Below are 196,692 nucleotides of genomic sequence, written 5' to 3'. Positions count from 1 at the left end.
AGCCCTCCCATCCCGGAGGGCGCCTTGCGTTTAGGGCCTTGGATACCGCAAATGAATTGCTGGCGGTATGGCCCCGTGTGGCTCTGATAGCGTGCAGCGGTCGATCCATTACGCCCACTCGAGCTTCGCGAACTCAGCAGGCTCACGGCCCCAATTCATTGAACACCTCCATCAAAAGTTCTTCTGACCCCATCAAACAGCCTATCGTGCTAGGTCTAAGGCAGCCGAAAGTGACCCCGATCGTGCGGGATTACCGGGTGGCTTTGGACAATGCCGAGTACGCTTATGGACCTGCCGAAGATAAAGACGCTGATTGATTTTGTCGGACGAACGAACGTCACCGAACTCATGGTGACAGAGAAAAGCGTAACTGTGCGGATATTCAAAACCGCACCTCGAACAGAGACTGGCAGCAATGTCTCGGTCAAAGCCGAGGATGACGCCCTGATCGATCGGTCGGAGTCGATCCTTCCTGCCACCACATCGGGCACCTCCGTTCATGCCCCGATTTTTGGCGTTTTGCATCGCGCTTCCGCGCCGGGACAACCTTCATTTGTCGAGGCTGGAGATGTGGTCGAGGAGGGGCAGGCCCTCTTCATCATCGAAGCCATGAAAGTCTTCAATAAAATTGTTGCGCCACGCGCTGGCCGGATCACCTATCTGACGGAGGTTGATGGTGGCGAGGTTGAGGCCAATGATTTGCTGGCGGAGATCGCGTAGTGGCGGAAGGTCTCAACACCACATCGGATATACCGGGTTTCGACACGGTCCTGATTGCCAACCGGGGTGAAATTGCTGCACGCATTCAGCGCGCCTGCCGCGAATTGGGCTTGAAGACCGTAGCCATCTGCTCTGAAGCGGACAGGCAGGCTCCATATGGCCAAACGGCTGATACCTTCCTTTGTGTTGGACCGGCGAATGCTGCCAAGAGCTATCTCAATCAGAATGCCATCTTAATCGCTGCCCGTCTGACGGGTGCGGGTGCGATCCATCCGGGTTATGGATTTCTGTCCGAAAATGCCGCCTTTTCTCAGGCTGTCGAAGATGCCGGTCTCGTATTCGTCGGTCCCGACGCAAGGTCGATCTCCACGATGGGCGACAAGATCGCTGCCAAACGGGCAATGATTGCGGCCGGTGTGCCATGTGTACCGGGACCGGATACAGCGCTTCCCGAGGATGCTGCAACGGTTGAGCGTATCGCGAATGAGATCGGCTATCCAATCATCATCAAGGCTGCGGGCGGTGGTGGCGGGCGTGGCATGCGGGTGGTGCAGGAAGCTGCCTTGCTTCATGAAGCCATTACCTTGACGAGGGAGGAGGCAAGGCAGGCTTTTGGCTCTGCTGTCCTCTACATGGAGAAGTTTCTCCAGCATCCCCGTCATATCGAGATACAGGTCTTGTGCGACACGCACGGCAATGCCGTCTGGCTTGGTCACCGCGACTGTTCGATGCAACGTCGTCATCAAAAAGTGGTCGAAGAAGCGCCAGCGCCTGGAATTTCGGTCGATGTGATCCAGCCGGTTGGTATGGCTTGCGTCGAGGCTTGCCGACAGATCGGCTATCGCGGGGTGGGAACTTTCGAATTCCTGTTTGAAGACGGCAAGTTCTATTTCATCGAGATGAATACGCGCTTGCAGGTCGAACATCCCGTCACGGAAATGACGAGCGGCATCGACATCGTTCAGGCCCAGATCAAGGCGGCGCAGGGTAAGCCTCTGGACTTGCGGCAGGCAGATGTTGTCTGCGACGGACATTCTTTCGAATGTCGTATCAATGCCGAAGATCCCGATAAGTTTCTCCCCTCGGCGGGCGTCGTGACCGATCTTGTGCTGCCGGAAGGAGAGGGGATTCGCGTCGATACCCATATCCATGTCGGCTACCGGGTGTCACCCTATTATGATTCCTTGATCGCCAAGTTGATCGTACATGCGCCGACCCGTGCTGAAGCCATGGTTAGGATGCGCCAAGCGCTTGCGGGTACACGGGTGGAGGGTATTTCGACCAATCTTCCGCTCCTGCGCGCCCTGTTTGAGGACGAGGCTTTTGCGCAGGGCGAAACAGACATTCACTATCTTGAACAATGGCTAAAAGAACGGAGCGCGGCATGAGCAGGCCCGACTTTAGCGACCCCGTCTTACTCACAGCTTTGACCGATATGCTGGCGGATGCAGGCGTGGACGGCGTGGAAATCACGACGCCTGAGGGTCAGGTACGCATTATTGTTTCTGCCTCGGCAAGATCTGCAATTTCCGTCGCTGGCACAGTTTGCTCACCAAAGGCCGCTGTTTCGAAAGTGGTGGTAAAAGCGCCGATTGCCGGTCTCTTCTGCTCTTCTAAGCCTGCTCTGCCTGCAAAAACGCAAAATCTTCCGCGTTTGGTTGCTGCAGATGACGTGATTGGATTTATCCGGATCGACCACATTCTCATCCCTGTTGTCGCGGGTCGTAACGGTTCGCTCGTCAATCAGCTTGCCGTGCAGGATGCTCTGGTTGGTTTTGGTGATCCGCTGTTCGAAATCGAGCTTCAATCATGATTGCGACATCGAACACTCTAGCACCTCGTCACGAAATCCAGCCCGTCATCAAAGGCCAGGCGCGCGTTTCGTTCATAGGCTCCCGGTCATTCTTGCTCGAAGCATCCGGCGAATTTGATCTGCCAGCGCAACGCTGGATCTGGGCGCTTTCGCAAACGGTAAAAGTCTGGGCAGGTGTTGCGGAAGTCATTCCCGGCATGACGAACCTTCTGGCGATTTTTAAGGAAACGCCTGAAGATCCAGAGTTCATCGTGTCTCAGTTGCTCGATGCCTGGGATAAAGCAGCCAGTCTGGATATTGTCGGGAAGACAGTTGAAATACCGGTACATTATGGGGGCGAATACGCTGCCGACCTTCCAGCCATCTGTGATTTTTCAGGGCTGAGCGACCGCGAAGTCGTGCGGATTCACCATGAGGCGACCTACCGCGTCTTCGCGCTTGGGAGCGCGCCGGGCTTTGGCTATCTGCATGGTCTTGATGCGCGCATCTATATGCCCCGAAAAACCGTGCCATCGATCAAGATGGAAAAGGGTTGCGTGACGATCGGTGGAATGCAGACGGGTGTGGCGATGTTGACCGGACCGAATGGGTGGAATTCCATCGGTTACGCCGATTTGCAGATGTTCGATCCCGCCTCTTCTGCGCCAGCTCTTTTGGCACCCGGAGATACGGTTCGCTTCATACCTACAGGGATCGAGCTATGATCGAGATTATCGAAACCGGCCCCTTCAACACCGTGCAAGACCTCGGTCGCCCCGGTTACCGTGACATCGGGGTTACTGCTGGCGGTGCCATGGATCCTCTGTCGCTTAAGATCGGCAATATTCTGACCGGTAATGCAGCAGATGCTGCCGTCATCGAGGTCCAGACTTTTCCATTCAAATTGCGTTTTACGAAAACAGCTACATTTGCCGTTACCGGGACGGATGGGCGCCCGTTGCTTGACGGGAAAGAGCTGCTTTCCTGGTGCGCTCATATCGGCAAGGAAGGTCAGATACTGGAACTGAGGCAGCCGCCGAAACTCGCCCGCGCCTATGTCGCGGTTACGGGCGGGGTGGACGTTCCGGTTTTGATGGGATCTCGAAGCACGGCACTGCGCGGCAGTTTCGGCGGTCACGATGGGCGACCGCTTGCAAAAGGTGACAGGCTGGAAATAGGGGCTTCCGCCGATCTGTTACCACTGCCATCAAACGGGCTTGGTGTAGTTGAGCCTTCCGTGGCTTTGAGCGATATTTTCCCGCCTGTGGTGGACGGCGTTTTACCGATACGTGCTATTCCGGCCGGTGAACAAAAGCTGTTTGCCAATGATGGCGAGGAATTCTGGAGCCAGATCTGGCGCATATCCTCCCGCAGCGACCGGACCGGTTACCGGCTGTCGGGTGATCCTATAAAACCGACCGAAACCATCGAAATGCGTTCCCACGGTGTGATGCCGGGCGTTGTACAGGTGCCGCCAGGTGGCGAGCCGATCATCCAGATGAGCGATGCAAATACGGCGGGCGGTTATCCAAAGATTGCCGGCGTGATCGAAGCCGACCTGTGGCGGTTAGGACAGGCACGCGCGGGTGGGAAGATCAAATTCGTGAAGTCCAATCACGAGGAAGCGCGTGTGGCCGAGCGGGCAGTTGCGAAATACGTCGATGATGTTCGCCAGACCTCACAAATGGTCAAGCGAGCGCTGAATGCGATGGGTTGACGGACAACCAGGGAGCAAAGGGAGGAAACGATGAAGATCGATCTGAACTCCGACATGGGCGAAGGCTTCGGTCCTTACCGGCTCTGTGACGACGAAGCGATGATGAAGATCGTATCGTCGGCTAATATTGCCTGTGGTTTTCATGGTGGCGATCCAGATACCATGGCGCGAATGGTTCGCCTTGCCAAAGAAAATGGCGTTGGCATTGGCGCGCATCCGGGATTGCCTGATAGGGCAGGCTTCGGCCGACGCGAAATGCCCTTTCAGCCGGATGAGTTGAGACAGCAGATGCTCTATCAGCTCGGGGCCTTGATCGCGATTGCCAAAAGCGAAGGCGTCGAAGTCGGGCACTTCAGTTTTCATGCGGCCATGGGCAATATGGTCAATCGCGACCCGGCGCTTGCCGATATGATGATGAATGCTATTTCTGCCGTTGATCCGAAGCTTGTGGTGTTCGTAACGCCGGACAGCGAAATCGAGAGAGCGGCAAAACGCGCTGGATTGAAGACCCTGGCATTGTTTTTGGCCGATCGCGCCTATGACGCCACGGGAAGCCTTGTCGCGCGGGGTCTTCCCGGCGCGCTGGTCAAGGATGAACCATCGGTGCGCGCCCGTGTCCGCCGGTTCCTGACCGATGGCACGGTCGAAGCCATCGATGGGACGATCATCACAATGCCGGCTCGCTCCATTCTCGTCCACAGCGATACGCCCGGTTCACTGGAGCTGGCGCGTATCGTGCGTAGTGAAATCAGCGCCTCCGGCGCAACGCTCGCGCCTGCCGCAGAACTCGCGTCTTAATGGGCCTCTGGTTGGCCCGTTCTCTAAATCTTACTGAAAGATCATGCAGATGCCCTCTACATCAGACCGCCTGAAAAACGTTTCCATCTCCGCTTCCGCCGCCATGACCCAACGCGCCAGAGAGCTGGCCGCGCAGGGTGTCAAGGTGGTCAGCCTCTCCTCAGGTGAACCGGACTTCCCGACGCCTGCTCACGCAATCGAGGCCGCGCACGAAGCAGCCCTTGGCGGGCAGACGAAATATCCACCGATGGATGGCACGCCTGCGCTGAAAGCCGCGATCGCCAGAAAGTTCAAGCGGGACAATAATCTGACATACGATGCCAGCCAGATCATCGTTTCCGCAGGCGGCAAACAGGTAATTTTCAACGCCATGCTTGCAACCTGCAATCCGGGCGACGAGGTCGTTATTCCCACCCCGTCATGGGTCAGCTATGCGGATATCGTCAAATTCGCAGGGGGTGTTCCCGTCGCTGTGCCGTGCATCGAACAAACCGGTTTCAAACTGCGTGCCGAAGATTTGGAAGCTGCGATTACGCCACGTACCAAGTGGCTCATTCTCAATTTTCCCAACAACCCCACCGGCGCCGCCTGCTCCCGTGCGGAGATGAAAGCAATCGCAGAGGTTATGCTGCGTCATCCCCATGTCTGGATCCTGACGGACGATATTTACGAGCATCTTGTCTATGATGGCTTCGAATTCGGCACAATTGCCGATGTGGAGCCGCGGCTTTATGACCGCGTTCTGACAATGAACGGCGTGTCGAAGGCTTACGCCATGACGGGATGGCGTCTGGGCTATTGCGCCAGCGGCTCGAAGGAACTTATCGCCGCGATAAGCAATGTAAACGGTCAGAACGGCGGCGGCATTGCCACTGTTTCGCAGGCGGCAGCGATTGCAGCGCTGGACGGTCCCCAGGATCTTCTTAAAGAACGCGCCGCTATCTATCGCGGCCGTCGCGATTTTGTTCTGAGCAAACTCGGCGAGATTGACGGTTTGCGCTGCCATAAGCCGGAAGGCGCTTTTTACCTCTATCCCAATATGTCTGGGCTTATCGGCAAGACCACCAAGGGCGGACGCAAAATCGAAGGCGATGTGGATTTTGTGATGGCGCTGGTGGATGAGCATCACGTGGCAACGGTACAGGGCGCCGCCTATGGTATGAGCCCATACTTTCGGATCTCCTATGCAACGAGCATGGAGATGCTGAGCGAAGGTTGCGCCCGCATTGCGCAGTTCTGCCAGGATATGCGTTGATCCTGAAAACGATCCTTTGGCTCGGCTGCCGGGCCAAAGGATACTCTAAAGTTTCAATTTTTCCGTCAGTTCCACCAGGATATCCTTGACGGCAAAAGCCGGCTCAGACAGCGAATTCTGGTCGGACATGCAGAGCGACAATGTTTCTTCGATCCGTGGCGACAGCAGCCGGCAAATAAGTGGTTCGCTCGTTTCCGAGACGATCCGGTTGGCTATGGCTTTTGGCATGATGGTTGCGCCGAGACCACTGGCAACGGCGCGGGCAAGCGTCCTGACGATTTCCACTTCCGCGACGACCTTCAGATTGATCCGGCTGCGGGTAAATGCCGTGTCTACAGCGCGCCGGACAAAATTATACGCGGGTGGCATCAGCATGGGCATGCCATCAAGCGCGGCGATCGGCACCGGTTTTGAATCCGCTTCGATTGCGAAATCGCGATGTGCGACAAGATAAAATTCTTCGCTGAGCATGGGCTCGAATTTTACGCCCTTGATTGGTCCGACGCCGTGGATCAATGCCAGTTCCAGACGTCCATTCATGATCATCTGGCTATAGGTTTGTCCCACACTTTCCGTCAGGTGGATCAATATCCCCGGATGTCGCTTCCGCGTTTCCGCCAACAGTTCCACGGAAAGCGTTGCAGCGCTGCTGAATGGGACCAGACCGACAGAGACGCGTCCCGCAATTGAGTTACCCGCCGCCGATACGTCGACCTGCGCCTGTTCCATCTGGCGCAATATGATCTGTGCATGGCGGTAAACGGCATGTCCCGCATCCGTCATCGTCACGCCCTGCTGGCTGCGGATGAGCAATTTCTGGCCGAAATGATCTTCAAGCGCGGCTAGTTGCTGGCTGAGTGCCGGTTGCGCCAGATGCAGAATATCTGCGGCGCGCGTGATGCTGCCACTGTCTACGATGACGATGAATGATTTGAGACGTCTTATATCCATGCTTGGCACAGCTTACAGGCTCGCACGCGTTTTGCAATCTGGGCGCCAGAGCGGAAAGCTCCTGCCTGGAACAAGAACATCTTGGAATCCCGTCTCTAATTGCCTGTTTGCGGGTCTCCATAAAACTTACTTATTACTCCAAAAATAATCGGTCTTAGGCAAGCAGGGAAAGCTTCGCTAGTGTTGATGGTAACAAAAAAGGGGATCAGAATGCCATTCTCCGATTACAAGACCGCTTTGGTCACCGGTGCTTCATCCGGTATCGGTGCCGCTGTCGTAGAGCGGTTTTGCCGCGAAAACATTGAAGTCCACGCGGTTGCCCGCAGCGCCGGCGCCCTGAATGAACTCGCCGAACGCACCGGCTGCATACCGCACGCGATCGACGTTACCGATCGCGCTGCAATTGCCGATCTTGCAAACAAGGTGCAGTTCGACATTCTTGTGAACAATGCCGGCGTCGACAGGCCGAAGAAGTTCCTTCAGGCTGATGCGGAGGATATCGACCTTTTGATCGATGTGAATCTCCGTGCCGTTCTCCACATCTGCCGGCTGATTGTTCCGGGCATGGTGGAGCGTGATCGCGGGCATGTCGTCAATATCTCGTCCATCGCCGGAAACTATAATTTCGGTGGCAACTCGACCTATCATGCCGTTAAAGCTGGTGTCGCCATGCTTTCGAACCAGTTGAGGCTGGATGCATTCGGCAGACGCGTCCGCGTAACGGAGATCTGCCCCGGCCGCGTGGCGACGGATATCTTCACTCACGTTCACGGCAACGATCCGAGCGTGCGCGAGCGCTTCATCGATGGTTTCGAGCTGCCGAAAGCGGAAGATATTGCCGACGCTATAGCCTTTGCCGTTGCCGCGCCAGTTTCCATGAATATCGGCCATATGGAAATTACCCCGACATTGCAGGTTATGGGCGGACTTCAGACGGCCAAACCGCAGACTGTGGCGCAAGCTGACGCAGCGAAGGAACAAAAGCCGTGAGCGGTTTCGACCTGTCGGCAATCCTGAGCGACCCGCAATATATTGCAATGCTCTGGCACGGATTGCAGATGACCTTCGTCATCTTTATCGGGTCCTGGTCTCTCGCCATGACGCTTGCGCTGGTCCTGTTATGCGTGCGGTTTTCATCGTCGCGTTTTGCTGATCGCGCCGTGGCGGCCTATGTTTCCTACCACCGCAATGTGCCCACACTCGTGCAATTGATGCTGTGGTACTTCGGGATATTCACGCTCCTGCCTTCAGGTTTGACGGATTGGCTGATCGGTCACAATGCCGAAGCGATCTTTGCCGTGGTGGGTCTTGGTCTCTGTCAGGCAGCCTATTTCAGTGAGGATCTGCGTTCAGGCCTGCGCTCCGTCAGCCCGGGACAGATGGAAGCGGCCAAGGCATTGGGCCACGGTTATCTCTCCGCGATGCGCTTCATCATCATGCCGCAAGGCGTGCGCAATGCCCTGCCGCCGCTCATCAATCACAGTGTCTCCCTGTTCAAGAACAGCAGCCTCGCCCTCATTATCGGCGCTTCCGAATTGACCCATGCCATCAAGGAAATTGAAAATCTCAGCTTCCAGACCTTCGAGATCTATCTTGTCGGAACTGTTCTGTACCTCTTCTTCTCGCTGTTGATCATGGGTGCCGGTGCGTATCTTTCGATGCGCCTTGATCCGGCGTGGAGGGCACGCGGATGATCGGCGATATGATTACCATCGTTCATGACAACTGGTTGCTGCTGCTGATCGGGCAATATCCGAACGGCCCGCTTGGAGGGCTTGCGAACACGATCATCCTGTCTGCCCTTGCCATCGCACTGGCCTTTCCTGTCAGCATCCTTATGGCGATGGCGCGCCTGTCCAAGTGGCGGCTCCTGCGGTGGCCGGTAACGGGGCTGGTCTATGTCACGCGCGGCGTGCCTTTGCTCATGCTCATCCTTTGGAGTTATTTCCTCGTTCCGCTCTGGACCGGCGCAGACGTGCCGAGCTTCGTCATCATGTTGACGACGCTTGTCATCTATCAGGGCGCATTTCTCAGCGAAGTCGTAAGAGCGGGTATTGTCGCTCTTGGTGCGGGGCAGATGGATGCGGCGAGAGCGCTTGGCCACAGCTATCTCGGTGCAATGCGCTTCATCATCTTGCCGCAGGCGCTTTACAACATGATCCCCAGCATGATCTCGACATTCGTCGCCACGATCAAGGATACGACGCTCGGTTACGTCATCAACGTACCCGACCTCACCTTTGCGGCAAGTCAGGTCAATAATCAGCTTCTGACCCAACCATTCCAGGTCTTCCTCATCCTCGCGGTTGTCTACTACGCCATTTGCTGGAGCTTGACGTATCTCGCAAATGCCGTCGAGCGGCGTATCGCCAAACGCCGTGCCGGTGTGGTCGGTCGCCGGCAACAGGCATTGCAGGCGCAGGCGAAAATCATAACGGAGCAGCCATGACAAACACGGCATCATCAACACAGCAGACCATCCGCATTTCCAATGTCTGCAAGAGTTATGGCGACTACGAGGTTTTGAAGAATGTCGACGCCGAAGTCGCGCGGGGCGAGGTTATCGTCATCTGCGGCCCTTCCGGCTCCGGCAAATCCACATTGATCCGTACCGTCAATCGTCTCGAAGAGATCAACAGCGGATCCATCACGCTCGATGGGCAGGATATTCACGCGGCAACCAAGACAAAGGAACTCAATCTTCTGCGCAGCAGAGTTGGTTTTGTGTTCCAGAATTTCAATCTCTTTCCGCACCTGTCCGTTGTCGAAAATGTCACGATTTCCCCGATCCGGGTGAAAGGCGTCGCACCTGATGTTGCCCGCCAGAAAGCTTTGAAGCTTCTGGATCGGGTAGGCCTATCCGACAAGGCCGGCGCCTATCCGGGGCAATTGTCCGGCGGTCAGCAGCAGCGCGTGGCAATTGCGCGTGCGCTGGCCATGGAGCCGCCCGTCATGTTGTTCGATGAACCGACAAGCGCTCTCGACCCGGAAATGGTTGGAGAGGTGCTGGCCGTCATGAAGGGGCTCGCGGCAGAGGGCATGACCATGCTTTGCGTGACCCACGAAATGGGCTTTGCCCGTGAAGTTGCCGACCGCATCTGGTTCATCGACGCCGGCGAAATTCTCGAAAAAGCGACGCCGGAAGAGTTTTTTACAGCACCACGCCATCCGCGCGCGCAGCGGTTCCTTTCCGATCTGCGCCACTGATACCAATCAATCATAAGAGGAGAACTGACCATGAACTGGAAATGCCTGACACTTACCGTTGCACTGGCTGGAACCGCTCTCGCGTCACCAGCGGCGGCTGATCAACTCGATACGATCATGGCGAACAAGGTGCTTCGTTGCGCAACCTTTGCTGATGTCGTGCCATTCGCGGCACCCGATCCGAAGACCCGCGAAATGGCCGGTTTTGACGTTGATCTTTGCAACGCGATCGCCAAGGAACTGGGCGTGAAGGCCGAAGTCAAACCGGTGTCGGTGGAAGCCCGTGTGCCGGAAGTCAAGCTTGGCCGCGTCGATATCACTGTCGCCAATCTCGCCTACACACAAAGCCGCGCCGAGCAGATTCAGTTCAGCGATCCCTATTATCTCGCCAAGGAAATGCTGATCGTGCCGGTTGATGATGCCGGCAAGAAGAAGTCGGATTACGAAGGCCAGCGTGTCGCCTCCACCAAGGGCTCGACCTCTGAAATGTCTATCAAGCTCAACAAGTCCGAGCCGCTGACCTTCCAGGATACTGCCTCTGCCTATCTTGCCGTTCAGCAGGGCAAGGCGCGGGGTATGGTGGCCAACACCATGACCACCACCAAGTTCGTCAATGAATCGAAGACCAAGGGCAAACCGATGCGCATGATCGAGGAGCCTATGCTCTATCAGCCGATCGGTGTCGGCATGGCAAAGGACAATCCTGCCCTCACAGCGAAGATCAATGAAGTGCTGCGCACACTCGACGCCTCCGGCGAGATAAACAAAATCTGGGACAAGTGGCTTGGCCCGAATACCGAATACAAAATGACCCGTACGGACAAGGTCGTCCCGCTCTCCGAGCTGAAATTCGACCCGATCCCCTGATCCCGCCTGGCTTCAAGCCACGGCAACGATTGACACATGACAATTAAACTCAATGCGAGTGGCGGGACGTTCCCGCCGCCAGCCTTACCGTGGGAGGTTTTATGATCCACATTAAAGATATAGCAGAACGGCCAAGCAAGGCAGACATCGAAGCCCTTTCGAAGTTTTCGCCGGCAACCATCCACGAGGCACAGGGTCGCAGGGGCGCACTTTCCTCCCGTATCAAGCCTGTCGATTACCGCATGAAGCTGTGTGGTCCCGCCTTTACCGTCAAATGCGCGCCGCGTGACAACATCATGTTGCAGCTGGCCATTAATTACGCCAAGCCCGGCGACATCATCGTGGTTTCAGCTGGTGAGTACGAAGAGGCTGGTTCCTTTGGCGACGTGCTGGCAAATGCCTGCCTTGCAAAGGGGATCGGTGGTCTGGTGACGGATACCGGTGTGCGTGACACCTTGCAGCTTCGAGACCTTGGCTTCCCTGTATTCTCGTTCAGCGTCTGCATCAAGGGTACCGTCAAGGAAACGATTGCCGCAGTAAACGATACGATCATCATTGGCGATGAGATCGTCAATCCCGGCGACATCATTGTTGGCGATGCGGACGGTTTGGTGGTTGTGCGTCGTGCGGACGCTCAGGAATCGGCACGTCTTTCGCAAATTCGCGAAGATGCTGAAGCGGGCTTCATTGAAGCTTACAAGCAGGGCAAATCCGTTATCGAGGTTAGCAATCTGGAGCCCGTCCTGAAGGCAAAGGGGCTTGTCGTCGATATCTGATTTTTGCGTGGTGCGGCGAGGCGCGTTTGGCGTTTTTGGACTTTTAAAACCGTCGCAACCATAGCTACAATCAATGCAAACAAAAGCCCTCCCCCCGTGGAGGGCTTTTGGCTTCACGTCTGACGAGACCATCGAACTCCAGGAAGCCCCAAGGGCGGCCCTTCTTGCGCGCTGCGTGTCCAAGGATCCAGGACCGGCGGATCGCGGTTTTTTATGCGTTCCGAGCTATGAAGATACGTCCGATCGTGTTGAGCAGAATCTGCGCAGCCAGAATGGCGGTTGAGCCGGTGTGATCGTAATCAGGCGCGACCTCGACCAGATCAATGCCGACGATCTCGCCACGCTTTGCAAGACCTGCAATCAGTTCCAGTACCTCGTAATAGATGAAGCCGCCATGGCTCGGGGTCCCGGTTCCTGGCGCGATGGACGGGTCGAAGCCATCGATATCGATCGAAAGATAATAGCGCTTGCCCGCGGGGATGCGCTCCACTACGGCGTCCACGCCGAGTTTGCGGATCTGGCGCACGGAGAGAATATCCGAACCCTGGGAGCGGGCATAGTCGTATCCTTCCTTTGCGGTGGAGGAGACGTTGCGGATACCGAGCTGGGTCATTCCGGTGACCCACGGTTTTTCCGAGGCGCGGCGCATGGGGCTGCCATGTCCGAAGCGGACGCCGTGACGCTCATCGACGAAATCCAGATGCGCGTCGATCTGCACCAGATGGATCGGCTCCTGATCGCTGAAGGCATTGATGCAGGGGATGTTGATGGAGTGGTCTCCGCCAAGCACCACAGGCAGTGCGCCGGCTTTAAGGATCTTGCGGACGCCGAACTCGATATTCGCGTGGCTGTTCACCGTATCGGTATGAACAATGTCGGCGTCGCCTATATCGACGATCTTCACGCCTTCCAGATATGTGACGTCGTCCTCGTGATCGTAGGCGCCTGCGTGGCCGAAGGAAAACAGGGTGGAGGCCTCACGGATGCTGCGCGGCCCGAAGCGGGCGCCGGGGCGCCATTGCGTCCCAAAATCGAACGGGGCACCGAGAACCGCAACATCCGCGTCGATCGCGTCCCAGTTTTCAACGTAGGGACTTTTGGCAAAGGTGGAAATACCGACGAATGGGAGGTTCAATCGTCCGCCGTCATAGCCGTGGGCAGTCATGGAGATGTCCTTTCAGATATCAAAGTGCGCGCTCGCGCCAGGTTTGCAGAAATTGTGAAAGGCGTTCGCTCTTCGGATTACTGAAAAGCGTCTGCGGCGCGCCTTCCTCAACGATCTTGCCGTCATCCATGAAGACGACACGGTTGGCCGCATGCGCGGCAAAACCCATTTCGTGCGTGACGATGACCATGGTCATTCCTTCCGCCGCGAGCGTCTTCATGACGGAAAGCACTTCACCGACAAGTTCGGGATCGAGTGCCGAGGTCGGTTCGTCGAACAGCATGGCGCGAGGGTTCACCGCCAGTGCGCGGGCGATGGCGACGCGTTGCTTCTGCCCACCGGACAGGCCGTCGGGTCGGCGGTCAGCGAAAGCGGCAAGCCCGACTTTATCCAGCATGGCGCGGCCGCGCTTTATCGCTTCGGCCTGGGGAAGACCATGGACGAGCCTGAGCGCCAATGTCACGTTTTTGATGACGCTCATATGCGGCCACAGATGAAAGTGCTGAAAGACCATTCCAAGCGGGCGGCGCGTCTCTGCCAGTTCTTTCGGACCGGCGCGTTCGCGGCCAAGCGGGGTTTCACGCCAGCCGATCAGGCGGCCGAAGACATCGACATCACCCGCGTCATAGGGATCGAGAAATGCAAGCGAGCGCAGAAGCGTGCTCTTGCCCGATCCCGAAGGTCCGATGATGCACAGGACATCACCCATATGAATGTCGAGATCGATGCCTTTCAGAACGGTCTTGTCACCGAACCTTTTCTCCAAGCCGCGCGCGGAAATAACAACTGTTCGTTCGCTCATGTCAGGAGCCTTCGGTGGAAAGGCGGCGTTCGAGATAGAGGCCGAGCCGCGACAGGATTTCGACGATTGCCCAGTAGAGCAGGGCAATGGTGAGATAAGGGGTTACGACCGCGAAGGTGATCGAGCTGATCGTACCGGCGACCTTGGTCAGCTCGCTGAGCGTGATGACGGACAGAACGGCGGATTCCTTGACGAGATTAATGGCCTGGCCGACGGAAGCCGGCAGCGTCAGTGCCAGCGCCTGCGGCATCTGGATGTGGAGAAAGGTGTCGCCGGAGGTAATGCCCAGCATTCCCGCCGCTTCGATCTCGCCTCTTGGAACGGCGTTGAAACCGGCGCGGAAAATCTCCGCAAAGGGGCCAGCGCCATAGAGGCCGAGACCGACGATGCCGGCGGCATAGGGGCTGAGGATCAGCCCCAATTGCGGGCCGCCATAATAGAAAAGAAACAGGATCAGCGCGAGCGGCGCGCCGCGGGCAAACTCCACATAAAGCCTTACCGGCAGGGAGATGGCCATGTACCGCGACCGTAGCGCCGCAGCCAGCACGATACCGATGATGACGGCCAGTGCGATACCCGCAATGGAAACTGTCAGTGTTGTGAACAACCCGGCCGCATAGAGAGGAATATCGTTCAGGAAGCCGGAAATCATCGCGTCGCTCCCTTTGTCAGGTGCCGTTCGACAAGGAGGCCTATTCCCGCAAGCAGCGCTCCAACAGCGACATAAAGCAGGAGAGCCGAGAGATAGGCGTCGAGTGGCCTGAAGGTGGTGGCTGCATATTGCTGGGCACGGCGCGTCAAGTCGGTGACGGCGATGACCGAAACGAGTGAGGAGTTCTTCACGAGAGCCTGTATCTCGCCGACAAGTGCCGGCAACATGGTTCTGAAGGCCTGAGGCACCTCAATGTGCAGGAATGTACGACCTGCGGAAAGGCCGAGCATGGCGGCGGCTTCCCGCTCTCCCTTTGGAATGGATTGCAGGCCTGCCCTGTATATCTCCGACTGGAAGGCGGCTGTGTTTAGCGCCAGCGCCACAGTTGCGGCAGCAACCGGCGTCAGATCCAGCCCCAGAAGTGGCAGGACGTAGAAGACGATCAGCAGCTGGACTAGAATGGGCGTGCCTCGCCAGAAGGAGATGTAGAGACCGGATGCCAGGCGGCCGCTGCGACCGCAGGCCGCGAGGAGAAGGGCCAGCGGCGCTCCCAGGAGAAGCGCCGAAAGGCTGACGGTCAGCGTGGTGAAGAGGCCGTCCAGAAGAACCGGCCAGATGGCAAAAGATATCTTGTCCATGACCGGTTCGACCTGCCGGTCACTCAGTCGCCGGCAGAGTGGCGGGCAGTTCCATCTGCGCGCCGAACCATTTCTTCTGGAATTCGGCCAGTTTGCCGGATGCATTGAGCTTTGCCAATTCACTGTCCATGAAGGCATTTAGTGTCGCACTGTCAGTATCGTTGCGGCCCGCCCATGAGAAATAGGTCTTCGGTCCGAAGGTCGGCAGAACGACTTCAAAAGCATCCGGCCGCTGGCGTGCAGCTTCCAGAAGGTTTGGAAGCGAGTTGACGACGGCGCGCAGGCGCCCGGCACCGAGGTCGGCATAAGCTTCCGAGAAATCCGTGTAGCTGGAGACCGTCGTGGCATCCTTGCCGGCGGCCTTCAGTTCGGCGGAAAACGTCTCAAGCGCCTTGAGCTGCGCGGAGCCCGCCTGCGAGCCGACGGGCTTACCCGCGATATCTTCCGGCTTGGAGATCTCGGCATCGCCCTTGCGTTTCAGGATTGCCATCGTCGCATCTGCAACGGGTGCTGAGAGCTTGTAGGCCTTCATGCGTTCCGGCGTCACGGTGACCGAGGTCACGACATAATCGAAGCGGCTGGCGGCAAGGCCTGGCAGGATGCCCTGCCAGGGCAGATCGAGACGCTTCAGCTCAACGCCCGGCAAGGCTTTCATGACTTCTTGCATGATGTCAGCGGAATAACCGACGATCTTGCCGTCCTCGACAAATTCGAACGGCGCAAACCGGGCCTCGGTTGCGACAGTGAAAACCTTATCGGCCTTGATCTTTTCCAGAAGATCGGCGGCATGGGCGGATGCGCCGAGGCTGACGGCGAAAGCTGCGCAGAGTGCGAGAGATTTCAGAGTGGGCAGGTTTTGCATGGTTTCGTTCCCTTATTGGTTTGTGATTGGGGAGGAGGAAACCATGGACATTATTCCAGAAAAATAGGAAACTGATGGAGTTTATATTTGTAAAATTGATGTAATGGTTCCCATGCAGCTCGCGCAATCCGACCTTCGTTCTCTCGCCGTCTTCCGCGCCGTCGTGGAGCACAAGAGTTTTCTCGGCGCGCAAATCACGCTCGGGCTGAGCCAGTCCGCTGTCAGTTTCCATATCAAGGCGCTGGAAGACAGGCTCGGTTTCAAGCTGTGTCGGCGAGGGCGATCCGGTTTTGAATTGACGGATCGCGGCGCGCTCGTACATGAGCGTTCGAAAGTGCTGTTCCTGGCGCTGAACGCCTTCGAAAGCGATATCGGTACGCTCAAGAACCGTATTACCGGTACGTTGCGACTGGGACTTGTGGACAACACGATTACCGATCACGACCTGCCCATTCACCGGATCATCGCCCGCATCAGCGAAAAGGCGCCGGAAGCACGTATCGAGCTGGTGATCGACACGCCGGACGCCCTGTTGTCGGAAATTGCCAATGGCGGCCTGGACATCGCACTTTTACCGGAAACGCTGCCGTATCAGGGCCTGAAGCTTTCGCGCTTCAGGGAAGAGGCGCATTCACTGTATTGCGCGAAGGGACACCAGCTCTTTCATCTTCCCGATGCCGAACTTTCCGTCGAGCGCATCGAATCCTTCGATTTTGTCGTGCGGCCCTATGCCAATATGCGTGAGCTGCAATATTTTCCGCAGGCACGGGCGCGCGCTTCGGCCTCCAACATGGAGGCGCAGGCGATGTTCGTGATGTCCGGCCACTATGTTGGGTATCTGCCTGATCATTATGCGGATGATTGGGTCCAGAAAGGAATTTTCCGGCCGTTGATGGCAGCAAAGACCCGTATCCAGTCCACCTTCGTTATTGCCACGCGGTCCGCTGAAAAGCCTTCGACGGTGCTCGATTTCTTCATTCGCGAACTTGCCGGTTTCGCATCAGAGGCGTTTCACAAGAACGCGCGCAAGGCGTAGAGCATACGCCGCTCACAGCCCCGTCGTCGCGAACGCCGACGTATGTTCCAGAGGGGCAAGTGTGATCTCGGAAGAAATTGCCTTGCCGATGGCATCGCCGTTCGCTATCCATACTTCAATAATTCAAGGATTATTGAAGTATGGATCAGCATCAGGCTCTTTCGGCATTTGCTGCCCTCTCTCAGGAGACGCGCCTCGCGATCGTTCGAGCACTTGTCGTTGCCGGTCCTGACGGACTGGCAGCCGGTGCAATCGCCGAGCGCATGGGCGTCTCGGCGACGAACGTGTCGTTTCATCTCAAGGAACTGGAGCGGTCTGGCCTGGTCTCGCAACGACGAATATCGAGGTCTATCCTTTACAGCGCCAGCTACGACACTTTGGCCGAGCTTGTGAAATTCCTGGTAGAAGACTGTTGTGCTGAACATCCGGCGATTCTGGAGAATGTCGAGCGAAGCGATGGATGCGCCAGTCCGGCCGGCACTTCCTCCGATGGGGGCAATATCGTTGCATAATTCGAAAGTACCCGCTGGCATCGTCTCAGCGCTTGGCCTCACGCAGATCATCGGTTACGGCACTCTCTATTACAGTTTCAGTATTCTTGCCCCCGGCATGGCGGAAGACCTCGGCCTGACATTGGCGGAGGTATTTGGCGTGTTCTCGGTGTCGCTATTCATCGGAGGTCTGTCGGCAACCTATATCGGCACGCAGATGGATAGGATCGGAGCCGCCACGGTGATGACGGTCGGCTCAGGCCTTGCGGCCTTGATGCTGTCGCTCTGTGCCTGGTCACCGTCAGTCGCAATCTTCGCCGTTGCCATCATCCTGCTCGAGGTATCGTCCGGAATGGTGCAGTATCAGGCCGCATTCGCGACGCTGGTCGAAAGTGATCCCAGAACCGCATCCCGGAGCATCACCTACCTCACGCTGATCGGTGGGTTCGCATCGACGATCTTCTGGCCGATCTCGGCCGCGCTTTCCGAATGGATGTCGTGGCGTGAGATCTATCTGGTCTTTGCAGCGCTGAATCTGTTCCTTTGCATGCCTCTACACGTCTGGATCATGCGCGTCGGCAAGACCGGACCGAATGCGGATGCGGCCGTCCCTCGCGAAGCCATCATCGGAGCAATCCCCCACGATGCGCGCCGCCGAAGCATGATCATGGTGTCGTTCGCCTTCGCGCTTCTCGGATTTTCGCTTGCCGCGATCCTCGCGCACATGGTGCCGATGCTCGGTTCCATCGGGCTAGGTGGCGCGGCAGTAGTTATAGGATCTCTGTTCGGTCCGGCACAGGTCGCAAGCCGCCTGATCAACATGGTGTTCGGAAAGAACCTGTCGCCGCCAGCGCTCGCCGTCCTGTCGGCGGTGCTGATCGTGTTCGGCATCCTGATCTTGCTGGCAACGCGAGACTGGCTACCGGGGGCAGTCGCGTTCGCAATCTGCCTCGGGCTTGGGTCAGGCATCAACAGCATCGCGCAGGGTAGCCTGCCACTCTATCTGTTCGGATCGGAAGGGTATGGCGCGATCACGGGCAAGATGGCGGCAGCTCGACTGGCGCTCGGAGCCGGGGCACCCTTCGCGTTCGCGGCGTCCATGCAAAACTTTGGCCTGAGCCTGTCACTCATTGGAAACGCATGTCTCGGCGCGGTCAGCATCACGGCATTCGTTGCGGTGGCAGCATCCTGTCGGCGGCCAGCCACCGCAACAACCTAGGTCGTCAGATCGACTTGAGGGAGACCCGCTTCTCCAACTCGACCGCTTCTTCCTTCCGCTCGCTGTAGCGGTCGGTCAAATAGGCCGAGGCATCGCGGGTCATGATGGTGAACTTCACCAGCTCCTCGCAGACATCCACCACCCGGTCGTAATAGGGAGACGGCTTCATCCGTCCGCTAGCATCGAACTCCTGATACGCCCTTGCGACCGACGACTGGTTGGGGATGGTGATCATCCGCATCCATCGCCCGAGGATACGCATCTGGTTCACGGCATTGAAGGACTGGCTGCCGCCGGAAACCTCCATGACAGCGAGCGTCTTGCCCTGTGTCGGGCGAACAGATCCGAGCGAGAGAGGAATCCAGTCGATCTGCGACTTCATGATGCCGGTCATCGCGCCGTGGCGCTCGGGGCTTACCCAAACCTGCCCTTCCGACCATTGCGAGAGCTCACGCAATTCCTGCACCTTCGGGTGGCTCACCGGTGCTTCGTCGGGCAAAGGCAGGCCCTTCGGATCGAATATCCGAACTTCGCATCCAAGCCGGTCGAGCAGCCGCCCTGCTTCGAAGGCAAGCAAACGACTGTAGGATACCTCGCGTAGCGAACCGTAGAGGATCAGAATGCGGGGCTTATGTGTCGAAAAGGCTGGACGCAGAGCATCCAGATCAATCGCGTGCAGGTGCTGGCCCTCAAGTGCGGGGAATGTGTCAGGCAATGCGCTTTCCTTCATCATCGAGGACCTGTTCGCCGTCTTCTTTGGTAAACGGCCCCTTGAATGCGTCTGCCGGAAGTATATCCAGAACCACTTCCGAGGGGCGCGACAACCGCGTACCCATCGGGGTGATGACGAATGGCCGGTTGATCAGGATTGGTGTCTCGAGCATGGCATCGATCAACTGGTCATCGGTCAGTTCAGGATATCCAAGCCCAAGCACCGTATAGGGGGTGCCCTTCTCGCGGATCGCCTCGCGGACGGTCAGCCCGGCGTCGGCGATCATCTTGACGAGTTGCTCGCGGCTCGGCGGGGTTTTCAGATACTCGATCACAGTGGGTTGAATACCGGCGTGCTCAATGAGTGCGAGGGTGTTGCGCGAAGTGCCGCAATCCGGGTTGTGATAGATGGTGACGTCCATGCTCATTGCCTTTCGGTAATTGTGTTTCGGGAAACGGCTGGGGCCGCCTCGTACCAATCCTTCGAGCGGTTCACGATCCAGACGACCGAGAGCATGACCGGAACCTCGATGAGGACACCGACAACGGTTGCCAGTGCAGCGCCTGATTGGAAACCGAACAGGCTGATAGCGGCCGCAACCGCGAGTTCGAAGAAATTGCTTGCACCGATCAGTGCCGACGGACCGGCAATGCAGTGCCGTTCGCCGCTCATCCGGTTCAGAAGATAGGCGAGCCCGGAGTTCAGATAGACCTGGATAAGGATGGGGATTGCAAGCAAGCCGATAACGGCTGGTTGGGCGATAATCTGCTCGCCCTGGAAGGCGAAGAGAAGAACCAGTGTTGCAAGCAGCGCTACCAGCGAAATCGGCTGCAGCCTTGCGAGAATGCGATCGAGCATCCGTGACGTTCCGTCCGCCATGAGCCGGTGCCGGATGAACTGCGCGAGGAAGACGGGCACGACGATATAGAGGGCAACGGAGAGGACGAGCGTGTCCCATGGAACGGTGATTGCGGACAGGCCAAGCAAAAGGCCGACAATGGGAGCAAAGGCGATGACCATGATCGCATCGTTGAGTGCGACCTGCGAGAGCGTGAACAGTGGTTCGCCGCGTGTCAGGTTAGACCACACAAAGACCATGGCAGTGCAGGGCGCTGCGGCAAGAATGATCAGTCCCGCAATATAGGAGTCGATCTGGTCAGCGGGAAGATAGGGGCCGAGCAGCCAGCCGATGAAGAGCCAGCCCAGCAACGCCATCGAGAACGGCTTGACGGCCCAGTTGATGAACAGCGTGACGCCGATACCCCGCCAGTAGGTGCCGACCTGCGTGAGAGAGCGGAAATCGATCTTCAGCAGCATCGGAATGATCATCAGCCAGATCAGGATTGCGACCGGGATATTCACCTTGGCAATCTCGGCCGCGCCAATGAGCTGGAAGACGCCGGGCAGCAAATGACCGAGGGCGACACCGACGATGATGCACAGAAACACCCAGACGGTTAGGTAACGTTCAAATGTGGACATCAGGCGGACTTTCCCGCGTGTGGAGTGCAGCAGGGCGTCAACTCGGCGATCAGCGGAGCGCAAAGCTCTGCCGATCCACCACAACAATCTTTCAGGAGAAACAGAGTCATGTCGCGAAGCTGTTCTATCTGCGCGCGATACATGATGATTCTGCTGTGGCGTTGCGATGATACGAGGCCCGCGCGTGACAGAACATTCAGATGCGCGGACATGGTGTTTTGCGGCACCACCAGCGCGCGCGCGATGTCGCCCGCCGGCAAGCCTTCCGGTGCGTGCCGCACAAGCAGCCGAAAAGTTTCGAGACGGGTTGGCTGGGCAAGCGCCGCCAAAGCGAGAATAGCCTGTTCTTGTTCCATATATCCAGATTAATGGAAATATAGGCATAGTCAATGTGTTTTTGCGGGTGTTACCAAACACCACAAACTCCAGGGGATCATTTTACGAATATCGACAGAAACCCATTTCGGGCCGGTTTTTAGTGCGGGAAAATCGTCGGCCCAGTCGCTTCGGCGACTTGGTATTATTGTACATGCGAGTGCGCCTGCATGAGTGGGACGCCACCCATGCAGGCTTGCTTCAAGGCATTGCGGACGAAACCGGCAAGCGTTCTGTTCGGCTCACGCGCCCGAACGGTCTCTCTGTTCGCGCCATACGGCGAAAGCCTTCTGGTGTTCGTCCTTCGTGCAGGGATAAAGACCGATGATGGTTGCGCCGCCCTTCACCTGTTCGACCACGAAATCCTCGTAAGCGGTCATTTCCACCGCTTCTGTCGCGATTTCGTCGGCAATTCCGGCGGGGATGACGATGACGCAATCCGCATCACCGACAATGATATCCCCGGGGAAAATCGGGGCATCGCCGCAGCCGATCGGTCCGTTGATTTCAATTGCTTCGTGTTTGGTGAGATTGGTAGGGCTGGATGGTCGGGTGTGGTAGGCTGGAATATCCAGCTCTGCAATCGTCGCAGCATCGCGGAAACCGCCATCCGTAACGACGCCGGCAGCACCGCGCACCATCAGGCGGGTGATAAGAATATCACCAGCGGATGCGGCGCTCGGGTCTTTGCGGCTGTCCATGACCAGTACGTGGCCGGGCGGGCAGGTCTCAATGGCGACGCGCTGGGGATGTGCGGGGTTGCGGAATTCCACAAGCTGGTTGCGGTCTTCGCGGGCGGGCATGTAACGCAGCGTGAATGCAGGCCCGACCATGTTCGCGCCCTTGTGGCCAAGCGGGTGGACGCCCTGAATGACCTGGTTGCGCAGGCCGCGCTTGTAGAGTGCGGTTGCGAGGGTGGCGACGGAAACCGTCATCAATTTTTCCCTGGTTTCTGTATTCATCTTATTCTCCTCGAATAGCGTGAGTGTCTGCACATCAGTTTTTGTGGATCGGTTCGTCTATGAAAACGCCGCCCTGGTATTTCGCGGTTGCGGCATCCGGATCAGGGCGAGGGACATCCCGTTCGATATCGGCCCGGAAGCGTGCGGCATTATCCCGCCGCTGCCAGCCGAGAAAATCGACGTGGGAATTATCCCACCAGCTGTCGTCATTGGCAGAGACGCCCCAGATGACCGGGCAACCGAGTTTTGGCGCGTGAAATACGGCCTCTACCAGGGAGACCAGATCGTCATGGCTGAGCCAGGTGGATAACATGCGCCAGTTGGTGGGCTTCTCTTCGCAGGAGCCAATGCGGACGATGGCCGTTTCCTGTCCGAATTTGGAATGGTAGAGGCTCGCCATTGCCTCGCCGAAAATCTTCGAGACCCCGTAAAGGCCATCCGGCAAAAACGGTGTCTGCGGCGATAGCTGCTCACCCTGCCGATAATACCCGATGGTGTGGTTGCTGGAGGCAAACAGGATGCGTGGCATGCCAGCAAGCCTTGCTGCCTCGTAAAGATTATAGACACCGCGCAGATTGGCGGCCTCGATGGGATCGTAAGCCTTTTCGACGGAGATGCCGCCGAGATGGACGATGCCGTCGCAATCCTTCACCAGCGCATGGACGGCGCCACCGTCCTCCAGAGAGCAGCGGATGATCTCTTCATTCGCTGCCGCCGCACCCATATCAACCACATCCGAAAGGCGGATGATCTCCGCGAGGTGGCCGAGCCTGCCGCGCAACATGCTGCCCAGCTTGCCGCCGGCGCCCGTAATCAGCAAACGTTTCATCATTTTGCGCGCTCCCGTCTCAGAATATGTCCGGTTCGCCAGCGGTGCGGCCGAAATCCGTCTGCAGGAAATCGAAATCGCATCCGGCATCCGCCTGGGTAACGTGTTTCGAGAAGATGTAGCCATAACCACGCTCGTAACGCGGCGGCGGCGCCTGCCACGCGGCCCGACGCTGGGCGATCTCCTCTTCGCTGACCAGCATGTCGAGACGGCGCTGGGGCAGATCGAGCCGCACGATATCGCCGGTCTTCAGCAGGGCAAGCGGACCGCCGACGAAGCTTTCCGGCGCGACATGAAGAACGCAGGCGCCATAGGAGGTGCCGGACATGCGGGCATCGGAGATGCGCACCATATCGCGGTGACCCTTCTTGATCAGCGCCTTGGGGATGGGCAGCATGCCCCATTCGGGAAAGCCTGGGCCGCCAAGCGGGCCCGCATTACGCAGAACCAGAACGTGATCGGGCGTCACATCCAGATTTTCATCGTCGATTGCCGCCTTCATCTCGGGGTAGCTATCGAAGACCAGCGCCGGTCCTTCATGGAAATGAAGTTTCGGATCGCAGGCGGCGGGCTTGATCACAGCACCATCCGGGCAGAGATTGCCGCGTAGAACGGCAAGCGATCCTTCGGCGTAAACAGGGTTATCCAGCGAGCGGATGACGTCGTCATTATAGACCCGCGCGCCTTCGAGGTTTTCGCCCATGCTGCGGCCGGTAACGGTGAGCACGGAACAGTCCAGACGGCTTTCGATCTGCTTCATCAGGGCTCGCAGACCGCCCGCATAATAAAAATCCTCCATCAGGTAATCTTTGCCGGAGGGGCGGACATTGGCGATAAGCGGCGTCACGCGGCCGAGTTCGTCCAGCTCGTCCAGCGTCATCGGCACACCGGCGCGGCGCGCCATGGCAATCAGATGCACGACGGCATTGGTGGAACAACCGGTCGCCATGGCAACGATGGCCGCATTCCGAAACGCGGGCGCAGTGAGAATACGATCCGGGGTCAGCTCCTCGGCCACCATTTCCACAATGCGACGGCCACAGCCTGCCGACATGCGCTGATGTTCGGCGTCCACCGCCGGGATGGAGGAAGCGCCGGGCAAAGTGAGACCGAGCGCATCGGTGATTGCCGTCATGGTCGATGCCGTACCCATGGTCATGCAGACGCCGGCGGAGCGGGCAATGCCGCCCTGCACGCCGCGCCATTCTTCATCGGTCACGTTACCGGCCCGGCGCTCGTCCCAGTATTTCCAGGCATCGGAGCCGGAGCCCAGCACCTTGCCGGCATAGTTGCCGCGCAGCATCGGCCCGGCCGGAAGATAGATCATCGGCACGCCGGCCGAGATCGCTCCCATGACGAGGCCGGGGGTGGTCTTGTCGCAACCACCCATCAGCACCACGCCATCCAGCGGATGCGAACGGATCATTTCCTCCGTCTCCATGGCGAGCATGTTGCGATAGAGCATGGAGGTCGGCTTTGTGAAACTCTCATCGACCGAAAGCGATGGCATCTCGACCGGGAAGCCACCTGCCTGTAGGACGCCGCGCTTCACATCCTTCACACGTTCGGGAAAATGCGAGTGACAGGTATTCAGCTCCGACCAGGTGTTGAGAATGCCGATGACGGGCTTGCCGGCAAAATCCTCCTCCGAATAGCCCAGCTGCATCATGCGTGAGCGGTGGCCGAAACTGCGCAGATCGTCGGGCGCGAACCAGCGGGAGGAACGGAGTTTTTTGTCGGTCATGTCAAAGGTCCTGCTTTACGGGGGGCGTGGCGACGGAGGCTTAGTCCTGCTTCAGCGTCAGCCCGCTTTTCGTATCGAAGAGGTGGATATGTTGGAGCGGCGCCGCCATGCGGATGACTTCGCCAGCCGATGTCGATGTCTGCCCCGCAAGATGCAGGGTGACGTGGCTGCCGTCACCGAGGTTGCCATAGAGATAGGATTCCCCGCCGAGCTGCTCTGCCGTGCGCACGGACATGGTCACCGCACCATCCGGTGTGGGCTGCACATGGTTGGGGCGAATGCCGAGCGTGACCTTCTGGCCGGATGCGTAGGAAAAGCCGCTCTGCGGCAACGGGATCAATTCGCCGGTCGCGATTTTAAGGGACGGCTGACCTTCCGCTACTACTTCGCCGGCGAAGAAGTTCATCTTCGGCGAACCGATGAAGCCCGCTACGAAAAGGTTTGCGGGGCGATTATAAAGATCGAGGGGAACGCCGAACTGCTCGAGCTTTCCGGCGCGCAGCACGGCAATCTTGTCGGCCATCGTCATGGCCTCCACCTGATCGTGGGTCACATAGATCATGGTATTGCCAAGACGCCGATGCAGGCTGGAAATCTCGCCGCGCATATCCACGCGCAGTTCCGCATCGAGGTTCGACAGCGGCTCGTCAAACAGGAAAACCCGCGGTTCGCGCACGACAGCGCGACCGATCGCGACGCGCTGTCGCTGGCCGCCCGACAGATCCTTCGGCCGCCGCTCAAGCAGCTGGTCGATCTGCAGCATCTTGGACACCTGTGAGACCTTCTCGACGATGTCTTTTTTCGGCGTGCCGATGTTTTCCAGGCCGAAGGACAGGTTTTCCCGGACCGTCATATGCGGGTAGAGCGCATAGGACTGGAACACCATGGCAAGCCCGCGATCGGCAGCCGGAACCGCGTTCACCACATCGCCGCCGATGACGATATCGCCGCCGCTCAGCTCTTCAAGACCGGAGATCATGCGCAGCAGCGTCGATTTTCCGCAACCGGACGGGCCGACGAAAACACAGAACTCGCCGTGCTTGATATCGAGATCGATACCCTTGATGACGTCGAGGGCGCCATATGTTTTTTTGACCTGACGAAGCTCTATACTTGCCATTGTGTCATTCCCTCCCTGAGGATCATTTTCCGCCGGTCGATGCGATGCCGGTGGCGATATATTTTTGCAGGAACATGAAGACCAGCGCGATTGGCGCCAATGTCAGCACCGTCATGGCCAGCAGATTGCTCCACTCTGTCGTCATTTCTCCCTGGAAGGAGTTGAGCGCCAGTTGCAGGGTGAAATTGTCGTTGCGCGTCAGCACGATAAGCGGCCACAGGAAGTCGTTCCAACGCCACATGATGGCGAGGATGGCCAGCACCGCGAGCGCCGGTGCAGACAGCGGCAGGATGATGCGCCAGTAGATTTTCCATTCGCTGGCCTTGTCCATGCGTGCCGCATCTAGGATTTCATCCGGGATGGTCAGCATGTACTGGCGCAGCAAAAATACCCCGGTCGGTGTGGCCGCTCCTGGAATGATCACACCCCACAGGCTGTTGATCATGCCGAGCTGGCTGGTGATGAGAAAAAGCGGAACGAGCACGACGGTCTGCGGGATCATCAACGTTCCGACGACGAGTGCCAGAACCACGCCTCTGCCCTTGAAGCTGTATTTCGACAGTGCAAAGGCCGCCATGGAGTTCACGATCAGCATGATGACGGTCGACGTCACGGTGATGAAGGTCGAGTTCCAGAAATAAAGCGGAAAGTTGAAGCGTTGGAAAAGCTCGGTGTAGTTCTCCGTCGCCAGTGCAACCTTCTCGGCCGGGCGCAGCTCGTTGAACGGCATCTTCATGACTTCGCCGGGCTTTGCCGGATCCACCACCTGGGCGACGAGCCCGACGCGCCTGATCATGCCGAGCTTGCGGCCTTCCTTGTCGACAAAGGCCGGCAAAGGTGCGGCCTGACCGCCAATGACCACGGTTTCCTGCGCATAGGGAAGCAGGCGCGGCGGAAACCGCTGGAGGTCGGCTTCCGTCTTGAAGGAGGAGAGAACGAGCCAGAGAACGGGTCCGAACATCATCAGAACGGCAACGCCGAGATAGGCGTAGGACAGCCAGTCGGTCCAGTGCAATTTGCCGTTTCTGCCGCGTGTGCGGGTTAGAAATGCGCCAATCCTAGCCATCGACTTTGCTCCTGTTGGCCCGGAATTGCAGGGCAGTCAGCACCACGAGAACCACGGCAAGCAGCAGCGAAGCGGCCGCGGCCAGTCCGAAGTTGCGGGGTGTTCCGGCAAAACCAGTCTGATAGATGAATTGAATGATGAAGGTCGTTGCCGAACCCGGCCCACCGCCGGTAAATGCGAAGACTTCATCGAAGGTCTGTACGCCCTTGATGAGGGACAATACGAGAACCACGAGCATGGTCGGGGCGAGAAGCGGCATTGTGATCCGGCGGAAAATCCGCCACGGGCTTGCCTTGTCCAGCTGTGCCGCCTCATAGACGTCACGCGGAATGGCCTGAAGGCCGGCAAGCAGAATGAGCGTGTAGAAGCCCATATGCGCCCAGACGGACAGGAATACCGACCATCCAAAGGCAAGGTTGGCCTCCAGCAGCCAGTCCACCGAACCGATACCGAGGGAATCGAGCGCAGCGTTCAGGACGCCGAAACGCTGCAATATCCACTTCCATATCAGCGCCACGACCACCGGTGAAAGCAGCACGGGAAAGAAGAAGACGGCGCGGAAAAAACCGCGTGCCCTGATGTCACGGTTGAGCACGACCGCCGTAATCAGCGAGAAGCCCACCATGAACCCGACCTGCAGCACGACGAAGAAAAGCGTGTTCCAGACGGAGCGCCAGAAAAGATCGCGCTGACAGGAATTGGGATCGAAATAGTTCTGGCACGAGAGAAGGACCGAGAAGTTTTCGCCGCCCACGGAGGGGCGTTCCGACAGCAGGATATGCTCGCTGCCGGTCACTGAATAAGCCATGTTGAGAATGATCGGCAAAAACGCGAAGACCGCAAACAACAGGAGATTGGGTGTCAGAAACACCCATGCGATGCGCCGATGCCCGAGCATTTTCTGCAAGAGGGCGAAAGGCAGCTCTATGATGCCCATGACGGGCGCAAGAAGTCTGTACATTGATGGTCCTCCTTCGATCCGGCGCGGCGCGGCAAGGCCGCGCCGGAAGGCGATGGATCACTTCGCCTGTTTCAACGCTTCCTCAAGATCGGCCTTCGCACGTGTCATGGCGTCGTCAACCGAGCTTTCGCCAACAATCGCCTGCGTGACGCGCTGGACGGAAATGTTGAACATCGCGCGGTTGTTCTTGTAGCCCTGATAGGCGTAGGCGACGGGGCTGATACCGGGGACCTGATCCAGCCACGCGTTCATGGCCTTCTGGGTCGCCGGGGTTGCGCCGGTGTAGTCGATAGGCTTTGCGCCGACGGCCTTGTGAGCCGGGACGTTGCGGGTACGGACGGTGAAATCGAGGTAATTTTCGTCCTGCGCGAGGAAGTTCAGAATATCCGCGACGATCTTGGGGTTCTTGGTCTGCTTGAAGCCCACGATACCCGTTCCGCCTGGCATGCCGGTGCATGCGGCCGGTCCGCATGGCTGCGACACGACTTCCCAGTCGAAAGCATCGCCGACCTGACTGTCGAAGCGCGCTGTCTGCCAGCTGCCGGAATAATAATAGACGAGCTGACCGTTGATGAATTCCTGCGCCGCATCGCGGTAGGTGTTGCCACCCTGACCGGCCCAGACGTCACGCGCCATGGTGCCGTCCTTGTTCCACTCGACGAATTTCTTCACGAAAGTGGTGAAGCCTTCGTCGACCAGGATCGGCTTGCCGTCGGCGTCGAAAAGTTTCGCACCGTAGGAAATAGCCGGACCTGCGATACGGTGACCGGAGCGGTCGATCGCCATGGGGTATGGCGAGCCGGTGGCCTTGGCCACTTCATTTGCGGCCTTCGCCCAGTCGTCAAAAGTCGCATCCTTGCCGGGAACGGCGACTTTCGCCTGATCGAACAAGGTGCGGTTGATGAAGGCGCCGGTAATGGTAAGCTGCGTCTGCATACCATAGATGCCCTTGTCGTCGGGGCCGCTACGATACCATTTCAGCACATCGCCGAAATTGTCCTGCCAGTACTTCGCATCCACGTAGGGCGTCAGGTCGAGATAATAGCGATTGAGGCCGCCAAGATCGGTGACGGTTGCGAAATCCGGGCCGCTGCCGCCGGCGAGCTGCACCGGCAGGCCTTCGAGAAGCGCCTTGTAGGGCACGATATCCGTAACGATCTTGACGTCAGGATGCTGTTTTTCGTAACGCGACAGGATGTCCTTCAGGACCTCGCAGCCGTTGCCGTCATAGGCGCAGGTGAAGCGAACTTCCTGTGCCTCAGCGGCACCGGCAAGAGATGCCGTCCCCAGGGCCAAGGCAAACGCCAGGCTGTATTTTCTGCTCATCTGGTTTCCTCCCTTTAGATGATTATGCCGTGGCGGACGCGCGCGGAGCCCAACCCTTGAGCCGCTCGTTGTCAGCGGTCAGCGGCAGGCGAACGGCCGTGCCTTCCTGTACCGATGTGTAGATTGCGGTTACGAGTTCGATGGACTGCAAGCCGTCCGTAATCGTCACTTCCTTGCCCGCGCGACCCTCCATCGCATTGGCAATCGCCTCGACAAGACCGGTGAAGCCGTTTTCGCCATCTTTAACCGTTGCGAGGACGGCGTCGATCTGGTCCTGCGTGGTCGGCGCCCGCGCCGTAAAGTGCCATTTATCTTCCGCCGGACGATAGGGCAGCGTTCCGCTTTCGGCCGTGAAGCCTTCGAAGCAGAACCGCAGACGGGACGTGTCGTCGGCTGCACCAAGCGTGACCGAGCTGGTGGCGAGCGCGCCGCTCTTCATGCGGAAGCTGATGGCGGCACAGTCTTCCGTCTCAATCCTGTTCACCCGGGTGTCGGCCATGGCGAAGACCTGTTCCACCGGACCTAGGACATGGCACAGAAGGTCGTGGGCATGGATGGCGTGACCGAGGATCGCGCCGCCACATTCACCCTTCCAGGTGCCGCGCCAGGGAATGTCGTAGTAGCTCGCGCCACGGTTCCAGTGAACTTCCGAGCTTGCCACATAGGCTTTGCCAGCAAGTCCGGCGTCGATGAGGGCGCGCAGCTGCCGTAGGGCGGGACCAAAACGATACTGGAAAACCGGAAAGACGCGCCGTCCGGTCTTCTTGACAGATTCCATCAGCGCATTTGCTTCCTCCAGCGAACGCACCAGCGGCTTTTCACAGACCACGTCCTTGCCGGCCGCGTGGGCCTTCAGCATTACGGGGAAATGCAGATGCGGCGGCAGGCAGACGTCTATGAGCGAAATGCTTTCATCGGCGAGGACTTCTTCGAGATCCGCCGTGATGCGGATGGAAGAACCTTCGCCAGCCACCGCCCGTGCCCGCTCCACATCAAGATCGCAGATCGCCTTGACGGTGAAACGCTCCGGCAGCGCCAGATAACCGCTCAGATGCTGTGCGCCGATACCGGCGCCGATAATGGCGACGCCGATCATGCTGCGGTTCCTTCAGCCTTGGCCTGCGCCTGAAGCGAGAGGTCACAAACCTTGAAGACGTGTTCCTGCGTCATGGCAGTTTCCGTGCGGTTGCGGATATCGTCGCATACACGGGCGAAGTAGGGCAGGCCGGCACCGGATGCGTCGATATATTCGCAACGGTCGCCATTGACGAGGATCAGACGGTCTGTGCCCTCGGTGTTGCCGACATCGACGTATTTGCGCAGTTCGATGTAACCTTCGGTACCGAGGATCGTCAGGCGGCCATCACCCCATGTCGGCAGTGCATCGGGTGTGTACCAGTCGACGCGGATATACCCATGGCCCTTGTCGCCGCGCAGCACGACTTCGCCGAAATCCTGCAGGCCCGGATCGCCCGGGTTGGCGTAATTGGCAACGGTGGCAGATACGATCTCAACTTTGGTGGAGCCGGTAAAGAACATGAACTGGTCGATCTGGTGGCTGGCAATATCGGTGAGAATGCCGCCATAGGCCTCGCGTTCGAAGAACCATGTCGGGCGAATTTGTCGGTTCAGGCGGTGCGGACCAAGGCCAACCGTCTGGATGACGCGGCCGATGGCACCCTGTGCAACCAGCTCGGCGGCTTTCGTGACGCTCGGGACTTCGAAGCGCTCGGAAAAATCGACGGTCCAGATTCTTTTGGTCTTGGCAACGGTCTGGCGCAGGCGCGCAAGCTGGTCGAACGTGGTGCAGCCCGGCTTGTCGGACATGACGTCCTTGCCCGCTTCCATGGCAGCGATGGCAAGATCGGCACGCTTGGACGGAATGTCGGCAATGATGACGAGATCGATGGTTTGGTCAGCCAGCAAATCCTCCTTGGAGGCAGCACGCGGCACGTCCGGGAAGCGCTTTACGAAACCTTCGACCACGTCCGGCTCGCCTTCCGTCCACCAGCCCGCGAATTGCGCACCGGCATCCAGCATGTTCTGCGCCATGCCGAAAATGTGCCTGTGCTCTATGCCGAGAGCCACGAACTTGATTGGTTTACTCATCCTGCAGTTCCACTTCCTTGCCGGTTTCGGCTGAGTTGATGATCGCGTCGATCAGTCTGTGAGACAAAAGAGCTGCTTCACCGGTGACGACCGGCGGGCGCCCTGAAGAAATGGCGTCGACGAAATCGTCGAAAACGCCCTGATGCCATTCATGCGTGAAAGCCATGGGATCGGCGCCGCCGCCGGTGCCGGAAGCGGCACCACCGAAGGTTTCCTGGCGGCCGTCGCGCCAGTCTACATGCAGCAGGCCGGATGCGAGCCGCAGGCTTGCCTTGTCGAAATGGAGAAGAATGGATTCAGGCGCACCGGGAAAGCTTGCGGTGCTCGCGACGAGCGAGCCGACGGCCCCGTTTTTGAAACGAAGGCCGGCCGATACGTAATCCTCGGTTTCCATCTTGTGAAAACGCGTCGTTGCCGCCATGGCCTGCACGCGGGCCACGGGGCCTGCAAGGCTCAGGGCCAGATCGATCGTGTGGATTGCCTGCGATATCAGAACGCCGCCGCCGTCACGCGCAAGCGTGCCGCGTCCCGGCTCATCATAATAGGCCTGGGTACGCCACCACGGCACCGAAATCTCGCAAAGGCCTAGTTCGCCGAGCGTGCCGGATGCGACCAGTTCGCGCGCCTTTTGCGATGCGGCGCGCATGCGGTGCTGGAAAATGATACCGAGCGTTACACCCGCATCGCGGCAGAGCGCTACCAGATCGGCCGCTTCCCGCGTGTTGCGGGCGACAGGCTTTTCGAGAAGAATGTGTTTGCCGGCTTTTGCAAGCGGACCGACGATATCGGCGCGGGCATTGGGCGGCGTTGCGATGATGGCGAAATCGACATCGCCGTCACGCGCGGCTTCCTCGATTGACGCGTATACGGCAACGTGGTGACCGGTGTGTTTTGCCGCTTCGGCAGCCAGCGCTTTCGCGCGGCCGGAGCCACCGTCAACAATCGCTTTCAGGCGGATTTTTTCAGGGCTTGCCGCACAGGCAAGCACATGCGTCTTCGCTACCATTCCGGCACCAACGATGACGCAGGTCTTGATATTTTGCATTCGGGAGCCTCCTTCCCATGGCCATTCAATTGCATACCGGTATGCCGGTTGTCAACACACCAGTGTTCCGGTATACCGGTTATAGAGAAAGACATTTGGAGAGCGTATGCCAAAGATCCCGATGACAGGCGGCACGGTGCCGATGATGGAACGACTGGATTTCAACCGACCGGTTGTGGACCAGATCTATTCGGCGCTGAAATCTGCCATCCTTTCGAGGGAGCTGTTTCCGGGCCAGGCCGTGTCGGAAAACGAGATTGGCCAGTCCTTCAACTCCAGCCGCACCCCGGTGCGCGAGGCGTTGAGCCGGCTGCGAGATGACGGTTTGATCGTCACCCTGCCGAGCCGCGGGACCTATGTCTCGAGACTGTCGGACAAAAATATCCGCAGCGCGCAGTTCATTCGTGAGGCGCTGGAGGTTGCCGCTGCCCGCAGGCTCTGCCAGACCGGCATCCCGGCCGAAGCGGACCAGGAAATCCTGCATGCGCTGGAAGGCCAGCGTGTGGCGATGGAGCTTGGCGACAAAAAGGCCTTCCGTATCCATGACGACCAGTTCCACAGCGCCCTTGCCGCCGCAACCGGCCTCGAAAGGCTGGAGACCCTGTTGATCCGGGAAAAGGCTGGGCTAGACCGCCTGCGAGCGCTGGCGATTACCGACGAAGCACACATGGCCAGACTGCTGACGGAGCATGAGGCCGTCTACAATGCAATAAAGGCGCGTGAGGAGGAGAGCGCGGTGGATTATCTGCGCCAGCATCTCCGCCGCGTCCTCGGCATTCTGTCGCAGATCTTCGAAGCACATCAGGAATATTTCGAATAACGCCACGCTGCGCAATTCAACGGTTCAGACAGAAAATGACAACAGCAAATTTCGACAACGCGCCTGCGATCGATCAGGCAGGACTCCTGTGCGACCAAATCAGCATTCTTGCGGAAAGCCCGGTGTGGGACGAAAGACGTCAGGTCCTGTTCTGGTGTGACATTCTTGGCAAGAAGCTACGTTCAGCTGGGCTGGGCGGCGTCCAGTATCGTGAATGGACGTTCCCGGAAACCGTCTCCAGTCTTGGGCTCTGTCAGAGCGGTGATCTGATTGCCGCTTGCGGAATGGATATACTCATCCTCAATCCGGAAAGCGGCGCGCGGCGCACACTTCATTCCATTCCCGCACCTGAAGGCATCGCCTGCCGGCTGAATGACGGACGTGTCGGTCCGGATGGAGCTTTCTGGGTTGGTACCATGCACAATGTACCGCTCTCGCAGATGCAGCCCCATGGAGAGCTCTGGCGTATTACGAATAATGGGGCCGAACGTATCCAGACCGGACTGACATGTCCCAACGGCCTCGCTTTTTCGCAGGACGGTTCCGTCATGTGGCAAAGCGATTCCGTGCAGAAATGGATACGCAGGCGGAATTTCGACAAAACCAACGGTGTATTTGATGAAGGTGTGCTCGTCGCACAAATGCAGGAAGAGACCGGAAGGCCCGATGGTGGATGTCTTGACATAAGCGGCCGATATTGGAGCGCGGGTGTCTCTGCCGGCGTTTTGAACATTTTCTCGGAAGACGGCAGTCAACAGATCGGGACGGTAAGGATGCCTGTTCCGCATCCAACGATGCCCTGCTTTGGCGGGCCGGATTTCGGCTCGCTTTTCGTGACATCGCACCGCCATAACATGACGCAAGACAGGCTGAGCGAGGTACCTCTTTCCGGTGGCGTTTGGGTCATTCCGTCCGGCATCAAGGGCTTTCCCGCATTCCGTTTTGAGGATGGCAGGTGAAGCCCAAATCGTAAGTCTTTGATCTTTGTTGCCCAACGCAAGTGATGGGTTTCGGCCAGTCTACGTCAGGCAAATTCGTCCTGTTGATCCTGTAGTCTGGCCGTAATCAGCATCGCTTCCGCATTGGTAGATATTGCGGTCGAGATCAGCGTGTTCCGTGCTTTTCCTGCAAAAGCCGGATGGTGAGGTGCTGCAGCAGAATGATGGTCTTGGCGTCGCGAATATCGCCGCGGCTGATCATCTGCATAGCGTCTGGCAGAGCGATTTCCAGCACATCTATGTCTTCTCCCTCGTCCGCGGAGCCGCCGCCTGTGCCCACTTTATGGTTCTCGGCATATTCGCCGTAGAAAAAGGCGAGGTATTCGGTGACCGATCCGGGGCTCATATAGATATCGAACAGATGGGTGAGTTCGGAAACCTCATAACCGGTCTCCTCCATCAGTTCCGCACGCATGCGCGCTGCCGGTTCAGCGCCTTCCAGCAGCCCCGCCGGTGTCTCGATCAGCGACTCGAGGCCGCCGTTCAAGAGAACCGGCAAACGGAACTGGCGGGTGAGCAAAACATGGTCGTTTGCGGGGTTGTACAACAGGCATGTCGCTCCGTTGCCGCGATCATACGCCTCCCGGGTCTGCCGTTGCCAGCTTCCGTCCCTTAGCTGAAGTTCATACTCATATTTGGTCAGTCGTCCCCAATCATCCGCCAATACGCGTTGCGAAATCGGGCGGTAAACACTGCTATTCATCAAGTCACCTCGTCATTATCTGTCTTTTCAAAGGCCGTGCAGCCGGCCTTCGACTTGCGTGCGTGTCTCGCCGCCGACCCATATCTGGCCGGTATCATCGCGGGTCAGGTAAATGCGGCCTTGACGGCCAAGACGTGTGCCCTGGGCGGCGACATAGTCTTCCGCGACCACGCCTGTCGCAAACAGCCATTGCGCCAGCGAGGCGTTGAGGCTTCCGGTGACCGGATCCTCGGCGATGGCGCCCAGATGATCGCTGAAGAAGGCGCGAACCTCGAAGGCGGCTTCGCCGCCATTTGCGTGCGGACCAACGACGCCAATGTCAATGCGGCCGGGCCAGCTGCGGACCGGCTCAAGGGCAAGCACCTTCTCAGCCGATGCCAGCCTGATCCCCAACCAGCCGGGGCCATTGTCGATCCATGCGGCATCAACGATGTCGCGTGTCTCTATTCCCAGCAGCAGCCGGGCCTCTTCCAGCTCTGCGGGTGTCGGCGCGCCTGAACGGATAAGGGGCGGAGCGGCAAAGGAAAGTCGACCATGCGCGTGCCGGATCGTCACCAGACCGGCACCGCATTCCTGAACGATGCCCGTTTCGCTTTTGGGCAGGCCGTTTTCGGAAAGCCAGGCATGGCAAGTGCCGAGCGTAGGGTGTCCGGCAAAAGGCATCTCCCGGTCCAGTGAGAATATCCGGACACGGTAATCAGCCTGGGGGTGGGTGGGCGGCAGCAGAAACGTGGTTTCGGACAGATTGAACCACCGCGTCAATCGCTGCATGTCATCCGTGGTCAAGGTGTCTGCACCCGTGACGACCGCCAGCGGATTGCCAGAAAGCGGGCCGGAGCCGAATACATCGATCATATGGATAGTAAAGGTCATTGCATCGTTCTTTCAGTTCGGATCGATTGTCGGCGCGCACTGTCTACTGCGTAATCCGTTCCAGCACGCGGCTCAATGCCCGCTTCAATGCGCTCGAACCGCCATTGCCGTCAAAGTCCTGAAGAACCTGCTCGTTCAGGCCACCCTTGGTGGCGAATTCGCGGCTGAGATCGGTAAAGTCCGTGTCCTTGCCGGCAAGCAGCGCCACTTCGGAGAGGCCGGCGAAGAGGGGTGCAAGATAGGCGCGGCCCTTTTCTTCCGGCAGGCCGTTTTCCGCCAACCACTCCGTCGTCTGTTGCAGAATGCCGAAATAGGTTGCCATCAGGGCGCTTGCGGCGGCGAGAAGGTCGTATTCCGCCTTTGTTTCACATTCCACCGCATTTCCGAGCACGTTGAAGATCGCGGCGGTATCCGCATCGGAGGGGTAAACGGCCGTGACGCCTTTGCGGCGGGCGACAAAAGGCAGCGGGATCGCCTGGGTCAGGCGCACATCCGCGCCGATCCAGTCAAGCAGTGCATGTCGACCGGTTGCGGCAACGACGCTTATGACTTTCTGCCCCTCGCGAAACCGCAGCGGCCGGATGACGTCCTCGGCGATCTGCGGGCGGATGGCCAGAACGACGGTATCGCAGCCGTCGACAATCGCCTGATTGTCGCTGGAGACGATCACCTGCGGGAAATCGGCGGCAAGCCTGGCCGAGATATCCGCGCTGCGTTGGGACACCATGATATGCGGCACGGCCGCAGGCGTGCTGAGGAGCCCCCGCACCATCGCATCGGTGATAGCGCCGGTTCCGATAAAGCCGATTTTCTGGGGAAGGGACATGATGACTCCATTGCATTGATAGGAAGGAACGATACATCGGTACGGCTGACGCAGGAAGGCAATGAAACAATCTCTAGATTGCCGGGGGCTGGCATATCTGCCGAAGAAATGGCGTGGCAACCGGATCGGCCACCTCACATACCCGTTAAATCTCTCCGAACCAACGGGCTGCTGCCCTTGCGAATTTCTCCTTGTCCGGAGCAGACTCCGTGGCCCAGGCGACGATACCATCGGGGCGCACCAGGACTGTGCTCAAGCCCAATTGATCGATGGCATTGCCGGCGACATAGGAAATCCGGCCGTTCCAGCGGCCTGCCAGCGCTTCAAGCGATGCGTCCACGCTAAAATTCAAAAGCAGACCTTTGCCCTCTCTCAGAAGTTCGCCGTTGCTCCTCCCGTCCGCCAGTGCGAAGTCCGGAACGCTTCAGCCCACCAGCGGATCGTTGCCGCCTAGCTCGTAGCGGAGGGAAATGCCCCATACGCGCTCGGCGAAATATGTCGCGCCGTCGCGGGTCTCGATGAGATCGCGGATGATGGCTTCCAGCGCCCGTGTACTCCGGCTTGGGCGCATCAGTGCGACCTGGGCGCGCGACCAGTCAAGGACCTGTGCACCCACTGGGTGTCGCTCACAGTCACGGCCGATGCTCCCGGAAAGCGGCGGCCAGTGTGCGCAGCGCCTCACGGGATCTGCTGTCGGTAAGGGTCGAGAACATCACGATCTCGGTGGAAGGCAGCGGCGGGAGGCTGAAACGCTGGCTGACCTCGATTGTACCGGGTGGCGCCAGGCGGCAGGAGAATGCCGAAATGGCGAGACCTGCCGAAACGGCCGCGGTCACCATCGATGAGGTGCCGCCAAGAAAGACTTCCGTCCACGCGATGGCGGCGGAATCAAGAGCACGAGCGGCGATGTCACGTACACCGCAGGCGGGCGAAAGCGCTGCCAGTCGCAGCGGCTCGCCCTGACGATGCTCGAATTGCGGGGCTGCGAACCAGCCGAAATGCTCTGGCCCGAGCACTTCGCCATCACGCCTGTCATCCTCGCGCCGGATGATTGCAGCATCGATCTCGCCGCGGTCGAAGGCATCCAGCAACGTGCGGGAATTGTCCATCCGCACTTCTATCGTCAGTCCCGGATCGTGCGCGTTGAGCCGCGCCAGCAGCGTTGGCACTTCCGGCCCGGCAACATGGGCGGCGATGCCAAGGCCAAAGCGTCGGCGCGTGGAAAAAAGCCCTGCCATGGCGCGATCGTGCGCGGCAAGGAATTCGCGGGCTGGTGTTAGAAACACGGCGCCTTGCGCGGAAAGCCGCACCGAACGCGGCGTCCGCTCAAGAAGCCGCTGGCCGAGCCGGTCTTCCAGTCGCTTGAGCTTGACGCTGATGGCACCCTGCGTGGTTCCGAGCGTTTCGGCAGCGCGGGTGAAGCTCTGCAGATCGGCGATGGTGACGAAAGCCTGAACGGCATCCACATCCAGAGTGGTCACTTTAATCATCCAAATTTGTTGTCTCTGAAATATCCAAGCATCCAATTCAGTTATGGTCAAGCTTTCACTAATTTGCCTTGGACTCTGCAAAACACGGATCGAAGCGTGCATGTCTTCTGATGCTTCAGTCCGAACCACGAAAGGCTGAAGAATGACCCTTGCCGTTACCGCCCCAACCCGGAGTAGAAGTACCATTGCGCTCGCTGCCGTCTGTCTCTCCGCTCTGATGTTCGGGCTGGAAATCTCCAGCGTGCCGGCGATCCTGCCGACGCTCGAGCAGGTGCTGCACGCGGATTTCCGGCAGCTGCAGTGGATCATGAACGCCTATACGATCGGCGTGACGATGGTGCTGATGGCAACCGGCGCGTTGGCCGACCGCTTCGGTCGCAAACGCGTCTTCATCGCGACCATCGTCGCTTTCGCCATTTCCTCCCTCGCCTGCGGCATGACTGAAAGCGTGGCGGTGCTGATCGGCGCACGCTTCCTTCAGGGACTAAGCGGTGGAGCGATGCTGGTATGCCAGATCGCCATTCTGTCACATCAGTTCCGCACGGCCCGCGAGCGTGGAATGGCTTTCGGCTGGTGGGGTATTGTCTCCGGCGTCGGGCTGGGTTTCGGGCCGATCATCGGCGGAGCCATCGTTGCGCTGTGGAGCTGGGAGTGGGTATTCCTCGTTCACGTGGCCCTCGGCATCCTGACACTGTTCCTTGCCGCAAGCGGTGTGGAAGAATCGCGTGATCCGGATGCGACCCGTCTTGATCTTGCCGGTATCGCCACACTTTCGGTTGCCGTGTTCTGCCTTGCGTTTTTCATCACCCAAGGACCGGAACTCGGCTTTGCCAGTTCAAAGGCACTTCTGATCCTTGGTCTATCAGTCGCGAGTTTTATCGCCTTCGTGATCGTCGAAAAGCTCACTCCAAGGCCGATGTTCGATTTCTCCGTATTTCGCATCCGGCCATTTTCCGGCGCGATTATCGGCTCGGCGGCGATGAACATCAGCTTCTGGCCGTTCATGATCTATCTGCCGATCTGGTTTCAGGCGGGCCTTGGTTATGACAGCGTCACCGCCGGTCTCGGTCTGCTTGCCTATACGCTGCCAGCGCTGGTCGTACCGCCGTTGGCCGAGCGTCTGTCGCTGCGTTATCAACCCCGTCTTGTCGTCCCGGCCGGGCTGTTCACCATCGGTCTCGGTTTCATGCTGATGAAACTTGGCAGCAGTGTCGCAGATGCGAGCTGGCTCACCATGCTGCCCGGCTGCATCCTGTCCGGTGTCGGGCTTGGCCTCACCAACACGCCGGTCACCAATACGACAACCGGTGCCGTTCCCGCTGCCCGTTCCGGCATGGCCTCCGGCATCGACATGAGCGCGCGAATGATCTCGCTTGCCATCAACATCCCGATCATGGGCTTCATTCTGGTTGAGGGCGTCTGGTCGTCGCTTAGGGCCAACCTGCCGTCCGGCGCGGATTTGCCCGCCCTGCGTTCGCTCGCGGAGAAGATCGCGGCGGGAACCGCGGGATCGTCGGTGGAGCGTGTTTCGGATGCACTCGTCCATCAGGCACTCGCGGACGGTTTCGGTCTGGTCATGCTTTATGCTGGCATCAGTGTCTGGTTGCTCGCCGCTCTGAGCTTTGTGGTTTTCGGCCCGGCGCGAAAACTTGCCCACGGTTAGTGGTGCCCGGGCGCTGGGACGATAGTCAGGCGGATTTCAGGATTTGCAGTCCTGCCGAAGGTTGGGCGGCCGCAGTCTCCTCGCGGCTCCAGCGGCCAAAGGCGGAGCGGCCCAAAATCGCAATCGACGTATCCTCCTGCGGCGCATGGACGAGCACCGTCTGGATGTCGCGGAAATGTCGTTCGAGGCCCAGTTCGCTACCAAGACCTGGATTGCCGATGCCGCGCACTGCGATCTCGACGGCATCACGCAGCTGCCGGCCGGCAAGCAGCCTTGCCCTGATGAATCCTTCCGCATCGCCATTGTTGTTTTCGAGCGTGCCGAAAATGATCTGGCGGGCGCCGGAGACCAGAAGATCGATTTCGCCTGAAAGCGTTATGAAACGTTCCGTGCGGGCGATGGGATGGCCGAGATTGGCCGGCACACGCTCATGCGCGAAGCGGATGAACTTGGCCTGAGCGGCTTCTGCTACGCCGAGGTAAAGCGCTGTCAAAGCCAGCGTGAGTGCCGCATGCGCCCGGTTGTCCTGCTGGGCGACCGATGGATCGACGAGGTCGATGACGTTTTCCGCCGGGATTTCGACATTGGCATATTCGACATCGTGCGATCCCGTAGCGCGCATGCCGAGGCTCTGCCAGTTCTCGATGACCTTGATGCCCGGCAACCCGTTCGGCACCACGAATGTTCCCACCCGCGCCGGCGTTTCGTCAGTATGCGCCCAGACAAGGAAATGCGTGAGACCATATGCGCCCGTCACGAAGCGTTTTCGGCCCGTGATAGACCAGCCATTGTTTGTCCGGCGGGCGAGCGTCGCGGGCAGGCCACCGCGCGCCGGCGACCCCAGCTCCGGCTCGACACGCGCGGCATTGAGCAGCAACGGCCGTTGTTTGGCGTCCATCAGAAGCCGCCGGTAGAGATCTTCGGGCCAGTGGTTTTTCGCGGCCTGGGCGAGATGGGTAAAGATCGTCATGGCGCTGATCAGCGCCACGGAAGGATCGCCCCGGCCAAGTGCCGCGAGAATGTGGGCGGTATCGGCAAGCGTCGCTCCTTGGCCGCCATAACGTGTCGCAACCGTGCTTTCGAGGAGGCCGCTTTCGTGAACGGCACGGATACCCGTCCAGGGAAACTGGCCAGTCTGGTCCGCATCCGGTGCGGCCTGTTCAAGGATGCGAGCGGTTGCGTCTAGGACAGTTGGGTCATGAGACATGCGTGGTCGAGGCTCTCTGGCTGTGGGGAATACCATTTCCCCATCAGGGGCGATTGGCTCCGTCTGCACTTCAAAAAAATGCCCGGTCAGGCGACCGGGCCGGATCGCGGCATTATGCAGCGGTCTTTTTCTTCGCATCTTCCCGTTCGCGAATGCCTTCGCGGACAAGCGGCAGGATGTAGCGGCCATAATCCACCGCGTCGTTGTAATTGTCGTAGCCGCGGATCGAGATCAGGTCAGCGCCAAGATCGATGTAGTCGAGGATGGAATCCGCAATGGTGCGTGGCGAACCGACCAGCGCAGTGGTGGCGCCGCTGGCATTGGTGGCGGTGACCGTCGGATACCAGAGGGCGCGATCATGCACATCGCCGCGTGCGGCGATTTCCAGAAGCCGTTGCGAACCGACATTGGCCGGGCGCGGCGCGTTGAGCGGTGCGCGTGTTACACCTTTCTGGCGGTTCTCGTTCAGCCGATCCAGAGTTCTGTGAGCCTTTTCCCAGGCAAGCTCGTCCGTCTCGGCGACGATCGGCCGGAATGTGACCCAGATCCGGGGGCGATCCGTGCGGCCCGCCTTTGCGGCTTCCGCATAGACCCGCTCGATCTGCTGTTTGGTTTCGGCAAGCGGCTCTCCCCACAGGCCGAAGATATCGCAGAGCGAACCACCGATGCGATAGGCGGCGTCCGAGGAGCCGCCGAGCGAAATCGGAATAAGCCCGTTTGTGGGCCGCACCGCGCTGCGGAATTGCTTGAACTGGTAATATTTTCCGTCGAAGTCGAAGGGCTCTTTCGAGGTCCAGGCCAGGCGCAGGATGCGGATATATTCCTCCTGGCGCTCATAGCGTTCTTCCTTGTTGAGGAAGTCGCCTTCACGCGCCTGTTCTTCATCGCTGCCGCCGGCAATGAAGTGCACCACGACACGTCCACCACTCAACTGATCGAGCGTCGCGAGCGACTTGGCCGCAACTGTGGGATAAACCGTGTTCGGCCGCAGGGCGACGATGATCTTGATGTTTTTCGTGTGCGCGAGCACCGTGGCGCCCAGCGTGAAAGGATCGAAAGACGATGAGGAGTAAGGGATCAGCGTATAGTTGAAACCGTAATCATCAAGGGCGCGGGCATAGCGCTCCAGAAAAACAGGATCCACAGGTGCGTCTGGAACGGGGTTTAGATCGTTCGATGCATTGGGAAAGCTTACGCTGATAAATTCCGCGGACATGGGCGCTCCTTCAGGTTCAATGCAAGCATGTTAGGGCGCGGCGCAGGAACGAGGAAGACAGGTCTTTCTTTTTCTATCGAATATGTAGAAAATATTCCCTGTGACGGCCTTCGATATAGGACCAGCAACCGCCGCCGCGTTTCCGTCTTCAAGTCGCTGCCACGAAGTGGCAATCGCTCGGTGCCCTAACGGTTAAAAGGTGGGCGACCAGCCCAGGCTCGGAGCCACCGTGTCCGCCAGATCGGTCAGCAGTTGTATGTTTTCGGCGAGACCGAAGGCAGGCGGCAAAAACAGCACGACCTCATCGGCTGCTGCAAGGCCCGGATCGTTGAATACCGATGCCAGCACCTGATCGGGCGTGCCCTGGAAAACGGGCGAAATTTGAAACCCCGCTGGCTGGGCTGCCTGTTCGAGAGCGCCTTTGGGGCGAGACGCGGCAATACCCTTGGTACGCCGCTCCAGATCATAGGCGGCGTATTTTTCGCGAAGCTCGGCCGTGGTGCCAACCAGGATGGAGGCGGCGACGGCGACCGGAGGCGGTTCCGTTGTCCATGTCTTGCGCCATGTGAAACGGAAGGCCTCGATGAGGCGGGCCTGATATTCCCCGAAGCTCTCGCCTTCTGCCTGATCGTGCTGGACGGTTCCCGAGATAAGGCCGATGCCGAGTTCCGCCGCCTGCACAGCCGAAGCAATGCTTGCTGCACCCTGCCGGATGCGCGAACGCAGTGTCGGGCTATGCGGCGTGACACGCAGTGCCGTGCCCTCCGGGTTGGATTGGCCGCCTTCGACACGGTGCAGGACATCGCCAGCGATTGCCGAGAGGAAGCGGGCCTGACGACGTCTGGCCTCTGTGCGGGCATCGGTGTCGACCGTGCCGAATACCGCGTCAAAGGCGGCGTTTGCGCCGGTCGAAATGGCAAGTTCCAGTCGCCCATCAATCAAAAGGTCGGTCGTGCCGGCCGCCTCGGCAAGCAGGATCGGATCCTGATAGCGCATGGGGATGACCGCAGAACCGAGCGTAATATGCCGGGTATGCTGGCCGGCAGCGGCGAAGAACGGAAGCGGTGAGGACAGATAGTGATCGAAATGCCGCTGATAGGCCCAGCCGGACTGGTAGCCCAGTTGTTCGGCAGCCTTGAACAGTTTGATACCCTCACGCAGCCCCTGCGCCGGCCCGGCATCGTCGCTGAAAGATACGCGGGTATTGAAGCCGAGCCGCTGTTTGGGGCGGAAGGACGTGGACGCAGTATCGATGGGTGCAGCGATGGTCATGCGATCTTTTCCTTATCGTGAACCCGCCGGGGCAGCGGCTGTGGCGCACGGGCGATGGTTGCGGCACCGGATGGGATCGATTCCAGCAGCGACGCGGTATAGGGGTGCTGCGGATTGTCGAAGATATCGACGACCGTTCCATGTTCGACGATACGCCCGCGCTGCATCACCGAAACGGTGTGGGCGAGCTGGCGTACCAGTGCCAGATCATGGGAGACGAAAACATAGGTCAGGCCGAGCTTCGCCTGCAGCGAGAGCAGCACATCGACGATGTCTGCCTGGACGCTGACATCAAGTGCGGAGGTCGGCTCGTCGAGCACGATCACATCCGGTCGGAGAACCAGCGCCCTTGCAATGGCAACGCGCTGGCGCTGGCCACCCGAAAGGGCCGTCGGCTTGCAGTTGAGAAGGTGTTCGCTCAAGCCCACATTGGCCAAAGCCTCACGAACAGTTTCGAGCCGTTCCGCACGGGTTCCGATCTTGAAACGATCAAGCGGCTCGCGCACCAGCTGTTCGACACTCCAGGTGGGATCAAGCGAGGTAAACGGGTTCTGGTAGACGAACTGAAGATGGCGCCAGGTTGCACGCAGCGACGTACGGGAGCGGCCGGTCAATTCTTCGCCGGCTACCGATATCGTGCCGGTGTCGGGTTCCTCCAGGCCAAGCAGCAGCCGAATGGTTGTCGTCTTGCCAGAGCCGGACTCACCAACCAGCGCATGGGTGGTACCTGCAGGCACGTTGAAGGAGACGTTGTTGACCGCCGTCAGCACCCTGTCGCCGACCCTGAAATTCTTGGTGACGGCATTGACCGCGATCTTTGGCGTCGTCGTGGACTCTGCCTTCAGCAGACGGAAACCCGGATCGCGCAGCCGGGCGTAGCGATCCGGATTGAGTGCCGGCACGTCCGCATGCAGCTTCCTTGCATAGGCAGAGGCCGGTGCGGAAAACACCGATGCGGTGCTTCCGGCTTCCTGAACCTTGCCACCCTTCAGGACTACCAGCGAATCCGCCCGTTCGGCGGCGATCGCCAGATCGTGTGTGATGAGGAGCATGCTGATATCCAGCTCGTGCTGCAACCGCGAGAGCAGATCGAGGATCCGCTTCTGGATCGTCACATCGAGCGCAGACGTTGGCTCGTCTGCGACCAGAAGTGACGGGCGCGGCAGAACCGCAAGGCCTATGAGCACCCGCTGCAACATGCCGCCGGATAATTGGTGCGGGTAGGACTCGTAGACAACACCCGGGTTTTCCAATCCCACCTGCGCGAAGGTCTCGAGAATGAGGGCCTTGCGGATCGCCTTGTCAGGCTCGTCGAGAAGTGCGGCCGCCTCCATGGCCTGCGCGCCGATTGTCCGCACCGGATTGAGCGAATTGCCTGGATCCTGCGGGACAAAGCCGATGGCGCGTCCCCGCAGCGGTCGGAAGTTGCGCTCTGGCAGTCCCAATATCTCCTGATCACCAAAGGTGACGTGGCCGGTGGCATGTCCCCCGCTTGGCAAAAGCCGAAGGACCGCGCGGGCGATTGTCGATTTGCCGGAACCGGACTCGCCAATGAGGGCAAGGCTCTTGCCACGGCCGAGTTCGAAACCGACATTGCTGACGACCTCCTGGCCTCCATAGGCAACCGAAAGATCGTTGACCCGGAGAAGCGGGACAGGAGCCTGCTGCGGCTGCGGTCTGGCCGCAAAGGTAACGGGGCGGGCGATAGTGGTGGTCAGTCTGTCTTGCGTAGCCATCGGCTGATCCTGTTTACAGAGAGGACGGTCGCGATTGTGACGAAGGCGGGGGCGTATACGAGCCACGGCCATTTGAGGTAATCCTTGCCGATCGAGATCAGCAGGCCCCAGTCCGAGGCGGGCGGCGGGTCGCCGTATCCGAGAAAGGCAAGGCTTGCGATCACGAGGATCGACTCGCCGAACTGCAACACGGCAAGCGGCAGCACCGAGCGTGACGCGTTGGGCAGAACGTGGCGCAGAAGGATGAACCAGCGCGAGCCGCCGAGCAGGTACGAAGCCTCCACGAATGTCGCCTGTCTGGTCTTGATGACCTCCGCACGCGTGACGCGGGCAAAGACCGCTACGGCGGAGACGCCGGTGGCGATGGCGGCATTGATGGTCTCGAAACCGATGGCGGTGACCACGATCACCGCCAGCAGAAACTTTGGAATTGCCAAGAGCACATCGACCAGCCGGGCAAGTGTGATATCGACCCAGCCGCCGAGAAAGCCCGCAAGAAGCCCGATGAGACCGCCGGCGAAAACGCCGATGACGACCGCGACGAGTGCGCTGGAGACGGAAGAGGACGTGCCATAAACGACGCGTGCGTAGACATCGCGGCCGAGGTGGTCGGTGCCGAACCAATGCGCAAGACTTGGGCCGAGCAATTTGTCCGTCGGCACCCCGACGACCGGGCTGTGACTGGTAAAAAGGCCGGGCGCCAGTGACCAGGCGACGACGAGCGCGATAATGGCGAAGGACAAGGCGACGGTCAGCGGTATCCGCAGGCCTGTCAGCCTGTTTGCAGGGGTCGCACCCGGCAGGGAGGCGTTCGAGGCGAAAGTCATGGTGTCACCGCCTTGGTGGTGGTGGAGGAATCCTCTGTAATGGCCAAGCGAGGCTTTCGCGCGCCGAGAATTTGCACGCGTGGATCGAGCAGGGGATAAAGAAGATCGGCAATCAGGTTGACGAGCACGAACACCACGGCTCCCAGCGAAACGATCGCTTGCAGGACGGGCAGGTCCTGCGTGCTCACGGAGCGCTGCACCAGGCTGCCGAGACCGGTTCGCCCAAAGACAGACTCGGTGATCAGTGAATTGCCAAGCAGTTCACCGACGGTGATGGCGATCACGGTGACGACGGGCAACGAAGCAGGCTTGAGCAGATGCTGTGCAAACAGCCGCGCCTGTCCGATGCCGCGGCTGCGGGCGACGGCCGCGTATTCCTGTTCTGCCTCCCTGTCGAGGTTCGCTATAAGTACCTCGGCGATTTGCGCAGAGAAAGGAATTCCGATTGTGATTGCGGCAAACACCGTTGCCCAGAAGCTATCTGGTTCGATAACGCGGAAGAGGCGCAGCTGAAAGCCGAAGAGATGGATCAGTATCAGGCCAATCACAAAATTAGGTGTCGAGAGAAACAGCGATGGGAAAGCTCGTAGCAATCCCTGGCCGTAGCGCTTTGGTACCACCTGGGTTCCGTAAGCAACGGCCATTGCGAGAATCAAGGCGACGGCAAGTCCCGTGGATGCAAGGATCAGTGTCGATGGCAGCACTTCAGCGATGAGGGTCGCCACCGGCCGGTTGGAGCGCATCGACATGCCCAGATCACCAGTCAGAAACCCCGACAGGGACGACCACAGCTGCACGAGAACCGGTCTGTCGAGGCCCTGCGCGGCGATGATTTCCGCGATCTCCTGCTCGGTGAACCCGTTTTGCGGGTTCCTGAGCACGCTGGTGATCGGGTCGCCAGGCAGGATGCTGACGACCACGAAGGTGAAGACATAGGCCAGCAGTATGACGACGACCGCCTGGCCAAGCCGCTTTGCGGCGTAGGTTAGGTAGGCATTGCTCATGCCGGTGACCTCCTTCAACGTTGCCCTGTTGTGCGCATCAGTCGCTGATGGAGGCGGTATAGTAGCTGGCATAAGCCACGCCGTTATACACTTCGCCCTTCAGCTTCGGGGACTGCACGTAGATCCGCTGCACGATCTGCGTTCGCGGAATGAAATAGCCCTGCTCAAGGACATATTTCTGCAGCTCATCGAGAAGCGGGCTGCGCTCGTCGACAGAGCCGGCGCCGGCGATCTTGTCGCGCAATCCGTTGAGCGTCGCGTCGCGGTCGTCAAGGGCGAACCAGTTCTCGCCATTGTTGGCGTTGGTGAGAATGCTGGCGACGGTGCCTGCATCGATGAAGCTGCGCGTCACCTCATAGGTCGGGATGGCCGCACCGCCGAATTTGACCTTTTCACCAAAGGTCACGACGTCGTAAGCGCGAATAGCGACTTTCCAGCCGAGCTTGCCGAGTTGCTGGGCGATGAGTTCATCGACCGACTTGGATGTCGCGAGATAGGGATTGGAGTGGATTGTCAGCGACAGCGGTTTGCCGTCTTTGGTCCGGATACCATCGGCGCCCTTGACCCAGCCCGCCTCGTCGAGCAGCTTTTCGGCCTTGGCGGGATCGTAAGCGAGAAGTGCGCTGTGGTCGGTCGCGCCCGGCACGTTGCTCTGGATGAAGGACGTGGCGAGCTTCCAGTCCGGCGTATAGACGGTGTCGATGATTTCCTGACGATTTACACCGGCCTGAAGTGCCTGGCGAACCTTCACATCATCATAGGGCGGAAGCTTGGTGTTGACCGCCCAGCCGTTGACGAAGCCGAGATAACGCGGCGTTGCGACGGTGAAGCCCTCTTCGTGCAGTGACTTCAGCTCCTGCGGCGAAGCATTATAGGCGACATCGGCCTGGCCGGACTGGACCGAGGCGACACGCAACGACGGTTCCGACACCAGCTTATAGGTGATGGAATCGAGGAAGGCTGGGCCGGTGTGGCCAACGGCGGCAGGACCCCAATTGTAGTCCTTGCGCTTGACCAGCTTGACGTAATCTCCCTCCTTCCAGGATTCGACCACATAGGGGCCGCTGCCGGAAGTCTTGCTGAGATCGGCCTGCTGGGTGGCGGGCTGGGCGATGGTCTTCGGCGAGATCAGGATCGAGCCGTGGTAACCGAGCGTCGGAATAAAGCCGAGCGTCGGCTTCTTGAAGAAGACCTTCACCGTGGATGCGTCCACCGCTTCAGCATGGTCGTAGGTCTTGGGGAAAAGACCGATCGGGTTGATGCCTTCGCTCTTGCGTCCGGCATACCAGATGTCGAGATTGGCGACGACCGCCGCTGCATCCAGCGGTGTGCCATCGGAGAAGGTCACGCCGTTTTTGAGGTGAAGCGTGAATTCTGTGGCATTGTCGTTCTGCTCCCAGCGCTCGGCAAGCCAGGGGCTGACCTTACCATCGGCATCGACATAAAGCAGCTTGTCGGCGACATGGCCCCAGATATGGCCCTGAAAGCTGGAAATGGCGCTGTTATTCGGGATCCAGGTGTCGCCGAGAGAATCGATGAGGAAGGTGATGTCGCCGCCATTGCGGGGGGTATCTGCTGCCCCAACCGGAGCAGGCGCCATCGTCGTCAGAAGCGCGATTGCCCCTGCGAGAGTGGTGGTCAGCAGACCCCGACGGGAGAAGGAAAAAAGCGAAGAACGTATCGTCATTAAGAAATCCTGATTGGTCGCGTTGTTTCTTGTCTTTGTGATTTCAGGAACTATCGCCGCTCTGGCTGGTCTTTTGCGGGCACACGAAAGGCTTCACACGACAGCCTTGCCGGTGGTTTCAATGTCCTGAAATCGGGAAAAATGTGCCTGCGTTACCTCTTGGAGGGTCCGACCGATGTCACGGCTTAGCCGTTACTTTCAGCCATTGACGGCTCGTTCGATCGCAGGCCGTGCTTGCTGATACATCGTGCGGTCATGACGCGGTCCCTTGTTTCGAAATTCGGTTCTTGATGTCTAACGTAGCAGGGTGGCCAGAAGGAGAAAGACCAGTTGTTCTTTTTCTATCGAATTAATGGATTATTTTGCCGCGGTTTCCGAAGGTGGTAGGATCAGCTTTTCCGACGCCCGAAATACGTTGGCGGTGCGATTTTTCAGGTAGTGCCGGAACACCCATCCCTCACTTATTTTGCAAATGTCATCTTTTCGAAAATCCGCACCGGAGGCGCCTCACCGGCAAAACGTTCCACCTCCACTCTGGTAATCTGACCGGTCGATCCCTGCGCCAGTTTCGAGGTGCCGATGTCGCGCGTCAGGATGTTCGGATTGCCGTGAATGCACATCGCTTGCTCTGCATGCCGGTCATGCGGTTCGAACCACGCACCCGTCGCCAGCTGCATCACGCCGTTGCGCACATCCGTGCTCAGGACGGCTGCGGCGAGGCAGCTGCCACGACTGTTGAACAGCCTGATGATATCGCCATCGGCAATGCCCCGGCGGACTGCATCTTCGGGGTTGATGCGCACGGGTTCCCGGCCCTTAATCTTGGTGGAGCGGCTGAAGGCGCCATAGTCGAGCTGGCTGTGCAGACGCTGATGCGGCTGATTGCAGACCAGATGCAGCGGATAGAGCGCTTCGTCTTCCGGTTTCGTCCTGCCGGGATACCATTGCGGATGGCCGCCGCAATCGTCATAGCCGAAACCCTCGATCGTCTCGGAGAAGATTTCGATTTTACCGGATGGTGTCTTCAGAGGGAAGGCTAGGTGATCATCACGGAAGGCACGCGCAGGCCCTCCGTCATCCGGCTTGAGCGGCAGACCTATCTCTCCACGTTCCCAGAACGTTTCGAAATCGGGAGCCTCATGCCCACCGGCGGCAAGCGCCCCACGCGTTGTTTCATAGAGGAAGGCAAGCCATTCCCGGCTGCTGCGGCCTTCGGTGAAGGTTTCGAATTTGCCGAGCCGGCGCGCGATCTCGGAGAAGATTTCGTAGTCGTCGCGCGCCTCACCAACCGGTTCGATCAGCTTTTTCATCGCGATCATCAGAGGATCGCGGTCGGCGGCGCCAATGTCGTCGCGCTCCAGAGTTGTCGTCGCCGGCAGCACGATATCGGCATGCCGCGCGGATGATGTCCATGCGGTTTCGTGCACGATGATGGTCTCGGGCCGTCTGAACGCTGCCCGTAGCCGGTTGATATCCTGATGGTGGTGGAACGGGTTACCACCCGCCCAGTAAACCAAGCGGATATCGGGATAGTGCATCCTCTGGCCGTTATAGTGAAATTCCCCACCAGGATTGAGCAGCATGTCGGCAATACGCGCGACCGGAATGAAATCCGCGACCGGGTTTTTGAACTGGCTAAGTGTCGGCAGGGGAACGGCCAGCAGGTTCTTGCCGACATTGCCCAAAGCGCCGAGGGAATAGGAATATCCGCCGCCGTCGAGGCCAATCTGACCGAGCATGGTGGCAAGAACGATCCCCAGCCAGACGGGTTGCTCACCATAATCGGCGCGCTGAAGCGAATGGCTGACAGTGATCAATGTTCTCGCGCGCGCCATGGTGCGGGCGAGTTCCCTAATAGTTTCCGTGCCGATGCCGCAGAGCCCGGAAGCCCATTCGGGGCTTTTCGCCACACCATCGGTCCGGCCGAGCAGGTAGTCTTCGAAACGCTGATAGCCGACGGCATAGCGGTCAAGAAACGCCCGATCGTGCAGGCCCTCGGTGACGAGAACATGCGCAAGTCCGAGCATCAGCGCGACATCGGTACCGGGTATGACCGGCAGCCACTCCGCATTGAGGTCTTTCGGAAAATCGTCTTTTAGCGGGCTGATCAGCACGAATCGCGCGCCGCGTGCACGTGCGCCATTCAGCTTCTGTGGCACGATATGCACGCTGTTGCCGCCGCCATGCACGTCCGTATTCTTGATCGCCATGCCGCCGAAGGCGACGATCAATTCGCTGCTGCGCTCGATTGCATCCCAGGTAACGCTCTTGCGGTCGAAATGATCATAGGGTCCGAGAACATGCGGAATAATGACCATCGCCGCGCCGGAACTATACGTGTTGACGGAGCGCACATATCCGCCAAGCGTATTCAGAAAACGGTGGACCTGACTTTGCGCGTGATGGAAACGTCCGGCGCTCGACCAGCCGTAGGAGCCGCCGAACACGGCCTGTGGGCCGTAATCGCCGTAAACCCTTTGAAGTTCCTTCGCGACGAGGTCCGCCGCCTGCGGCCAATCGACCTCCACATAGTCGTCCGCCCCGCGTATCTGCGCGTTGCCCGGTTTTCCCTCCAGCCAGCCGCGCCTGACCGCCGGACGCCGGATGCGCGCGGCGCTATCGGCGATTGCCGGCAGATTGGCGAGCAAGGGCGAGGGGTGTGGATCGTCCGGATGCGGACGGATATCGAGCTTGCCATTCCGGTAGCTGCCGGAAAAGGCGCCCCAGTGGGAGCTGTGGGTCTTGTAATTATCCATCTGCGAAATCCCGCACGGTCAAAGCGTTTCTCGGCGGCTGGGCAAGTCTTGGCTCGGCAGGATCTTGCCCGGGTTCATGATGCCGGCCGGATCTATGGCGTTTTTGATGATGGCCATGAGGTCCACCGCGTCGCCGTGTTCCTGCCGCAGATAAGCGATCTTGCCGGTGCCAACCCCATGCTCGCCGGTGGAAGTGCCGCCAACCGAGATGGCGTGCTGCACCATCTTCTTGTTGATTGCCGCCACCTCGTCGAGTTCGGCTTGATTTGCAGGGTCTACGGCGAAGACCACATGATAGTTGCCATCGCCGACATGGCCGAGAATGGCGGCGGGCACGCTGCAGTCGCGTAGCAATTCCCGGGTCCTGACGATGCAGCCGCTCAACTCGGATACCGGCACGCAGACATCGGAAGACCAGCCCCTGGCGTTCGGGCGCTGCGAGACCACGGCGTAAAACGCGTTGTGGCGCGCCTTCCAGAGGCGGTTGCGATCTTGCGGCGCATTCGCCCATTCGAAATCCCTGCCGCCATTGTCTTCCACTATGGCAGCGACCATCTCGACCTGCTCCTTCACGCCAGCAGGCGAGCCGTGGAACTCGAAGGCGAGCGTGTCCTCGACCTTGAGGGAAAGATTGGAATAGGCGTTGACGGCCTCGATCAGGCCACGGTCCATTAATTCCATTCTCGCAACTGGAATGCCGAGCTGCACGACCGTAATGGCTGCCGCAACTGCCTGTTCGACGCTTTCGAAGGAGCAAAGTGCAGCCGAGATGGTTTCGGGAATTCCGTAGAGTCGCAACGTCACTTCCGTGATGATGCCGAGCGTCCCCTCGGAGCCGACGAACAGCCGCGTTAGGTCATAACCTGCTGATGATTTACGCGCCCGCCCGCCGGTGCGGATGACCTGGCCGTTCGGCAAGACGACTGTCAGCGACAGCACGTTTTCTCGCATTGTGCCGTAACGCACGGCGTTTGTGCCGGAAGCGCGGGTTGCCGCCATGCCGCCGATGGACGCATTGGCGCCAGGATCGATCGGAAAGAACAGGCCCATGTCGCGCAGATGCGTGTTCAGTTGCTCGCGCGTGACGCCGGCCTCCACCGTGCAATCGAGATCCTCGGCGCTGATGCGGACGATTTTCGACATGCGCGACAGATCGACGGAGACACCGCCACGCACTGCCGTCAGATGGCCTTCGAGCGAAGTGCCGGTGCCGAAGGCGATAACGGGAACACCTTCAGCGGCGCAAAGCCGCACGGCTTCCGCCACATCATCCGTGCTCTCGGCGAAAACGACGGCATCCGGGATCGACGGCGTATGGTGGGATTCGCCACGGCCGTGTTGTTCCCGCAATGCCTGCGCGGTGGAAAAACGCTCGCCGAAACGGTTGCGCAAAGCGTCCGAGAGAGCGGGAGGCAGTGCGCTCATCGCGATACTCCGCGCGAAGAGGGCGGGAAAAGAGACATGAGAAACTCCACGGGAATGGTCTGGAGAGAGCCATGGCCGGGTTGCGGCCACGGCGTGACAGTCACCCGGTTTTCGGCGGGGATCAGGCGGCCAGTTTTTCGCCCTTGAGATGACGTTCGAGGAAGGGCAGGCTGTCCTGTCCCCAATACAGTTCGTCCTCGTAGCGGAATGTCGGAAGCCCGAACACACCGGCTGCCTTTGCGGCCTCATAATTGGCTTTCCGGATGGCTTCCACGGCATCGCTTCCGCCGCGTTCGTCCAGCGCCGCCCCGTCGAAACCGGCTTTGTCAGCGATTGCGCGGCGAACTTCGGCATTGCCAATATCTTGGCCTCCTTCCCAGAAAGCTTCCTGAAGCGCCTTGGTCAGCCTCAACCAGTCCTCGCCCGCATCGATCGCGGCAATGACCATGAAGCCGGCCGGCGTGGGATCGGAAAGGGCGGCGCGATTGTCGAAGTTAAGGGACTTGCCGCGCAACGCCGCCCATCGCTTCAAATCCTTCGTCCAATAGGCGCGGCGCGCTTCCGGACGGTTGCGTGAGTAGATGGCGCCATTATCCTCGATCAGCGGGATGACATAGGGCCGTATCGTGGCGTTGTGCTCGTTAGCGAGCGTGGCGAAAGGCTCCAGGCCGAGAAAGGCCCAGGGGGAGCCGATGCCGAAGAAATAGTCGATGGTCTTGGTCATATCTTGTCTCCTGAGGATATCTCGCCGGTGGCGAGATCGAATACCGAGAGCGCACAGTCCCGGGCGATGAGTACGGCATGCGGATCGCGCCCGACCGCGACGGTGGCAAGTGCGCCTTCGTAAAGAAGCGAAAGGTGGGAGGCGGCCTGATCCAGTCGCACCCCCGCTTTCGACATGACGGTCTCGAAAATATCCCGCACCATTCTTTTGTGGGTTCGAGCCACGGTGACGACGCGTTCGGAATCGCCGTGTTCGGCAACCGCGAGTGCAAAGGCACAGCCCCTGAATTCAGGGCTGTCGGCCTTCTCGTAAAGCCGCTCGAAAATCACCTGCAGCTGGTCCCTTGGATCAATCGTCGCCGTCAGAACATCCTTCAGCGAGCGAATGACACGATCGTGGCGATCCTGAAGATAGGCCGCGACAAGATGATCCTTGGACGGAAAATGCCGATAGAGAGTAGCTTTTGCGACCTTCGCTTCTTCGATGATGCGGTCGATACCGACCGCCCGGATACCTTCGGTATAAAACAGCGCGCCGGCGGCGGTGAGAATCTGGTCTGGAATGGCTTCTCTCATTTTATCGCTTCAGCTTGGTGGTTTCATGGGAAGAACGGGTCGCACGCATCATTGCGCGGCGGCGAGACCGGTTTTGTCGCGCTCGTGGAGCTGCCCGACAAAAGAAAGGATCGCGTCAAGCGGCACCGCCTTCGAGAAGCCGCCCTGATGCGCCAGCCTGCCGCCAAGAGACTGGATAGCCTCGTTATACGGTGTCGCGACGTTATGCAGACGGCCGAGCAGCACAATCTCACCGTTGAGAAAGTCGACCTCGCTGGAAGCGCCCCGGGCAAAGCTCTGCCAGGTCGATTGCTGGCCGGGCTGAATGCCGCTGTTTTGAGCGATGCTCCAGCCTGAAATATCGACAGCCCGTTCAGAGGGAGAGGCGAGATTGTAGCCTGCTACCTCAAGCGCCTGGCGGGCTTCATTGACCAGCGCTTCGGCGATCGATGCTCGCAGATCGTCTTCTCCGTCGAACAGATCCAGCGCGTTGCGGACGTTATGAAGCAGTTTTGCCGATTTCCAGCGGCGGATATCGCTGCTGGTTTCCGCAAGATAATTGGCGCGTGTGAGGTCTGCGGCAATCTCCTTCGCCGTTTCGTCGGAACCGGCCGGGAAGCGCCCGATCGTGACCACGCCGACCTGCGGATTGCCGGCCGCCGCAACCGCGCCGGTTTGTGTAAACCGGGCAGGGGTCAGAATACTGGCGCCGTAGACATTGGCGAAGGTCCTGAGCGCCAGCGCTTCCGTCGCCAGACCGTTCTGAAAGGTAACCACCGGCAACTGCGTGGCTGTTAGACCTTCCACGCCGGATACCTGTCGCCATGACCAGTCTGCCAGAGTGGCTGCCGCATCCTGCGTTTTGACGGTCAGCAGCAGGATATCGTCGGGCGCCAGGTCCGGCGGAGCGGATACGTCGAAGGCGTTCAGCCTTATTTGTTGCGTGCCTGAGGGGCGTTGGTAGCTCAGCCCCTGTTCAATGATGGAGGCAATTTGTGCGCCGCGTCCGACCAGAGCATATTTGATGCCGGAAAGCTCGAACTGCGCGGCAAGGCTCGCGCCAACCGCGCCTGCGCCAATGATAACGTATCGTGTCACCTTTTCCCCCAATTCAACCGGGCCGATAATGCGCCAGTATCAATTGCAGCGGTGCAGTTTGCTGGATCGATACGGGATTTCGCTCAACATCGGTCCTCCCTGATGGCGACCAATGATGACAGCTAAACTAGGCATGAGGAGCGCCTCAAGAAAGACAGGTCGTTCTTTTTCTATCTATTTTATAGAAAATAATTCGGCGTAAGGAAAATTTGCGATCACCTTATTCCCGACAGCAGTCCTGGCGCGGCGAAACCCTGGAATAAGCCCCGACGAAGCACACCGTCAGCGCGCATGGGAGAGCATCAACTCGCCGGGATTTTTCAGGTGGCTGCCTTGAAGAGAACCGTGACGACGGTTCCGCCGTCTTGTCGCGGATCTATCTGGAAATCGCTGTCATGCGCCCTTGCGATCGCTCGAGCAATCGACAGGCCGAGGCCGGTGCCACCGGTCTTACGTGCACGCGACGGCTCTGTGCGCCAGAAGAGTTCGATGCCGTGTGCCTCGATGCCGGGGGGAAAACCCGGCCCGTTGTCTTCGATTGTTATGAAGGGACGTCCTTCCCGGACTCCGGTCGAGCAGAAGAGGCTCTTCCCGCTCGCCGCATAGCGGCGTACATTATCCATCAGGATGAGCAGCAGCTGTTGAAGGCGTTGAGGGTCGCCGCTAATTGGAGCCGTCTGCAGCGACATATCGAGACGAATTCCTGCCTCTTCGAGAAGAGGCCGTGCCGCCTCCGCCACGGCCGCGCATTCGGTAGCGAGATCGAGTGGCCGCATCTCCGTAACGAGACTGTTGGTTTCTGCCAGCGAAAGCGTCCGCAGATCGTCGACGAGACGCGCAAGTCCTTCCACATGGCCGATGAGGTGGCGAATGGCCTGCTTGTCGAGCGGAAAGACGTCATCGGCAATGCCGTGTAAACGGCCTTGCAGGATGGTCAGCGGGGTGCGCAGCTCGTGGGCTACCGCCATGGTGTTGAACTTCAACCGGCGCTCCATCATCTGAAGCTCCTGCGTCAAAGTCTCGAAACTGTCGACCAGAAATCCGACTTCGGCGATGCGGCTCGCCTTGATCTTTGCGCCTCCGCTGAAGTCGCCGGTCGCCATGCGCCGCGCCGCGTCGGCAAGTTCGCCGAGAGGTGCTGCAATGCGCCGGGAGATGAAATAACCAAGCAAGCTGCACAGGAAGACACCGAGCAATCCGAAGAGGAACACCGATTTGAGAAGTTCGCTATCTGCCTGGTCCTCCAGGCCCGGTAAAACCTCGATAAGGGCCTGAAGCTGGCTCTGATCCGGCATCACGCCCCGGTCAATATCCGAGAAAGCCGTGGCGGCATCAGGCGACAGTTGGGCAAGGATGCGCTCCTCAATGGTGTCCGAATACCAGGAAACGCCGAAATAGACCAACGCAACCGCAAAGATGAGCATTGTGGTGATTGTGATCGCCGTCATCGTGCGCAGGCGGAGCCGCCGGAACCTCATGATGTCTGCTCCCTGGCAAGCCGGTAGCCGATGCTGCGCACCGACACCAGATAACCGCCAGCACCGTGATCCGTCAGTTTTTTACGCAGATTGGCGATGTGCGTATCGACCGTGCGTGCCAGCGCATCGCTTTCCGGCAGGCAGGCATCCAGAAGATCGGCCCGCTGAAAGGCATAGGTGGGGCGACGCGTCATATGGGCAAGAATTCTGAATTCGCTGAGCGTCAACGGCAGAACGGTTCGTCCCGCATCGCTGCAAACAGCCGCGATGTAAGCTTCGGTATCTATTTCGATGGCGCCGAAACGCAGGATCCCTCCGCCAGTTGGCTGACGCGAGCGTTTTAGAACGGCATTCACCCGGGCGACCATTTCCTGCGGGTTGAAAGGTTTGACGATGTAGTCGTCGGCACCCAGGCGCAGACCGGTCAGCTTGTCCATATCTTCGGCAAGGGCGGTGACCATGATGATCGGTGTATCACGCTCCCGCCGTATGCGTGTCAGCACATCGATGCCATCGAGCTTCGGTAGCCCGATGTCGAGAAGAATGAGATCCGGCCGCAGCATGGAGAAATGCGTCATGGCCGTCTCGCCATCCCCGGCTCTAACGGTTCTGTATCCGTCACGAATGAGATAGGCGTCCAGAATCTGCATGATGTCGGGGTCGTCTTCGACGATGAGAATGAGACCTTTGTCCATGCTGACCTTACGAACTTACTGATATTACCGCTTTATTGCCGGGACGCTAAGCCGACGCAAAGCGCCGGGCAAGAGCTGTCGCCCGAGATAGATGCTGCAGGCACGCTTTTCCTCTCAGTCTTGAGACTTCCTCCGCAGAACCTTGACATTTCTACGGAAGAAAGCTGGCCATGCACCAGTATCTCTCCCATAAGACCGAACAGAAATGGCCAGGCCGGCCCGAAAAACCGAAGTTCCGCTTTGCCGTCATCCCCACGGCGCGCCAGACTTTCGCATGGGTTTCCGGCAGCCCATCCCTGCTCGCGCTTTCGACCACGCTTGCAATGATGATCTTCTTCACTGTCAGGCCGGATATCGATCTTGACGCCAGTCGCTGGTTCTGGACAGATGGTTTTCGTCTTGGCGAGGATCAATTCTTGATTTCCGTCCGCGATCTGAACCGCGCACTTCCCGCCATTTTATTGTCCACGCTTGTCTGCCTGCTCCTTGCAACGCCATTTGTGTCCGGCGTGCGGCGTGCCATCCGCCCTCACAAACTGCTACTTGTTCTCACCTTTTATGCGCTTGGGCCGGGTGCGACCGTGCATGTGCTGAAAAACCTGTTCGGACGTGCCAGACCGCGGCATATCAGTGAATTCGGGGCGGATTTGTTTTTTACGCCCGTTCTTTCCCTCGATGGCAGCTGTTCGCGCAACTGCTCCTTTCCATCCGGCGAAAGCGCGTCCGCAATCGCCCTGCTGGCGTTCATCATCTTCCTGCCGGAAAAATTCCGCCTGAGTGCCACGGCGATCTTGATGCCGTTCATCGTGCTTTGCTCCCTAAACAGGGCAGCTATGGGCGCACATTTTCTCTCCGATGTCCTGATTGCATGGCCACTGATGCTCGCCGTGTTCCTCTCACTGCATCGGCTGTTCACGAAGCATGCGGACACAATCGACACTGTGCTTCTGCGCTAATTCATGGGAATACGGCATAGCGCCGAACAAAGGTCATGCCCCGAGCAATAAATTTGTGTCCGGGGTTCGTCCGCCGCCTGCTCAAATCGCACATGCCCGTGCCTGTGGTCTGGTACGGGCATGTGCAGACGAGGACTGCCTTATTTCACCTGCGCGACGACCAGCTTGCCATCCGCACGTTCGGCGATGAACTCGATGTTCGCGCCTTCCTTGAGCTTGGCGAGCAGGGCATCGTCCTTGACGCGGAACACCATCGTCATGGCGGGCATGTCGAGGTTCTTCAGTTCCTCATGAATGATGGTGACTTTCTTGGCGGTAGCGTCGACCTTCTTCACCGTACCCTTGGTGAATTCCTGTGCGAATGCGCCAAAGGGGGCTGTAAGCAACAAAGCGGCTGCAAGGGTAATTTTAACGATCGTCTTCATGGTCAGATTCCTTTTTTCGATTGGTTACTTGGCCGAAACTTTGAGATCGCCGCGCATGCCGGCCTCGTAATGTCCGGGCTTCAGGCAGGCGAATTCGAACATGCCGTCATTGGTGAATTTCCAGATGATTTCGCCGCTTTCGCCCGGCGCAAGGCTGATTGCGTTCGGATTGTCGTGTTCCATCTCCGGGGCCTTTGCCATGGCGGCCTTGTGCTCCAGATTTGCGCTCTGTTCGTCGAGAATGAATTCATGGTCCAGCTCGCCGACATTCTTCACGGCAAAGCGAACGGTCTTGCCCTTCTTGAATTCGAACTTGGCGGGCGTGAACAGCATCTTGCCATCAGGCGTTTCCTTCATGGTGACCTGTATGGTCTGGGTTACCTTGGATTTGTCGCCGGGTTCGCCAATCGCCATCGCTTCATGGCCGCCGCCGTGGGTGCCCGATGCGAAGGCGGGTGTGGCAAGAGCGGTGAGAAGCAGTGCAAGTTTCAGTCTGGTCATCGAATTTTTCCTTGGTTCTGGTGGGGATATGGTCTGCACGATCAGCCGTGTTTCATTGGTTTCGGCGTGATCTGTGTTTTCGGATCATTGGTCTTTTCGGTATCCGGCACGTCGCCGGTCCATTCCCAGGCTTGGGTACCGGGCGGGTTTTGGTACCAGCCGGGATCTGAGTAATCGCCCGCGGAGATGCCTTCGCGGACCTTCACCACGGAGAACATGCCGCCCATTTCGATGGGGCCGTGCGGACCCCAGCCGGTCATCATGGGAACGGTGTTCTCAGGGATTTCCATCTCCATCGCGCCCATATCGGCCATGCCGGCTGTACCCATCGGCATGTATTCCGGCCGCACCTTTCGGATCTTTTCGGTGACGGTCTTCTTGTCGACGCCGATGAAGGTCGGGACATCGTGTCCCATCGCATTCATCGTGTGGTGCGACTTGTGGCAATGGATCGCCCAGTCGCCGACATATTTGGCGTCGAATTCATAGGCCCGCATCGCGCCGACGGGTATGTCGATGCTGACCTCCGGCCACCGGGCCTCGGGCCGCACCCAGCCGCCATCCGTGCACGTCACCTCGAAATCATAACCGTGCATGTGGATCGGGTGGTTGGTCATGGTCAGGTTGCCGACCCTGACACGCACCCGGTCGTCCTTGGAGACCACCAGCGGATCGATGCCCGGAAATACCCGGCTGTTCCATGACCACAGATTGAAGTCCGTCATGGTCATGATTTTCGGAACGTAGGAGCCGGGATTGATGTCGAAGGCGTTGATCAGGAACACGAAGTCGCGATCAACAGGCATGAAGGTCGGGTCCTTTGGATGGACCACGAAAAAGCCCATCATGCCCATCGCCATCTGCACCATCTCGTCTGAATGCGGGTGGTACATGAAAGTGCCGGACTTCACGAGATCGAACTCGTAGACGAAGGTCTTGCCAACGGGGATATGCGGTTGTGACAGGCCGCCGACACCGTCCATGCCTGATGGCAGGATCATGCCGTGCCAGTGGACCGTTGTATGTTCCGGCAGCTTGTTGGTCACGAAAATCCGCACCCGGTCGCCTTCTACGGCCTCGATGGTCGGGCCGGGTGACTGGCCGTTATAGCCCCAGAGGCGGGCGGTCATGCCCTCCGCCATCTCGCGTTCCACCGGCTCGGCGACAAGGTGGAATTCCTTGACGCCATTGTTCATCCGGAAGGGCAGGGTCCAGCCGTTGAGGGTGACGACTGGATTGTAATCGGGACCGGTAGTGGGCTTGACGGGGGCTTGCGTCGCTGCCGTTTCCATCACGGCCGCTTCCGGCAGGCTGCTATTCGATGTCTTTGCCCAGGCCGCCGTGGAGACCATTGCGGCGCCGACGCCCAGAAAGTTTCTTCTATTGAACATGGTCGTTTCCTTTCTCAGTGTCCGCCACCGCTGCCGCCACCAGTGGCGGCAACTTCGGTCTCCGCGCCTGCCGTACCCGCGCCACCGCCGTAGATGGCGGGCGCAAGGCCGGCTTCCGCGAGCCAGAAGTCACGTTTGGCATTGATGGCGAGCAGGTTCGAATTGACCTTTTCGCGGCTGTCGGCGAGCAGTTCGAAGGTGTTGGTGAGCATGCCGTTATAGGTCAGCAGCGACTCCTCCTCGATCTTGGTCCGCAGCGGCACCACGCTGTTGCGATAGTGCCGGGCGATGTCGTAGTTCGAGCGATAGGCCTGATAGGCGGAGCGGGCTTCGGAGCGGATATTGACCGCTTTTTCGGCCAGCAGGTTTGCTGCGCGCATATAGGCGAGTTCGGATTCCCGCATTCTTGCCCGACCGGAATCGAAGATCGGAATGACGAATTCCAGCTCGGCATTGCCCGTCGTCTGTTTGTGTTTTTCGCCGTCTTCAAGTTCGCGTTCGGTCTCGAAGCCGGAACGAAGTTCTAGATCGGTGACGTATCGGGTGGCTTCTGTGAGTTTGAACGACCGGGCGGTCGATTCCAGATCGAGCTTCGCCATCTGCAAATCCACCCGGCGCTGCAGCGCCTCAGCCTCGATCATCTCACGTTTGGCCAGATCCTTTGGAAGCTGGGGCAGGCGGTTGGGGATGGAGTAGTCTATGTCCGCGCCCCACAGGCCCATCAGCCTTGTCAGTTCCTCCTTCGCAAGCCGGGCTTCAAGCCGCGCCTTGGCGATCTGGCCGGTCAGTTCGGCATAGAAGACCTGCTCGCGAGCCTGGCCTTCCTTGTTCAGCGAGCCTGCTTCGCCAAGCTTCCTCGCAAGTTCCGAGGCGGCATCCGCGGCTGTCTGGGCCTGCGCCAGCTGGCCGACATTTTCCCAGGCAGCAACCGCCGTGATCCAGGCGCGGCGGGTATCTGCCGCCAATTGCAACGTCTTCAGCGCGGCTGCGAGCTGCGCCTTTCGGAAGCCGGTATCGGCAATCTCGACATTCTGTTTGAGCGTGGCCAGTGCCAGAATATTGGTGACGATCACACCCTCGATCGCCTTGTAGGCCCGGAGCCCCGGAGTGCCGATCCCCGTCAATCCGATGCCGACCCTCGGATTGACCAGCATGGTCGATTGCCAGGCGGTTGCGGCCGATTCACCCAGATCGGCATAGGCCGCCTGAAGGCCCTTGTTGTTGAGGAGCGCGACCTGAACCGCCGTCTCGACATCGATTGTTTTCGCTGACATCAGCGATTTGACGCGGGTTGCGGTTGCCTGCGCCTCGGCCCGGTTCTGTATCCAGACAGTCTGCTTTCCTGTCGCCTCGGTCGCCCTGGCCGAAACGGTGGTGAAGCCTGCGTTCTTCGAGGTGTAGTCGGTGGCCGTGACGCAGCCGCCAAGAACGAGCGGGACGGAAAGGACGGCCGTGAGTTTGATCACGCGTAGCGTCATGATGCGTCTCCTTTCGGAGCCTGCGCATCGTTCTGGTTTCGCCAGGGCTTCGGGTCCACCGGCGCACGGTGCGAATAACCTGCGACCGGTGTCTGATAACGCAGAGGGGTGACGCCGAGTGACGGGTTTGCCGCGTCTTCATACGAGGCGGCCTCGTTCATCGAGGATGTGGCTGTGCAGCCGCCCAGCAAAAGGGGCGCTGCAACCACGATGTAGATAGGGTTCATGGTAATTTCCGAACAGGAGATGCAACGGCGCGACGGCGCTAAAGCCGTTCACGCACGATCATTGCCCGAGAGGCGGGCTTTGCCTGTTCAGATATTCGGTGGACGGTGAAGCAGCGGGATCTGGCCCACGGTCTTGCTGTCGTCAAGGAAGGAACGGATGGAATTGACGACTGGTACGCCAAGGGCGTCATGCGCAATCAGTACCGCCATGCCGAGACAGAAATCGTTGCAGCATTCCGGCTTCACGGGCTTTTTGACGCCGCTGTCGTGGTCTGCCGTATCCATATTATGGTGGTCGCTGGACATCATGGCCGAACCGCCATGGTCCATCATCGCGCCATGATCCATCATCATGGCGGATTGGGTGGTCTGCATTTCCGCGGTATCGGGGCCATGCATTGCGGCATTGACGGTGGAAACGCTGTATCCCGCCAGTGACAATATCATCACCAGTCGAAACAGCAGTGCCGTCAATTTCGATGTTCGCAACATCCCACGCATGCCCTGTAGAAGAGCCGCAGTCCTGAAGTTTGTCAATGGATATCGCTCATAACCATCAATAAATAGCACGCCTGCCGGTTCTTAAACCTTACACTGTCTCCATAAAGGCATCGTCGAGAATGAGGAGTTTACGTGCCTGCATGCGGGCATATTCCTCGTAAAAGCCCTGGGAGATCCAGAGAGCGGAACGCCCCTTCCGTCCGCTCCAGCCGATGCCGCCGATCAGTTCGGCCGCGCCAAGCTTGCGCCTGACATGGATTCGGGAAAGGGAGAGCGATGCCGCCAGTTGCGATGCTGTTTTCACATCCGTCAGGTGTCTGCCCTGTTCTGTCGGCTTTTCCCAGTCGATCCCGGCGATCAGGCGGTCCATCAGCAGCCCGCCCGCGTCGAACCAGTTGAAGATGATGGAAAGCGGGCCCGGGCAACGCACTTCCGGACTAGAAAGCAGCGCCTGCGCCACGCGGGGATGGATGTGTGCGAGCATGGTTTCGGACCGCTCGATGAACTGAGAGGCCCTGAACCCCTCATCGATGAGGTCCAGCGCCTGAAAATGCACGTCGTACCATTGGGCAAGCATCGCCAGCGTGGAAGGTGAAGGCACCACGCCATCGGCCGGCTTTTCGCCGGCTTGGTGCGCCGGTCTAGTCAGGCCGCGTTTCAGCGCCTCTTTGAAGAAGGCATAGGCGACATCATGGCTTGCAAGGCCGTGTTGGAGCGCGAGTTGGCCGAAATCTTCCCGCGTCAGGGCGGGTTCGTCCGTTCCGGTCTTGCGCTTTTGAAAATAGAGCGCCAACAGCGCGTGGCAAAGAAGCCGGCTCTGGCGCGTGGCGAAAAGCGCGGTTATGTCGGGCGAACCTTCGTAGAGGGTGATGAAACTTCCCGCCAGCAGCCGTAGTGCTGCCGCGAAAGCACCCGTTTGAAGCAACCGGTCGATTTCGCTGGGTGGTAGCCTGCGGCCAACGGCGGAGGCGTCCGGCAACCCGGAGATCGCGAAATCGAAAAAATTGGTCATGGGCAGCGCTCCTCGAATTGCCGGCACCACCCTCCTTGCGGAGTGTAATGAGGATTGGATGATCCATCGGCCTTACAGGGGTCGGGATGAGGCGTCTTCTCATTGCGCGCAGAGGTGACACTTTTAGGCCGTCGGCATGCCCGTGGCGCGGGCTTCGCCGGGCGTCATGCCATAGGTGCTGCTGAACACCCGGTAAAAGGTTGGAAGACTGTCGAAGCCGCAGCCGTACGCGACCTGCGTGATTGGCAGGGCGGGAGATTCCAGCAGCAGGCGTCGCGCTTCCTCGATCCGCATGGAGGCGAGCGTGCGGGAAAAAGACAGCTCTGCGCCTTCGAAAACGACGTGCAGTTGCCGAAGCGAAATGCCCAGTTCCTTTGCCACTGCGGCAGGCGTGAGGTTCTGCCAGGACTTTTTGCGCATCATGATGTCCTGGGCCGCATAACAAAGCCCGGTGCGGAGTGCGGCGCGCACTTCCGGCATTGCAGGCGAAAGCCGTCCACGCGCCGTCATGGCTAATCGGGCGATATGTGTCACATCGCGCACGGGATCGATGAGCCTGCCGCGTTCGGCGTTCAGCGCGTTGAAGAGCGCCCGGAACGGCCGGGAGAAGGCGGTCTTGTCGGCGTAACGCGTGGCGAACAGGTCATCGGCCGGTCGGCCAAGCATGACTTCGTCGTCGACAGGGATCTTGAGCATCTTGTAGTGAAAATCCGCCTCACCGCCGGGTATCGCGTCATAGGGCAAGTCCGAATAGTTGATGGTGAAATCACCACCGCAAACGGCATGGATCCTGTCTCGACCGGCATGCAGCAACCCCGAACCCTTCACCTGCAAGCCAATGCAGAGGCTGTCGCCGGCAATGCGGGCAATATCGGCTTCCGTGCGGTTGACCCGGTAAGAGGAAGCGCGCATTTCGCTTACGACGGCGCCTGCAACAGAGCGCGCCTGAAACGACCCGCTGAAGGTCTGGCGGCGATCCGGCGCAAGCTCGATCGTTACGCCAAACAGGCTTTTGCCGCGCACTTCGCGCCATTGGTCGAAGCGGTGCTCGGGCTGAAAATCCTCGGTTGCGAAACGGATGATGGTGTTCGTGGCTTGCTCCCCCCAGATGAGCCATGTCCCCCCGGCTTATTGTTCGGTTGCGCCAAACCCAAGATGGACGAGCGGATAGGGACGTCCCTGCCCGTCGAGGTCGGAGCGTCCCGTCGGCTTGAAACCGAGCCGGCGATAAAAGCCCATGGCCTGCGTATTCTGTTCGTTGACATCGGTGGTCAGCGCGGGGTGTGTGGCAAGTGCTGCCTGCACGAGCGCCTTGCCGATGCCTCTGCCGTGATAATCCGGATCGATGAAAAGCGCTTCCATGTGCCCTTCATGCAGAAACATGAACCCGAGAGGCTTATCCGACGCATCAACGGCGAGCGTCAAAGCGGCCTCGGGAAGAAAAGCCGTCACTTCTTCCTCGATTGCGGCGCGATCCGCTCTGTGAAGAAAATCATGGGTAGCGTCTACGGCCTTACACCATATTTCAAGGATGCGGGCCGTGTCGCGAGCGTTGGCGGGACGAAATGTGATCATGCCTCACCCATAGCAATTGCGGCGTTTTTGCGCCATGGGTCTCTTTCGCAAGGCGTTTTCCCATTCGCTAAATCCCCGCAGCCAAACGCCGCAGTCTTATCCCGCATATTTCTTCGATCTCCGGTGCCTGACGTTTTTCTCGAAAAAAGTCCTTGCAAAAGGGTCCGATAAAAAAATAGATAAAAATAAGTTCTATCTATTTATTTGAAGGGAAGATCGCCGGATGAATCAGATTATCACGGAAATTGAACAAAATCAGGCGCAGATTCCCTCAATCAAAGCGGATCCTTCACTCGAAGAAGCAAAAATTATCTATAATTTACCATTTAATGACCTCCTGTTCCGGGCACAGCAGGTGCATCGTCGCCATTTCGATGCCAACGCCATCCAGATGAGCCGGCTTTTATCGATCAAGACCGGCGGCTGCCCGGAGGATTGTGGTTATTGCAGCCAGTCCGCCCGCAATCCAACAGGTCTGAAGGCTTCCAAACTCATGGAGGTGGAGCGAGTGCTGGCAGAGGCGCGCAAGGCGAAAGAGGGCGGGGCGACGCGCTATTGCATGGGAGCGGCGTGGCGCAACCCTAAGGAGCGCGACATGGAGGCGGTGGTGGCCATGGTCGAAGGCGTCAAGGCGCTCGGCATGGAAACCTGCATGACACTCGGCATGCTGACGCCGGAACAATCCGAACGTCTCGCTCACGCCGGGCTAGATTACTACAATCACAATGTCGATACGTCGGAGCGGTTCTATTCGGAGATCATCACCACCCGCACCTTCGAGGATCGGCTGGAAACGCTCGCCAATGTTCGTGATGCCGGCATGAAGGTCTGCGCCGGCGGCATTCTCGGCATGGGAGAAACGGTCGAGGACCGTATTTCCATGCTGGTAACCCTTGCCAATCTGCCGGTTCCGCCGGAAAGCGTGCCGATCAACATGCTGATCCCGATCCCCGGCTCGAAGCTTGCCAAGGCCGCTCCGGTTGATCCGATCGACTTCGTCCGCACCATTGCGCTTGCGCGCATCCTCATGCCCCGTTCGCATGTGAGGCTTTCCGCCGGACGTACCGAAATGAGTGATGAGACGCAGGCGCTCTGTTTTCTGGCCGGGGCGAATTCCATCTTCGTCGGCGAGACGCTGCTGACGGCGGATAATCCGGGGGAAGATCACGATACGGCGCTGTTCCGGCGACTGGGCCTGAAGCCGATGGCGTTGCAAACGGCGGAAGCGGGAGAGACCCGGTGAATTCGTCGGCGCTCTCCGCCTATGAGCTGAAGCTTGCCGGTCTGCACCGCAAGTCGCGCCTGCGGGCGCTAGCGCCCCGGCAGGGTATCGACTTCACCTCCAACGACTATCTCGGGCTTGCCGATGCACCCCGGCTGAAGGCGGCGATCACTGACGCAATCGAGAGCGGCGTGCCTGTGGGTGCCGGTGGTTCGCGGCTGCTTCGCGGCAACCATCCCGAACATGAGGCGCTTGAAACGGAGGCGGCGGTATTTTTCGGCGCTGAGAGGGCGATCTATTTCGGTAGCGGATTTGCCGCCAATGTCGCACTTTTTTCCGCACTGCCGCTGCGGGACGACCTCGTTCTCTACGATGCGCTGATCCATGCCAGCGTGCATGACGGCATTGCCGCCGGCAAGGCGAAGGCGGTCGCTGTGCCGCATAATCAGGTTGAGGCATTCGAACGGGAAATAAACCGATGGCGGCAGGCGGGCGGCAAAGGTCGCCCGTGGATCGCGGTGGAGAGCCTCTATTCCATGGATGGTGACCGGGCGCCGGTTGCTGCCCTTGCCGACCTCGCCGGGCGACATGGCGGCTTTCTCGTCGTCGATGAGGCGCATGCCACCGGCGTGTTCGGGCCGGGCGGGCGCGGCCTGGCCGCTGAACTGGAAGGTCGGGGTAATGTCGTGGCGCTGCACACCTGCGGCAAGGCGCTTGGTCTTTCCGGCGCGCTTATCAGTCTGCCTGCGGTTCTCGCCGATTACCTCACCAACCGCGCCCGCGGTTTCATCTATTCGACCGCGCCGTCACCGCTGATGCCGGCGGCTGTGCGTGAGGCCTTGCGGATCGTCGCCGACGAGCCCTGGCGGCGCATCCGTCTGGAAGAACTGATAAATTTGGCCAGCGAACAATTACGATCCCGGCTGGGCGTGACGCCCGGCGGCTCGCAGATATTGCCGGTGATGATTGGTGACAATGCGCGTGCACTGAAAATCGCCACGCGTATGCGAGACGGCGGCTTCGACGTGCGCGCCATCCGCCCGCCAACGGTACCGGAAGGCACGGCACGCCTGCGCATATCCATTACGCTCAATGTCGAGGAAAGCCAGATCGCCGATATGGTCGGGCTGCTCGCCTTCGCCATGGAGGAGGAACGATGAGCCTCCGTTTCATCGTCTCGGGCACCGATACGGGTATCGGTAAGACGGTTTTTTCTGCGGCGCTTACTCACGCATTGCAAGCCCATTACTGGAAGCCGGTGCAATCCGGGCTCGAGGAAGAGACCGACAGCGAGGTGGTGGAGCGGATGGGTGGCGTGCCGCGCACGCGCATCCTGCCGGAGGCCTATCGCCTGAAAATGCCGGCCTCACCGCATCTTTCGGCCCGCCTCGACAATGTCACGATCGAGCCCGAGCTTTTGCTGCCGCCGGAAACGGATGGGCCGCTGGTGATCGAAGGGGCGGGCGGTCTGCTGGTGCCGCTGACCGACACATTGCTGTTTGTCGATATTTTCGCCCGCTGGCGAATTCCGCTGATCCTGTGCGCCAGAACCTCACTCGGCACCATCAACCACACGCTGCTGTCGCTCGAGGCGCTGCGGCTGAGAGCCATTCCGGTGCACGGCGTGGTCTTCATCGGTGATGAGAACCGGGAAAATCAGCGCATTATCGCCGATATAGGCCGAGTTCGCTCGCTTGGCCGCTTGCCTCGCATACCGGAGATGACTGCCGAGGCGCTGCACCATGCATTCGCTCAACAATTCGATCTCGCCGATTTCCTGGAGGTGCCGGCATGAGCCGTTCCCGCGTCTGGCATCCTTTCACCCAGCACGGGCTGGAACCGCCGATGAAACGCATCGTCTCGGCGGAGGGCGCCTATCTGGTCGATGAGGATGGCCAGCGGTTGTTCGATGCAATTTCATCCTGGTGGGTCATCACTCACGGCCACCGGCACCCGGCAATCATGTCCGCCATCCGCGCAGCGACCGAGACCTTCGACCAGATCATTTTCGCCGAGTTTTCGCACGAGCCGGCCGAAACGCTGGCCAAAGGGCTGATCGAACTCGCGCCTGCCGGCTTGGAACATGTGTTTTATTCCGATAGCGGTTCGACCTCGGTGGAAGTGGCGCTTAAAATGGCGCTCGGTTATTTTCACAATTGCGGTGAAAAGCGAGATCGCATCGTGGTCATGGAGCACGGCTACCACGGTGATACGATCGGCGCCATGTCGACGGGCGAACGCGGCGTGTTCAATGCTGCGTATGAAACACTGCTATTCGGCGTCGACCGACTTGCTTTTCCGGAAGCGGATTGTGAGCAGGAGACGTTCGACATGTTCGAAAGCTTTTGTCGTTCGGGCCGAGTCGCCGCCTTGCTGATCGAGCCGCTTGCTCTAGGTGCCGGTGGCATGAAGATTTACCGCGCGGACGTTCTCGCCGGACTGAAACAAATTGCCGAACGCTACGGTTGCCTTGTCATCGCCGACGAGGTGATGACGGGCTGGGGCCGGACAGGAACCATGTTCGCCTGCGAGCAGGCGGGAGTTTCACCGGATATTCTGTGCACCTCCAAGGGGCTGACCGGTGGCTCCCTGCCGTTGGCAGCGACCTTGTGCAGTGGCGAAATCTTCGACGCGCACTTCTCGACCGATCGCCGCAAGACCTTTTTCCATTCGAGTTCCTACACCGCCAATCCGATTGCCTGCGCTGCCGCTGTCGCCAATCTGCAGGTTTGGCGCGATGAGCCAGTGGTACAGCGCATCGGCCAACTGCAAGAAGTGCTGCGCGACAATCTCGGGCGATTTGCGGATGACAGGCGCTTCACCAACATACGCCAGATTGGAACCATCGCAGCGCTTGACCTCGTCGTGCCCTCTGGCGGTTATCTCGCGGAGGCGGGGCCACGCATGCGGCAATTGTTCCGCGAGCGCGGGCTCATCATCCGCCCGCTCGGCAATGTGCTCTATCTGATGCCGCCCTATTGTTCGACGGCGCAAGACCTCACCCGTGCCTTCGACGCGATGGACGAAGTGGCCTCGATCGTGACTGAAGCCGCTCCGGGGGAACCCGGCGCGGCCGCGATCAAAAACCGTCTCCGAAAGGCCTGACAATGCAGACCCGTTCTTCCCGCATGGCTGGCTTCGGGCATGCCGTGCCAGCGCGATGTGTCCGCAACGCCGAGATTGAGACGCGTCTTGGGCTGGAGGCTGGCTGGATAGAGCGTCGGACGGGGATCCGCACACGTTATTGGGCGCAAGAGGACGAGACGCTGAGCGGCCTTGCCGAAAAAGCCGGCCGCATGGCACTGGAAAACGCGAAAATTGGCGCCAAGGATATCGCACTGACATTGCTTGCGACCTCCACACCAGACCATCTTTTGCCGCCTTCGGCCCCGCTGCTTGCGCACCGGTTGGGCCTCACACAATCCGGGGCGATCGATCTTGCCGGGGCCTGTTCCGGTTTTCTCTATGCGCTCACTCTTGCGGATGGTTTTGTCCGCACCCACGGCCGCGCGGTGCTGGTTGTTGCCGCCAATATCTTAAGCCGTCGTATCAATCCGGCGGAAAGGGCAACTGCGGTTCTGTTCGCCGATGCTGCCGGCGCCGTCGTGCTTGTCCCCTGCCGGGATGCGCAGCGCGGCTTTTTGTCTGCCGATCTCGTTTCGGATGGGAGCGGTTACGACCTGATCCAGATCGCGGCGGGCGGCAGCAGCCAGCCTTTTTCCAATGATACAGAGGCTGAAGATACCCTTATGACGATGCGGGACGGCCGCGAGGTCTTTTCCCGTGCCGTCGCAACAATGACGCAGACCTCACAGCGCGCTCTGCAACGCGCAGAAATGACGGCCACCGATATCCATCGATTCGTGCCGCATCAGGCCAATGCCCGCATGTTCGATGCCGTCTGCGGCAATATCGGCATCGACCGGCAAAAGACGGTACGTACAGTCGAAACCTTCGGCAACTCTTCTGCCGCCACTATTCCGCTTTCGCTTTCCGTTTCCAATGCTGAGCGGCCCATCACGGAGGGTGAAACGCTGTTATTGACGGCGGCAGGGGCGGGGATGACTGGGGGGGCGGTGGTGTATCGAGGCTAGGCCAGCTGGATACGGAAATGTCTGATTCGGATCGAGCCGCGCGTACAACGTTGGCAGATATAGGCAGAGCGCGGTGATGCAGCTCAAGTGCTCGAAACAGTTTGATTTTGTTTGGAGAAATTTGGCTGGGGAACCTGGACTCGAACCAAGATTAACGGAGTCAGAGTCCGTCGTTCTACCATTGAACTATTCCCCAAAAGCCCGAAGCGGGTTACCGCGTTCGCTTTGGTGGGTCGTCATATAGATGATTTCTTGCGAGGCGCAAGTCGAAAAAATCGAAAAATGCGTTTTCGTCGCTCTTTTGCGTCTGTCTCCTGCGTCAGAGCCGCGCACGGGTGGAGCGTGGGGTGGAGAGCAGAAGGCTGGTCTCGCTGCCGGTAATGCCAGGGACAAGGCGGATACGGCGGAGCACCGCGTCGAAATCGCTGAGAGTGGCGGCGTTAAGTTCTACGATCAGGTCCCAGCGACCGTTCGTGCTGTGAATTTCGGATATTTCCGGGAAACCGCCGAGCGTGCGGATGACGCGGTCCGTCACATGGCCTTCAATCTCGATCATCATGATGCCGCGGATCGCCGCCTCCACCGCATCGGCACGCAGGATGACGGTGTAACCGATGATAGTGCCGTCATTTTCCATTTTTTCGATGCGTGAGCGTACCGTTGCGCGCGAGGTTTCCGTCTCGATCGCCAGATCGGAAATGCTGCGTCTGCCGTTATGCCTCAAAAGGGTCACGAGCCGTTCGTCGAGATCATCCATTGGTAGCCATTCTGATAAATAGATTTGACCAAATCGATAGCCTATTTCGATAATATTGCCAATATTTGATGTTCATTCCGCCATGTCTGTGTGGTTTAGTGAGGTTATCGGTTGATAAAAGCGAGGGCTCAAATGGATATCAGGCTGATCGGTGCGCCGTTGCAAATCGGAGCCGGGCAATTGGGGTGTGAGATGGGGCCGAGTGCGTATCGCATCGCCGGTCTCACGCGGGCGCTCGAAGATTTGGGCCATCGGGTGGTGGATACCGGCAATGTGACGCCGGCGCCGCTGAGGGAGTTTAGCCACCCCAATCCGGCGGTGCATCATCTCGCTGAGACGGTGGCCTGGACCGAGGCGCTGACGGAGGCCGCCTATCGCGAAAGTGCTGCCGCCGTTCCGATCTTTCTTGGCGGCGACCACGCAATTTCCGCGGGAACCGTCGCCGGCATGGCGCGGCGGGTGGCGCAGAGTGGCCGGCCGTTTTTCGTGCTCTGGCTCGATGCCCATACCGATTACCACACGCTTGAAACGACGCGCAGCGGCAACCTGCATGGCACGCCGGTCGCCTATTTCAGTGGTCGCGACGGATTTTCGGGTTACTTTCCGCCGCTCTCGCATGCGGTTCCTGAGGAAAATATCGGCATGATCGGCATCCGCAGCGTCGATCCAGCCGAGAGAGCCGCACTGGAAGACAGCGGCATCACCGTTCACGACATGCGCTCGATAGACGAGCATGGTGTCGCGGTTCTGCTGCGCGCGTTCCTTGCGCGGGTGCAGGCGGCAAACGGCCTGTTGCATGTCAGTCTCGATGTCGATTTCCTCGAACCGTCGATCGCGCCTGCGGTCGGCACCACGGTTCCGGGTGGGGCGACGTTCCGTGAGGCGCATCTGGTGATGGAGATGCTGCATGATAGCGGGCTTGTGTGCAGTCTTGATCTCGTGGAGCTTAACCCGTTTCTCGATGAGCGCGGCAGGACGGCGACGCTGATGGTCGATCTGGCTGCCAGCCTGATGGGCAAGCGGGTTATGGACCGCCCGACACGGGCCGGCTGAGGGGGATGATGCAATGACGATTATACCGAACCTTAATATCGTACCTTTCGTCAGCGTCGATCATATGATGAAACTCGTTCTGCGCGTGGGGATCGATACGTTTCTGCGCGAGCTTGCCGACGTGGTTGAAGAGGATTTCCGTCGCTGGGAAAGTTTCGACAAGACGCCGCGCATCGCATCGCATTCCCAAGAGGGCGTCATCGAGCTGATGCCGACCAGTGATGGAACGTTGTATGGCTTCAAATATGTGAACGGCCATCCGAAAAACATGAAGGAGGGCCGCCAGACGGTGACCGCCTTTGGGGTGCTTTCCGATGTCGGCAACGGCTATCCGCTGCTATTGACCGAAATGACCATTCTGACGGCGCTGCGCACCGCTGCTACTTCGGCTGTCGCTGCAAAACACCTTGCCCGCAAAAATGCCCGCTCGATGGCCATCATCGGCAATGGCGCACAGAGCGAGTTCCAGGCGCGGGCCTTCAAGGCCATTCTCGGCATCGACACGGTGCGGCTTTTCGATATCGACCGGACCGCCAGTGAAAAATGCGCCCGCAATCTTGCCGGGCAGGGCTTTACCATCGAAATTTGCGATAGTGCGCAGAGCGCAGTGGAGGGTGCAGATATCATCACCACCGTCACGGCTGACAAGCAATATGCGACAATCCTGACCGACAACATGGTTGGTCCCGGCATTCACATCAATGCCGTCGGCGGCGATTGTCCCGGCAAGACGGAACTGCACCGGGACATTCTGCTGCGGTCGGACATTTTTGTCGAATACCCACCGCAGACGCGCATCGAAGGTGAAATCCAGCAATTGCCCGAAGACTACCCCGTCACTGAGCTATGGCAGGTCATATCGGGTGAAAAGCACGGGCGGGTAAACGACAGGCAGATCACGCTGTTCGACAGCGTCGGTTTCGCGACCGAGGATTTTTCGGCGCTGCGTTATGTGCGCTCGAAACTGGCCGCCACCGGGCTTTATACGGAACTGGATCTGCTGGCCGATCCGGATGAGCCGCGCGACCTGTTTGGAATGCTGCTGCGTTGCGAGGCGACTCTCGCCTGAGAGGACGTTCAACGGGAATGACGTCAGTCAGCCCGCCTGCGTTCCCTGCGGGCAACGGCATGTTCCCGCCAGATGGTAAAGAGACCGGCGGCGATCACGATTGCAGCACCCAGAACCATGTTGGATGTCACGACCTCGCCATAGATGGTAACGCCGATGATGGAGACGAGCACGAGCTGGTAATAGGAAAACGGCTGCACGGAGGCCGCATCCGCCAGCTCGAATGCTTTGATCAGGCAATAATGGCCGCTCATGCCGGTAATGCACAGCGCCAGCATCCAGCCCCAATCCTGGGGTGCGAGGCTAACCCAATAAAACGGACCCACCAGCGTCAGTGCTGCCGCACCGGCCACGCCGGTATAAAAGAAGCTCGTCATCGCTGAATCGCTCTTGCTGCCAAGGCGGGTCAGGACGCTGTAGAGCGCAAGCATGAAGGCGGCGATGAAAGTGATCAGCAGGCGGTTGTCGAACCCTTCGCCATCAGGTTTCAGAATGACGAGAACGCCGATGAAGCCGACAAAAATGGCGCACCAGCGCCGCCAGCCCACATGTTCGCCAAGCAACGGCACGGACAGTGCGGCGACGATCAGCGGCGCCGAAGCGAGGATGGAGTGGCTGTGCGCCAAGCCGACAACGGCGAAGGAGAAAATGGAAAAAACAATCTGTACGGCAAGAAGGACGCCGCGGCTGATCTGCAGCCACGGACGGTTGGCCATGACAGCGCCCCGAATGCCGCCAGAGGACCTTGCAGCCATCAACAAAACGAAGACGGCGAAGGCCCAGTATCGAAGCATGGCGACGAAAACGGGCGGATAAGAACCGCCAAGATGTTTGGATATGCCATCCTGCGCTGCAAAGATCGTGAATGCTATGAGCGCATAAAGATAACCGGTCTTGGGTGATGGCATAAATAAACCACTGTCCGGCTGTTGCCGGCAAAAAGAGGATTCGGCGTGAATAAGGTGAATAGCAGCCATATGGTCTGGCCGTATCTTGTCAGACAACCTTATTTTCCGAATAGCTGCCATGCAAGTCCGAAGACTGCCTCTGCCCGGTCAAGTTCACGGGTGGCGCCGATGCTGGCGGAAGCTTTGCGAATAGCTGTTTTCCTGTCCGCCATGCGTTAACGCACCGCGGACAGGATGTCGGTTACGGAGTGATTTCTGCGTCGATCAGCCGATCGTCACGGCCGCCTTCGAGGTGACGGATTTCAGCGCAGCGTCGGCCAGTTTCAATGCGATCAGCCCATCCTTGATGGAGGGTGAAGGAGCCACATTGTTTTCGATGCAATCGATGAAAGCGGTAATTTCCGCCGCGTAGGCCGCCGTATAACGCGTCATGAAGAAATCATGCAGCGGCGGGCGGGTGTAGCCCTCAGCATTGGCGATCTCGATGGAGACCGGCCGCTGGTTCTCGGCCGCAGCCGAACCGAGCGAACCATGTACTTCGATACGCTGGTCGTACCCATAGGTCGCGCGTCGCGAATTCGAAATGCTGGCTTGCCTGCCGCTTTTCGTCGTCAGAATGATGCTGGCGCTATCGAAATCGCCGAGTGCACCGATCTCCGGATTGACGAGAACGGAACCGGTGGCGAATACGCTTTCCACTTCCTCGCCGAGCAGGAACCGCGCCATGTCGAAATCATGAATAGTCATGTCACGGAAAATGCCGCCGGAAACCTTGATGTATTCGGCTGGCGGCGGGCCGGGATCGCGGCTGGTGATGGTCACCATTTCGACCTTGCCGATGCGGCCATCCTCGATTGCCTTGTGCACGGCCTGGAAATGCGGATCGAAACGCCGGTTGAAACCGAGCATCACCTTTGCACCGGTTTCCTCAACCACCTTGGCGCAGGCTTCCGCACGGGCCACATCCAGATCGACGGGTTTTTCGCAGAAGATGGCCTTGCCGGCACGGGCGAAACGCTCAATCAGATCGGCATGGGTGTTGGTCGGCGTGCAGATGATGACGGCATCGATCGTCTTGTCAGCCAGAACCTCGTCGATTGTGCTGACCTTGCACTGCGCTTCGCGGGCGATTGCTTCCGCAGCACCGGCAACGGCGTCCACAACGGCCACCAGCTTCGCACGGCTGTCGGTGGTGATCGCCTTGGCGTGGACCTTGCCGATCCGTCCAGCGCCGAGCAGTGCCAATTTCGTAACCATCTTTCCTCCGGTTCCTCACACCCGTCTTCCACTCCCGGAAAGACAGAATATGAACGCAAACAATGTTTCGATATGGAATATATGTTCTATTTTGCTAGATCGACATCGGAGGCGTGTCAAGCGTTTTGACGACGGGCAGGGCAGCCGAAATCATCTCTTCCGGAGGTTGTGCAGCACGGGTGAGCGCTGCGTTGAGAAAGCGTTGAAACGGGAACAAAGTCCTGACCGGCAGTCAGTCGACAGGGGGTGCGAGGACCTCCTGTTGGGGAAGCGCATAAACCTCGACCGGGGTTTCAAGGCCGCGCAGGAGCCATGGGCCAAGATTGTCCAGCTTGTCCTCATGTCCGGCCATACGGACGAATTCTTCGGAAAACAGGACGTTGCGGCCGGTTTCCTTGGTCAGGGTTTCAAGCCGTGATGCGATGTTCACGGCCGGACCGATGACGGTAAAATCGAGGCGGGTTTTCGAGCCGATATTGCCATACATGACATCGCCGACATGGACGCCGATGCCGTAACCCAGAGGGTCATGGCCTTTCTGGCAATTGATGTCGTTGAGGGCAACGAGACTTTTCTGTGCGCTGGCAATGGCTTTCAGCAGGTTTTCACAAGCCTGCGGATCGCTGAGCGGGAAAATCGCCAGCAGCCCATCGCCCATGAATTTCAGGATTTCACCACCGAATTCCTCGATCGGATCGCACATCGCGTCGAAATAACCGTTCAGCAATTCGATCACATCATCGCGCGGCCAGAGGTCGGAAATATGGGTGAAGTTGCGCAGGTCGCAGATCAGGATCGCCGCGCCGACCGTTATGCCGCTGCCGCGCGTCGTTGCGCCATTGAGGATTTTTTCGCCCGCATGCGGCCCGACATAGGTCTCCAGCAGGGTGCGCGTCATGCGGTTTTTCAGGCGAATTTCGCTGACCAGCGCGAGCGCCGGTAGCAGGTTTTTCAACGCAAGGACTTCCGCTTCCAAAAAGCCACCGGGCCGATCGCTGGAAAAAGTGGCGACATGGCGCTTGCCGAACGTATGTTCGATCGGCCAGGCGAAATAATCCGTCAGCCCGTCGGCGCGCAATTCCTCATAGATCGGATAAGCGGATGGCTCGATTTCGTCGCCGGTCAGCCGGTGGCGGATTTCGGTTGCGCCCTGATGGATGTCGTTGATGGGGCTGTTCAGATATTCGGGCGAGCTCTCCGCCCCATAGCCATAGGTGGTGATCTCGGCCGACGATATGCCGGCCTTCCACAGGATGCGCGCGCCAAGCCATTGCGGGTGACGAATGCGGAAGGCAAGTGCGCCCCGCGCTATGGAAATTCCACTTTCGCGCAACCTGCTACACAGCTCGAAGAATATCTCATCGATAAAGCGCTCGTCCTTCGTGCCGGTGACGAGCCAGTCGAGAATTTCCGTTTTCTCCGTTGGCCACAATTCATCCAATGCTGAAGAAACCCGTTCTTCGGTGTTAAGGCTGAGTGTCATGGCAGGATTCCGGAAATTATTGGTGCTCTCGCGCAGGCGGGCCACATGGCGAACATGTCCCGTGCGGACATCATGTGGTGCCGGATAACGGAAATGTTAAGAGAGCGGAGCGGAAAATGTTCCGGAGAGACTTGTAGCGTTCAAACCGTTACGCGCGCCGCCCGGATGTTGCGTGAACATCGTCCCCGGCGGCGCTGAGATTTGGTTCGGATCGTTGTGAACGATCAGATAACGGTTTCGACTGGAATATGCAGGGCGGCGGCAACGCGCCTGATGCGCAGAGGATCGCTGTCTGAGCCGTCTTCCAGGGCGCGGATTTCATTGGCTGTCAGGCCGCAGGTGATGGCAAGCTGATCGACCGTATATCCGGCGAGATTGCGCGCCATCAGGACTTTTCGGGCGAAAGGAGCATCTGTTTCCTGATCGGAATCGAGTTGTGAGACTGAAATTGTCATTTTTTGCATCTCCCTCATGGTGGACACTTTAATGCGGATGGCAAAGAAAGGTTGCCGGAGCCGAATGCGACCGCGTTACCGGAGAAAAATCGTGTTGCAACGCAGCGAGAACATAGCCGCTTCATCCACCTACGCAATAGTTAAATTTTGTTAAGATTCGTGATCGCAGGATTCCTGCGGGATTCATCGCAGGAACAAGGGGTTGAGAAAAATACTATTTTTCCGGGGTTTAGGCGGATGAAGACTGGCGGCTTGTGCTATAGCATGCCCCAGGCACGGAAGCGGCCGCGGCCCGTAACCTCCCTCAACTCCAGTTGATTGGCGAGCCCTATCGCGCCCTGCGGCGTGGTGCCGAGTTCCCTGACGATCATGGCCGCCGAAACCACCGGCCGGGAGACGACAAGCTCCACCAGGTCTGGAAGACGCGAAGACGAGCGTCGGCCGGCCAGCTTGCGCATCATGCGTTCTCTGGCGTGGGTCAGCCTGTCATGTTCCTTCATGCTGGCCAGTCCCGCCTCGTAAAAGCTGTCGAGAAGGGCGACTAGGCGTTGCGTCTGGTTTCTGGCGTGCCGGCGCTCGCGCGGGACGGCACGAAGACCAGCGCTGAGCGCCGGCAGGTGGTCGGGAGAGACAGCCCCGTCGCGCAGAAAAGCGGCGGCCATGAGCCTGCCGAGCCAGGGGCTGCGTTGCAGAACCTCGATCATATTCCAGGCATCCAGCAGGATCGCGGTGCGCAGGATTGGGGGCAGCTCCTCCGTCTGGCCAAGGACCTGCCGCCATTCCTTCAGCCTTTCCTCCTCGTCCCAATCGGGATCGTTGATCATCGGATGGGCCTCCTCCCGATGTGTCACCGGCGCAAGGGTGGTGCCGGCGGTGATCGCGTCCAAGGTCGCGGCGCTTCGCGCCAGAAGTGCGTCCAGCTCTGAAAAGGCCCCATCCAGCGGTGTCTCGCCGTCTGCATCAGACTCTTCGTTGCCGGAATGATCCACCGTTTCCGGGGTAAATGCCGTCGCGTCGGCGGCAATTCCCATTCTTCCGCGCAGACGGGAAAGGCCTGGTGCAGTGAAGGCCCAGCCTGGCGCGTTTGAAAAAATCAGCCGCCTTGAGCGGACGATCCGGTGCGCCGCCGTCATTTCATGGGTTGGCGCCCGCACATCCATATGGGCGTCATGCAGGACCAGATCTTCCATATGGACAAGTTCGCCATCCACCCACATGGAGGAAATCGCGTCGGTAAAGTCCTGCCTTTCGATGAAGCCGTGTTTCATCGGCGACCGGCTTATCCTCTCGTCCAGTCGTGCCAGCGCTTCACCCGCGCGCGCGGCGGGGATGAGAAGCTTTTCGATATAGATGTCCGATGTATCGTAAATCATTGATATTTTTTAGTTTGAGCACGGCCGGGTGACAAGGCGTATTAGAATGGTCCGGCGCGGAAGATGGCGAGTAGACGCTGCCATTGCCATGCTGCGATGCGGCGTAAACTTGCGCATTGCAATATGGCGGGTATATACCCCCTCCGAGAGCGACAAATTATCACACCTTCCGTTCGCCCTTCCACCTCCAGGCGAGATGAATTGGAGTTTACCGTGAATATTATGGCAAATGGTCCCGCTACGGCACCGGATCAGAAAACCCGTTTGAAATCCATTATCGGCGGATCGGCGGGCAACCTCGTCGAATGGTACGACTGGTACGTTTATTCGGCCTTCACCCTTTATTTCGCGCCGGTGTTTTTCCCTTCCGGAAACCAGACCGCTGAATTGCTGAGCGCGGCCGCCGTTTTTGCCGTCGGATTTCTGATGCGGCCCATCGGTGCGTGGTTCATGGGAACCTATGCCGACCGCAAGGGCCGCAAGGCCGGCCTGACCTTGTCCGTTACCTTGATGTGCCTCGGCTCGCTGTTGATCGCAATTACACCCGGCCACGAGACGATCGGCATTGCAGCGCCTGCCATTCTGGTGTTTGCCCGCCTGCTGCAGGGCATCAGTGTCGGCGGTGAATATGGCGCCAGCGCGACCTATCTCAGCGAAATGGCCGGCAAGAATCGTCGCGGCTTTTTCTCCAGTTTCCAGTATGTGACGCTGATTTCCGGCCAGCTTCTGGCGCTGGCGGTGTTGCTGGTTCTGCAACGGGTTCTGACACCCGAGCAGCTCGGCGCCTGGGGCTGGCGCATTCCCTTCTTCATCGGTGGCGTTCTTGCAATTGCGGTGTTTTACATCCGTCGCGGCCTTGCCGAGACGCAGTCCTTTGAAAATGCCAAGGCGGGCAACGCGGACAAGCCGAAATCGAGCGGATGGGCGCTTTTCAAGCACTACCCGCGGGAAGCGATGATGGTCATGGCGCTGACATCAGGCGGCACGCTCGCCTTTTACGCCTACACGACCTATCTGCAGAAATTCCTCGTCAATACCTCCGGCTTCAGCAAGGAAAGCGCGACCGAAATCACCACGGCAGCCCTCTTCGTCTTCATGCTGTGCCAGCCGATTGCCGGTGCACTGTCGGACAAGGTGGGTCGCAAGCCGCTGATGGTCGGCTTCGGCATTCTTGGAACGCTGTTCACCTATCTCATCTTCACGACGCTGGCGACGACAACCGACCCGATCATGGCTTTTGCTCTCGTTCTGGTCGGCCTGTTGATCGTCACCGGCTACACTTCCATCAATGCGGTGGTGAAGGCGGAAATGTTCCCCGCCCACATCCGGGCGCTCGGTGTGGCTCTGCCCTACGCGCTGGCGAACACGATTTTCGGGGGAACGGCAGAATTCGTAGCCTTGAAGTTCAAGCAGATCGGCCACGAAAACTGGTTCTTCTGGTACGTTACGATCATGATTGCGCTGTCGCTGGTGGTTTATGTGAAGATGCGCGATACGCGCGACCATAGCCATATTCACGAGGATTGAGCGGCCAAAATTATACCAGCGAAAGCCCCGCCCCCTGGCGGGGCTTTTTGTTTTCAGCGGATTCAGGCGTCTTCGACCGGAAGCACGATGCGGGCCTCAAAACCGTCCTGTCTGCCGGGTGCAGGGGAGGATAGCACGAGTTCGCCGCCAATCTGTTCCATCAGGCTTCTGACGATAGCGAGGCCAAGCCCGGTGCCATCAGCCTTGGACGGGCCTCGGACAAAGCGCGTCGTCAGTTTGGGAAGAAGCGCTTTGTCGATCGCCGCGCCGGAATTGACGACGCGGATCGTGCCGTTCTCTTCGGCCAGTATGTGCACCGGGCTTTCCGGCGGACTGTGGATCAGGGCGTTTTCGAGAAGGTTGCGGATGATGATGCCGAAGGCATCCGTGCCCAGCTTGCAGTTCAGGCCGCCTTCGCAGCGATTGGTGAAGCGGATGCGGGACGTGCCGATCGCCGTTCTGCTCATATCGTCGATGATGAGCTCGAGAATGGGGATGAGGTCGGTCGCCGTGTCTGTTACCCCGATCCTTGCTTCCGCGCGCGACATCTGCAGCAGTTTTTCGGCGAGATGGCCGAGATGCATCAGGGCTTTCTCGATATTTTCCACGCGCGGTGCAAGTTCAGGCGGAATATCGGCGTGCAGTCGCTGCGCCTGCGCCAGCGCGCCGGCAATCGGCGTGCGCAATTCATGGGCGCTGTTGGCGGTAAACTCCCTTTCCGCTTCGATTGTCGATCGCAGCCGCCTCAGCAGCAGATTGACCGAGCGGGCAATCGGGTGAAGTTCAGCCGGAAACGGCAGGGTTTCCAGCGGCGCGAGATTGCCGCCGTCTTTTTTCCCGATCTCGTCGCGCAAGGTCTGTATCGGTTGCAGGGTTTTGCGCACCACGAAGATAACGGCAAAGATGCTGGCGGGGATAAGAATGAGAACGGGCAGCAAAATTGCTGTGCCGGCTTCCTCGATTGCCTCACGCCGGTTGGCGAAGGCATCTGCGACCTGAAGGAAGTAATTCCCGTCCGGTGTCGCCACCGTGTAGATGCGCTGGGTCGCCGTTTCAGAAAAACCGGGGTCGAGAGAGACTTCGAAAGGTTCGGTCGAACTGTCATGCGAATGCAGGACGACCTGTCCTTCCCGGTCGCGAACCTGATAGGTCAGATATTCCGCCGCATGTGCAGACTGGTTGAGTTTTTGCGAGGCGGGGCCCGTGTTGTTTTCCCTGAGATCGTCCACCAGCAGTGGCAGCAGTCTTTCGGCTGTTTCCTCAACGCCAGCGTCGAAAATTTCAGCGAACTCGTCCTGCATCACCATGACGCCCAACCCGCAGGCGATAAACCAGGATATGGCGACAACGCTCGTCAGCGCCGTGACGAGCTTGCGGGTCATGCTGGTTGGTCTGGCCATTTCTGTCTACCTGATGGTGTAGCCGACGCCGCGCACGGTCTCGACGCGGTCATGGCCGATCTTCTTGCGCAGCCGGCTGATATAGACCTCGACCGTATTGCTTTCTATTTCCGCGCCGAATTCGTAGAGCGTGTCGTGCAGTTGAGATTTCGAGACGACCGCACCGGGATGCTCGACCAGCTTTTCCAGCACGGCCCATTCTCTGGCGCTGAGCGTTTGCGCTGTTCCGTCAACGACGATATTGCGCGCCACCTGGTTGATTTCGATGCCGGGCAGGCGAATGACGGGGGCGGAGCGCCCCTCGTACCGCCGCGAGACCGCCAGCATGCGTGCCGAAAGCTCGTTGAGATCGAAGGGCTTGACCAGATAGTCGTCCGCTCCGGCATTCAGTCCGGCAATCCGGTCGGACACCTGGTCGTGCGCCGTCAGAATGATCACCGGCGTCGAGTCATCGCGATTGCGCAGTGATTGCAAAAGGGTGATGCCATCGCCGTCCGGCAGCCGCATGTCGAGCAGGATGAGCCCGTAAGCCATGGTCAGCGTCGCCGCCGTGGCGTCGTCGAGCAACTTAAACCAGTCAACGGCGTGGCCTGCCGCGGCGACATGGTCTCGCAGCGCCTCTCCCAGCACATGATCGTCTTCAACAAGCAGAACCCGCAAGACAGCTCCTTTATCGCGTCGTCTTGCGTATCGCTTTCACGGGATAAGCGTCAAGCACTGTATGTTCAGCTATTCTGGCGCTGGGTGCAGCCGCCGAACACGTCCTGCGCGGAATCGTAGACGGAGGTGGAGACGTTCATCATTCCAAGGATACTGTGGAAATAATTGTCGTGCGAGCGCCCGCCCTTTGCTGCGCCTTTTGCAAGGCATGCGCGATCCAGCCCCATTGATTTGGCGAAATCATCATCGAACCAGACGAGAAACGGCACATGGGTCTGCTGGTCGGGTGCCAGCAGATAGGGTGCGCCGTGCAGATAGACGCCGTTCTCGCCAAGCGATTCACCATGGTCCGAGGCGTAGATCATCCCCGTTGCCAGCGTGTTGGAACGTGCCTTCAGCTTGTCGATCACGGTCGACAGGAAATGATCGGTGTAGAGAAGCGTGTTGTCATAGGAATTCACGATTTGCGCGTCCGTGCAATTGCCAAGCTCAGCGGTTCGACAGTCCGGGGTGAACTTCCGGAATTCGTCGGTGTAACGCAGATAGTAGGTCGGCCCATGGCTGCCCATCTGGTGCAACACGATGACACTGTCCTTCTTGACGTTATCGAGCCATGCGTCGAGCTTGTCGAAGAAGATATCGTCGCGGCATTCTCCGCCAGTGCAGAAGCGGGTGTCGTTGGTGGAAGGCAGGTCGAAAAAGGGAATGCGGTCGGCCACGTTCTTGCTGCCGGTGTTGTTGTCCAGCCAGGTTGCACCGACACCGGCATGGACAAGAACATCCATGACGTTCTCGTTGGCGAGCGCCTTGTTGTGGCTATACTCAGAACGCGGGAATTTCGAGAACATGCAGGGAATGGAAATCGCCGTCGCAGTGCCGCAGCTGGTTGTATTAGGGAAATAGATCACGTCGCGCTTTGCCAGTTCCGGGTTGGTGTCGCGCCCATAGCCGTTCAGGGAAAAGTTCGCAGCGCGCGCGGTCTCACCAGCCACGATGACGGTGATGCGTGGCTTGTGGATGCCACCCAGCGCCGGCAGGATTTTCGCATCCTTGCCGATCGGGCTCACCTGTATGTCAGCTTCCTTTTCCGCCTGCGTCAGATAGTGAATGGTGGATATGATCGGCGACAAGGGATTGACGCTTTTGACGATATCCTTGTGCTGGCGCACGGCGGTGGTGAATGTTTTGGAATTCGCAAAGCTGATGATGCCGGCAACGGTGAGGCAGATCAGGATGCTGACGGTGTTCCACAGCAACTTGTCGATGATCGGCCGATGCCGAACCCGGACGGCGGCGATGACGAGCGACGGCACCAGCCCATAGATCGTCAGATGCCAGAAAAGGCCAGGTGTCATCAGATTGCCCGCTTCCGCGCGCGTGGTCTCCACGGCGTTGCGGATCATGTCGCTGTCGATGATGATGCCGTAGCGGTCCATGAACCATGAAGCCGCCGCGGCCGCGAATATCAGCAAGATAAGAAACGGCTTGATGAGATATTTGGCGGAAAGAATGGTGATGAGCGCACCGAAAAGCGCCGCTATGGCGACATAAAGCGCGACGATGGCAACCGGATAGGCGGAAAGATAGGTGTGAACCTTCGACCAGAATGTCCGGTTCGTGAAAAACAGCAGATAGGCCGCCGTCAGCAGGCTGAGCGGCACGCTGCCGATCTCCGGACGATACGTTATTGTTCCCGTCGCTTTCGCGGTAAAAAGAGCCACTGCCAGATCCACCAGATTTCCGATAGGCCGGCGGCAACGAAAAAGGGGCGGGAACGCCGCTGTCCAAGCTGCCGCATGGGCCGATCAATGGCGGATGCTTCATTTTGCTGACATCAACCTGAAAGCTTGTCATGAAAGTGTCACACTCCTTGGTGGGCTTCTGGCGAGGGCTGCGTTTCAGATCGAGGAGATCAGCCGGCGATGGAGCGCTCAATTGAGCCCCAGAATGCCTGTGGCGGTGGTGCGGGTTGCAAATATGCGGGTGGCCCTGACCGGCAGCAGGCTGCCTGCGGGCAGGTTCTGGAAGGTCACCGTCGCGCCGGAAAGCAGGGTCAGGCAGAGATGACCACCATTGCCCACATAGATGGCGCGCGTGGGGGAAGGAAGCGGGTTCGTATCATCAGGAACAACCTCGAAAGCATGGGATGCCGGGGATTCGAGGCCTGCGGCGTGGTGTTCGTAAGTCTCAGCCATTGCTGTCTCCCGTAAATCGAAATCTGCCGCGATTATACGGTGCGCCGCGGCTGCGGGGAAAAGCGGGAACAGAAAATATCCGGACGGGATTTAGGCCTTGCTTCCGGTTTGCCGAAAAGAGCGCCATTCTTTCCGTAATCTCATGTGGTTGCGTCGCTTGGCCTGTTGCCACCGATGCCGCGGAAACGGACGATGACGGGTTTTTCGTCCACGGGATCGGCAGCCGGGTCGTGGATATTCAGCGCATGGGCGGGTGCGGTCGCGTCAATTGCGGGTATGGAGAATGAAGGCCCTGACGGCGGGAGAGGCTTCCGTTTTCCGGTGGGCGATGGCGAGGTCGGAAGTCGTGGCGCTTGCTGCAAGCGGCACGTAGCGCACGCCGGGCAACCGCAGACAATCGAGCGAGCGCGGCACCAGCGCCACACCGAGGCCGATCGCCACCATGCTGGTAATGGTGGTGTAATCCCGGCCTTCCGGGCTTATCGTTGGCTGGAACCCGGCCTCGTTGCAGGCTTCTATCGTATTGTAATGAAAGCCGACATCCGGCGGCTGCCGCGGTGTGATGAAGGTCTCGTCGGCAAGGTTCTTGAGGTCGACCTGCAGCGCAAAGGCCAGGGGATGGTTTTCAGGAAGTGCGGCCACCAGCGGTTCGCGCAGAACCACATGGGTTGTGACACCTTCCGGAACGGGCGCAGGCGGGCGGATGAAGGCAAAATCCAGATTTCCGTCGGCGATCTTGGCGAGTTGCAGCCGCATCTCCATCTCGATCAGTTGCAGTTCCACATCGGGATGAGAGGCGCGGAAACTGGCGATGGACTGGATCATCAGGCCGGAATAGGCGGCCGAAGCGACATAACCGATGGAGATGCGGCCCGTCTCGCCGCGATCGACGCGTTTAAGCGCCGCAAGTGTCGCCTCGGCATTGGCGAGAATTTTGCGGGCATCCTCATAAAGAAGCTGGCCAGGCGTGGTGAGCTTCACCGATCGCCGTGTCCGGTCAAGCAACGGCATGCCGACGATCTGCTCGAGCGCCATGATCTGCTGGCTCAAACCCGGCTGGGCAATGCCGAGGCGGGCGGCGGCGCGCTCGAAATTGCGCTCATCCACCAGCGTGGTGAAATAGCGCAGGTGCCGCAGCTCGAACGCGTCCGCCCGGTTTGCCGGTTTCCTGCCCATCATCACTGCCTTTCCTGACGGATTTGAATAATTCCAAGCTATTATCCGTAAGAATTTTCATAATCAGTAGTTCTGAAAAAATCCAGTTTCACTTATTGGATCACAATCCGCTCCTTGCGTAATAAGATGACTTAAATTCTCCAGAAAAATAACCGTCTCATGGCGGCGCGGTTGATGAAGGGTCTTGGCGTGCAGGGAAAATCTAAACACATTTCCATTCTGGCGGGCGGTTGCGCTGCCATCGCCTATGTGGCGTTCGTGACCTCCGGCGTTGCCCTTGCGCAGGAAGCCGGAACGACGGTGCTGCAGACCATCACCGTGGACGGCGCGAAAAATCAGGACTCCAAGGCGCCGGTGAAGGGCTATGTGGCAAAAACCAGCGCCAGCGCCACCAAGACGGGGCGATCCCTGATCGAGACGCCGCAATCGGTTTCCGTCATCACCAGGGATCAAATGGATGCGCAGAATGTCCGTAATCTCAGCGAGGTGCTGAATTATGTGCCTGGCGTCGTCGCGCAGCCGTTTGGGGCGGATCCACGTTTCGATGCGCCGCGCATTCGCGGCTTTCAGGGTAACCAGCTGCAGTTCCTCAACAGTCTGCGGCTGATGCGCACGGCCGGTGCGCCGTCTTATGAGGTCTACGGTCTGGAGCGGGTGGAAGTCATTCGCGGGCCGGCCTCGGTGCTTTACGGTCAGGGTAATCCCGGTGGCCTCATCAATCTCATCAGCAAGCGGCCGACTTTCGAGCGTTTCGGCGAAGTCGGAGCGCAGATCGGCAGCTTCGATTATTACCAATCGATGTTCGATATTGGTGGGCCGGTCGCGGATAGCGACAGTTTTGCCTATCGCCTGACCGGCCTTGCCCGCAACGCCCATCTTCAGACGGACAATCTGCAGAACGATCGTTATTTCATCGCCCCGGCGCTGACATGGCAGCCCGACGAGGATACGAAACTGACGGTTCTCGCCTCCTATCAGCACGACAATCCGAGTTCGCCGTCTGGCCTGCCGCCGGCGCTGACCTATCTGAGACCAGGCAATATGCTGGACCGCAGCTTTTATGTCGGCGATCCCTCTTTCGATACCTCAAGCCGCAAGTTCACTAATATCGGCTATGAGTTCGAGCACCGTTTCGACGAGACCTTCACCTTCCGGCAGAATGCGCGTTATTCCAATTTCGACTGGTCCTACCGCGCGCTCGGCATGTCTTCGACCAGCGGCGGCATGATCGGCAATCTCATCCGCCGCAATGCGACGTTCCAGGATGAATTGCTGAACACCTTCAACATCGACAACAGCCTGCAGGCGGAGTTCTCCACGGGACCAGTCGACCACACCCTGCTTGTCGGGCTGGATTACCGCTATTTCGACAATAACGTCAAAACCGAATTCTGGGCCGCAACGCCGCTCAATCCCGTCAATCCTGTTTATGGCGGGCCAATTAGTCTCACCTCGCGCACGCTTTATGCCGATGTGAAGACGGATATTTCCCAGATCGGTCTTTATGCGCAGGACGAGATGGCCTTTGAGAACTGGCGGGTCACCGCCGGTCTGCGGCAGGATTGGGCAAGCACCGGCGGCACGACGTTCAACGGAACGACCTACCGCACTCTCGACAAGGACGACCATAAGCTGACGGGCCGTGTCGGGGTCAGCTATCTCTTCGATGGCGGCATCGCGCCGTATGTCAGCTACGCGACCTCCTTCGAGCCCGTGCCGCAGCCGGCTGTCGGTGATGCGCCGAAACCGACCACGGGCGAACAATGGGAAGCGGGCATCAAATATCAGCCCGAGGGCTTTGACGGTTTCTTTTCCGCGGCGATCTACGATCTGAAACAGAAGAACGTCACGACGACGGTGGGCGGGGTGACGCAGCAGATGGACGAGGCGCATGTGAGAGGCCTCGAACTGGAAGGCGTCGCAAGCCTTGCAGACGGGCTCGACCTGCGGGCGGCCTATACCTACATGGACAGCGAGGTCTCCGGCCGTGTGAACAACGGCAAGGAGCTGGATAGTACGCCCCGGCACGCCGCCAGCCTCTGGCTCGACTACACCTTCCCGGAAGATACGGCGCTTGAAGGTTTCGGCATCGGCGGCGGTGTCCGTTATGTCGGAAAACGTTATGGCGATGCGGCCAATGCCTTCGAAATGAAGGGCCTCGCCCTGCTCGATCTCGGCGTGCATTACGAGAAGAACGGCTACCGCGCCTCGCTTCTGGTGCAAAACTTGACTGATAAAGAATATATTTCTAGTTGCTCCACTTTCGGATGCTATTACGGTGACGGCAGAACCGTTATGGGCAAGCTGACCTACCGTTGGTAACGCCATATTAAAGTGAAGCAGCAGGGGCATGACGCGTAAGGATCGATGGATTTCCCCCCTCTGGGGGCGGCGGGAATTTTTAAGCCTGCTCGCCGCCTCGGCTCTTGCGGGCAAGGCGCGGGCAGCAGTGACGCCGCGCATCGCCGCCATCGACTGGGCCATGCTGGAAACATCTGTGGCGCTCGGCGTCATGCCGGTGGCGGCGACCGAACTCATCCAGTTCCGGTCCGGCGCGGTCGAGCCTGATATCCCTGAAACCGTCGCCGATCTCGGCCTGCGCGGCGCTCCGAATTTCGAGCTTCTGCAGCTCACCCGGTCGGAGCTCATTCTGATTTCGCCTTTCTACACACGTTATACCGGCAGGCTGGAAGCGATCGCCCCCGTCTTTTCACTGCCCTTTTACGTGAAGGGTGAGCCGCCTTTCGAAAAGGCGCTGGCGGCGGTCACCGCGCTTGGTGAAAAGCTCGGGCGGGCCGAAGAGGCGCGCAAGGTTCTGGGTGAAACGGAAGCGGCACTGCACGCCATGCGGGCCCGTCTTGCCGGGTTTTCCGCACGGCCGACCTATGTCATCAACATAGGCGACGCCCGGCATTTTCGTGCCTTTGGTGCGGATAGCATGTTCGGGGATGTTCTTGGCCGTCTGGGGCTGACCAATGCCTGGGTGGATCGGTCGCAATTCACCTTCGCGGCCCCGGTGCCGCTTGAAAACCTCGCCGCCTCATCCGATGCGCGCATCGTCATCGTCTCCGATATTCCGGTGGAGGCGCGGGAAACTCTGCGCAACAGTGCCATCTGGCGTGCGCTTCCGGCCGTGCGGGAAAACCGGGTGGTCACCCTCGGTAATGTCAGCCCCTATGGCGGTATCACCGCAGCCATGCGTTTTGCGCGGCTTTTGACCGAGGCTCTGGCAACCCACGGAGAGGCATTGTGACGGCACGGCCTCTCCAGCTTTTCTTCGGCCTCGTCTTTCTTCTGGCCTGCGGGCTTTCCCTGCATGCCGGATTGCTGCGGTTACCCCTCGGCGCTTGGCCCGGCCTGCCGTTCGATGCCGCGTCCATGTCGATGGATCAGGTCATTTTCGCCTTCAGCCTGATGCCGCGTGTGGCGGTTGCCATTCTGGCGGGGGCGATGCTGGGATTGTCGGGTGCGCTTTTCCAGCAATTGCTGCGCAATCCGATTGCCGACCCCTCCACCCTTGGCATCTCTGCCGGCGCCCAGCTGGCAATCGTCATCGCGACCCTGTTCTTCCCCTCGGTGCTGGATGGCAACCGCGCATGGGTGGCGCTCGCCGGCGGTACCGCTGCGGCCTCCGTGGTGTTTCTTCTCGGCTGGCGGCGGTCCTTCGAGCCCGTCACCATGGTGGTGTCGGGACTGCTGGTCGGCATCACCGCCGCTTCCGTTGCCGCCGCGCTGACGCTTGCACGAGGCGAATATCTAATGTCGCTTGTGGTCTGGAATGGCGGTTCCCTCAGCCAGCAGGACTGGTCGAATGCGTTTCTGCTTGCCGCCCAACTTCTCGCTGGTCTGGTTCTCACCGGGCTACTGATAAGGCCATTGACGGTTCTGGGTCTCAGCGATTCCAGTGCGCGATCGCTCGGCGTATCGCTCTTTTCGATCAGGCTGGCGGTGGCTGCCGTCGCCGTGATGCTGTCGGCATTCGTCGCCGCCGCCGTCGGTCTCGTCAGTTTTATCGGACTTGCAGCACCTGCGCTTACCCGTGCGCTGGGTGTGCGACGTGCATCTTCCGTGCTGTTCGTTTCGCCGCTTCTGGGCGGTCTGCTGCTCTGGTTCTGCGACGGTCTCGTGCAGCTTCTGGCGAGTACGACAGCGGAAGTGTTTCCGACGGGTGCGGTCACGGCTCTCATCGGCGGGCCTTTGCGGCTTTGGCTGCTGCCGAAAATCCCGCCTACGAATATCCATCGCAATGAGGGCGGCGATCTCGCGATCAGACGCAGGCTTGCCTCCCTGCTGCCGGTGCTTGTCATCATGGCCGGGCTGGTTTTTGCAGCCCTCGCCATCGGCAAGGGGCCGGAGGGCTGGACGGTGCTGAAAGCTGGCGACCTGCAAAGCCTTCTGCCCTTTCGTTGGCCGCGGTTGATGGCGGCTTGTGCTGCCGGTGGTTTATTGGCGATGGCGGGCGCGCTTCTGCAGCGGCTGACCGGAAATCCCATGGCAAGCCCGGAGGTGATCGGCGTCAGCGGTGGCGCGGGTCTTGGTTTTGCCGCCGCCATCACGCTCTTTCCGGCCGCCGGGCTGTTCGAACTGTTTTGCGGCGCCGGCCTCGGCTCGGCAGCCGTCATGATGCTCGTTCTGTTCTTTTCGGTGCGCCGGCATCTGGCGCCTGAAAAAATACTGCTCGCCGGCATTGCCATCAGTTCGCTCTGCTCGGCGGTACTTTCGGCACTGCTTGCCATTGGTGATCAGCGGGCCTGGCAAATTCTCTCCTGGCTCAGCGGCTCGGGTTCGACGGCGACATCAGGTTCGGCGATCTTTCTTGCGGTGCTTTCCGTCGTGCTCCTGGCCGCTGCCCTGTCGGTGACGCGCTGGCTGGTGATCCTGCCGCTTGGCCGGGATGTGCCGCTCTCACTAGGTCTGCCGCTCGCTACGGCGCGTATTGCAGTCATCGCCGTGGCCGGCATTGCCACCGGTGCGGCCTCACTGCTGGTCGGTCCGCTGAGCTTCGTCGGGTTGATGGCACCGCACATTGCGCTTCGGGCCGGTTTCACCACACCGCGCGACCACCTGTTTGCATCGTTCCTGTTCGGTGCGGTGCTGATGGCGCTTTCCGATCTCGGGGCAAGAACCGTGACCTTTCCTTACGAGTTGCCGCTTGGGCTTTTTGCGGCTCTGGCCGGTGCGCCCTATCTGATCTGGCTTTCAGGCAGGCGATGATGATTTTTCTGAACGATTTACGGAGATGAGAACAATGGGTCAGGCCGCACCTGCCGTAGATTACGACGATATCCCGCTTTTCTTTCTGGAAGCGGTAACCATGGAGGTTCCGGGCAGGACATTGCTGCATCCGCTGACGGCAAGCTTTGCCACCGGCAAGACCATCGGTCTTATCGGCCATAACGGTTCGGGAAAATCGACGCTGCTTAAGATTCTCGCGCGCATGCACGAGCCGACGGCGGGCAAGGTGTCGTTCGAGGGGCAGCCGCTGGGGAGCTGGGGCAACCGCGAATTTGCGCGAAAGCTCGCCTATCTTCCGCAATATACGCCGGCTGCGTCCGGCATGCTGGCCAAGGAACTGGTGGCGCTTGGCCGTTACCCCTGGCACGGCGCGCTCGGCCAATTCACCAAGGCGGATCAGGAGAGGGTGGACGAGGCTATAGAGCTGACCGACACCGTGGCCTTCAGGGACCGGCTGGTGGACACGCTTTCCGGCGGGGAGCGCCAGCGCGTGTGGCTGGCCATGCTGGTTGCCCAGAACGCCGAAAGCCTGCTTCTCGACGAACCCATATCGGCGCTCGACATGGCACACCAGCTCGAGGTTCTCTCGCTGGTGCAAAGACTGTCGCGGGAAAAGGGTCTCGGCGTCATCGTGGTGCTGCACGATGTCAACATGGCGGCGCGGTTCTGCGATGAGATCGTCGCACTGCATTCCGGTAGGCTTATCGCAAGGGGAACGCCGAACGAAATCATGACGCCGGAAACGCTGGAGCGTATCTATGGCGTCCGTATGGATGTCATGACCCATGCTGCGACCGGCTTTCCCGTAGCACTGCCGCTTTGACATCGTTGCAGCAAAACAACGCCCTGACGTACTCGCCTTTAACAGGAATTCCGCAGGCGTTTCCCGCCCTAACAATGTCTTAATGGCATCCTACCGCCAGTAGACATTGTTAACCGTTTTGCTTTCCTTGCACCCAATTCAGTTGTTTTGGATCGATTTCGGGGAACAAACGTTAACAGTGCGGAATTCAATATCCGGAGAGGGCAAGAAGGGCTGCTGCGGGTAGGAATAAAACAGGAGAAAATCAGATGAAAAAGGCTGTTGCCGTAACTTTTGCCGCATTGACGATGGGTCTCGGTGGAACCGTGTCCGCACTCGCTGCCGACCTTGCAAGATATGAGCCGGCTCCGCAGGAGCAGGACGAACGCAATGGCGTCAAGATCGGTTACCTCACCTGCGATATCGGCGGTGGCGTCGGTTACGTAATCGGCTCGGCCAAGGAACTGGATTGCACCTTCCAGTCCACCATGGGCGCGCGTCGCACCGACCATTATACCGGCGCCATCCGCAAGATGGGCGTTGACCTTGGCTTCACCACGCAGGGCCGTCTGGTCTGGGCCGTTTTCGCCCCGACAGCGGGTTACCACCGTGGTTCGCTCGGTGGCCTTTATCAGGGCGCCACGGCTGAAGTAACCGTTGGCCTCGGCGTTGGCACCAACATCCTCGTTGGCGGCACCTCGGGCTCCATCCAGCTTCAGACGGTCAGCGTGACGGGTCAGGTTGGCCTCAACCTCGCCGCAACCGGTACATCCGTGACGCTCACTGCGATGAACTGATCATCGACGTACTGCCCGGCTTATAACGCCGGGCATTCTGTCGCATGTCAAAAAACGCCCTCTTCGTTGTCAGACGGGGAGGGCGTTGTATTATGCGGGGCATGATGATCTCGGCATTCAGAACGCTTCCGGCTTCAATGGCTTTTTTCCTCTGTATTGCTGCGCCGGCATTGGCCGAAGGCGATGCGGTGCACGGGGAAAAAGTTTTCAGCCGCTGTTCCACCTGCCACAGTATCGATGCGCCGCGCACCCGCATGGGACCGCATCTGATGGGCGTGGTGGGCAGGCCGATAGCCTCCGTGGCTGGTTACGGCCATTATTCGCAGGCGCTGAAGGATGCCGGTGCCGCGGGTCGGGTGTGGACGGAGGAGGAGCTGCAAAGTTTTATCTCGAGCCCAAAAAAGGCGATCCCTGGAACCTCGATGCGCTTTTTCGGGCTGTGGAGCGAAACGGATATCGCGGATCTGATCGCTTATCTGAAAACGCATCCGATGCCGCAATAACCTTTAAAGCGGTGCTTCCGAGACGATCTCTTCTGCCTCTTCCACCGTCATCGCCATCACCTTCGCGCCGATTTCGAAGCCGAAGCCGTTGCGGGCGAAGGCAGAAAATTCCTTCGACTTGCGTTTTTCATCAAGCTCGACACGGCGAAAGGGGCCGAAGGCGCGCTTGCGCGCAAAGATGACGGCCGCCACCAGATCGTTGGTTTCCTGCAGTGCGACTGCGGCCGTTTCCCGATCAATGCCCTTGATCTGAAGTTTTTGCGCAAGCCCGCGCTTCGACTTGCCGCTGCGCTGGCCACTTCGCACGGCAATTTCTGCATAAGCCGTATCGTCGAGCGCCTTGATGCCATAGGCGAAGGTCACGGCGAATTCGCCAAGCGCCTTTATCTGAGCGGGGCTGATATCCTCGAATTTTTCCCGCGCCTTGCGGGTGATCGCATCGCGCAGCTGCTTTTCCGTCATCATGCGCTGTTCCAGCCGGTAGAGAGCGGAATTGCGCGCCCATGACAGCATGCGGCTGGTGGGTTCGATAGCCTGCGTTTCGCCATCCAGTGCCATGTCGTCGGTCAGGAAGGGGCTGGAATCATCGGTCATCCCGCTTTTATAGCGCAGTGAAGCCGTCTTGCCAGTTCCCGTCTGCTACATGCCCTCCGGTTTTTCCAGCGTATCAGGGCGTCTGCGCGCCGGTTGCGGCGACGTAGACCGAATAGAGCGATTTCGTTGCGGTGATGAACAGGCGGTTTTTCTTCGGGCCGCCGAAGGTGAGGTTTGCGACCGTCTGCGGCACCTTGATCTTGCCAAGCAGCGTACCGTCAGGCGAAAAGCAGTGCACGCCATCGCCGGCACTGGTCCAGAGATTGCCCGCTGTATCCAGACGGAATCCATCAGGCAAGCCATTGTCGAGATTGCAGAATTCCCGGCCGTTTGTGAGCTTCACGCCGTCCACGACATCGAAAACGCGGATATGGCGTGGGCGGGATACATCATGGCTGTAGGAACTGTCTGCGACATAGAGCTTGGTTTCATCAGGCGAGAAAGCCAGACCGTTTGGCTGCACGAAGTCATCGATGGCGATCTTGATTTCACCGGTTGCGGGATCGAGCCGGTAAACATTGCGCGTCTTCTGTTCGGGTTCCGCCTTGTAGCCCTCATAATCGGAAAGAATGCCGTAAGTGGGGTCGGTAAACCAGACGCTGCCATCGGATTTCACCACCACGTCATTAGGCGAGTTCAGCCGCTTGCCGCCGTAGCTGTCGGCAAGAACGGTGATCGAGCCGTCGACTTCGGTGCGGGTGACGCGACGGCCGCCATGTTCGCATGAAACCAGCCGTCCCTGCCGGTCGCGCGTATTGCCATTGGTGAAGTTGGAGGGGTGGCGGAATACCGAAATCCCGCCATTCGGCACCCATCGCAACATGCGCTCATTGGGAATGTCGCTGAACAGCAGGCAGCTCAGATCAGAAAACCACACCGGGCCTTCCGCCCAGCGGCAGCCGGAATAAAGCTCTTCCAGTTCCGCATTGCCGACAATCAGAAGGCGGAAGCGTTCATCGTGGATTTCGTAAGGGGAGGCGTTGTCTGTGGTCATGAGCGTGGTCCGCTTGAGGGCTTTTCGTTCGGGGTTCAGCGTGTGGCCTTGGGGCCGCTAGCCAGAAGAATGACGGAAATGATGATGAGGCCGGTGAGGATGAGGCGGATGCCCGCGCCGAAACCATAGGTGTTCAGCATCGAGACCACCAGGAACATGAACAGCGAAGCGCCCCAGATACCGGGTACGTTGGAATCGCCGCCCGCAACCGCCGTGCCGCCGATCACCACCACCGCGATGGACATCAGCAGATATTCCGATCCCATGTTGAGTGCTGCGCCGCCGGAGAAGCTGGCGAGCAGATAACCCGCGATCGCCGCCAGTACCGCGCAGAGCACATAGGTGACGAAGCGTGCTCCATCCACCGGAATGCCGGTCATGCGGGCGGCGAAAGTGCTCTGGCCGATGGCGGAAATCCAGCGTCCGTAAAAGGTGCGGTCGAGCAGCAGCCAGGCGATGACCGAGAGGACAAGGGCGACGAGGGCAACATTCGGAATGCCGAGAGAGCTCGACGTGGCAAAGGTGGCGAGTGTTTCCGGCGGCTTGATCCGCAGGCCGCGGTTGGACCAGATGGCGATAGACTGCACGATGAAGCTCATCGAAAGCGTCGCGATGATCGGTGGGATGCGCAGAAGCTTGATCAACGTATAGTTGCCGATGCCGATGGCGATGCCGATCAGGATGGCGATCAGCAATCCCGGCAGGATGAGACCATCGGACACATCCATGAATTTGAGCGCCAGCGTGCCTGATAGCGTCATCGTGGCGGGAACGCAGAGGTCGATATTACCCGGCCCGAGCGTGATGACGAACATCTGGCCGATACCGACGATCACGGAAAAGGCCGCGAAGGTCAGGGCTGCGTGCGACAGGCCGAAGGAGCTGGCGCCGCCGGTGAACATGACGGTAACGATCCAGACCGCGGCCGTTGCGGCGAACGACCAGATCCATGGTTTTTTCGAGAGAGACGAAAGCCCGTTCATTGGTTTTTCTCCCGCTTTTCGAGACGGTTGAGCAGGATGCGGAGCGCCAGCACGATGATGAGGATCGCCCCTTGTGCGCCTATCTGCCAGTCCGGCGAAATGCGCATGAAGGACAGGAACGAGCCGGCAAGGGTGAGCGTCAGCGCGCCGATGACAGCACCGATGGGCGAGACCCGACCGCCGACGAATTCGCCGCCGCCCAGAATAACGCCGGCAATCGACAGCAGCGTGTAGCGAAGCGCGATATTGGCATCTGCCGATGTCGTTAGCCCGACGAGCGCTATGCCCGACAACACCGCGAAGAAACCGGCCAGCGCGAAGGTGGCAGCACGTATGCCGATGACCGACCAGCCGGAGCGCTCGACGGAGCGGAAGTTACCGCCGACGCCGCGCATCAGCACGCCGAAGGAGGAGCGCATGACGATGTAGTGGGCGACGACCGCAATCACGATGCTGGCAACGATGGCAATTGGCACGAGCGGCGGTTTTGCCGTCATCAGCGCCCGGATGAAGGCTGGCGCCTGGCCGCCGGGTGAGGGGAGGATGAGGACGGCAAGGCCGCCCCAGACAAAGCTCATGCCAAGCGTGACGACGATTGAGGGCAGGGCGCGGATGTGGATGATGGCGCCCAGCATCGCATAAACCGCAATCGCACCGGCGAAGATCGCGATACCGAGCAGTGGCGTCGTTTGCAGGAAGGTGGCGGTGACGCAGGCGCAGAAACTGACGAAGGTACCCATCGACAGATCGAGATCGTTGACGGACATGATCAGCATCTGCGCAATGGTGGCAAGTGCAATCGGCACCGCCAGATTGAACAGCAAGTTGAGTCCGTTATAGCTCATGGCGCGCGGCTGCATGTAAAAGACGGCGGCGAGCAGGAAGGCGAGCGAGGCGGCGGGAATGATGAGACGAAGGGCACTGGCGGAGAGTTTCATGCGTGGTCCTCTCCGGAAAAGGAAGCGGCCAGCACATTCTGTTCGGTGATGTCCTCTCCCACCAGTTCCGCCTGAATGGCGCCGTCGCGGAAAACATAGACCCGGTCGCAAAGGCGGATTTCATCCATCTCGGTGGAGTACCAGATGAAGGTGCGGCCGTGGGAGGCTTCGGTTCTCAAGATATCGTAGACCTCCTGTTTGGTGCCGATATCGACGCCACGCATCGGGTCGTCCATCAGCACGGTGCTAGCCGTGGTGGCGAGCGCGCGGGCGAAAAGCACCTTCTGCTGGTTGCCGCCGGAGAGCGAAAGGATTTTGTTGCCCATGTCGGGCGTGCGGATTTCGATGCGCTTTTTCCACTGCGCGCCAAGCTCGGTTTCCTTGCCCCTGTCCACCATGCCGGCGGATGAAATATCCCGCAGCGAGGCGATGGAAAGGTTTTTGAGGATGCTCCACAGCGGGAAGGTGCCGTTCAGACTGCGATCACCCGCCACGAAGGCGATGTCGGTCTTGCGCGCGGGCAGCCAGCTGCTGTTGCGGGCAAGGTAGAGATCGAGTAGCGCTTCGGTCTGCCCGTGGCCGCCGAGACCGGCAAGGCCGATGATTTCACCGCGGAAAGCCTCGAAGGCGAGGCCTTCGCCCCGGCGCGCCGGCATCGAAAGCACCTTCTCTCCCGCCTTGCGGTTTTCGCCCTTTTGCCTGTCCTGTTCCTTGACGACGCTGCCCATGGCTTCCACCAGCGTGCGCGTCGTGAACTCGCCCGCTGCCCGATCAGCGACCACTCGGCCGTCCTTCATCACCACGATGCGGGTTGCTGTCGACAGAATCTCGCCGAGAATATGCGAGATCAGCAGCACGGAGCCGCCGGTGCGCACGAAACTGCGAACATAATCCATCAATTGTTCCGCAAGACCCGCATCAAGCGAGGAAGTCGGTTCATCGAGGATTACCAGTCTCGGCGCATCCGGGGTTCGACAAAAATTGATGGCGATTTCTACCATCTGCCGCTCGGCGATGGAGAGTTCCGCGATCGTCAATTCGCAATCGATACCGTGGCCGGGAAAAATCTCGTCCAGCGTATGCCGGATCATGGCGAGCGCACGTCCGCGCCAGTTCCGCCCGTTCATCGCGGCATGCATGATGCGGACGTTTTCGCTGATCGTCAGGTTCGGGCAGAGCGACAATTCCTGAAACACGCAGCGAACGCCGCTGGCGCGTGCTGCCGCGATTCCTTGACGGCCTTGTTCGCCGCGATAGGAAATGGACCCCTCATGCGGCGTCAGCCCGCCATTGATGACGTTGACGATGGTGGATTTTCCCGCACCGTTATGGCCGACGAGCCCCAGGCATTCGCCCGAACGGATGACGAGATCGGCCCCATCAAGCGCCCTTACCGCGCCGAACACGACCTTCACGCCGCGCGCGGCAACGACTTCTTCCGCCTCGATGATGTCATTCATGAGCATTCACGCCAGTGATCTGAAACTTGGATAATATAGGTGGCAGTTGCGGCGCCCGTTCAGGGAGCGCCGCAATCGCTTGTGTCCGGAAATTGTCCGGCCTATTTGGCGGAGGCGATGGCCTTCTGGGCGTCTTCCTGTGAATATTCCACATTCGCGACGCCGCCCTTCTGGGTGTTCTTGAGGTTTTCCTCAAGATTGCCCTGATCGATGCGCAGGAAAGGTACGGTCAAATCCTTTTTGACATCCTTGCCGTCGAGGATTTGCTGCGCCACCCAGAAAGCGAGCGTGGAAACGCCGGGGGCGATGGAGACCGACATGGTCTCGTAGCCGCTGGCATCCTTCTGCTGCTTCCACCATTGCAACTCGTCTTCGCGGTTGCCCATGACGATGGTGGGTGTCGGGCGCTTGGCGGCGGCAAAAGCCTGTGCTGCACCGTAACCGTCACCGCCCTGCGTCACGACTGCCGCAACTTCGGGAAGGCTCGGCAGAATGCCGGCGACAGCGCGCTGTGCGACGTCCTGCGCCCAGTCGCCATTGACCGAACCGACAATCTTGAACTGCGGGTTCTTGGCGACGGCGTCGACGATGCCGGCATGGATTTCATCGTCCACCGAAACGCCCGCGAGGCCGCGGATTTCGAGCAGGTTGCCACCCTTCGGCATCGCCTTGGCGAGATAGTCGATCTGGCTTGCGCCCATCGCCTTGAAATCAACGGCGATACGCCAGGCGCAAGGCTCGGTGACGATGCCATCGAACGAGACGACGGTAATGCCGGCGTCACAGGCTTCCTTGACAGCACCGTTAAGAGCGGTGGGCGAGGCGGCGTTGATGACGATGGCGTCGTAACCCTGAAGAATGAGGTTCTGGATCTGCGCCGCCTGTTCGGTCGCCTGATTTTCGGCTGTCGTGAAGGCGTCAGCGGCAGCGACCTGCTTGTCTGCAACTGCCTGCTTGGTGATTTTGTCCCAGCTCGTCAGCATTGCCTGACGCCAGGAATTGCCCGCGTAATTGTTCGAAAGCGCGATTTTTTTAGCCGAGGTATCGGCGTGAGCGGTGATCGGCAAAGCTGCGCATGCGACAGCGGCCGATGCCAGAAGCATCTTTCTGAAAGCCATTGATTTTCCTCCCTGGTGGCTTGCCCTTTTTGAGCTCGGAACCCGCTTTCCCGCAAATCTCCTCGGCGGCAGGCGGAATTCCTTTGCACTGGAGCTCCTTTCCCCAGTAAAAGCGAGAATGACCAAGAAGGTTTGGCTTGTACAGGCGGATAACGGCAATCTTCCTGCGGGTTTCCGCAGAAAGGATGCGGGAACCCGCAGGACGAAACGCCACCGCCGGGCGCAGAATAGCCGATACGGGGCAGGTCGCGCCGCCACAAGTTGACAAGGCAGGCGCTTGGGAGGGTGTCCGCACATGCTGGATACGCCGAAAAGCGCTCTTTTCCATCACTACATGGGCATTTCGCGGCTGCTCGCCGGGCAGCTCGAATTCAACGCCATCATTCAGGCGGTCGCTACCGAAATCACCCATATAATTCCTCACGTCCACATGGATGTCTGCATCAAGCAGCTGGATGACAAATTTCACATCGCCTATGAAAGCGGTCTGGCAAGCGCCTGGAGCCGCCAGCCGCCCGCCCTTCTGTCCGGCAGTCCCATCCGTTCCGTGCTCTCGGGCGAGGTGGAATATCTTTTGAGCGGCGATGCCTGCGCCGATCCGCGCTTCCATTTCGAAGGCGCATTTTCCAGCCCGATCATCGAGCTTGATCTGCATAGCCGCCTGCACGTGCCGATGAAGGTGCATGGCGACATTATCGGCGCGCTCAGTTGCTCCTCGCACCAGTCGGATGCCTATACGATGGAGGATGTCGCCAATGCCCGCGCGGTTGCGGATTTGCTGGCGCCCTATTTTTACGCCATCCGCGCCGCCGAACAGGCCAAACGGTCTGCGATCGAGGAGGCGCGCGCCAATGCCCGCGAGGAGGGGTTGCGGCTGGGTGCCCTGCAATTGACCGAAGCGCTGGAGGCCGAGCGACAGCGGATCGGCATGGATTTGCACGACCAGACGCTGGCGGACCTGACGCGGCTTGCACGGCGCATCGAGCGGATGAGCCACGCACCGGACGTGTCGGGCGAGATGCTGGAACCGGTGGTGCGCAGCCTGCAGCACTGCATGCAGGATCTGCGCGAGATCATTGAGGAGGCGAAACCCTCCATCCTGCAATTGTTCGGCGTCGTGCAGGCCATCGAGACCTATGTGGATCGCTCCGTGCGCGACAGCGGCTCTTCTATCGACTGGTCGGTTACGGACGAGACGGACGGTCTTGTTGAGACACTCGACAAGACCGTTGCCATCTCGCTGTTCCGCATCGTGCAGGAGGCGGTCAACAACGCCATCCGTCACGCGCAGCCGGAAACGATTGCGGTGACACTGTCGTTAACGGATGGCGGGTTGCGGGTGACCGTGAGCGATGACGGTAGCGGCCGTGGCGAGGGGGCTGTCTCTGGTGGACTAGGCATCGGCAACATGAAGACGCGGGCACGGCTGATTTCAGCCAGATTCGATATTGGTGGCAATGGCAAAGACGCTGGAACCCGCATTACCGTGACGTTGCCGGAAGGCGCTTTCGACCGGCGGGAGGAAATATGACATGGATGTGCTGATCGTTGAGGACGATGCGCTACACCGCGCCTATCTGAACGAGGCGGTGAGAGCCGCCCTGCCGGAATGCGACAAGGTGCTGGAGGCGGCAAACGGCAGAACCGGCGAAAAGCTGGCGCGGGAAAACCGCGCCGCCCATATCGTCATGGATTTGCAGATGAACGAACGCAACGGCATCGAGGCGGCGCGCACCATCTGGAAGGAGCGGCCGGACACCCGCATCCTGTTCTGGTCCAACTATTCCGACGAGGCCTATGTGCGCGGTGTTTCCCGCATCGTGCCCGAAGGTGCTGCCTATGGCTACGTGCTGAAATCAGCATCTGACGACCGGTTGCGGCTGGCGTTGCGCAGCATCTTCATCGAGGCGCAATGCGTGATCGACAGGGAAGTGCGCGGCCTACAGGAAAAAAGCCTTGGCAAGGCGCATGGCTTCACCGATTCCGAATATGAAATCCTTGTTGATGTTGCGCTGGGCCTGACGGACAAGGCGATTGCGCGCCGCCGTAACCTTTCGTTGCGCAGCGTGCAGAACCGGCTGCAAAGCCTCTACGAAAAGCTGAACGTCCATCAGGCGGCCGGTGATGACGAGGCGGAAGGCCGTTATAATCTTCGAACCCGCGCCGTCACCGTCGCTTTCCTGCGCAAGCTGTTGAATTACAGCGCGCTCGAAAGGGCCGAGCGGGAATTGGGCGAATGGGCGACTGGCCGCTGATTATCACGGCAGGAAGGCAAGCAGACGTCTTTCATCGGCCCTGAGGCCCGAGACCGGCTTTGCGCCCACCTTCAGAATACGGCCAAGCTTCTTCTGCGCCTTCTCCTCCGTCGCTATATCGAGAACGGTAGGATGTACGTAGCTCTTGCGGCAAATGGCGGGTGTGTTGGACAGTTCCGTCGCCGCTGCCTGACACATACCCTTGATGCTGGGTTTTTCACCCGCAGCCACATGTTCCATCGCATGACAGAAGGCCGCAAGCGTTCCGCCCCAGGTACGGAAAGTCTTGGCAGAAATGCCTTGTCCGCCGACGCGGGAAAGATAGGCGTTGAGATCGCTTGAATCGACGGAGTGAACCCGGTTTTCACTGTCCTGCCAGACAAACAGCTCCTTGCCGGGCAGATCGGCGATTTCCTCGAGGATTTTTTGAAGGCGCGGGTGGCGCAATTGCCGTTTCACCTTCTGCCCGCCCTTGGCTGCAAAGCGCAATTCGATTGTCTCGCCGAAGGACACGTGGCGCTTGAGCAATGTGGTTGCGCCATAGGTACCGTTGGTTTCAAGATAAGAACGGTTGCCGACGCGCAGATAGGCGGCATCGAGAAGCAGCGTCAGGGCCGCCAGTGTCATGTCCTGACCGTGATCCTGTTTTGCAATGTCAGCCATGGCGCGTCGCCGGATGGCAGGCAGCGCCTTGCCGAAGCTTTTCAGCTGAAAGAACTTCGTCTCACCGCGCAATGCGTGCCAGTCGGGATGGTAACGATATTGCTTTCGCCCGCGCGCATCAAAGCCCGTTGCCTGCAAATGCCCGGATGGGTCGATGCATATCCAGACATCTTTGTAGGCAGGCGGGACGCCGAGCGATTTGATGCGCTTCAACTCCACGTTATCGGACAGAAGTTCGCCGCCCGGCAACCGGTAACAGAAACCGCGCCCGCGCCTTTCTCGGGCTATGCCCGGCTCCTGATCGTTGACATAGGCAAGTCCGATTTTGGCAAGAAGGCGGGTGGGCGGTTGTGGCATCGTTTTTTCCGGCAGGTTTAAGGTTGCAGGAAACGAGAAACAGGCCGCCTTCGTTCCGGCGGCCTGCTGTTCCGGTCATGACTTTCTCAGCCGGCCTTGGCGATCCGCAAAATTTGCGAGTTGCCGCCGCCGCGCTCTTCGGTCACGGCATAGACGGCGCCATCCGGACCCACTTTCACATCACGAATGCGCGCTTCCAGCGGCAATCGGCTTTCCGTCGCAACCTTGTCGCCGTCAATGTGCAGGATGACGAGGCCCTGGCTCACCAGACCGCCTACGATGAAGGCTCCCTTCCACTCGGAAATCTGGTCGGCGTCGTAAAAGGCCATGCCGGACGGGCCGATGACGGGGTCCCAATAATAAACCGGCTGTTCCATGCCTTCCTTGGCGGTGGCACCTTCGCCAACGGACCGACCGCTATATTCGACACCGTAGGTGATGACCGGCCAGCCATAATTGAGGCCCGCCTTCGGCAGGTTCATCTCGTCGCCGCCTTTCGGGCCATGTTCCACTGTCCAGAGCCTGCCCTGTCCATCCAGTGCTGCCGACTGGAGGTTACGGTGGCCATAGCTCCATATCTCGGGGAGGGCGTTCTGCTGGCCGGCGAAGGGGTTGCCCTCGAAGGCCTTGCCTTCGGCATCAATGCGGAAGACCTTGCCAAGCCCGCTCGACAGGTCCTGCGCCTGCACACGCGGCGTTGCGTCTGAACGTTCACCGACGGTGACGTAGAGCTCGTTGTTCTGGCCGAAGACCAGGCGGGAGCCGAAATGCTTATCGCCATCATAGGTCGGCATCTGGCGGAAGATCACCGAGACGTCTTCCAGTTTTGCTGCTCCACCCTCTTCGGTCAACTTGGCCGATGCGACGGAGGTGCCGTTGCCGCCATCCCGTGGCTCGGAAAAAGAGAAGAAGATTTTACGGGAGGTTTCGAAATCGGGAGCCAGCGCGATGTCGAGCAGACCGCCCTGTCCGTCGGACGCTACCTCCGGCACGCCTTCGATCGCTGGGCCAGCTTTGCCGTCTGCGACGATGTGCATTGCGCCTTCCTTGGCCGCCACGATCATGCGGCCATCGGGCAGGAATTCCATCGACCAGATATGCGGTAGGCCCTCGGCAATGACGGTTTTTTCGACATCCGGCTGAGTGGCGGCTTGCGGCGCACGGGTCTGACCCTCGAAAGCCGGTTTCTGATCCGGCGCATTGGGCCGTTTCGTCTCGACTGCCGGGGCGGTCTGTGCGTGGGCGCCGCCGGCAAGTGGTACGGCCAGCAGCGCGAATAGCATCGTCGAACTCAGAAATCGGTTGTTGCGGAACATGGGTCTCCCTTCCTTTGTCTGCATCGGGCAGAGAACCATTTGGGGAGGAATTCGTTTCTTGCGATAGTTTCAAGAAAACTTGATGAGGCCGTGTACGGGCGGCATCCTCTTTTTTCATCCATGTAAACTTACAGGGAACCGCAAGCCCACGCCTACGTTTTCCCCCTGGTTACACGGAGGGCGCCGCCATGCAGATCATCGACAACAAGAACATAGACGGGAACAGAGCCAAGCCAATTCTCAATGTTGCGGAGTTTTGCCGCCGTTACCGGCTGGACAAGGCCGAGGAGACACGGTTGAGAAGGCTGTTCGGAGAATTCGCATCCCGGCACGAGCTTTTAATGAACGCTCAGCGCAAGCCGAACTTCCGCTGATCAGTCCTCCGGATCGAGAGATTTTCCGAAAATCATGAAAACATCATATCGGGTGTTCTTTCCCGTTATCTGGTGCGAAGGCTTGCGAATGCCGGGCATAGGTTCGGCGCGCAGAGGCCATTTTAGAACCACCCGCTTCGTCGCATGTTCAAGCGCAGCCTCCATAAGCTCTACCTGATCGGGATCGGATCCCACCAGTTCCCGCAGCACCCGCATCTCCTTTTTCACCAGCGCCGTGTTGTGGCGCGGCGGATGCATTGGGTCGACGATCACCACCTCCGGTGAAAGTTCTTTCAGCAGAAGCCGGGAATCGCCCTGCAGCAGCGTCATGCGGGAGGCAGCCTCGGCATAGGCTCCACCCGCCTCCAATGCGCGGCGAATGCCGTCAGCAAGGTGGGCGTGCATACCGGGTGAACGCTCTATCAGCGTAACTTCGGCTCCGAGTGACGCCAACAGAAAGGCATCGCGCCCGAGCCCTGCCGTAGCATCGACGATTTTTGGCGTGCGGCCTTTGGTGAAGCCCGCGGCCTTCGGCAGAGCCTGTCCGCGCCCCTCGCCGGAGCGGAAACGGTGACCGACCGCACCGCCAACAAAATCCACCACGAAGCTTTCGTCTTGTTCTTTCATCGCAGGCCTCAGAAGGGGCAGGGCACGGTATAGGTGACGTCGCGGCCATCCGGGTGACGAAAGCCCACCGCCTCGGCATGCAGCATAAGACGCGGCGCGGCGGCGAGCGCTTCACCTTCTGCATAAAATTCATCGCCAAGGATAGGGTGGCCGAGAGCTTTCATATGCACCCGCAATTGATGGGTGCGGCCGGTGAGAGGGGCAAGTGCGAGCCTCGTAGCGGGAAGCGGCAATCTTTCCAGCACGCGCCAAAGGCTTTGCGCCGGCTTGCCATGGTCGTGGTCCACCCGGTGGCGGGGCTTGTTCTCGGGGTCGATCGCAAGTGGCAGGTCCACCTTGCCCTCTTCACCCTCGACTTCACCCCAGACGACGGCAACATAGGATTTGCGGGTCTGGCGGTTCTCGAACTGGGCGGCGACGGTCGCGTGCGCCTTGCGGTTCAGGGACATCAACACGATGCCTGATGTATCCTTGTCCAGCCGGTTGATCATCAGTGCTTTTGGAAACTGTTTCTGCACGCGCGTCAAAAGACTGTCGGAGAGCGCGGGATCGCGTCCCGGCACCGAAAGAAGTCCGCTCGGCTTGTCCAGCACCAGTAGATCGTCATCCCGGTGCACGATAGTGAGCCACGGTTCGAGCGGCGGATTATAGACGGGGTTGGAAAGCTCAGATGACATTGCGCTTCCTTAGCACAAATCGGGCATGGGGCCAGATGCCCACCGCGCAATATGATTAGTCCGGAATATGAAGATTGACGCGGCCACTGGTCAGATCGCTGATGAGCCGTGTCAGACGCTCGGCTTCCTCTACGGGAACCGAAAGCTGCATATCCGCGCCGGTGCCGGTGAAGTCCTCCTTTTCCACTCGCAGGTTTTGCGTGGCGGCGAGGCGCGATTTTACCAGGGCCAGATCGGAGAACGGGCAGCTCAAGGTCGCGCTGACATAGGCGATGACCGGTGACGTCTCGCCAAGCCGAAGGCAGGCCGCCGCCGTGCCGCCATAGGCGCGCATGAGGCCGCCGCTGCCGAGCAGAATGCCGCCGAACCAGCGGATGACGAGGACCGCGACATTGTCCAGGGCCTGACCGTCGATAGCCTGAAGGATTGGCTTTCCCGCCGTGCCGGAAGGCTCGCCGTCGTCACTGAAACGATAGGTCTGGCCGGTTCGCCATGCCCAGCAATTGTGGTTTGCGTCGAAGTCAGAATGCGCCGCAAGGAAGCTTTTCGCATCCTCCTCGCCAGTGACAGGTGCTGCAAAGGCAATGAAGCGGCTTTTCTTGATATCCTGCGAAAAGGTGACGGGTCGGTCGAGCGTGAACATGCGCGCTTCAATATCGCATATATTCGCGCGCGGAAATCGGTATAAGGCCACAATGGCGAAGATGCGATGGAGCGGGTTTTGAAGAAGGCAAGGCAGGTCGCGATTGTCGGCGGCGGGCCAGCGGGCCTGATGGCGGCCGAAGTGCTGTCTGCGGCTGGCCATGCCGTAACGGTGTTCGAGGCCATGCCGACCGTCGCGCGCAAATTGCTGATGGCCGGAAAATCCGGTCTCAACATCACCCATGCCGAAGACTACGACATTTTCCTCCACCGTTTTGGCGACGCGGAGCAAAAGCTGCGCGCCGCCCTCGATGATTTCACGCCCGGCGCGCTGCGTCACTGGGCGCAAGGTCTGGGGCAGGAGACCTTCGTCGGCACGTCAGGTCGGGTGTTTCCGACGGTCATGAAGGCCTCGCCGCTGTTGCGGGCATGGCTTGCCCGGCTGGAGGCACACGGCGTTATCATCAAGACGCGGCATCGCTGGATGGGTTTTTCCGCAGACGGGCTGGTTTTCGCGACACCGGAGGGCGATGTCTTCATGAAGGCCGATGCCGTTCTTCTGGCGCTCGGCGGCGCAAGCTGGCCGCGTCTGGGTTCGGATGCGGCATGGGTGCCGGCACTCGCGGCTGAAGGCGTGGAGCTTAACCCTTTCCGCCCCGCCAATTGTGGCTTTGATGTCGATTGGAGCGATGTCTTCCGGCAGCGTTTTGCCGGTGAGGCGTTGAAATCCGTCACCACCATTTCCCCGGCCGGAGCGTTTCAGGGTGAGTTCGTGGTGACGCAGCACGGCATTGAGGGCAGCGTCATCTATGCCCATTCCGCCGCACTTCGCGACCAGCTGGAACACACGGGAAAGGCGACACTCGCTGTCGATCTGGCGCCGGGACGTACCGTGGAGCGCCTTGGCCGGGATCTGGCAAAGCTTGGCCGCAAGGAGAGTTTTGCAAACCGGTTGCGGAAGGCCGTGGGCCTCTCCGCCGTCAAGGTCGGACTTCTGCGGGAAATCTTTCACGATATCTCGGCGATGCCGGATGATCTGGTCGCCGCAAGAATCAAACATGCGGAGATACCGCTTGCACGGACGAGACCGATTGCCGAGGCGATTTCATCGGCTGGGGGCGTTGACTGGCAAGGTATCGATGAGAACTACATGCTGAAAAAACTCCCCGGCATTTTTGCTGCCGGGGAAATGCTGGACTGGGAGGCGCCGACCGGCGGTTATCTGCTGACCGCCTGTTTTGCCACTGGCAAGGCCGCCGCCAGGGGCATGACCAAATGGCTCGACGGCTTGGCCTAACCGGCCTCGGCCAGTTTTTTTTCCGCGCTTGGCGTGGTCCTGACGAGGCAGCGCATGATGGCATCCGTGGTGACGGAGCCGAGTGACTTGCCGTTTTCGCCGATGATGATGGCACTGCCGACATCCTCCCTGACGAGCGCGCGCAAGCCTTCCTCGACGGTCATGTCCGCATCGAGCTGAAGACGCGACTGGCCGGAAAACTCCGGCTGGACGATGGCGCCGAGACGAATGACCCGGCCACGGTTGACCTCTTCCACGAAGGCTTCGATATAGCTGTCTGCCGGACTCATGACAATTTCGGCGGCCGTACCCTGCTGGATGATCTCGCCGTCGCGCAGAATGGCGATCTTGTCTCCCAGCCGAAGAGCCTCATCCAGATCGTGGGTGATGAAGACGACGGTTTTCTTCAGCTCTTTCTGCAATTCCAGCAGCACTGTCTGCATGTCGACGCGGATGAGTGGATCAAGTGCCGAATAGGCCTCGTCCATCAGCAGGATTTCGGCGTTGTTGGTCAGCGCGCGGGCGAGACCCACGCGCTGCTGCATGCCGCCTGAAAGCTGGTTCGGATAATGGCTCGAAAAGCCTTCCAGCCCCACCCGCTTGATCCAGACGTCGGCTTTTTCTTCCCGCTCGCCCTTGTCGACGCCCTGCACCTCAAGGCCATAGACGACGTTTTGCAGCACGTTGCGGTGCGGCAGCAGGCCGAATTTCTGGAATACCATCGCCGTCTTGTGGCGGCGGAATTCCAGAAGTTCCGCTTCGTTGAGGCGACAGACATCCGTTCCGCCATAAAGGATTTCTCCCGCTGTCGGGTCGATCAGGCGGTTGACGTGGCGGATCAGCGTCGATTTTCCCGAGCCGGAAAGGCCCATGATCACGGTGATCTGCCCGCCCGGCATGGTGATGTTGATGTCGCTTAGGCCGAGCACATGGCCGTGCTTGGCGTTCAGTTCCGCCTTGGACATGCCGCCCTTCACGGCGTCGATGTAGTTCTCCGCCTTGGAGCCGAAAATCTTGTAAAGGCTGCGGATTTCGATCGATTGACTAGCCATGCGCCACTTCCCGGTGTTTTTGCAGGCGAAGGCCGTAGGCCTGGCTGATGCGGTCGAAGATGATGGCGATGCCGACGATTGCCAGGCCGTTGAACACACCGAGCGTGAAATACTGGTTGGCGATGGCCTTCAGAACCGGCTGGCCAAGGCCCTGAACACCTATCATGGAGGCGATGACGACCATGGCGAGCGCCATCATGATTGTCTGGTTGATGCCCGCCATGATGGTGGGGAGTGCAAGCGGCAGCTGCACCTTGAAAAGCTTCTGGCGCTTCGAGGAACCGTAAGCGTCTGCCGCTTCCAGCACGTCCCGGTCAACCATGCGGATGCCGAGATTGGTAAGCCGGATCATCGGCGGAATGGCGTAGATCACCACGGCGATGACGCCCGGGACACGGCCGATGCCGAGCAGCATGACGACGGGAATGAGATAGACGAAACTCGGCATCGTCTGCATGACGTCGAGAACGGGGTTCACGATACTCTGCAGGCGGTTGGACCGCGCCATGGCGATGCCAATCGGCAAACCGATCACGATCGAGAGCACGGCGCAGACGAAGATCATCGAGATCGTCTTCATCGTGTCTTCCCACATGCCGAACCAGCCGATGGCAAAGAGAATACCGCAACATAGTCCAACAATGGTGGCGCTGCGGCTGGCAAACCAGGCGAGTACGCCGACAATAAGAATAACGACCGGCCAGGGGGTGCCGATCAAAAGCCTTTCCGCCCAGATGAGGAAGCTTTGGAGCGGTGTGAACAGCCCCTCTATCGTGCCGCCATAGGCTCTGGTGAAACCCCGAAACCCCTCGTCGATCACTTTCTTCAGCGCACGCAGGGCATCGTCATTCATGGTCGGAAATTTGAAAAGCCAATCCATATCCTGTTCTCCACGACGAACCGGGGCCGGCGGGCAATATCCGCCGCGCTCCGGAACTTAAAAACGGCCGGGCGCCGCCATTGGCGGGCCAAGCTGTCGACCACATATGTCGTGCCACCCTTTTAGAGGGCAGCCTTGACCTTTTGCGCGACGTCGGGGGAAACCCAGCCCGTCCACAGAGCCTCGTTTTCCTTCAGGAAGTGTTTCGCGCCATCTTCGCCGGTTGCCTGATTGTCGGTCATCCAGGCGATCAGCTTGTTGACGGTGTCGTTGGTCCAGGCGCGTTTGTTCAGATAGTCCATGGCCGGGCCGGCGCGGTCGGCAAAGGTCTTGCTGACCAGCGTCTGCACGTCGTCAACCTGCCATGCATTGGGCTTCGGGTCCGCGCAATCGGCAACCGAGGTGCAGCGCTTCCATTCGGCAGAGTCATATTCCGTGCCGAAGCCGAGCTTCACCATCTCATATTTGCCGAGCAGCGAGGTCGGAGCCCAGTAATAGCCTACCCACGGCTGTTTCGCTTCGTAAGCCTTGGCGACCGAGCCGTCGAGACCTGCGGCGGAACCGGTGTCCACCAGGGTGAAGCCGGCCTTTTCACCACCAAAAGCCTTGAAAAGCTGGGCGGTGACGACGGTGCCGCCCCAGCCCTGCGGGCCGTTGAAGACGGCGCCCTTTGCCTTGTCTTCAGGCGAGGGGAAGAGCTCGGGATGTTTGAAGAGATCAGGAATGGTCTTGAGATCGGGGTTGGCATCGGCGACATATTTCGGGATCCACCATCCCTGCACAGCGCCGTCCGACAGAATCTTGGCGGCCGCCACGACCTTGCCGCCCTCAAGTCCCTGTTTGACGATTTCCGGCTGCAGGCTGACCCAGGCCTCCGGCGCGATATCAGGCTGGCCCTTTTCGGCCATGGAGGTCAATGTCGGTACGGTGTCGCCTGTGACGATTTCAGCGCTGCAACCGTAACCCTTTTCCAGAATGATCTTGTCGAGATTGGCGGCGACTTCAGCGGATTGCCAGTTCATGCTGGCGATCGTGACGTTTCCACAGTCCGCAGCAAAGGCTGCACCGCCTGTAAGGGCGAAGCCGGCGGAAAGAATTGTGGCACCCAAAAGTATTTTCATTTTTGTTCCCTCTGGTCGCGGTGTGCGAAGACCCGGGCGCTGACGGCACCGCGACCGCCAGCACCCGCATTGAGCGTTAATAATTACTTTGTTGCCGTTCCGTTTGCGGCAGTTTTTGGCGTATTGAGGATGGCAATCGTCAATCAATCATCACGCTTGTGGGGTGCTTCTGCGAAATTTGCGGCGTGCGAATTCCCCAGTCTTGCCGGTCGCGCTTCTGAAAAGCCGTGAACAACAAGCAGAAGTTTCTGTTTTCTTGGACATTTATTCCGTTCTGTACTACGGAAAATTTCGTCTCTTTTTTGTGGTGATATTGAATGACCAATCTTCGTGCTGCCCCGGTATGGCCGATCGGCGGCGGTGAAACGGGTGAGCTTGTGCGTGGCTTCGACTGGTCGAAGACATCGCTCGGTCCGATTAGCGACTGGCCGCAGAATTTGAGGCAGAAGGCCAATTCCGTCGTCAACTCTCCCATTCCGCAGGTGCTGATGTGGGGTGCGGATCATGTGATGATCTACAATGACGGCTATGCGGAAATTGCCGGCAATTATCACCCGCGGGCGCTGGGCGGAACGGTGCCAGGTATCTGGCCCGAGATCTGGGACTGGAACAGCCGCATTCTGGAGGCTGGCTTTCGTGGCGAGGTCATGGCTTATCGCGACCAGCCGATGACGCTGATGCGGCACGGTCAGCCGGAAGAGGTGATCTTCGATCTGTTCTATACGCCGATCTACAATGATGGCGGCGCGGTGGACGGCGTCCTGTGCACGGTGCTTGAAAACACCGAAAAGGTGAAGGCCGTGGAGGCGCTGGAGCAGAGCCGCAAGGAGCTGAGCCGGCTTACCAATGCCCTGCCAATCCTGGTGGGATATGTCGATCGCGACTATGTCTATAAATTCGCCAATGACGGTTATCTGGAGTGGTTCGGCCGCAGCGCCGAGGAGGTGATCGGCCGTAGCGTTCCGGAAATTGTTGGAGACGCGTTCTTCAGTTCGCGCAGGGCCTATCTCGATCGTGCGCTCGGCGGCGAAAAGATCGTTTCGGATACGGTGATCAGCAGACCGGATGGCAGCAAGCGAGCCGCCGAAATCCGTTATGTTCCCCGCTATATCGCAGATGGTTCGGTTGACGGCATTTATGTGCTGATCATCGATATCGAGGACCGGAAACGTTCCGAGCACGAAATCGTGCTTAGCAATAACCGTTTCCGCGCCGCTGTTGATGCGGTCCACGGCGTGCTTTGGACCAATACCGCCGACGGCATGATGCTGGGTGAGCAGCCTGCGTGGGGTGCACTTACCGGGCAGAGCTTCGACGAGTATCAGGGGTTCGGCTGGGTCGAAGCGGTTCATCCCGAAGACAGGGACCATTCGCTGGAAAGCTGGACAAAAGCCGTTTCCGCGCGGGCGACCTATATTTGGGAGCATCGCGTTCGCCGCCATGACGGCGTCTACCGCACATTTGCGATCCGTGGCGTTCCGATTTTCGACAATTCCGGTGATATTGCGGAATGGGTGGGTGTCCACACGGATATCACCGAACAGCGGCTGGCCGAGAACACGCTTAAAGAACATGCCAGCAATCTGGAACGCGAGATTCGCCACCGCATAAGAGCGGAAGAGCAGCTTCGCCAATTGAATGAAGGGCTGGAAGCGCGGGTCGAGACGGAAATCGCCGAGCGCCGCCAGACCGAAAGAGCGTTGCAGCAGGCGCAGAAAATGGAATCCATCGGCCAGTTGACCGGTGGCGTCGCGCATGATTTCAACAATCTTCTTCAGGTAATCGCGGGCAATCTGCAATTGCTGTCAAAGGACGTGATTGGCAACGAGCGTGCCGAACGGCGGCTGGAAAATGCGCTGGCCGGCGTTCATCGCGGTGCCAAGCTTGCAAGCCAGCTTCTGGCCTTTGGCCGTCGTCAGGCGCTGGAACCGCGCGTTATCAACATCTCCCGCTTCGTTACCGGCATGGACGATCTCCTGCGCCGTTCGCTTGGTGAGGCGATCGAGGTTGAGGTCATCACCTCCGGCGGCCTGTGGAATACCTATGCCGACCCCAACCAGGTGGAAAACGCTCTCCTTAATCTGGCGATCAATGCGCGTGATGCCATGGAAGGGCACGGCAAGCTGACAATCGAGGTCGGCAATGCGGTTCTCGATCGCGATTACGCGCGCAAGCATTCGGAAGTCTCGCCGGGGCAATATGTCATGCTGGCTGTTACCGATACCGGATCGGGCATGTCGCCGGACATTCTGGAAAAGGTGTTCGAGCCGTTCTTTTCGACGAAACCGGAAGGCAAGGGCACCGGTCTCGGCCTTTCGATGGTTTACGGTTTTGCAAAACAGTCCAGTGGCCATGTCAACATCTATAGCGAGGTGGGGCAGGGCACGACGGTGAAGATGTATCTACCGCGATCCGCCGCCGACGAGGACAGGGAAGTGGTGATACCGACCGGCCCCGTCGAGGGTGGCACGGAAACGATCCTTGTGGTGGAGGATGACGAGGAGGTGCGCAGCACCGTCGTCGAGACACTGAGCGATCTCGGTTACCGCGTGCTCACTGCCCGCGATGCGCAGGCTGGTTTGACGGTGGTCGAAAGCGGCATTCCGATTGACGTAATCTTCACCGATGTGGTGATGCCGGGACCTTTGAAAAGCCGGGAAATGGCGCGCCGGGCGCAGGAAAGGTTGCCTAATCTCGCCGTTCTCTTCACATCCGGTTATACGGAAAACTCCATCGTGCATGGCGGCAAGCTGGATTCCGGGGTGGAACTGCTCTCCAAGCCTTACACGCGCGAAGCGCTGGCGCGGCGCATCCGCCATGTCATCGCCAATCGCAAGCAGGTTTCTCTCGCCAAGACGAGGCCGGTATCATCACCGCGTCATTCCAAAACCCCCGAATCCGCGCAGGTCGTCGGAGACGAGACCAGATCGGTTTGCGTGCTTCTTGTTGAGGATGACGAGTTGATCCGGATGAATTCGACCGAGATGCTGGCCGATAACGGCTTTGCCGTCGTCGAGGCCGGAAATGCTGTGCAGGCGCTAAAGGCGATCGAGACGGAAGAGATCGATGTTCTCGTTACCGACATAGGCCTGCCGGACATGAAGGGCGGCGAGCTGGCGGTTGAGGCATTGCGCCGGAAACCGGGACTAGCCATCGTGTTTGCCACGGGAGACAACCAACTGCCGAACGGGGCGCCGGAAACGGCAGTGCTTTTGACCAAGCCCTATGACGAACAGCAGATCGTCTCAGCTGTCGAACTGGCCCATACGGCAAACACGATGGCGGGCGAATAAACCGCCCGCCATCCTGTCTCAATAACCGCGCGTCATATCGACCGTTTCCGGCAGCGTACCTGTTTCACGCCATGTCTTGACATTGCCTGCCACTATTTTCGCTGAACTTTCCCGGCTTGTCGGCGCGGAAATATGTGGCAGGACGGTCACTTTCGGGTGCTGCCAGAATGCGGAAGCGTGAGGTAGCGGCTCCTGTTCGAAGACATCGAGAACCGCATGCGAAAGCTGGCCGGAATCAAGCGCCGCGATCAGGTCATCGGCGACGACGACGGCTCCGCGGGCGAAATTGATGAGTGCGACTCCCTTTTTCATGGCGCCGAGACGGTCGGCATTCAGAAGGCCGCGCGTCGCATCGGTCAGCGGCACCAGACAGACGAGAATGTCGCTTTTTTCCAGCAAGTCCCCCAGCCCGTCATCGCCCGTCAGCGTTGCCACTCCCTCGATTGCCTTGGCCGAGCGGCTCCAGCCGGAAACGTTGAAGCCTGCATGAAGCAGGCGTTGCGCCGCAGCCGTTCCGAGCGCGCCGAGGCCGAGGAGGCCGACGGTCATCTCGCCCGGATGCCGATAATCGAGTTCCTGCCAGAGGGCTTTTTGCTGGTTTACGCGATAGGCCGGCATGTCGCGTTGCAGGTAATATGTCCATGCCAGCACGGCTTCCGCCATCACGCGTGAAAGCTCCGGGTCTTTCAGCCGCACGATCGGCGGCGCCTTGTCTCCCAGTTCCAGAACGAGCCGTTCGACACCCGCCCACAGGCTGTGAATCCACGAAAGACCCGGCAAGGCTGCAATATCGGCTGGATCGGGATTGGCGACGATGGCGAAGTCCACCGCGCGTTTCTGCTCCCCGCTTAATTCGGAAAAGGAGAGGATTTCCTCTTCCGGCATGGCGTCGCGAAGCGCTTGCTTCCAGATGGCTTCCGCTTGCGCATTCATCCGCGAAACAAGAGCGATGGGTGATGGCATGAAACTGGTCCTGCTTGCTGGCGATTGGTTGGTCGCCATCAATGCGTAATTTTGCGGGCAACGCCATAGGCTGGATAGCAAAATTTGAGCTGCAAAAAAAAAGCGGCCCGGTTTGCACCGGGCCGCTACACCATTCAGGCGTTTTCCTTCACCGGCGGTTTGGCGTCGCCGTAATAGGCCGCGAATGTCTCGTGATAGTGCTCAGAACCACCGGGGCCTGCATAACGCTGCAATTCCGTCATATCGGTCTTGTTGAGCACGATCCCCAACGTCTTGTTGGCAATCTGCGGTTCGTTGGCCATCAGGTTCTGCACCATCTGGATCGGCGTCTTGCCCCATTCCGTAACGAAGACGAAACCATCGACCTGCGGTGCGAAGGCTTTAGCGTCGATGACGGGAACGACGGGTGCAAGGTCGACAATGATGTAGTCGCAGGCCTCACGCGCCGATTCGATGAATTTGCGCATGCCGGAGGAGGCAAGAAGCTCGCTTGAATGGGCAAACTGGTTGCTGGTGGAAACCGGCAGGATGCCCATTTTCGTGCGGGTATCGACCTTCACTGCCTGCGTCCACGGTATCTCGTCAAGCACGACCTCCACCAGACCGGCGGATTGCCGCGTTGTCAGCATGCGGCTGAGGCCGGGGTTGCGGATGTCGGCATCCACCACAAGCGTGCGCTTGCCGGTGGAGGCGATCAGACCGGCGAGATTGAGCGCCACGACCGATTTACCCTCGTTCGGCAGGCATGAGATGACGCCGATTACCCGGCACTGGCGTTCCTGGATAACGACATCAGCCGTCAGCTTCACGTTGCGCAGCGTCTCGGCAAAGCTTGAGCGCGGGCTGTCGACGGCAAGGCGCAGCATTTTCTGGAACGAGACCTGACCGTTTTCGTCGATGGTCGTGCTCTCGCTGCCGGGGGTGGCGGCAGGGGTACCCGACTTTGCGGTTTCTGCACCCCGTTCCCCGATAAAGGGCAGGTAGCCCAGAAAACGCATGCGCAGATTGTCGCGCACATCGTTGCCGGTGTGGAAAAAGCGATCCCGGAACTCAAGAAGCGCTGCGATGCCGCCGCCCAGCATAAGGCCGAGAATGACGGAAAGCGCCATGGTCATCGTCTTTTTCGGGCTGGACGGAGCTGTCGGCAGACCCGCTTCGGAGATGATGCGGGCCTTGGCGATCGGCAGCGACTGCTTCTGGGATGCTTCTTCGAAGCGGCCGAGGTAGGACTGGTAGAGTGTGCGCAGAGCGGTTGCCCGCTGCTCCAGCTCACGCAATTGCACCATAGTGATATTGGCTTGCGAATTGCGGCCCGCCACGCGGTCGATATTGTCGCGAAGCGATTGCACACGGGAATTGGAGACGTCGTATTCGTTCTTCAGGCTGCCCGTAACCTGCTGCAGTTCCTGGAATATCTGCCTTGCAATTTCTTTCTTCTCACTCTCCAGCGCTACCGCCTGAGGGTGGTCGGCGCCGAATTGCTGGACGACGCCCTGCAATCGGTCAGAGATCGTGATGTAGCGCTTGCGAAGGTCCTGAATGACCGAGTTATCGGCATCCCGTGCGGAAACGACTGCATTGTCAACCGCTGCATCCGGTCCCCGGTCGATGATGGATTTGTACTGGCCATAACGTGCAGCAGCCGTCGCGACATCCGCCTGCGCGGCAATCAGCTGGCCGTTGAGATCGGCCAACTGGCCTTCCGACATGAGCTCGCCGCGCGAAGAAACGATATTATTGTCCGTCTTGAATTTTTCGACGGCAAGCTGGGCGGCCTGCGCACGCTGGTTCAGGTCGCTCATGCGCTCCTGAAGCCACACAGAAGCGCGCTCGCTGGCGTCGAAATTGGCGTTCAGCTGTTCGGTCAGATAGGCCTGCGCATAGGTCTTGGCGATGAGCGCGGCAAGCTGCCGATCCGTCGAACGGGTGGAAATGGCGATGACCGAACTGCGGCCGACACGCTCTACGATCAGCGATTGTTGCAGCACGGCGGCTGCCTTTTCGCGGCGTCCGGCGCGGATTGCCGCTTCGGAGGCCGGCGGATCTCCGGGCAGGATGAGATCGACGATACCGCGCACGGAAGATTTCACGAGATCGACCGGCGACAGCGACGGATTGACGATGGTGTCGTTCTCGTCGAGCTTGGCCTTGTCGACCACGGTCAGCGCCATTTCCTTGGATTTCAGAATTTCCACAGCACTGGCGATACGGTTGTCGACGATCTGGGCGGCAGGTACCGGCGATTCCTCTTCCGCGTAACGGGAAAGGCTTTCATCCAGAAGCACCTGAGTCATCGCGGTGTAAACGGGGGTTGCAAGCACCAGATAAAGGCCGGCCAGAACCACAGCGGCGATGACCGAGGCGGCAATGACATTGGCGCGGCGCACCACGGCTGCCCAGAGGCGATCGAGGTCAATAAATGTGTCGGCATCCTTGCCGGGATCCGGAAAACCGATGCTGGATTTAAAGGTCTTGTGGTGCATGGACCTACCTTGTGAATTAAAAATGGTACGCGGGAAGCCGAGCAACGCTCGGCTTCCCGCCCCCCGTTATTGATGTGCCGACCGCCTCCCCGGCAGCACGATTAAAGTCAGGCCGCCTGAACGCGGCTTTCATGGTTTGCGACGAGTTCCTTGACGGAAGCGAGAACCTGCGCCTCCATGTCGGCACGCATCAGCGAGAAAGCGACATTGGCGGCGATGAAGCCCTGCTTGCTGCCGCAGTCGAATGTGCGACCGCTGTACTTCTGCGCATGGAAGGCCTGCTTCTCAGCGAGCCGCTTCATGCCGTCAGTCAGCTGGATTTCGTTGCCCGCGCCACGCTCCTGTTTGGCGAGAATGTCGAAGATTTCCGGCTGCAGAATATAACGGCCGTTGAGATAATAATTCGAAGGCGCCCTGGATGGTTCCGGCTTCTCGACCATTTCGGTCACCGCAAAGCCGTGATTGACCTTCTGGCCGACACCAACGACGCCGTAGGATGACACTTCTTCCGGCAGGCATTCCTCAACACCGAGGATATTGCCGCCGACTTCGTCGTAGAGTTCCATCAACCCGGCAATGCAGCCGCGTGCGCCATAGGAAACCATATCAGGCAAAAGCAGCGCAAAAGGCTCCTTGCCCACCAGTTCGCGCGCGCACCAAACCGCGTGGCCGAGGCCGAGCGGCACCTGCTGGCGGGTGTAGCTGACTGTGCCTGCGACTGGCAGCATCTTTTCAAGCTGCAGCACCTGCACCGTCTTGCCGGAGCGGGTGAGCGTGTTGATAAGCTCGGGCGCGCTGTCGAAATAGTCTTCGATGGCGGTCTTGTTACGGCTGGTTACGAAAATAATGTGCTCGATGCCGGCCTGCATGGCCTCATCGACGGCATATTGCACGACCGGCCGGTCGACGATCGTGAGCATTTCCTTCGGCATCGCCTTGGTGGCGGGCAAAAACCGCGTGCCGTTGCCGGCTACGGGAATGACGGCTTTTCTGACAGTTTTGTTCAGGTCCATCGCGTTCTCCTTCATCAAGGTTTGATCTGTCCCCAGTCCGCTTGCAGATTTTTCGCGTACAGATTTGTCCGCTCACAAATTTTACGAAATCTGCCTTTTCACCCCAGTATTTGCCGCGGGCGCAAACATCGCGTTCCGCAACCTCTTCAGCCGCACGGCAATGGGCATTCTCAAATGCCCCAGCACGGCGGGATCTCTGATCGTTGTCTTCAGCGCGCCGATAATCGAGCGGCGCTTGATGTCTTCCACCAATGTCAGGAAGTTACGGGCCAGTTGCAGGCTACGGCTTCTGGCCTGCTGCGCATCCATGGCGGCGGGCAACAGCGCGTAGTGGCTCAGAAACTCCTGGTCCGCCCGCATCATTCCTTCGACGTGGTGGATTTCGAGGACGCGCGAGATCGAACCCTCGCGAATATTATAGATGTAGCCCGGTTTCGGCTCGATGACGCAAAGGCCGCCGGCGGCAAGCGCCGAGGCAAGCAGGATGTAATCCTCGCCGATGCGGATGTCCTCGCGAAAACGCAATCCCTCGCTATTTAGGAAATCGCGCCGGAACATCGGCTTCATGTAGCCGAAGTTGAAGGTGGAGCGGAAAAGGATGTTGGAGGAAATGAAGTCCTCAAGGGTAAGGACGGGTCTTTCCTCCAGAAACTCCTCTGCGAACATCGTTTCCATCGGCCTGCCGTCCGTATAGGCGACATCGAGATTGTCGACAGCGATCACCGCATTGGCCGCATCTGCCCGGCACATCATGCAGGCGGAACGGTCGGGGCGGATGACGTCGTCCGAATCGAGAACTGCGATAAAGCGTCCGGTTGCTGCGTCGATACCGGCATTGCGCGCGCCTCCCGGTCCGAGGTTCTGTTCAAGCGCAAGCAGCCGGACACGCGGATCGTTGGCCGCAATGGCCTCGACGAGCGAGATCGTCTCGTCGGCGGAGCGGTCGTCCACGACGATCACCTCCAGTGTCACGCCCTGCTGTTCAAGCGCACTTTGAATGGCGGCTTCGATCGTCTCTGCGGCATTATAGGCGGCAATGACGAAGCTGATATCGGGCTGAGGGTTAAGGTTCTCCATCAGGTTGCCTCCACCGCGCCGTATTGGCGGATTTCGCGCACTCCGAAGGCGCCGCTTACCGAGCCGAGATGCAAGGCGCCGCGCAGGGCATAGCGGTTGCGGCGCACGGCGTTGAAACCGTTCAGCGCGGCAAAGACGGCGCAATAGAGAACTTTCGATCCTGCCTTCAGCACCTGCATCACGCGTCTTGCGCCGGGTTTCTTTTCGGCAAGCACACGGCCATGGGTCTGGCCGGAGCGGAAGCGACGTTTGGCAAGCCACATGAAACGGGCGCGGTTTTCCGGCACCGGCTCGGAGAGCACGGCCTTTTGCGCAAAGACGATGCGACCGCCCGAAGCATGGAGATGCGAGAAGAAATGCGTGTCCTCACCGCCGCTCTGGCCGAGCGCCAGCGCAAAACGCCGGTCCTTTACCGATGGGGCGTCCATCTTGAGAAGCGTGTTGCAGGTGTAGCCGGTGATGATCTCGCCATTCACCCAGACGGGCACGGTCGAGTGAAAATCGCCACGTTTCATCCAGCCCGGCGCATTCTCACGGTAAACCGCCGTCACTGGGCCAAGAACGACATCCGCGCCGGTTTCGCCTGCCTTTTCCATAAGTGCGGCCAGCCAGTGCGGCGGGGCGGTCTCATCATCGTCGATAAAGGCCAGATAGTCCGCCCGGCTCTCAGAGAGGCAGGCGTTGCGGGCAATCGAGATATTCGATTTCGGGCAATGGACATAGGCGATCTCGAAAGGCGAAGTTTCGCGCAGCCGATCCACACTTGCCTTGGCACTTGGTTCCTCATCATTGTCGGCAACGATCAGGCGAACTGTCACGCCTTCGGGCACTTCCAGTTCGAACAGTGACAGAAGTGTGGCGACCAGCGCCGGACGTCTGTAGGTACAGATGCCGATATCGACGGTCTTTGAATTGTGTGGTTCGGTGACGATGAGGTCGGTCATGAGACAGCCTTTTTTCCCCGGAATTTCAGGAGTTCCAGCCAGAAGCCGGTGGACCACGCCAGATGCATCACCATTGCGGAAAAGGCGGCGAGCGGGCCGTATGGGTTTTTCTGACCTATTGCCATCCACAAGCCATAACCCACACATGCGGCGATCCAGAGGCCAAGCGGAATAAGTGCTGCCCAATGCACAAGCGACAGCAGGGCAAGCACGAAGACCGGCAGGACAGCCAGCGGAATCATCTGACGGATCTTCGGGATCGAGCGATGTTTCAGCAGGTTCTTTGCCCGGCCACGGCCATAGGCGAGATATTGCCTGAACAGAGGCATGACGCTAGCGCGCGGATAATAGGTCATGCGGGTCTTGTCGGTCATCCAGATACGGAAACCGGATTTGCGCAGCCGGAAATCCAGTTCGGCATCCTCGTTGTGGCTGAAGCTTTCATCGTAACCACCGACCGCGTCGAAGGCGGCGATCCGCATCAACGCGTGGTGGCCATGGTCGATCCAGTGTCCCTTGGCGCCTTCGCGGTGCTTTGAGCCGCCATTGCCGAGTTTGGAATTCTGCGCAATCGCCGTCGCCTTCTGGAACAGGCCGTGCCCGACCGTATCCATGGCGACCACGACGGAATCCGCGCCGGTGCGATCCGCGTCTTCAATCAGCCGCTGGCAATAATCATCCGGATAATCGCCATGGGCGTCGATGCGGATGAGGTAGTCGAAATCCTCGCCGAAAGTGGATACGGCCAGGTTTATGCCGGCGCTCTGGATGCGCTTGGGATTGGGAAGGAGCGTAACGCGGTCATCCGTTACGGCGAAGGCGGAAACGATGTCGCGCGTGCCGTCCGTGCTGCCGCCATCGGCAACAACGATGCGGAAAATACGCCCATCCATCGCGCCGGTGAATTTTCGCAGCAACGCCTCGATCGTCTTTGCCTCGTTGAGGCAGGGAATGACGATCAGAGTTCTGATGCCGGAATGACCAAGACCTTCCATGATTTGCCCCCTACGCACTACACGGGTGAAAACGCAGCTTCACGGGCATGGCCGGAAGCGGATTTTGTAAGAGAGGACAATTGCTGGACCAGCTGACGGCAATCGTCGCGGTCGGTCAGCCATTGTTTCTTATCGAGTGCCGAGAGGGCGTCGAAGGCGTCCGTATACGTTTGTGGAGTCATAGTGTTGAAAAGAGCGGCCAGATCATCTGCACCGGCATTTTGCAGAACAAAACCGATATTGCGCTTTTCGATGAAACGAGCCGTTTCCGTGCCTGCAAGTGCAATCGGCAGGGTGCCGTAAAGGCATCCCTCATAGAGCCGATTGGGCAGCAGCCAGCTTGAATTCTGGCCTTCCTCGAAGAAGTCGATCGCCCAGGTGAACTGCACTTCATTATAGATGGTGGCCAGATCTTCAGGGTTTTTGTAGGCCCCGTGGAAATGCACATGCGGCGCGGCAGCCACGAAACCATCGAAATCCGCAAATTCCGAATAGGCCGGCCGGCCGCGCAGGATGATTTCGACCTTGCCATCCATGCGCCTTGCAAAATCGGCGAGGATTTCGAGCGATTTGCGGCAGCGAAGCGCCCCAAACCAGCCGATTTTCCACGGTTCGCCGGGGGCAGGTGGGCGCGGTTGTGGGGTGGCTGCTACAGCGGCATCAAGCGCCAGCACCCTGTTTTCCTGCAACAGCACGGGAAGGTTCAGGCCGGAAACGGGTTTGAAATAATGCTCGACGAAAGCTGGAGAACTCGTCACCAGCAGCTTGGCATCCCGGGCGAAATAGCGCTGGGCCGCATTGAGAAGCTGCCCCGGCTTGCCCTCATTGAGAAGCAGGCGGTGAATGTCGAGACATTCGTAAACCAGTGCCGGCTGGCGGTCGTAAAGCGACATGGCCCGTTTTGCGAGAGCCAGCATTTCCAGGTTTCTGGCAAGAATGACGTCGGGCATGGGGATGCCGCGTAATGTTTTGCCGAGCGAGAGGCTGGCTTTGGCGACGGCTGCCATGCGCTGAAGAAACCGCCCATCGGCGGTTTCTCCGAGAATGACCGGCACCACGCCCTCGATCTCTGCAAGCCGGTTCTGTCCGCGCCGGAAGCCCGCCAGCGTGACCCGCGCGCCGCCCGCAAGCAAGGTCAACACCCGCCGGCGAATGGCGGGGTCCGACAGATCATGCGCGAGATAAAGAACATGGATCATGCATGGGTTCCGGTTGGTTTCATACGTCAAGGACGCCGAGGCTCAGGTTTAAAAAAGCAATCAGTTAAGGGCGCAGGCGATGGATTCGGGAAACTGGCATTTGTCGCCGAGCGCCGTGAAGGCGAAGCGGTCAACAATCATCTGTGTTGCGCCGGAATAGGAAAAGGCACCCATCCAGTCCTTCAACGTGTCGGTTCCCCACAGGCTGAAGAAAATCTTCTGGGCATTCTGCGGAATCTTGGTCTCATCCGTGACTTCGTGAACGAGCTTGCCGTTGACGTAGTAACGCAGGCGCTGAGGCTCCCACACGAAGGCGTAATCGTTGAAGCCAGCATCAGCTCCGCCTTCTACCGGCACCAGTTTCTCATTGCCGCCCTTGGCGGAAATATACTGGTTCAGCTGTACCTTGCCCGTATTCTTGCCCAAAACCTCGAAGTCGATTTCATCATGGGGCTTTTTGTCGGTCGGGCCGATATAGGTGAAGAAGGCGGAGTTCAATCCGGAGCCGGTAGCGGCTTTCATCCGTGCTTCATAGGTGCCGTAGCGATAACGCCCCTTGGTCTGGATTTCACCGCAGGCGAAGTTGCGGTCGCCGGACTTTGCTTCCTCAAAACCAAGCGTCAGCTGGCCGTTTTCCACCGTGGCCAGTTTCTTCGACCAGGTGCAGTTCTGATGCGCACCGTTGTTCCAGCCGTCGGAGACGTACCAGAACGACCGGTCCATCTGATCGAAATTCTCGATGAAGGATGCACCGTTGCCTTCTTGTGCCTGGCTCGGTGTCGTGAAGGGTGTCGCCAGCAGGGCGGCGGCGAGAAGAATGCGTGTCTGAACGCGGGTGACAAATGTTGTCATTGGTTCACCTCTGTCGTTGCGAATAAAGTGTTTCGGATGTGGGCGGGCCGATCATGGAGGCCCGTTTTGCAGCGAATTCGGACGTTGTCTTGCGTTTGCCGTTCCGGCTTCCGGTCAGCACGGCATAGACGGCCGGCAGGTATTTGCGGGTTTGTGCATTGCTCACCACCAGAATGACAAAGGCGGACAGCGTGGCGATGACATAGAAGGCGGGGTAGAAATCGGGTCCGCCCTTGTTCCAGACCATCCACATGATGACGAGCAACGGATAGTGAGCGCAGAATATCCAGAAGCTGAGGCTTCCGGTTTCGGAAAGCCGCTTGCCGAGCCTGCTGCGGATCAAAAGCGCCGACGACGCCCAGAAACCGAGCGCGCCGAAAACAGCGAGCAAATTGCGAGACATGTTCAGCCAGAAGGTAAACTCCGGGCCGGTGAAATAGAGGCCTGTTGCCAGCATGGCCGCAGCGACAAAGGTCAGCGCCATGATCGGGAAGGCGTAGGGATCGAGTGCCTTGACATCGACGCGGTGCAGCGCAAGTGCGATGCCCAGTGAGAAGCTGAACAGGATCGATTTCTTCTGGACTATGAAGATCGTCAGATCAGGCATGGCGGTTATGAAGAGCAGGATAGCGAGCGTTGGCAGCGCAAAGCGGCGCATGAGAAATGCGAGCACCGGCGACAGCAGGATGCAGACGAACAGGTCGCGCAGGAAATAAAGCGGCACGTTTACCGGCAGTTCTTCGAGCGCCGTGCCATGGCTGATGATTTCACGCGGGCTGGCGTTCCAGAGGTCCGGGAAATAACCCACACCAACGTCAAACAGCTGGATAAGCAAAATTGCGGCAAACAACGCGCCATTCCACAGCAGGAAGGGCAGCAGCACCGTTTTCGACTTCGAACGGATCGTCGCCGGATAATCGAACCCGCTCATGCCGCGACGAAACAGCAGATAGCCGGATATCGCGCTGAGACAGGGCACACCGATGCGAAACAGGGCGTCGCCCAGAAAAACACGCAGCCAGTCGAAGAAGCCGTAAAGGCCAAGAAAAGGGCTGGTTTCGGCATCGTGCGGCACATGGACGAACACGATTCCAGAGATCAGCAATATACGCATCAAATTGATACGGGAGGATAGGTTCTGATCGACAGTCACATCAGTCACCCCTATTGGGCGGCGTCCACCCACGCCGCGTTGCAACCAGAGCGAACTTAAGCCCGCACTCGTAAGTCTGGTTTCGACTTTAGGGTAAAATGTGGCGACGCGGGAAAAACACAAGCTTAGATATTGCGGGTGATTGTCTGGCGTTCCGGCATTCCGTGCGACTTTAAAAAATTAAGCAACTGAAAATATTTAATTTTTTCTAGATTTAAGTCGTCACTAAAAATCGCCAAAGGAAGCGATATTATCATTGTACGCGATATTGCACCGCAAAAAAATGGCTTTGCCATGCCGTCACGAAACACATATCCGTGACGGGTGAGACCTGTTGACGGCCGAAATGAGGCGCTTTCGGTTACGAGACACTAACCTTGGGTTGCGTTTTCACGCATTCGCCGCGATTTAACCATCCCGAGGATTTTTCCAAGCAGGGCGCGTTCGGTCAGCAAAATCAGCGCCGCATAGATGACGCCGCCGACTGCGGCGCCAACGAGCACCTGAAGCGTTGCGCTGGGGATGCGTTCGGCAATGATGTGAAGCAGGTAACGCACCGAAACGGCCATGACCAGCGCTGCAATCATCGGTCTGCTGCTGACATAGAGGCCGCTGAGAAAGGGTGTATCGCTTGCCTTGAACACCGCCCATGAGTAGGCAACCAGCGTCACCGCATTGACGATGCAGAGCCAAATCATCGCGTCGATCAGGCTGCCGTAGACGGCTGCAGCCCAGACGGCAACTGTGGTGACGATGGCGCGGATCGTGGCCGACCAGAACAGAACACGCCCATAGCCGGCACCCTTGAGATAGGGGATAAAGGTGCTGCATGGGGTCAGAATGGCTTTCGAGAGGGCAAGGAGACCGAGAACCGGCCAGGCATAAGCCCAGTTCTGCCCGAAAATCACCAGCATGGCCGGTTCGGCCACCGCCCAGAGGCCGAACATCATCGGCGCAAGCAGGACGGTCAGAACCTGCGTGCTGAACATCAGGGCATCACGCCGGCGCTGCGGATCGTCCATCATACGGCTGAAGGCGGGAAACAGCACGCCCATGACGGCCGACAGCACGACCTGATTGGGAATGCTGGCAAAACGGTTGGAGGCGGAATAGGCGCCCGCATCGGCAAGGCCGAGATGCCGGGCGATCACCACCATCGGCGACTGGAAGGTGACGAAATTGGCGATTTCCGATCCCATCAGGCCGGAGCTGAAACCGAGAAGCGGCACCAGACGGCGCGGTTTCATGACGAAACGCGGGCAATAGCGGGAAACGGCATATAGCCCGACAAGCCTGATGAGTGCGGCGGCGAAAAGCTGGATGATGAGCGCCCAGACGCCGAAGCCGAGAAGCGCCATAGCCACGGCGACAACCGCCGCGATGCTTTCAGACGCCATGCTCCACAGCGCATCCTGGCTGAAGTTCATGCGCCGGGCAAGCAGTGAATAGGCGACATCACCCGCAAGTTGCAACGGAATGAGAAAGGCCATGATACGCAGCAGATAGGCACTTTCCACCGCACCCAGAAGCCCACCGAAGAACTCCGCGAAAATGTAGAGCGCAGCGGCCATGGTGCAGGAAATCGCCAGATTTGCCCAGAAAACGGTATGGATTGTATCCATATCCTCTTCTTTCTCGACGATCAGCGCCGAGGTCAGCCCCGCTCCGGCTATCATGGTCAGGAATTGTACAACCGTTAAGCCGACTGCAACCACACCAAATTCTTCCGGTGTCAGCAGTCGTGCAAGAATGGGAACGGTGACAAATTTAAGCCCGAATGTCCCTGTCTTAGACAAGACGCTCCAGCCGACATTCGTGGTGATGGTCTTTACATTTGGAGCTGGGGGCATACAAGCATCCTGTTTCTGGAGGCCGGCGGGGAGGAACGCCGGTGGGGAGTTGCCGATACCATCGGGGCCGCTTTTAGGATCGGGCCCGACACTTCTTGATCAACGCAAGGGGCGAAACAATGGCAAGATTTACTGTCGTCATTCCCTATTACCAAAAGCAGCACGGAATTCTTGGACGTGCGCTCGCATCGGTTTTTGCGCAGACTTACCAGGATTTCGATCTTGTCATCGTCGATGACGAATCGCCATATCCGATAGACAATGAGCTTGCAGAACTTTCGCAAGCGCAGAAAGAGCGGATTCTCGTCATTAAGCAGGCCAATGGCGGGCCGGGTGGTGCGCGCAATACCGGTCTCGACCACGTTCCTGCTGGCAGCGATTACGTCGCATTTCTTGACTCGGACGACATCTGGACGCCCGATCATCTCCAGAATGCGGCCTTCGCGCTGAAGACATTTGGCGGTGAGTGCTATTGGGCATCCATGCAGGCAAGTGACGAATTTTATTATCATTTCGCCATTTCCGAGCTGGAGAAGAACGAGGGCGCCGCAAGGCTTTCCGAGCGGCCTCTGGTGATCGAGCTGCCGGATCTGGCGAGCGTGATGCTGCGCAACTGGAGCTTCTTGCATCTCTCCTGCATGGTGATCGGCCGCCCGCTTTTTGAAAAGATACGCTTCGATCCGGCGCTCCGGCTTGCGGCGGAAGATGTGCTGTTTTTCTGCGATTCCATCCTCGCATCCAAGCGCACGCTTCTGTGTGACGATGCCGGTGCCATGCGCGGAATGGGCGTCAATATCTTCCACAGCATCGACAATACCTCGCCGGAATTCCTGCGCCAGCAGTTCAATACCTGGGTTGCGCTCGATACGCTGGAGGGGCGATTTTCGCGGCGGCCGGACGATGTGGCCTCGATCGCTTCCTATAAAAATACGGCGCGCAAACAGGCGCTCTGGAGCCAGGCGGGCAATCTGAAACGGCGCAAGGTGCCCGAATTCGGACTGCTGCTGAAGTGGGCGATGCGCGATCCGGCACTCCTGCGAGCGGCTTTTGAGCTCGGCGCAGGCAAAATAGTGCGGACAAGATGATCGAATTCTTGCCTGCAAGAATTTATATGTTTTTCACCCAGGAGTGACTTCATGAAACCTTACCACTGGGAATCGCATCACGGAAATTTTGGCGACGATCTCAATCTGTGGCTGTGGGACTTTCTGCTGCCCGGGCTGCGGGACGTGCATGACGATGTGATGCTCGTCGGTGTCGGCACGGTTCTCAATGATACATTGTTGCCCGCAAAGCAGCGCAAGCTTGTGATCGGCAGCGGTTATGGCTACGGCGCGGTGCCGGATACAAGCACCGGATTTTGGGACATTCGCTGCGTGCGCGGCGAAAAAACCGCAGCCAAATTGGGACTTTCTCCCGAAAAGGGCATTGTCGATCCCGCCGTGATGGTGACCGAGATGCCGGAGTTCAAAGGCCTGCAGAAACTCTACAAGAAAACCTTCGTTCCCCATTGGGAATCGGCGGAATTCGGCATGTGGGAAACGGTTTGCGAACCGGCGGGACTAACCTATCTCGACCCGCGCGGCGAGGCGATGTCGGTCATCCGCGCCATCGCCCAATCTGAATTTATCGTGGCCGAATCCATGCATGGCGCCATTCTTGCCGATGCGTTCCGCGTGCCATGGGTGGCGGTGAGCACATCTCCCTCGATCAACAGTTTCAAGTGGAGCGATTGGGCAGGCACGGTCGGTGTGGAGTATCAGCCGCGTTACGTGCCAGTTTCCACCCGCGCCGAGGCGGCGAAAAAGGGGTCGCGTTTCTGGGGTATGAGCTTCCCGCCGCCGCCAGCCCCCGTCATTGCCGAGGCTGGATCCGGTCCGGCGCATGAGGGCGATGTGCTGGTGCGGCCGCAGGCAAGCCAATCCCTGTCGCTGCGCAAACTGGCCAAGCAAGTGCTGGCAGCACCTTCCACGCTGGCGCTCTGGCAGGCAAGCCGTGCCGAACCGCGTCTCAGCCCGGATGGCAGGCTGGAGGAACGCAAGGAGCGTTTTTCCGCTGTTCTGGAAACGGTCAAACGCGATTATCTCTGAGGGCGGGTTGCCTCAGCAATTTCGGACACAGTCACCCCGGCCTGGGTCCGGGGTCCAGCGCGCTCAAGTCCTTGATCGCAAAAGACTCTCTTCATGGCGCAGACGCGCCATGACTGGATGCCGGATCTAGTCCGGCATGACGAATGAGAGAATATCGAACTTGCTATCATCCTCGCCGCTGGAGGTTTTCCCTCAGGAAACCGGCGTACCGTCCAGCAGATAACGAATATCCCGAACCGGCGCCGGTTTGCGAAAACGGGCGGTCTTGTCGGTCCAGATGCCGCGCGTGATGGCCGGCAGGGCAGGCAGGCGCGCAAGAGCGTGGCTCAACGCGCCGCCCATCCCTTTCTGCTTTTTCGCATCGAGAAAATGGCGAAGCTCGAATTTCGCGCGGATGTGTTTTTCGTGCTCGAGCAGGATCGCCGTCTCGCTGGCCGACAGCTTGCAGCTGGTGAGAATGTCCCTGTCCGCTTCGTATAAACGGCGAAGATCTTCCGTGCTGTGACGGCCGCTCAACGAATTGCCGCGGACAATCGCCCCGTAACCGCAATGACGGATGACCTTGTAACGGGCACCGGCGGCAAGCGCGCGGGTATAAAGTTCGTAGTCTTCGCCGAGACGCAGACGCTCGTCGTACCGCAACGCATGTTTGTCCAGAAAGGCGCGGCGGATCACCGGTTTCAGAAAGCCGGTTTCCCCGCGTTCCACGCCGGGTCTGGAAATATTGCCTTCCACGAACTCCGTCAGCGACAGAAACCGGGCCTGTGGTTCGAAGCGGGCCGGCTGCATGGACGACGCGCCCGGAACCGATTGCTGGATGAAGGCGATATTGTCGGCCACCAGATCCCAGTCGTCATTTTCCAGCATGGCGGCAAAACGGCCTTTGAAAAAAAAGTCGTCCGCATCGAGAATGCTGATGAGCGGTGCGGATGAAATCGAGATCGCATGGTTGCGGGCGGCCGAAGGGCCACGATTGACGTCGAATCGCACGACCCGCAAACGGCCGGTACCGTCATCCGCCGCATGTGCGACATCGCTGGTCGTATCGGTGGAGCCATCGTCGATCACCATGACTTCGGCGACCTCCGGCTCCACAAGGGCGGAGCGGATGGCGATATCTATCGTATCAGATGCATTTTTCGCAGCGATGATGACGCAAATGGGCTGTGAACCGCTCACCATGTGTTGTCCTTCTGCTGTGACGAACCGTCAGGATTTGGTCAGCAGAAAGTGTCAGGGGTGTGGATGCAAGTGATTTTTTTGCGGCGCAATAAAAGAATGTGCGTGAGAGGTCACATATCGGTCAGTTTCGCGCCATGTGGCGGGGCGCTGCTTACCGTGTCCGGCGTCATGATCTCGGCGCTGCGATCAAGCGCGAAGGTTTCGCGCATCCGGCGTTTCTCCCGGGCGACCAGAACCAGAAGTGCAATAAAATAACCGGTTTGCAGAATGACGGCGCAGATGAGGGTCTGGATGAATGCCGTATAGAACGACCCCTGGATGAAATATGTAGCGACCGCAAAGGCAAGCAATGCACCAATCATGCTGAAAAATACACGAGGTGCATACATGGTGCTCTCCTCCCGAGAACGATTTCTCCGTTTTTGGCTGCGCTGCGGCATTTTTTTTCTTTGCAAGAATATACGATGAGACCGGTGTTGTTTCAACACACATATACTTCTTCTATCTCCCACGGCATGAAATTTCGGTAATCTTGATTGGTAAATTCCTTGGTAATCGGCGATTTGCCCGAATCGGTGTCCTCTGGCACCGCAGATTCTTGCGTCTGACAGGCTGCAGAACCCGTCCCTGCAAGGCGTTAGCGGCCTTCTCTCCTGCGTAGCAGACTTCGTTAACCATCCAGCCTTTAAAAAGTCGGTATTGATTCCTCGAAGAGCAAGGTGCCCGCGTGACGACGAATTCGGAAGTAATCGCCTTTCCGGCAAAGAACCGTATTGCCAACGTAAAACGGTGCGCAACCATGCTCGACCGGCTGCATGGTGTGGAGGCGAATGATTTCTGGCGCAGGGAGTGCCGTGAACTGGCCGCCTATCTGACGGGCCTCGGCTATGAGGACGCCGCCATGCGGCGCGAGGTCATGGAGTTTCAAAATGCGGTGCAGGCGGAGTTGTGGGCGGGGGATGCCACGCCCGAGGCGCGCCGCGACAGCCATTGAGGCTTTAAAAGTTTCCCATAAAAAAGCCGGCAGGTGTCGCACCGCCGGCTTTTCTGTTCGTATCTGTTTTTGATCAGGATGCGCCGGCACCGCGCGTGCGGGCAACGCCGTCGAGCGCGGGCTTATATTTCGGATCAAGCCGTGCCGCATGTGAATAGGACTTTGCGGCTTTCGCCATCTCGCCGCGGCGCTCATAGACCAGTGCCTGGTTGGCCCATGATTCTGCGACGTTGCCATCAAGCGAAATGGCGTGGTTGAAATCGGCGAAAGCGTTTTCGTCGTCGTTCAGCGCGACATAGGAAAGGCCACGGCCGTTATAGGGTTCCGGCGAGGTTGAGGACAGCGAGATGGCCTTGGAGAAGTCCTCGATGGCCTGGGCATGCTGGTTGCGCAGCTGGTAGATCAGGCCACGATTGTGCCACGCGCGGCCATCGGTGGTTTCGAGTTCGATGGCGCGGGAGAAGTCGTTGAAAGCTTCGTTGACGCGGCCGGACTGGCGGTAAAGATTGCCACGGCCGATCAGGGCTACGTCATAGCTCGCATTGATCTGTAAAGCGGCGTTGTAATCCTGCAAGGCCTGCTGCTGCTGGCCGGAATTGCGATACACGAGCGCGCGGTTGGCATAGGCCTGATAAAAGCGCGGGTTCAGTTGCAGCGCCTTGTTGAAATCCTCGATAGCGCGGCGCGAATCGCCGGCGCGGCCGTAAGCGGAGCCACGGACGTTATAGCCTTCCGGATCCTGAGGATTGGCGTTGATGACCGAGGTGAGCGAGGCAATGTTTTCCTGCGAGCCCTGGGCACGGTCGATCCTGAAGACATCGTCAGTCTGGTTGGACGTAGCGCAGCCGGAAAGACCGGCAAGGACGGTACAGACGACAAGGGAAACACGGAATCTCTTGTTGTTTTTCAGGAGCACCCGGCGCGTGGAGGCATCGGAGTTTTTCACAACACAGGCATCAACAGCGGTCATTCGGTGGGGGTTCCCTCGCAGGCCGGTCTCAAGATCATTCTCCGGCCACAAACACAAAGAGCGGCGGCGAATTGATCGCCCCCGCCCAACAAGCATTCAAAAACGTCCAAAAGACGGCCTATTAACGGCCTGCGCGCGGAGCTGCAACCAGACCTTCGCGCTGTGCGCGCTTGCGTGCCAGCTTGCGAACGCGACGAACAGCTTCAGCCTTTTCGCGGGCGCGCTTCTGGGAAGGCTTTTCGTAATAATCGCGCATTTTCATTTCACGGAAAATGCCTTCGCGCTGCATCTTTTTCTTGAGAGCGCGAAGCGCCTGATCAACGTTATTGTCGCGGACTAGTACCTGCACGTGAAACCCGTTCCTTTTGTTTGGTTGTCTTGCTGTGAGAATAAAGGCATTCGCACGCAAATAAAATCGTTCGTTCGGCCGTCGAGCCTAGCGATTGGTGACGTGCAATATCAGAACATTTGCAGCAAGTCCATACGGTACCGCATATTCAACAGCCAAAATCCAGCTATCCCGGCATTCTGCCTGCAATGTCGAAACAAAAGCATTGCGGCGTCGCAAAATGGATATTGCCTCCGATGCCGATTTGCCATGTGTATAATATGTGCCGGAGCTATGCTTTCGGCTTCTGGCCGGTTCTTGAGGAGCAGACTGCGAATGCGCAAATATTCCGTTTTTGCCGTGGCGCGCGAGGCGTTGCGGGGTCATAAGGGGTGGGATGCGCAATGGGCGTCGCCCGAGCCGCGCAAGGAATATGACGTCATCATCATCGGTGGCGGCGGCCACGGTCTTGGGGCCGCCTATTATCTTGCCAAGGAACACGGCATTACCAATATAGCGGTGCTGGAAAAGGGCTGGCTAGGCGGTGGCAATACCGGCCGCAACACCACCATCATCCGCTCCAATTATCTCTATGAAGAGAGCATGGATATCTACGAGCATTCCCTGAAATTATGGGAAGGCCTGAGCCAGGATCTCAATTACAACGTCATGTATTCGGCGCGCGGCGTTATGATGCTGTCGCACAATATTCACGACCAGCAGTCCTTCAAGCGCCATATCAATGCCAACCGTCTCTATGGCATCGACAATGAATGGCTGACGCCGGAACAAGCCAAGGCCTATTGCCCGCCACTCGAGATTTCCGGCAATGCGCGTTATCCGATCAACGGTGCTGCCCTCCAGCGGCGCGGCGGCACGGCGCGTCACGATGCGGTGGCCTGGGGATATGCGCGTGCGGCTTCCGATCGCGGCGTGCACATTATCCAGAATTGCGAAGTCACGGCCATCAGGCGCGGACCTGATGGCGCGGTCACGGGCGTCGAGACCAATCGCGGTTTCATTGGCGCAAAGAAAATCGGCGTTTCCGCCGCCGGCCACTCCTCCGTTCTGATGAAAATGGCGGATGTGCGTGTGCCTCTGCATTCCAACCCGTTACAGGCGCTGGTATCAGAGCCGCTGAAGCCGATCTTCCCCTGTGTCGTCATGTCCAATACGGTGCATGCCTATATCTCCCAGTCGGACAAGGGCGAGCTGGTCATCGGTGCTGGCACCGACCAGTATAATTCCTACTCCCAGACTGGCGGCCTGCAGATCATCACGCATACGCTTGACGCCATCTGCGAGCTGTTCCCGATTTTCCGCCGCGTCAAGATGATGCGCCAATGGGGCGGCATTACCGACAACACACCCGATCGCTCCGCCATTCAGAGTGTGACGCCGGTGCCAAATCTCTTTGTCAATTGCGGCTGGGGCACGGGCGGTTTCAAGGCGACGCCGGGCTCGGCCAATCTGTTTGCGCATCTCATCGCGCGCGGCGAACCGCACCGTCTGGCGGCGGGGCTGACGCTCGATCGTTTCCGCACCGGACGCCTCATCGACGAGGCCGCTGCCGCCGCCGTGGCGCACTGATGCTGGCGGCGGTTATGCTTTCGGCAAACATGGGTGTTGCGGCGGCGGTCGTGCCGGCGGGCAATCTCATCCCCGAGATGGGGGATTTTCGTAGCCAGAAAATCCAGAGAATGCAGGGTGAACGCGACTGGCCTTTCGTGGCGGAAAAAGGCCTTTTGCTCTGCGCGCCGAGTCTCGCGGACAAGCTGGTCTATTTCGTCGGCGAGAAGGAAAATGGTGCGCAGGACGAGCCCTTCGCGATCGACACCGACATGATGGCGGTTGCCATCATCAATATGGGTCGGGCCTCGGCGCTGAAACCATTCGATAATTTCGAGCAGCTCTTGAAGCGGCTTTCCCCCTTCGTTGCGATGGGAAAGCGGCTGTGTGACCAACCCGCCGGAAGCATGCTTCCGGAAAGTTCTCTTTGAAGGTGGAGCCACGATGCTTCTGATCCATTGCCCTTATTGCCGGGAAGACCGTTCCGAACTCGAATTTCGCTGGGCGGGCGAAGCCCATATCGCCCGGCCGGAAAACATTGCCGATATTTCGGACGAGGCCTTTGCCGAATATTTCTTCATTCGCGACAATGACAAAGGTCTCGTTTTCGAGCGCTGGCGCCACATTCACGGTTGCGGCCGCTTTTTCAACGCCGCGCGCGATTCCGTCAGCGACAAATTCCTGATGACCTACAAGGCAGGCGAGCCGAAACCGGATGCCGACGCGGTTCTTTCCGCCCAAAAGGGAGCTGCGCAATGAGCGGCGATTATCGTATCAAGGGCGCCGGTCGCCTGACACCTGCCAGAACGGCACGCTTCACCTTCGACGGCAAGATCTATCAGGCGCTGGAAGGCGACACCGTTGCATCCGCACTTCTGGCGAATGGCGTGCATCTGATTGGCCGTTCGTTCAAATATCACCGGCCGCGCGGTTTCCTTTCCGCCGGCCCGGAGGAGCCGAATGCGCTGATCGACGTGTCGCGTGACAGCCTGCGCAAGCAGCCGAATGTGCGCGCCACGGTGCAGGATGTATTCGACGGCGCCATCATCGCCTCGCAGAACCGCTTTCCGTCGCTGTCCTTCGATATCAGTGCGATCAACGATTTCCTGTCGCCGATGTTTGCGGCTGGTTTCTACTATAAGACGTTCATGTGGCCGAAGGCCGCGTGGCACAAGATTTATGAACCGATCATCCGTCGCGCAGCCGGTCTCGGCAAGGCGCCGACCGAGCCGGATGCGGATCATTATTCCGGCCGCTATGCCCATTGCGACGTGCTGGTGGCCGGTGGCGGTGTGGCCGGGCTGACAGCGGCGCTCACCGCTGCAAAAACTGGCGCCAGCGTCATTCTGGTTGATGAGAATGCCGAAGTTGGCGGCGCGCTGCGTTTTGATACCGGTGCGGTCATCGACGGCCTGTCCGGATATGACTGGGCGCAAAAAGTTTTGACTGAACTGAAATCGCTGCCCAATGTGCGTGTTCTGACCCGCACGACAGCGTTCGGTTATTACAACCACAATTTCGTGGCGCTGGCCGAGCGTGTGACCGATCACCTCGCCACGCCGGCCAAACACCAGCCACGTGAAAGACTGTGGCAGGTCCGCTCCAAGAAGGTCGTTCTGGCGGCAGGCGCGATCGAGCGGCACATGGTCTTTGCCAATAATGATCGTCCCGGCATCATGCTGGCTTCTGCTGCGCGCATCTATCTCAACCATTACGGCGTGACCGTCGGCAATAATGTCGGTGTCTACACAGCCCATGATTCTGCCTATGAGACGGCATTCGATCTCAAGAAAGCGGGTGTGAAGATCGCCGCTATCGTGGATTGCCGCGAGAACCCCGATCGGCGGCTGCTGGACGAGGCGCGGGCGCTGGGCATCGAGGTACTGGCGGGTCACAGTGTTTACGATACGTCAGGGCGGCTGCGCGTTTCTTCCATGAGCGTTGGCCGCAATGGCGGCTCTAACAAGCGCAAGATCGCCATCGACGCGCTCGTCGTTTCGGCGGGCTGGACGCCTTCGGTGCATCTCTTCTCGCAATCGCGCGGCAAGCTGAAGTTTGACGCGGCAAACCAGCGGTTCCTGCCTGACATCCATGTGCAGAATTGTGTGTCAGTCGGCGCCTGCAACGGCACGGACGATCTCGCCGCATTGATCGCCGAGGCTGCTGCCGCAGGTGGCGGTGCAGCGGAATTCTCCGGTGAGAATGCGCGCGCCTGGACCGGCGGCATGATCGGCGCTGCGGAAGGGGCAGGCGAAGGCACCGGCGTCAAGGCCTTCATCGATTTCCAGCACGATGTCTGCGCCAAGGATATTCGCCTGGCCGTGCGTGAAGGCATGCATTCGGTCGAGCATATCAAGCGCTTCACCACCAATGGCATGGCGTCCGATCAGGGCAAGATGTCCAACATGCATGGCCTTGCCATTGCCTCGGAAGCGCTTGGGCGGGATCTGCCGAAGGTCGGTCTCACCACTTTCCGCCAACCCTATACGCCGGTCACCTTCGGCACGCTCATCAACCATTCGCGCGGTGCGCTGTTCGACCCGACCCGAAAGACGCCGATGCATGACGAAGAGGCTGCGGCAGGCGCCCTTTTCGAGGATGTCGGCAACTGGAAGCGCGCATGGTTCTTCCCGCGCGGCGGTGAGGATATGCACGAGGCGCTCAACCGCGAATGCAAGACGGTGCGGACAAGCGTCGGCGTGTTCGATGCCTCCACGCTCGGCAAGATCGAGGTGGTCGGCCCCGATGCGGCTAAGTTCCTGAACCTCATCTACACAAATGCCTGGGACACACTGAAACCCGGCCGTTGCCGCTATGGCATCATGACGCGCGAGGACGGTTTCGTTTACGATGACGGTGTTGTCGGTCGTCTTTCCGAGGACCGTTTCCATGTGACGACGACGACGGGCGGCGCACCGCGCGTTCTCCAGCACATGGAGGATTATCTCCAGACCGAATTCCCCGAGCTGAATGTCTGGCTGACATCGGCGACCGAACAATGGGCGGTGATTGCGGTGCAGGGACCGAAAGCGCGCGAGGTGATCGCACCTTTTGTCGAGGGTATCGATATTTCGCCCGAAGCCTTCCCGCATATGGCGGTCGCGGAAGGCACCTTCTGCGGTGTGCCCACGCGTCTCTTCCGTGTATCATTCACGGGTGAGCTTGGTTTCGAAATCAACGTTCCGGCCGATTACGGCGCTGCCGTCTGGACCGCGATCCGTGAACGGGCCGAAGCGGTGGGCGGATGCCTTTATGGCACCGAGACCATGCACATCCTACGTGCCGAAAAGGGTTACATCATCGTCGGACAGGATACCGACGGCACCGTGACGCCTGACGATGCGGGGCTTGCCTGGGCCGTTTCCAAGAAGAAGACGGATTTCGTCGGTATCCGCGGTCTGAAACGCCCGGATCTCATGCGCTCCGGTCGAAAGCAGCTTGTGGGCCTCAAGACGAAGGACCGGCTGACTGTTCCCGAAGAGGGTGGCCAGATCGTTGCTGATCCAAACCAGCCGAAACCCATGACCATGCTCGGCCATGTCACTTCCGCCTACTGGTCGGAAAATCTCGGCCACTCCATCGCCTTTGCGCTGGTGGCGGATGGCAGGGCGCGCATGGGCGAAACGCTCTACATCCCGCTTGCCGATAAAACAATTGCCGTCGAAGTGACCGACATGGTCTTCCTCGACAAGGAAGGAGCCCGTCTCAATGGCTGACACACTTCACGCAAAACGCAAATCCGTACTCGAGGATTTCCACGGTGGTTCGCCCTTCGTCTCGCTGAAGCCCGCCGCCTCGGCGTCGCGGCTGTCGCTGCGCGCAAGGGAAAGCGCACTGCCGGCCCTCTCGGATGCACTCGGCCTGTTATTGCCCAACAGCCCGAAAAGCTCTGTCACGTCGGGTTTGCGTTCCGCTCTCTGGCTTGGTCCGGACGAATGGCTGGTGATCGATCAGGGCGAAAGCGACCTGATGGCGGCGCTCGCCACCGTTCACGGCCTGTTTTCGGCGACCGACGTTTCCCACCGCAACACGGCTGTCATCGTCTCCGGCCCCGGCGCGGAGGCAGCCCTGAACGCCGGTTGCCCGCAGGATCTGTCTATCGCACAGTTCCCGATCGGCGCCTGCTCGCGAACGGTTTTCGGCAAGGCGGAAGTGGTGCTGCTGCGCGTGGCTGACGATACGTTCCGGGTAGAGTGCTGGCGCTCCTTCGCCGAATATGTCGGCGGCCTGTTGCAGGAAGCGGCGCAGGACGTGGCGGTCTAGCTTTTCCACCCCTGCCATTCCACCCATCGCCCATGGAAATCGGCGCGGCCGATTTCCTGTTTCTTACCGGTCGGCCAGATTTGCAGGGTGATTGCGGCGCTTCCCGGCGTCATATCTGCCTCCATCTGCAGGCGGGCAAGCGGAGCCTCAGGGGTGGCACGGCTTCCAGCCTCGGCGATCAGCGTTTCGCCGGCCTCTTTCAGCGCATCGGGCAGATATTGCCAGGCGACAGAATGGTAGACCACATGGGCAGCGCCCGAATGTTGCGCGGCAAGGCGGCGTTGCAGCCAGTCAATTGCGTCAGCCTTTTCAACGTGCAAGCCGTTTTCCACTGCAATACGCAGGGCGGCCGCCGTGCGCTCCAGCCTGTCGGTCTGATCGGCCCAGACATATGACATCAGCCGCAACCGGTCCTCGGCAGACGACGGATCGAGTGGGTTAAGATCGCAGCCGGCGCGCTCGATGACCTCTATCCGCTTGTCGGGCGGGGTGTCTCCGCGCCATTCCGGCGACATGGACACTTCGGATTGCCTGCCCCAGGCAAGATCGCCAAGACGATACTGGTAGCGGTCAAATTGCAGGTTCAGACCGGCGCTGGCGCCGACCTCTGAAAGGACCAGCGGCTTGCCGAAAAGCTCCGCAATGGAAAGAAAACCCGGCAGCAGCACAGCGGAACGGCGGACTTCGTTGGTCTGCGGCGGCGATTTCAGTCTTTCGAGGATGAAGCCCGAATGGAAGCGCAAGGCACTTGCGCAAGCCTGCCAGAGCGCATTCTCGTCTTCGGGTGCTATATCGACAAGAGGAGTGATCTTGTCCTCGATGACAAGCGCATGCAGGGCACCGGCAAGCCGCAGTGGGACGGAATCGCCGGACGGGCCGACATCGCCAGGCCAGGACAAAATCATCTCGCCAACGTCCGTCTGGCGATCCAGCCGCGCCGCCACCGCGCGGCAAAGCCGTGCGGTAAAGGGCGAACCGAGGCTGTCGCAGGCTCTTGCCTGTGCGAGAAACGCGTCTCTTACGGCTTCATCATGCATTGGGCCGTCTCCTTTGCGCAGTCTGGCGTTACTTTGCCAGACTGGCCTCGCGGTTGACGAGGGCTTGATCATCAAAACCAAAATTGCGCATCAGCACACGGTGCTCGTCTGATCCGATATAACAAAGGAGCGCCGCATCGACCGCGCTCTGGAGTTCCCGGTCGGATTGGCGGAAAGCAAATGCGCCTGAGGCTGCTGGTCTCTCTTTCGGTAAAACGGAGACAACTTCCAAATCGAGCTCTGGATTTTGCTGCATAAAACCGAGAGGGGCCATGGCCACGCTGGCATAGGCGTCGGCACGCCCATCCAATACGGCCTGAGCGGCCTCGTCGTAGGTCTCGCAAATGAGAATGCGGTCATCGGGCACGCCCGCTTCCATAATTGCGCGATGTTGGATCTGATCACGGATCGCGACCAGCGTACATTCCGGATTTTTTGCTGCCGATGCGTATCCGCCCAGATCTCTGAGGTTGCCCTTCCTCACCAACAGTCCATCAGGCAACGCCCAGATGGGATGGCTGAACGTCACGATCTTTCTGCGTTCAGCGGTATCGAAGAGGCCAGTAGTCATATCCCAAAGGTTTTCGTTCAGCCCAGGCAACAATTGCGAGAATTCGGCTTCGATGAATTCAATGTCATGAATACCGATCATGGCTAGAATGACTCGCGCCAACTCCACATCGCACCCGGTCACATCGCCGCATTCGTTCCTGTAGTTGAACGGAGGTTCTATCAAATATGCGAATCTCACAGACACTCCGATCTCAAATTGGGATTTACTCCGCCATCAGGCGTCTTGCGGCCTGTCCTCGGGGTTGAACTGGGTGATGGTTGTCCAGCGGGCAGTGAGCGCCGGTTTTTTCTCGTTTTCTATCTCCACCGTCACATCATAGGTCGTCACCAGCATGGCGGCGCCGCGAAACCGCGCCTCGGCCAAAGTGAAACGGCCACGCACCCGTGCTCCGCTTTTGACCGGCGTGACGAAGCGGACGGCGTCAAAGCCGTAGTTGATGCCCATGGTCGTTTCGCGAATGCGGGGCAGGGCATCGTAATTGAGCGCTGAAAGCAGCGAGAGCGTCAGGAACCCATGCGCGATAGTGCCGCCAAAGGGGCTTTCCGCCTTGGCGCGTTCCGGGTCGGTGTGGATGAACTGTTCGTCCAGCGTCGCTTTTGCGAAGGCGTCGATCATTGTCTGGTCGACGGTGATCCAGTCGGAAACGCCCAGCTCCGTGCCGACGAAATTTTTCATTTCCGCCAGCGCTATTTCCTTTGCCATGTTACCTCTTCTCGATTGCCTTTCGGAACTTATAAAGGTGCCGGGGCCAAGCGATCAACCGCGCAGATAAAACACCACCGAGCGGGCAGGCAGGAAGGCCGGATTGCCGAAATCCGTGCCGATCGCTTGCCAGTCGTCGCCCGGCAGGGTGAAGGGCACGATCTCATGGCTGCGGTTGATGAGCACGGCAAGCTCCGCGTCGTTTTCGGTCTCGTGGTCCGGCGTGGCAAGCACCATGGCGAAAGCCGGCATGTCCGGCCTTTCCCATTCCGCGACCGTCATCGGTTCTCCGCCGGGGGCAAGCCATGCCACATCGCCGTTGCCGGAGAAAAACTCTGTTTGCGAAAACACGCCGAAGCGTTTGCGAAGTTTTGCAAGAAATGCCGTGTGGTCAGTCAGCTCCTGGGAGAGCGACGACCAGTCGACCCACGTTATCTCGTTGTCCTGGCAATAGGCATTGTTATTGCCATGCTGGCTGCGGCCACCCTCATCGCCGGCGGTCAGCATCAATGTGCCGCGACTGACGAAGAGCGTGGAAAGCAGCGCTTTCACATCCGCGTGGCGGGCGGCCACGACGGCAGGATCGTCCGTCAATCCCTCCAAACCATTGTTCCAGGAATGATTTTCATTATGCCCGTCGCGATTGTTCTCGCCGTTTTTCTCATTGTGCTTGTGTTCGTGGCTGACGAGATCGAACAGGGTGAAACCGTCATGGGCGGCAAGGAAATTGACGCTGCGGCTTTTCGAACGTCCATGGCGGGAAAAGATCGGCGAAGAGCCGGAAAGCGCATTGGCCAGCGCCCCGGTTGTTCCCGCATCGCCGCGCCAGAACCGGCGCATGTCGTCGCGGGCGCGGTCGTTCCATTCCAGAAAGCTCTCCGGAAAGTTGCCGAGCTGATAGCCGCCGGGGCCGATATCCCATGGTTCGGCGATCAGCACGCGGTCGTATAGTACCGGGTCAGAGTGCATGGCGGCAAGCGTTTCGCTGGCCATGTCGAAGCCACTAGCCGTTCGTCCCAATATGGGCGCGAGATCGAAACGGAAGCCATCGATACCGGCATTGAGAACGAAATGCCTGAGGGAATCGATAATGAGCTGGCGCACATAGGGATGATCGCAGGCCACCGTGTTGCCGGTGCCGGTGTCATTGACCAGCACGCCCGGCTTTCCTTCCGGGTGACGGAAAGCGGTGAGATTGTCCAGTCCGCGCAAAGACAGGATGGAGCCTTCGCTGTCGCTTTCACCCGTATGGTTGAAAACCAGATCGAGAATGACGCCGATGCCTTGCGCGTGCAGGGCTGCAACCGTGTCGCGCAGCTCCCGCACTCCGCCGGGGCAGAGGCGCGGATCGAGCGCCATGAAGCCGACGGGATTGTATCCCCATGCATTGGAAAGGCCAAGCGGCGGCAGGTGGCGCTCGTCGATCCAGGCGGTGATCGGCATCAGCTCCACCGCATCGACACCGATTTTTTTCAAATGCGCGATAATGGCAGGATGACCCAGCGCTGCCACCGTGCCTCTCAGCTCTTCCGGCACGGCAGGATGCAATTTGGTGAAGGATTTAACCGCGAGTTCGTAAATCAGCCCGCCTTCGGCAAAGCGTGGCGGCTGGCGCCTGACCTGCTCATATTGCGACAGGATCGCCTTCGGCATGATCGCGCCCGTGTCTTCGCCATAGGCCAAAAGCGCGGCGTCATGCCGGAATGGCCGGTCTATCTCCGTGGCATAGGGGTCGAGCAGCAGTTTTGCAGGGTCGAACCACAGGCCATGTTCGGGGGCATAAATGCCGTCGGCGCGGTAGCCATATCGCGCACCGGGGCCGGTCTCGGCAACTGTCAGCCGGTGAATGTCATTCTCATCGCGCCTCATTGGCAAACGCGCGGTCTCTTTTTCGCCCGTCGCATCAAAAAGGCAAAGGTCGATTTGTGAGGCGTGCCGGGAATAGACCGCAAATTCCGTTCCGTTTTCCGTCTGGGTTACGCCTTTGGGGAAAACGGCTGGTTTCTGCATGGTCTCTCTCTCCGGAAGATGATGATATCGAGTCTGGCGGGGAGGTTAGTCAGTAACCTCAGGCGGCCTCATGGCCGCCTGCCAAGTTTTTCGCTATGCCCGTTGCCGGAAACGGTGCGTGCAATGCAAAACCTTACGTGATGACGGTCGGTTCGTTGCGGCCGGTATGGGCCTTGATGCCGGCGATCGTATCGGCAACGGAAATAAGGTCGGCAAGCGCCGCCTGCGTTTCGATGCCGTGACGGGCCGCATCCGGCTCATAGCGTTCGACGTAAAGTCTGAGCGTTGCCCCGGCAGTGCCCGTGCCGGAAAGGCGCAGCACGATGCGCGAACCACCTTCGAACAGGATGCGGATACCCTGGTTCTTGCTGACGGACTGGTCGACCGGGTCGAGATAGGCGAAATCATCAGCAGCTGCGACCTTAAGATTGCCGTAGCTGGTGCCGGGAAGTGTTGCGAGTTTTTCGCGCAGGATGGCCACCAGCGTGTTTGCGGCGTCCGAATCCACTTCCTCATAATCGTGGCGGGAATAATAGTTGCGCCCATATTCGGCCCAGTGCTTGGTAACGATGTCCTTCACGCTTTCCTTGCGGGCGGCGACAATGTTCAGCCAGTAGAGCACGGCCCACAGGCCATCCTTTTCGCGCACGTGGTTGGAGCCGGTGCCGAAGCTTTCCTCACCGCAGATTGTAACCTTGCCGGCATCCATGAGATTGCCGAAAAATTTCCAGCCGGTTGGCGTCTCGTACATGCCAAGCCCAAGTTTTTCTGCGACGCGGTCGGCTGCGGCACTTGTCGGCATGGAACGGGCGATGCCGGAAATGCCGGCGGCATAACCGGGCGCGAGCCGTGCATTGGCGGCGATGATCGCCAGGCTGTCGGACGGGGTGACAAACATGCCCTTGCCGACCACCATGTTGCGGTCGCCGTCGCCATCCGACGCCGCGCCGAAATCGGGACCTTCCGGGCTCATGACATCGTCATAAAGCTCCTTGGCGTGCACCAGGTTGGGGTCGGGATGGTGGCCGCCGAAATCGGGCAGCGGCGTTGCGTTGCGGACCGAACCCTTCGGCGCGCCGAGACGCTTTTCGATGATTTCCACGGCATAGGGGCCGGTGACGGCACTCATGGAATCGACGACAACCTTGAAGCCGCCAGCAATCAGGGAGCGAATGGCGGCAAAATCGAACAGTTCTTCCATCAAAGCGGCATAATCGGCGACCGGATCTATGACGTCGACCGTCAGTTCATCCACCTTGAAGCTGCCCACCTTGTCGAGATCGACGTCGGCAGCGTCGGAAATCTTGTAGCTGTCGATGACCTTCGAGCGGGCATAGATCGCGTCGGTGATCTTTTCCGGCGCTGGGCCGCCATTGCCGATATTGTATTTGATGCCGAAATCTTCGGTCGGGCCACCAGGATTATGGCTGGCGGAAAGCACGATGCCGCCGAAGGCTTTGTATTTGCGGATGATATTGGAGGCGGCGGGGGTTGAGAGAATGCCGCCCTGACCGACCAGCACCTTGCCGAAACCGGCGGCGGCCGCCATCTTGATCGCCTTCTGGATGACTTCGCGGTTGTAATAACGGCCATCGCCGCCGATCACCAGCGTCTGGCCCTGAAAGCCCTCAAGCGAGTCGAAGATCGACTGGATGAAGTTTTCGGCATAATTTTCCTGGGCGAAGACGGGCACCTTCTTGCGCAGGCCGGATGTGCCCGGCTTCTGATCCTGAAAGGGTGTCGTCTGAACGGTCTTGATCATTGTTTCAATGGCCTCTCGAAATAAGCTGGCTGTAAAGCGCGGCATAGAGCGCAGCGCTTTTTTCCCAGGAAACATCGGATTTCATGCCGAGTTTCTGCATTTGTGTCCAAAGTTTCGGGTCGTGATAATAACGCACGGTTCGGCGGATCGCCTGTTTCAGGCCGTCGAGCGTGACGGGCGAGAATTGTACACCGGTCGCCGATTTATTGGCGATGGCGGCATGGTTGGCGTCGATCACCGTATCGGCAAGGCCGCCGGTTCGGGCAACCACGGGAACGCAGCCATAACGCAGCGCGTAAAGCTGGGTAAGGCCGCAGGGCTCGAAGCGCGAGGGGATGATGATCGCATCGCAACCCGCCTGCATCAGATGCGACAGCGGCTCATTATAACCGATGGCGACACCGACGCGGCCATGGTGGCGGGATGCCGCAGCCAGAAGCGCGCCTTCCAGCGCCACATCGCCGGCGCCCAGCACGACCAGACGGCCGCCGAGCGAAACGATCTCGTCCACGGCTTCCGCCATGAGATCGATGCCCTTCTGCCAGGTCAGCCGGGAGATGACGCAGAAAAGCGGGCTGTCATCCTGGTCGATGCGGAAATGTTCTGCGACGGCCTTCTTGTTCAGCGCGCGGTTCTTGAGATTGGTGACGGAATAGTTGTCGTGGATCAGATGGTCGGTGGCCGGGTTCCAGACATCGGCGTCAATGCCGTTGACGATACCGTGCAGCACATGGGCGCGGCTGCCGATCACCCCTTGCAGCCCCATGCCGAATTCCGCGGTCAGGATTTCTTCCGCATAGGATGGGCTGACCGTGCTGAGCGCGGTTGCCGTCTGCAAGCCGCCCTTGAGGAAGCTGACATCGTTATAATATTCGATGCCTTCCATGCCGAAGGCGTGGGCGGGCAATTCGAGCTTGCTGAAGATGTTGGCCCCGAACTGACCCTGAAAAGCAATGTTGTGGATGGTGAGAAGGCTCGGAATCTCCGGCGTTTCGGCATAACGCATATAGACCGGGGTCATCGCTGCCTGCCAGTCATGGGCGTGCACCATATCCGGCCGCCAGCCTGGAAGCACACCGGCGCCGATTCGTGCCGCTGCCAGCGAGAGCGCCGCAAAGCGCTTCCAGTTATCAGGATAATCCTTGCCGGTCTGGCCGAGATAGGGGCCGCCGGAACGCTCGTAATAGGCGGGCGCGTCAAGGATCAGAAGGTCTAGCCCCTCATGTTGGACTTCGAGCAGATCGGCTTTTTCGCCAAGCAGATCGGTGAACTCAAAACATTTGACGGGGTCCGTCACGGCGGCTTTCACCGCCGGATATCCGGGTATCAATGTGCGCGTTCTCACACCATAGGCTTCGAGCGCGATGGGGAGGGCGCCGGTAACGTCGGCGAGCCCTCCGGTCTTGATCAGGGGATAAATTTCGGATGAAACCGAAAGGACATTCATGGGCTCTACAGGTCCAGCTTGTCGATCATCGATTGGGTGATAAGGCAAATGCCGTTTTCCGTGCGCCGGAAACGTTTGGCATCCAGTTCGGGGTCTTCTCCTACAATCAGTCCTTCCGGAATGACCACTCCATGGTCGATGACGACGTTGCTGAGCTGGGCGTGGCGCCCGATCTTTACACTCGGCAGTACTACGGCATTCTCAAGGCGGGAGTATGAATTGGCGCGCACGCCTGTGAACAGAAGGCTACGGTTGAGGGCGGCGCCGGAAATGATGCAATCGCCTGACACGACCGACGACACGGCAGAACCACGACGGTCCTCATCGTCATGCACGAATTTCGCCGGCGGAGTGATTTCCGCATAGGTCCAGATCGGCCAGGACTTGTCATAGATATCGAGGTCAGGCACCACATCCGTCAGGTCGATATTGGCCTGCCAATAGGCATCGATGGTTCCAACATCGCGCCAGTATGGTCCGTGCTCGAAATCCGAACGCACGCAGGAGTCCGCAAAACGGTGGGCGACGGCTTTGCCGTGCTGGACAATGTAGGGAATGATGTCCTTGCCGAAGTCGCGGCTGGAGGTTGGGTCGGCGGCATCGCGACGCAGCGCTTCCATTAGGAATTTCGTGTGGAAGACGTAGATCCCCATCGAGGCAAGCGCGAAATTCTCATTACCGGGAATGCCGGGCGGATCGGCCGGCTTTTCGATGAAGTCGATGATCTCGTCTTTTTCGTTCACATGCATCACGCCGAAGCCCGACGCTTCCTTGCGTGGCACTTCAAGGCAACCGATCGTTACATCCGCGCCGGAATCGACATGCTGTTGCAGCATGTATTCGTAGTCCATCTTGTAAATATGGTCGCCCGCCAGAATGACCATATATTCGGGCGCATAGGGCTCGATGATGTCGATGTTCTGGTAAACGGCGTCGGCGGTGCCTTCGTACCATTGCGTTTCGGACACGCGCTGCGAGGCCGGCAGAATGTCAAAGCTTTCGTTACGCTCTGGACGGAAGAAGTCCCAGCCGCGTTGCAGGTGGCGGATAAGGGAGTGAGCCTTGTATTGCGTGGCGACGCCGATGCGGCGAATGCCGGAATTCAGCGCGTTCGAAAGTGCAAAATCGATGATGCGGGCCTTACCGCCAAAATAAACCGCTGGTTTTGCCCGGCGGTCCGTCAATTCCTTCAAACGGCTTCCTCTACCGCCCGCGAGAACATAGGCCATTGCATCACGCGCCAGGGGCTGAACTCTTTTTTCCGACATGGTTGTCCTCCCGTTCTGTCTGTCAGTTTTCCGGTTCGAGCATGATCGTTGCCAAGGGCGGCAGGACGAGCATCGCCCCTATCTCCCCACCGGCATTGACCGCCTGAACGCGTCCGCCATTTCCCTTGCCGCTGCCGCCATAAATTTCGGCATCGGTGTTGAGAATCTCCCGCCACCGCCCCGCAACAGGAAGCGGCACATAATAGTTTTCCCGGTAGACCGGGGTCAGATTGCAGATAACCGCAACCGGTTTTTCGCCGGGCGCCGAGCGCAGCCAGGCGAAGACCGAGTTTTCGTGATCATCGACCACCAGCCACTGGAAACCTTCGGGTTCGCAGTCACGGGCGTGCAGAGCGGCTTTCGAACGGTAGGTGAGGTTGAGATCGCGCACGAGGCGGCGCATACCCTCATGCATCGGATATTGGCGAAGGTTCCAGTCGAGCGATCCCTTTTCGCTCCATTCGCTCCACTGGGCGAACTCCTGCCCCATGAACAGCAGCTTCTTGCCGGGATAACCCCACATGAAGCCGTAATAGGACCGGAGATTGGCAAATTTCTGCCAGTCGTCGCCGGACATCTTGGCGATCAACGATCCCTTGCCGTGCACCACTTCGTCATGGGAAAGCGGCAGCACGAAATTTTCGGTGAAGGCATAAAGAAGGCCGAATGTCAGTTCCTGATGGTGGAACTTGCGGTGCACCGGCTCACGTGAGAAATAGCTCAGCGTGTCGTGCATGAAACCCATATTCCATTTGAAGCCGAAACCGAGGCCGCCCTCGTGAACCGGCTGCGACACTTTCGGCCAGGAGGTGGATTCTTCAGCAATGGTCATGACGCCCGGATGGGTGCCGTAGACGAGCGAGTTCATCTTCTGCAGGAAGCGGACGGATTCCAGGTTCTCGCGCCCGCCATATTCGTTGGGAATCCACTCGCCTTCCTTGCGGGAATAATCGAGATAGAGCATCGAGGCGACGGCATCGACGCGCAATCCATCGAGATGGAATTTTTCGGCCCAATAAAGCGCGTTGTTGACGAGGTAGGACAATACCTCGATGCGCCCGAAATTGTATATGGCCGTGTTCCAGTCGGGGTGAAAACCCTGACGCGGGTCGGCATGTTCGTAAAGCGCTGTCCCGTCAAACAGGCCCAGGCCGTGCTCGTCGGTTGGAAAATGCGCGGGAACCCAGTCGAGGATCACGCCGATGCCGACCTTGTGGGCGCCGTTGACGAAGCGGGCGAAACCTTCCGGATCGCCGAAACGGGCGGTCGGGGCATAAAGCCCGGTCGTCTGGTAACCCCAGGACGGATCGTAGGGATGTTCGGTGATCGGCAGAAACTCGATATGGGTGAAGCCCATATCCGTGCAATAGGGAATGAGCTGGGTGGCCATTTCGTCCCAGCTGAGGAAGGTGCCGTCCTCGCGACGCCGCCAGGAACCGGCGTGCACCTCGTAAATGCTGATCGGCTGCCGGCGCTGGTCCACTTGCGCCCAATGTTCCCGGTGGGCCTGATCTTCCCATTTCTGCGCCAGTTCCGGTGCGGTAACGGAGGCGTTCTTCGGCCGCAGTTCACCACGCCGTGCATAGGGGTCGGCCTTCAGCGGTAGAAGCTCGCCGTTTGCGCCGAGAATCTCGAATTTATAGGCGCAGCCGGCATAGACGTCAGGTGCGAAAATTTCCCAGATGCCGGTATCCTTGCGGAAGCGCATCACATGCCGTCGACCATCCCAATTGTTGAAATCGCCGACGACGGAGACGCGCCGCGCATTGGGAGCCCAGACGGCGAAGTGGAAACCTTCGACGCCTTCAAGCTTGAGCGGATGAGCGCCCATCTTGTCGAACAGTCGCAGATGCGATCCCTCGCGGACGAAATAATCGTCCATCGGTCCAAGAACCGGACCAAAGCTGTAGGGGTCGGTCACTGCCCATTCCGCATCGTCGCGACAGGCGCGATAACGCACCGGCTGACGCGAGGTGAGATCGACCGGGCCTTCGAAAAAACCCTCCGGATCGAGTTGCTTCAGTTCGCCGACGAAAGATCCGTCCAGTGTGAGGACAGACACTTCTTCAGCCCCCGGAATGAAGCACCGTGCAGAAAAACCTCCCGGCGTTTCGTGAACGCCGAGAAGGGCAAAGGGGTTGGAATGCAAACCGCTCTTGATCGCCTCGATTTCAGCCTTCGTGATTTCGCCAGTCTTTTTCTCTTCGGCCGAATTGAGCGGTTTTTTCATCAGGCTCTCCAGATATCGGCGGCGTATTGCCGGATCGTCCTGTCGGACGAGAACCAGCCCATACGCGCCGTGTTACGGACTGTTTTCGCATACCAGCTATCCGGATCGCTCCAGATCGCATCCACCTTGCGCTGCGCTTCGGCGTAGGCGTCGAAGTCGGCCGCGACCATGAACCAGTCGCTGTTGTAAATGCCGTCGATCAGCCCGGCAAAGCGGGAGCGGTCGTCGGGTGAGAATACGCCAGAGGCGATGGATGACAGCGCCTGCGAAAGTTCCACCGACTGTTCAATAATCGCGCGGGGGTTGTGGCCCTCGGCGCGCGCTTTCGACACCTCTTCCGCCGTCATGCCGAAGATGACGATGTTGTCCTCGCCGACATGTTCGAGCATTTCGACGTTCGCACCATCCAGCGTGCCGATGGTGAGCGCGCCGTTCAGCGCAAACTTCATGTTGCCGGTGCCCGAGGCTTCCATGCCAGCCGTCGAGATCTGTTCGGACAGATCGGCGGCCGGAACCATGATTTCCGCAAGCGAGACGTTGTAGTTCGGAATAAACACCACTTTCAGAAGCCCGCGCACGGCCGGATCGTTGTTGATGACCCGGGCAATATCGTTGGCAAGTTTTATGATCAGCTTCGCGTTGTGATAACTCGGCGCTGCCTTGCCTGCGAAGAACTTAACGCGCGGTACCCAATCCAGTTCCGGGTGAGAACGGATCTGGTCGTAAAGCGCCACCGTTTCGATGAGGTTCAGAAGCTGGCGCTTGTATTCATGGATGCGCTTGATCTGGATGTCGAACATGGCCGAGGGATCGACACGGATGCCCATGCGTTGCGCCACCGTATTGGCAAGCCGCACCTTGTTCAGACGCTTCACTTCGGCAAATTTTTCGCGGAAACCGGCATCGTCGGCGAAGCGGTCGAGCGCTGTCAGCTTTTCCGCATCGTCGAGGAAATCGTCGCCGATCGCTTCCCGGATCAATCCGGTCAGGCCGGGGTTGCACTGCATCAGCCAGCGGCGCGGGGTGATGCCGTTGGTCTTGTTGTTGATGCGCTCGGGATAAAGGCTGTGCAGGTCGGCAAAGACCGTTTCCTTCATCAGTTCGGTATGAAGTGCCGAGACACCGTTGATCGAATGCGAGCCGATGAAGGCGAGATTGCCCATGCGCACGCGCCGCTCACCGTTTTCGTCGATCAGCGAGATGGACCGGATCTGCTGATCCGGCATCTTCTTTTCCTTGCGGGCGTATACCAGCGTATTGGCATTGATCGCATAGACGATCTGCATGTGCCTCGGCAAAAGCCGCTCGAGCAGCGGGACGGGCCAGCTTTCCAGCGCTTCGGGCAAAAGCGTGTGGTTGGTGTAGGAGAAGGTGCCCTGCGTGATCTTCCAGGCTTCGTCGAATTCAAGGCCGTGGACATCGCATAGCAGGCGCATCATTTCGCAGATGGAAATGGCCGGATGCGTGTCGTTGAGCTGGATCGAAACCTTGTCGGGCAGCGAGGTGAAATCCGGATATTGCTGCAGGTGACGGCGCAGAATGTCCTGCAGGGAGGCGGAGGAGAAGAAAAACTCCTGCCGCAGACGCAATTCCTGGCCGGCCGGGGTCGCATCGGCGGGGTAGAGAACGCGCGTCAGGCTTTCGGCCTTGTTGCTTTCCCGCAGCGCGCCAATGTGGTCGCCGGCATTGAAGGCGGCAAGCAGAATGGGGTCGATAGGCTGCGCCGACCATAGGCGCAAGGTGTTGACGCGGGTGCCGCGCCAGCCGACGACAGGCGTGTCGTAAGCCATGGCAATGACGCGTTCGGCAGGTTTCCAGACGAAGCGCTGCGGCTCCTCATATCCACCGATGGTTTCCACCGATCCGCCAAAGCCGATTTCATACGAGCTTTCGCGACGTTCGAATTCCCAGGGATTGCCGTGCGCCAGCCAGGTCTCCGGCAATTCCACCTGCCATCCGTCCGCCATCTGCTGGCGGAAAAGGCCGTGCACATAACGGATGCCGTAGCCATAGGCGGGAATATCGACGGTTGCCATGGATTCCATGAAACAGGCAGCGAGACGGCCAAGGCCGCCATTGCCAAGTGCCGCATCCGGTTCCAGTCCCGCAATGACATCGAGATCAACGCCGAGCGAAGAAAGCGCGTCCCTGATTTCGTGCATCAGCCCGATATTGGAGATCGCATCGCGCATCAGGCGACCGATCAGAAACTCGAGCGACAGGTAATAAACGCGCTTGGAATTGTTGGCATAGGCCTTGCGGGTGGAGGCCATCCACTTGTCGATGATGCGGTCACGGACGACGAGAATGGTCGCGGTCAGCCAGTCATGCGGCTTGGCAACTTTTACGTCCTTGCCGATACGGTAGGTGAGGCGCTCGATGATTTCCGCTGCCATGATTTCCGGGTTGGAACTGCGCGGGGCGGGACGGGGAAGATCGGCGGCGTTTAGATTATTGATCATTGGTCGGTCAGCACCTTGGTGGGAGGAGAGGGTCTGATGAGGTCGATCCGGTTTGCCTTTACTGATGCCAGTTTATGCATCGATATGGAGGCGTGGCAACAGCATTTTTTGTGGAAATTTGAACAGCTTAGGGTAATGAAAAATAACACTTTTTCTTCAGCGTCCCGAGGATCGCCAAAGGCATTGCCTGCCCATTGTCCGTCATTCATGAACGGGTTTGCATGGTCGTTGCGATGCAGGGCATCGTTCAAGAAAGGGAGAGGGGCTGCAACACTTCTGAAATGGTTCACCGGTCCTGAAATCTGTTTCGGTCTATCGGATCACACACTAGCCTTCGCGGCGGAGATAATTCAATGAAAATAAACACGACGCTGCCGCAGCCGCGCCCACCGGTGGCGGCCAAACTGAAAAAATGGCCTCGGTCGTCATGAAATGCGACGTTTACGGCAGGGAAAAAGGTTCAGTGGTCATACCGCCGGCGCGGATCGTCACCCGGGTATTTGGCGGCACCGCACACCACGGGGTGCAATCGAAGGAAAAGGGTTCCGAGCTTAGCGCGATGCCCTCTTCAAGCCCGCGCCAGTAAAGCGTTGGCGGCTTGTCGTCGCTTGACCAGCGGAAGGCGTGCAGGCAATCGCCATCCATCAACACGGCGCTGAACCGCAACGCGGAAGAAACACCCGCCGCGATCATCTTTTCCAGGCAGAGGCGCAGCGCGGTGGAAATGGCCCGAACCGGGTCCGCATCAAGGCCGTGGCCGGCGGCAATCAGGAAGATGGCTTCGCTGTCGCCGGTGCCGCGCCGGGCGGAATAAATATCATCGGGTATGAGGGAATCAATGTCGCGCCTGATCTGCTCGTAGCCGCCGATCTGGCCGTTATGCATGAACAGATATTGACCATGCGCAAAGGGGTGGCAATTGGCACGGGATACTTCGCCTGATGTGGCGGAGCGGACGTGGGCCATGAACATGCCCGAGCGAAGCTGGTGGCAAAGGGCGGCCAGATTGGCGTCGGACCAGGCGGGTCTGGTGTCGCGAAAAACGCCGGGCGTTCCGCGCTCGCCATACCAGCCAAGACCGCAACCGTCGCCATTGACGACGGTTTTAGCTTCCCTTGCGGCCATGGACTGGCTGACCAGCGATGCTTCCGGCTCGATCAGAAGACTGTCGAGCCAGACCGGTTTACCGGAATAGGCAAAAAGGCGGCACATTCATGCAGCTCTGTTCAGGGCCTTGTTTCCGAGCGCGAAGCCGACAGCGGCCTGGGCGTGAATGGCGGTCGAATCGTAACCCGGCAAAGGCAGGGCATCGGGATCGATCAGCAGGGAAATTTCGGTGCAGCCGAGAATGACGGAATCGACGCCGAGTGCACGGGCTTTCTCGATGACCGACATGTAGCGCTCGCGCGAGCACGACTTGATCTCGCCCTGGCACAATTCGCCAAAAATGATGTCGTGGATGGCGGCCCTGTCATCCGCATCCGGCACGACCACATCGACGCCGTGGCGGCGCATGCGGTCGGTGTAGAAGCCATGTTCCATCGTGTAGCGCGTGGCGAGCAGAAGCGGCTTGCGGCGCCCATCTGCCTTCAATGCGGTGGCAGTTTCGTCAATGATGTCGATGAGAGTGACGCCCGACATTTTTTCAACGGTTTCCGCAACGAGGTGCATGGTGTTGGTGCAGATCAGCACACAATCGGCACCCGCATTGGCAAGACGCGCACCCGCAGCACCCAAAAGCGCGCCGGCCTCATCCCAGCGGTCAGCCTTCTGAAGGGCGACAACCTCGGAAAAATCGAGCGAATGCATGACGATATCGGCCGATACGAGCCCACCGCGGCTGTCACGAACGGCCTCGTTGATCATGCGATAATAGGTTGCGGTGGATTCCCAGCTCATGCCGCCGATCAGGCCGATCCGTTTCATAGGCGTTCCCTTATAAAAGTTTGATTGATGACAAGAATGCCATTGCCGCGATGAAAACGGCATGCGTTTTTTCAGGGATTTAGAAGGCAGATTGCAAATTCTGGGCGTGCATTATGCTCAGCTCGCAAATTTCTTGCGTCACTACGTTAACCGGTGCATTCTGAAACAATGATTGACGACCGTGACCGCCGAATCCTTGCGATTCTCCAGGAGAATGCAGAAACACCTCTCGCCGATATCGCGGATGAGGTGTCATTATCGCTTTCCGCCTGTTCCCGCCGTATCACGCGTCTGCGTGCGGAAGGATATGTGACCGGCACGATGGCGCTGCTCGACCGGCGGAAAATCAACCTGCCGACCACGGTTTTCCTGCTCGTTAGAACCGGCCTGCATGCGGAGGACTGGCTGGACCGGTTCCACGCCGCCGTCAGCACCATACCGGAGATCGTCGAGGTGCACCGGCTGACCGGCAATTTCGATTATATTCTGAAACTCGTGCTTCCGAATGTCGAATATTACGACACCATCTACAAACAGATCCTCCGGCGGGTCGAGCTTTACGACATGTCCGCCTATATCTCCATGGAGACGGTCAAGCTGTCGTCTTCACTCCCGACGACGCATATCTGATCGCAATATTTGGTCTTTTTTCAGCGCTCGGCTTCAAAACGGAAACCAAAGCGGAAACTTCGGGTCTCGCCCGGTTGAAGGGTGATGTCCGCTTCAAGTTGCGGCTGGTTGAAAGCGTTTGTCGGTGTTTCCACAGGTTCGAGCGCGATGGATTTTCGCCTGTCGCGGGCAAGCGTATCGCCGGTAAAGACATGCATGTGGCCGCGCTCCTGCCAAACGGTGAGGCTCGAACCATCGTTGCGGTTTTCGATCCTAGTCTCGTAAAGCCCGTTTGCGGATGGGATCAGATCGGTAAAGCAGACATCCAGCACATGGCCTGCGAGCGGCGCGGCAGAAAGAAACGCTGCATCGTCCCGTTTGAGAATGCCCGTCTCACTGTCGGTGAGTGGTATCAAATTCTCGTCCGTTTCGATCGCTGTTTGCGACGGTAGGGTGAGAAGGAGATCGTCGATGGAGGATATGCCGGGCAGACGGAAATAGGGATGCCAGCCGGCCGCGAAGGGCAAAGCCCGGTCGTCGCCATTGATGCCGCGTATATCGATGGTAACCGCATGGCCGGCAAACCGGTATTCCACCTCGATGGCGAGATGGTAGGGATAGCCCTTGAATTCGGCCGGCAATATCTCGGCACGAAAGACGATAATGTGCGCGTCGTTTTCCTCGAAAGATCGGTCGAGGGCGAAGGGCAGGGCACGGGCAAATCCGTGGAAGACGAGGTCCTCGTGGGCAAGCACCGGCTCGATACGGTGCATCTCCCCGCCAAATTTAAATTGGCCCTGAGGAATGCGATTGGTGAAGGGGGCGAGAATGCCGTTTCTCACGCCGTTCTGCGACTGCAATTCCTGAAGCGACGAATAGCCGTCGACAAGGTTTTTTGCATTGCCATCGGCAAGTCGTGGCCGCCAGCTCAGAAGGGTCGCGCCCTCATAAGCGATCTCGGCGCTGAAGCCGTTTCCGGAAACGGTCAGGCTGGCAATCCCCGTGCCTGTTGCGGAAGTGGTCATCGGGAAATTGTCCTTCATGCAAGCGTCTGCGGCCGTCGGGCCGATTGCGCCGCCGATTCGCCCGATCATCTTCGCTGCGGAGACATTTCGCAATGGCCATGACGGTGGCACACCTTAATGACCTCGCGTCAGCTCGGCCTCTAAGGTGTTATTGCCCTGGCCATGGCGCAAATCATTCCGTGAAGGTGCGTTTCGCGCCGGTGAAAAATTCCATTAGGGCGGCCTGATCCTCGCCGCCAAGTCCCGCCGCTGTCAGCATGCGGTGCACCTCGGCGCAAACCGCCGTCAGCGGCATGGCCGTGTTGGTGCGTCGAGCCAGATCCTGCGCGCCGTTCAGGTCCTTGACCATATTGTCTATGCGGCCAGTGCGGCGGTAATCCTTCGCCACGTAACGTGGCATATATTCCTGAAGGATTGCGCTGTCGGCGCGGCCGCCTTTCAGCGCCTGCGGAATTTTGGCGGCATCGACGCCGGCATCCAGCGCAAGCTGCGTTGCTTCCGCTACGGCAAGGAAGTTCAGCCCGCAAAGAACCTGATTGATGAGCTTCGTCGTCTGGCCTGCGCCGCTTGGACCCATATGGGTGTAGTTGCTGGCCACGTGCCGCAGCACGCGATGGGCATCGGCCACATCCTTTTCGGTGCCGCCGGCCATCAGGGTCAGTTGCCCGACGAGTGCCTTCGGCGCGCCGCCGGAAAGCGGGCTGTCCACCCAGCGCAGCCCTTTTTCAGCCGCATCCGCCGCCAGTTCTTTTGTCGCTTCCGGATCGATGGAGGACATGTCGATGATCAGCGTGCCGGGCCTGGCCCCCGCCGCCACGCCATCTTTGCCGAAAACGGCGGCGCGGACGATTTTCGGCGAATTGAGGCTGAGGATCACGACATCGGAGACCGAAGCCGCTTGCGCCGCCGTCTCGGCGCTATGCGCACCAAGGCTGGTCAAAGCCGCCACCTTTTCCGCGTCCAGATCGAAAACCGTCAGGTGATTGCCGGTCTCGATCAGCCGCGTACCAATCGCGCCGCCCATCGCGCCAGCGCCGATGAGGGCGATTTTGTTCTTCTCGGTCATGGTGCTCACGGTCTCCTCCCAAAGCGTCGTGGTTACGGCTTCTTCAAAGCGAGGCGGTAATGCCGCCGTCGACGTAAAGAATATGTCCGTTCACGAAAGACGAGGCATCGGACGACAAGAAAATGCAGGCGCCGACAAGCTCTTCGACCTTGCCCCAGCGGCCGGCGGGCGTGCGTTTTTCAAGCCATGCTGAAAACGTCTCGTCGGCCACCAGGGCCGCGTTGAGCGGCGTGTCGAAATAGCCCGGCGCAATGGCGTTGCACTGCAGGCCATATTTCGCCCAGTCCGTCGCCATGCCCTTCGTCAGATTGCCGACGGCGCCCTTGGTGGCGGTGTACGGCGCGATACCGGGGCGGGCAAGAGCGGTCTGGACGCTGGCGATGTTGATGATCTTGCCACGTCCACGGCTGATCATATGACGCGCGACGGCTTGCCCTGCGTGGAACACCGAGGCGATGTTTGTCTGCAATAGGCGCTCGAAGGCGTCCGCCGGAAAATCCTCCAGCGGTGTGCGGTGCTGCATGCCGGCATTGTTGACCAGAATATCGATGGGGCCGACTTCCGCCTCGAAACCGTCGATGGCCTTGCGCACCGCATCATGATCGGTGGCATCGAAGGCGAGCGTCTTGGCACCCTTGATGCCTGCGGCGGCTGCTTTCAGCTTTGCCTCGTCGCGGCCGTTCAGCACCACTTCGGCTCCCGCCTCCACCAGGCCCTGCGCCAGCGCAAAGCCGATGCCCTGCGACGAGCCGGTGATCAGGGCGCGGCGGCCGGAAAGATCGAACAAATTAAGGCCCACTGTTTCCTCCAGTCTCTCGACATTGCTTTCATGCCGGTTTATGTTATCGATAACATTCATCCCTTTCAGACGTGGATGTCAAGGCTTAAACGCCTGTTTCCGGTACGCAACATGCGCGCGGGTAGGCTGCAGGGCAGCGGAGACGCGGCCGGCGGCAATGATTGGGATAGGGATTATTTTGTTGCGCCGTTTAAGGCGCGATATCGAACGGGAGATATTTATGAGAGCGATTGTCGCCCACGGGGCAAAGGATGTGCGCATCGAGGAGCGGCCGGAGGAGGCGCCGGGGGCAGGAGAAGTGCGTCTTCGTCTGGCTCGAGGCGGGATTTGTGGCAGCGATCTTCACTATTACAATCACGGCGGTTTCGGCGCGGTACGGCTTCGCGAACCAATGGTGCTGGGACATGAGGTCTCCGCCATTGTTGAGGAGCTGGGCGAGGGCGTCGAAGGGCTGAAGGTTGGCGGTCTGGTCGCGGTTTCGCCGTCCCGTCCGTGCAGGACCTGCCGCTTTTGCCAGGAAGGCCTGCACAATCAGTGCCTCAACATGCGCTTTTATGGCAGCGCCATGCCGTTTCCGCATATTCAGGGCGCTTTCCGCGAGGTTCTCATCGCGGATGCCCTGCAATGCGTTCCGGCCGACGGTTTGAGTGCCGGTGAGGCAGCTATGGCGGAACCGCTGGCGGTAACACTCCATGCCACCCGCCGCGCCGGCGATTTGCTCGGAAAACGCGTGCTCGTCACCGGCTGCGGCCCCATCGGCATTCTCTCCATCCTGTCTGCCCGCCGTGCCGGTGCCGCTGAAATCGTCGCGACCGATCTTTCGGACTTCACTCTTGCCAAGGCGCGGGAAGCGGGCGCGGACCGCGTCATAAACAGCAAGGATGAGCCTGATGCGCTGGCGGCGTACGGCGCGAACAAGGGAACCTTCGACGTTCTCTATGAATGCTCCGGTGCCGCCGTTGCACTGGCGGGCGGGATTACGGCGTTGCGTCCGCGCGGCATCATCGTCCAGCTTGGCCTTGGTGGCGATATGAGCCTGCCGATGATGGCGATTACTGCCAAGGAACTCGATCTGCGCGGCTCTTTCCGGTTCCACGAGGAATTCGCGACGGGCGTCGAACTGATGCGCAAAGGCCTGATCGACGTCAAGCCGTTCATCACCCAGACGGTGGACCTCGATGACGCCATCTCGGCCTTCGAATTTGCCTCCGACCGCAGCCGCGCCATGAAGGTGCAGATCGCTTTTTCGTAAGCGCCTATTGCGCACGCCGGTTTGTCGACGTCTTGATCGGCGGTGGATTAATCCGCCGCCGATTTTTCATGCGCGCGCTTCCATCTACAACAAGACGTCTTTGATGTTATCGATATCATTTCGTGCGTCGCGGGCTGTGAAAGTGTGCCAGAGGGCGCAGCCCTGATCCCCGGCGGACGCTGCCTCTTCTGATTTGCACATATTGACGCAGGTCAAAAAGGTGATTTGCCGATTGCCATTTTTTGCTTTATCGAAATTTCAGAAATTACTGAAAATACAGGAAGCAAAGAAATGCCCACCAATCTTTCTCCGCTCGTTCAGTCCTTCGTGCTGCATTTCGGCGAGATGGGCAGCCGCTGGGGCATCAACCGCACAGTCGGCCAGGTCTATGCTTTGCTTTACATCTCGCCGAAGCCGCTCTGCGCGGACGACATTGTCGAGTCGCTCGGCATTTCCCGTTCCAATGTGTCGATGAGCCTGAAGGAGCTTCAGGCGTGGAACCTTGCAATTCTCAAGCATTTCCCCGGCGACCGGCGCGATTTTTTCACGACGCCGGAGGATGTGTGGCAAATTCTGCGCACCCTTGCCGAAGAGCGCAAGAAGCGCGAGATCGACCCGACACTCAGCGTGCTTCGTGAAATCCTGATGGAGAAGCCGGAAAACGAAGAGGAGCGGCATGCGCAGAAGCGCATCGATGAGATGAAAACGCTGATCGAGCAGCTCACCGGCTGGTATGACGATGTGAAGAAGCTGGAGACGGAGCGGTTGGCTTCGCTTCTGGCACTCGGCTCGAAGGTCACGAAGCTTCTGGAGGCCAAGGACAAGATCGTCTCTCTTGCCAGACCCCGTGCCAAGAAGGACAGGTGTGGAGATCGTCCGTGAGCATGTCCGCAGAAATCCGGCAATCCGCCAATGGCGATGATGCAGACTGTCCAGTTCCAGCGGCGGTCTCTCCAGATAAGGCACGGCGGCGCTTCTTCGGTAAATCCACCAATGACAAGGGTGTCGGTACCGCGGAAATCGCGAAGGCACCCGCGGTAGGAAGATCGGTCGCCCTGCTGCATGTCCTGCCGGCTCTGCTCTGGTTGCCCCAGGCGGGTTTGCTTGCATTTTCGGTCGGAAACATTGCCGACGGTGCGCCGATGACGGCAATCCTGCCGGCGGCCGTGGCTGTTCTCGTTCTCGGTCTCATCAAGGCATGGCTGGAAAAAGTTGCCGCGAGGCTGTCGTTTCGCGCCGCGCGTGCCGCCCTTTCGCGTCGGCGGCTGCAAGCGCTTCATGCCGTCGCGGAGGTGTCGCCGCTTGATCTGGCGCGCACGGCCTCCGGCGAGGCGGCAAGCGTCATCGCGGAGGCAGCCGAAGCGCTGGTACCTTATCTCTCCAGGTTCCAGCCTGCGCGGATGAAAGCTACCATTGTCCCCTTGGTTTTCGTGCTGGCAATCCTGCCATTTACCTGGATTGCGGCGCTTGTTCTGCTGCTTTCCATGCCCACTATCCCGCTTTTCATGGCGCTGATCGGCTGGCAGGCGAAGGCTGCCAGTGAAAAGCAGCTGGCCGAGACCGGCAACATGAATGCTTTCCTGCTCGATCGCCTGCGCGGCCTGGAAACGATCCGCGCACTGGAAGCCGTTGATCTGACCGCTGGACGCCTGCGGACGGACGCAGAGAACCTCAAGAAGCGGACGATGGCTGTCCTGCGGATCGCCTTTCTGTCCTCGGCGGTGCTGGAGCTTTTCGCTGCCCTCGGCGTTGCCATGACCGCCGTTTATATCGGTTTCCATCTCCTCGGCTTTCTCGATTTCGGCGCGTGGGGCGAGAAGCTGACACTTGCGGAGGGGCTGTTCATCCTGCTTCTGGCGCCTGCCTTTTTCGAACCGCTACGGGAGTTGTCCGCCGTCTGGCACGACCGCGCAGCCGGCGAGGCGGCGCTGGGCGCGCTCGACACATTGACGCGGGCTGGCAAAGCCATCGTGGGTGAGGGTAAGGAGGTCGCAATGGCCCCTTTTCCGACGCCCGGTCTGGTGGAGTTGGCTAATCTCTCCTTCGCCTATCCGAATGCTCCGCCTGTCATTCGGAATCTAAACCTTACGGTCCAGTCAGGCGAGACAGTTGCGATTCTTGGGCCTTCCGGTTGTGGTAAATCCACTGTACTCTCCTTGATTGCCGGTTTGGCCGAGGCTGACGGCGGTACAATAGGAATCGGGGGCGTAACGCTTGGTCATGCGACTGCCGATGGACTGCGCAAGACAATCGGCTGGGTCAGCCAGAAGCCGTTCTTTTTTGCCGGTTCCCTGAAGGCGAATATTCGCTTTGGCCGCGCCGGTGTCAGCGAAGGCATGGTCGAGGAGGCGCTGCGCTGCACCGGACTGGATGCATTGTCGAAAGCACGCCGGCATCTGCCTATAGGAGACGGCGGCTACGGTATTTCGGGCGGGGAGGCGGTGCGCCTCGCCATTGCGCGTGCTTTCGCCGATCCGGCGACGCAGCTTGTGCTGGTCGATGAACCGACAGCGCATCTTGACCGGGAGACGGCTGCGCTCGTCACCGAAAACCTGCTGCAACTCGCAAAAGGCAGGACATTGATCGTCGCAACCCATGATCCTGTGCTCGCCGCGCGCATGGACAGGGTCGTGGATATGACGACGATCCATTCGAGGGGGCAGTCATGATCGCGCGTTTTGCCATATTGAAACCTGTTATTTCCCTGTTCTGGTCGGCGCGTCGCGGCATGCTGCTCGTTGGCGCGGTTCTGGCAGCAACCACGGTGCTGGCGGGTATAGGCCTTCTCGGCGTTTCCGGCTGGTTCATTACTGCGACCGCGATTGCCGGTCTGGTCCCCGCGACGGCCTATGCTTTCGACGTCTTTGCGCCATCGGCGGCCATCCGTCTGCTGGCGTTGTCACGCACCGCTGCCCGTTATGGCGAACGCATGACCACCCATGAGGCGACGCTGTCCGTGCTTGCAGCGCTTCGCGAAAAGCTGTTTCGTGGCTTTGCCGCACCGCAGGCGGCGAAACATCTGGAGGCGAGGCCCGCCCGCCTGCTGAACCGGCTGACTGCGGATATCGACGCGCTGGATTCGCTTTATCTGCGCGTGCTGGTACCCGCCGCCGTCGCAATCCTCGCCGCAATCGCAACAGGCATCGGTCTTGCCCTCCTCAATCCGCTTGCGGGCGTTCTGGTTGCTCTCTTCCTCATTGCGGTGGGTCTTGGCATTTCAGTGCGCTCGGCGTTGACGGCGGAAAAATTTGCGCGTCGCCGGGCAATCGGGCTTGAAGCGCTTCGTGCCCGCACGGCGGACTTGGTCAACGGGCAGGTGGAATTGCTCACGACTGCCCGTCTCTCCGCGCAGGTTGCGGCGATTGAACGGGCCGACAATTATCTGCTCGCCTGCGATGACCGCTTGAACCGGATCGAAACCAATGCCGGTTTTTCATTCGGCATCTCAGCGGCGGTTCTTTTGAGTGCGGCTCTCCTCGGCATGGCCTGGCTTGCGGAGCAGGGCGTTGTGACCGCGCCGACTGCCGCCCTCGGCCTGCTCGTCTGTTTCGCAGCGCTGGAGCCCTTCACGGCGCTGCGCCGTGGTGCAATGGAACTCGGGCGCACGCTTTTTTCGGCAAGACGCATTGCGCCGCGTCTTTCCGCCGAAGCAGCCGCCAACTGTCCGCGGGTGCCTGCCATGGGCCTGGTGGCTGAGCTTGATGGTGTGCGGCTGGAGCGGGATGGGAACGAAAATCCTGTCCTGACGAATATCAACCTTGCAATCGCCGCCGGAGAGACGATTGCGATTATCGGGCCGAGCGGTGCGGGCAAGACCAGCCTCATCCAGCTTCTGGCTGGTGAAGTGCTACCGGCGGCGGGCAGGGTCAGCGCTTTGCCTTGCTCGCTCATGACGCAGAGAAGTCAGCTTTTCCGAGACAGCATCGCTGATAATCTGAGGCTGGCAAAACCTGCCGCGACCGAGCGTGAACTGTGGGATGCCCTGCAATCGGCAGGCCTTGGCGAGCATGTCAAAACCCTCGCCGCAGGGCTGGATACGAGACTTGGCGAGGCGGGGCAGGGTCTCTCCGGCGGGCAGTCACGACGGCTCGCCCTTGCCCGTTTCCTTCTACGCGACAAACCACTCTGGCTTCTCGACGAGGTGACGGAAGGGCTGGACGGCGAAACCGCCCGTGACGTGCTCGGCCGGCTGTTTGCAAGGGCGGAAGGCAAGACTGTCGTGATGATAACCCACAATCGCCGTGAGGCGCAATTTGCCGATCGCATCATCGTGCTGAGAGAGGGGCGCCAACTTGATCAATGTCAAAGCGGCACCCCGGAATACGACGTAATGCTGCAAACATTGCGTCCGGACTGAGTGATTTTTTCAGGGCCGGCGCCGTTTCGTAACAGAAGGCCGGCCTTTCCTGAAAGGTGGGGTAAAAACATGGAACTCGACATCGTGGCGCTATCGCGCCTGCAATTCGCTGTTACCGCTTTATATCACTTTCTATTCGTTCCCCTGACGATCGGACTGTCCGTGGTGATCGCCATCATGGAAACGGTCTATGTCATGACCGGCCGCACCATCTGGCGGCAGATGACGAAATTCTGGGGTACATTGTTCGGCATCAACTTCGTGCTTGGTGTTTCCACCGGCATCGTCATGGAATTCCAGTTCGGCATGAACTGGAGTTATTACAGCCACTATGTCGGCGATATCTTCGGTGCGCCGCTAGCGATCGAAGGGATGATGGCTTTCTTTCTGGAAGCCACCTTCGTCGGTCTGTTCTTTTTCGGCTGGGACAAGCTGTCCAAGCTCGGCCATCTCATCGCAACATGGTGCGTGGCGATCGGCTCGAACTTCTCGGCGTTGTGGATATTGATCGCCAATGGCTGGATGCAGAACCCGACGGGATCGGCCTTCAACCCCCAGACCATGCGCATGGAGGTGACGGATTTCTTCGCGGTGCTGATGAACCCTGTCGCCCAGGCGAAGTTCGTGCACACGGTTTCTGCGGGTTATGTCACTGCCTCCATCTTCGTGCTCGGCATTTCCGCCTGGTACGTGCTGAAAGGCCGCCATGTCGATCTCGCCAAACGGTCTATGACGGTTGCCGCTTCTTTCGGCCTGGCTGCTGCACTGTCGGTCGTCGTGCTGGGTGATGAAAGCGGTTATCTTTCGACCGAACACCAGAAGATGAAGCTCGCCTCGATCGAAGCCATGTGGGAAACGGAACCGGCACCCGCCCCCTTTACCGCCATCGGGTTTCCTGATCAGGAAGCCCGCGAGACGCATTTCGCCGTGAAAATTCCGTGGGTGATGGGCCTTATCGGCACGCGCTCGCTGGACACCGAAATCCCCGGTATCAACGATCTGGTGGAACTCGCAAAGACCCGCATCCGCGATGGCATCAAGGCCTATGATGCGCTGATGCAGATACGTGCCACCGGCAAGGGCGCGGAACTGCCCGAAGAGGTGCGTGGCACCTTTGCGGAACTCGGCCACGAGCTTGGTTACGCCCTGTTGCTGAAGCGTTATGTCGACGATCCGCGCCAGGCGACGGAGGAGCAGATTGCCAAGGCCGCCGCCGATACCATCCCGCATGTGCCGACGCTGTTCTGGGCGTTCCGCATCATGGTCGGTCTTGGCATGTTCTTCATCCTGTTGACGGCGACCTTCTTTTATCTCTCGGCACGGCGCCGGCTGGATCACTATCCGTTCTTGCTGAAGGTGGCCGTCTTCGCCATTCCGCTGCCGTGGATTGCTGCGGAAATGGGCTGGGTGGTCGCGGAATTCGGCCGTCAGCCATGGATCATCGAAGGCGTGCTGCCGACGGCCGCCGCCGTCTCCAGCCTCAGCGCTTCAACGGTTCTGATTACGCTTCTCTGCTTCATCGCCATCTATACGGTGCTGTTCATCGTCGAAATGGGGCTGATGCTGAAGGCGATCCGCAAGGGGCCGGATCCGGATCACGAGCCGGAAGCGCCGCTCGTTCCTGAAAAACTCGTCGCTGCGGAGTAAACGATCATGATATTGCATCAACTCATCGACTACGAAGTCCTCCGCGTCATCTGGTGGCTGCTGCTTGGCGTGGTGCTGATCGGTTTTGCCGTGACCGGCGGTTTCGATCTTGGCACGGGCGCGCTGCTGCCTTTCGTTGCGAAAACGGATCTCGAGCGGCGTGTCGTCATCAATTCCATCGGCCCGGTATGGGAAGGCAATCAGGTCTGGCTCATCCTTGGCGGCGGCGCCATCTTCGCCGCGTGGCCGCCGCTTTATGCGGTGTCGTTTTCAGGTTTTTACCTAGCGATGTTCGCCACCCTGTTTGCACTGATCCTGCGGCCGGTGGGGTTCAAATACCGCTCCAAGCGCGAGAGTACGACATGGCGCAATACCTGGGATTGGGCGCTGTTTGTCGGTGGCTTTGTTCCCGCCCTGATTTTCGGTGTGGCGATCGGCAATGTGCTGCAGGGCGTACCCTTCCGCTTCAACGATGACCTCAGGATTTTTTACGACGGCACGACTTTGTTCGAGCTTCTCAACCCCTACGCAATCCTTTGCGGCCTCGTTTCCGTTTGCATGCTGGTGATGCATGGTGCGGCCTGGCTGCTGCTGAAGACCGAAGGGCCGGTCGCTGCGCGTGCCCGCAGTTTCGGCAGCATTGCAGCACTTGCCACCACAGTTCTCTTTGCGCTTGGTGGCGTATTGTTGTGGCTCGGTATCGACGGGTATCGCTTCACCTCGGAAGTCGTGACCGACGGTCCGTCCAATCCGTTGTCAAAGACGGTCGAGGTTGCAAGCGGCGTCTGGTTTGCGAATTACGCGGCCCACCCATGGATGATGCTGGCACCGGCGCTCGGTCTTGCCTTCCCGCTCCTCGCCTTCCTGTTGTTAAGGGGCGGGCGAGAGGTGCTGGCGCTGCTTTCCAGTTCGCTTGCCATATTCGGCATCATCTCGACGGTCGGTCTGACGATGTTTCCCTTCATCCTGCCCTCTTCGATCGATCCGAAATCGAGCCTTACGGTCTGGGACGCATCGTCGAGCCATATGACGCTGTTCATCATGCTGGTCGTCGCCCTCATCTTCATCCCCATCATCGTCGCTTACACCTCATGGGTCTATCGCGTGCTGTGGGGCAAGGTGGATGAAAAGGCGATCCGCGAAGACAGCGGCCACGCTTATTAATATCGAACAAATACAAGGAGATCGAACATGTGGTATTTCGCCTGGCTGCTCGGCCTGCCTCTCGCCGCCATTTTCGCCGTCATGAACGCCATGTGGTATGAGCTGATGGAAGAAAACGCCAGAAAGGCCGAGGCCAAGCCGGAAAAATAACGCTTCGGGGCACGGGGCAAAAAAAGGGCGGCGTCCTATCTGGATGCCGCCCTTCTTGTAGAAATCGCCGCGATTGACACGCGCGGTTTCAGTGGATCGCGATGCCGCGCTTGTCCGCTTCTTCCTTGATGATGTCTTCAACCAGCGCTCTCTTGAGATTTGGGTTTCCCAGAAGATAGTCGTCGGCAATCTCGAAAATCGATTTCGGATTCTCGGTCCTGTGCAGGGTGTCGAGGTCCTGGCCGATCTGCTCTCGCAAGTTTGAATAGTCGTCCATCGCGGTTCTCCCGGTCACTGGTTCAATGCAGAAGTTCTGCCGGAACCTTGCCGCCGTTTTCAGACAGCTTCTTGATGACAGCCTTGTGCAGCCAGATGTTCATTGTGGCTGAGTCCGAGGTATCACCGGTATAGCCGAGTTCGCTTGCCAGTTCCTTGCGAGCGGTTAGGCTGCTGTCCAGATCGAGCGCTTTCAGAAGATCGACGATCGAATGTTTCCAGTCGAGTTTCTGCCCGTTCTGCTTGACCGCCGCGTCCAGAATGGATGCGACATCGACGCTGCCGGTGGATGCCGGAGCAGCGGCGGTCGGTGCGGGTGCTGCTGGCTGAGCCGGAGCGGCCGGGCTTGCGCTTGTCGTGGGCGCACCAGCTGGCGCCGAAGTCTGCGGTGCAGCCTCTGCCTTGCCAAAAATCGCGTTCTTGATCTTGTCGAAAAAGCTCATTGTGTCCTCCCTCTATCGGCGAAATGCGCGCCCGATGGCAATGAGAATGCATGCGCCGATGAAACCGGCGATAAGGTATCCAATCCAGCCTCCGAGCGAAATGCCCACAAGCCCAAGCAGGAAATTGGCGACGATGGCGCCAACGATGCCGAGAATTATGTTCATGAAAAGACCCATGTTGCTTTTCATGAACTGTTCGGCAAGCCAACCGGCTACGCCGCCGATGATGATTGCTGCAATCCAGCCGATTTGTGCGTCTTCCATAACAGGCCTTTCCTTTGTGAGAGAGGTCCGCAGGCATATGGACAGGCTTTTGCGCGCACTGATCCCCCCGCCTCTTGACCCCAGGCAGGGAATTAACGGTTAATCGAGGATTTTGTTCCGGTCTCCTTGCTTTCGTCAGCTTTGGCTTTGAAAGTCCAGCCCGATATCCAGAACCGGCGCGCTGTGGGTCAGCCAGCCGACGGAGATGAGATCGATGCCGGTTGCTGCAATGGCTGCTGCGGTTTGAGGGGTGATGCGTCCGGAGGCCTCGGTGATGGCGCGTCCGGCGACGATCTGCACCGCCTCGCGCAGCTGTTCCGGCGGCATGTTGTCGAGTAGAACCGCGTCGACCCCTTCCTCCATCGCCTCGCGCAATTGCAAGAGCGTATCGACCTCCACCTCGATCTTGACCAGATGTCCGACACTCGCCTTGGCGCTGCGGATAGCGTCACGCACGCCGCCGGCAACGGCGATGTGGTTGTCCTTGATGAGAACAGCATCATAAAGGGCAAAACGGTGGTTCATGCCGCCGCCGGCGCGCACGGCATATTTTTCCAGCGCCCTGAGGCCCGGCGTCGTTTTGCGGGTGCAGGCAACCGAGGCTCTGGTGCCGGAGATGGCGGCAGCAATTGTGGCGGTGACGGACGCGATGCCTGAGAGATGGCCGAGAAAATTAAGGGCGGTGCGCTCCGCCGTCAAAAGACCGCGCGAGGGACCCTCGATTGTCGCGATAATATCGCCCGGAGCGACCGCCGCGCCATCCTGCACCTGACGCCTCATCACGATTGTCGGGTCCACCAACTCGAAAGCCAGTTCTGCGGCGTCAAGACCGGCGATGACAGCCGGTTCACGCGCCGCCATGACGACGACTGAGCGATGACCGGCGGGGATGACTGCGGCGGACGTGATGTCGCCCGCCAGACCCAGGTCTTCCAGAAGGGCGTTGCGGACAAGCGGCTCCACGATAATGCGTGGCAGAGGGGTGAGGGTCATGTCAGGCGCTCCGCGCAATGCTGGAAGAAAAAAGATTGGACGATGAGAGGTCATGGGCAATGGCGATGACATCGGACAGGCAAAGCCTGCGCCTTGTGGCGGTCGCGTCCTTTTCCGAGAAGTCGTTGCGGAAATGGGCCCCGCGCGATTCTCTTCGCAAGGCGGCGAAGACGGCGATTGCGAGCCCGACGATGGCGGGATCGGATGCCGGGCCGTTCTGTTCGGCCAGTGGGAGAAGTTCGCTGATCGCGCTGATCAACCCCGCTTCATGTCTGGCGATGCCGAGATGGCGGGAGACGATGGGCCGGACGATAGACGGGTCTGCTGCCGAAAGAACAGGCGTTGCGAATGGCGTGACAGCTGTCACCCGTTTTGATGCCGGTCGGGCGGCAATGTCTTTTGCCGCACGCATGCCCATGGCAGCCGCCTCCAGCAGGGAGTTGCTGGCCAGCCGGTTAGCCCCGTGAAGACCGGTGCAGGCGGTTTCGCCCGCAACCCATAGGCCCGGCACGGAACTACGGCCATTACCATCCGTGGCGACGCCGCCCATGTGGTAGTGCACGGCGGGACGGACGGGCACGAGTTCGCGGGCGGGGTCTATACCAGCCTCGCGGCATAGCAGGTCGATTGACGGGAAACGCGCCGAAAAACCGCTGCCGATCGCCTTGCGGGCATCGAGAAAGACTTTGCCGCCGCGCAGGATTTCCCGGTCGATGGCGCGGGCGACAATATCGCGGGAGGCAAGTTCTGCACCCGGAACGGTCGCCATGAAACGTTCGCCGCTTTCATTGAGAAGAACGGCACCTTCGCCCCGCACCGCCTCGCTGACCAGAGCTAGCGGCCGCCGGGGAGAGGAAAGCGCCGTTGGGTGGAACTGGACGAATTCCATATCAGTGAGGATGGCTCCGGCGCGCGCGGCGAGCATGATCCCCTGTCCGAAATTGCCGGTGGGATTGGTGGTGGCCTCATACAGTCCGCCGAGGCCACCGGTCGCAAGAATGACATTTGTGGCCGGCAGAACAAAGCTGCCCTTTTGCCCGGCGCAGATGAGACCGGCTATGGCCCCGCCTTCTGTCAGCAGCCGGCGCACCTCCGCACCTTCCAGGACTGCGATGGACGGCGTGTTGAGAACGGCGGCTGCAAGAGCCCTCACAATGGCCGCGCCCGAGCCATCACCTTCGGCATGCAGGATGCGCCGGCGGCCATGAGCGGCTTCCAGCCCGAAAACGAGCCTGCCTTGTGCATCGCGATCGAAACGAACTCCGGCTCGTTCCAGGGCATCGATGACGGCGGGGGCAGTGGAGACGATATCTGCTGCCATAGCCGCGTCACAGAGGCCGTCGCCTGCGGCGAGCGTATCGCCAAGATGCAGTGCAGTGCTGTCGTCAGCGCCAAGGCTTGCGGCAATGCCGCCCTGCGCCCAGGCGCTGGACGTTTCGCCACCGAGCGCGCCGCGGGTCAGAAGCAGGACCGGTTGCGGTGCGAGCGTCAATGCTGCCATCAGGCCGGCAATACCGCTGCCGACGATGACCGTCCTGCCCGCATATTGCGACAGAGCGTCACTCATACCGCCAGCATCCTTTCCACCGCGCGGCGGGCGGCGACCGCAACAGCCGGATCGATTGTCACCTCGTGGCGGTTTTCTTCAAGCGCTGTGCGGATATTGCCGAGCGTGATGCGCTTCATGTGCGGGCAGAGGTTGCAGGGGCGGATGAATTCGACATCGGGATGATGCACGGCGACATTGTCGCTCATCGAGCATTCCGTCAAAAGCACCACGCGGGCCGGTCTTTCCCGGCCGACGTAGTCCGACATGACAGCGGTCGAGCCAGAAAAATCTGCGGCCTCGACGACATCGGGCGGACATTCGGGATGCGCGAGAACGGTAATGCCGGGATGGCTTTCGCGCAATTCCCTGATGTCGTCGGCGGTGAAAAGCTCATGCACCTCGCAATGGCCGCGCCATGCGATGAGTTCGACATTGGTCTCCCGCGCCACATTCTTCGCCAGATATTCGTCCGGCAGCATCAGCACGCGCGGCACGCCAAGCGATTCCACCACCTGGCGGGCATTGCCGGAGGTGCAGCATATGTCGGAAGCCGCCTTCACCGCCGCCGAGGTATTCACGTAGGTGACAACAGGAACGCCGGGATAGGCCTTGCGCAGAAGTGCGATGTCTTCGGGCGTGATAGAATCGGCGAGCGAGCAGCCGGCGGCCATATCCGGAATAAGCACGGTTTTTCCCGGATTGAGCAGCTTTGCCGTCTCGGCCATGAAATGCACGCCGGCGAGAACGATCACATCCGCTTCTACTTCCATTGCCTTGCGCGCAAGGGCGAGGCTATCGCCAACGATATCGGCAACGCCGTGGAAGATTTCCGGCGTCTGGTAATTATGGGCGAGGATGACGGCGTTGCGCCTGCGCTTCAGATCGAGGATCGCCTCCACATCATCCTGAAAACCCATCCATTCCGGCTTGGGAATGACGCGGCTGACGCGGTCGTAAAGGCTTGCGGCAGATATTTGTTCGTTCACGGCACTCTCCCATTTATACTCTATTTGAGTATATCTACGGCAAACAGATATTCTCATTGTGAGCATATGTCAATTGCGAGAGAGTGGCAGTTTGGTTCCGGAAAGGGCGCGTTCATCCACAACGGTCTGGCGGAATCGGAAGAGCTTTGCAGGGCGTCCGCCGGTTTCGGTCGCCATGTCGCCAGTTTCTTCCACCAGCTGCTGCTGTTCTATCAGCCGGCGGAAGTTCTGCTTGTGCAGCGTCAGACCGGCGAGCGCCTCCACCGCGCGCTGCAATTGCAGCAGGGTGAAAGCGTCGGCCATCAGTTCGAAAACTACAGGCCGGTATTTGATCTTAGCCCGGAGGCGCGCGATGCCGGTGGCAAGAATGCGGCGGTGATCGGCAAACATCGGTCTGCCGAAATTGATCCGAGGCTCACTCTGGGCTTCTTCGACCAGTCCGGCCTCATAGAGCAATTCGTAGCGCTGAAGTGTCAGTTCCTCGTTCCAGCCGCCGCCATCAAGGCCGAAGGTGAAGTCGGCGCGTAAATGGCGCTGGCCTTTGCAGGCAGGGTCGGAATCCGCCCAGCAGCGCAGCTTTTCGATGATTGTGTCCAGAACCGCCGGCCGGCCCTGCCGATGGTCTTCCCAGGGAAAATACTCGTACCAGCCATGCCAGAGAGGGCGGCCATTGCCAGGTGGCTCCTGTTCGCGAACCAGCCCGAGATAACCGATCGATATGGTTCTTCCGCCAAGAATGTCATTGTTGCGGTCCCGGTCGGCGAAGGTGTAGAGCTGTTCGAGATAGCCGACGGGATGATGTGTCTGTTCGTGTATCCACTCTCTCAACCCGCTCTGAAGCGTCCTGTGTCCGAATTCAAACGGCCCTGATGGAAGTGCCGCGCCCGCCCGCACGGTCATCACCCGCGGCTCGTCCGTGGTGATGGCGGTGACGACGGCGATGAGTTCGGCGTGGGCAAGCCCTATGGTCACGGCGGCTCCTCTGGTAGATGGCGTCGGTATCGACCTTCTTTGGCACAGGAATGCCTGTTCGCCAACAAGCGGGCTGGGAAACGCGGATGCCGCCGCGCATGTAAAACTTTACGTAGTGATCAGACAAAAGAATAAGTGCTTGTGGTTAGTCGCGTATCGTCCTTTATGTTAAGACCCGCGTCAAAAGCATCCATAATGTAGAAGGCCGATGTTAGAGGATATATATCTCGAAGAAACACTTGTGGGTTATTACACCTGGAACGTGGGGCAGAATCTGGTTTATCTGGATGCTGTGGCGGCTCGCCTGCGCGAATTTTCCGAAGAGAAAGCCGCCCGCGGCATTCCCGTGGAGGATTTCATAGATCAGATCGAAAGCGGCTCTCGCGCGCGTGTGGCCAAGGCGGTTTACAACTCGCTGACGAACGGCGTGTTCTATGATCAGCAATACCGCATCGAACTCAAATCCGGCGATTTTCGCTGGCTGCGGACAACGGGCAGGGTTATCCTTGATGGTGACCGCATTCCAATCATGGCGATGGGCACGGTGCGAGACATCACCTCGCGCAAGATTTTATTGATGTAATATTTATCGCGTTCGGTCTGTCTTGAAAAACGCCGATCTATTTCTTGTCGATTTTTTTGATGTGCGGTGACATGGTTCGGCAGGTTTTCATTTTGCTGTTTCAGATCGTGCTGGTCACGGGGCTTGGTATAGCCGGCATCCGCATCGCCTCGCTCATGAATGGCGAGGCGGCATATCCAGCGACTGGCCTCTCCGCAAACACGGAAACGCTGTGGACGACCTCTCCGGTCCGGGTCGATCCCCGCCATCAGAATTATGAGCGTATTCCGACCCCGCCTGATCCATACCCCCTGAAAATATACGCGGATCAGCGCCTGCGCGTTGCGTCCAACAATCGCTTCACCTTCAAAGGACAGGAGTTCCGCCTCGCCGGCGTGGAAGACATCGACCGCAACCGGGTTTGCGCCGGGCCTGACGGCCGCCGTTATGCCTGCGGCCTGAACGCCTTCAAGGCGCTGGAGAACCGCCTGCGCGGCAAATATCTGGAATGCCGGGTGCTGGAAGAAGGCGGCGGCGTTCCGTCGGTGGAATGCCGGATCAACGGGCAGGATGTGCGGGCTCTCTTGCAATAGTCAACGCGAAGAACAGACAATACCGCACGAAAGCCCGTGCTGGACGATGGAAATTTGTATTTTAGAAGGTTTGGTGGAGCTAAGCGGGATCGAACCGCTGACCTCTTGCATGCCATGCAAGCGCTCTCCCAGCTGAGCTATAGCCCCATAAGGGTTCCGGCATTTCGTCCGGTTCCGGGAACCGAAGCGGCTGTTGTTCCGTTCGGTGGCGGCTTACTACTTCGGCTAATCGAAGAGTGCAAGCACAAAAAACAGCCCGGCTTCATTTTTTTGTCGCCGGGCTGGTTTATTCAATAAGATCAAGCTTCTTCGTCGTCGCCCGGTACGCCGATGATGCCGGACATGTCGTCGTCATCGTCGTCTTCGTCGGCTTCGAGGAAGGTGTCGTCGTCGTCGCCGATTTCCACGTCGTCGTCATCGTCGCCCAGGTCCGGGATATCGTCGCCGCTGTTGTCGCCGTCGGCGTCTTCCAGCGATACGAGTTCGACTTCCGTGTTTTCGGCATCGACTTCCGCGACTTCTTCTTCTTCAGCCTGCTCGAGCTTTGCCTGAGCGGTGCTTTCTTCAAAGAAGGAGAGCGGCCAGGACTTGCCGCTATAGGGAGAAACGACCGGGTCGCGGTTCAGATCGTAGAACTTCTTGCCGGTATCGGGGTCTGTGCGCTTGGTACCAAGGTCCGCTTTTGCCACTGTCTAAGCCTCAAATTGTCGAATGAGTTTCGGTGTGTACGCCGTAAAACCGGCATAGACGGTAAAATTTCTAGCCGGTCCCCTTAATCGTTGCGGTCTTTCGTGTCAAAGACAAACTTTGGAGGCCGTCCTCCCATGATGCGACTTGTATGCCAGGCTGCTCATAAAGATAGGAGGCCGACGCACTCTACTGTATTAATGATGGACGCACAGGCAGAAAGCTTCATGACCTTTACGATTGCCATAGATGGGCCAGCTGCGGCGGGCAAAGGGACCTTGTCACGCAAGATTGCGGAGACCTATGGTTTCCATCATCTCGACACCGGGCTGACCTACAGAGCCACGGCCAAGGCACTTCTTGACGCCGGCCTGCCGCTCGATGACGAGAACGTCGCTGAAAAGGTGGCGGTGCAACTCGATCTTGCCGGCCTCGACCGCGCGGTGCTTTCAAGGCACGATATCGGCGAGGCGGCGTCCAGGATTGCGGTGATGACGCCGGTGAGGCGCGCGCTCGTGACAGCGCAGCAGCGGTTTGCGGCAAAGGAGCCGGGCACGGTTCTGGATGGCCGCGACATCGGCACGGTGGTGTGCCCGGATGCGCCGGTGAAGCTCTACGTCACCGCTTCGCCGGACGTGCGGGCACGCAGGCGTTATGATGAAATCGTCGCCAACGGCAGCTTTGCCGATTACGACGCCATTTTCGCCGAGGTGAAGAAACGCGACGAGCGCGACATGGGCCGAGCCGACAGCCCGTTGAAACCGGCTGAAGACGCGCACTTGCTAGATACGTCGGAAATGAGTATAGAGGCGGCGTTTCAGGCCGCGCGGATGATTATCGACGCCGCCCTGAAGAAACAGGTTTTTCGCGGAACCGCTTGAATCGGTCCGCGTTTAGTCCGGAATTGCCTGAAGACATGTCCTTGCGCCGGGAAGCCTTTTAAAAAGGCGGGCATGGGTTCGGGTATCAACAACGCTAGCCCACCGGCGCTTTTGTATTCGCTCTCGCGCGGATGCAATCAGGAGATTTCATGTCAGTATCTACCCCCACGCGCGAAGATTTCGCAGCGCTTCTCGAAGAATCCTTTGCCTCTAACGATCTTGCCGAAGGCTATGTTGCCAAGGGTATCGTAACGGCAATCGAGAAGGACGTTGCCATCGTCGACGTTGGCCTCAAGGTTGAAGGCCGCGTACCGTTGAAGGAATTCGGCGCGAAGTCCAAGGACGGCACGCTGAAGGTCGGCGACGAAGTCGAAGTTTACGTTGAGCGCATCGAAAACGCACTCGGCGAAGCCGTTCTGTCGCGCGAGAAGGCTCGCCGCGAAGAAAGCTGGGTCAAGCTCGAAGCCAAGTTCGAAGCTGGCGAGCGCGTCGAAGGCGTTATCTTCAACCAGGTCAAGGGTGGTTTCACCGTCGATCTGGACGGCGCCGTTGCCTTCCTTCCGCGTTCGCAGGTCGACATTCGTCCGATCCGCGACGTTACCCCGCTGATGCACAACCCGCAGCCCTTCGAAATCCTCAAGATGGACAAGCGTCGCGGCAACATCGTTGTCTCGCGCCGCACGGTTCTCGAAGAGTCCCGCGCCGAGCAGCGTTCTGAAATCGTTCAGAACCTCGAAGAAGGCCAGGTTGTTGACGGCGTCGTCAAGAACATCACCGATTACGGTGCGTTCGTTGACCTCGGCGGCATCGACGGCCTGCTGCACGTTACCGACATGGCATGGCGCCGCGTCAACCATCCTTCGGAAATCCTCAACATTGGCCAGCAGGTCAAGGTTCAGATCATCCGCATCAACCAGGAAACCCACCGTATCTCGCTCGGCATGAAGCAGCTCGAGTCCGATCCGTGGGATGGCATCTCCGCCAAGTACCCGGTTGGCAAGAAGATCTCCGGTACGGTCACGAACATCACCGACTACGGTGCATTCGTCGAGCTGGAGCCGGGCATCGAAGGCCTGATCCACATTTCCGAAATGTCCTGGACCAAGAAGAACGTACATCCCGGCAAGATCCTGTCCACGAGCCAGGAAGTTGACGTTGTCGTTCTCGAAGTCGATCCGTCCAAGCGCCGTATCTCGCTCGGCCTCAAGCAGACGCTGGAAAACCCGTGGCAGGCATTTGCCTTCAGCCATCCGGCCGGCACTGAAGTCGAAGGCGAAGTCAAGAACAAGACCGAATTCGGCCTGTTCATCGGCCTCGAAGGCGATGTCGACGGCATGGTTCACCTGTCGGATCTCGACTGGAACCGTCCGGGCGAACAGGTCATCGAAGAGTTCAACAAGGGTGACGTGGTCAAGGCCGTCGTTCTCGATGTTGACGTCGAGAAGGAACGCATCTCGCTCGGCATCAAGCAGCTCGGCAAGGATGCTGTCGGTGAAGCCGCAACGTCCGGCGACCTGCGCAAGAACGCAGTCGTTTCGTGCGAAGTCATCGCCGTTAACGACGGTGGCGTGGAAGTGAAGCTCGTCAACCACGAGGACATCACCTCCTTCATCCGCCGCAACGACCTCGCACGCGATCGTGACGATCAGCGTCCGGAGCGTTTCGCAGTTGGCCAGGTTTTCGACGCTCGCGTCGTCAACTTCTCGAAGAAGGACCGCAAGGTCATGCTTTCGATCAAGGCTCTGGAAATCGCTGAAGAGAAGGAAGCCGTCGCACAGTTCGGTTCGTCCGACTCTGGCGCTTCGCTCGGCGACATCCTCGGTGCGGCTCTGAAGAACCGCAGCGAATAATCGCTAGAGATCGTTTGATATAAAGAACCCGCCGGAATTTTCCGGCGGGTTTTTTGTTGGCTGCAGTGTTCGTGGCATAGGCCAATGGGCGGCGCGGAATTCAGTGCATGCCACTCATCTTGAGGTAATAATTTTCCGCACTGTCGCCGAAAGCCGCTGTCCGCGGATTTTCCCCATCGCCAATCTCGTCATTGGCGGCCACCCGCTCTTCCATCTCGTCCTGACCGTCGGGATTTTCGCCCTCCGCATCGCCATTCGCTTCATCCTCGGAAAATGGACCACGCCCGCGATGCGGCGTTTCCGATTCGTGGTCCTCTTCCGCCGGTGGGTATGCGACGAGCGGTAACGGCGTGCCGTCTTTTGCCAGAGCCGCAGCGATCAGCGATTGCGAAGCCGTTTGTTCCAGCATCGCCATTCTTGCTTCCGGGTCGAGAGCGGCGCGCGGCATGGGCTGGGCTTCTGGCCGGTTGGTAATCGTCTCCGCATCCTCCCCGGTCGGGTGGATGGGCGTTGCGAGGGCAGTTTTTTCGGCAGGCTGCTCTTCGAGTGGTTGCGGTATGGCGCCCGGTGGCGTGGCGGAAAGCTGGGCAGCGGTGGTGGCCTTGACGGGAAGTTTGCCGGCCACTGCAGCAAGGAGCAGGTTTTCCATATCCTTGGCGCCAGCCGTGGACTGGCCGGATGGCGGGTTCAAGGTAGTGCGGGTTTCCCGCGGCTCCAGCTTCATCGTGTCCCGATGCTGAAGTGCAGGGCGCATCTCGGCGTTCTCAGCCCGTGGCGGATTTGCCGGGCGGGCATCTGTCGAAGCTTCTTTTGTTGTGCTGCCCGTTTGCGGCTGAGGCGAGCGTACGGTGCTTTCGGCGGCTTTCCCTTCCGGTTTTGCCGCATCGTGCGGAGAGTCGGACATGTCGGCAGGTGGGGCGGGAAGATTGGCCTGCGGGCCTTGCGGCGCTGCCTGCGCCGCAACCATGGCTTTTATTGCGGCGGCGTTTTGGGCAAGCGGGCCGATGAGCATAGGCAACAGCCGGCCGGGCGCGGCGGCGGTTGCCGGTTGTGCTGTTGTTGTGGTGGTCGTTGCCGGGTTTGGGCGGCCGTCAGCACTCTGGCTCGGGCCGTTCTGCTGTCTCGCTTGTACTGGCTGCGCGGTCACCGGATTGGCCGAGTTGTTCTGCTGATAAGAGGACACCACCGCCTTCGCCGCAAGATCCGTTCCCTTGTAGCGGGAAAGTTCGATCAGCAGCGCAAGCCTTGCGGCATCCGGCCCGGTTGGCTGTTTCAGGATTTCTGCGAGCATCGAAAGGCTCAACCCCTGCAGGACTTTGCTGACCTGTTGTTCCAGCGCCAGGCGCTGCGGTGCGGGCAGGGCGCGCAGCGCATCCGTCAGACGCATCACATAGGTTTGAATGGCTTCGCCGTCGCGCCTTGGGAGGTTCATCAGCTTGCCAAGCGCCTCCGCCAGAACGGCGGTGCTGCGGGAAAGCTGATATTCGCTGGCGAGAGAGGTGACTGCGGCTTTGGCGAAAAGACTGCTGCCATTGTCGGGAGCAAGATTGCTTGCCTGCGGCTGCACGGCCTCCTTCGGCTCCCCGCGCTGCGTCTGCGAGGCTGCGGCTCCATAGGCGGCATCGGCTGCCGGAATTTTCGGTACAGGCGGTAACATGCTGCGCTCCGTTCCTATCGATTACCGCCGCTGGCTGCGAAAGGGCCAGTCCCTTGGCTCTCTGATCCGCATTTGGCCTATGTTGAAAGATTGCCGCGCCGGTGATGTACAGGTGTCATCTCGCCCGCTCATGCGGGAGCGCCGTGTGCGTCGCTGGCAGGAATGCCAGCTCTTCGCGATGCACACAGAATCATCAACCCTAAGTCTGGGCCGTAGATATTAAGAATTCGCTAACCATAAAAATCGTGTCGATATGGCAATCAGGGAGAGACGCTGATGAACATGCGGTAAAGCCCGTTATCGTCGGAATTGACCGATGAAATATGGTCCGGTTCGCTGTCCGCTGCCTCAAAGGCTTCCGGCGGCATCGCGTCGAGCCAGCTTGCCTTGGGAAAACCTCTCTCGGGGCGATTTTCAACGGGGGCGATGAGGTTGTCTTCCTCGCTTGCGGCAACGAAATTGTCGTCATTCGGCGCCAGCGGCGGAGCGGCGATGGAGAGCAGCGCTTGCGCCGCATTTGGTTCGGCATCGAGGCCGGCGCTGCCGGATATGCCGGAAATTTGAGACATGTTTGAACTCACATCATGTTTCGCTCAAGTGACTATCGGTAGCGGCGAGATCATGCCGCCTTCTTCTTCAGCAGCGCATAAATTCCATTGTCGTCTATCGAGATCGGCAAAATGGCGCTGCGGGCGTTATCGACGACTGCCTGAGCATCAAGCGGTTTTTCGGCGTCGTCTTTCTGATCGGTTTCCGTCTTGGTTGCGGCGTCTGTCTCTGCGGGTTCGTTGTCATTTTCAGCCGGGGCCGTTTCGCTTGATGGCGTTGCCGCGAGCACGGAGATCAGGGCGATTTCGGATGAAATATCGACCGGGCCTTGCCCGTCAGTGCCTTGCGCTTTTTCTTCGGCGGCAGCGTCTATGTGTTCCTTCACGACGTCCTGAAGTTTTTGCACATCCTCCAGCTTGCCCTGTGCGTCTCGGGTCTGGATATCCTCTTCCCGCTCCGCCGCAACTTCGGCATCGTTGATTTCGCCCATGCGGTTTTTGCCGCGTTCGGCCTGCAATTCTTCCTTGGTTTTCGGATCGGCGACGTCTTCCAGGCGCTGGATGACCTTCATGGTTTCCCGTGTCATGAATTGGGTGCCCTGCGCCTGATCGTTCAGCGCATTCTTCACGGCGCGCGCCGCATCGCCAAATGGGTTTGCGATTGCGGCGATCATCTGCTGCGCGGAAATACCAAGTTCCTTGAGGCCAGTCGATTCTTCGAGATCATTGACATTTTTGGGTGCGGTGGCGCGCACTGCCATGATTGCTTTCGACATCTGCACGCCGAAATCTTCTTCCTTGCCGCTCAGGCCGGCATTTTGGGCAATGCGTGCGGCAAGTGCTGCCATGGGCGCGGTCTTGGCAGTTACGCCGTTATTCAGGACTTCCACGACCTGCGCTTCCGAAACGCCGAAGGATTTCAGCGAAATCGTCGTGGCTTTTCCTTCCGCATCGGTTTTTTCAAAGCCGTCGGTCAGGGTCAGCGCGTCCTGAAGCCTTTGCGCGAAAGCGGCGTTCGATTCATCGTTTTCCTGGGTGATGCCAAGCGCAGACGAGAAACGGGAGACAAGCGAGGCGAAGGCATCGCCATCAGGCTTCATGGCGCCGAACAGATAGGCGCTTATCTTTTCATTGGCAACGCGATGGCTTTGGTCCGGCTGCGGCTGGGTCTTTATCGTCTCGTCTTTTTTGGTGCCGTTCGCTTTTTCCTGCTCTTCGCGATGGCGCTCCTCAATGGTTTCCACCATCGACCGCATGAGGTCGCTGACTGCAATGCTTGCCGTCTGCTGCAACGGTGTAATCATCTGGAAGTCCCCGGCCACCCAAAGTTGCGGCCGAGAATAGGCAGTTTCGGTAAATCAGTCCTTAAACGAAGCGTGAAACCGCTCAGCTATGGGCGAAGATATCCGTTTCGTCCCAGCCCAGAAGATCGAGCTTGGCACGGGTCGGCAGAAACGCGAAACAGGCATCGGCATGATCGAGGCGACCATCACGCACGAGGCGGTGGGTCAGCTTGTCGCGCAGCGCATGCAAATGCAGCACGTCGGAGGCGGCATATTCGAGCTGTGCGGGTGACAGTTTTTCTGCTGCCCAGTCGGACGATTGCTGCGCTTTGGAGATGTCGACCTCAAGCATTTCCTTCAGATTGTCCTTCAGCCCGTGCCGGTCGGTATAGGTGCGGGTCAGGCGGGAGGCGATCTTGGTGCAGAAAACCGGCGTCGTCGTCACACCGAACGTGTGGAACAGAACGGCGATATCGAAACGGCCATAGTGAAAAATCTTCTGCCGGGCAGGGTCTGCAAGCATATGGGTGAGGTTTGGAGCTTCCTTCTGGCCGGCGGCGATGCGGATGACATCCGCCGTACCGTCTCCAGGAGAAAGCTGAACGACACAGAGACGGTCGCGGCGTGGCACCAGCCCCAGTGTTTCCGTATCGATTGCGATGGCGCCAAGGTAGCGTGCGGCATCTGCGGCGGAAATATCGCCTTCGTGATAACGGATGGTTGCTGCCATTGTCTTGCTCCGGGAATGTCCAGTTCGTTCCCCGGCTATAACGGAAAGACAGGTTTGACGATACCGTTTTGTAGGTCGCTCCGACGCGCCTTGGCGCATGTCCGCTTGGTACTTGCGTTTGCGAAAGTCTCCGGGTTAGGTTTGCGGAAATCCTGTTTCTCCAAATTGTATGAAATTTCCTATGACAAAGAAAATCTATCTCGCCGGGCCGGAGGTCTTCCTCCCGAATGCCCGTGAAATGCTCGACCTCAAGGCCTCGCTTGCACGCGAGGCCGGGTTTACGCCGCTTTCGCCGGGCGATTTGGAAATTCCGCCCGCGGACACGAAAATCGGCCACGGCTGCAACATCAATGCCATAGACGAGCGGATGATGCTGGAAGCGGATGCGGTCATCGCCAATCTCACGCCGTTCCGCGGCATCGCCGCCGATACGGGAACGAGCTACGAACTGGGGTTCATGTGCGCGCTGGGCAAGCCGGTTTTCGCCTACACCAATGTCGCGGCCAATCACTTCACCCGTATCAAGGCGCAATATAACGGTGTTGCCGCAATCGATGAAACAGGGCGCTATCGCGGCCCGGACGGTTTGTCGATCGAGAATTTCGACATGGTCGACAATCTCATGCTGCACGGCGGAATTTTGCGGCGTGGCGGCGTCGTCATCGTTGGCAACGCGACGGCAGAGGCCCTTTATACGGATCTCGAGGCGTATAAGCGCTGTCTGGCGGCCGCCGCTGAAAAATTACTGACACAGACTGATCCCGACAGAACGAATTTACTGGAGACATCATCATGAGCGGTACCATCCTCATCACCGGCGCCACGTCCGGCTTCGGACAGGCCACGGCGCGGCGCTTCGTCAAGGAAGGCTGGAAGGTCATCGGCACAGGTCGGCGAGCGGAACGGCTGGAGGCTCTGGCGCAAGAACTCGGCTCCGCCTTTCACGGCGCTGCCTTCGATGTTACCGACGAAGATGCCACTAAAAAGGCACTTGCGGCTTTGCCGGAAGGTTTCCGGGACATCGATATTCTCGTCAACAATGCGGGGCTTGCGCTCGGCACCGCACCTGCACCGCAGGTGCCGCTGAAAGACTGGCAGACCATGGTGAACACCAACATCACCGGTCTTTTGAACATCACCCACCATCTTTTGCCGACGTTGATCGACCGCAAGGGCATTGTCATCAACCTTTCCTCGGTAGCTGCACACTGGCCCTATGCGGGCGGCAATGTCTATGCCGGAACGAAAGCCTTCCTGCGGCAATTCTCGCTCGGTCTGCGCTCCGACCTGCATGGCAAGGGCGTGCGCGTCACCTCGATCGAACCGGGCATGTGCGAAACGGAATTCACGCTTGTTCGCACCGGCGGCAATCAGGACGCCTCGGACAATCTTTACAAGGGCGTCAATCCGATCACGGCCGAGGATATCGCCAATACGATCCATTGGGTCGCCTCGCAGCCCAAACATATCAACATCAACAGCCTCGAACTCATGCCGGTCAACCAGTCCTTTGCCGGTTTCCAAGTGCATCGGGAAAGTTGATTTCCAACGTTTTCTGCCGGAGTGCTAAAAAACAAAGCAGGAATTTTCGAGCTATGCAAAAATGCAATGCTGCATTGCGAGACTTGCTCTGTTAAAAATCGCGGATACCGCTATATTCAAATCATCGAAGCGACGCACTCCTCCTCCCAGTGTCGCTCGATGCGGATCGGTGGTACTCCTCCTCCCAATCACCGATCAAGTTTGAAGCCTGCCGCACCTCCTCCCGCGGCAGGCTTTTTCCTTTTCTGGGCTTCTTTTTACAATGCATCTTGCGGTGAGGTTTCTGCGCGCCGTCTGCGCCCGGATGACCGATACCCCGCTTTTCCCCTTAAGTTTCCGGGGGATTTCTGATTTTCCCGTCAAGGCGATGATTGTCGAAATCGGGCGCGTGTCGATCACGATTTCGTTATGTCTAGATGAATATGCACAGTTTTGTGGCGGTGCATGGTGTTGGCCCATTGCTTAGCCCCCGGCCTGTGTTTAAGCATTGGCAAAAGAACGCTTGGGAGTTGCCGACACGCTTGTGTCTGTGCGCCTGAAAGCGGCGGGGAGAGAATGGCAGACTTTCAAGAGGCGCTGAAGCGGTTTCAGCCGATCGCGGTTTCATCGATCGCTGAAGACGAGCTCGGGTTGCGGTTGCGCGGCCTGCAAGCGCAGCTAATCCAGCAAAATATCAAGGCGGTCTGGCTCGATGCATCATCGTCGCTGACCTATTATACTGGCCTGTCGCTTGGTCTTTCGGAGCGCATTCACGGCGCCCTGGTGCCGGCAGAAGGCAAGCCGGTCTATGTCAGTCCGGCGTTTGAAGAGCCGAAACTACGGACGATGATCCGTGTCGAGGGCGAAGTTGCCGTCTGGGAAGAGGATGAAAGTCCTTTTGACCTGATGGCAAAGCGCATCGAAGCGCTCGGCTGTCCCGGCCACCTTGTCGCGATCGATCCTGCCACTCCTTTCGTTTTCGCATCGGCCCTGATGCAGCGTCTGGAAGGCCGCATCATTTCCGCCCAACCGATGATCGTCGCACAGCGGCAGGTCAAATCCGCAGCCGAGATTGCCATCATCCAGGCGGCGATGGATGCGAGCTACGGCGTGCAGAAGGCCGTGTTCGAGGGGCTGCGTCCCGGCATATCCACCACGGAAGTGGCTGACTTCGTTAACGCAGCACATGTTGCGCTTGGCATGAAGCCGCTTTTCGTGGCGGTTCAGTTCGGCGAGGCGACGGCTTATCCGCATGGCGTGCCCTATGCGCAGACGCTTGTTGACGGCGACATGGTGCTGGTCGATCTCGGCGGCATCCTTCATGGCTATCGTTCGGATATAACCCGCACCTATGTGTTCGGCCAGCCGACGGAACGGCAGCGTTTTCTCTGGAACGCCGAGCGGGACGCGCAGGCTGCTGCCTTTGACGCGGCCCGGGTCGGTGCTGCCTGCTCGGACGTGGACAAGGCCGCGCGCGACAGCCTGAAGGTGGCCGGTTTTGGGCCGGATTATCAGGTTCCGGGTCTACCGCATCGCACCGGCCATGGGCTTGGGCTGGATATTCACGAAGAACCCTATATCGTTGCAGGAAATGCCACGGCTCTTCAGCCGGGAATGTGCTTTTCCATCGAGCCGATGCTGTGCGTTTATGGGGAATGCGGCGTCCGTCTCGAGGATATAGCTTATATGACGGAGGCGGGACCACGCTGGTTCTGCCCGCCGGAAAAGAACCTCGACCGGCTGTTCCAGCCGGTCGCCGGGTAATTGGTCGGGAGGCACAGGACCGAACGGCGACACGGGGCTCCGCGTCGTCGCTGACCAGGACAGGTAGGCCCCTTAAAACGGGGTCGCATAAACTCAGAAAAAGAGGGAAAGGACCACCAGATGAAAACGCTGACCCGCAGTTTGCTTATAGCCTCTGCGCTTGCGATGGCTTCCGCCGTGCCCGCCATGGCGAAGACCTTCGTTTATTGCTCCGAGGCATCTCCGGAAGGCTTCGATCCTTCGCCTTACACCGCCGGCGGCACCTTCGATGCCTCCGCGCATCCGGTCTACAACCGTCTGACCGAGTTCAAGAAGGGCACGACCGAAGTTGAGCCAGGCCTTGCCGAAAAGTGGGAAGTTTCGAGCGATGGCCTCGAATACACGTTCCACCTGCGCAAGGGCGTAAAGTGGCACTCCAACGAGAAGTTCACGCCAAGCCGCGATTTCAACGCCGATGACGTGATCTTCAGCTACAACCGCCAGGGTGACACAAAGAACCCGTGGAACCAGTATATCGCAGGCATCACCTACGAATATTACAACTCTATGGAAATGCCGTCGCTGATCAAGGAAATCGTCAAGGTTGACGATTACACCGTGAAGTTCGTGCTGACCCGTCCTGAAGCACCGTTCCTTGCCAATATCGCGATGCCTTTCGCTTCGATCGTTTCGAAGGAATACGCCGATACGCTTGATAAGGCCGGCACCAAGGAAGACTTCAACAACCTGCCGATCGGCACCGGCCCGTTCAAGTTCGTCGCCTATCAGAAGGACGCGGTCATCCGCTACCAGAAGAACGCCGACTACTGGGGCGAAGCTCCCAAGATCGACGATCTGATCTTCGCGATCACGCCGGACGCTGCCGTTCGTCTGCAGAAGCTGAAGGCTGGCGAATGCCACCTTATGCCTTATCCGGCCCCGGCCGACCTCGCCACCATCCGTGCCGACTCCAACCTCAAGCTCGATGAACAGCCGGGCCTGAACGTTGCCTACTTCGCCTACAACACCACCGTTGCACCTTTCGACAAGCCGGAAGTCCGCAAGGCGCTGAACATGGCGATGAACAAGCAGGCGATCATCGACGCCGTATTCCAGGGCGCCGGCACGGTTGCCAAGAATCCGATCCCGCCGACGATGTGGTCCTACAACGACAGCATCAAGGACGATCCATACGATCCGGAAGCTGCCAAGAAGGCTCTCGAAGCCGCTGGCGTCAAGGATCTGACGATGAAGATCTGGGCGATGCCGGTTCAGCGTCCATACATGCCGAATGCCCGCCGCACCGCCGAGCTGATCCAGTCGGATTTCGCGAAGGTTGGCGTCAAGGCCGAGATCGTCTCCTTCGAATGGGGTGAATACCTCAAGAAGTCGACTGAAGTGAACCGCGACGGTGCCGTCATCCTTGGCTGGACCGGCGACAACGGTGACCCTGATAACTTCATGGGCGTTCTGCTTTCCTGCGCTGCAACCGGCGAAGGCGGTGCAAACCGTGCTCAGTGGTGCAACAAGGAGTTCTCCGAACTGCTTTCCAAGGCAAAGCAGACCACTGACGTTGCCGAGCGCACCAAGCTTTATGAGCAGGCGCAGGTGATATTCAAGGAACAGGCTCCGTGGGCGACGCTTGCGCACTCCACGCAGTTCGTTCCGATGTCCGCCAAGGTTTCCGGCTTTACCATGAGCCCGCTTGGCGACTTCACCTTCGAATCCGTCGATATCGCTGAGTAATCCCAAACAACAGGACGCGCGGAAGAACTCAGGTTCTTTCGCGCGTCTTTTCAGGAAAAAACCATGATCCGGTTCATTTTCGGCAAACTTCTCTATCTCGTTCCGACATTTCTCGGGATTACCATCGTTGCCTTTGCCTTCGTTCGCGTCCTGCCGGGCGATCCCGTGCTGTTGATGGCGGGTGAGCGCGGCATTTCGCCCGAGCGGCATGCACAACTTGCCGAACAGCTCGGCTTCAGCCAGCCTATCTGGCAGCAATATCTCCATTTTCTGGGGCGGCTGCTTCAGGGTGATCTAGGCAATTCGCTGGTCACCAAGAAACCCGTTCTGACCGAGTTCCTGGCGCTCTTCCCCGCGACAGTCGAGCTTGGCCTCGTCGCCATCATCCTCGCCACACTGATCGGTGTGCCGGTCGGCGTCATCGCCGCCATCCGCCGTGGCTCGTGGTTCGACCAGATCTCCATGACGACAGCGCTGGTTGGCTTCTCCATGCCTATCTTCTGGTGGGGCCTGCTGCTTATCATCATGTTCTCCGGCATCCTGCAATGGACACCGGTGTCGGGCCGTATCTCGTTGATGTATTTCTTCCCTTCCGTCACCGGTTTCATGCTGATCGACAGCCTGATTTCAGGGCAGAAGGGTGCTTTCGCTTCGGCTCTGTCACATCTCATCCTGCCTTCGGTGGTGCTTGCCACCATCCCGCTTGCAGTTATTGCCCGCCAGACACGGTCGGCAATGCTCGAAGTCCTCGGTGAGGATTATGTGCGGACAGCGCGTGCAAAGGGCATGTCGCCGTCCCGTGTCGTCGGCGTTCACGCATTGCGCAACGCCATGATCCCGGTCATCACCACCATCGGCCTGCAGATCGGTGTGCTGATGGCGGGTGCAATCCTGACCGAAACCATCTTCTCCTGGCCGGGCATCGGCAAGTGGATGATCGATTCCATCTCGCGCCGCGACTATCCGGTCGTGCAGAGCGGCCTGCTTCTGATCGCGGGTCTGGTGATGATCGTCAACCTGCTTGTCGATCTCACCTATGGCCTCATCAATCCAAGGATCCGTCACAAATGAGCGATGTGACCACAGCTCCCGGCGTCAGGCTTTCCGACGCCGCCATCCGCCGCCGGATGATCGCCGATTTCTGGTTCTACTTCCGCCAGAACCGTGGCGCCGTCGTCGGCCTTGCCGTCTTCCTTCTTCTGGTTCTGATCGCGGTTTTCGCAGCCGTGATTGCCCCGCATGACCCGACCCAGCAATATAGAGACGCGTTGCTCGTCCCGCCGGTCTGGCAGGATGGAGGCCGTACCGCATTCCTGCTCGGCACCGACGCTGTCGGCCGCGACATGCTGTCCCGACTGATCTATGGCGCGCAATATTCGCTGTTCATCGGCGTCGTCGTTGTTTCCATCGCCCTTGTCGGCGGCATTGTCATCGGTCTCGTCGCCGGCTTCTTCGGCGGCTGGGTGGACACTGTCATCATGCGCGTGATGGACGTCATCCTGGCGTTTCCATCGCTGCTTCTGGCACTGGTGCTGGTTGCGATCCTGGGTCCGGGGTTGACCAACGCCATGATCGCGATTGCCATCGTCTATCAGCCGCATTTCGCGCGGCTGACGCGTGCAGCTGTCATGAGCGAGCTTCGGCGTGAATATGTCACCGCCGCCCGTGTGGCGGGTGCCGGCAATTTCCGGCTGATGTTCAAGACGATTTTGCCGAACTGCCTTGCACCTTTGATCGTGCAGGCGACGCTCTCCTTCTCATCTGCCGTTCTCGATGCGGCGGCTCTCGGCTTCCTCGGCATGGGCGCGCAGCCGCCCGCATCCGAATGGGGCACGATGCTGGCCGAAGCCCGCGAGTTCATCCTGCGCGCCTGGTGGGTCGTTACCCTTCCCGGCCTGACGATCCTCGTATCGGTGCTCGCCATCAACCTGATGGGTGACGGGCTGCGCGATGCGCTCGATCCCAAACTGAAGCGGAGCTAAGCGATGAGCCTGCTGAAAATCAAGAACCTCACCGTCAAGTTTGCCACCGCCACCGGCGCGTTCACGGCCGTCAACGGCATCGACGTCTCCGTGGACAAGCATGAAGTGCTGGCCATCGTCGGCGAGTCCGGTTCCGGCAAGTCGGTCTCCATGCTCGCCGTCATGGGGCTTTTGCCCGATACGGCGACGATCACCGCCGACGAGATGATCTTCGACGGCATAAACCTGCTGGCCATGTCGCCGCAGGAGCGCCGCAAGCTGATCGGCCGCGAGATCACCATGATCTTCCAGGAGCCGGTTGCGTCGCTCAACCCGTCCTTTACGGTCGGTTTCCAGATCGAGGAGGTGCTGCGCCTCAATCTCGGCATGGGCCGGTCTGCGGCGCGTGCACGCGCACTGGAGCTGTTCCGGTCCGTCGGTATTCCCGATCCGGAAACCAAGCTCAATGCATATCCGCACCAGATGTCCGGCGGTCAATGCCAGCGTGTGATGATCGCCATCGCCATCGCTTCCAAACCGCGTCTCTTGATCGCCGACGAGCCGACCACCGCGCTCGACGTGACGATCCAGAAACAGATCCTCGATCTGTTGATGGATCTGCAGGAAGAATACGGCATGGCGCTGATCCTCATCACCCATGACATGGGTGTCGTGGCCGAGACAGCAGACCGCGTGGTCGTGCAATATAAGGGCCGCAAGATGGAGGAAGCGGATGTGCTGAGCCTGTTTGAGGCGCCGCAACATCCCTATACCAAGGCATTGCTTTCCGCGCTGCCGGAACATGCGACCGGCGACCGCCTGCCCACGGTTTCCGACTTCTTCGGCAAGGAGGGCGTTCAATGAGCATCGTTGTCGAAGGCAAGGGCATTACCCGCCATTATCACGTTCCGGGCGGCCTGTTCGGCGGAGCAAAGACCGTGCAGGCGCTGAAAGGCATCGATTTTGCCGTCGAGCGCGGCAAGACGCTCGCCATCGTCGGCGAGTCCGGTTCCGGCAAATCGACGCTTGCGCGCATCATCGCGCTGATCGACCCGGCATCCGGTGGCGAGCTGAAGATCGACGGCCAGCCGGTCGATATCGCAAAGCGCCGTCCAGGCACGGACATGCGCTCCAAGGTGCAGATGGTGTTCCAGAACCCCTATGGTAGCCTCAATCCGCGCCAGAAGGTTGGCGACGTGCTGATGGAGCCGCTTGTCATCAACACCAAAATGCCGGCGTCCGAGCGTCGTGAGCGGGCTGAAGCCATGCTCGTGAAGGTTGGACTGGGTCCCGAACACTTCAACCGATATCCGCACATGTTCTCTGGCGGCCAACGGCAGCGCATCGCGATTGCGAGGGCGCTGATGCTCAACCCCGCACTTCTGGTGCTGGACGAGCCGGTCTCGGCACTCGATCTTTCAGTGCAGGCGCAGGTGCTGAACCTACTGAGAGACCTCCAGGAAGAGTTCGAGCTGACCTACGTCTTCGTCAGCCACGACCTTTCCGTCGTTCGCTATATCGCCGATGACGTCATGGTTATCTCGAAGGGTGTAGCCGTGGAGCAGGGCACGCGCGAGGAACTATTTGCCGATCCGAAGCACGCCTATACGCGCCAGCTTTTTGCCGCCACTCCTGTAACGGATGTAGACGCCATCCGCGCCCGCGTAGAGCGCCGCAAGGCGGCACGGCAGGCTGCGACGGCTTGAGATCGACGATTGACCGATGAATAAGTGGAACAGGCCGGATTTCCGGCCTGTTGTTTTTTCAGGACTTCAAAAGATTGCGGGGGTGCGCTCAGGCGCCGGCCTCTCTCAGTAGACGCACCTGCCGCAGCGTATTCTGCCGGCTACGCTCCAGATGGCGCCATAGGGCGTCGATAATCTGGGCCTTGCTGCGGGCGGCTATGGCGTCGGCAATATTCTGGTGTTCCTCGACAGAGCGGGCGTAGTCGCCAAGGATCGATACGAAAACCGTGTGGGTCTGGTCGAGAATGCGCCCATGCGTGCCGGAAATGACCGGAATGCGCGCGGCCGAAACAAGGGCCGTGTGGAAGCTGCGATCGTGAAACAGCGCCTTGGAGAGATCGTCCAGCGTCGCGCTCGTGGCAAATTCACGGTGTTTCGCAAGGCTTTCCAGAAGCTGCGCATGCAAGGCTTCGTCCAGCTGCCCGGCATCGAAGGCCACTTCCACAGCGCCTTTTTCCAGCAGCATTCTGGCGGCGTAGAGTTCTTCCACATCCTCCACGGTAAAATCGCGTACTGCCATGCCGCGCCTTGAGGAATTGACCACCAGCCCGTCTGCCTCGAGTTTCAGGCATGCTTCCTTGACCGGCGTGGGGCTGATGCCGAGATCGGCGGCAAGTTCGTTGGGCAACAGCCGTTCGCCGCCGCGCAATCTGCCGCTGACGATGCGCGCCCGCAGTTCCTGATGCGCTTGGTCGGCGAGCGTGACTTTGATCAGTGTGTTCATGGCAACACCATCGCCTAACCGCGAGTGACAGGCAATGACAGAATATAAAAAATAAAAAATTTTTTATTTTACAATTGTCGATTTTGCTTTAGCTGTATCCGTCATCGGAAGCTGGCTGCTGGAGGAGGGTGGCCGGGCAATCCCCTGAGGCTTCATCTCCTGCGGTCATTGATCGCGGGGCCGTGGCGACATTCCACTGGTTGATCGGTGGAGCTTCGATCAGAACGGAACTTCCGTTTATTCCTCCCCAAAGGCTGCTCAAGCGTCGAGGAATTGACCGATCATGAAAATAACCGCTGTCGAACCTTTCATCCTGCATCTGCCGCTGACATCGGAATCCATTTCCGATTCCACCCACAGCATCACCCATTGGGGCGTCGTCGGCGCAAAAATTACGACGAGTGACGGCCTTGAGGGCTACGGCTTCACCGGCACCCATGCGCACCTGCCGTCCGACCGGTTGATCACATCCTGCATCAGCGATTGCTATGCGCCTCTGCTGATCGGCGAGGATGCATCCGAACATTCGCGGCTGTGGACAAAACTCGCCCGTTATCCGTCCCTGCAATGGGTCGGCCGCGCGGGCATCACCCATCTGGCGCTGGCTGCGGTCGATGTGGCGCTCTGGGATCTGAAGGCGAAGAAGGCGGGCGTGCCACTCTGGCAATACCTCGGCGGCGCGCACACCACAGGGGTCGAAGCCTACAATACCGATATAGGCTGGCTTTCCTTCAATCTCGAAAATCTGCTGGCGGGCAGCGCCAAGGCAGTTGAAGAGGAAGGCTTTACCCGCCTGAAAATCAAGGTCGGGCATGATGATCCGAATATCGATATCGGACGCCTCGCGGCGGTGCGCAAGCGTCTCGGCTCCGCGATACGCATCGCTATCGATGGCAACGGCAAATGGGATCTGCCGACATGCCAGCGCTTCTGCGCGGCGGCAAAGGATCTGGATATTTATTGGTTCGAAGAACCGCTCTGGTACGACGATGTGATCAGCCACGCGCGGCTGGCACGCAACACATCCATTCCCATCGCTCTCGGAGAGCAGCTTTATACGGTGGATGCGTTCCGGTCATTTATCGATGCGGGCGCGGTTGCCTATGTCCAGCCGGATGTAACCCGACTTGGCGGCATCACCGAATATATCCAGGTCGCTGACCTCGCGCTCGCCAATCGCCTGCCTGTCGTTCCGCATGCCGGTGAGATGAGCCAGGTGCATGTGCATCTGAGTTACTGGCATCCGGCATCGACCATCCTCGAATATATTCCGTGGATCAAGGACCATTTCGAAGAGCCGATCCATGTTCGCGATGGTGTTTACAAGCGCCCGGAGCATCCCGGCGCCAGCACCACGCCTTTGGCCGGAAGCATCGCCCGCTACGGCAAAGCGGTGAAATGAAACAGAGGCGTTCAGGCCGGATTGCATCCGGCCACGGGGCTTCGGCGTCGTCAAAGGAATCGTGCGCTATCGAAGACTTGATCGCACCGTCACCCAGAATCTAATCCGGGGTGACGGTGTGGGCATGATGCAGGTTTTGCAAGACTTAGCGCCAGCCGAGTGCAGGAGCCACCTGTTTGAGGATCGTCTCGATAACATGGGCGTTGTAGTCGACGCCCAGTTGGTTCGGCACGGTCAGCAACAGTGTGTCGGCCTCGGCGATGGCTTCGTCGGCTTTTAGCTGCTCGATCAATGCTTCCGGTTCGGCGGCGTAGCTGCGCCCGAAGATCGCGCGCGTCTTGTCGTCGATGTAACCGATCTTGTCGTCACCCTCGCTGCCGTAACCGAAATAGGATCGGTCGCGATCGTTGACGAGAGCGAAGATGCTGCGGCTGACAGACACGCGAGGCTCGCGGGCGTGTCCAGCCTCTTTCCATGCGGCGCGGTAAGCACGGATCTGTTCGGCCTGCTGCACATGGAAGGGTTCGCCGGTCTCATCCGTTTTCAGGGTGGAGCTTTGAAGGTTCATGCCAAGCTTTGCCGCCCAAACCGCCGTCGCATTGGAGCTGGAACCCCACCAGATGCGCTCGCGCAACCCTTCGGAGTGCGGCTCCAGCCGCAGCAGGCCGGGCGGGTTGGGAAACATCGGCCGAGGGTTCGGCTCGGCGAAACCTTCGCCCTTCAGAAGCTCGAGGAAGACTTCGGTGTGCTGGCGCGCCATGTCCTCCTCGGTCTGGCCCTCGGCAGGGCGGTAGCCGAAATAGCGCCAGCCGTCGATCACCTGTTCGGGAGAACCGCGACTGATGCCGAGTTGCAGGCGTCCGCCGGCGATGAGATCGGCTGAACTCGCATCCTCCACCATGTAAAAGGGGTTCTCATAACGCATGTCGATGACGCCGGTGCCGATCTCGATACTTTTCGTTCTTGCGCCAACGGCGGCAAGCAGCGGAAAAGGTGATCCCAACTGGCGGGCGAAGTGGTGGACACGGAAATAAGCGCCGTCGGCGCCGAGTTCTTCCGCAGCAACGGCCAGGTCTATCGATTGCAGCAGGGTGTCTGCAGCAGAGCGGGTCTGCGACTGGGGCGAGGGCGTCCAGTGTCCGAAGGATAGAAATCCGATCTTTTTCATGATGACCTTCCAAATGTTTAAGGATGCAGCTGACTTGAGCCGGCATCGTTGTTGTCAGTCATATAGGCTGCAGTGCGGATTCTCCAATCCGCCACGCGTAGACACGGTGTCGCCGAAATGTGAACGACGCTCGTTTCAGGCGATCGTCTTGCGGTCGAGGATGAAGAGATTTTGGTGGGCGCGCGCCGTCGTGAGAATGAAATCCATCAGCGAGCGCACGCGCGGCACATTGGCAAGGTCCTGATGGCTCGTCAGCCAGTAACCCCGCCGCAGTTCCACTTCACCTGCCAGCACCATCTGCAGGTCTGGAAAGCGCGCGGCAATGAAGTTGGGCAAGATGCAAAGGCCACGTCCGCTCAGCGTTGCAGTCAACTGCGCAAAAATGCTTGATGACTGGAAGTTGGGTCGGAGGCCGGGCATCACGTCGCGCATGTAATCGAGGCCCGGCGAGAAGATCAGATCCTGCACGTAACCGATAAAGAAATGATCGGGCAAATCTTCGCGCCGGGTGATTTTCGGGTGGCTGGCAAGATAGGAACGCGATGCGTAGATATGCAGCGTGTAATCGACGATCTGTTCGTTGATGTAGGGGCCTGCTTTCGGCGGATCGAGTGTGACCGCCACATCCGCTTCTTTCTTCGACAATGCCATGATCTGCTGGATCGTAACCATCTCCACCATGATGTGCGGATGGGTGACGGCGAAGTCTTTCAGCCTTTCCACGAAGAAAAAGTTGGAAAAACCTTCAGGCGCACTGAGCCTGACCACGCCGCGCAGCAGGCTGCCGCTTTCGGAAATATCCGATTGCAATCTTTCCGCTTCCGCCTCGATGCGCTCGACGGTATCGACCAGGCGCCGCCCGACCGTCGTCAGTTCGTAACCACGTGGATTTCGCTCGAACAGTTTGGTTTTAAGCGAGAATTCCAGCCGGTCGATGTGGCGGGAGACGGTGGCGTGGCTGGTGCGCAGGCTACGCGCTGCCGATGAAAGTTGTCCGGTGCGGGCCACCGCCAGAAAATATTGCAGGTCGTCCCAGGTAAAAGGCGTGGCCAATTCGGTCTCCATTGCCAGGTCTGTTCAAAAATGAACAGTTCCTGTTCGCAATTTGATGATGCCCCGCTCTTGTGTCAACGGCCGAATTCGAGAAGTCTACATAGGGAGGCGCTGCTTTGAGGAGGGTGGCGCGACCGTTGTGATGCAACACCGTGGGACGATCGCCATGCGCCTTCGTTCACCGTTGCACAGACCTATCTGAGGCTCGCAATCATCTCTGGGAGGAGAAGTCATGCGCAAGAGTATCGTTTTATCCACGGCCATGGCACTGGCGGCAGGCACCGCCGCTTACGCTGCCGAGATTTCGGACGGCAAGGTCAAGATCGGCATCTTGAACGACCAGTCGGGCGTCTACGCCAATTTCGGCGGCAAATACTCTTATGAGGCCGCGAAGATGGCGGTCGAGGATTTTGGCGGCAAGGTGCTGGGCGCGCCGGTGGAAGTGGTAACGGCTGACCACCAGAACAAGGCGGATGTCGCCTCCAACATCGCCCGGCAGTGGTACGACACCGAACAGGTCGATTCGATCATGGAACTGACCTCTTCCTCGGTGGGCCTTGCCGTGCAGGCTCTCTCGAAGGACAAAAAGAAGATCACCATCAACACGGGCGCTGCGACCACGGAACTGACGGGCAAGCAGTGCAGCCCCTATGGTTTCCACTGGGCCTACGACACCTATTCGCTGGCAGTCGGCACCGGCGGTGCGCTGGTGAAACAGGGCGGCGACAGCTGGTTCTTTCTGACTGCGGATTACGCCTTTGGTTATTCGCTGGAAGAAAACACGTCCAACTTCGTCAAGGCCAATGGCGGCAAGGTGCTGGGTTCCGTGCGCCATCCGCTGGCCTCTACGGATTATTCCTCCTTCCTGTTGCAGGCGCAGTCATCAGGCGCGAAGGTCATCGGCCTTGCCAATGCCGGTCTCGACACCTCCAACGCCATCAAGCAGGCCGCTGAATTCGGTATCGTTGCGGGCGGGCAGCGGCTGGCGGCCCTTCTCTTTACGCTTGCCGAAGTGCACGGCCTCGGTCTTGAAGCGGCTCAGGGCCTGACGCTGACGGAAGGGTTCTATTGGGACCGCGACGATGAATCGCGCAAATTCGGCGAACGGTTCAAGGAACGCACCGGCGCCATGCCGAACATGGTCCACGCTGGTACCTATTCCGCCGTGCTGCATTACCTGAAGGCCATCGATAAGGCCGGCACCGACGATGCTGACGCCGTGGCAAAGGCCATGAAGGAAATGCCTGTCAACGACGTCTTCTCGAAGGATGGCCATGTGGCCGCCAACGGCCGCATGATCCACGACATGTATCTGATGGAAGTGAAGAAGCCGGATGAGAGCAAGCAACCGTGGGACTACTACAAGGTGCTTGCCACGATCCCCGGCAAGGAAGCCTTCATGGACCCCGCAAAAAGCGGTTGCCCGCTGGTAACGCAGTAAAAAGGGGGAACTTCATGATGATCGCTCCCGCCCCTGCCGGTCAGGCGGAACCCCGCGTCGTGCTTTCGGCGCGCGGTCTCTCCAAGACCTTCGGCGCATTCGCGGCCGTGAAAAACGTCGATCTCGACGTCCATCATGCCCGCGTGCATGCACTTATTGGTCCGAACGGCGCCGGCAAAACCACGGTCTTCAACCTGTTGACCAAGTTTCTCCAGCCGACAGGCGGGGCGATCACCTTCATGGGAACGGATATAACAAAGACGCCGCCGGACAAGGTGGCGCGGCTCGGTCTCGTCAGGTCTTTCCAGATATCGGCGGTGTTTCCGCATCTGACGGTTCTTGAGAACGTGCGGGTGGCGTTGCAGCGGCCGAATAACCTTTCAACGCAATTCTGGCTGCCGCTCTCTTCACTCGACAGGCTCAATGCACGTGCCGAGGAGTTGATCGCAACGGTTGGCCTGACACGGGAAAAAAATGCACTTGCGGCCGATCTTTCCTACGGTCGCAAGCGCGTTCTTGAAATCGCCACCACGCTTGCGCTCGACCCGAAGGTATTGCTTCTCGATGAGCCGATGGCGGGCATGGGGGGCGAGGATGTCGCGCATGTCGCCGATCTCATCCGCGAAGTGGCCAAAACGCGCGCGGTGCTGATGGTCGAACACAATCTGAAGGTAGTGGCGGATATCTGCCATCAGGTCACGGTGCTGCAGCGGGGCGAAATTCTGGCGGAAGGCGATTACGCCACCGTATCCGCCGATCCGCGCGTGCGTACGGCCTATATGGGCACGGAGGAGGCGTGATATGGCGGCAATGCTCGAAGTCTCCAACCTGAAATCCTGGTACGGCGAAAGCCAGGCGCTGCACGGTGTCGATCTGACCGTCGGCGAAGGCGAAACCATCACCATTCTCGGGCGCAATGGGGTTGGCAAGACCACGACGCTGCGCACCATCATGGGCATCATCCGCAACCGCAAGGGCGTGATCAAGCTCGGCGGCAAGGATCTGATGCCGGTGCCGTTGCATCGCACGGCGAAATACGGCCTCGGTTTCGTGCCGGAAGAGCGCGGCATCTTCGCGACACTGAGCGTCGAGGAAAATCTGAAACTGCCGCCCGTCGTCGCATCCGGCGGCATGACGCTCGATGAAATCTACGAGCTGTTTCCCAATCTTTACGAACGCCGGGCGAGCCCCGGCACCAAGCTTTCCGGCGGCGAACAGCAGATGCTGGCCATGGCGCGCATCCTGCGCACAGGGGTCAAGGTTCTCCTGCTCGATGAGCCGACCGAAGGGCTTGCGCCTGTAATCGTGCAGCGCATCGGCGAGGTACTGAAGACCTTGAAAAGTCGTGGCATGACAGTGGTTCTGGTCGAGCAGAATTTCCGCTTCGCCAGCCGCATCGCGGATCGTTTCTACCTGATGGATCATGGCCAGATGGTCAGCAATTTTCCGGTGGGCGAGCTTTCCGGCCGCATGGGCGAACTCAATAAAGTGCTGGGGGTTTAACGATGACGATGCTCTTCGGCGTTCCGCTTCAGGCCCTGCTCGGGCAATTGCTGATCGGCCTCATCAACGGGTCGTTTTATGCGCTCCTGTCGCTCGGCCTTGCCGTCATTTTCGGCCTGCTGCGCGTTATCAATTTCGCCCATGGCGCCCAATATATGCTTGGCGCTTTCGTCGCCTTTCTCGGCCTGCAATATTTCGGCATCAGCTTCTGGTGGGCACTGTTGGTGACGCCGCTTGTCGTTGCACTTTTCGGCGCGATCATCGAGCGCCTGCTACTGTCGCGGCTTTACGATCTCGATCCGCTGTATGGGCTGCTCTTCACCTTCGGCCTGGCGCTGGTGGTGGAAGGCACGTTCCGCTGGCTTTACGGTGCGGCGGGTCAGCCCTATTCGGTTCCGCGCGAGCTTGCCGGCGGCACCAATCTCGGTTTCATGTTCCTGCCGAACTACCGCGCTTTCGTCGTCGTCATCTCGCTTGTCGCCTGCATCGCTACCTGGGCGTTGATCGAAAAGACGAGGCTCGGCTCCTATCTGCGTGCGGCGACGGAAAATCCGACACTGGTGCAGGCTTTCGGTATCAACGTGCCTGTGCTCCT

At 59.2% G+C, this 196,692-nt stretch carries 187 protein-coding genes, 2 tRNA genes and 1 pseudogene (1 of these 190 cut by a window edge); 72 read left to right on the top strand and 118 right to left on the bottom strand.

The window, feature by feature from the left end:
• Nucleotides 1-285 precede the first annotated feature (285 nt).
• From AC5SEO_RS22630 to AC5SEO_RS22600, 7 genes are read left to right on the top strand one after another with little or no spacing between them, the layout of a single operon-like run.
• Nucleotides 286-720 (top strand): acetyl-CoA carboxylase biotin carboxyl carrier protein, encoded by a 435-nt coding sequence (locus tag AC5SEO_RS22630; RefSeq protein WP_112178639.1) that lies wholly within the window; start codon nt 286-288, stop codon nt 718-720.
• Entirely contained in the window at nt 720-2,108 is a 1,389-nt protein-coding gene (gene accC, locus AC5SEO_RS22625) for an acetyl-CoA carboxylase biotin carboxylase subunit (protein ID WP_174068966.1), read from the top strand. Before AC5SEO_RS22630 ends, accC begins: the two co-directional genes overlap by 1 nt.
• Entirely contained in the window at nt 2,105-2,533 is a 429-nt protein-coding gene (locus AC5SEO_RS22620; RefSeq protein WP_174068968.1) for an acetyl-CoA carboxylase, read from the top strand. The genes accC and AC5SEO_RS22620 overlap by 4 nt, the downstream gene beginning before the upstream one ends.
• Nucleotides 2,530-3,237, top strand: a complete 708-nt coding sequence (gene pxpB / locus AC5SEO_RS22615) for a 5-oxoprolinase subunit PxpB (RefSeq protein ID WP_111788736.1) — start codon at nt 2,530-2,532, stop codon at nt 3,235-3,237. Before AC5SEO_RS22620 ends, pxpB begins: the two co-directional genes overlap by 4 nt.
• Nucleotides 3,234-4,229, top strand: coding sequence for a 5-oxoprolinase subunit C family protein (locus AC5SEO_RS22610; protein WP_495364019.1), 996 nt, complete (start codon nt 3,234-3,236; stop codon nt 4,227-4,229). Before pxpB ends, AC5SEO_RS22610 begins: the two co-directional genes overlap by 4 nt.
• A gap of 30 nt (nt 4,230-4,259) precedes the next feature.
• Nucleotides 4,260-5,027 carry a 5-oxoprolinase subunit PxpA gene (locus tag AC5SEO_RS22605; RefSeq protein ID WP_174068970.1) on the top strand — a complete coding sequence of 256 codons (768 nt, stop codon included), beginning with the start codon at nt 4,260-4,262 and terminating at the stop codon, nt 5,025-5,027.
• A gap of 49 nt (nt 5,028-5,076) precedes the next feature.
• Nucleotides 5,077-6,282: a pyridoxal phosphate-dependent aminotransferase gene (locus AC5SEO_RS22600; protein WP_065688882.1), complete on the top strand. Its 1,206-nt coding sequence runs from the start codon at nt 5,077-5,079 to the stop codon at nt 6,280-6,282.
• A 45-nt stretch (nt 6,283-6,327) separates the two neighbouring features.
• Here the strand turns inward: AC5SEO_RS22600 and nac are convergent, their stop codons facing one another.
• Entirely contained in the window at nt 6,328-7,233 is a 906-nt protein-coding gene (nac, locus tag AC5SEO_RS22595; protein ID WP_003518016.1) for a nitrogen assimilation transcriptional regulator NAC, read from the bottom strand.
• Between the two features lie 210 nt (nt 7,234-7,443).
• Here nac and AC5SEO_RS22590 point away from each other — a divergent pair, with 210 nt between their 5' ends.
• The 6 genes from AC5SEO_RS22590 to AC5SEO_RS22565 all read left to right on the top strand — a co-directional run bounded on the left by AC5SEO_RS22590 (nt 7,444) and on the right by AC5SEO_RS22565 (nt 12,083).
• Entirely contained in the window at nt 7,444-8,223 is a 780-nt protein-coding gene (locus AC5SEO_RS22590) for an SDR family oxidoreductase (protein ID WP_003518017.1), read from the top strand.
• Entirely contained in the window at nt 8,220-8,927 is a 708-nt protein-coding gene (locus AC5SEO_RS22585; RefSeq protein WP_003518018.1) for an amino acid ABC transporter permease, read from the top strand. The genes AC5SEO_RS22590 and AC5SEO_RS22585 overlap by 4 nt, the downstream gene beginning before the upstream one ends.
• Nucleotides 8,924-9,682, top strand: a complete 759-nt coding sequence (locus AC5SEO_RS22580) for an amino acid ABC transporter permease (protein ID WP_003518019.1) — start codon at nt 8,924-8,926, stop codon at nt 9,680-9,682. Before AC5SEO_RS22585 ends, AC5SEO_RS22580 begins: the two co-directional genes overlap by 4 nt.
• The gene (locus AC5SEO_RS22575; protein ID WP_003518020.1) at nt 9,679-10,440 is read left to right on the top strand and encodes an amino acid ABC transporter ATP-binding protein; all 762 of its coding nucleotides are present in this window, start codon (nt 9,679-9,681) and stop codon (nt 10,438-10,440) included. Before AC5SEO_RS22580 ends, AC5SEO_RS22575 begins: the two co-directional genes overlap by 4 nt.
• 30 nt (nt 10,441-10,470) lie before the next feature.
• Nucleotides 10,471-11,307: an ABC transporter substrate-binding protein gene (locus AC5SEO_RS22570; RefSeq protein ID WP_019566615.1), complete on the top strand. Its 837-nt coding sequence runs from the start codon at nt 10,471-10,473 to the stop codon at nt 11,305-11,307.
• Nucleotides 11,308-11,408: 101 nt separating this feature from the next.
• On the top strand, nt 11,409-12,083 hold the full coding sequence (locus tag AC5SEO_RS22565; RefSeq protein WP_003518022.1) for a 4-carboxy-4-hydroxy-2-oxoadipate aldolase/oxaloacetate decarboxylase: 675 nt from the start codon (nt 11,409-11,411) through the stop codon (nt 12,081-12,083).
• A 211-nt stretch (nt 12,084-12,294) separates the two neighbouring features.
• Here the strand turns inward: AC5SEO_RS22565 and speB are convergent, their stop codons facing one another.
• Genes speB through AC5SEO_RS22540 form a run of 5 tightly spaced genes read right to left on the bottom strand, consistent with a single transcriptional unit; the run spans nt 12,295 to nt 16,202 of the window.
• Nucleotides 12,295-13,248, bottom strand: coding sequence for an agmatinase (gene speB / locus AC5SEO_RS22560; protein WP_013761977.1), 954 nt, complete (start codon nt 13,246-13,248; stop codon nt 12,295-12,297).
• Nucleotides 13,249-13,267: 19 nt separating this feature from the next.
• Nucleotides 13,268-14,050, bottom strand: a complete 783-nt coding sequence (locus tag AC5SEO_RS22555) for an amino acid ABC transporter ATP-binding protein (RefSeq protein ID WP_003518027.1) — start codon at nt 14,048-14,050, stop codon at nt 13,268-13,270.
• A gap of 1 nt (nt 14,051) precedes the next feature.
• Entirely contained in the window at nt 14,052-14,702 is a 651-nt protein-coding gene (locus AC5SEO_RS22550; RefSeq protein ID WP_003518030.1) for an amino acid ABC transporter permease, read from the bottom strand.
• Nucleotides 14,699-15,340, bottom strand: coding sequence for an amino acid ABC transporter permease (locus AC5SEO_RS22545; protein WP_174068972.1), 642 nt, complete (start codon nt 15,338-15,340; stop codon nt 14,699-14,701). Before AC5SEO_RS22545 ends, AC5SEO_RS22550 begins: the two co-directional genes overlap by 4 nt.
• 19 nt (nt 15,341-15,359) lie before the next feature.
• Complete coding sequence (locus AC5SEO_RS22540) at nt 15,360-16,202, bottom strand: transporter substrate-binding domain-containing protein (RefSeq protein WP_003518033.1); 843 nt, start codon at nt 16,200-16,202, stop codon at nt 15,360-15,362.
• A gap of 112 nt (nt 16,203-16,314) precedes the next feature.
• Between AC5SEO_RS22540 and AC5SEO_RS22535 the strand changes: the two genes are divergently transcribed.
• From AC5SEO_RS22535 to arsK, 3 genes are all read left to right on the top strand, one after another.
• Nucleotides 16,315-17,238: a LysR family transcriptional regulator gene (locus AC5SEO_RS22535; protein ID WP_003518035.1), complete on the top strand. Its 924-nt coding sequence runs from the start codon at nt 16,315-16,317 to the stop codon at nt 17,236-17,238.
• A gap of 140 nt (nt 17,239-17,378) precedes the next feature.
• Nucleotides 17,379-17,750: an ArsR/SmtB family transcription factor gene (locus AC5SEO_RS22530; RefSeq protein WP_080849903.1), complete on the top strand. Its 372-nt coding sequence runs from the start codon at nt 17,379-17,381 to the stop codon at nt 17,748-17,750.
• Nucleotides 17,743-18,948: an arsenite efflux MFS transporter ArsK gene (arsK, locus tag AC5SEO_RS22525; protein WP_419459976.1), complete on the top strand. Its 1,206-nt coding sequence runs from the start codon at nt 17,743-17,745 to the stop codon at nt 18,946-18,948. Before AC5SEO_RS22530 ends, arsK begins: the two co-directional genes overlap by 8 nt.
• A gap of 4 nt (nt 18,949-18,952) precedes the next feature.
• Here arsK and arsH read toward each other — a convergent pair whose 3' ends face one another.
• From arsH to AC5SEO_RS22455, 14 genes are all read right to left on the bottom strand, one after another.
• The gene (gene arsH / locus AC5SEO_RS22520; RefSeq protein ID WP_174068973.1) at nt 18,953-19,681 is read right to left on the bottom strand and encodes an arsenical resistance protein ArsH; all 729 of its coding nucleotides are present in this window, start codon (nt 19,679-19,681) and stop codon (nt 18,953-18,955) included.
• Entirely contained in the window at nt 19,656-20,081 is a 426-nt protein-coding gene (gene arsC / locus AC5SEO_RS22515) for an arsenate reductase (glutaredoxin) (protein WP_003518039.1), read from the bottom strand. The genes arsH and arsC overlap by 26 nt, the downstream gene beginning before the upstream one ends.
• 2 nt (nt 20,082-20,083) lie before the next feature.
• Complete coding sequence (gene arsB, locus AC5SEO_RS22510) at nt 20,084-21,142, bottom strand: ACR3 family arsenite efflux transporter (RefSeq protein WP_174068974.1); 1,059 nt, start codon at nt 21,140-21,142, stop codon at nt 20,084-20,086.
• Nucleotides 21,142-21,498: an ArsR/SmtB family transcription factor gene (locus AC5SEO_RS22505; protein WP_038494525.1), complete on the bottom strand. Its 357-nt coding sequence runs from the start codon at nt 21,496-21,498 to the stop codon at nt 21,142-21,144. The genes arsB and AC5SEO_RS22505 overlap by 1 nt, the downstream gene beginning before the upstream one ends.
• Before the next feature lie 261 nt (nt 21,499-21,759).
• Nucleotides 21,760-22,479, bottom strand: coding sequence for a ribonuclease activity regulator RraA (locus AC5SEO_RS22500; protein WP_003518042.1), 720 nt, complete (start codon nt 22,477-22,479; stop codon nt 21,760-21,762).
• Between the two features lie 34 nt (nt 22,480-22,513).
• Entirely contained in the window at nt 22,514-23,311 is a 798-nt protein-coding gene (locus AC5SEO_RS22495; protein WP_174068975.1) for an NAD-dependent epimerase/dehydratase family protein, read from the bottom strand.
• A 16-nt stretch (nt 23,312-23,327) separates the two neighbouring features.
• Complete coding sequence (araD, locus tag AC5SEO_RS22490; RefSeq protein ID WP_003518044.1) at nt 23,328-25,052, bottom strand: L-arabinonate dehydratase; 1,725 nt, start codon at nt 25,050-25,052, stop codon at nt 23,328-23,330.
• Between the two features lie 40 nt (nt 25,053-25,092).
• Nucleotides 25,093-26,172, bottom strand: coding sequence for an ABC transporter ATP-binding protein (locus AC5SEO_RS22485; protein WP_080849898.1), 1,080 nt, complete (start codon nt 26,170-26,172; stop codon nt 25,093-25,095).
• Between the two features lie 22 nt (nt 26,173-26,194).
• The gene (locus tag AC5SEO_RS22480) at nt 26,195-27,238 is read right to left on the bottom strand and encodes a carbohydrate ABC transporter permease (RefSeq protein WP_112191909.1); all 1,044 of its coding nucleotides are present in this window, start codon (nt 27,236-27,238) and stop codon (nt 26,195-26,197) included.
• Nucleotides 27,231-28,199: a carbohydrate ABC transporter permease gene (locus AC5SEO_RS22475; RefSeq protein ID WP_080849897.1), complete on the bottom strand. Its 969-nt coding sequence runs from the start codon at nt 28,197-28,199 to the stop codon at nt 27,231-27,233. The genes AC5SEO_RS22480 and AC5SEO_RS22475 overlap by 8 nt, the downstream gene beginning before the upstream one ends.
• A gap of 57 nt (nt 28,200-28,256) precedes the next feature.
• Entirely contained in the window at nt 28,257-29,525 is a 1,269-nt protein-coding gene (locus AC5SEO_RS22470) for an ABC transporter substrate-binding protein (RefSeq protein WP_174068976.1), read from the bottom strand.
• 22 nt (nt 29,526-29,547) lie between these two features.
• Nucleotides 29,548-30,621, bottom strand: coding sequence for a Gfo/Idh/MocA family protein (locus AC5SEO_RS22465; protein WP_025595269.1), 1,074 nt, complete (start codon nt 30,619-30,621; stop codon nt 29,548-29,550).
• Nucleotides 30,618-31,634, bottom strand: coding sequence for a Gfo/Idh/MocA family protein (locus AC5SEO_RS22460; protein ID WP_174068977.1), 1,017 nt, complete (start codon nt 31,632-31,634; stop codon nt 30,618-30,620). Before AC5SEO_RS22460 ends, AC5SEO_RS22465 begins: the two co-directional genes overlap by 4 nt.
• Nucleotides 31,627-32,679 (bottom strand): Gfo/Idh/MocA family protein, encoded by a 1,053-nt coding sequence (locus tag AC5SEO_RS22455; RefSeq protein ID WP_013761993.1) that lies wholly within the window; start codon nt 32,677-32,679, stop codon nt 31,627-31,629. Before AC5SEO_RS22455 ends, AC5SEO_RS22460 begins: the two co-directional genes overlap by 8 nt.
• Before the next feature lie 106 nt (nt 32,680-32,785).
• Between AC5SEO_RS22455 and AC5SEO_RS22450 the strand changes: the two genes are divergently transcribed.
• Both AC5SEO_RS22450 and AC5SEO_RS22445 read left to right on the top strand, forming a co-directional pair.
• The gene (locus tag AC5SEO_RS22450; RefSeq protein WP_003518055.1) at nt 32,786-33,499 is read left to right on the top strand and encodes a GntR family transcriptional regulator; all 714 of its coding nucleotides are present in this window, start codon (nt 32,786-32,788) and stop codon (nt 33,497-33,499) included.
• Nucleotides 33,500-33,534: 35 nt separating this feature from the next.
• Nucleotides 33,535-34,458 (top strand): SMP-30/gluconolactonase/LRE family protein, encoded by a 924-nt coding sequence (locus AC5SEO_RS22445; RefSeq protein WP_025595266.1) that lies wholly within the window; start codon nt 33,535-33,537, stop codon nt 34,456-34,458.
• Between the two features lie 145 nt (nt 34,459-34,603).
• Here the strand turns inward: AC5SEO_RS22445 and AC5SEO_RS22440 are convergent, their stop codons facing one another.
• The 5 genes and pseudogenes from AC5SEO_RS22440 to AC5SEO_RS22420 form a co-directional block, all read right to left on the bottom strand.
• Nucleotides 34,604-35,200, bottom strand: a complete 597-nt coding sequence (locus tag AC5SEO_RS22440) for an NUDIX domain-containing protein (RefSeq protein ID WP_019566599.1) — start codon at nt 35,198-35,200, stop codon at nt 34,604-34,606.
• Nucleotides 35,201-35,227: 27 nt separating this feature from the next.
• On the bottom strand, nt 35,228-36,073 hold the full coding sequence (locus tag AC5SEO_RS22435) for a PhzF family phenazine biosynthesis protein (RefSeq protein WP_025595265.1): 846 nt from the start codon (nt 36,071-36,073) through the stop codon (nt 35,228-35,230).
• Between the two features lie 43 nt (nt 36,074-36,116).
• Nucleotides 36,117-36,899, bottom strand: a complete 783-nt coding sequence (locus AC5SEO_RS22430) for a pyrroline-5-carboxylate reductase (RefSeq protein WP_060642179.1) — start codon at nt 36,897-36,899, stop codon at nt 36,117-36,119.
• A 145-nt stretch (nt 36,900-37,044) separates the two neighbouring features.
• A pseudogene (locus AC5SEO_RS22425) lies at nt 37,045-37,530 on the bottom strand (aromatic-ring hydroxylase C-terminal domain-containing protein); the annotation flags it as partial.
• 1 nt (nt 37,531) lies between these two features.
• On the bottom strand, nt 37,532-38,389 hold the full coding sequence (locus AC5SEO_RS22420) for a LysR family transcriptional regulator (protein WP_003518061.1): 858 nt from the start codon (nt 38,387-38,389) through the stop codon (nt 37,532-37,534).
• 142 nt (nt 38,390-38,531) lie between these two features.
• On the opposite strand from AC5SEO_RS22420, the gene AC5SEO_RS22415 reads away from it, so the two are divergent.
• Nucleotides 38,532-40,052, top strand: coding sequence for an MFS transporter (locus AC5SEO_RS22415; RefSeq protein WP_025595262.1), 1,521 nt, complete (start codon nt 38,532-38,534; stop codon nt 40,050-40,052).
• A gap of 25 nt (nt 40,053-40,077) precedes the next feature.
• On the opposite strand, the gene AC5SEO_RS22410 is transcribed toward AC5SEO_RS22415, so the two are convergent.
• The 14 genes from AC5SEO_RS22410 to AC5SEO_RS22345 form a co-directional block, all read right to left on the bottom strand.
• Complete coding sequence (locus AC5SEO_RS22410; RefSeq protein ID WP_025595261.1) at nt 40,078-41,259, bottom strand: acyl-CoA dehydrogenase family protein; 1,182 nt, start codon at nt 41,257-41,259, stop codon at nt 40,078-40,080.
• Nucleotides 41,260-41,371: 112 nt separating this feature from the next.
• On the bottom strand, nt 41,372-42,475 hold the full coding sequence (locus AC5SEO_RS22405) for an LLM class flavin-dependent oxidoreductase (RefSeq protein ID WP_003518064.1): 1,104 nt from the start codon (nt 42,473-42,475) through the stop codon (nt 41,372-41,374).
• 192 nt (nt 42,476-42,667) lie between these two features.
• Entirely contained in the window at nt 42,668-43,747 is a 1,080-nt protein-coding gene (locus AC5SEO_RS22400) for an LLM class flavin-dependent oxidoreductase (protein ID WP_174068978.1), read from the bottom strand.
• Nucleotides 43,744-45,483, bottom strand: a complete 1,740-nt coding sequence (locus tag AC5SEO_RS22395) for a dipeptide ABC transporter ATP-binding protein (protein WP_025595259.1) — start codon at nt 45,481-45,483, stop codon at nt 43,744-43,746. Before AC5SEO_RS22395 ends, AC5SEO_RS22400 begins: the two co-directional genes overlap by 4 nt.
• Complete coding sequence (locus AC5SEO_RS22390; protein ID WP_003518068.1) at nt 45,462-46,310, bottom strand: ABC transporter permease; 849 nt, start codon at nt 46,308-46,310, stop codon at nt 45,462-45,464. Before AC5SEO_RS22390 ends, AC5SEO_RS22395 begins: the two co-directional genes overlap by 22 nt.
• Entirely contained in the window at nt 46,307-47,314 is a 1,008-nt protein-coding gene (locus tag AC5SEO_RS22385; RefSeq protein WP_003518071.1) for an ABC transporter permease, read from the bottom strand. Before AC5SEO_RS22385 ends, AC5SEO_RS22390 begins: the two co-directional genes overlap by 4 nt.
• A gap of 37 nt (nt 47,315-47,351) precedes the next feature.
• Entirely contained in the window at nt 47,352-49,001 is a 1,650-nt protein-coding gene (locus tag AC5SEO_RS22380; protein WP_025595258.1) for an ABC transporter substrate-binding protein, read from the bottom strand.
• 461 nt (nt 49,002-49,462) lie between these two features.
• Nucleotides 49,463-51,757 carry a molybdopterin guanine dinucleotide-containing S/N-oxide reductase gene (locus tag AC5SEO_RS22375; protein WP_111783662.1) on the bottom strand — a complete coding sequence of 765 codons (2,295 nt, stop codon included), beginning with the start codon at nt 51,755-51,757 and terminating at the stop codon, nt 49,463-49,465.
• An 18-nt stretch (nt 51,758-51,775) separates the two neighbouring features.
• A complete protein-coding gene (locus AC5SEO_RS22370) occupies nt 51,776-53,182 on the bottom strand; it encodes an FAD-binding oxidoreductase (protein ID WP_025595256.1) in 1,407 nt (468 codons plus the stop codon).
• Nucleotides 53,183-53,303: 121 nt separating this feature from the next.
• Entirely contained in the window at nt 53,304-53,906 is a 603-nt protein-coding gene (locus AC5SEO_RS22365; protein ID WP_025595255.1) for a 2-hydroxychromene-2-carboxylate isomerase, read from the bottom strand.
• Entirely contained in the window at nt 53,903-54,481 is a 579-nt protein-coding gene (locus AC5SEO_RS22360; protein WP_060642182.1) for a TetR/AcrR family transcriptional regulator, read from the bottom strand. Before AC5SEO_RS22360 ends, AC5SEO_RS22365 begins: the two co-directional genes overlap by 4 nt.
• Nucleotides 54,482-54,529: 48 nt before the next feature.
• Entirely contained in the window at nt 54,530-55,558 is a 1,029-nt protein-coding gene (locus tag AC5SEO_RS22355; RefSeq protein ID WP_174068979.1) for a ketopantoate reductase family protein, read from the bottom strand.
• Between the two features lie 320 nt (nt 55,559-55,878).
• On the bottom strand, nt 55,879-57,036 hold the full coding sequence (locus AC5SEO_RS22350) for an ATP-binding protein (RefSeq protein ID WP_495364018.1): 1,158 nt from the start codon (nt 57,034-57,036) through the stop codon (nt 55,879-55,881).
• The gene (locus AC5SEO_RS22345; RefSeq protein WP_004431575.1) at nt 57,033-57,731 is read right to left on the bottom strand and encodes a response regulator; all 699 of its coding nucleotides are present in this window, start codon (nt 57,729-57,731) and stop codon (nt 57,033-57,035) included. Before AC5SEO_RS22345 ends, AC5SEO_RS22350 begins: the two co-directional genes overlap by 4 nt.
• A gap of 170 nt (nt 57,732-57,901) precedes the next feature.
• On the opposite strand from AC5SEO_RS22345, the gene AC5SEO_RS22340 reads away from it, so the two are divergent.
• Nucleotides 57,902-58,687, top strand: coding sequence for a phosphatase PAP2 family protein (locus AC5SEO_RS22340; protein ID WP_174068981.1), 786 nt, complete (start codon nt 57,902-57,904; stop codon nt 58,685-58,687).
• 140 nt (nt 58,688-58,827) lie between these two features.
• On the opposite strand, the gene AC5SEO_RS22335 is transcribed toward AC5SEO_RS22340, so the two are convergent.
• The 9 genes from AC5SEO_RS22335 to AC5SEO_RS22295 all read right to left on the bottom strand — a co-directional run bounded on the left by AC5SEO_RS22335 (nt 58,828) and on the right by AC5SEO_RS22295 (nt 65,797).
• Entirely contained in the window at nt 58,828-59,112 is a 285-nt protein-coding gene (locus AC5SEO_RS22335) for a copper-binding protein (RefSeq protein WP_004431579.1), read from the bottom strand.
• Nucleotides 59,113-59,136: 24 nt separating this feature from the next.
• Nucleotides 59,137-59,613 (bottom strand): cupredoxin domain-containing protein, encoded by a 477-nt coding sequence (locus AC5SEO_RS22330; RefSeq protein ID WP_004431582.1) that lies wholly within the window; start codon nt 59,611-59,613, stop codon nt 59,137-59,139.
• Between the two features lie 41 nt (nt 59,614-59,654).
• On the bottom strand, nt 59,655-61,004 hold the full coding sequence (locus AC5SEO_RS22325; RefSeq protein WP_004431584.1) for a multicopper oxidase family protein: 1,350 nt from the start codon (nt 61,002-61,004) through the stop codon (nt 59,655-59,657).
• Between the two features lie 14 nt (nt 61,005-61,018).
• Nucleotides 61,019-62,482 (bottom strand): TolC family protein, encoded by a 1,464-nt coding sequence (locus AC5SEO_RS22320; RefSeq protein ID WP_004431586.1) that lies wholly within the window; start codon nt 62,480-62,482, stop codon nt 61,019-61,021.
• Nucleotides 62,479-62,709: a hypothetical protein gene (locus AC5SEO_RS22315; protein WP_065663201.1), complete on the bottom strand. Its 231-nt coding sequence runs from the start codon at nt 62,707-62,709 to the stop codon at nt 62,479-62,481. The genes AC5SEO_RS22320 and AC5SEO_RS22315 overlap by 4 nt, the downstream gene beginning before the upstream one ends.
• Before the next feature lie 87 nt (nt 62,710-62,796).
• Nucleotides 62,797-63,210, bottom strand: a complete 414-nt coding sequence (locus AC5SEO_RS22310) for a hypothetical protein (RefSeq protein ID WP_080849880.1) — start codon at nt 63,208-63,210, stop codon at nt 62,797-62,799.
• 88 nt (nt 63,211-63,298) lie between these two features.
• Nucleotides 63,299-64,222 carry a hypothetical protein gene (locus AC5SEO_RS22305; protein WP_174068982.1) on the bottom strand — a complete coding sequence of 308 codons (924 nt, stop codon included), beginning with the start codon at nt 64,220-64,222 and terminating at the stop codon, nt 63,299-63,301.
• Nucleotides 64,223-64,345: 123 nt separating this feature from the next.
• Nucleotides 64,346-65,245 carry a helix-turn-helix transcriptional regulator gene (locus AC5SEO_RS22300; protein WP_080849878.1) on the bottom strand — a complete coding sequence of 300 codons (900 nt, stop codon included), beginning with the start codon at nt 65,243-65,245 and terminating at the stop codon, nt 64,346-64,348.
• 105 nt (nt 65,246-65,350) lie between these two features.
• Complete coding sequence (locus tag AC5SEO_RS22295) at nt 65,351-65,797, bottom strand: acetyltransferase (RefSeq protein WP_080849877.1); 447 nt, start codon at nt 65,795-65,797, stop codon at nt 65,351-65,353.
• 223 nt (nt 65,798-66,020) lie between these two features.
• Here AC5SEO_RS22295 and bioB point away from each other — a divergent pair, with 223 nt between their 5' ends.
• The 5 genes from bioB to bioZ are packed head-to-tail and all read left to right on the top strand — an operon-like array spanning nt 66,021 to nt 71,113.
• Nucleotides 66,021-67,040, top strand: a complete 1,020-nt coding sequence (gene bioB / locus AC5SEO_RS22290; RefSeq protein ID WP_019566574.1) for a biotin synthase BioB — start codon at nt 66,021-66,023, stop codon at nt 67,038-67,040.
• Nucleotides 67,037-68,179, top strand: coding sequence for an 8-amino-7-oxononanoate synthase (locus AC5SEO_RS22285; protein WP_004431602.1), 1,143 nt, complete (start codon nt 67,037-67,039; stop codon nt 68,177-68,179). The genes bioB and AC5SEO_RS22285 overlap by 4 nt, the downstream gene beginning before the upstream one ends.
• Entirely contained in the window at nt 68,176-68,814 is a 639-nt protein-coding gene (gene bioD, locus AC5SEO_RS22280) for a dethiobiotin synthase (RefSeq protein WP_004431604.1), read from the top strand. Before AC5SEO_RS22285 ends, bioD begins: the two co-directional genes overlap by 4 nt.
• Complete coding sequence (locus tag AC5SEO_RS22275; protein WP_174068983.1) at nt 68,811-70,124, top strand: adenosylmethionine--8-amino-7-oxononanoate transaminase; 1,314 nt, start codon at nt 68,811-68,813, stop codon at nt 70,122-70,124. The genes bioD and AC5SEO_RS22275 overlap by 4 nt, the downstream gene beginning before the upstream one ends.
• A gap of 2 nt (nt 70,125-70,126) precedes the next feature.
• Nucleotides 70,127-71,113, top strand: a complete 987-nt coding sequence (gene bioZ, locus AC5SEO_RS22270) for a 3-oxopimeloyl-[acyl-carrier-protein] synthase BioZ (RefSeq protein WP_004431611.1) — start codon at nt 70,127-70,129, stop codon at nt 71,111-71,113.
• Nucleotides 71,114-71,235: 122 nt separating this feature from the next.
• On the opposite strand, the gene AC5SEO_RS22265 is transcribed toward bioZ, so the two are convergent.
• Nucleotides 71,236-71,309, bottom strand: a tRNA-Gln gene (locus AC5SEO_RS22265).
• A gap of 123 nt (nt 71,310-71,432) precedes the next feature.
• On the bottom strand, nt 71,433-71,870 hold the full coding sequence (locus tag AC5SEO_RS22260; protein WP_004431612.1) for an Lrp/AsnC family transcriptional regulator: 438 nt from the start codon (nt 71,868-71,870) through the stop codon (nt 71,433-71,435).
• Between the two features lie 132 nt (nt 71,871-72,002).
• Here AC5SEO_RS22260 and rocF point away from each other — a divergent pair, with 132 nt between their 5' ends.
• On the top strand, nt 72,003-72,923 hold the full coding sequence (rocF, locus tag AC5SEO_RS22255) for an arginase (protein WP_004431622.1): 921 nt from the start codon (nt 72,003-72,005) through the stop codon (nt 72,921-72,923).
• Between the two features lie 13 nt (nt 72,924-72,936).
• Nucleotides 72,937-73,992, top strand: a complete 1,056-nt coding sequence (gene ocd, locus AC5SEO_RS22250) for an ornithine cyclodeaminase (RefSeq protein ID WP_004431625.1) — start codon at nt 72,937-72,939, stop codon at nt 73,990-73,992.
• Between the two features lie 23 nt (nt 73,993-74,015).
• Here ocd and AC5SEO_RS22245 read toward each other — a convergent pair whose 3' ends face one another.
• From AC5SEO_RS22245 to AC5SEO_RS22225, 5 genes are all read right to left on the bottom strand, one after another.
• Nucleotides 74,016-74,900 carry a DMT family transporter gene (locus tag AC5SEO_RS22245; RefSeq protein WP_004431626.1) on the bottom strand — a complete coding sequence of 295 codons (885 nt, stop codon included), beginning with the start codon at nt 74,898-74,900 and terminating at the stop codon, nt 74,016-74,018.
• 264 nt (nt 74,901-75,164) lie between these two features.
• Nucleotides 75,165-76,157: an inositol 2-dehydrogenase gene (iolG, locus tag AC5SEO_RS22240; RefSeq protein ID WP_004431628.1), complete on the bottom strand. Its 993-nt coding sequence runs from the start codon at nt 76,155-76,157 to the stop codon at nt 75,165-75,167.
• A 232-nt stretch (nt 76,158-76,389) separates the two neighbouring features.
• Nucleotides 76,390-77,640 (bottom strand): adenylate/guanylate cyclase domain-containing protein, encoded by a 1,251-nt coding sequence (locus tag AC5SEO_RS22235; RefSeq protein ID WP_004431631.1) that lies wholly within the window; start codon nt 77,638-77,640, stop codon nt 76,390-76,392.
• Between the two features lie 224 nt (nt 77,641-77,864).
• Nucleotides 77,865-78,095, bottom strand: a complete 231-nt coding sequence (locus AC5SEO_RS22230; RefSeq protein WP_004431634.1) for a helix-turn-helix domain-containing protein — start codon at nt 78,093-78,095, stop codon at nt 77,865-77,867.
• Nucleotides 78,096-78,352: 257 nt separating this feature from the next.
• The gene (locus tag AC5SEO_RS22225) at nt 78,353-79,468 is read right to left on the bottom strand and encodes an RHE_PE00001 family protein (protein ID WP_004431636.1); all 1,116 of its coding nucleotides are present in this window, start codon (nt 79,466-79,468) and stop codon (nt 78,353-78,355) included.
• A gap of 222 nt (nt 79,469-79,690) precedes the next feature.
• Between AC5SEO_RS22225 and AC5SEO_RS22220 the strand changes: the two genes are divergently transcribed.
• Nucleotides 79,691-80,995 carry an MFS transporter gene (locus AC5SEO_RS22220; RefSeq protein ID WP_004431639.1) on the top strand — a complete coding sequence of 435 codons (1,305 nt, stop codon included), beginning with the start codon at nt 79,691-79,693 and terminating at the stop codon, nt 80,993-80,995.
• A 62-nt stretch (nt 80,996-81,057) separates the two neighbouring features.
• Here AC5SEO_RS22220 and AC5SEO_RS22215 read toward each other — a convergent pair whose 3' ends face one another.
• From AC5SEO_RS22215 to AC5SEO_RS22195, 5 genes are all read right to left on the bottom strand, one after another.
• Nucleotides 81,058-82,395, bottom strand: coding sequence for a sensor histidine kinase (locus tag AC5SEO_RS22215; RefSeq protein ID WP_035252629.1), 1,338 nt, complete (start codon nt 82,393-82,395; stop codon nt 81,058-81,060).
• 6 nt (nt 82,396-82,401) lie between these two features.
• Nucleotides 82,402-83,055 (bottom strand): response regulator transcription factor, encoded by a 654-nt coding sequence (locus AC5SEO_RS22210; RefSeq protein ID WP_004431644.1) that lies wholly within the window; start codon nt 83,053-83,055, stop codon nt 82,402-82,404.
• Between the two features lie 65 nt (nt 83,056-83,120).
• The gene (locus AC5SEO_RS22205; RefSeq protein WP_004431646.1) at nt 83,121-84,788 is read right to left on the bottom strand and encodes a phosphoethanolamine transferase; all 1,668 of its coding nucleotides are present in this window, start codon (nt 84,786-84,788) and stop codon (nt 83,121-83,123) included.
• Nucleotides 84,789-84,986: 198 nt separating this feature from the next.
• Nucleotides 84,987-85,250: a spike base protein, RCAP_Rcc01079 family gene (locus AC5SEO_RS22200; RefSeq protein ID WP_003508451.1), complete on the bottom strand. Its 264-nt coding sequence runs from the start codon at nt 85,248-85,250 to the stop codon at nt 84,987-84,989.
• A 264-nt stretch (nt 85,251-85,514) separates the two neighbouring features.
• A complete protein-coding gene (locus AC5SEO_RS22195; RefSeq protein ID WP_004431656.1) occupies nt 85,515-86,429 on the bottom strand; it encodes a LysR family transcriptional regulator in 915 nt (304 codons plus the stop codon).
• 156 nt (nt 86,430-86,585) lie between these two features.
• Between AC5SEO_RS22195 and AC5SEO_RS22190 the strand changes: the two genes are divergently transcribed.
• The 6 genes from AC5SEO_RS22190 (at nt 86,586) to AC5SEO_RS22165 (ending at nt 93,763) form a co-directional block, all read left to right on the top strand.
• Complete coding sequence (locus tag AC5SEO_RS22190; protein WP_004431660.1) at nt 86,586-88,748, top strand: TonB-dependent siderophore receptor; 2,163 nt, start codon at nt 86,586-86,588, stop codon at nt 88,746-88,748.
• Nucleotides 88,749-88,776: 28 nt separating this feature from the next.
• Nucleotides 88,777-89,679 (top strand): iron-siderophore ABC transporter substrate-binding protein, encoded by a 903-nt coding sequence (locus AC5SEO_RS22185; protein ID WP_004431662.1) that lies wholly within the window; start codon nt 88,777-88,779, stop codon nt 89,677-89,679.
• On the top strand, nt 89,676-91,640 hold the full coding sequence (fhuB, locus tag AC5SEO_RS22180; protein ID WP_495364017.1) for a Fe(3+)-hydroxamate ABC transporter permease FhuB: 1,965 nt from the start codon (nt 89,676-89,678) through the stop codon (nt 91,638-91,640). The genes AC5SEO_RS22185 and fhuB overlap by 4 nt, the downstream gene beginning before the upstream one ends.
• A gap of 34 nt (nt 91,641-91,674) precedes the next feature.
• Nucleotides 91,675-92,484: an ATP-binding cassette domain-containing protein gene (locus AC5SEO_RS22175; RefSeq protein WP_004431665.1), complete on the top strand. Its 810-nt coding sequence runs from the start codon at nt 91,675-91,677 to the stop codon at nt 92,482-92,484.
• A 248-nt stretch (nt 92,485-92,732) separates the two neighbouring features.
• The gene (locus AC5SEO_RS22170) at nt 92,733-93,260 is read left to right on the top strand and encodes a DUF992 domain-containing protein (RefSeq protein WP_004431668.1); all 528 of its coding nucleotides are present in this window, start codon (nt 92,733-92,735) and stop codon (nt 93,258-93,260) included.
• Between the two features lie 92 nt (nt 93,261-93,352).
• The gene (locus AC5SEO_RS22165; RefSeq protein ID WP_004431671.1) at nt 93,353-93,763 is read left to right on the top strand and encodes a c-type cytochrome; all 411 of its coding nucleotides are present in this window, start codon (nt 93,353-93,355) and stop codon (nt 93,761-93,763) included.
• A 3-nt stretch (nt 93,764-93,766) separates the two neighbouring features.
• On the opposite strand, the gene recX is transcribed toward AC5SEO_RS22165, so the two are convergent.
• The 6 genes from recX to AC5SEO_RS22135 all read right to left on the bottom strand — a co-directional run bounded on the left by recX (nt 93,767) and on the right by AC5SEO_RS22135 (nt 99,850).
• Nucleotides 93,767-94,357 carry a recombination regulator RecX gene (recX, locus tag AC5SEO_RS22160; protein WP_004431673.1) on the bottom strand — a complete coding sequence of 197 codons (591 nt, stop codon included), beginning with the start codon at nt 94,355-94,357 and terminating at the stop codon, nt 93,767-93,769.
• A 73-nt stretch (nt 94,358-94,430) separates the two neighbouring features.
• Complete coding sequence (locus AC5SEO_RS22155; RefSeq protein WP_004431678.1) at nt 94,431-95,351, bottom strand: SMP-30/gluconolactonase/LRE family protein; 921 nt, start codon at nt 95,349-95,351, stop codon at nt 94,431-94,433.
• A gap of 35 nt (nt 95,352-95,386) precedes the next feature.
• The gene (locus AC5SEO_RS22150) at nt 95,387-96,334 is read right to left on the bottom strand and encodes an ABC transporter permease (RefSeq protein ID WP_004431681.1); all 948 of its coding nucleotides are present in this window, start codon (nt 96,332-96,334) and stop codon (nt 95,387-95,389) included.
• On the bottom strand, nt 96,331-97,272 hold the full coding sequence (locus AC5SEO_RS22145; protein ID WP_004431684.1) for an ABC transporter permease: 942 nt from the start codon (nt 97,270-97,272) through the stop codon (nt 96,331-96,333). The genes AC5SEO_RS22150 and AC5SEO_RS22145 overlap by 4 nt, the downstream gene beginning before the upstream one ends.
• Nucleotides 97,269-98,732, bottom strand: a complete 1,464-nt coding sequence (locus AC5SEO_RS22140) for an ATP-binding cassette domain-containing protein (protein WP_004431687.1) — start codon at nt 98,730-98,732, stop codon at nt 97,269-97,271. The genes AC5SEO_RS22145 and AC5SEO_RS22140 overlap by 4 nt, the downstream gene beginning before the upstream one ends.
• A gap of 101 nt (nt 98,733-98,833) precedes the next feature.
• Nucleotides 98,834-99,850: an ABC transporter substrate-binding protein gene (locus AC5SEO_RS22135; RefSeq protein WP_004431691.1), complete on the bottom strand. Its 1,017-nt coding sequence runs from the start codon at nt 99,848-99,850 to the stop codon at nt 98,834-98,836.
• A 295-nt stretch (nt 99,851-100,145) separates the two neighbouring features.
• Between AC5SEO_RS22135 and AC5SEO_RS22130 the strand changes: the two genes are divergently transcribed.
• Complete coding sequence (locus tag AC5SEO_RS22130) at nt 100,146-101,381, top strand: GAF domain-containing sensor histidine kinase (RefSeq protein ID WP_019566558.1); 1,236 nt, start codon at nt 100,146-100,148, stop codon at nt 101,379-101,381.
• A gap of 1 nt (nt 101,382) precedes the next feature.
• Complete coding sequence (locus AC5SEO_RS22125; RefSeq protein ID WP_004431697.1) at nt 101,383-102,105, top strand: response regulator transcription factor; 723 nt, start codon at nt 101,383-101,385, stop codon at nt 102,103-102,105.
• Nucleotides 102,106-102,108: 3 nt separating this feature from the next.
• Here AC5SEO_RS22125 and AC5SEO_RS22120 read toward each other — a convergent pair whose 3' ends face one another.
• Together AC5SEO_RS22120 and AC5SEO_RS22115 are read right to left on the bottom strand one after the other, a co-directional pair.
• Nucleotides 102,109-103,125 carry a DNA topoisomerase IB gene (locus tag AC5SEO_RS22120; protein WP_019566557.1) on the bottom strand — a complete coding sequence of 339 codons (1,017 nt, stop codon included), beginning with the start codon at nt 103,123-103,125 and terminating at the stop codon, nt 102,109-102,111.
• A gap of 86 nt (nt 103,126-103,211) precedes the next feature.
• Complete coding sequence (locus AC5SEO_RS22115; RefSeq protein WP_004431704.1) at nt 103,212-104,441, bottom strand: PQQ-dependent sugar dehydrogenase; 1,230 nt, start codon at nt 104,439-104,441, stop codon at nt 103,212-103,214.
• 188 nt (nt 104,442-104,629) lie between these two features.
• On the opposite strand from AC5SEO_RS22115, the gene AC5SEO_RS22110 reads away from it, so the two are divergent.
• A complete protein-coding gene (locus tag AC5SEO_RS22110; protein ID WP_004431706.1) occupies nt 104,630-104,815 on the top strand; it encodes a hypothetical protein in 186 nt (61 codons plus the stop codon).
• Here the strand turns inward: AC5SEO_RS22110 and AC5SEO_RS22105 are convergent, their stop codons facing one another.
• Genes AC5SEO_RS22105 through AC5SEO_RS22095 form a run of 3 tightly spaced genes read right to left on the bottom strand, consistent with a single transcriptional unit; the run spans nt 104,816 to nt 106,762 of the window.
• The gene (locus AC5SEO_RS22105; protein WP_004431708.1) at nt 104,816-105,442 is read right to left on the bottom strand and encodes a class I SAM-dependent methyltransferase; all 627 of its coding nucleotides are present in this window, start codon (nt 105,440-105,442) and stop codon (nt 104,816-104,818) included.
• 8 nt (nt 105,443-105,450) lie between these two features.
• Nucleotides 105,451-106,119, bottom strand: coding sequence for a pseudouridine synthase (locus AC5SEO_RS22100; protein WP_004431711.1), 669 nt, complete (start codon nt 106,117-106,119; stop codon nt 105,451-105,453).
• A 55-nt stretch (nt 106,120-106,174) separates the two neighbouring features.
• Nucleotides 106,175-106,762, bottom strand: coding sequence for an IMPACT family protein (locus tag AC5SEO_RS22095; RefSeq protein ID WP_019566553.1), 588 nt, complete (start codon nt 106,760-106,762; stop codon nt 106,175-106,177).
• A gap of 66 nt (nt 106,763-106,828) precedes the next feature.
• Between AC5SEO_RS22095 and AC5SEO_RS22090 the strand changes: the two genes are divergently transcribed.
• Nucleotides 106,829-108,058, top strand: a complete 1,230-nt coding sequence (locus AC5SEO_RS22090) for a TIGR03862 family flavoprotein (protein ID WP_174043319.1) — start codon at nt 106,829-106,831, stop codon at nt 108,056-108,058.
• Here the strand turns inward: AC5SEO_RS22090 and AC5SEO_RS22085 are convergent.
• The 3 genes from AC5SEO_RS22085 to AC5SEO_RS22075 all read right to left on the bottom strand — a co-directional run bounded on the left by AC5SEO_RS22085 (nt 108,055) and on the right by AC5SEO_RS22075 (nt 111,111).
• Nucleotides 108,055-109,110 (bottom strand): quaternary amine ABC transporter ATP-binding protein, encoded by a 1,056-nt coding sequence (locus AC5SEO_RS22085; protein WP_174068985.1) that lies wholly within the window; start codon nt 109,108-109,110, stop codon nt 108,055-108,057. The two genes, AC5SEO_RS22090 and AC5SEO_RS22085, sit on opposite strands and share 4 nt — an antisense overlap.
• Nucleotides 109,103-109,990 (bottom strand): ABC transporter permease, encoded by an 888-nt coding sequence (locus AC5SEO_RS22080; protein WP_004431720.1) that lies wholly within the window; start codon nt 109,988-109,990, stop codon nt 109,103-109,105. The genes AC5SEO_RS22085 and AC5SEO_RS22080 overlap by 8 nt, the downstream gene beginning before the upstream one ends.
• A gap of 122 nt (nt 109,991-110,112) precedes the next feature.
• Nucleotides 110,113-111,111: an ABC transporter substrate-binding protein gene (locus AC5SEO_RS22075; protein WP_004431723.1), complete on the bottom strand. Its 999-nt coding sequence runs from the start codon at nt 111,109-111,111 to the stop codon at nt 110,113-110,115.
• Nucleotides 111,112-111,428: 317 nt separating this feature from the next.
• Between AC5SEO_RS22075 and AC5SEO_RS22070 the strand changes: the two genes are divergently transcribed.
• Nucleotides 111,429-114,404 (top strand): PAS domain-containing protein, encoded by a 2,976-nt coding sequence (locus AC5SEO_RS22070; RefSeq protein ID WP_004431725.1) that lies wholly within the window; start codon nt 111,429-111,431, stop codon nt 114,402-114,404.
• Nucleotides 114,405-114,422: 18 nt separating this feature from the next.
• Here the strand turns inward: AC5SEO_RS22070 and AC5SEO_RS22065 are convergent, their stop codons facing one another.
• The 10 genes from AC5SEO_RS22065 to AC5SEO_RS22020 form a co-directional block, all read right to left on the bottom strand.
• Nucleotides 114,423-115,367 (bottom strand): 2-hydroxyacid dehydrogenase, encoded by a 945-nt coding sequence (locus tag AC5SEO_RS22065; protein ID WP_025595240.1) that lies wholly within the window; start codon nt 115,365-115,367, stop codon nt 114,423-114,425.
• Between the two features lie 134 nt (nt 115,368-115,501).
• Entirely contained in the window at nt 115,502-117,850 is a 2,349-nt protein-coding gene (locus tag AC5SEO_RS22060) for a polysaccharide biosynthesis tyrosine autokinase (protein WP_004431729.1), read from the bottom strand.
• Nucleotides 117,851-117,957: 107 nt separating this feature from the next.
• Nucleotides 117,958-118,863 (bottom strand): UTP--glucose-1-phosphate uridylyltransferase, encoded by a 906-nt coding sequence (locus AC5SEO_RS22055; RefSeq protein WP_004431732.1) that lies wholly within the window; start codon nt 118,861-118,863, stop codon nt 117,958-117,960.
• Between the two features lie 81 nt (nt 118,864-118,944).
• Complete coding sequence (locus tag AC5SEO_RS22050) at nt 118,945-119,940, bottom strand: glycosyltransferase family 2 protein (RefSeq protein WP_004431734.1); 996 nt, start codon at nt 119,938-119,940, stop codon at nt 118,945-118,947.
• Nucleotides 119,940-120,884, bottom strand: coding sequence for a glycosyltransferase family 2 protein (locus AC5SEO_RS22045; protein WP_004431738.1), 945 nt, complete (start codon nt 120,882-120,884; stop codon nt 119,940-119,942). Before AC5SEO_RS22045 ends, AC5SEO_RS22050 begins: the two co-directional genes overlap by 1 nt.
• A complete protein-coding gene (locus tag AC5SEO_RS22040) occupies nt 120,881-121,879 on the bottom strand; it encodes a glycosyltransferase family 2 protein (protein WP_004431741.1) in 999 nt (332 codons plus the stop codon). Before AC5SEO_RS22040 ends, AC5SEO_RS22045 begins: the two co-directional genes overlap by 4 nt.
• Before the next feature lie 17 nt (nt 121,880-121,896).
• On the bottom strand, nt 121,897-123,078 hold the full coding sequence (locus AC5SEO_RS22035) for a glycosyltransferase family protein (protein WP_004431744.1): 1,182 nt from the start codon (nt 123,076-123,078) through the stop codon (nt 121,897-121,899).
• Nucleotides 123,079-123,138: 60 nt separating this feature from the next.
• On the bottom strand, nt 123,139-123,930 hold the full coding sequence (exoK, locus tag AC5SEO_RS22030) for an endo-1,3-1,4-beta-glycanase ExoK (protein WP_004431747.1): 792 nt from the start codon (nt 123,928-123,930) through the stop codon (nt 123,139-123,141).
• A gap of 4 nt (nt 123,931-123,934) precedes the next feature.
• On the bottom strand, nt 123,935-125,083 hold the full coding sequence (locus AC5SEO_RS22025) for an acyltransferase family protein (RefSeq protein WP_004431750.1): 1,149 nt from the start codon (nt 125,081-125,083) through the stop codon (nt 123,935-123,937).
• Nucleotides 125,084-125,454: 371 nt separating this feature from the next.
• Nucleotides 125,455-126,933 carry a lipopolysaccharide biosynthesis protein gene (locus AC5SEO_RS22020; RefSeq protein ID WP_025595239.1) on the bottom strand — a complete coding sequence of 493 codons (1,479 nt, stop codon included), beginning with the start codon at nt 126,931-126,933 and terminating at the stop codon, nt 125,455-125,457.
• 119 nt (nt 126,934-127,052) lie between these two features.
• Between AC5SEO_RS22020 and AC5SEO_RS22015 the strand changes: the two genes are divergently transcribed.
• Both AC5SEO_RS22015 and AC5SEO_RS22010 read left to right on the top strand, forming a co-directional pair.
• The gene (locus AC5SEO_RS22015) at nt 127,053-128,018 is read left to right on the top strand and encodes a glycosyltransferase family 2 protein (RefSeq protein ID WP_004431756.1); all 966 of its coding nucleotides are present in this window, start codon (nt 127,053-127,055) and stop codon (nt 128,016-128,018) included.
• Nucleotides 128,019-128,069: 51 nt separating this feature from the next.
• The gene (locus AC5SEO_RS22010) at nt 128,070-129,023 is read left to right on the top strand and encodes a polysaccharide pyruvyl transferase family protein (protein WP_004431759.1); all 954 of its coding nucleotides are present in this window, start codon (nt 128,070-128,072) and stop codon (nt 129,021-129,023) included.
• A 192-nt stretch (nt 129,024-129,215) separates the two neighbouring features.
• Here AC5SEO_RS22010 and AC5SEO_RS22005 read toward each other — a convergent pair whose 3' ends face one another.
• Both AC5SEO_RS22005 and AC5SEO_RS22000 read right to left on the bottom strand, forming a co-directional pair.
• Nucleotides 129,216-130,205, bottom strand: a complete 990-nt coding sequence (locus AC5SEO_RS22005) for a glycosyltransferase family 2 protein (RefSeq protein WP_004431762.1) — start codon at nt 130,203-130,205, stop codon at nt 129,216-129,218.
• Between the two features lie 110 nt (nt 130,206-130,315).
• Nucleotides 130,316-130,594: an exopolysaccharide production repressor protein gene (locus AC5SEO_RS22000; RefSeq protein WP_004431765.1), complete on the bottom strand. Its 279-nt coding sequence runs from the start codon at nt 130,592-130,594 to the stop codon at nt 130,316-130,318.
• Between the two features lie 338 nt (nt 130,595-130,932).
• Between AC5SEO_RS22000 and AC5SEO_RS21995 the strand changes: the two genes are divergently transcribed.
• The gene (locus AC5SEO_RS21995; protein WP_004431768.1) at nt 130,933-131,199 is read left to right on the top strand and encodes a DUF6074 family protein; all 267 of its coding nucleotides are present in this window, start codon (nt 130,933-130,935) and stop codon (nt 131,197-131,199) included.
• 73 nt (nt 131,200-131,272) lie between these two features.
• Here AC5SEO_RS21995 and AC5SEO_RS21990 read toward each other — a convergent pair whose 3' ends face one another.
• Nucleotides 131,273-132,169 (bottom strand): tetratricopeptide repeat protein, encoded by an 897-nt coding sequence (locus AC5SEO_RS21990; protein ID WP_025595237.1) that lies wholly within the window; start codon nt 132,167-132,169, stop codon nt 131,273-131,275.
• A 121-nt stretch (nt 132,170-132,290) separates the two neighbouring features.
• A complete protein-coding gene (gene rpsU, locus AC5SEO_RS21985) occupies nt 132,291-132,518 on the bottom strand; it encodes a 30S ribosomal protein S21 (RefSeq protein WP_003498359.1) in 228 nt (75 codons plus the stop codon).
• Nucleotides 132,519-132,833: 315 nt separating this feature from the next.
• On the opposite strand from rpsU, the gene AC5SEO_RS21980 reads away from it, so the two are divergent.
• Genes AC5SEO_RS21980 through AC5SEO_RS21960 form a run of 5 tightly spaced genes read left to right on the top strand, consistent with a single transcriptional unit; the run spans nt 132,834 to nt 138,329 of the window.
• Entirely contained in the window at nt 132,834-134,087 is a 1,254-nt protein-coding gene (locus AC5SEO_RS21980) for a sarcosine oxidase subunit beta family protein (protein ID WP_004431781.1), read from the top strand.
• Nucleotides 134,087-134,497: a hypothetical protein gene (locus AC5SEO_RS21975; RefSeq protein ID WP_004431784.1), complete on the top strand. Its 411-nt coding sequence runs from the start codon at nt 134,087-134,089 to the stop codon at nt 134,495-134,497. Before AC5SEO_RS21980 ends, AC5SEO_RS21975 begins: the two co-directional genes overlap by 1 nt.
• A 13-nt stretch (nt 134,498-134,510) precedes the next feature.
• Nucleotides 134,511-134,825, top strand: a complete 315-nt coding sequence (locus tag AC5SEO_RS21970) for a sarcosine oxidase subunit delta (protein WP_004431787.1) — start codon at nt 134,511-134,513, stop codon at nt 134,823-134,825.
• Nucleotides 134,822-137,782 (top strand): sarcosine oxidase subunit alpha, encoded by a 2,961-nt coding sequence (locus tag AC5SEO_RS21965; RefSeq protein WP_113291028.1) that lies wholly within the window; start codon nt 134,822-134,824, stop codon nt 137,780-137,782. Before AC5SEO_RS21970 ends, AC5SEO_RS21965 begins: the two co-directional genes overlap by 4 nt.
• Nucleotides 137,775-138,329 (top strand): sarcosine oxidase subunit gamma, encoded by a 555-nt coding sequence (locus AC5SEO_RS21960; protein WP_174068986.1) that lies wholly within the window; start codon nt 137,775-137,777, stop codon nt 138,327-138,329. The genes AC5SEO_RS21965 and AC5SEO_RS21960 overlap by 8 nt, the downstream gene beginning before the upstream one ends.
• Here AC5SEO_RS21960 and AC5SEO_RS21955 read toward each other — a convergent pair.
• The 11 genes from AC5SEO_RS21955 to AC5SEO_RS21905 all read right to left on the bottom strand — a co-directional run bounded on the left by AC5SEO_RS21955 (nt 138,326) and on the right by AC5SEO_RS21905 (nt 153,747).
• The gene (locus tag AC5SEO_RS21955; protein WP_174068987.1) at nt 138,326-139,366 is read right to left on the bottom strand and encodes a DUF2332 domain-containing protein; all 1,041 of its coding nucleotides are present in this window, start codon (nt 139,364-139,366) and stop codon (nt 138,326-138,328) included. The two genes, AC5SEO_RS21960 and AC5SEO_RS21955, sit on opposite strands and share 4 nt — an antisense overlap.
• A 28-nt stretch (nt 139,367-139,394) precedes the next feature.
• Complete coding sequence (locus AC5SEO_RS21950; protein WP_174068988.1) at nt 139,395-140,117, bottom strand: transporter substrate-binding domain-containing protein; 723 nt, start codon at nt 140,115-140,117, stop codon at nt 139,395-139,397.
• Nucleotides 140,118-140,153: 36 nt separating this feature from the next.
• Nucleotides 140,154-140,642 (bottom strand): MaoC family dehydratase, encoded by a 489-nt coding sequence (locus AC5SEO_RS21945; protein ID WP_004431798.1) that lies wholly within the window; start codon nt 140,640-140,642, stop codon nt 140,154-140,156.
• A gap of 54 nt (nt 140,643-140,696) precedes the next feature.
• Complete coding sequence (glgX, locus tag AC5SEO_RS21940) at nt 140,697-142,652, bottom strand: glycogen debranching protein GlgX (RefSeq protein WP_174068989.1); 1,956 nt, start codon at nt 142,650-142,652, stop codon at nt 140,697-140,699.
• 133 nt (nt 142,653-142,785) lie between these two features.
• The gene (locus AC5SEO_RS21935; RefSeq protein ID WP_065688859.1) at nt 142,786-144,414 is read right to left on the bottom strand and encodes an alpha-D-glucose phosphate-specific phosphoglucomutase; all 1,629 of its coding nucleotides are present in this window, start codon (nt 144,412-144,414) and stop codon (nt 142,786-142,788) included.
• 4 nt (nt 144,415-144,418) lie between these two features.
• The gene (glgA, locus tag AC5SEO_RS21930; RefSeq protein WP_065663242.1) at nt 144,419-145,861 is read right to left on the bottom strand and encodes a glycogen synthase GlgA; all 1,443 of its coding nucleotides are present in this window, start codon (nt 145,859-145,861) and stop codon (nt 144,419-144,421) included.
• 5 nt (nt 145,862-145,866) lie between these two features.
• Nucleotides 145,867-147,129, bottom strand: coding sequence for a glucose-1-phosphate adenylyltransferase (gene glgC, locus AC5SEO_RS21925; RefSeq protein WP_004431809.1), 1,263 nt, complete (start codon nt 147,127-147,129; stop codon nt 145,867-145,869).
• A gap of 22 nt (nt 147,130-147,151) precedes the next feature.
• Nucleotides 147,152-149,359 (bottom strand): 1,4-alpha-glucan branching protein GlgB, encoded by a 2,208-nt coding sequence (glgB, locus tag AC5SEO_RS21920; RefSeq protein ID WP_019566535.1) that lies wholly within the window; start codon nt 149,357-149,359, stop codon nt 147,152-147,154.
• Nucleotides 149,359-151,821, bottom strand: a complete 2,463-nt coding sequence (locus tag AC5SEO_RS21915; RefSeq protein ID WP_174068990.1) for a glycogen/starch/alpha-glucan phosphorylase — start codon at nt 151,819-151,821, stop codon at nt 149,359-149,361. The genes glgB and AC5SEO_RS21915 overlap by 1 nt, the downstream gene beginning before the upstream one ends.
• Nucleotides 151,822-152,262: 441 nt before the next feature.
• Complete coding sequence (locus AC5SEO_RS21910) at nt 152,263-153,033, bottom strand: class II glutamine amidotransferase (RefSeq protein ID WP_004431819.1); 771 nt, start codon at nt 153,031-153,033, stop codon at nt 152,263-152,265.
• The gene (locus AC5SEO_RS21905) at nt 153,034-153,747 is read right to left on the bottom strand and encodes an aspartate/glutamate racemase family protein (protein WP_065663244.1); all 714 of its coding nucleotides are present in this window, start codon (nt 153,745-153,747) and stop codon (nt 153,034-153,036) included.
• A 168-nt stretch (nt 153,748-153,915) separates the two neighbouring features.
• Here AC5SEO_RS21905 and AC5SEO_RS21900 point away from each other — a divergent pair, with 168 nt between their 5' ends.
• A complete protein-coding gene (locus AC5SEO_RS21900) occupies nt 153,916-154,377 on the top strand; it encodes an Lrp/AsnC family transcriptional regulator (protein ID WP_003498392.1) in 462 nt (153 codons plus the stop codon).
• Between the two features lie 20 nt (nt 154,378-154,397).
• Here AC5SEO_RS21900 and AC5SEO_RS21895 read toward each other — a convergent pair whose 3' ends face one another.
• From AC5SEO_RS21895 to AC5SEO_RS21885, 3 genes are all read right to left on the bottom strand, one after another.
• Nucleotides 154,398-155,381, bottom strand: a complete 984-nt coding sequence (locus AC5SEO_RS21895; RefSeq protein WP_174068991.1) for an aldose 1-epimerase — start codon at nt 155,379-155,381, stop codon at nt 154,398-154,400.
• Nucleotides 155,382-155,553: 172 nt separating this feature from the next.
• Nucleotides 155,554-156,447: an NAD(P)-dependent oxidoreductase gene (locus tag AC5SEO_RS21890; RefSeq protein WP_004431829.1), complete on the bottom strand. Its 894-nt coding sequence runs from the start codon at nt 156,445-156,447 to the stop codon at nt 155,554-155,556.
• Between the two features lie 43 nt (nt 156,448-156,490).
• Nucleotides 156,491-157,246 carry an SDR family oxidoreductase gene (locus AC5SEO_RS21885; RefSeq protein WP_025595224.1) on the bottom strand — a complete coding sequence of 252 codons (756 nt, stop codon included), beginning with the start codon at nt 157,244-157,246 and terminating at the stop codon, nt 156,491-156,493.
• A 220-nt stretch (nt 157,247-157,466) separates the two neighbouring features.
• Here AC5SEO_RS21885 and AC5SEO_RS21880 point away from each other — a divergent pair, with 220 nt between their 5' ends.
• The 7 genes from AC5SEO_RS21880 to cydX all read left to right on the top strand — a co-directional run bounded on the left by AC5SEO_RS21880 (nt 157,467) and on the right by cydX (nt 165,816).
• Nucleotides 157,467-158,498 (top strand): L-idonate 5-dehydrogenase, encoded by a 1,032-nt coding sequence (locus AC5SEO_RS21880; protein WP_004431840.1) that lies wholly within the window; start codon nt 157,467-157,469, stop codon nt 158,496-158,498.
• A 291-nt stretch (nt 158,499-158,789) separates the two neighbouring features.
• Nucleotides 158,790-159,380, top strand: coding sequence for a GbsR/MarR family transcriptional regulator (locus AC5SEO_RS21875; protein WP_174068992.1), 591 nt, complete (start codon nt 158,790-158,792; stop codon nt 159,378-159,380).
• 2 nt (nt 159,381-159,382) lie between these two features.
• Nucleotides 159,383-161,167, top strand: a complete 1,785-nt coding sequence (gene cydD, locus AC5SEO_RS21870; protein ID WP_174069023.1) for a thiol reductant ABC exporter subunit CydD — start codon at nt 159,383-159,385, stop codon at nt 161,165-161,167.
• Nucleotides 161,164-162,855, top strand: a complete 1,692-nt coding sequence (locus AC5SEO_RS21865) for an amino acid ABC transporter ATP-binding/permease protein (protein WP_313594060.1) — start codon at nt 161,164-161,166, stop codon at nt 162,853-162,855. Before cydD ends, AC5SEO_RS21865 begins: the two co-directional genes overlap by 4 nt.
• A gap of 69 nt (nt 162,856-162,924) precedes the next feature.
• Nucleotides 162,925-164,502: a cytochrome ubiquinol oxidase subunit I gene (locus AC5SEO_RS21860; protein ID WP_174068994.1), complete on the top strand. Its 1,578-nt coding sequence runs from the start codon at nt 162,925-162,927 to the stop codon at nt 164,500-164,502.
• A 6-nt stretch (nt 164,503-164,508) separates the two neighbouring features.
• Complete coding sequence (gene cydB / locus AC5SEO_RS21855; protein ID WP_174068995.1) at nt 164,509-165,666, top strand: cytochrome d ubiquinol oxidase subunit II; 1,158 nt, start codon at nt 164,509-164,511, stop codon at nt 165,664-165,666.
• A gap of 27 nt (nt 165,667-165,693) precedes the next feature.
• Complete coding sequence (gene cydX / locus AC5SEO_RS21850) at nt 165,694-165,816, top strand: cytochrome bd-I oxidase subunit CydX (RefSeq protein WP_003498405.1); 123 nt, start codon at nt 165,694-165,696, stop codon at nt 165,814-165,816.
• Nucleotides 165,817-165,904: 88 nt separating this feature from the next.
• Here cydX and AC5SEO_RS21845 read toward each other — a convergent pair whose 3' ends face one another.
• The 7 genes from AC5SEO_RS21845 to AC5SEO_RS21815 form a co-directional block, all read right to left on the bottom strand.
• Entirely contained in the window at nt 165,905-166,093 is a 189-nt protein-coding gene (locus AC5SEO_RS21845; RefSeq protein ID WP_004431853.1) for a hypothetical protein, read from the bottom strand.
• Between the two features lie 22 nt (nt 166,094-166,115).
• Nucleotides 166,116-166,535 carry a DUF3597 domain-containing protein gene (locus AC5SEO_RS21840; protein ID WP_076844547.1) on the bottom strand — a complete coding sequence of 140 codons (420 nt, stop codon included), beginning with the start codon at nt 166,533-166,535 and terminating at the stop codon, nt 166,116-166,118.
• 12 nt (nt 166,536-166,547) lie between these two features.
• Nucleotides 166,548-166,799: a GlsB/YeaQ/YmgE family stress response membrane protein gene (locus AC5SEO_RS21835; protein WP_004431872.1), complete on the bottom strand. Its 252-nt coding sequence runs from the start codon at nt 166,797-166,799 to the stop codon at nt 166,548-166,550.
• A 135-nt stretch (nt 166,800-166,934) separates the two neighbouring features.
• Nucleotides 166,935-167,792: a carboxylating nicotinate-nucleotide diphosphorylase gene (gene nadC / locus AC5SEO_RS21830; RefSeq protein WP_174068996.1), complete on the bottom strand. Its 858-nt coding sequence runs from the start codon at nt 167,790-167,792 to the stop codon at nt 166,935-166,937.
• A 1-nt stretch (nt 167,793) separates the two neighbouring features.
• Nucleotides 167,794-169,359 (bottom strand): L-aspartate oxidase, encoded by a 1,566-nt coding sequence (locus tag AC5SEO_RS21825; RefSeq protein ID WP_113291023.1) that lies wholly within the window; start codon nt 169,357-169,359, stop codon nt 167,794-167,796.
• A complete protein-coding gene (gene nadA, locus AC5SEO_RS21820; RefSeq protein ID WP_174068997.1) occupies nt 169,356-170,327 on the bottom strand; it encodes a quinolinate synthase NadA in 972 nt (323 codons plus the stop codon). The genes AC5SEO_RS21825 and nadA overlap by 4 nt, the downstream gene beginning before the upstream one ends.
• A gap of 69 nt (nt 170,328-170,396) precedes the next feature.
• A complete protein-coding gene (locus AC5SEO_RS21815) occupies nt 170,397-171,299 on the bottom strand; it encodes an NUDIX hydrolase (RefSeq protein ID WP_013762088.1) in 903 nt (300 codons plus the stop codon).
• 208 nt (nt 171,300-171,507) lie between these two features.
• Here AC5SEO_RS21815 and AC5SEO_RS21810 point away from each other — a divergent pair, with 208 nt between their 5' ends.
• Nucleotides 171,508-171,882 (top strand): PAS domain-containing protein, encoded by a 375-nt coding sequence (locus AC5SEO_RS21810; protein ID WP_004431894.1) that lies wholly within the window; start codon nt 171,508-171,510, stop codon nt 171,880-171,882.
• Between the two features lie 71 nt (nt 171,883-171,953).
• Nucleotides 171,954-172,454 (top strand): hypothetical protein, encoded by a 501-nt coding sequence (locus AC5SEO_RS21805; protein ID WP_025595216.1) that lies wholly within the window; start codon nt 171,954-171,956, stop codon nt 172,452-172,454.
• Nucleotides 172,455-172,525: 71 nt separating this feature from the next.
• Here the strand turns inward: AC5SEO_RS21805 and AC5SEO_RS21800 are convergent.
• Nucleotides 172,526-172,601, bottom strand: a tRNA-Ala gene (locus AC5SEO_RS21800).
• Nucleotides 172,602-172,753: 152 nt separating this feature from the next.
• Nucleotides 172,754-173,143: a TIGR02300 family protein gene (locus tag AC5SEO_RS21795; RefSeq protein ID WP_004431900.1), complete on the bottom strand. Its 390-nt coding sequence runs from the start codon at nt 173,141-173,143 to the stop codon at nt 172,754-172,756.
• A gap of 198 nt (nt 173,144-173,341) precedes the next feature.
• On the opposite strand from AC5SEO_RS21795, the gene cmk reads away from it, so the two are divergent.
• Both cmk and rpsA read left to right on the top strand, forming a co-directional pair.
• On the top strand, nt 173,342-174,022 hold the full coding sequence (gene cmk, locus AC5SEO_RS21790) for a (d)CMP kinase (RefSeq protein ID WP_174068998.1): 681 nt from the start codon (nt 173,342-173,344) through the stop codon (nt 174,020-174,022).
• A gap of 149 nt (nt 174,023-174,171) precedes the next feature.
• Nucleotides 174,172-175,872, top strand: a complete 1,701-nt coding sequence (rpsA, locus tag AC5SEO_RS21785) for a 30S ribosomal protein S1 (RefSeq protein WP_004431908.1) — start codon at nt 174,172-174,174, stop codon at nt 175,870-175,872.
• A 100-nt stretch (nt 175,873-175,972) separates the two neighbouring features.
• On the opposite strand, the gene AC5SEO_RS21780 is transcribed toward rpsA, so the two are convergent.
• The 4 genes from AC5SEO_RS21780 to AC5SEO_RS21765 form a co-directional block, all read right to left on the bottom strand.
• Entirely contained in the window at nt 175,973-177,529 is a 1,557-nt protein-coding gene (locus AC5SEO_RS21780) for a hypothetical protein (protein ID WP_174068999.1), read from the bottom strand.
• Between the two features lie 260 nt (nt 177,530-177,789).
• Entirely contained in the window at nt 177,790-178,098 is a 309-nt protein-coding gene (locus tag AC5SEO_RS21775) for a hypothetical protein (protein WP_004431913.1), read from the bottom strand.
• Nucleotides 178,099-178,148: 50 nt separating this feature from the next.
• Nucleotides 178,149-179,381, bottom strand: coding sequence for a hypothetical protein (locus AC5SEO_RS21770; protein WP_174069000.1), 1,233 nt, complete (start codon nt 179,379-179,381; stop codon nt 178,149-178,151).
• Between the two features lie 82 nt (nt 179,382-179,463).
• Nucleotides 179,464-180,090 carry a ribonuclease D gene (locus tag AC5SEO_RS21765; RefSeq protein ID WP_004431923.1) on the bottom strand — a complete coding sequence of 209 codons (627 nt, stop codon included), beginning with the start codon at nt 180,088-180,090 and terminating at the stop codon, nt 179,464-179,466.
• A 181-nt stretch (nt 180,091-180,271) separates the two neighbouring features.
• On the opposite strand from AC5SEO_RS21765, the gene AC5SEO_RS21760 reads away from it, so the two are divergent.
• The 8 genes from AC5SEO_RS21760 to AC5SEO_RS21725 all read left to right on the top strand — a co-directional run bounded on the left by AC5SEO_RS21760 (nt 180,272) and on the right by AC5SEO_RS21725 (nt 188,767).
• A complete protein-coding gene (locus AC5SEO_RS21760) occupies nt 180,272-180,886 on the top strand; it encodes a nucleoside 2-deoxyribosyltransferase (RefSeq protein WP_025595211.1) in 615 nt (204 codons plus the stop codon).
• The gene (locus AC5SEO_RS21755) at nt 180,883-181,632 is read left to right on the top strand and encodes an SDR family oxidoreductase (protein ID WP_004431929.1); all 750 of its coding nucleotides are present in this window, start codon (nt 180,883-180,885) and stop codon (nt 181,630-181,632) included. Before AC5SEO_RS21760 ends, AC5SEO_RS21755 begins: the two co-directional genes overlap by 4 nt.
• A gap of 555 nt (nt 181,633-182,187) precedes the next feature.
• Entirely contained in the window at nt 182,188-183,375 is a 1,188-nt protein-coding gene (locus tag AC5SEO_RS21750) for a M24 family metallopeptidase (protein WP_174069001.1), read from the top strand.
• 120 nt (nt 183,376-183,495) lie between these two features.
• Entirely contained in the window at nt 183,496-185,100 is a 1,605-nt protein-coding gene (locus tag AC5SEO_RS21745) for an ABC transporter substrate-binding protein (protein ID WP_004431933.1), read from the top strand.
• A gap of 63 nt (nt 185,101-185,163) precedes the next feature.
• The gene (locus tag AC5SEO_RS21740) at nt 185,164-186,171 is read left to right on the top strand and encodes an ABC transporter permease subunit (protein WP_004431937.1); all 1,008 of its coding nucleotides are present in this window, start codon (nt 185,164-185,166) and stop codon (nt 186,169-186,171) included.
• Complete coding sequence (locus AC5SEO_RS21735) at nt 186,168-187,082, top strand: ABC transporter permease subunit (protein ID WP_004431940.1); 915 nt, start codon at nt 186,168-186,170, stop codon at nt 187,080-187,082. Before AC5SEO_RS21740 ends, AC5SEO_RS21735 begins: the two co-directional genes overlap by 4 nt.
• A 3-nt stretch (nt 187,083-187,085) precedes the next feature.
• Complete coding sequence (locus AC5SEO_RS21730) at nt 187,086-187,925, top strand: ABC transporter ATP-binding protein (RefSeq protein ID WP_004431942.1); 840 nt, start codon at nt 187,086-187,088, stop codon at nt 187,923-187,925.
• Nucleotides 187,922-188,767, top strand: coding sequence for an ATP-binding cassette domain-containing protein (locus tag AC5SEO_RS21725; protein WP_004431943.1), 846 nt, complete (start codon nt 187,922-187,924; stop codon nt 188,765-188,767). The genes AC5SEO_RS21730 and AC5SEO_RS21725 overlap by 4 nt, the downstream gene beginning before the upstream one ends.
• Nucleotides 188,768-188,855: 88 nt before the next feature.
• On the opposite strand, the gene AC5SEO_RS21720 is transcribed toward AC5SEO_RS21725, so the two are convergent.
• Entirely contained in the window at nt 188,856-189,530 is a 675-nt protein-coding gene (locus AC5SEO_RS21720) for a GntR family transcriptional regulator (RefSeq protein ID WP_174069002.1), read from the bottom strand.
• Nucleotides 189,531-189,813: 283 nt separating this feature from the next.
• Here AC5SEO_RS21720 and AC5SEO_RS21715 point away from each other — a divergent pair, with 283 nt between their 5' ends.
• Nucleotides 189,814-190,932: a mandelate racemase/muconate lactonizing enzyme family protein gene (locus AC5SEO_RS21715; RefSeq protein WP_174069003.1), complete on the top strand. Its 1,119-nt coding sequence runs from the start codon at nt 189,814-189,816 to the stop codon at nt 190,930-190,932.
• A gap of 145 nt (nt 190,933-191,077) precedes the next feature.
• Here the strand turns inward: AC5SEO_RS21715 and AC5SEO_RS21710 are convergent, their stop codons facing one another.
• Nucleotides 191,078-192,100 (bottom strand): LLM class flavin-dependent oxidoreductase, encoded by a 1,023-nt coding sequence (locus tag AC5SEO_RS21710; RefSeq protein WP_013762100.1) that lies wholly within the window; start codon nt 192,098-192,100, stop codon nt 191,078-191,080.
• A 135-nt stretch (nt 192,101-192,235) separates the two neighbouring features.
• Nucleotides 192,236-193,153, bottom strand: coding sequence for a LysR family transcriptional regulator (locus AC5SEO_RS21705; RefSeq protein WP_025595208.1), 918 nt, complete (start codon nt 193,151-193,153; stop codon nt 192,236-192,238).
• A gap of 232 nt (nt 193,154-193,385) precedes the next feature.
• Here AC5SEO_RS21705 and AC5SEO_RS21700 point away from each other — a divergent pair, with 232 nt between their 5' ends.
• The 4 genes in view from AC5SEO_RS21700 to AC5SEO_RS21685 are tightly spaced (at most 14 nt apart) and all read left to right on the top strand, a layout consistent with a single transcriptional unit that may run on beyond the window.
• Nucleotides 193,386-194,594 carry an ABC transporter substrate-binding protein gene (locus tag AC5SEO_RS21700; RefSeq protein ID WP_013762102.1) on the top strand — a complete coding sequence of 403 codons (1,209 nt, stop codon included), beginning with the start codon at nt 193,386-193,388 and terminating at the stop codon, nt 194,592-194,594.
• Nucleotides 194,595-194,608: 14 nt separating this feature from the next.
• The gene (locus AC5SEO_RS21695; RefSeq protein WP_025595206.1) at nt 194,609-195,394 is read left to right on the top strand and encodes an ABC transporter ATP-binding protein; all 786 of its coding nucleotides are present in this window, start codon (nt 194,609-194,611) and stop codon (nt 195,392-195,394) included.
• 1 nt (nt 195,395) lies between these two features.
• On the top strand, nt 195,396-196,097 hold the full coding sequence (locus AC5SEO_RS21690) for an ABC transporter ATP-binding protein (RefSeq protein WP_004431956.1): 702 nt from the start codon (nt 195,396-195,398) through the stop codon (nt 196,095-196,097).
• A 2-nt stretch (nt 196,098-196,099) separates the two neighbouring features.
• Nucleotides 196,100-196,692, top strand: the 5' portion of a protein-coding gene (locus AC5SEO_RS21685) for a branched-chain amino acid ABC transporter permease (protein ID WP_019566514.1). The gene runs 295 nt beyond the window's last position; 593 of the gene's 888 nt are visible here — the first part of the coding sequence; its start codon is at nt 196,100-196,102; the stop codon falls past the right edge of the window.

The sequence above is a fragment of the Agrobacterium sp. K11 genome (genome assembly GCF_059429395.1).
The sequence above is the reverse complement of the archived record's forward strand: the minus strand, read 5'-3'. Positions and strand labels throughout refer to the sequence as shown.

Coding starts and splice junctions, on each gene's coding strand:
- AC5SEO_RS21720 (WP_174069002.1), bottom strand. CDS start 189,530: ATGAACACACTGATCAAAGTCACGCTCGCCGACCAAGCGCATCAGGAA.
- AC5SEO_RS22550 (WP_003518030.1), bottom strand. CDS start 14,702: ATGATTTCCGGCTTCCTGAACGATATTCCTCTCTATGCGGCCGGGTTG.
- AC5SEO_RS21900 (WP_003498392.1), top strand. CDS start 153,916: ATGATTGACGACCGTGACCGCCGAATCCTTGCGATTCTCCAGGAGAAT.
- speB (WP_013761977.1), bottom strand. CDS start 13,248: ATGACTGCCCACGGCTATGACGGCGGACGATTGAACCTCCCATTCGTC.
- AC5SEO_RS22015 (WP_004431756.1), top strand. CDS start 127,053: ATGGCAAGATTTACTGTCGTCATTCCCTATTACCAAAAGCAGCACGGA.
- AC5SEO_RS22395 (WP_025595259.1), bottom strand. CDS start 45,483: ATGGCTACGCAAGACAGACTGACCACCACTATCGCCCGCCCCGTTACC.
- AC5SEO_RS22470 (WP_174068976.1), bottom strand. CDS start 29,525: ATGAGCAGAAAATACAGCCTGGCGTTTGCCTTGGCCCTGGGGACGGCA.
- AC5SEO_RS22575 (WP_003518020.1), top strand. CDS start 9,679: ATGACAAACACGGCATCATCAACACAGCAGACCATCCGCATTTCCAAT.
- AC5SEO_RS22315 (WP_065663201.1), bottom strand. CDS start 62,709: ATGAACCCTATCTACATCGTGGTTGCAGCGCCCCTTTTGCTGGGCGGC.
- AC5SEO_RS22275 (WP_174068983.1), top strand. CDS start 68,811: ATGAGCCGTTCCCGCGTCTGGCATCCTTTCACCCAGCACGGGCTGGAA.
- AC5SEO_RS21990 (WP_025595237.1), bottom strand. CDS start 132,169: ATGACCGCTGTTGATGCCTGTGTTGTGAAAAACTCCGATGCCTCCACG.
- AC5SEO_RS21845 (WP_004431853.1), bottom strand. CDS start 166,093: ATGGACGACTATTCAAACTTGCGAGAGCAGATCGGCCAGGACCTCGAC.
- arsB (WP_174068974.1), bottom strand. CDS start 21,142: ATGTCCACATTTGAACGTTACCTAACCGTCTGGGTGTTTCTGTGCATC.
- arsH (WP_174068973.1), bottom strand. CDS start 19,681: ATGATGAAGGAAAGCGCATTGCCTGACACATTCCCCGCACTTGAGGGC.
- AC5SEO_RS22020 (WP_025595239.1), bottom strand. CDS start 126,933: ATGCCCCCAGCTCCAAATGTAAAGACCATCACCACGAATGTCGGCTGG.
- AC5SEO_RS22045 (WP_004431738.1), bottom strand. CDS start 120,884: ATGACCGACCTCATCGTCACCGAACCACACAATTCAAAGACCGTCGAT.
- AC5SEO_RS22430 (WP_060642179.1), bottom strand. CDS start 36,899: ATGTCCCTTCCCCAGAAAATCGGCTTTATCGGAACCGGCGCTATCACC.
- bioB (WP_019566574.1), top strand. CDS start 66,021: ATGAATCAGATTATCACGGAAATTGAACAAAATCAGGCGCAGATTCCC.
- AC5SEO_RS22055 (WP_004431732.1), bottom strand. CDS start 118,863: ATGGACCTGAACAAAACTGTCAGAAAAGCCGTCATTCCCGTAGCCGGC.
- AC5SEO_RS22225 (WP_004431636.1), bottom strand. CDS start 79,468: ATGATTTACGATACATCGGACATCTATATCGAAAAGCTTCTCATCCCC.
- AC5SEO_RS21700 (WP_013762102.1), top strand. CDS start 193,386: ATGCGCAAGAGTATCGTTTTATCCACGGCCATGGCACTGGCGGCAGGC.
- AC5SEO_RS22260 (WP_004431612.1), bottom strand. CDS start 71,870: ATGGATGATCTCGACGAACGGCTCGTGACCCTTTTGAGGCATAACGGC.
- AC5SEO_RS21910 (WP_004431819.1), bottom strand. CDS start 153,033: ATGTGCCGCCTTTTTGCCTATTCCGGTAAACCGGTCTGGCTCGACAGT.
- AC5SEO_RS22455 (WP_013761993.1), bottom strand. CDS start 32,679: ATGCAAAATATCAAGACCTGCGTCATCGTTGGTGCCGGAATGGTAGCG.
- AC5SEO_RS22500 (WP_003518042.1), bottom strand. CDS start 22,479: ATGAATACAGAAACCAGGGAAAAATTGATGACGGTTTCCGTCGCCACC.
- AC5SEO_RS22050 (WP_004431734.1), bottom strand. CDS start 119,940: ATGGAGAACCTTAACCCTCAGCCCGATATCAGCTTCGTCATTGCCGCC.
- AC5SEO_RS21715 (WP_174069003.1), top strand. CDS start 189,814: ATGAAAATAACCGCTGTCGAACCTTTCATCCTGCATCTGCCGCTGACA.
- AC5SEO_RS21730 (WP_004431942.1), top strand. CDS start 187,086: ATGAGCCTGCTGAAAATCAAGAACCTCACCGTCAAGTTTGCCACCGCC.
- AC5SEO_RS22400 (WP_174068978.1), bottom strand. CDS start 43,747: ATGACCATCGCTGCACCCATCGATACTGCGTCCACGTCCTTCCGCCCC.
- AC5SEO_RS22565 (WP_003518022.1), top strand. CDS start 11,409: ATGATCCACATTAAAGATATAGCAGAACGGCCAAGCAAGGCAGACATC.
- AC5SEO_RS22445 (WP_025595266.1), top strand. CDS start 33,535: ATGACAACAGCAAATTTCGACAACGCGCCTGCGATCGATCAGGCAGGA.
- AC5SEO_RS22350 (WP_495364018.1), bottom strand. CDS start 57,036: ATGAGGTTCCGGCGGCTCCGCCTGCGCACGATGACGGCGATCACAATC.
- AC5SEO_RS22080 (WP_004431720.1), bottom strand. CDS start 109,990: ATGGATTGGCTTTTCAAATTTCCGACCATGAATGACGATGCCCTGCGT.
- AC5SEO_RS21945 (WP_004431798.1), bottom strand. CDS start 140,642: ATGGCAAAGGAAATAGCGCTGGCGGAAATGAAAAATTTCGTCGGCACG.
- AC5SEO_RS22335 (WP_004431579.1), bottom strand. CDS start 59,112: ATGAAGACGATCGTTAAAATTACCCTTGCAGCCGCTTTGTTGCTTACA.
- AC5SEO_RS21690 (WP_004431956.1), top strand. CDS start 195,396: ATGGCGGCAATGCTCGAAGTCTCCAACCTGAAATCCTGGTACGGCGAA.
- AC5SEO_RS22305 (WP_174068982.1), bottom strand. CDS start 64,222: ATGACCAATTTTTTCGATTTCGCGATCTCCGGGTTGCCGGACGCCTCC.
- AC5SEO_RS22175 (WP_004431665.1), top strand. CDS start 91,675: ATGGGTCAGGCCGCACCTGCCGTAGATTACGACGATATCCCGCTTTTC.
- AC5SEO_RS22095 (WP_019566553.1), bottom strand. CDS start 106,762: ATGTTCACGCTCGACCGACCCGTCACCTTTTCGCAGGATATCAAGAAA.
- AC5SEO_RS22035 (WP_004431744.1), bottom strand. CDS start 123,078: ATGATCCATGTTCTTTATCTCGCGCATGATCTGTCGGACCCCGCCATT.
- AC5SEO_RS21935 (WP_065688859.1), bottom strand. CDS start 144,414: ATGATCAAGACCGTTCAGACGACACCCTTTCAGGATCAGAAGCCGGGC.
- AC5SEO_RS22605 (WP_174068970.1), top strand. CDS start 4,260: ATGAAGATCGATCTGAACTCCGACATGGGCGAAGGCTTCGGTCCTTAC.
- AC5SEO_RS22505 (WP_038494525.1), bottom strand. CDS start 21,498: ATGGAACAAGAACAGGCTATTCTCGCTTTGGCGGCGCTTGCCCAGCCA.
- AC5SEO_RS22590 (WP_003518017.1), top strand. CDS start 7,444: ATGCCATTCTCCGATTACAAGACCGCTTTGGTCACCGGTGCTTCATCC.
- AC5SEO_RS21760 (WP_025595211.1), top strand. CDS start 180,272: ATGACAAAGAAAATCTATCTCGCCGGGCCGGAGGTCTTCCTCCCGAAT.
- arsC (WP_003518039.1), bottom strand. CDS start 20,081: ATGGACGTCACCATCTATCACAACCCGGATTGCGGCACTTCGCGCAAC.
- AC5SEO_RS22620 (WP_174068968.1), top strand. CDS start 2,105: ATGAGCAGGCCCGACTTTAGCGACCCCGTCTTACTCACAGCTTTGACC.
- glgB (WP_019566535.1), bottom strand. CDS start 149,359: ATGAAAAAACCGCTCAATTCGGCCGAAGAGAAAAAGACTGGCGAAATC.
- araD (WP_003518044.1), bottom strand. CDS start 25,052: ATGACCGACAAAAAACTCCGTTCCTCCCGCTGGTTCGCGCCCGACGAT.
- AC5SEO_RS22110 (WP_004431706.1), top strand. CDS start 104,630: ATGCAGATCATCGACAACAAGAACATAGACGGGAACAGAGCCAAGCCA.
- AC5SEO_RS22220 (WP_004431639.1), top strand. CDS start 79,691: ATGGCAAATGGTCCCGCTACGGCACCGGATCAGAAAACCCGTTTGAAA.
- AC5SEO_RS21865 (WP_313594060.1), top strand. CDS start 161,164: ATGATCGCGCGTTTTGCCATATTGAAACCTGTTATTTCCCTGTTCTGG.
- AC5SEO_RS22380 (WP_025595258.1), bottom strand. CDS start 49,001: ATGACGATACGTTCTTCGCTTTTTTCCTTCTCCCGTCGGGGTCTGCTG.
- AC5SEO_RS22340 (WP_174068981.1), top strand. CDS start 57,902: ATGCACCAGTATCTCTCCCATAAGACCGAACAGAAATGGCCAGGCCGG.
- AC5SEO_RS22105 (WP_004431708.1), bottom strand. CDS start 105,442: ATGAAAGAACAAGACGAAAGCTTCGTGGTGGATTTTGTTGGCGGTGCG.
- AC5SEO_RS22385 (WP_003518071.1), bottom strand. CDS start 47,314: ATGAGCAATGCCTACCTAACCTACGCCGCAAAGCGGCTTGGCCAGGCG.
- AC5SEO_RS21735 (WP_004431940.1), top strand. CDS start 186,168: ATGAGCGATGTGACCACAGCTCCCGGCGTCAGGCTTTCCGACGCCGCC.
- AC5SEO_RS22090 (WP_174043319.1), top strand. CDS start 106,829: ATGGAGCGGGTTTTGAAGAAGGCAAGGCAGGTCGCGATTGTCGGCGGC.
- AC5SEO_RS22460 (WP_174068977.1), bottom strand. CDS start 31,634: ATGAGTAAACCAATCAAGTTCGTGGCTCTCGGCATAGAGCACAGGCAC.
- AC5SEO_RS21780 (WP_174068999.1), bottom strand. CDS start 177,529: ATGTTACCGCCTGTACCGAAAATTCCGGCAGCCGATGCCGCCTATGGA.
- rocF (WP_004431622.1), top strand. CDS start 72,003: ATGGATATCAGGCTGATCGGTGCGCCGTTGCAAATCGGAGCCGGGCAA.
- AC5SEO_RS21725 (WP_004431943.1), top strand. CDS start 187,922: ATGAGCATCGTTGTCGAAGGCAAGGGCATTACCCGCCATTATCACGTT.
- recX (WP_004431673.1), bottom strand. CDS start 94,357: ATGACCGATGATTCCAGCCCCTTCCTGACCGACGACATGGCACTGGAT.
- AC5SEO_RS22435 (WP_025595265.1), bottom strand. CDS start 36,073: ATGACCTTTACTATCCATATGATCGATGTATTCGGCTCCGGCCCGCTT.
- AC5SEO_RS21755 (WP_004431929.1), top strand. CDS start 180,883: ATGAGCGGTACCATCCTCATCACCGGCGCCACGTCCGGCTTCGGACAG.
- AC5SEO_RS22375 (WP_111783662.1), bottom strand. CDS start 51,757: ATGGATAATTACAAGACCCACAGCTCCCACTGGGGCGCCTTTTCCGGC.
- AC5SEO_RS21895 (WP_174068991.1), bottom strand. CDS start 155,381: ATGACCACTTCCGCAACAGGCACGGGGATTGCCAGCCTGACCGTTTCC.
- AC5SEO_RS21975 (WP_004431784.1), top strand. CDS start 134,087: ATGCTGGCGGCGGTTATGCTTTCGGCAAACATGGGTGTTGCGGCGGCG.
- AC5SEO_RS22465 (WP_025595269.1), bottom strand. CDS start 30,621: ATGATCGGCGTCGCCATTATCGGCGCCGGTATCGGCGCACAGCATCTG.
- AC5SEO_RS22040 (WP_004431741.1), bottom strand. CDS start 121,879: ATGGAAGGTCTTGGTCATTCCGGCATCAGAACTCTGATCGTCATTCCC.
- cydX (WP_003498405.1), top strand. CDS start 165,694: ATGTGGTATTTCGCCTGGCTGCTCGGCCTGCCTCTCGCCGCCATTTTC.
- AC5SEO_RS21955 (WP_174068987.1), bottom strand. CDS start 139,366: ATGCATGATGAAGCCGTAAGAGACGCGTTTCTCGCACAGGCAAGAGCC.
- AC5SEO_RS22010 (WP_004431759.1), top strand. CDS start 128,070: ATGAAACCTTACCACTGGGAATCGCATCACGGAAATTTTGGCGACGAT.
- AC5SEO_RS21740 (WP_004431937.1), top strand. CDS start 185,164: ATGATCCGGTTCATTTTCGGCAAACTTCTCTATCTCGTTCCGACATTT.
- AC5SEO_RS22390 (WP_003518068.1), bottom strand. CDS start 46,310: ATGACTTTCGCCTCGAACGCCTCCCTGCCGGGTGCGACCCCTGCAAAC.
- bioD (WP_004431604.1), top strand. CDS start 68,176: ATGAGCCTCCGTTTCATCGTCTCGGGCACCGATACGGGTATCGGTAAG.
- AC5SEO_RS22475 (WP_080849897.1), bottom strand. CDS start 28,199: ATGTACAGACTTCTTGCGCCCGTCATGGGCATCATAGAGCTGCCTTTC.
- AC5SEO_RS22535 (WP_003518035.1), top strand. CDS start 16,315: ATGCAGCTCGCGCAATCCGACCTTCGTTCTCTCGCCGTCTTCCGCGCC.
- AC5SEO_RS21835 (WP_004431872.1), bottom strand. CDS start 166,799: ATGGAAGACGCACAAATCGGCTGGATTGCAGCAATCATCATCGGCGGC.
- AC5SEO_RS22065 (WP_025595240.1), bottom strand. CDS start 115,367: ATGCCATCACCCATCGCTCTTGTTTCGCGGATGAATGCGCAAGCGGAA.
- AC5SEO_RS21765 (WP_004431923.1), bottom strand. CDS start 180,090: ATGGCAGCAACCATCCGTTATCACGAAGGCGATATTTCCGCCGCAGAT.
- AC5SEO_RS22450 (WP_003518055.1), top strand. CDS start 32,786: ATGCCAAAGATCCCGATGACAGGCGGCACGGTGCCGATGATGGAACGA.
- AC5SEO_RS22185 (WP_004431662.1), top strand. CDS start 88,777: ATGACGCGTAAGGATCGATGGATTTCCCCCCTCTGGGGGCGGCGGGAA.
- AC5SEO_RS21905 (WP_065663244.1), bottom strand. CDS start 153,747: ATGAAACGGATCGGCCTGATCGGCGGCATGAGCTGGGAATCCACCGCA.
- AC5SEO_RS22630 (WP_112178639.1), top strand. CDS start 286: ATGGACCTGCCGAAGATAAAGACGCTGATTGATTTTGTCGGACGAACG.
- AC5SEO_RS22545 (WP_174068972.1), bottom strand. CDS start 15,340: ATGGACAAGATATCTTTTGCCATCTGGCCGGTTCTTCTGGACGGCCTC.
- AC5SEO_RS22485 (WP_080849898.1), bottom strand. CDS start 26,172: ATGGCAAGTATAGAGCTTCGTCAGGTCAAAAAAACATATGGCGCCCTC.
- AC5SEO_RS22405 (WP_003518064.1), bottom strand. CDS start 42,475: ATGTCCGCGGAATTTATCAGCGTAAGCTTTCCCAATGCATCGAACGAT.
- AC5SEO_RS21860 (WP_174068994.1), top strand. CDS start 162,925: ATGGAACTCGACATCGTGGCGCTATCGCGCCTGCAATTCGCTGTTACC.
- AC5SEO_RS22195 (WP_004431656.1), bottom strand. CDS start 86,429: ATGATGGGCAGGAAACCGGCAAACCGGGCGGACGCGTTCGAGCTGCGG.
- AC5SEO_RS22310 (WP_080849880.1), bottom strand. CDS start 63,210: ATGCGTGGGATGTTGCGAACATCGAAATTGACGGCACTGCTGTTTCGA.
- cydB (WP_174068995.1), top strand. CDS start 164,509: ATGATATTGCATCAACTCATCGACTACGAAGTCCTCCGCGTCATCTGG.
- AC5SEO_RS22410 (WP_025595261.1), bottom strand. CDS start 41,259: ATGTCTCATGACCCAACTGTCCTAGACGCAACCGCTCGCATCCTTGAA.
- AC5SEO_RS22580 (WP_003518019.1), top strand. CDS start 8,924: ATGATCGGCGATATGATTACCATCGTTCATGACAACTGGTTGCTGCTG.
- AC5SEO_RS22370 (WP_025595256.1), bottom strand. CDS start 53,182: ATGAGCGCACTGCCTCCCGCTCTCTCGGACGCTTTGCGCAACCGTTTC.
- AC5SEO_RS22610 (WP_495364019.1), top strand. CDS start 3,234: ATGATCGAGATTATCGAAACCGGCCCCTTCAACACCGTGCAAGACCTC.
- AC5SEO_RS21750 (WP_174069001.1), top strand. CDS start 182,188: ATGGCAGACTTTCAAGAGGCGCTGAAGCGGTTTCAGCCGATCGCGGTT.
- AC5SEO_RS22230 (WP_004431634.1), bottom strand. CDS start 78,095: ATGACAATTTCAGTCTCACAACTCGATTCCGATCAGGAAACAGATGCT.
- AC5SEO_RS22130 (WP_019566558.1), top strand. CDS start 100,146: ATGCTGGATACGCCGAAAAGCGCTCTTTTCCATCACTACATGGGCATT.
- AC5SEO_RS22115 (WP_004431704.1), bottom strand. CDS start 104,441: ATGTTCCGCAACAACCGATTTCTGAGTTCGACGATGCTATTCGCGCTG.
- pxpB (WP_111788736.1), top strand. CDS start 2,530: ATGATTGCGACATCGAACACTCTAGCACCTCGTCACGAAATCCAGCCC.
- AC5SEO_RS22155 (WP_004431678.1), bottom strand. CDS start 95,351: ATGACCACAGACAACGCCTCCCCTTACGAAATCCACGATGAACGCTTC.
- AC5SEO_RS22530 (WP_080849903.1), top strand. CDS start 17,379: ATGGATCAGCATCAGGCTCTTTCGGCATTTGCTGCCCTCTCTCAGGAG.
- AC5SEO_RS22215 (WP_035252629.1), bottom strand. CDS start 82,395: ATGGCCAGACCAACCAGCATGACCCGCAAGCTCGTCACGGCGCTGACG.
- AC5SEO_RS22555 (WP_003518027.1), bottom strand. CDS start 14,050: ATGAGCGAACGAACAGTTGTTATTTCCGCGCGCGGCTTGGAGAAAAGG.
- AC5SEO_RS22135 (WP_004431691.1), bottom strand. CDS start 99,850: ATGGCTTTCAGAAAGATGCTTCTGGCATCGGCCGCTGTCGCATGCGCA.
- AC5SEO_RS22060 (WP_004431729.1), bottom strand. CDS start 117,850: ATGCACCACAAGACCTTTAAATCCAGCATCGGTTTTCCGGATCCCGGC.
- AC5SEO_RS21695 (WP_025595206.1), top strand. CDS start 194,609: ATGATGATCGCTCCCGCCCCTGCCGGTCAGGCGGAACCCCGCGTCGTG.
- AC5SEO_RS21980 (WP_004431781.1), top strand. CDS start 132,834: ATGCGCAAATATTCCGTTTTTGCCGTGGCGCGCGAGGCGTTGCGGGGT.
- AC5SEO_RS22100 (WP_004431711.1), bottom strand. CDS start 106,119: ATGTCATCTGAGCTTTCCAACCCCGTCTATAATCCGCCGCTCGAACCG.
- AC5SEO_RS21880 (WP_004431840.1), top strand. CDS start 157,467: ATGAGAGCGATTGTCGCCCACGGGGCAAAGGATGTGCGCATCGAGGAG.
- AC5SEO_RS22170 (WP_004431668.1), top strand. CDS start 92,733: ATGAAAAAGGCTGTTGCCGTAACTTTTGCCGCATTGACGATGGGTCTC.
- AC5SEO_RS22495 (WP_174068975.1), bottom strand. CDS start 23,311: ATGATGAAACGTTTGCTGATTACGGGCGCCGGCGGCAAGCTGGGCAGC.
- AC5SEO_RS22330 (WP_004431582.1), bottom strand. CDS start 59,613: ATGACCAGACTGAAACTTGCACTGCTTCTCACCGCTCTTGCCACACCC.
- AC5SEO_RS22345 (WP_004431575.1), bottom strand. CDS start 57,731: ATGGACAAAGGTCTCATTCTCATCGTCGAAGACGACCCCGACATCATG.
- glgA (WP_065663242.1), bottom strand. CDS start 145,861: ATGAATGTCCTTTCGGTTTCATCCGAAATTTATCCCCTGATCAAGACC.
- ocd (WP_004431625.1), top strand. CDS start 72,937: ATGACGATTATACCGAACCTTAATATCGTACCTTTCGTCAGCGTCGAT.
- AC5SEO_RS21745 (WP_004431933.1), top strand. CDS start 183,496: ATGAAAACGCTGACCCGCAGTTTGCTTATAGCCTCTGCGCTTGCGATG.
- glgC (WP_004431809.1), bottom strand. CDS start 147,129: ATGTCGGAAAAAAGAGTTCAGCCCCTGGCGCGTGATGCAATGGCCTAT.
- AC5SEO_RS21875 (WP_174068992.1), top strand. CDS start 158,790: ATGCCCACCAATCTTTCTCCGCTCGTTCAGTCCTTCGTGCTGCATTTC.
- AC5SEO_RS22600 (WP_065688882.1), top strand. CDS start 5,077: ATGCCCTCTACATCAGACCGCCTGAAAAACGTTTCCATCTCCGCTTCC.
- AC5SEO_RS22360 (WP_060642182.1), bottom strand. CDS start 54,481: ATGAGAGAAGCCATTCCAGACCAGATTCTCACCGCCGCCGGCGCGCTG.
- bioZ (WP_004431611.1), top strand. CDS start 70,127: ATGCAGACCCGTTCTTCCCGCATGGCTGGCTTCGGGCATGCCGTGCCA.
- AC5SEO_RS22295 (WP_080849877.1), bottom strand. CDS start 65,797: ATGATCACATTTCGTCCCGCCAACGCTCGCGACACGGCCCGCATCCTT.
- AC5SEO_RS22070 (WP_004431725.1), top strand. CDS start 111,429: ATGACCAATCTTCGTGCTGCCCCGGTATGGCCGATCGGCGGCGGTGAA.
- rpsA (WP_004431908.1), top strand. CDS start 174,172: ATGTCAGTATCTACCCCCACGCGCGAAGATTTCGCAGCGCTTCTCGAA.
- AC5SEO_RS22440 (WP_019566599.1), bottom strand. CDS start 35,200: ATGAATAGCAGTGTTTACCGCCCGATTTCGCAACGCGTATTGGCGGAT.
- AC5SEO_RS22120 (WP_019566557.1), bottom strand. CDS start 103,125: ATGCCACAACCGCCCACCCGCCTTCTTGCCAAAATCGGACTTGCCTAT.
- AC5SEO_RS21965 (WP_113291028.1), top strand. CDS start 134,822: ATGAGCGGCGATTATCGTATCAAGGGCGCCGGTCGCCTGACACCTGCC.
- AC5SEO_RS22005 (WP_004431762.1), bottom strand. CDS start 130,205: ATGGTGAGCGGTTCACAGCCCATTTGCGTCATCATCGCTGCGAAAAAT.
- AC5SEO_RS22075 (WP_004431723.1), bottom strand. CDS start 111,111: ATGAAAATACTTTTGGGTGCCACAATTCTTTCCGCCGGCTTCGCCCTT.
- AC5SEO_RS22125 (WP_004431697.1), top strand. CDS start 101,383: ATGGATGTGCTGATCGTTGAGGACGATGCGCTACACCGCGCCTATCTG.
- AC5SEO_RS22540 (WP_003518033.1), bottom strand. CDS start 16,202: ATGCAAAACCTGCCCACTCTGAAATCTCTCGCACTCTGCGCAGCTTTC.
- AC5SEO_RS22480 (WP_112191909.1), bottom strand. CDS start 27,238: ATGGCTAGGATTGGCGCATTTCTAACCCGCACACGCGGCAGAAACGGC.
- AC5SEO_RS22140 (WP_004431687.1), bottom strand. CDS start 98,732: ATGAATGACATCATCGAGGCGGAAGAAGTCGTTGCCGCGCGCGGCGTG.
- AC5SEO_RS21890 (WP_004431829.1), bottom strand. CDS start 156,447: ATGACCGAGAAGAACAAAATCGCCCTCATCGGCGCTGGCGCGATGGGC.
- AC5SEO_RS22085 (WP_174068985.1), bottom strand. CDS start 109,110: ATGGCTAGTCAATCGATCGAAATCCGCAGCCTTTACAAGATTTTCGGC.
- AC5SEO_RS22365 (WP_025595255.1), bottom strand. CDS start 53,906: ATGACCAAGACCATCGACTATTTCTTCGGCATCGGCTCCCCCTGGGCC.
- exoK (WP_004431747.1), bottom strand. CDS start 123,930: ATGACAACATTTGTCACCCGCGTTCAGACACGCATTCTTCTCGCCGCC.
- AC5SEO_RS21840 (WP_076844547.1), bottom strand. CDS start 166,535: ATGAGCTTTTTCGACAAGATCAAGAACGCGATTTTTGGCAAGGCAGAG.
- AC5SEO_RS22200 (WP_003508451.1), bottom strand. CDS start 85,250: ATGGCTGAGACTTACGAACACCACGCCGCAGGCCTCGAATCCCCGGCA.
- AC5SEO_RS22415 (WP_025595262.1), top strand. CDS start 38,532: ATGACCCTTGCCGTTACCGCCCCAACCCGGAGTAGAAGTACCATTGCG.
- cydD (WP_174069023.1), top strand. CDS start 159,383: ATGTCCGCAGAAATCCGGCAATCCGCCAATGGCGATGATGCAGACTGT.
- AC5SEO_RS22325 (WP_004431584.1), bottom strand. CDS start 61,004: ATGTTCAATAGAAGAAACTTTCTGGGCGTCGGCGCCGCAATGGTCTCC.
- nac (WP_003518016.1), bottom strand. CDS start 7,233: ATGGATATAAGACGTCTCAAATCATTCATCGTCATCGTAGACAGTGGC.
- AC5SEO_RS21915 (WP_174068990.1), bottom strand. CDS start 151,821: ATGATCAATAATCTAAACGCCGCCGATCTTCCCCGTCCCGCCCCGCGC.
- AC5SEO_RS22165 (WP_004431671.1), top strand. CDS start 93,353: ATGCGGGGCATGATGATCTCGGCATTCAGAACGCTTCCGGCTTCAATG.
- cmk (WP_174068998.1), top strand. CDS start 173,342: ATGATGGACGCACAGGCAGAAAGCTTCATGACCTTTACGATTGCCATA.
- AC5SEO_RS21805 (WP_025595216.1), top strand. CDS start 171,954: ATGGTTCGGCAGGTTTTCATTTTGCTGTTTCAGATCGTGCTGGTCACG.
- AC5SEO_RS21770 (WP_174069000.1), bottom strand. CDS start 179,381: ATGATTACACCGTTGCAGCAGACGGCAAGCATTGCAGTCAGCGACCTC.
- glgX (WP_174068989.1), bottom strand. CDS start 142,652: ATGCAGAAACCAGCCGTTTTCCCCAAAGGCGTAACCCAGACGGAAAAC.
- AC5SEO_RS21970 (WP_004431787.1), top strand. CDS start 134,511: ATGCTTCTGATCCATTGCCCTTATTGCCGGGAAGACCGTTCCGAACTC.
- iolG (WP_004431628.1), bottom strand. CDS start 76,157: ATGGTTACGAAATTGGCACTGCTCGGCGCTGGACGGATCGGCAAGGTC.
- AC5SEO_RS22150 (WP_004431681.1), bottom strand. CDS start 96,334: ATGAACGGGCTTTCGTCTCTCTCGAAAAAACCATGGATCTGGTCGTTC.
- AC5SEO_RS22320 (WP_004431586.1), bottom strand. CDS start 62,482: ATGACGCTACGCGTGATCAAACTCACGGCCGTCCTTTCCGTCCCGCTC.
- AC5SEO_RS22235 (WP_004431631.1), bottom strand. CDS start 77,640: ATGACACTCAGCCTTAACACCGAAGAACGGGTTTCTTCAGCATTGGAT.
- AC5SEO_RS21775 (WP_004431913.1), bottom strand. CDS start 178,098: ATGTCTCAAATTTCCGGCATATCCGGCAGCGCCGGCCTCGATGCCGAA.
- AC5SEO_RS22000 (WP_004431765.1), bottom strand. CDS start 130,594: ATGTATGCACCTCGTGTATTTTTCAGCATGATTGGTGCATTGCTTGCC.
- nadC (WP_174068996.1), bottom strand. CDS start 167,792: ATGACCCTCACCCCTCTGCCACGCATTATCGTGGAGCCGCTTGTCCGC.
- AC5SEO_RS22245 (WP_004431626.1), bottom strand. CDS start 74,900: ATGCCATCACCCAAGACCGGTTATCTTTATGCGCTCATAGCATTCACG.
- AC5SEO_RS21710 (WP_013762100.1), bottom strand. CDS start 192,100: ATGAAAAAGATCGGATTTCTATCCTTCGGACACTGGACGCCCTCGCCC.
- AC5SEO_RS21810 (WP_004431894.1), top strand. CDS start 171,508: ATGTTAGAGGATATATATCTCGAAGAAACACTTGTGGGTTATTACACC.
- AC5SEO_RS22145 (WP_004431684.1), bottom strand. CDS start 97,272: ATGAAACTCTCCGCCAGTGCCCTTCGTCTCATCATTCCCGCCGCCTCG.
- AC5SEO_RS22190 (WP_004431660.1), top strand. CDS start 86,586: ATGGCGGCGCGGTTGATGAAGGGTCTTGGCGTGCAGGGAAAATCTAAA.
- AC5SEO_RS22570 (WP_019566615.1), top strand. CDS start 10,471: ATGAACTGGAAATGCCTGACACTTACCGTTGCACTGGCTGGAACCGCT.
- AC5SEO_RS22420 (WP_003518061.1), bottom strand. CDS start 38,389: ATGATTAAAGTGACCACTCTGGATGTGGATGCCGTTCAGGCTTTCGTC.
- AC5SEO_RS21825 (WP_113291023.1), bottom strand. CDS start 169,359: ATGAGTGACGCTCTGTCGCAATATGCGGGCAGGACGGTCATCGTCGGC.
- AC5SEO_RS21960 (WP_174068986.1), top strand. CDS start 137,775: ATGGCTGACACACTTCACGCAAAACGCAAATCCGTACTCGAGGATTTC.